At 36.2% G+C, this 230,686-nt stretch carries 226 protein-coding genes, 1 tRNA gene and 1 pseudogene (1 of these 228 running past the window's edge); 131 read left to right on the top strand and 97 right to left on the bottom strand.

What is annotated here, in order from left to right; translation table 11 throughout:
* The 7 genes from IEW94_RS08725 to IEW94_RS08695 all read right to left on the bottom strand — a co-directional run.
* Positions 1-115, bottom strand: the 5' portion of a protein-coding gene (locus IEW94_RS08725) for a zinc metalloprotease (RefSeq protein ID WP_188652056.1). The gene continues 962 nt to the left of window position 1, outside the view; the window shows 115 of its 1,077 coding nt (coding positions 1-115); it begins with the start codon at positions 113-115; the stop codon falls past the left edge of the window.
* 170 nt (positions 116-285) lie between these two features.
* Positions 286-1,500, bottom strand: coding sequence for an aminotransferase class V-fold PLP-dependent enzyme (locus IEW94_RS08720; RefSeq protein WP_188652054.1), 1,215 nt, complete (start codon positions 1,498-1,500; stop codon positions 286-288).
* 87 nt (positions 1,501-1,587) lie between these two features.
* Positions 1,588-2,901, bottom strand: a complete 1,314-nt coding sequence (gene sufD / locus IEW94_RS08715; protein WP_188652052.1) for a Fe-S cluster assembly protein SufD — start codon at positions 2,899-2,901, stop codon at positions 1,588-1,590.
* Between the two features lie 10 nt (positions 2,902-2,911).
* Positions 2,912-3,664, bottom strand: a complete 753-nt coding sequence (sufC, locus tag IEW94_RS08710; protein ID WP_188652050.1) for a Fe-S cluster assembly ATPase SufC — start codon at positions 3,662-3,664, stop codon at positions 2,912-2,914.
* Between the two features lie 4 nt (positions 3,665-3,668).
* Positions 3,669-4,082, bottom strand: coding sequence for a hypothetical protein (locus tag IEW94_RS08705; protein ID WP_188652048.1), 414 nt, complete (start codon positions 4,080-4,082; stop codon positions 3,669-3,671).
* A gap of 14 nt (positions 4,083-4,096) precedes the next feature.
* Complete coding sequence (gene sufB / locus IEW94_RS08700) at positions 4,097-5,545, bottom strand: Fe-S cluster assembly protein SufB (protein ID WP_188652215.1); 1,449 nt, start codon at positions 5,543-5,545, stop codon at positions 4,097-4,099.
* Between the two features lie 26 nt (positions 5,546-5,571).
* Positions 5,572-5,901 carry a HesB/IscA family protein gene (locus IEW94_RS08695; RefSeq protein ID WP_188652046.1) on the bottom strand — a complete coding sequence of 110 codons (330 nt, stop codon included), beginning with the start codon at positions 5,899-5,901 and terminating at the stop codon, positions 5,572-5,574.
* A 327-nt stretch (positions 5,902-6,228) separates the two neighbouring features.
* Here IEW94_RS08695 and thiL point away from each other — a divergent pair, with 327 nt between their 5' ends.
* Complete coding sequence (thiL, locus tag IEW94_RS08690) at positions 6,229-7,275, top strand: thiamine-phosphate kinase (protein ID WP_188652044.1); 1,047 nt, start codon at positions 6,229-6,231, stop codon at positions 7,273-7,275.
* Here the strand turns inward: thiL and IEW94_RS08685 are convergent.
* The 4 genes from IEW94_RS08685 to IEW94_RS08670 all read right to left on the bottom strand — a co-directional run bounded on the left by IEW94_RS08685 (position 7,272) and on the right by IEW94_RS08670 (position 9,388).
* Positions 7,272-7,523 carry a DUF1660 family phage protein gene (locus tag IEW94_RS08685; RefSeq protein ID WP_188652042.1) on the bottom strand — a complete coding sequence of 84 codons (252 nt, stop codon included), beginning with the start codon at positions 7,521-7,523 and terminating at the stop codon, positions 7,272-7,274. The genes thiL and IEW94_RS08685 overlap by 4 nt on opposite strands.
* An 80-nt stretch (positions 7,524-7,603) precedes the next feature.
* Positions 7,604-7,870 (bottom strand): DUF1660 family phage protein, encoded by a 267-nt coding sequence (locus IEW94_RS08680; RefSeq protein WP_188652041.1) that lies wholly within the window; start codon positions 7,868-7,870, stop codon positions 7,604-7,606.
* A gap of 58 nt (positions 7,871-7,928) precedes the next feature.
* Positions 7,929-8,708 carry an alpha/beta fold hydrolase gene (locus IEW94_RS08675; protein ID WP_188652039.1) on the bottom strand — a complete coding sequence of 260 codons (780 nt, stop codon included), beginning with the start codon at positions 8,706-8,708 and terminating at the stop codon, positions 7,929-7,931.
* A gap of 23 nt (positions 8,709-8,731) precedes the next feature.
* A complete protein-coding gene (locus IEW94_RS08670; protein ID WP_188652037.1) occupies positions 8,732-9,388 on the bottom strand; it encodes a hypothetical protein in 657 nt (218 codons plus the stop codon).
* A 105-nt stretch (positions 9,389-9,493) separates the two neighbouring features.
* Here IEW94_RS08670 and IEW94_RS08665 point away from each other — a divergent pair, with 105 nt between their 5' ends.
* On the top strand, positions 9,494-10,816 hold the full coding sequence (locus IEW94_RS08665; RefSeq protein WP_188652035.1) for an aspartate kinase: 1,323 nt from the start codon (positions 9,494-9,496) through the stop codon (positions 10,814-10,816).
* Positions 10,817-10,878: 62 nt separating this feature from the next.
* On the opposite strand, the gene IEW94_RS08660 is transcribed toward IEW94_RS08665, so the two are convergent.
* The gene (locus IEW94_RS08660; protein WP_188652034.1) at positions 10,879-12,174 is read right to left on the bottom strand and encodes an aminopeptidase P family protein; all 1,296 of its coding nucleotides are present in this window, start codon (positions 12,172-12,174) and stop codon (positions 10,879-10,881) included.
* A gap of 87 nt (positions 12,175-12,261) precedes the next feature.
* On the opposite strand from IEW94_RS08660, the gene IEW94_RS08655 reads away from it, so the two are divergent.
* From IEW94_RS08655 to IEW94_RS08635, 5 genes are all read left to right on the top strand, one after another.
* Entirely contained in the window at positions 12,262-14,079 is a 1,818-nt protein-coding gene (locus IEW94_RS08655; protein ID WP_188652032.1) for a T9SS type A sorting domain-containing protein, read from the top strand.
* A 162-nt stretch (positions 14,080-14,241) separates the two neighbouring features.
* Complete coding sequence (locus IEW94_RS08650) at positions 14,242-14,901, top strand: succinate dehydrogenase cytochrome b subunit (protein ID WP_188652030.1); 660 nt, start codon at positions 14,242-14,244, stop codon at positions 14,899-14,901.
* A 12-nt stretch (positions 14,902-14,913) separates the two neighbouring features.
* Positions 14,914-16,926: a fumarate reductase/succinate dehydrogenase flavoprotein subunit gene (locus IEW94_RS08645; protein WP_188652028.1), complete on the top strand. Its 2,013-nt coding sequence runs from the start codon at positions 14,914-14,916 to the stop codon at positions 16,924-16,926.
* Positions 16,927-16,932: 6 nt separating this feature from the next.
* Positions 16,933-17,676 (top strand): succinate dehydrogenase/fumarate reductase iron-sulfur subunit, encoded by a 744-nt coding sequence (locus IEW94_RS08640; protein WP_188652025.1) that lies wholly within the window; start codon positions 16,933-16,935, stop codon positions 17,674-17,676.
* Positions 17,677-17,762: 86 nt separating this feature from the next.
* On the top strand, positions 17,763-18,698 hold the full coding sequence (locus IEW94_RS08635; protein ID WP_188652023.1) for a M28 family peptidase: 936 nt from the start codon (positions 17,763-17,765) through the stop codon (positions 18,696-18,698).
* Here the strand turns inward: IEW94_RS08635 and IEW94_RS08630 are convergent.
* The gene (locus IEW94_RS08630; protein WP_188652021.1) at positions 18,695-22,105 is read right to left on the bottom strand and encodes a DUF8818 domain-containing protein; all 3,411 of its coding nucleotides are present in this window, start codon (positions 22,103-22,105) and stop codon (positions 18,695-18,697) included. The genes IEW94_RS08635 and IEW94_RS08630 overlap by 4 nt on opposite strands.
* 120 nt (positions 22,106-22,225) lie before the next feature.
* Between IEW94_RS08630 and IEW94_RS08625 the strand changes: the two genes are divergently transcribed.
* The 4 genes from IEW94_RS08625 (at position 22,226) to ypfJ (ending at position 26,268) form a co-directional block, all read left to right on the top strand.
* A complete protein-coding gene (locus tag IEW94_RS08625; RefSeq protein ID WP_188652019.1) occupies positions 22,226-22,990 on the top strand; it encodes an exodeoxyribonuclease III in 765 nt (254 codons plus the stop codon).
* Between the two features lie 31 nt (positions 22,991-23,021).
* Entirely contained in the window at positions 23,022-23,981 is a 960-nt protein-coding gene (locus IEW94_RS08620) for an OmpA family protein (protein WP_188652017.1), read from the top strand.
* A gap of 185 nt (positions 23,982-24,166) precedes the next feature.
* Positions 24,167-25,207 carry an NADP(H)-dependent aldo-keto reductase gene (locus IEW94_RS08615; RefSeq protein ID WP_188652015.1) on the top strand — a complete coding sequence of 347 codons (1,041 nt, stop codon included), beginning with the start codon at positions 24,167-24,169 and terminating at the stop codon, positions 25,205-25,207.
* Positions 25,208-25,368: 161 nt separating this feature from the next.
* Positions 25,369-26,268, top strand: coding sequence for a KPN_02809 family neutral zinc metallopeptidase (gene ypfJ / locus IEW94_RS08610; RefSeq protein WP_188652013.1), 900 nt, complete (start codon positions 25,369-25,371; stop codon positions 26,266-26,268).
* Between the two features lie 145 nt (positions 26,269-26,413).
* On the opposite strand, the gene IEW94_RS08605 is transcribed toward ypfJ, so the two are convergent.
* Together IEW94_RS08605 and IEW94_RS08600 are read right to left on the bottom strand one after the other, a co-directional pair.
* Positions 26,414-27,961, bottom strand: a complete 1,548-nt coding sequence (locus tag IEW94_RS08605) for an Rne/Rng family ribonuclease (protein WP_188652011.1) — start codon at positions 27,959-27,961, stop codon at positions 26,414-26,416.
* A gap of 394 nt (positions 27,962-28,355) precedes the next feature.
* Positions 28,356-28,646: an HU family DNA-binding protein gene (locus IEW94_RS08600; protein WP_166960647.1), complete on the bottom strand. Its 291-nt coding sequence runs from the start codon at positions 28,644-28,646 to the stop codon at positions 28,356-28,358.
* 139 nt (positions 28,647-28,785) lie between these two features.
* Here IEW94_RS08600 and mutY point away from each other — a divergent pair, with 139 nt between their 5' ends.
* The 4 genes from mutY (at position 28,786) to gldD (ending at position 32,278) form a co-directional block, all read left to right on the top strand.
* A complete protein-coding gene (gene mutY, locus IEW94_RS08595) occupies positions 28,786-29,826 on the top strand; it encodes an A/G-specific adenine glycosylase (RefSeq protein ID WP_188652009.1) in 1,041 nt (346 codons plus the stop codon).
* A 93-nt stretch (positions 29,827-29,919) separates the two neighbouring features.
* Positions 29,920-30,369: a single-stranded DNA-binding protein gene (locus IEW94_RS08590; RefSeq protein WP_188652007.1), complete on the top strand. Its 450-nt coding sequence runs from the start codon at positions 29,920-29,922 to the stop codon at positions 30,367-30,369.
* A 23-nt stretch (positions 30,370-30,392) separates the two neighbouring features.
* Positions 30,393-31,700 carry a gliding motility-associated protein GldE gene (locus tag IEW94_RS08585; RefSeq protein ID WP_188652006.1) on the top strand — a complete coding sequence of 436 codons (1,308 nt, stop codon included), beginning with the start codon at positions 30,393-30,395 and terminating at the stop codon, positions 31,698-31,700.
* Positions 31,697-32,278: a gliding motility lipoprotein GldD gene (gene gldD / locus IEW94_RS08580; protein ID WP_188652003.1), complete on the top strand. Its 582-nt coding sequence runs from the start codon at positions 31,697-31,699 to the stop codon at positions 32,276-32,278. The genes IEW94_RS08585 and gldD overlap by 4 nt, the downstream gene beginning before the upstream one ends.
* Before the next feature lie 46 nt (positions 32,279-32,324).
* Here gldD and IEW94_RS08575 read toward each other — a convergent pair whose 3' ends face one another.
* Entirely contained in the window at positions 32,325-32,885 is a 561-nt protein-coding gene (locus IEW94_RS08575) for a heavy-metal-associated domain-containing protein (RefSeq protein ID WP_188652001.1), read from the bottom strand.
* Between the two features lie 94 nt (positions 32,886-32,979).
* On the opposite strand from IEW94_RS08575, the gene IEW94_RS08570 reads away from it, so the two are divergent.
* From IEW94_RS08570 to rpmA, 4 genes are all read left to right on the top strand, one after another.
* Positions 32,980-33,858 carry a DMT family transporter gene (locus IEW94_RS08570; protein WP_188651999.1) on the top strand — a complete coding sequence of 293 codons (879 nt, stop codon included), beginning with the start codon at positions 32,980-32,982 and terminating at the stop codon, positions 33,856-33,858.
* A 203-nt stretch (positions 33,859-34,061) separates the two neighbouring features.
* Entirely contained in the window at positions 34,062-34,514 is a 453-nt protein-coding gene (locus tag IEW94_RS08565) for a DUF4199 domain-containing protein (protein ID WP_188651997.1), read from the top strand.
* Positions 34,515-34,610: 96 nt separating this feature from the next.
* On the top strand, positions 34,611-35,135 hold the full coding sequence (rplU, locus tag IEW94_RS08560; RefSeq protein ID WP_188651994.1) for a 50S ribosomal protein L21: 525 nt from the start codon (positions 34,611-34,613) through the stop codon (positions 35,133-35,135).
* Positions 35,136-35,160: 25 nt separating this feature from the next.
* On the top strand, positions 35,161-35,421 hold the full coding sequence (gene rpmA / locus IEW94_RS08555) for a 50S ribosomal protein L27 (RefSeq protein WP_188651992.1): 261 nt from the start codon (positions 35,161-35,163) through the stop codon (positions 35,419-35,421).
* An 82-nt stretch (positions 35,422-35,503) separates the two neighbouring features.
* Here the strand turns inward: rpmA and IEW94_RS08550 are convergent, their stop codons facing one another.
* Positions 35,504-35,968: a very short patch repair endonuclease gene (locus IEW94_RS08550; protein WP_188651990.1), complete on the bottom strand. Its 465-nt coding sequence runs from the start codon at positions 35,966-35,968 to the stop codon at positions 35,504-35,506.
* 114 nt (positions 35,969-36,082) lie between these two features.
* Here IEW94_RS08550 and IEW94_RS08545 point away from each other — a divergent pair, with 114 nt between their 5' ends.
* Positions 36,083-36,226, top strand: a complete 144-nt coding sequence (locus tag IEW94_RS08545; RefSeq protein WP_188651988.1) for a hypothetical protein — start codon at positions 36,083-36,085, stop codon at positions 36,224-36,226.
* On the opposite strand, the gene ahcY is transcribed toward IEW94_RS08545, so the two are convergent.
* On the bottom strand, positions 36,223-37,539 hold the full coding sequence (gene ahcY, locus IEW94_RS08540) for an adenosylhomocysteinase (RefSeq protein ID WP_188651986.1): 1,317 nt from the start codon (positions 37,537-37,539) through the stop codon (positions 36,223-36,225). The two genes, IEW94_RS08545 and ahcY, sit on opposite strands and share 4 nt — an antisense overlap.
* A gap of 64 nt (positions 37,540-37,603) precedes the next feature.
* On the opposite strand from ahcY, the gene IEW94_RS08535 reads away from it, so the two are divergent.
* From IEW94_RS08535 to IEW94_RS08500, 8 genes are all read left to right on the top strand, one after another.
* Positions 37,604-38,230, top strand: a complete 627-nt coding sequence (locus tag IEW94_RS08535) for a 4'-phosphopantetheinyl transferase family protein (RefSeq protein ID WP_188651984.1) — start codon at positions 37,604-37,606, stop codon at positions 38,228-38,230.
* A complete protein-coding gene (locus tag IEW94_RS08530; protein ID WP_188651982.1) occupies positions 38,231-38,974 on the top strand; it encodes a phosphoglycerol geranylgeranyltransferase in 744 nt (247 codons plus the stop codon).
* 52 nt (positions 38,975-39,026) lie between these two features.
* A complete protein-coding gene (locus IEW94_RS08525; protein ID WP_188651980.1) occupies positions 39,027-39,287 on the top strand; it encodes a thiamine-binding protein in 261 nt (86 codons plus the stop codon).
* Positions 39,271-39,903 carry a nicotinamide riboside transporter PnuC gene (gene pnuC, locus IEW94_RS08520; RefSeq protein WP_188651979.1) on the top strand — a complete coding sequence of 211 codons (633 nt, stop codon included), beginning with the start codon at positions 39,271-39,273 and terminating at the stop codon, positions 39,901-39,903. Before IEW94_RS08525 ends, pnuC begins: the two co-directional genes overlap by 17 nt.
* Positions 39,864-40,433, top strand: a complete 570-nt coding sequence (locus IEW94_RS08515) for an AAA family ATPase (protein ID WP_188651977.1) — start codon at positions 39,864-39,866, stop codon at positions 40,431-40,433. Before pnuC ends, IEW94_RS08515 begins: the two co-directional genes overlap by 40 nt.
* Positions 40,430-41,980: a DUF4301 family protein gene (locus IEW94_RS08510; protein ID WP_188651975.1), complete on the top strand. Its 1,551-nt coding sequence runs from the start codon at positions 40,430-40,432 to the stop codon at positions 41,978-41,980. Before IEW94_RS08515 ends, IEW94_RS08510 begins: the two co-directional genes overlap by 4 nt.
* Positions 41,981-41,982: 2 nt before the next feature.
* Positions 41,983-42,390 carry an alternative ribosome rescue aminoacyl-tRNA hydrolase ArfB gene (gene arfB, locus IEW94_RS08505; protein WP_188651973.1) on the top strand — a complete coding sequence of 136 codons (408 nt, stop codon included), beginning with the start codon at positions 41,983-41,985 and terminating at the stop codon, positions 42,388-42,390.
* A gap of 203 nt (positions 42,391-42,593) precedes the next feature.
* Positions 42,594-44,837, top strand: coding sequence for a TonB-dependent receptor (locus IEW94_RS08500; protein ID WP_188651972.1), 2,244 nt, complete (start codon positions 42,594-42,596; stop codon positions 44,835-44,837).
* A gap of 48 nt (positions 44,838-44,885) precedes the next feature.
* Here IEW94_RS08500 and IEW94_RS08495 read toward each other — a convergent pair whose 3' ends face one another.
* Positions 44,886-45,326 (bottom strand): hypothetical protein, encoded by a 441-nt coding sequence (locus IEW94_RS08495; RefSeq protein ID WP_188651970.1) that lies wholly within the window; start codon positions 45,324-45,326, stop codon positions 44,886-44,888.
* Between the two features lie 140 nt (positions 45,327-45,466).
* Here IEW94_RS08495 and greA point away from each other — a divergent pair, with 140 nt between their 5' ends.
* Both greA and IEW94_RS08485 read left to right on the top strand, forming a co-directional pair.
* The gene (gene greA, locus IEW94_RS08490) at positions 45,467-45,940 is read left to right on the top strand and encodes a transcription elongation factor GreA (RefSeq protein WP_188651968.1); all 474 of its coding nucleotides are present in this window, start codon (positions 45,467-45,469) and stop codon (positions 45,938-45,940) included.
* A 58-nt stretch (positions 45,941-45,998) separates the two neighbouring features.
* Positions 45,999-46,388, top strand: a complete 390-nt coding sequence (locus IEW94_RS08485) for an HIT family protein (RefSeq protein ID WP_188651966.1) — start codon at positions 45,999-46,001, stop codon at positions 46,386-46,388.
* Here IEW94_RS08485 and IEW94_RS08480 read toward each other — a convergent pair.
* Together IEW94_RS08480 and IEW94_RS08475 are read right to left on the bottom strand one after the other, a co-directional pair.
* The gene (locus tag IEW94_RS08480; RefSeq protein ID WP_188651964.1) at positions 46,383-46,733 is read right to left on the bottom strand and encodes a hypothetical protein; all 351 of its coding nucleotides are present in this window, start codon (positions 46,731-46,733) and stop codon (positions 46,383-46,385) included. The genes IEW94_RS08485 and IEW94_RS08480 overlap by 6 nt on opposite strands.
* On the bottom strand, positions 46,734-47,882 hold the full coding sequence (locus IEW94_RS08475; RefSeq protein WP_188651962.1) for a sensor histidine kinase: 1,149 nt from the start codon (positions 47,880-47,882) through the stop codon (positions 46,734-46,736).
* A gap of 120 nt (positions 47,883-48,002) precedes the next feature.
* Between IEW94_RS08475 and IEW94_RS08470 the strand changes: the two genes are divergently transcribed.
* The 6 genes from IEW94_RS08470 to IEW94_RS08445 all read left to right on the top strand — a co-directional run bounded on the left by IEW94_RS08470 (position 48,003) and on the right by IEW94_RS08445 (position 52,288).
* Entirely contained in the window at positions 48,003-48,872 is an 870-nt protein-coding gene (locus IEW94_RS08470) for a flavin reductase family protein (RefSeq protein WP_188651961.1), read from the top strand.
* Between the two features lie 35 nt (positions 48,873-48,907).
* Complete coding sequence (locus tag IEW94_RS08465) at positions 48,908-49,285, top strand: DUF3127 domain-containing protein (RefSeq protein WP_188651959.1); 378 nt, start codon at positions 48,908-48,910, stop codon at positions 49,283-49,285.
* A gap of 83 nt (positions 49,286-49,368) precedes the next feature.
* Entirely contained in the window at positions 49,369-49,998 is a 630-nt protein-coding gene (gene aat, locus IEW94_RS08460; protein ID WP_188651957.1) for a leucyl/phenylalanyl-tRNA--protein transferase, read from the top strand.
* 3 nt (positions 49,999-50,001) lie between these two features.
* Entirely contained in the window at positions 50,002-50,616 is a 615-nt protein-coding gene (locus tag IEW94_RS08455) for a class I SAM-dependent methyltransferase (RefSeq protein ID WP_188651955.1), read from the top strand.
* Positions 50,613-51,797, top strand: a complete 1,185-nt coding sequence (locus IEW94_RS08450) for a sialidase family protein (RefSeq protein ID WP_188651953.1) — start codon at positions 50,613-50,615, stop codon at positions 51,795-51,797. Before IEW94_RS08455 ends, IEW94_RS08450 begins: the two co-directional genes overlap by 4 nt.
* 86 nt (positions 51,798-51,883) lie before the next feature.
* Positions 51,884-52,288 (top strand): SpoIIAA family protein, encoded by a 405-nt coding sequence (locus IEW94_RS08445; protein WP_188651951.1) that lies wholly within the window; start codon positions 51,884-51,886, stop codon positions 52,286-52,288.
* Between the two features lie 15 nt (positions 52,289-52,303).
* Here IEW94_RS08445 and IEW94_RS08440 read toward each other — a convergent pair whose 3' ends face one another.
* Entirely contained in the window at positions 52,304-52,867 is a 564-nt protein-coding gene (locus IEW94_RS08440; protein WP_188651950.1) for a DNA-3-methyladenine glycosylase I, read from the bottom strand.
* Positions 52,868-52,960: 93 nt separating this feature from the next.
* Between IEW94_RS08440 and IEW94_RS08435 the strand changes: the two genes are divergently transcribed.
* Complete coding sequence (locus tag IEW94_RS08435) at positions 52,961-53,581, top strand: thioredoxin family protein (protein ID WP_188651948.1); 621 nt, start codon at positions 52,961-52,963, stop codon at positions 53,579-53,581.
* Here the strand turns inward: IEW94_RS08435 and IEW94_RS08430 are convergent.
* The 5 genes from IEW94_RS08430 to IEW94_RS08410 form a co-directional block, all read right to left on the bottom strand.
* A complete protein-coding gene (locus IEW94_RS08430) occupies positions 53,559-54,290 on the bottom strand; it encodes a TonB family protein (protein ID WP_188651946.1) in 732 nt (243 codons plus the stop codon). The genes IEW94_RS08435 and IEW94_RS08430 overlap by 23 nt on opposite strands.
* 48 nt (positions 54,291-54,338) lie before the next feature.
* Positions 54,339-55,040 carry a tRNA pseudouridine(55) synthase TruB gene (truB, locus tag IEW94_RS08425; RefSeq protein ID WP_188651944.1) on the bottom strand — a complete coding sequence of 234 codons (702 nt, stop codon included), beginning with the start codon at positions 55,038-55,040 and terminating at the stop codon, positions 54,339-54,341.
* The gene (locus IEW94_RS08420; RefSeq protein WP_188651942.1) at positions 55,040-55,852 is read right to left on the bottom strand and encodes an undecaprenyl-diphosphate phosphatase; all 813 of its coding nucleotides are present in this window, start codon (positions 55,850-55,852) and stop codon (positions 55,040-55,042) included. The genes truB and IEW94_RS08420 overlap by 1 nt, the downstream gene beginning before the upstream one ends.
* Entirely contained in the window at positions 55,852-56,106 is a 255-nt protein-coding gene (locus tag IEW94_RS08415) for a DUF3098 domain-containing protein (RefSeq protein WP_188651940.1), read from the bottom strand. The genes IEW94_RS08420 and IEW94_RS08415 overlap by 1 nt, the downstream gene beginning before the upstream one ends.
* A gap of 91 nt (positions 56,107-56,197) precedes the next feature.
* The gene (locus IEW94_RS08410; protein ID WP_188651938.1) at positions 56,198-57,076 is read right to left on the bottom strand and encodes a cell division protein FtsX; all 879 of its coding nucleotides are present in this window, start codon (positions 57,074-57,076) and stop codon (positions 56,198-56,200) included.
* A gap of 67 nt (positions 57,077-57,143) precedes the next feature.
* Here IEW94_RS08410 and IEW94_RS08405 point away from each other — a divergent pair, with 67 nt between their 5' ends.
* A complete protein-coding gene (locus tag IEW94_RS08405; protein WP_188651936.1) occupies positions 57,144-58,064 on the top strand; it encodes a ketopantoate reductase family protein in 921 nt (306 codons plus the stop codon).
* Here the strand turns inward: IEW94_RS08405 and IEW94_RS08400 are convergent.
* Both IEW94_RS08400 and IEW94_RS08395 read right to left on the bottom strand, forming a co-directional pair.
* Entirely contained in the window at positions 58,061-58,978 is a 918-nt protein-coding gene (locus tag IEW94_RS08400; RefSeq protein ID WP_188651934.1) for a DMT family transporter, read from the bottom strand. The two genes, IEW94_RS08405 and IEW94_RS08400, sit on opposite strands and share 4 nt — an antisense overlap.
* A 50-nt stretch (positions 58,979-59,028) precedes the next feature.
* Positions 59,029-59,805, bottom strand: a complete 777-nt coding sequence (locus tag IEW94_RS08395) for a patatin-like phospholipase family protein (RefSeq protein WP_188651932.1) — start codon at positions 59,803-59,805, stop codon at positions 59,029-59,031.
* 229 nt (positions 59,806-60,034) lie between these two features.
* Here IEW94_RS08395 and IEW94_RS08390 point away from each other — a divergent pair, with 229 nt between their 5' ends.
* From IEW94_RS08390 to IEW94_RS08370, 5 genes are all read left to right on the top strand, one after another.
* Complete coding sequence (locus tag IEW94_RS08390) at positions 60,035-63,052, top strand: leucine--tRNA ligase (protein ID WP_188651930.1); 3,018 nt, start codon at positions 60,035-60,037, stop codon at positions 63,050-63,052.
* A 250-nt stretch (positions 63,053-63,302) separates the two neighbouring features.
* The gene (locus IEW94_RS08385) at positions 63,303-63,998 is read left to right on the top strand and encodes a zinc metallopeptidase (protein ID WP_188651928.1); all 696 of its coding nucleotides are present in this window, start codon (positions 63,303-63,305) and stop codon (positions 63,996-63,998) included.
* 100 nt (positions 63,999-64,098) lie between these two features.
* Complete coding sequence (locus IEW94_RS08380) at positions 64,099-64,812, top strand: Bax inhibitor-1/YccA family protein (protein WP_188651926.1); 714 nt, start codon at positions 64,099-64,101, stop codon at positions 64,810-64,812.
* Positions 64,813-64,991: 179 nt separating this feature from the next.
* Positions 64,992-66,134, top strand: a complete 1,143-nt coding sequence (locus tag IEW94_RS08375; RefSeq protein WP_188651924.1) for a methionine aminotransferase — start codon at positions 64,992-64,994, stop codon at positions 66,132-66,134.
* Between the two features lie 2 nt (positions 66,135-66,136).
* The gene (locus tag IEW94_RS08370; RefSeq protein ID WP_188651923.1) at positions 66,137-66,913 is read left to right on the top strand and encodes an amidohydrolase; all 777 of its coding nucleotides are present in this window, start codon (positions 66,137-66,139) and stop codon (positions 66,911-66,913) included.
* Here IEW94_RS08370 and IEW94_RS08365 read toward each other — a convergent pair.
* Both IEW94_RS08365 and IEW94_RS08360 read right to left on the bottom strand, forming a co-directional pair.
* Positions 66,900-68,507: an Ig-like domain-containing domain gene (locus tag IEW94_RS08365; RefSeq protein WP_188651921.1), complete on the bottom strand. Its 1,608-nt coding sequence runs from the start codon at positions 68,505-68,507 to the stop codon at positions 66,900-66,902. The two genes, IEW94_RS08370 and IEW94_RS08365, sit on opposite strands and share 14 nt — an antisense overlap.
* A 54-nt stretch (positions 68,508-68,561) precedes the next feature.
* On the bottom strand, positions 68,562-69,242 hold the full coding sequence (locus tag IEW94_RS08360; protein ID WP_188651919.1) for a ComF family protein: 681 nt from the start codon (positions 69,240-69,242) through the stop codon (positions 68,562-68,564).
* Positions 69,243-69,349: 107 nt separating this feature from the next.
* Here IEW94_RS08360 and IEW94_RS08355 point away from each other — a divergent pair, with 107 nt between their 5' ends.
* Positions 69,350-70,891 carry a glycine--tRNA ligase gene (locus tag IEW94_RS08355; protein ID WP_188651917.1) on the top strand — a complete coding sequence of 514 codons (1,542 nt, stop codon included), beginning with the start codon at positions 69,350-69,352 and terminating at the stop codon, positions 70,889-70,891.
* 83 nt (positions 70,892-70,974) lie between these two features.
* Here IEW94_RS08355 and IEW94_RS08350 read toward each other — a convergent pair whose 3' ends face one another.
* The 3 genes from IEW94_RS08350 to IEW94_RS08340 all read right to left on the bottom strand — a co-directional run bounded on the left by IEW94_RS08350 (position 70,975) and on the right by IEW94_RS08340 (position 73,573).
* A complete protein-coding gene (locus tag IEW94_RS08350) occupies positions 70,975-71,505 on the bottom strand; it encodes a DUF3575 domain-containing protein (RefSeq protein WP_188651915.1) in 531 nt (176 codons plus the stop codon).
* A 44-nt stretch (positions 71,506-71,549) separates the two neighbouring features.
* Positions 71,550-72,020, bottom strand: a complete 471-nt coding sequence (locus IEW94_RS08345; protein ID WP_188651913.1) for an Lrp/AsnC ligand binding domain-containing protein — start codon at positions 72,018-72,020, stop codon at positions 71,550-71,552.
* A 188-nt stretch (positions 72,021-72,208) separates the two neighbouring features.
* Positions 72,209-73,573, bottom strand: a complete 1,365-nt coding sequence (locus IEW94_RS08340; RefSeq protein WP_188651911.1) for a saccharopine dehydrogenase family protein — start codon at positions 73,571-73,573, stop codon at positions 72,209-72,211.
* Between the two features lie 79 nt (positions 73,574-73,652).
* On the opposite strand from IEW94_RS08340, the gene IEW94_RS08335 reads away from it, so the two are divergent.
* Together IEW94_RS08335 and pckA are read left to right on the top strand one after the other, a co-directional pair.
* Positions 73,653-74,045, top strand: a complete 393-nt coding sequence (locus IEW94_RS08335) for a DUF423 domain-containing protein (protein WP_188651909.1) — start codon at positions 73,653-73,655, stop codon at positions 74,043-74,045.
* Positions 74,046-74,111: 66 nt separating this feature from the next.
* Positions 74,112-75,728, top strand: coding sequence for a phosphoenolpyruvate carboxykinase (ATP) (gene pckA / locus IEW94_RS08330; RefSeq protein WP_188651907.1), 1,617 nt, complete (start codon positions 74,112-74,114; stop codon positions 75,726-75,728).
* A gap of 60 nt (positions 75,729-75,788) precedes the next feature.
* On the opposite strand, the gene IEW94_RS08325 is transcribed toward pckA, so the two are convergent.
* Together IEW94_RS08325 and IEW94_RS08320 are read right to left on the bottom strand one after the other, a co-directional pair.
* Entirely contained in the window at positions 75,789-76,538 is a 750-nt protein-coding gene (locus tag IEW94_RS08325) for a uroporphyrinogen-III synthase (RefSeq protein WP_188651904.1), read from the bottom strand.
* Positions 76,539-76,560: 22 nt separating this feature from the next.
* On the bottom strand, positions 76,561-77,208 hold the full coding sequence (locus IEW94_RS08320; RefSeq protein WP_188651902.1) for a DUF4271 domain-containing protein: 648 nt from the start codon (positions 77,206-77,208) through the stop codon (positions 76,561-76,563).
* A gap of 165 nt (positions 77,209-77,373) precedes the next feature.
* Between IEW94_RS08320 and IEW94_RS08315 the strand changes: the two genes are divergently transcribed.
* Genes IEW94_RS08315 through IEW94_RS08305 form a run of 3 tightly spaced genes read left to right on the top strand, consistent with a single transcriptional unit; the run spans position 77,374 to position 79,990 of the window.
* Positions 77,374-78,096: a polyprenol monophosphomannose synthase gene (locus IEW94_RS08315; protein WP_188651901.1), complete on the top strand. Its 723-nt coding sequence runs from the start codon at positions 77,374-77,376 to the stop codon at positions 78,094-78,096.
* 8 nt (positions 78,097-78,104) lie between these two features.
* Positions 78,105-79,451: a dihydroorotase gene (locus tag IEW94_RS08310; RefSeq protein ID WP_188651899.1), complete on the top strand. Its 1,347-nt coding sequence runs from the start codon at positions 78,105-78,107 to the stop codon at positions 79,449-79,451.
* A gap of 23 nt (positions 79,452-79,474) precedes the next feature.
* Positions 79,475-79,990: a DUF4296 domain-containing protein gene (locus tag IEW94_RS08305; protein WP_188651897.1), complete on the top strand. Its 516-nt coding sequence runs from the start codon at positions 79,475-79,477 to the stop codon at positions 79,988-79,990.
* On the opposite strand, the gene IEW94_RS08300 is transcribed toward IEW94_RS08305, so the two are convergent.
* Positions 79,950-80,960: an NAD-dependent epimerase/dehydratase family protein gene (locus tag IEW94_RS08300; protein WP_188651895.1), complete on the bottom strand. Its 1,011-nt coding sequence runs from the start codon at positions 80,958-80,960 to the stop codon at positions 79,950-79,952. The genes IEW94_RS08305 and IEW94_RS08300 overlap by 41 nt on opposite strands.
* Positions 80,961-81,047: 87 nt before the next feature.
* Between IEW94_RS08300 and tyrS the strand changes: the two genes are divergently transcribed.
* Positions 81,048-82,343, top strand: a complete 1,296-nt coding sequence (tyrS, locus tag IEW94_RS08295) for a tyrosine--tRNA ligase (protein ID WP_188651893.1) — start codon at positions 81,048-81,050, stop codon at positions 82,341-82,343.
* Between the two features lie 128 nt (positions 82,344-82,471).
* Here tyrS and IEW94_RS08290 read toward each other — a convergent pair whose 3' ends face one another.
* The 3 genes from IEW94_RS08290 to IEW94_RS08280 form a co-directional block, all read right to left on the bottom strand.
* Positions 82,472-83,452: a LuxE/PaaK family acyltransferase gene (locus tag IEW94_RS08290; RefSeq protein ID WP_188651891.1), complete on the bottom strand. Its 981-nt coding sequence runs from the start codon at positions 83,450-83,452 to the stop codon at positions 82,472-82,474.
* Between the two features lie 135 nt (positions 83,453-83,587).
* Positions 83,588-85,363 (bottom strand): T9SS type A sorting domain-containing protein, encoded by a 1,776-nt coding sequence (locus IEW94_RS08285; RefSeq protein ID WP_188651889.1) that lies wholly within the window; start codon positions 85,361-85,363, stop codon positions 83,588-83,590.
* 107 nt (positions 85,364-85,470) lie between these two features.
* Entirely contained in the window at positions 85,471-85,812 is a 342-nt protein-coding gene (locus tag IEW94_RS08280) for a T9SS type A sorting domain-containing protein (protein WP_188651887.1), read from the bottom strand.
* A 203-nt stretch (positions 85,813-86,015) separates the two neighbouring features.
* Between IEW94_RS08280 and IEW94_RS08275 the strand changes: the two genes are divergently transcribed.
* Positions 86,016-86,696: a response regulator transcription factor gene (locus IEW94_RS08275; protein ID WP_188651885.1), complete on the top strand. Its 681-nt coding sequence runs from the start codon at positions 86,016-86,018 to the stop codon at positions 86,694-86,696.
* Positions 86,696-87,739 carry a sensor histidine kinase gene (locus IEW94_RS08270; protein ID WP_188651882.1) on the top strand — a complete coding sequence of 348 codons (1,044 nt, stop codon included), beginning with the start codon at positions 86,696-86,698 and terminating at the stop codon, positions 87,737-87,739. The genes IEW94_RS08275 and IEW94_RS08270 overlap by 1 nt, the downstream gene beginning before the upstream one ends.
* On the opposite strand, the gene IEW94_RS08265 is transcribed toward IEW94_RS08270, so the two are convergent.
* On the bottom strand, positions 87,722-88,786 hold the full coding sequence (locus IEW94_RS08265) for a glycosyltransferase (RefSeq protein WP_188651880.1): 1,065 nt from the start codon (positions 88,784-88,786) through the stop codon (positions 87,722-87,724). The two genes, IEW94_RS08270 and IEW94_RS08265, sit on opposite strands and share 18 nt — an antisense overlap.
* A gap of 59 nt (positions 88,787-88,845) precedes the next feature.
* On the opposite strand from IEW94_RS08265, the gene trmB reads away from it, so the two are divergent.
* The 3 genes from trmB to IEW94_RS08250 are packed head-to-tail and all read left to right on the top strand — an operon-like array spanning position 88,846 to position 90,485.
* Positions 88,846-89,520: a tRNA (guanosine(46)-N7)-methyltransferase TrmB gene (gene trmB / locus IEW94_RS08260; RefSeq protein ID WP_188651878.1), complete on the top strand. Its 675-nt coding sequence runs from the start codon at positions 88,846-88,848 to the stop codon at positions 89,518-89,520.
* A 2-nt stretch (positions 89,521-89,522) separates the two neighbouring features.
* Positions 89,523-90,152 carry a lysine transporter LysE gene (locus IEW94_RS08255; protein WP_188651876.1) on the top strand — a complete coding sequence of 210 codons (630 nt, stop codon included), beginning with the start codon at positions 89,523-89,525 and terminating at the stop codon, positions 90,150-90,152.
* 3 nt (positions 90,153-90,155) lie between these two features.
* Entirely contained in the window at positions 90,156-90,485 is a 330-nt protein-coding gene (locus IEW94_RS08250; RefSeq protein WP_188651874.1) for an MGMT family protein, read from the top strand.
* Between the two features lie 10 nt (positions 90,486-90,495).
* Here the strand turns inward: IEW94_RS08250 and IEW94_RS08245 are convergent, their stop codons facing one another.
* On the bottom strand, positions 90,496-91,335 hold the full coding sequence (locus tag IEW94_RS08245) for a hypothetical protein (RefSeq protein WP_188651871.1): 840 nt from the start codon (positions 91,333-91,335) through the stop codon (positions 90,496-90,498).
* A gap of 181 nt (positions 91,336-91,516) precedes the next feature.
* Positions 91,517-92,833 (bottom strand): Fic family protein, encoded by a 1,317-nt coding sequence (locus IEW94_RS08240; protein ID WP_188651869.1) that lies wholly within the window; start codon positions 92,831-92,833, stop codon positions 91,517-91,519.
* Positions 92,834-93,127: 294 nt separating this feature from the next.
* Between IEW94_RS08240 and IEW94_RS08235 the strand changes: the two genes are divergently transcribed.
* Together IEW94_RS08235 and IEW94_RS08230 are read left to right on the top strand one after the other, a co-directional pair.
* The gene (locus IEW94_RS08235) at positions 93,128-94,264 is read left to right on the top strand and encodes an Mrp/NBP35 family ATP-binding protein (protein WP_188651867.1); all 1,137 of its coding nucleotides are present in this window, start codon (positions 93,128-93,130) and stop codon (positions 94,262-94,264) included.
* A gap of 3 nt (positions 94,265-94,267) precedes the next feature.
* On the top strand, positions 94,268-94,507 hold the full coding sequence (locus tag IEW94_RS08230; RefSeq protein ID WP_188651865.1) for a NifU family protein: 240 nt from the start codon (positions 94,268-94,270) through the stop codon (positions 94,505-94,507).
* A 63-nt stretch (positions 94,508-94,570) separates the two neighbouring features.
* Here IEW94_RS08230 and IEW94_RS08225 read toward each other — a convergent pair whose 3' ends face one another.
* The 3 genes from IEW94_RS08225 to IEW94_RS08215 all read right to left on the bottom strand — a co-directional run bounded on the left by IEW94_RS08225 (position 94,571) and on the right by IEW94_RS08215 (position 99,257).
* The gene (locus IEW94_RS08225; RefSeq protein ID WP_188651863.1) at positions 94,571-94,945 is read right to left on the bottom strand and encodes a HEPN domain-containing protein; all 375 of its coding nucleotides are present in this window, start codon (positions 94,943-94,945) and stop codon (positions 94,571-94,573) included.
* A 131-nt stretch (positions 94,946-95,076) separates the two neighbouring features.
* On the bottom strand, positions 95,077-98,610 hold the full coding sequence (nifJ, locus tag IEW94_RS08220) for a pyruvate:ferredoxin (flavodoxin) oxidoreductase (RefSeq protein ID WP_188651861.1): 3,534 nt from the start codon (positions 98,608-98,610) through the stop codon (positions 95,077-95,079).
* A gap of 296 nt (positions 98,611-98,906) precedes the next feature.
* On the bottom strand, positions 98,907-99,257 hold the full coding sequence (locus IEW94_RS08215) for a 4Fe-4S binding protein (RefSeq protein ID WP_188651859.1): 351 nt from the start codon (positions 99,255-99,257) through the stop codon (positions 98,907-98,909).
* Between the two features lie 165 nt (positions 99,258-99,422).
* Between IEW94_RS08215 and IEW94_RS08210 the strand changes: the two genes are divergently transcribed.
* From IEW94_RS08210 to IEW94_RS08140, 15 genes are all read left to right on the top strand, one after another.
* On the top strand, positions 99,423-101,279 hold the full coding sequence (locus IEW94_RS08210) for a 2-oxoacid:acceptor oxidoreductase subunit alpha (RefSeq protein ID WP_188651857.1): 1,857 nt from the start codon (positions 99,423-99,425) through the stop codon (positions 101,277-101,279).
* A 2-nt stretch (positions 101,280-101,281) separates the two neighbouring features.
* Positions 101,282-102,295, top strand: a complete 1,014-nt coding sequence (locus tag IEW94_RS08205) for a 2-oxoacid:ferredoxin oxidoreductase subunit beta (protein ID WP_188651855.1) — start codon at positions 101,282-101,284, stop codon at positions 102,293-102,295.
* Positions 102,296-102,395: 100 nt separating this feature from the next.
* Complete coding sequence (locus tag IEW94_RS08200) at positions 102,396-102,746, top strand: NADH-quinone oxidoreductase subunit A (protein WP_188651853.1); 351 nt, start codon at positions 102,396-102,398, stop codon at positions 102,744-102,746.
* The gene (locus IEW94_RS08195) at positions 102,737-103,297 is read left to right on the top strand and encodes an NADH-quinone oxidoreductase subunit B (RefSeq protein WP_229669488.1); all 561 of its coding nucleotides are present in this window, start codon (positions 102,737-102,739) and stop codon (positions 103,295-103,297) included. Before IEW94_RS08200 ends, IEW94_RS08195 begins: the two co-directional genes overlap by 10 nt.
* Positions 103,298-103,308: 11 nt before the next feature.
* Entirely contained in the window at positions 103,309-103,770 is a 462-nt protein-coding gene (locus tag IEW94_RS08190; RefSeq protein WP_188651851.1) for an NADH-quinone oxidoreductase subunit C, read from the top strand.
* Between the two features lie 2 nt (positions 103,771-103,772).
* Positions 103,773-104,894 carry an NADH-quinone oxidoreductase subunit D gene (locus IEW94_RS08185; protein ID WP_188651849.1) on the top strand — a complete coding sequence of 374 codons (1,122 nt, stop codon included), beginning with the start codon at positions 103,773-103,775 and terminating at the stop codon, positions 104,892-104,894.
* A 10-nt stretch (positions 104,895-104,904) separates the two neighbouring features.
* Positions 104,905-105,969: an NADH-quinone oxidoreductase subunit NuoH gene (gene nuoH / locus IEW94_RS08180; RefSeq protein WP_188651847.1), complete on the top strand. Its 1,065-nt coding sequence runs from the start codon at positions 104,905-104,907 to the stop codon at positions 105,967-105,969.
* 3 nt (positions 105,970-105,972) lie between these two features.
* A complete protein-coding gene (locus IEW94_RS08175) occupies positions 105,973-106,449 on the top strand; it encodes a 4Fe-4S binding protein (RefSeq protein ID WP_188651845.1) in 477 nt (158 codons plus the stop codon).
* Between the two features lie 4 nt (positions 106,450-106,453).
* Positions 106,454-106,978, top strand: a complete 525-nt coding sequence (locus IEW94_RS08170) for an NADH-quinone oxidoreductase subunit J family protein (RefSeq protein ID WP_188651843.1) — start codon at positions 106,454-106,456, stop codon at positions 106,976-106,978.
* Positions 106,975-107,292 carry an NADH-quinone oxidoreductase subunit NuoK gene (gene nuoK, locus IEW94_RS08165; RefSeq protein ID WP_188651841.1) on the top strand — a complete coding sequence of 106 codons (318 nt, stop codon included), beginning with the start codon at positions 106,975-106,977 and terminating at the stop codon, positions 107,290-107,292. Before IEW94_RS08170 ends, nuoK begins: the two co-directional genes overlap by 4 nt.
* A gap of 11 nt (positions 107,293-107,303) precedes the next feature.
* Entirely contained in the window at positions 107,304-109,223 is a 1,920-nt protein-coding gene (gene nuoL / locus IEW94_RS08160) for an NADH-quinone oxidoreductase subunit L (RefSeq protein ID WP_188651839.1), read from the top strand.
* Positions 109,224-109,229: 6 nt separating this feature from the next.
* Positions 109,230-110,720, top strand: a complete 1,491-nt coding sequence (locus IEW94_RS08155) for a complex I subunit 4 family protein (RefSeq protein WP_188651837.1) — start codon at positions 109,230-109,232, stop codon at positions 110,718-110,720.
* A gap of 20 nt (positions 110,721-110,740) precedes the next feature.
* Positions 110,741-112,168 carry an NADH-quinone oxidoreductase subunit N gene (locus tag IEW94_RS08150; protein ID WP_188651835.1) on the top strand — a complete coding sequence of 476 codons (1,428 nt, stop codon included), beginning with the start codon at positions 110,741-110,743 and terminating at the stop codon, positions 112,166-112,168.
* A gap of 6 nt (positions 112,169-112,174) precedes the next feature.
* Positions 112,175-112,504, top strand: a complete 330-nt coding sequence (locus IEW94_RS08145; protein ID WP_188651833.1) for a hypothetical protein — start codon at positions 112,175-112,177, stop codon at positions 112,502-112,504.
* A gap of 209 nt (positions 112,505-112,713) precedes the next feature.
* Complete coding sequence (locus IEW94_RS08140; RefSeq protein WP_188651831.1) at positions 112,714-113,043, top strand: 2Fe-2S iron-sulfur cluster-binding protein; 330 nt, start codon at positions 112,714-112,716, stop codon at positions 113,041-113,043.
* Here the strand turns inward: IEW94_RS08140 and IEW94_RS08135 are convergent.
* The 4 genes from IEW94_RS08135 to IEW94_RS08120 form a co-directional block, all read right to left on the bottom strand.
* A complete protein-coding gene (locus IEW94_RS08135) occupies positions 113,040-113,939 on the bottom strand; it encodes a metallophosphoesterase (RefSeq protein WP_188651829.1) in 900 nt (299 codons plus the stop codon). The genes IEW94_RS08140 and IEW94_RS08135 overlap by 4 nt on opposite strands.
* Positions 113,940-114,011: 72 nt before the next feature.
* Positions 114,012-114,770 (bottom strand): SGNH/GDSL hydrolase family protein, encoded by a 759-nt coding sequence (locus IEW94_RS08130; RefSeq protein WP_188651827.1) that lies wholly within the window; start codon positions 114,768-114,770, stop codon positions 114,012-114,014.
* An 84-nt stretch (positions 114,771-114,854) separates the two neighbouring features.
* Positions 114,855-116,033 carry an acyl-CoA dehydrogenase family protein gene (locus tag IEW94_RS08125; RefSeq protein WP_188651825.1) on the bottom strand — a complete coding sequence of 393 codons (1,179 nt, stop codon included), beginning with the start codon at positions 116,031-116,033 and terminating at the stop codon, positions 114,855-114,857.
* Between the two features lie 131 nt (positions 116,034-116,164).
* Positions 116,165-117,253, bottom strand: coding sequence for an SRPBCC family protein (locus IEW94_RS08120; RefSeq protein ID WP_188651823.1), 1,089 nt, complete (start codon positions 117,251-117,253; stop codon positions 116,165-116,167).
* Positions 117,254-117,327: 74 nt separating this feature from the next.
* On the opposite strand from IEW94_RS08120, the gene IEW94_RS08115 reads away from it, so the two are divergent.
* Complete coding sequence (locus tag IEW94_RS08115) at positions 117,328-118,635, top strand: amino acid permease (RefSeq protein ID WP_188651821.1); 1,308 nt, start codon at positions 117,328-117,330, stop codon at positions 118,633-118,635.
* On the opposite strand, the gene IEW94_RS08110 is transcribed toward IEW94_RS08115, so the two are convergent.
* Positions 118,636-119,352: a tRNA1(Val) (adenine(37)-N6)-methyltransferase gene (locus IEW94_RS08110; protein ID WP_188651819.1), complete on the bottom strand. Its 717-nt coding sequence runs from the start codon at positions 119,350-119,352 to the stop codon at positions 118,636-118,638.
* 140 nt (positions 119,353-119,492) lie between these two features.
* On the opposite strand from IEW94_RS08110, the gene IEW94_RS08105 reads away from it, so the two are divergent.
* Positions 119,493-119,942, top strand: coding sequence for a PA2169 family four-helix-bundle protein (locus IEW94_RS08105; RefSeq protein ID WP_188651817.1), 450 nt, complete (start codon positions 119,493-119,495; stop codon positions 119,940-119,942).
* 63 nt (positions 119,943-120,005) lie between these two features.
* On the opposite strand, the gene rimM is transcribed toward IEW94_RS08105, so the two are convergent.
* From rimM to hemA, 4 genes are all read right to left on the bottom strand, one after another.
* A complete protein-coding gene (rimM, locus tag IEW94_RS08100; RefSeq protein ID WP_188651814.1) occupies positions 120,006-120,530 on the bottom strand; it encodes a ribosome maturation factor RimM in 525 nt (174 codons plus the stop codon).
* Positions 120,531-120,734: 204 nt separating this feature from the next.
* Complete coding sequence (locus tag IEW94_RS08095; protein WP_188651812.1) at positions 120,735-121,307, bottom strand: 30S ribosomal protein S16; 573 nt, start codon at positions 121,305-121,307, stop codon at positions 120,735-120,737.
* Positions 121,308-121,424: 117 nt separating this feature from the next.
* Positions 121,425-122,492 (bottom strand): lactonase family protein, encoded by a 1,068-nt coding sequence (locus tag IEW94_RS08090; RefSeq protein WP_188651811.1) that lies wholly within the window; start codon positions 122,490-122,492, stop codon positions 121,425-121,427.
* Between the two features lie 67 nt (positions 122,493-122,559).
* Positions 122,560-123,777, bottom strand: a complete 1,218-nt coding sequence (gene hemA / locus IEW94_RS08085) for a glutamyl-tRNA reductase (protein ID WP_188651809.1) — start codon at positions 123,775-123,777, stop codon at positions 122,560-122,562.
* A 417-nt stretch (positions 123,778-124,194) separates the two neighbouring features.
* On the opposite strand from hemA, the gene IEW94_RS08080 reads away from it, so the two are divergent.
* The 3 genes from IEW94_RS08080 to nrfD (IEW94_RS08070) are packed head-to-tail and all read left to right on the top strand — an operon-like array spanning position 124,195 to position 126,609.
* Positions 124,195-124,647: a hypothetical protein gene (locus tag IEW94_RS08080; protein ID WP_188651807.1), complete on the top strand. Its 453-nt coding sequence runs from the start codon at positions 124,195-124,197 to the stop codon at positions 124,645-124,647.
* Entirely contained in the window at positions 124,629-125,408 is a 780-nt protein-coding gene (locus tag IEW94_RS08075) for a 4Fe-4S dicluster domain-containing protein (RefSeq protein WP_188651805.1), read from the top strand. The genes IEW94_RS08080 and IEW94_RS08075 overlap by 19 nt, the downstream gene beginning before the upstream one ends.
* Positions 125,409-125,412: 4 nt before the next feature.
* Positions 125,413-126,609, top strand: coding sequence for an NrfD/PsrC family molybdoenzyme membrane anchor subunit (nrfD, locus tag IEW94_RS08070; RefSeq protein WP_188651804.1), 1,197 nt, complete (start codon positions 125,413-125,415; stop codon positions 126,607-126,609).
* Positions 126,610-126,667: 58 nt separating this feature from the next.
* On the opposite strand, the gene IEW94_RS08065 is transcribed toward nrfD (IEW94_RS08070), so the two are convergent.
* The 12 genes from IEW94_RS08065 to IEW94_RS08010 all read right to left on the bottom strand — a co-directional run bounded on the left by IEW94_RS08065 (position 126,668) and on the right by IEW94_RS08010 (position 136,886).
* Positions 126,668-127,066, bottom strand: coding sequence for a c-type cytochrome (locus IEW94_RS08065; RefSeq protein ID WP_229669487.1), 399 nt, complete (start codon positions 127,064-127,066; stop codon positions 126,668-126,670).
* 30 nt (positions 127,067-127,096) lie between these two features.
* Positions 127,097-127,978: a hypothetical protein gene (locus IEW94_RS08060; protein WP_188651802.1), complete on the bottom strand. Its 882-nt coding sequence runs from the start codon at positions 127,976-127,978 to the stop codon at positions 127,097-127,099.
* Positions 127,979-127,982: 4 nt separating this feature from the next.
* Positions 127,983-129,320, bottom strand: coding sequence for an NrfD/PsrC family molybdoenzyme membrane anchor subunit (gene nrfD / locus IEW94_RS08055; RefSeq protein ID WP_188651800.1), 1,338 nt, complete (start codon positions 129,318-129,320; stop codon positions 127,983-127,985).
* A gap of 18 nt (positions 129,321-129,338) precedes the next feature.
* Entirely contained in the window at positions 129,339-130,322 is a 984-nt protein-coding gene (locus tag IEW94_RS08050; RefSeq protein ID WP_188651798.1) for a 4Fe-4S dicluster domain-containing protein, read from the bottom strand.
* Between the two features lie 229 nt (positions 130,323-130,551).
* Positions 130,552-130,950 carry a c-type cytochrome gene (locus IEW94_RS08045; protein ID WP_229669486.1) on the bottom strand — a complete coding sequence of 133 codons (399 nt, stop codon included), beginning with the start codon at positions 130,948-130,950 and terminating at the stop codon, positions 130,552-130,554.
* Positions 130,937-131,812, bottom strand: a complete 876-nt coding sequence (locus tag IEW94_RS08040; protein ID WP_188651796.1) for a hypothetical protein — start codon at positions 131,810-131,812, stop codon at positions 130,937-130,939. The genes IEW94_RS08045 and IEW94_RS08040 overlap by 14 nt, the downstream gene beginning before the upstream one ends.
* A complete protein-coding gene (gene nrfD, locus IEW94_RS08035; RefSeq protein ID WP_188651794.1) occupies positions 131,809-133,125 on the bottom strand; it encodes an NrfD/PsrC family molybdoenzyme membrane anchor subunit in 1,317 nt (438 codons plus the stop codon). Before nrfD (IEW94_RS08035) ends, IEW94_RS08040 begins: the two co-directional genes overlap by 4 nt.
* The gene (locus IEW94_RS08030) at positions 133,122-134,105 is read right to left on the bottom strand and encodes a 4Fe-4S dicluster domain-containing protein (protein WP_188651792.1); all 984 of its coding nucleotides are present in this window, start codon (positions 134,103-134,105) and stop codon (positions 133,122-133,124) included. Before IEW94_RS08030 ends, nrfD (IEW94_RS08035) begins: the two co-directional genes overlap by 4 nt.
* 25 nt (positions 134,106-134,130) lie before the next feature.
* On the bottom strand, positions 134,131-134,397 hold the full coding sequence (locus IEW94_RS08025; RefSeq protein WP_188651790.1) for a hypothetical protein: 267 nt from the start codon (positions 134,395-134,397) through the stop codon (positions 134,131-134,133).
* 15 nt (positions 134,398-134,412) lie between these two features.
* Positions 134,413-135,270 carry a DUF5777 family beta-barrel protein gene (locus tag IEW94_RS08020; protein WP_188651788.1) on the bottom strand — a complete coding sequence of 286 codons (858 nt, stop codon included), beginning with the start codon at positions 135,268-135,270 and terminating at the stop codon, positions 134,413-134,415.
* A gap of 16 nt (positions 135,271-135,286) precedes the next feature.
* Positions 135,287-135,655 carry a hypothetical protein gene (locus IEW94_RS08015; RefSeq protein WP_188651786.1) on the bottom strand — a complete coding sequence of 123 codons (369 nt, stop codon included), beginning with the start codon at positions 135,653-135,655 and terminating at the stop codon, positions 135,287-135,289.
* Positions 135,656-135,785: 130 nt separating this feature from the next.
* Complete coding sequence (locus IEW94_RS08010) at positions 135,786-136,886, bottom strand: hypothetical protein (protein ID WP_188651784.1); 1,101 nt, start codon at positions 136,884-136,886, stop codon at positions 135,786-135,788.
* A gap of 220 nt (positions 136,887-137,106) precedes the next feature.
* Here IEW94_RS08010 and dnaE point away from each other — a divergent pair, with 220 nt between their 5' ends.
* The 9 genes from dnaE to IEW94_RS16915 all read left to right on the top strand — a co-directional run bounded on the left by dnaE (position 137,107) and on the right by IEW94_RS16915 (position 149,551).
* Positions 137,107-141,495: a DNA polymerase III subunit alpha gene (gene dnaE / locus IEW94_RS08005; RefSeq protein WP_188651782.1), complete on the top strand. Its 4,389-nt coding sequence runs from the start codon at positions 137,107-137,109 to the stop codon at positions 141,493-141,495.
* 103 nt (positions 141,496-141,598) lie between these two features.
* On the top strand, positions 141,599-142,468 hold the full coding sequence (locus tag IEW94_RS08000) for a hypothetical protein (protein ID WP_188651780.1): 870 nt from the start codon (positions 141,599-141,601) through the stop codon (positions 142,466-142,468).
* Between the two features lie 223 nt (positions 142,469-142,691).
* Positions 142,692-143,009 (top strand): thioredoxin, encoded by a 318-nt coding sequence (gene trxA, locus IEW94_RS07995; protein ID WP_188651778.1) that lies wholly within the window; start codon positions 142,692-142,694, stop codon positions 143,007-143,009.
* A gap of 77 nt (positions 143,010-143,086) precedes the next feature.
* Positions 143,087-143,629: a ClpP family protease gene (locus IEW94_RS07990; RefSeq protein WP_188651777.1), complete on the top strand. Its 543-nt coding sequence runs from the start codon at positions 143,087-143,089 to the stop codon at positions 143,627-143,629.
* Between the two features lie 84 nt (positions 143,630-143,713).
* Entirely contained in the window at positions 143,714-146,284 is a 2,571-nt protein-coding gene (locus tag IEW94_RS07985; RefSeq protein WP_188651776.1) for a M1 family aminopeptidase, read from the top strand.
* Positions 146,281-147,210: a DUF58 domain-containing protein gene (locus IEW94_RS07980; RefSeq protein ID WP_188652206.1), complete on the top strand. Its 930-nt coding sequence runs from the start codon at positions 146,281-146,283 to the stop codon at positions 147,208-147,210. Before IEW94_RS07985 ends, IEW94_RS07980 begins: the two co-directional genes overlap by 4 nt.
* A 78-nt stretch (positions 147,211-147,288) precedes the next feature.
* Positions 147,289-147,362 (top strand) — tRNA-Asp (locus IEW94_RS07975).
* Positions 147,363-147,622: 260 nt separating this feature from the next.
* Positions 147,623-148,858: a site-specific integrase gene (locus IEW94_RS07970; protein ID WP_188651775.1), complete on the top strand. Its 1,236-nt coding sequence runs from the start codon at positions 147,623-147,625 to the stop codon at positions 148,856-148,858.
* A 459-nt stretch (positions 148,859-149,317) separates the two neighbouring features.
* A complete protein-coding gene (locus tag IEW94_RS16915; RefSeq protein WP_308423691.1) occupies positions 149,318-149,551 on the top strand; it encodes a multiheme c-type cytochrome in 234 nt (77 codons plus the stop codon).
* Positions 149,552-150,051: 500 nt separating this feature from the next.
* Here the strand turns inward: IEW94_RS16915 and IEW94_RS07960 are convergent, their stop codons facing one another.
* The 5 genes from IEW94_RS07960 to IEW94_RS07940 form a co-directional block, all read right to left on the bottom strand.
* Positions 150,052-151,257: a glycoside hydrolase family 27 protein gene (locus tag IEW94_RS07960; protein WP_188651774.1), complete on the bottom strand. Its 1,206-nt coding sequence runs from the start codon at positions 151,255-151,257 to the stop codon at positions 150,052-150,054.
* A 76-nt stretch (positions 151,258-151,333) separates the two neighbouring features.
* Positions 151,334-152,368 carry an IPT/TIG domain-containing protein gene (locus tag IEW94_RS07955; protein WP_188651773.1) on the bottom strand — a complete coding sequence of 345 codons (1,035 nt, stop codon included), beginning with the start codon at positions 152,366-152,368 and terminating at the stop codon, positions 151,334-151,336.
* 16 nt (positions 152,369-152,384) lie between these two features.
* Entirely contained in the window at positions 152,385-153,977 is a 1,593-nt protein-coding gene (locus tag IEW94_RS07950) for a RagB/SusD family nutrient uptake outer membrane protein (RefSeq protein ID WP_188651772.1), read from the bottom strand.
* An 11-nt stretch (positions 153,978-153,988) separates the two neighbouring features.
* A complete protein-coding gene (locus IEW94_RS07945; RefSeq protein ID WP_229669485.1) occupies positions 153,989-157,171 on the bottom strand; it encodes a SusC/RagA family TonB-linked outer membrane protein in 3,183 nt (1,060 codons plus the stop codon).
* Positions 157,172-157,467: 296 nt separating this feature from the next.
* Positions 157,468-158,346 carry a helix-turn-helix domain-containing protein gene (locus tag IEW94_RS07940; RefSeq protein WP_188651771.1) on the bottom strand — a complete coding sequence of 293 codons (879 nt, stop codon included), beginning with the start codon at positions 158,344-158,346 and terminating at the stop codon, positions 157,468-157,470.
* 149 nt (positions 158,347-158,495) lie between these two features.
* On the opposite strand from IEW94_RS07940, the gene IEW94_RS07935 reads away from it, so the two are divergent.
* From IEW94_RS07935 to IEW94_RS07890, 10 genes and pseudogenes are all read left to right on the top strand, one after another.
* The gene (locus IEW94_RS07935; protein WP_188651770.1) at positions 158,496-159,677 is read left to right on the top strand and encodes a glycoside hydrolase family 26 protein; all 1,182 of its coding nucleotides are present in this window, start codon (positions 158,496-158,498) and stop codon (positions 159,675-159,677) included.
* Between the two features lie 7 nt (positions 159,678-159,684).
* Positions 159,685-161,523, top strand: coding sequence for a sodium:solute symporter family protein (locus tag IEW94_RS07930; protein ID WP_188651769.1), 1,839 nt, complete (start codon positions 159,685-159,687; stop codon positions 161,521-161,523).
* 22 nt (positions 161,524-161,545) lie between these two features.
* A complete protein-coding gene (locus IEW94_RS07925) occupies positions 161,546-162,721 on the top strand; it encodes a glycoside hydrolase family 130 protein (protein ID WP_188651768.1) in 1,176 nt (391 codons plus the stop codon).
* Entirely contained in the window at positions 162,721-163,902 is a 1,182-nt protein-coding gene (locus IEW94_RS07920; protein WP_188651767.1) for an AGE family epimerase/isomerase, read from the top strand. The genes IEW94_RS07925 and IEW94_RS07920 overlap by 1 nt, the downstream gene beginning before the upstream one ends.
* Positions 163,903-163,905: 3 nt before the next feature.
* Positions 163,906-165,453 carry a glycosyl hydrolase gene (locus IEW94_RS07915; protein WP_188651766.1) on the top strand — a complete coding sequence of 516 codons (1,548 nt, stop codon included), beginning with the start codon at positions 163,906-163,908 and terminating at the stop codon, positions 165,451-165,453.
* A 7-nt stretch (positions 165,454-165,460) separates the two neighbouring features.
* Positions 165,461-166,780: a glycoside hydrolase 5 family protein gene (locus tag IEW94_RS07910; protein WP_188651765.1), complete on the top strand. Its 1,320-nt coding sequence runs from the start codon at positions 165,461-165,463 to the stop codon at positions 166,778-166,780.
* 165 nt (positions 166,781-166,945) lie between these two features.
* The gene (locus IEW94_RS07905; RefSeq protein WP_188651764.1) at positions 166,946-167,275 is read left to right on the top strand and encodes a cellulase N-terminal Ig-like domain-containing protein; all 330 of its coding nucleotides are present in this window, start codon (positions 166,946-166,948) and stop codon (positions 167,273-167,275) included.
* 69 nt (positions 167,276-167,344) lie between these two features.
* Positions 167,345-167,473 (top strand): hypothetical protein, encoded by a 129-nt coding sequence (locus IEW94_RS16975; RefSeq protein WP_262890499.1) that lies wholly within the window; start codon positions 167,345-167,347, stop codon positions 167,471-167,473.
* 52 nt (positions 167,474-167,525) lie between these two features.
* Positions 167,526-168,449: pseudogene (locus IEW94_RS07895) on the top strand (glycoside hydrolase family 9 protein); the annotation flags it as partial.
* A gap of 19 nt (positions 168,450-168,468) precedes the next feature.
* Positions 168,469-168,741, top strand: a complete 273-nt coding sequence (locus IEW94_RS07890) for a hypothetical protein (RefSeq protein ID WP_188651762.1) — start codon at positions 168,469-168,471, stop codon at positions 168,739-168,741.
* Positions 168,742-169,167: 426 nt separating this feature from the next.
* Here the strand turns inward: IEW94_RS07890 and IEW94_RS07885 are convergent, their stop codons facing one another.
* The 10 genes from IEW94_RS07885 to IEW94_RS07840 form a co-directional block, all read right to left on the bottom strand.
* Complete coding sequence (locus tag IEW94_RS07885; protein ID WP_188651760.1) at positions 169,168-169,983, bottom strand: ThuA domain-containing protein; 816 nt, start codon at positions 169,981-169,983, stop codon at positions 169,168-169,170.
* A 25-nt stretch (positions 169,984-170,008) separates the two neighbouring features.
* The gene (locus tag IEW94_RS07880) at positions 170,009-171,538 is read right to left on the bottom strand and encodes a TolB family protein (protein ID WP_188651758.1); all 1,530 of its coding nucleotides are present in this window, start codon (positions 171,536-171,538) and stop codon (positions 170,009-170,011) included.
* An 11-nt stretch (positions 171,539-171,549) separates the two neighbouring features.
* Entirely contained in the window at positions 171,550-173,814 is a 2,265-nt protein-coding gene (gene bglX / locus IEW94_RS07875; protein WP_188651756.1) for a beta-glucosidase BglX, read from the bottom strand.
* Positions 173,815-173,846: 32 nt separating this feature from the next.
* Positions 173,847-175,226: a GH1 family beta-glucosidase gene (locus IEW94_RS07870; RefSeq protein ID WP_188651753.1), complete on the bottom strand. Its 1,380-nt coding sequence runs from the start codon at positions 175,224-175,226 to the stop codon at positions 173,847-173,849.
* A 26-nt stretch (positions 175,227-175,252) separates the two neighbouring features.
* Complete coding sequence (locus IEW94_RS07865; RefSeq protein ID WP_188651751.1) at positions 175,253-176,623, bottom strand: sialate O-acetylesterase; 1,371 nt, start codon at positions 176,621-176,623, stop codon at positions 175,253-175,255.
* Positions 176,623-177,708, bottom strand: a complete 1,086-nt coding sequence (locus IEW94_RS07860) for an SGNH/GDSL hydrolase family protein (protein WP_188651749.1) — start codon at positions 177,706-177,708, stop codon at positions 176,623-176,625. Before IEW94_RS07860 ends, IEW94_RS07865 begins: the two co-directional genes overlap by 1 nt.
* 432 nt (positions 177,709-178,140) lie before the next feature.
* The gene (locus IEW94_RS07855) at positions 178,141-179,151 is read right to left on the bottom strand and encodes a glycoside hydrolase family 5 protein (protein ID WP_188651748.1); all 1,011 of its coding nucleotides are present in this window, start codon (positions 179,149-179,151) and stop codon (positions 178,141-178,143) included.
* A 308-nt stretch (positions 179,152-179,459) separates the two neighbouring features.
* Complete coding sequence (locus IEW94_RS07850) at positions 179,460-181,424, bottom strand: glycoside hydrolase (protein WP_188651747.1); 1,965 nt, start codon at positions 181,422-181,424, stop codon at positions 179,460-179,462.
* Complete coding sequence (locus tag IEW94_RS07845) at positions 181,402-182,388, bottom strand: glycosyl hydrolase (RefSeq protein WP_188651746.1); 987 nt, start codon at positions 182,386-182,388, stop codon at positions 181,402-181,404. Before IEW94_RS07845 ends, IEW94_RS07850 begins: the two co-directional genes overlap by 23 nt.
* 85 nt (positions 182,389-182,473) lie before the next feature.
* A complete protein-coding gene (locus IEW94_RS07840; RefSeq protein ID WP_188651740.1) occupies positions 182,474-182,872 on the bottom strand; it encodes a hypothetical protein in 399 nt (132 codons plus the stop codon).
* A gap of 691 nt (positions 182,873-183,563) precedes the next feature.
* Here IEW94_RS07840 and IEW94_RS07835 point away from each other — a divergent pair.
* From IEW94_RS07835 to IEW94_RS07815, 5 genes are all read left to right on the top strand, one after another.
* The gene (locus IEW94_RS07835; protein WP_188651739.1) at positions 183,564-184,400 is read left to right on the top strand and encodes a DUF932 domain-containing protein; all 837 of its coding nucleotides are present in this window, start codon (positions 183,564-183,566) and stop codon (positions 184,398-184,400) included.
* 314 nt (positions 184,401-184,714) lie between these two features.
* A complete protein-coding gene (locus IEW94_RS07830; protein WP_188651738.1) occupies positions 184,715-184,870 on the top strand; it encodes a hypothetical protein in 156 nt (51 codons plus the stop codon).
* A 65-nt stretch (positions 184,871-184,935) separates the two neighbouring features.
* Positions 184,936-185,274 carry a single-stranded DNA-binding protein gene (locus IEW94_RS07825; protein ID WP_188651737.1) on the top strand — a complete coding sequence of 113 codons (339 nt, stop codon included), beginning with the start codon at positions 184,936-184,938 and terminating at the stop codon, positions 185,272-185,274.
* A gap of 76 nt (positions 185,275-185,350) precedes the next feature.
* Positions 185,351-185,800: a JAB domain-containing protein gene (locus IEW94_RS07820; protein WP_188651736.1), complete on the top strand. Its 450-nt coding sequence runs from the start codon at positions 185,351-185,353 to the stop codon at positions 185,798-185,800.
* 16 nt (positions 185,801-185,816) lie between these two features.
* Positions 185,817-186,014 carry a hypothetical protein gene (locus IEW94_RS07815; protein ID WP_188651734.1) on the top strand — a complete coding sequence of 66 codons (198 nt, stop codon included), beginning with the start codon at positions 185,817-185,819 and terminating at the stop codon, positions 186,012-186,014.
* A 21-nt stretch (positions 186,015-186,035) separates the two neighbouring features.
* Here the strand turns inward: IEW94_RS07815 and IEW94_RS07810 are convergent, their stop codons facing one another.
* Positions 186,036-186,224 carry a hypothetical protein gene (locus tag IEW94_RS07810; protein ID WP_188651731.1) on the bottom strand — a complete coding sequence of 63 codons (189 nt, stop codon included), beginning with the start codon at positions 186,222-186,224 and terminating at the stop codon, positions 186,036-186,038.
* Between the two features lie 292 nt (positions 186,225-186,516).
* On the opposite strand from IEW94_RS07810, the gene IEW94_RS16995 reads away from it, so the two are divergent.
* From IEW94_RS16995 to IEW94_RS07760, 10 genes are all read left to right on the top strand, one after another.
* Positions 186,517-187,101: a BfmA/BtgA family mobilization protein gene (locus tag IEW94_RS16995; protein WP_308423690.1), complete on the top strand. Its 585-nt coding sequence runs from the start codon at positions 186,517-186,519 to the stop codon at positions 187,099-187,101.
* Positions 187,064-188,098, top strand: coding sequence for a MobB family relaxase (mobB, locus tag IEW94_RS07800; protein WP_188651726.1), 1,035 nt, complete (start codon positions 187,064-187,066; stop codon positions 188,096-188,098). Before IEW94_RS16995 ends, mobB begins: the two co-directional genes overlap by 38 nt.
* Positions 188,095-189,537 (top strand): type IV secretory system conjugative DNA transfer family protein, encoded by a 1,443-nt coding sequence (locus tag IEW94_RS07795; protein WP_188651725.1) that lies wholly within the window; start codon positions 188,095-188,097, stop codon positions 189,535-189,537. The genes mobB and IEW94_RS07795 overlap by 4 nt, the downstream gene beginning before the upstream one ends.
* A gap of 218 nt (positions 189,538-189,755) precedes the next feature.
* Entirely contained in the window at positions 189,756-190,214 is a 459-nt protein-coding gene (locus IEW94_RS07790; protein ID WP_188651723.1) for a mobile mystery protein A, read from the top strand.
* 2 nt (positions 190,215-190,216) lie between these two features.
* Positions 190,217-190,801, top strand: a complete 585-nt coding sequence (locus IEW94_RS07785) for a mobile mystery protein B (protein WP_308423689.1) — start codon at positions 190,217-190,219, stop codon at positions 190,799-190,801.
* A gap of 292 nt (positions 190,802-191,093) precedes the next feature.
* A complete protein-coding gene (locus tag IEW94_RS07780) occupies positions 191,094-191,399 on the top strand; it encodes a helix-turn-helix domain-containing protein (protein WP_188651719.1) in 306 nt (101 codons plus the stop codon).
* Positions 191,400-194,498, top strand: a complete 3,099-nt coding sequence (locus tag IEW94_RS07775) for an Eco57I restriction-modification methylase domain-containing protein (protein ID WP_188651717.1) — start codon at positions 191,400-191,402, stop codon at positions 194,496-194,498.
* Positions 194,499-195,638: a DUF3800 domain-containing protein gene (locus IEW94_RS07770; protein ID WP_188651715.1), complete on the top strand. Its 1,140-nt coding sequence runs from the start codon at positions 194,499-194,501 to the stop codon at positions 195,636-195,638.
* Between the two features lie 38 nt (positions 195,639-195,676).
* A complete protein-coding gene (locus tag IEW94_RS07765; protein ID WP_188651713.1) occupies positions 195,677-196,108 on the top strand; it encodes a hypothetical protein in 432 nt (143 codons plus the stop codon).
* Between the two features lie 451 nt (positions 196,109-196,559).
* On the top strand, positions 196,560-197,483 hold the full coding sequence (locus IEW94_RS07760; protein WP_188651711.1) for an Abi family protein: 924 nt from the start codon (positions 196,560-196,562) through the stop codon (positions 197,481-197,483).
* A gap of 56 nt (positions 197,484-197,539) precedes the next feature.
* Here IEW94_RS07760 and IEW94_RS07755 read toward each other — a convergent pair whose 3' ends face one another.
* Together IEW94_RS07755 and IEW94_RS07750 are read right to left on the bottom strand one after the other, a co-directional pair.
* Positions 197,540-197,773: a helix-turn-helix domain-containing protein gene (locus IEW94_RS07755; RefSeq protein ID WP_188651709.1), complete on the bottom strand. Its 234-nt coding sequence runs from the start codon at positions 197,771-197,773 to the stop codon at positions 197,540-197,542.
* 289 nt (positions 197,774-198,062) lie between these two features.
* Positions 198,063-198,314, bottom strand: coding sequence for a hypothetical protein (locus IEW94_RS07750; protein ID WP_188651708.1), 252 nt, complete (start codon positions 198,312-198,314; stop codon positions 198,063-198,065).
* Positions 198,315-198,603: 289 nt separating this feature from the next.
* On the opposite strand from IEW94_RS07750, the gene IEW94_RS07745 reads away from it, so the two are divergent.
* From IEW94_RS07745 to IEW94_RS07735, 3 genes are read left to right on the top strand one after another with little or no spacing between them, the layout of a single operon-like run.
* Entirely contained in the window at positions 198,604-201,666 is a 3,063-nt protein-coding gene (locus IEW94_RS07745) for a SusC/RagA family TonB-linked outer membrane protein (RefSeq protein WP_229669484.1), read from the top strand.
* 10 nt (positions 201,667-201,676) lie between these two features.
* Positions 201,677-203,095 carry a RagB/SusD family nutrient uptake outer membrane protein gene (locus IEW94_RS07740; protein ID WP_229669483.1) on the top strand — a complete coding sequence of 473 codons (1,419 nt, stop codon included), beginning with the start codon at positions 201,677-201,679 and terminating at the stop codon, positions 203,093-203,095.
* Positions 203,096-203,114: 19 nt separating this feature from the next.
* Positions 203,115-205,436 (top strand): zinc-dependent metalloprotease, encoded by a 2,322-nt coding sequence (locus IEW94_RS07735; RefSeq protein ID WP_188651706.1) that lies wholly within the window; start codon positions 203,115-203,117, stop codon positions 205,434-205,436.
* A 70-nt stretch (positions 205,437-205,506) separates the two neighbouring features.
* On the opposite strand, the gene IEW94_RS07730 is transcribed toward IEW94_RS07735, so the two are convergent.
* From IEW94_RS07730 to IEW94_RS07705, 6 genes are all read right to left on the bottom strand, one after another.
* A complete protein-coding gene (locus tag IEW94_RS07730; protein ID WP_188651704.1) occupies positions 205,507-205,758 on the bottom strand; it encodes a DUF6520 family protein in 252 nt (83 codons plus the stop codon).
* Between the two features lie 93 nt (positions 205,759-205,851).
* Positions 205,852-206,283: a MauE/DoxX family redox-associated membrane protein gene (locus tag IEW94_RS07725; RefSeq protein WP_188651702.1), complete on the bottom strand. Its 432-nt coding sequence runs from the start codon at positions 206,281-206,283 to the stop codon at positions 205,852-205,854.
* Positions 206,284-206,443: 160 nt separating this feature from the next.
* Positions 206,444-207,109, bottom strand: coding sequence for a response regulator transcription factor (locus tag IEW94_RS07720; protein ID WP_188651700.1), 666 nt, complete (start codon positions 207,107-207,109; stop codon positions 206,444-206,446).
* On the bottom strand, positions 207,106-209,085 hold the full coding sequence (locus tag IEW94_RS07715) for a tetratricopeptide repeat-containing sensor histidine kinase (protein WP_188651698.1): 1,980 nt from the start codon (positions 209,083-209,085) through the stop codon (positions 207,106-207,108). Before IEW94_RS07715 ends, IEW94_RS07720 begins: the two co-directional genes overlap by 4 nt.
* A 173-nt stretch (positions 209,086-209,258) precedes the next feature.
* The gene (locus IEW94_RS07710) at positions 209,259-209,414 is read right to left on the bottom strand and encodes a hypothetical protein (RefSeq protein ID WP_188651696.1); all 156 of its coding nucleotides are present in this window, start codon (positions 209,412-209,414) and stop codon (positions 209,259-209,261) included.
* Positions 209,415-209,639: 225 nt separating this feature from the next.
* A complete protein-coding gene (locus tag IEW94_RS07705) occupies positions 209,640-210,245 on the bottom strand; it encodes a LytR/AlgR family response regulator transcription factor (RefSeq protein WP_188651694.1) in 606 nt (201 codons plus the stop codon).
* Between the two features lie 6 nt (positions 210,246-210,251).
* Between IEW94_RS07705 and IEW94_RS07700 the strand changes: the two genes are divergently transcribed.
* The 5 genes from IEW94_RS07700 to IEW94_RS07680 all read left to right on the top strand — a co-directional run bounded on the left by IEW94_RS07700 (position 210,252) and on the right by IEW94_RS07680 (position 213,127).
* The gene (locus tag IEW94_RS07700) at positions 210,252-210,473 is read left to right on the top strand and encodes a hypothetical protein (RefSeq protein WP_188651692.1); all 222 of its coding nucleotides are present in this window, start codon (positions 210,252-210,254) and stop codon (positions 210,471-210,473) included.
* A gap of 43 nt (positions 210,474-210,516) precedes the next feature.
* Positions 210,517-211,362, top strand: a complete 846-nt coding sequence (locus tag IEW94_RS07695; RefSeq protein WP_188651690.1) for an RteC domain-containing protein — start codon at positions 210,517-210,519, stop codon at positions 211,360-211,362.
* 280 nt (positions 211,363-211,642) lie between these two features.
* Positions 211,643-211,921, top strand: coding sequence for a helix-turn-helix domain-containing protein (locus IEW94_RS07690; protein WP_188651688.1), 279 nt, complete (start codon positions 211,643-211,645; stop codon positions 211,919-211,921).
* A 7-nt stretch (positions 211,922-211,928) separates the two neighbouring features.
* Positions 211,929-212,468, top strand: a complete 540-nt coding sequence (locus tag IEW94_RS07685) for a hypothetical protein (protein WP_188652198.1) — start codon at positions 211,929-211,931, stop codon at positions 212,466-212,468.
* Positions 212,465-213,127, top strand: a complete 663-nt coding sequence (locus IEW94_RS07680; RefSeq protein ID WP_188651686.1) for an ATPase — start codon at positions 212,465-212,467, stop codon at positions 213,125-213,127. Before IEW94_RS07685 ends, IEW94_RS07680 begins: the two co-directional genes overlap by 4 nt.
* 47 nt (positions 213,128-213,174) lie before the next feature.
* Here IEW94_RS07680 and IEW94_RS07675 read toward each other — a convergent pair whose 3' ends face one another.
* The 3 genes from IEW94_RS07675 to IEW94_RS07665 are packed head-to-tail and all read right to left on the bottom strand — an operon-like array spanning position 213,175 to position 214,643.
* Positions 213,175-214,113, bottom strand: coding sequence for a HipA domain-containing protein (locus IEW94_RS07675; protein ID WP_188651685.1), 939 nt, complete (start codon positions 214,111-214,113; stop codon positions 213,175-213,177).
* A complete protein-coding gene (locus IEW94_RS07670; RefSeq protein ID WP_188651682.1) occupies positions 214,103-214,438 on the bottom strand; it encodes a HipA N-terminal domain-containing protein in 336 nt (111 codons plus the stop codon). The genes IEW94_RS07675 and IEW94_RS07670 overlap by 11 nt, the downstream gene beginning before the upstream one ends.
* Positions 214,425-214,643, bottom strand: a complete 219-nt coding sequence (locus tag IEW94_RS07665; RefSeq protein ID WP_188651680.1) for a helix-turn-helix domain-containing protein — start codon at positions 214,641-214,643, stop codon at positions 214,425-214,427. Before IEW94_RS07665 ends, IEW94_RS07670 begins: the two co-directional genes overlap by 14 nt.
* 454 nt (positions 214,644-215,097) lie before the next feature.
* Here IEW94_RS07665 and IEW94_RS07660 point away from each other — a divergent pair, with 454 nt between their 5' ends.
* Genes IEW94_RS07660 through IEW94_RS07625 form a run of 8 tightly spaced genes read left to right on the top strand, consistent with a single transcriptional unit; the run spans position 215,098 to position 221,953 of the window.
* Positions 215,098-215,385, top strand: a complete 288-nt coding sequence (locus IEW94_RS07660; RefSeq protein ID WP_188651678.1) for a hypothetical protein — start codon at positions 215,098-215,100, stop codon at positions 215,383-215,385.
* A gap of 1 nt (position 215,386) precedes the next feature.
* On the top strand, positions 215,387-215,671 hold the full coding sequence (locus IEW94_RS07655; protein ID WP_188651676.1) for a hypothetical protein: 285 nt from the start codon (positions 215,387-215,389) through the stop codon (positions 215,669-215,671).
* Positions 215,658-218,084 (top strand): TraG family conjugative transposon ATPase, encoded by a 2,427-nt coding sequence (locus IEW94_RS07650; protein ID WP_188651674.1) that lies wholly within the window; start codon positions 215,658-215,660, stop codon positions 218,082-218,084. The genes IEW94_RS07655 and IEW94_RS07650 overlap by 14 nt, the downstream gene beginning before the upstream one ends.
* 21 nt (positions 218,085-218,105) lie before the next feature.
* Positions 218,106-218,687 carry a TrbJ/VirB5 family protein gene (locus tag IEW94_RS07645; RefSeq protein ID WP_188651672.1) on the top strand — a complete coding sequence of 194 codons (582 nt, stop codon included), beginning with the start codon at positions 218,106-218,108 and terminating at the stop codon, positions 218,685-218,687.
* Between the two features lie 2 nt (positions 218,688-218,689).
* Positions 218,690-219,517 (top strand): hypothetical protein, encoded by an 828-nt coding sequence (locus IEW94_RS07640; protein ID WP_188651670.1) that lies wholly within the window; start codon positions 218,690-218,692, stop codon positions 219,515-219,517.
* A gap of 24 nt (positions 219,518-219,541) precedes the next feature.
* A complete protein-coding gene (locus tag IEW94_RS07635) occupies positions 219,542-220,171 on the top strand; it encodes a conjugal transfer protein TraK (RefSeq protein ID WP_188651668.1) in 630 nt (209 codons plus the stop codon).
* 11 nt (positions 220,172-220,182) lie between these two features.
* Positions 220,183-221,133: a conjugative transposon protein TraM gene (gene traM / locus IEW94_RS07630; RefSeq protein WP_188651666.1), complete on the top strand. Its 951-nt coding sequence runs from the start codon at positions 220,183-220,185 to the stop codon at positions 221,131-221,133.
* Positions 221,134-221,161: 28 nt separating this feature from the next.
* Positions 221,162-221,953, top strand: coding sequence for a DUF4138 domain-containing protein (locus tag IEW94_RS07625; protein ID WP_188651664.1), 792 nt, complete (start codon positions 221,162-221,164; stop codon positions 221,951-221,953).
* Positions 221,954-222,828: 875 nt separating this feature from the next.
* On the opposite strand, the gene IEW94_RS07620 is transcribed toward IEW94_RS07625, so the two are convergent.
* The gene (locus IEW94_RS07620) at positions 222,829-223,752 is read right to left on the bottom strand and encodes a LysR family transcriptional regulator (RefSeq protein WP_188651662.1); all 924 of its coding nucleotides are present in this window, start codon (positions 223,750-223,752) and stop codon (positions 222,829-222,831) included.
* A gap of 91 nt (positions 223,753-223,843) precedes the next feature.
* On the opposite strand from IEW94_RS07620, the gene IEW94_RS07615 reads away from it, so the two are divergent.
* Genes IEW94_RS07615 through IEW94_RS07600 form a run of 4 tightly spaced genes read left to right on the top strand, consistent with a single transcriptional unit; the run spans position 223,844 to position 228,260 of the window.
* Entirely contained in the window at positions 223,844-224,152 is a 309-nt protein-coding gene (locus IEW94_RS07615; RefSeq protein ID WP_188651660.1) for a hypothetical protein, read from the top strand.
* A gap of 11 nt (positions 224,153-224,163) precedes the next feature.
* The gene (locus IEW94_RS07610) at positions 224,164-224,418 is read left to right on the top strand and encodes a hypothetical protein (protein WP_188651658.1); all 255 of its coding nucleotides are present in this window, start codon (positions 224,164-224,166) and stop codon (positions 224,416-224,418) included.
* On the top strand, positions 224,396-225,856 hold the full coding sequence (locus IEW94_RS07605) for a proton-conducting transporter transmembrane domain-containing protein (protein ID WP_188651656.1): 1,461 nt from the start codon (positions 224,396-224,398) through the stop codon (positions 225,854-225,856). Before IEW94_RS07610 ends, IEW94_RS07605 begins: the two co-directional genes overlap by 23 nt.
* 7 nt (positions 225,857-225,863) lie before the next feature.
* Positions 225,864-228,260, top strand: coding sequence for a DUF2309 domain-containing protein (locus tag IEW94_RS07600; RefSeq protein ID WP_188651653.1), 2,397 nt, complete (start codon positions 225,864-225,866; stop codon positions 228,258-228,260).
* 115 nt (positions 228,261-228,375) lie between these two features.
* Here IEW94_RS07600 and IEW94_RS07595 read toward each other — a convergent pair whose 3' ends face one another.
* Together IEW94_RS07595 and IEW94_RS07590 are read right to left on the bottom strand one after the other, a co-directional pair.
* Positions 228,376-229,773 (bottom strand): TolC family protein, encoded by a 1,398-nt coding sequence (locus IEW94_RS07595; protein WP_188651651.1) that lies wholly within the window; start codon positions 229,771-229,773, stop codon positions 228,376-228,378.
* A partial coding sequence (locus tag IEW94_RS07590) for an HlyD family secretion protein (RefSeq protein ID WP_188652196.1) occupies positions 229,770-230,686 on the bottom strand: 917 nt, incomplete at its 5' end. The genes IEW94_RS07590 and IEW94_RS07595, both read right to left, overlap by 4 nt.

The following is a 230,686-nucleotide window of genomic DNA, read 5'->3' as shown; positions in this document are numbered from 1 at the left end:
AGACATAAAAGTCACTCATGTCAATTTGTTGTTGCTGTGTAAGTTCACTTTTGTCGTTGTTACAAGACGTGAAAGCTAAGGCAATAACAGCCGTACTTAAAAAAAGTTTTTTCATTTTATATAATTTTTTGAATTAGTCGGTGATGAAGATAAAATTTTTTTGCAAAAATGAAGCGAACTTTTCAAAATTTATGTTAATTATTCGACAAAATACATGATTCTGTTAAATATTAAACATAAAAAGATAATTTGGGAATTTAAGTGAAATATTGAAAAAGGGGATGATTAAGCCAACATCATATTGGCTTTTTTAACGGCTGATACCAAGCTATCAATCTCTTCTTTTGTGTTGTAAAACGAAAACGAGGCTCTAACTGTTCCTGGTATTTTGTAATAATCCATAATGGGTTGTGCACAGTGGTGTCCTGTGCGAACAGCAATGCCCATTTTGTCTAAAATAGTACCAACATCATACGGATGAATACCTTCTAGGTTGAAAGAAATAACCGATGTTTTGTTTAGTGACGTTCCGTATATTTTTAAACCCTCTATTTCAAGAAGTTTTTCAGTTGCATATTCTAGTAACTGGTGTTCATATTTAGCAATGACATCAAACCCAACAGCGTTCATATAATCCAATGCAGCTCCAAAAGCAATGCCACCACAGATGTTTGGTGTGCCTGCTTCAAATTTATGTGGCAGAGCGGCATAGGTGGTTTTTTCAAAAGTAACTTCTGCAATCATTTCACCACCACCTTGATAGGGTGGTAATTTGTTAAGCCATTCTTCTTTTCCATAAAGCATGCCTACACCTGTTGGGCCGCACATTTTATGGGCAGAAGCCACATAAAAATCAACATCCAAAGCTTGAACATCTGGTTTTATATGCGGGCAGGCTTGTGCGCCATCAACTAAAATGGCTGCACCAGCTTCATGGGCTTTTTTTATGATGGTCTCAATTGGGTTGATTGTACCCAGGGCATTGGAAACATGATTTACAAAAACAAGTTTGGTTTTTTTTGATAGGAGTTTGTCATAATCAGCCATAACCAATTCTCCTTCTTGGTTCATGGGGATGACCTTTAAAATAGCACCGGTTCGTTCACACAACATTTGCCAAGGCACAATGTTACTATGGTGCTCTAATGCTGACACAATGATTTCGTCATCTTGCTTTAAAATGGAGGAAAATCCATTAGCAACTAAATTAATGCTGTGCGTTGTACCTGAAGTGAAAATGATTTCATGGGAAAACTTCGCATTAAAATGTGTTTGGATTTTTTTGCGTGCTTGCTCGTATTTGTCGGTTGCTTCTTGGCTTAAACTATGGACACCCCGATGGATATTGGCATTGTAATTTGAATAATAATCTACAATCACATCAATGACCTGTTGCGGTGTTTGTGAGGTTGCGGCATTATCAAAATACACCAACGGTTTTCCATTCACTTTTCTCGAAAGTATGGGAAAGTCTTTTCGGATGTCTTCTACGTTGAACATAGTATTGTGTTTAGCCCCGATTGAGGCATTTGTTGGAGCTCCTCAATGAGAGCGACTGCCGAAAGCGGGATTTAGCTTCAAATAATTTTATAAATCAAACCCGATGTTGACACCTAGTTTATTGGCAATGATTTTATTGATACGTTGTTTTATCTCTGGGATTTTAACTGAATTCAACACGTTGTTACTAAAAGCGTACATCAATAACGCTTTGGCTTCTTTTTCTGGAATACCGCGAGAACGCAGGTAAAACATAGCACTTTCATCCAACTGGCCAACGGTACAACCATGTGAGCATTTTACATCATCGGCAAAAATCTCAAGTTGTGGTTTGGTGTTGATGGTGGCTTTGTCACTGACCAATATATTTTTGTTGGATTGGAACGCATTGGTTTTCTGTGCAATTTTATCAACAATGATTTTTCCGTTGAAAACACCGGTTGCGCTATCTCCAAAAATGCCTTTGTAATCTTGGTGGCTTTCGCAATTTGGTTCTACGTGGTGCACTAACGTATTGTGGTCTACATGTTGCTTGTCACCAATAATGGTAACGCCTTTTAGGGTAGAATTGATACGCTCACCTTGTTGTGAAAAATTAAGGTTGTTACGAGTTAATTTCCCTCCAAACGAAAATGTATGGACCGAGCAAATGCTTTCTTGTTTTTGTTTGATATAGGTATTGTCAATTAAAGACGCGTTTAAATTGTCGTTTTGTATTTTGTAATAATCAACAATAGCACGTTTGTTTACAAACACCTCAGAAACGCTATTGGTCAGTACTTGGTTGTCTGTTAAACTTTGGTGGCGTTCAATGATTTGTACATGCGAATTCTCATCAACCACAATTAGGTTTCTTGGTTGCAACATGATAGCCGATTCATTTCCTGTAGAAAAATGGATGATTTGAATAGGCTTTGCCACCATTTTGTTTTTTGGGATATGAATATAGGCCCCTTCACTTGAGAACGCGGTATTTAACGAGGTTAAACTTTCTTGTTCAGCTATTTTATTGAAATAATTTTCAATTAAAATACGGTACTTTGGTTTTGATAATGCTGAAGACATCAGGCAGATGTCCATACCATCATGTGTGGTTTGGGATAGGTGTGACGAATACTTCCCGTCAATAAACACAATTTTATAGGTGTCAATATCGTGGATGAAATATTTTTTTACGTCATTATACTCTATTGCATTTTCTTGTTTAGGAAATACGCTGAAGTCATGTTTTAAAACACTGTTTAGTGAAGTGTATTTCCAGGCTTCTTCTTTTTTTGAGGGGAAGCCTTTTTCTTCAAACCTTTTGATGGCATCAGTCCTTATGGGATGCAAATAAGAATCTTCATCAAGATGATTTTCAAATGCCCAAAAGGATGATATGAGTTTTTCTTTTAAATCCATTTGCTTGTTGTTAAGCGTTCACTTCTTCTTTAATCCAATCGTAACCTTTTTCTTCTAGCTCATGAGCCAGTTCTTTGGTGCCGGATTTTACTATTTTACCGTTGTACAGAACATGCACAAAGTCTGGAACTATATAATCCAATAACCGTTGGTAATGTGTGATGACCAAAACAGCATTGTCCTTGCTTTTAAGTTTGTTAACACCATTTGCTACAATACGGAGCGCATCAATGTCAAGTCCAGAGTCTGTCTCATCAAGGATAGCTAATTTAGGTTCTAGCATGGCCATTTGAAAAATTTCATTTCGTTTTTTCTCGCCTCCTGAAAACCCTTCGTTTAATGAACGAGATAAAAACTTTCTGTCTATTTCTAAAAGCTCTGCTTTTTCTCTGATAAGCTTAAGCATGTCTTTGGCAGGCATATCTTCAAGACCTTTGGCTTTACGAGTTTCGTTGATAGCGGTTTTCATAAAATTGGTAACCGAAACACCTGGTATTTCCACTGGGTATTGAAATGATAAAAAGATGCCTTTATGGGCACGCTCCTCTGCGGCTAATTCATCAATGTCGTTGCCTTCAAAGGTTATATTTCCTTGAGTAACCTCATAATCTTCTTTGCCAGCAATGACCGATGCCAAGGTGCTTTTACCAGAACCGTTTGGTCCCATTATGGCATGAACCTCACCTGGATTTATTTCTAAATTGATACCCTTTAATATGGATTTGTCTTCTACACTGGCGTGTAAGTTATTAATTTTTAACATGTTATTATTTACCTAATGTTACTACGTTATTATCTTCTAAATTTGGTTTTGAAACCTTAACTATTTCTTTTATTTCTACTCTAAATGGCCACCCTTCTTCATTGTCTGGCTTGGGTATTATCTTGCCTTTGATTTCAACCGGAACCATATCGGTAGGCAATTTTTTATAAGGCTGTACTTGTTTGTCCAGTTCATGCATGTTGTCGTCTATAACAACACCATAGATTTCAGTCGGCGTTTCTAAAACGGCAGCATCTGCATAATAAATGAACTCACCTTTTAAAAGTGTCAGGCCGTTAGCTTCTGTAGCCACCTTTTCTGTAGAAGACGGTTCTTGCGTGATTTTGGTGTCTTCTTTTTTGTTTTTGCAATTGAACAACATTGCAAAAGTTACTAGAACAATAAGTACTTGTTTCATGTGTTTATTTTTGTTTAACCAACACTACCTTCTAAACTTATCTCCAGTAATTTTTGTGCTTCTACAGCAAACTCCATAGGGAGTTTATTCAGGACTTCCTTGCTAAACCCATTAACAATAAGGGCAATGGCTTTTTCAGTATCAATACCACGCTGATTGCAATAAAAAATTTGGTCTTCACCAATTTTACTGGTGGTTGCCTCATGTTCTATCCTAGCACTTTTGTTTTTTGCTTCAATGTAAGGAAAGGTATGGGCTCCACAATCATTTCCCATTAACAAGCTGTCACATTGTGAAAAGTTTCTGGCATTATCTGCACGAGCATGAACCTGTACCAAACCACGGTAACTGTTTTGCGATTTACCGGCCGAAATACCTTTTGAAATAATGGTTGATTTGGTGTTTTTTCCTAAATGGACCATTTTGGTGCCCGTATCAGCTTGTTGGTGATTATTGGTAACTGCAATGGAGTAAAATTCACCAACCGAGTTGTCACCTTTTAAAACGCAACTAGGGTATTTCCAAGTAACGGCGCTTCCTGTTTCTACCTGTGTCCATGAAATTTTTGCATTGGTTTCACACAATCCACGTTTGGTCACAAAATTATAAACACCACCTTTTCCTTCGGAATTTCCTGGATACCAATTTTGAACAGTGCTGTATTTTATTTCGGCATTATCAAGAGCAATCAATTCCACTACAGCAGCGTGCAATTGATTTTCGTCTCTACTGGGCGCTGTACAACCTTCTAGGTAACTTACGTAACTGCCTTCATCGGCAATGACCAATGTTCTTTCAAACTGTCCGGTTCCGGCTTGATTAATTCTAAAGTAGGTCGACAGTTCCATAGGGCATTTTACGCCTTTTGGAATGTAGCAAAACGAACCATCACTGAACACTGCACTATTTAAAGCTGCATAAAAATTGTCTTTTTGGGGAACAACCGTACCAATATATTTTTTCACCAATTCTGGGTGTTCTTGAATGGCTTCACTAATTGAGCAAAAAATGATACCTTTTTCGGCAAGGGTTTTCTTAAATGTAGTTGCTACAGATACCGAGTCAACCACCACGTCCATTGCTACACCACTTAGTTTTTTTTGTTCGTCAAGTGAAATCCCTAACTTTTGGAAAGTCGCCAATAATTCAGGATCTACCTCATCCAAGCTGTTGTATTTTGGTTTACTATTAGGAGCCGAGTAATAGGAAATGGCTTGAAAATCGGGTTTTGCATAATGTACATTGGCCCATTCTGGTTCAACCATTTTCTCCCAAGCACGATACGATTCAAGTCTCCAATCCGTCATCCATTGCGGTTCTTCTTTTTTAAGTGAAATAGCCCGAACAATGTCTTCGTTTAAACCAACAGGAAACGTGTCCGATTTTATGTCGGTGTAAAAACCATATTCATATTCCTTGGTTTTAAGTTCTTCTCTTAAATCGTCTTCAGTATATTTATTCATTGCTTTTGTCTTCAAAATTGTAGTTTTTATAGTGAAAAAGATTCACCACAACCACATGTTCTGTTTGCATTGGGGTTATTAAACACAAATCCGGTTCCGTTAAGTCCTCCAGAATATTCAAGTGTAGTACCTATTAAGTACAGAAAACTTTTTTTGTCAACAATGATTTTAACTTCATTATCAACAAATACTTTGTCTCCTTCCTGGCTTTCTTTATCAAACTTTAAATCGTAAGATAAACCAGAACAACCACCACTTTTTACGCCAACCCGAATATAATCTGTGCTAGGATTATAACCTTCGTCATGCATAAGCTCAATGACCTTTTTCTTAGCTGTTTCTGAAACTTTTATCATAATTCTTAATATGGGCAATAAAACCCCGATAGTTACTTAATATTAATTTTCAGTAGAAACTCAGCTTCAATAAAACTATTTTTTATTAAGAAAGTTTCTAAATAAAGTACAAATATACAATATAAGTCACGGATTTCAATATATCCTAACATTATATTAGTATATCATTTTATAGGTTTTTCTTATGGAACTTGTTCACAATACGTTCTTTTCAAAAAACAATTAAATCGAATAATAATTATGCCATTTTGTTTGATATTGTAACTGTTTGGGTTTTTTAAATATAACGAATACGAATTATATTGATAAGCTTCTTATTTTTGCACCATGATAGAAGATAAAAACCAACAACGAACCCAATTAAGTGATTTAGGTGAATTTGGCTTGATTGACCATTTAACAAAGAATTTCAAAATAAAACAGGCCTCTACCGTAAAGGGTATAGGAGATGATGCGGCTGTTTTGAATTTTAAAAACAAGAAAATTGTTGTAACCACGGATTTGCTTGTTGAAGGTGTTCATTTTGATTTGACTTATGTGCCGTTAAAACACCTTGGGTATAAAGCGGTAATAGTCAATCTATCAGACGTCTTTGCCATGAATGCAACAGCAACACAAATCACGGTTTCCATAGCGGTTTCAAACAGGTTTCCTTTAGAAGCTTTAGAAGCGCTTTACGCCGGAATAGAAACGGCCGCCACTATTTATAATGTTGACGTGGTAGGTGGTGATACAACATCATCAAATAAAGGTTTGTTGATTTCAATAACTGCAATAGGAACCCTTGAACCAAATGATGAAGTTTACAGAAACAGCGCTAAACCCAATGATTTGCTAGTCGTTACTGGTGATTTGGGAGCTGCCTACATGGGCTTGCAAATACTTGAGCGAGAAAAAGAGGTGTATAAGGTAAATCCCAACAATCAACCGGATTTGGAACCTTACACCTATCTTATTGAACGACAACTAAAGCCAGAAGCCAGACAGGACATTATTAAACTTTTAAAAGATTTGAAGGTTAAACCATCTTCAATGATAGATATAAGTGACGGTTTGTCTTCAGAGATTATTCATTTGTGTACCCAAAGTCAAGTTGGTTGTGACTTGTATGAAGAAAAAATACCATTGGATCCAGCCGTGATTTCAAGCTGTGAAGAATTTAATATAGACAGTACAACAGTTGCACTAAATGGAGGTGAAGATTATGAATTATTGTTCACCATATCACAAGACGATTACCCAAAAATAAAAGCTAATCCAAATTTTACGGTAATAGGATATATTAAAGAAAAAGAAGCAGGATTACATTTGGTGACAAGAGCTGACAACAGAATTCCAATTACAGCTCAGGGGTGGAAAAATTTCAACGATTAGGCAGGAATCTGGAATCCACGTTTGGTATATTTCTTTTCGCCAGATTTCATCATCTTGCGTTTGTAGTGAACACGCTCTAGAACGTCATTGATTTCCTTGAATTTTGGTGACAGTTCAATTAAGTGGCCATTTCCGTTGATAGTTAATTGTTTTTTACAGGTTTTGCAGGTGTATTCTTTAACATGATAGGTAACTTTTCGGGTTACAATAAAATCATGGCCAAATAACTTGCACTGGATGTTTTTCATAAAAATTTTGCGCTTTTTTTAATTAATTTTCTTAAGGGGCCTTAAGGTAAAAAAAGGTTTTTGATGTTTTAAACAAGTAGTTAATAAATCGACGAAGTGATCATTTTCTTCTTTGAACGTTCTGCTCTGGAGTTGTGTATGCGTTCCAGTATGGCATTGATTTCCTTAAACTTTGGGGTCAATTCAATTAAATGACCATTACTGTTAGTTGTTAGTTGCTTTTTGCAGTGTTTACAGGTATACTCTTTTACGTGGTAAGTCACTTTTTTACTGACTTCATAATCATGGCCAAAAATGTTGCAGTACATGCTTGGAATGAATGCTGGTTTGTTAGTAATTTTTCCCATAAGCTTCAGATTTAGAGCTTACTAATATAAAATAAAAATCGATAAAAACGTTAAAAAGCTATATATTTTCGATGAAATGCACAATATTTTGTAAGAATAAGCTTTTGTTTTCGACATGGCTCATGTGTCCATCAGGAAATTCCACGATGTTTACATCAGAATTTAGAACTTGTTCCATCAAATCATTATAATTCAATACAGGGTCTTTTTTGCTTACAATCATTAGCTTTTTAAAAGGAGAATTTTTTAATAATCTTGTTCTATCTTTTCTTATTTTCATGCCTTCCAAAGCCGCAATGATTCCTTGAACGGGAGTTTTTAATGCGTCTTGTTTTATCAATTTGATTTGTTCAGAAAAAATGGTTCTGTTTTTTGGTCTGAATAAATTCACGACCGCTATTCCAACAAATGATTTATAATTTTGTTTAACAGCCGCAATGGCCCTGTCTCTATTTTGTTTGCGGTCTTCACTATCAGCTTGAGCAGTAGAATTCATCAAGCACAAACCAAGAATTTCCTTTGAATATGTCTCTGCATAAGCAAGAGCCACATAGCCTCCCATGGAGTGTCCTATAAAAATTGAACGGTTTATTTTTAAATGTTTAAGAACCGCGTGAACAGTTTCAGCCATCAGTTCCATGGAATGGATGTAACCCAGACAACCGGTTTTGCCATGACCCAGCAAATCAATACAAATTACCCTATTGGTTTTAGACAGTTTAGAAACCAATGGTTTCCACATATTAGAGTTTTCCAAAAAACCATGTAGTAGCACCACTGCATTACCCTTACCTTTATCTGTGTAAAAAACCTGTATGCCTTTGTGTTGTAAAATCATGGTAGTTAAACCTTTAATCTTAATTAAGTCTTAAACCGTTTGATTGCCAAAAACGCATTATCCACATAATCTTCTTCAACTAATATGGTAAACTCATTAGTGGTTGAAATAACTTCGTACAACACAACACCTTCCCAGGCCAAGCGTTTAAAAAAGTGATAATAGAGTCCTGCTATTTTCGAATTGTCTTCAGGCAAACTTATGCTAATGGCGGTCAACCCTTCTTGAACTGCTATAAACGTTTCATGTTGAAAATGCGTGTTAATGTAATCGTTCAAACTACTTGATACAATAATATTGCTTTCGTGGATACCTCTTGTGAAGGTGTAAAACAATTTAGACTCTTCATTTATTTTTTGAAGAATTTGTGCATGGTTATCAATTAGTGTTTCGGAATTTTTAACTGTAAAATCAGTCAAATTTGATCGTACCGTAATATCACCTAAATTCTGGATCACCTTTTTCATTTTTATGGAGTTTGATAATGAAATTGGTGGATTGTAGCGCCTTAAGGCCATCATAATGGCTCCCGGTTTCACATCTTTTTTAAGCATTTTGCTTATGGGCTCCGTCAACTCAATAGCTAAAGCACTGAAATTGATAATGTTTCTGGAAAGTGCTTCCTCAAGGTAAGGCTGCGCTATTAAAATGTCTTCAACACAGTTAGATACAGTTTTCATGTTAATTATTTAACAATTTGTGCAAAAGTAATCTTTTTTTTTAATAAATATCTTAAATTGAGTAATGTAACATACTTTCGCCATAGAAAATATGAATATTAACATATGAAAGTATTAAAATTTGGAGGAACTTCTGTGGGAAGTGTCCAAAATATGCGCAACGTAAAGAGCATTATTGATGATGGCAACAAAAAAATCGTGGTTTTGTCGGCTATGTCTGGCACAACCAATGCCTTAGTTGCCATAGCCAGTAATATTGCCAACGGTATGCCAAATGAGGCTATTGAAAAAATAAACAAATTGCATGAGGCTTACTTTAATACCATTGACAATCTCTTGCTTGATGAGGCTTTGAACAGTGAGGCCAAAAACTATGTGACCGAAATATTTAACTTTTTGGTTGAATGTACCTATGCAGAGTATTCCATTAACCTGGAAAACCAAATTGTAGCCCAAGGTGAATTACTGTCTACTTTTATATTTAACTGTTTCCTAAAGCAGGAAGGTGTATCTTCAACAATACTTCCCGCGTTAAGTTTTATGCGAATTGACAAAAATAAAGAACCAGACTTATTTTACATCAAACAAGATTTAAAATCCGTTATGGATGCTGCCGAAGATGTTGATATATATATTACCCAAGGTTTTATTTGTTTGGATGAAGAAGGGAATATTGCCAATTTGCAACGGGGTGGCAGTGATTACACGGCAACCATTATTGGAGCGGTTATAAAAGCAGAAGAAGTTGAAATCTGGACAGATATAGATGGTATGCATAACAATGACCCACGGTATGTAGATAACACGCATCCTATTTCAAATCTGTCGTTTGATGAAGCTGCTGAGTTGGCTTATTTTGGAGCTAAAATCTTGCATCCACAAACCGTCACGCCGGTAAGGGAAGATAATATTCCCGTACGATTAAAAAACACGCTTAATCCTGAGGCTTTTGGTACCTTAATCAATAATGACCATACTGAAAATGGAATCAAGGCCATTGCTGCAAAAGACAACATTACGGCCATCAAGATAAAATCTGGACGTATGTTATTGGCTCATGGCTTTTTGAGAAAAGTATTTGAGATTTTTGAAGTGTATGAAACATCTATTGACATGATTACAACATCTGAAGTAGCCGTTTCATTGACAATAGATGACGATAGCAATTTGGATAAAATCTTATCAGAACTTGAAAAATTCTCAACGGTGGAAGTTGATAAAAATCAAACCATTGTTTGTTTGGTAGGTCATTCTATCGTTAATCACCAAGAAACCTATAAACTGTTCCAAATATTGCAGGATGTTAAGATTAGAATGATTTCTTATGGAGGCAGCAATAACAATATTTCTTTATTGGTAAACGCCAAAGATAAAATAACAACGCTGGGCAAACTAAACGATTATTTATTTGAATTAGTCACTCTGTAAATGTAAAATTTAGTAGTAAAATCAGTGTTAAGGGTCGTTTGAAAAAACGACCCTTTCTTCTTTTATTTAGAATTCATGATGTCTTCAATTTCTTCAGCTTCAATAGGAATATTACGCATTAAATTAAAAGGCTCACCAGTTTTTTTAATGACCACATCATCTTCCAAACGGATTCCAAACCCTTCTGCTGGGATATAGATGCCAGGCTCTACGGTAAAAACCATATTGGCTTGCATGGGCTCGGTTAAAATACCATAATCATGTGTGTCCAATCCCATATGGTGGGACGTTCCGTGCATAAAGTATTTTTTGTAAGCTGGCCAATCAGGATCTTCGTTTTTTACATCTGCTTTGTCCAATAGTTTTAATCCTATCAGTTCAGAAGTCATCAGCTTGCCAACCTCAACATGGTATTCAGCCCAATCGGTTCCAGGAACAAGCATTTTGGTCGCTTCGTTTTTTACTCGGTTCACGGCATTGTAAACTTCTTTTTGGCGTTTGGTGAACTTTCCAGAAACAGGGATGGTACGAGTCATATCACTAGAGTAATTGGCATATTCAGCACCAACATCCAATAATATTAAATCGCCAGCCTTGCATTGTTGGTTGTTTTCAATGTAATGCAGTACATTGGCATTATTACCTGATGCAATAATAGGTGTATAAGCAAATTTTTTAGAACGGTTTCTTAAAAATTCATGCATAAATTCAGCTTCAATTTCATATTCCCAAACATTTGGTTTTACAAAATTCAGCACACGACGAAAGCCTTTTTCTGTAATATCACAGGCATGCTGTATCAAATCTATTTCAATTTGGCTTTTAACAGATCGTAAGCGCTGTAAAATAGGAGCGCTTTTTGCTACGCTATGAGCTGGGTATTTATTCTTTAACCATTTTGTAAAACGGTCTTCTCTGGTTTCAACTTCTACATTAGCCCGGTAATGTTCATTGGTGTTTATATAAACGGTATCACATTGGGTCATGAGCTCGAACATGATTTTTTCCATATCCTTCAACCAATAAACCGTTTTGATTCCAGAAACTTCAAAAGCAGCCTCCTTGGTTAGTTTTTCGCCTTCCCAAATAGCAATATGGTCATTGGTTTCCTTTAAAAACAATATTTCACGGTGCTTTTCTTTTGGGCAATCTGGAAATAGCACCAAAATGCTTTCCTCTTGGTCAACACCGCTTAAGTAAAAAATATCACGTTGTTGTTCAAAAGGCAAGGTGCTATCGGCACTAATGGGATAAATATCATTTGAGTTAAACACGGCTAAGCTGTTTGGTTGAATTTTTGCCGTAAAGTTTTTTCTGTTTTGGATAAAAAGAGACTTGTTTATAGGATTATATTTCATGATAGTTTTATTTTCCATAAAATTAAAAAAACAAATAGACATATTGGGATAATTCGCTATTTTTGATGACATCACAATAATTTAGCCATGAAAAAAATTCCAAGTGTTTTTATATTGACTTTATTAGTCTTAAGTGGTAACCTGTTCTCTCAAAACATGTTACGAGAAATCCCCTTAAGTCAACAAATTATTAATTCTGATTTGGTGATTGAAGGTAAAGTAATTTCCAAGATATCTTATTGGGAGAATAATTTAATTTATACCAAAAATACTATTCAGGTTTATAAAGTTTTTAAAGGGAATTCCGTAGCGACCGTAGATGTTGTAACAGAAGGAGGTAGAGTAGGGTTAGAGGCTTTGGATGTTTCATCTGCTCTTAAGCTCAGAAATAATGATACGGGAGTATTTCTGTTAAAGCAAGATGCCAATTCAAATAGGATTAGCAAAACTTCTGTCAATAAAACATATAAGGCTTACAGTGCAATACAAGGGTTTTATAAATATGATTTAATGGATAATATTGCAACCAACCCTTTTAATAAAAAACAAGGGATTTCATCTGCATTTTATGATGAGATTAAATCAATAACACGTAAAAATTACGTTGAGGTTTCAGGTTTTAATGCTGCGGAAATAAACAAGTCTTTAAATCAAAATAAAACTCTCGCAGCTGTGATTTCAAGTTTCAACCCTACAACGGCAACAGCAGGAACCCAAAACCAATTAACCATTAATGGTTCGGGGTTCGGAACTTCTATTGGAGCTGTAGGTTTTGCCGATGCTGATAATGGAGGTGCAGGTTTTGTAGATGCCCTAGAGACCCAAATCGTTTCATGGAATGATAATGAAATTGTTGTAGAAATCCCTTCAGGGGCGGGCACAGGAAAAGTTCGTGTCACACCACCATCCAGTTCAAGCGCCATTTCTTCTTCAGATTTAACTGTCAGTTATTCAGAACTTAATGTTGTTTACGATGCGGATGACCATACAGGAGATACACCGCCCGGAGTAAATGGGCCATTAAAGCCAATAGCTTATCCACTTCAGCATTATGGACAAAGTTTTCAAACGGGAGGATATATCTGGAAAATGCAAACGGATTTTTTTAATGATACAGAACATCCTGGAGCCAAAGCGGCCTTTGAAAGAGCTTTGGAAACATGGCGATGCACAACTAAAATAAATTGGACCATTTCAAATACCCCCGTTGCTACTGATGTTAAGGCCAAAGACAATATAAACGTTATTCGCTTTGACAATGGTAGTGAGTTAGGTGCAGGGGTTTTGGGAACTTGTTATTCATATTATAACGGATGCTCCAATGGCGGATCTTATGACTGGTATGTTAGCGAGTTGGACATTGTATTTGATGATGCCACCACTTGGTATTATGGGACTGGGATTCCTACCTTGGCTTATGATTTTGAGAGCGTGGCCGTACATGAATTGGGCCATGGCCATCAGTTGGGTCATGTAGTCAATACCAATGCCATCATGCATTACAACATATCTGCCGGAGAGGCCAATAGGACGTTGAGCAGTGATGATATTGCTGCAGGCAATGACATACAAAGCAGGAGCACAACTAATCAGATTTGTCTTTTAGATTTAATGACCAACTATGCCGGAAGCTGTAGTTTGGGTGTAGATGATATAGCTTTTAATGACGCTGTAAAAATCTATCCCAACCCAAGCCATGGCGAGTTTTATATTAGTAATGAGTTAAATGTGAACTTAACCAAAGCAACCGTCTATGATTTAAGTGGTAGGCAAATTTCTGAGTTCATTTTTTCCGATGCCTCCAAAACAAAATCTATCAACCTGCCAGGAGCTTCAAAAGGAATTTATTTTGTGAACATTCATTCAGACAGTGGGTTTGTAACCAAAAAAATAGTAATTGAATAATTAACCAATAATTCGATAAAAATGGACTCATTTGTGAGTCCATTTTTGTTTGATGAAACAAAGTACTTTAAAATGATTCTAAATAATCATTTAGAAGCCTAACTTTTTGTCTATAATGTTATTGAAGTGTACTTTTGTATTCACATAAATAACTTCAAAATAATGAGCGGATTTTTTAAATCTTCGATTGGAAGAAAAGTGGCCATGGCGCTTTCAGCTTTTTTCCTAATGATTTTCTTGTTAATGCACGTTTCTGTTAATTTATTATCTGTTTTTAGTGAAGAAACATTTAATGCAGCATCGCATTTTATGGGAACAAACTGGGTTATACAATTTATCATGCAACCCATATTGATTTTTGGTGTCGTATTCCATTTTGTGATGGGATTTGTACTGGAAATTAAAAACAAAAAAGCTCTCGGGGTTCCGTATGTGAAAAACAACGGAGCGGCAAATTCATCGTGGGCAAGCAGAAACATGATATATAGCGGATTGGTAATTTTAGCCTTTATCGTACTGCACTTTATAGATTTTTGGTTTCCGGAAATCAATTATAAGTATATAGAAGCTTTGCCAGCCGATCCAACAAGATATTATGCAGAATTGCATCACAAATTTGTGAGTCCGTTACGTGTAGGCGCCTATGTGATAGCATTTGTGCTTTTAGGATTGCATTTGGCCCATGGTTTTACATCGGCATTTCAATCAATGGGAATAACGGCTGGTAGAAAAAAAACCTTGAAATCAATAGGTAAAGCGTATGCCATCGTCATACCAGCACTGTTTATTATCATTGCATTATATCATCATTTTAACCATTAATCTTATAAAAGAATGGCTTTAAACTCAAGAGTACCAGAAGGTCCAATTAAAGATAAATGGACAACTTATAAAGATAAAATCAATTTAGTTAACCCAGCCAACAAACGTCACATTGACATTATTGTTGTTGGAACAGGTTTAGCTGGTGGTTCAGCGGCTGCAACGCTGGCTGAACTAGGATATAATGTAAAAGCATTTGCCTATCAAGATTCGCCACGACGTGCACACTCTATTGCAGCGCAAGGAGGTATCAATGCCGCTAAAAACTATCAAGGTGATGGAGACTCAACATATCGGTTATTTTATGATACTGTAAAAGGGGGCGATTATCGCTCTCGTGAAGCCAACGTATATCGTTTGGCTGAGGTGTCTGCAAATATTATTGACCAATGTGTGGCTCAAGGCGTTCCTTTTGCAAGAGATTATGGAGGATTGTTGGATAATCGTTCGTTTGGTGGGGTTTTGGTCTCCAGAACATTTTATGCCAAAGGGCAAACAGGTCAACAATTATTGTTGGGAGCCTATTCGGCCATGAACCGACAAATAGCACGTGGTAAAATTGAAATGTTCAATCGCCATGAAATGTTGGATGTTGTAAAAATAGATGGTAAAGCAAGAGGTATTATTGCGAGAAATTTGGTTACCGGAGAAATTGAGCGTCATTCAGCGCATGCTGTAGTAATAGCATCTGGTGGTTACGGTAACGTATATTACTTATCAACCAATGCCATGGGAAGTAATGCAACAGCCGCTTGGAAAATCCATAAAAAAGGCGCCTATTTTGCTAACCCATGTTTTACTCAAATCCATCCAACTTGTATTCCGCGTTCAGGTGATTACCAATCAAAATTAACCTTGATGTCTGAGTCATTACGTAATGATGGACGTATTTGGGTGCCTAAAAATATTGAAGATGCCAAAGCGGTGCAACAAAGAAAATTAAAACCTACAGATATAGCCGAAGAAAACAGAGATTATTTCCTAGAACGACGTTATCCTGCTTTTGGAAATTTAGTGCCTCGTGATGTCGCTTCCAGAGCAGCTAAAGAACGTTGCGATGCCGGATATGGTGTGAACGCTACAGGAGAAGCTGTGTTTTTAGATTTTGCATCGGCCATTGAACGGTACGGAAAAGAGCAGGCCAAAATCCACAACATAGAAAATGCGTCTGCAGAAAAAATATATGATTTAGGTAAGAAGATTGTAGAGGCTAAATACGGAAACCTATTCCAAATGTATGAGAAAATAGTTGATGAAGATCCATATAAAACACCGATGATGATTTATCCTGCAACCCATTACACCATGGGTGGTATTTGGGTAGATTATAACTTAATGACTACGGTTGACGGTTTGTATTGTATTGGTGAAGCCAACTTCTCAGACCATGGAGCAAACAGACTTGGAGCTTCGGCTTTAATGCAAGGTCTAGCTGATGGATATTTTGTATTGCCATACACGATTGGCGATTATTTATCACATGAGATTAGAACAGGAAAAATTCCAACAGACACCAAAGAATTTGATGAAGCCGAAAAAGAGGTTAAAGACCGTATTGATTTCTTCATCAACAATAAAGGGAAACATTCAGTAGACCATTTCCACAAAAAACTAGGAAAAATTATGTGGGATAAATGTGGTATGTCACGTAACGAAAAAGGTTTAAAAGAAGCCATGGCAGAAATTAAAGCATTACGTGAAGAATTTTGGAAAGAAGTGAACGTTCCTGGATCAGCCAATGAAATGAATCCTGAATTGGAAAAAGCCGGACGTGTAGCTGACTTTTTGGAGCTCGGCGAGTTGTTTGCTAAAGACGCCTTGGAGCGCAATGAATCCTGTGGAGGTCACTTCCGTGAAGAATCTGTTGAATTGGATGGTGAGCAGAAAGGAGAGGCTAAGCGTAATGATAAGGATTACGCCTATGTGGCTGCTTGGGAATATAAAGGTGAACCAGCCGATGCCGTACTGCACAAAGAACAATTAGAATTTAAGGATATTGAACTGAAACAACGTTCATACAAATAAGACATTATGAATTTAACACTTAAAATTTGGAGACAAAAAGACTCAAATACAAAGGGTCAAATGGTCGATTATAAAGTAACTGATATTTCGGAACATATGTCTTTTTTAGAAATGATGGATGTTTTGAATGAACAATTAATAAATAAAGGAGAAGAACCTGTTGCATTTGACCATGATTGTCGTGAAGGGATTTGTGGTATGTGCTCCATGTACATCAATGGTGAAGCCCATGGTCCAGACCGGGGTGTTACCACCTGTCAATTGCACATGCGAATGTTCAAAGATGGCGATACCATTACCATTGAACCATTTAGAGCTAAAGCATTTCCTGTAATAAAGGATTTAGTGGTAGATAGAAGTGCTTTTGAACGTATTCAACAAGCAGGGGGTTATATTTCAGTGAATACATCAGGAAATACCCAAGATGCCAACTCTATTCCGATTTCAAAACATGCCGCCGATGAAGCTATGGATGCAGCAACTTGTATAGGTTGTGGTGCTTGTGTAGCAACTTGTAAAAACTCATCAGCTATGTTGTTTGTTGGCGCCAAAGTATCGCAATACGCTTTATTGCCACAAGGACAGATAGAAGCGGCAGACCGTGTTAGAAATATGGTAGCCCAAATGGATTTGGAAGGGTTTGGAAACTGTACCAACACTGGAGCTTGTGAAATAGAATGCCCTAAAGGTATTTCGTTGGATAATATTGCCCGTATGAATAGGGAATTAATGAAAGCCAGTTTATCATAATTGTTCCATTCATCGATAATAAAAAAAACCTAAGCTTTAGCTTGGGTTTTTTATTTAGCTTTGCCCTCCATTTAAAAATCCCTTTAATGAAATTTAAAATCAGTTTATTAACAATATTATTTAGCTTCGTTTTTTGCCTGACTTTTGGGCAAAGTAATTCTCAAACACATTATAATTTAGTTTCTAAACAGCTTTTTAATGAGACTTCATTATTGCAACACATCAAGGCTTTGTCATCTGATGCATTTGAAGGAAGACGAACCGGGACTAAAGGCGGCATTAAAGCAAGACGATATGTTATAAATGAATTTCAAAAGCTTGATGTATTACCATTATACAAAAATTATGAGCAACCTTTTTCATTTTTTGAAGGGGGTAAGCAATATAATGGGAGTAATATATTAGGTTTGATAAAAGGTACAGAAGAACCAAATAAATATATTGTAGTAAGTGCGCATTATGATCATGAAGGCATAAAGAATGGTGAGATTTACAATGGAGCAGATGATGATGCTTCTGGAACATGTGCCCTGTTTAGTTTTGCCGAATATTTAAAGAACAATCCACCAAAACATTCGGTAATTTTAGCCGCTTTTGATGCTGAAGAGTTAGGTTTAAAAGGCTCTAAATATTATGTAAATAATCCAATAGTGTCCTTAAAATCCATTATGGTTGATTTAAATATGGACATGATTAGCCGAAGTGATAAAAATGAATTATTCGCTGTAGGTACAACATCCAATAAAACGCTCAAATATCTCATCTCGAATTTCAAACAATCTGAAACCTTTAAACTTATTGCGGGGCATGATGAAGCGGATGATTTGGAAAATTGGACCTATTCATCAGATCATGGGTCATTTAATAAAAAAGGAATTCCCTTTTTATACTTTGGTGTTGAAGACCATAAAGATTACCATATGCCAACGGATGATTTTGAAAACATCCAGCCAGATTTTTATATAGAATCCGTTAAGAGCATTATTACTGTTTTCCAAAAAATAGATTTGCTTAATTTTTAAAAATAAGCTTTTAACTGAACGGTTCCTGTGTGAATGGTTTTGCTGGTTTCGGTTTTTCTGCCAAAATAGCTCAGGTTTAAGTCTAAAAATTTAGTTAGTTTTTTTTGTGCCAATAAACTCCAAGTGAAGTTTTTTCCTGGTTGTAAACCTTCAAGCATTTGATAGGCAACAGGCGTGTTTGGATTTCCAACAAAATTATTTGAAAAATAATTAAACTCACCATTAATAGCGCCTTTTTGATTGTTTGATAGCGTAAAGGAAGCCCCGTATTTTTGTTGTTTTAACGATTCTAAATCACCGATGGAGTTTTTGGTTGAAGTGTATTGGTAAAATAGGTCAAAGCGCGAATTATCATTAAACAAATAGGACAGTTTTGGATTATACCGCTGCTCATTGAAATTGAAATTCTTGCTACTGAAATTTTCACTTGTACTTGAATTGGTTTCAAAAATAGAAGACAGGTCAATTAACCAGCTTTCCTCAATTTTATGATTGAAGTTAAATTGATGGCTTTTTAAACTGCTTTCCAAAAATCCAATGGATAGAACATTTCGGGATTTATTGGTTAAAAATGTGTATGACGTTGTATAATGTTGCTTGCCTCTATTAAAAAACAATACATTCCGTAAATTTAACTGCAAGCCCAATTGGTTGTCGGCATCTGCTTGAAACGGATTAATGTTAAAGTTGTTGCCAGTATTTTTAATTTTTCTGTCAATCAAATAACTGGTTTGATTGTAAAAGTGCGACCAGAATTTTCGGGATGTATTATCACTCACGGCCCATTGTGATGGGTTTATGGTGAGCGTTTGGCTCAATCTGTTTTGATGTGTTTTAATGTATATGCGATTGGGTAACAGTACCCTTATGTATTTGCCTTGGTCTTGAAACTGTGCAATTTCAAATTCCTCTAATTCCTGAATGCCATTTTCATTATAGTCAATCCATGTGTACGTACCTTTTCCCGGATCTACTTCAACATAGGTAAAATCTTGTTGCGGTAAGGTTCCTGAATTGGTTTCAAAAACGGTATTCCACTGTACGATTTGATTAAAAAACTTTTGACTGTATTGCAATCTGGAATTTAAGGATTGGTCATCAGCAACGGTTTTGTCCTCATTTTTAAGGGTTCGGTAATTGACATACAAAGACAGGTTTGTATTATTATTTTGAATGAGTTTAGAATCTAAATATAAGGTATTTGATGTGTTCACCTTTTGCAGTCGGTTATTCCGTATACTGTCATTTACCCTGTTTTTATAACCAATTTCAGCAAACACATTTGTACTATCACCAATACCATAAAACACGTCGTATGATTTGAATTTTTGACTCAATGGTGTTAATTCTTCAGTGGCAGTGTTTTTTTGTTCATTATCCTCAAGGGCCAGTTTGGTACCTAGCCAACTGTGATTCATGCTGTACGTTATACGGTTGTAAGACCTTAAAAATGTTGAAGTGTTGATGTTTGAAGAAGCTTTTAAAAAACTGGAATAAGATGTAATGCTAAATTTATCAAGACGTAAATTGGCGTTTATAACGTGTCTGTTTCCATTGAAATTCTCAGAGTAACCCAAGTGCTCAAATTGATAAGTAGCCATCCCTTTTTCAGGATGGCTCAATTGCATGCCCGTTGTAAACAATTGTTGGTTACCCAATGGGTTTTCTATATTCCAATCCCGATTGAATTCTGCCGTGTACAAACGTTCAATGGTCTTGAAATTCTTTTGAATGTAATCAATATCGGCAAAGGCTTTTAAGTTCCAAAGACTATCATTTTTGGTAAGGGATTGTGATATTTTAAGTTTTCCGGCAAACCCGTTATTGTTGGCATCGTCAAGATTGGAAAACAAGTTCAAATCGTTTTTGCTGCCAGCCATTTCAAAATCAAGACTTGTTTTTTCTGAAGGGTTATATTGCCCATTTATTACGGCCATTTGAAGTTTGGAAGGTGCCACAAGCTGCACAACAGGCGCATAATTTCCTTGTGGAATGCCAGCATTGGGTTCTACATATTCATAAATGTTATTAATAGCATTGGTACTGCTCAATACATAATCGCCTTGATTATTGCCAACCAAACTAAAGGTAACGCGATAGAGTTCATCATCAGGATTATTTGAAAACACAAATGCTTCTTGACCATTAATCAACTCTTTTTTATATAAAATCCTGTTGTCAGTATAAGAATCTTTAACGGCTGAAGGGGCAACCATTAACGCTCTGTCATCTCCAGCATTTGATAGTATTTGCACCTGTTCTTCAGACAGGTTTTGTTGCAAGGGTTGGTTTTTGGCATCGTTTTCAGAATAGACCGAAACCCCAAAATTAAGCTTGTCGCTTTCAAAGGTTCCGCCACCGTAGGCCACCAAACGGGAGTAGTTGCGTTCGCTGTATTGATAATCAACCGTAATGCGCATTTCAGAAGTTATGGGAAATGTTGAATTGAAAATGATTTCACCTGCGTTATAGTCAATAATATAATCTTGGTCTTCACCGCGTTTTACGGCCACGCCATTAACATAAACCGTTTCACTTCCGGACACAATGAGCACATATAATTCGCCATTGGGACCTTGTAATTTATAGGGCCCTTGATTGCCTTCTTGAGCTGTAAACTGGCTTCTTGTAAACTGCCCTCGCACCAAAGCACCTGCGGCAAACAGATTTGTTTTTGCGTTCTCATCACCCAGTTTAAAATTTAACATAAGACCTTGAACCCGTTTTGAAAAATTGCCGAAATAGGAATTGGTCTTCAATAAATCAATGTCACCGGCGCGAACATTCCAACGGTCACTATAGAGTTCAATAAATACCTGGTCAAATTCATCCAATCGTTGTGAATAACCACTTTCCTGTAACGGAATATTGGCATCTTGAATAGAGGCTCGTAATGAAACCTTATCGTTGAGTTTTCCTGAGATCTGTAAATCCAGTTCACTGTTTAAAACAGAATTTTGATTGTTCCCAATGGTCACACCACGCGAAATACTGCCCGAAGTTGTCAATCCATCAAAAGGAATGAAATTAGACTCTTGATTGCTTTGTGATAGTTTATAAAGGGTTTTTGCAGTTGCATTGTTTTTGACAATAATATGTTCATCTAATTGCTGATAGGTCTTGGTTAAAAATTCTGGAAATTTCAAGTAATTTATAATGATAGAATCTGCCTCAATAGACTTTAAAAGTGTTAGTTTGGCATTCGGAAAATCAACAGTATAATAGGAATTGTCAATAAATAGACTATCCGTTGTTTTTATGGAAAAGTAATTGGGATTTATACTGACGATATCAATATCAATGGTATCCTGAACAGCAACTTTTTTACTTCTATAGTTAGAATTCGGGTTTTGTGCTTTGGCACAAAACCCGATAAAAAACACAAAAAGAATGGCTGTTAGTTTCATTTGATATTTAAACTACAAATGGTTTAAAATATTTTGTTAATACTTTTCGTTAAATGTGCTGTAAAATAATAGTGTAAAAGTAACGCATTATTTATTTTAGCTGAAATTCTTATTAGAAACATGAAGATAATATCCTATAACGTCAATGGTATAAGAGCAGCAATTAATAAAGGGTTTATAGACTGGTTGAAAAGTGCCAACCCCGATATTGTTTGCTTACAGGAAATAAAGGCATTAAAAGAACAATTGGATTTAGATATGTTTACTGAAGCGGGATACCAATACACCTATTGGTTTAGCGCGCAAAAAAAAGGATATAGCGGGGTTGCCATTTTAAGTAAGATCAAACCCAATCATGTTGAATATGGCACAGGAATTGAGTCAATGGATTTTGAAGGCAGAAACCTTAGAGCAGATTTTGATGGATTTTCAGTCATGAGTTTGTATTTACCCTCAGGAACCAATGATGCCCGTTTAGACCATAAACTTGAATATATGGACATGTTTCAAAACTATATCAATACCCTTAAAAAAGACATCCCAAATTTGATTATTTGTGGTGATTATAATATTTGTCATGAAGAAATCGATATTCATAATCCAAAAGGCTTGAGCAATACCTCCGGATTTTTACCGGTAGAGCGCAAGTGGATTGGTAACTTCATTAAAAGTGGCTTTATAGATTCTTTCAGGTATTTAAATAAAGAGCCCGATAATTATACCTGGTGGAGTTATCGTGCCAATGCCCGAGCTAATAACAAAGGATGGCGTTTGGATTATGCCATGGTTTCGCAACCATTACAAGAAAACATTAAAAGAGCCGTTATATTGTCTGACGCTGCCCACAGTGATCATTGTCCTATTTTATTGGAAATAGAAAAATAAGTTAAAACAAACCTTAATCAGAATATAAAAAATGATAAAAAAAATCCCATTAGCAGTCGTAACGTTAGCATTTGTAGCTTCTTGTGTGTCTCCTAAAGTTTATAAGGAGTTAGAAGGAAAATACAATAATTTAAAACAGGAAAACAGGAAACTATCTGATGAGAACGAATCTCTTTTAAGCGCCAAAACAGCGGCAGAAAATGAATTGAAGCAACTGCAAGCGGCCTATGATGAAGCCGTAGCAGACCGTGACAGATTACAAAGTGATTACAATGCCACAAAGGCCAACTACGATGCGTTAAAAGATTCGTATGATGCTTTGGAAAAAAACAGTTCAGCAGCTATTGCTGCAAATTCCCAAAAAAACAGGGAGTTATTGGCTCAGCTGGAAGCTAAAGAACAAGCTTTGGCAGCTGAGAACCAACGTCTTGTAAAACTTAAAAACGAATTGGAAGACCGTTCTAATCGTGTGGCAGAACTAGAAAAAGTGATAGCCGATAAAGATGCGGCCATGAGAGCATTAAAAGATGCTATCTCAAGAGCCTTGACCGATTTTGAAGGTAAAGGACTAACTGTTGAGCAACGCAATGGTAAAGTATATGTCTCTATGGAAAATAAATTATTGTTCAATTCAGGTAGTTGGGCTGTTGGTTCAGAGGGAAGACGAGCCGTTCAGCAACTCGGTAACGTTTTAGCACAAAATCCTGACATAGCTGTGCTAATTGAAGGACATACCGATAACGTTCCATATCAAGGTAACGGACAGTTAAGTGGTAACTGGGATTTATCAACCAAACGAGCCACTGCTATTGTTAATATTTTACGAGAAAATGATGGCATTAATCCTGAAAACTTAACCGCAGCAGGACGTGGGGAGTATGCACCAATTGCAACCAACGATACACCTGAGGGACGTGCCAAAAACAGACGAATAGAAGTCATTTTAACACCTAAGTTAGACGAGCTTTCCAAGTTGTTAAATGATAATTAATAAGTGGGCGTTACCACAAGGGTCGCGCTTTACGTTGCAATCTTTTATTTTTTAGCATAAAAATAAAAGGATTTACACTGCAATCGCTAACGCAAAAACCTTAACATAGTTTTAAACCTTTCAGAATCTATTACTCTGAAAGGTTTTTTTATCTTTAAGCTTTTTTCAAAAGCAAAATTTAATAGATGAAATATACAACCTTACCTAATACCAATATAAAAGTCAGTAAAATATGTTTGGGCACCATGACATGGGGCAATCAAAACACAGAAGCAGAAGGGCATCAACAAATGGACTATGCTTTGGAGCAAGGTATCAATTTTTTTGACACCGCAGAAATGTATCCGGTTCCTGCCGAACCCAAAACCCAAGGGCGAACCAGTAAGATTATTGGAACGTGGTTCCACAAAACAGGCAATAGAGATAAGATTATTTTAGCAAGTAAGATTATTGGCCGTTCCAGCGACTATACCAAACACATACGCAGTACGGGTTTAAACCCTGAATCTATTACTGAAGCTATTGAAAAGGAGTTAAAACGCTTGCAAACCGATTATATTGATTTGTACCAAATTCACTGGCCAGAGCGCTTAACCAATACATTTGGTATTAGAGACTACAAACATGACCCCAGTGATGAATGGCAAGATAATTTTAATGAGGTGCTCCGTGCTCTTGAAGAGCAAATCAAAGCAGGTAAAATCCGCCATATTGGTATATCCAATGAAAAAGCATGGGGAACCATGCGTTATTTAGAGGAATCAAAAAATAATGGTTTACCAAGAATGAGCACCATTCAGAATGCGTATTCCTTGCTAAACAGAACATTTGAAGGCGACTTAGCTGAGGTTTCTTTAAGGGAAAACATTGGGTTGTTGGCCTATTCGCCCATGGCATTTGGAGTGTTGTCCGGTAAATATATAAAAGGCACGGCCACAGATGATTCCCGATTAAAATTGTTTCCAAGATTTGCAAGATATAGCAGTGAACAATCTACCGAAGCTGCCAAACGCTATTTAAAAATTGCAGAGGATAATAATATGAGCTTGGCGCAAATGAGTTTAGCGTTTGTCAATCAGCAACCGTTTGTTACCAGCAACATCATAGGTGCCACTAAAATGGAACAGCTTAAGGAAAACATAGATAGTATCAATGTAACGTTATCTGAGGAGGTCTTGGCACAAATCAATGAAGTCCATAAAGTGATTCCTAATCCGGCACCTTAAAATTCCTGCGAAAGCAGGAATCTCATCAAAGCTTCAATAATCCTAAATCCAGCTTAGTGATATTAGCTATATTCCTTTTTTTATATCATTTTAATAATTCAACATATTAAAATAATATGTAAATTGATTCACTTAAAATACAGGGAATTTATTTTTATAATATGAAATGGCAAGGTAGAAGACGCAGTTCCAATGTTGAAGACCGTAGAGGGCAAAGGTCATCAGGACAAGGAATAGGCGGGGTTAACCCAACACTTTTAGGGCCTTTAATTAGACTTCTGTTTTCAAAAGTAGGACTATTTATTGTTGGTGTCTTTTTGGTGATTTCTTTAATACTAGGTAAGAACCCATTAACGTTAATCAGTCAGTTTTTAAGTGGCGGTAGCGTTCAAACAGAAACATCTGCACCATATAAACCTACTGCCAAAGAACAGGAATTAGCGGATTTTAGTGCTACCATATTGGCGAATACCGAAGATGTTTGGAATAAGCTTTTAGATAATTACAGAGAGCCTACATTGGTGCTTTTTACAGGTTCGGTGTCATCTGCGTGTGGTTCGGCTTCCAGTTCAACAGGACCTTTTTATTGTCCGGGCGATGAAAAATTATATTTGGATTTAAGTTTTTTTGATGATATGGAACGCCAATTACATGCACCAGGCGATTTTGCCCAAGCCTATGTAATTGCCCATGAGGTAGGGCACCATATCCAAAAAATAATGGGAATTTCTGATAAAATGCAACGATTAAGAGGTCAACTTAGTCAAACAGAATACAATAAATACTCAGTCAGATTGGAGCTTCAAGCCGATTTTTTAGCGGGCGTTTGGGCGCACTATTCGCAAGAAATGACACAGATGATGGAAACGGGCGATTTGGAGGAGGCCTTGAATGCCGCCAATGCCATTGGTGATGACCGCTTGCAAAAGCAATCAAGCGGACATGTGGTTCCAGACTCCTTTACGCATGGTACCTCGGCACAGCGTATGCGTTGGTTTAAAAAGGGATTTGATACCGGAGATTTATCACAAGGCGATACGTTTAGCGCGCCTTCGTTATAAAATTTATTATGTCATTACGAGAAAGTATGACGAAGTAATCTCTTAGAAATAGAAATAATTAGATTGCCACAGGTAATTAAAAATTACCTTCACAATGACGTATTAAAACAAAAAGCCCAACTAATTTTAGCTGGGCTTTTTTTAATTATTTAATTTGTTTACCATCTTTATCAAAAAAATGATATTCTAAATATGTGTAAGCATCTCTTGGTAAAACTTTAACCCATTTTTTGTGTTCAAAAAACCATTTTGAACGTACTGATGGAAAACCTTTTGTTAAAAAGGCCGCTATAAAAGGATGTGTGTTTAAAGTCAACTTTTTATAGTCTTTTTTTAATAATGTTTCCAGATCGTGAGTCATTTTTTGCACCAATCCTATGGGTGCTTCAACTTCTTCACCATTCATAATGGCGTCTGGATTTTCTTCGCGGGTTTTTATGTTCATTTCTGGACGTACTCGCTGTCTGGTTATTTGGATCAATCCAAATTTACTTGGAGGCAGTATTTTGTGTTTGGCTCTGTCATCGCTCATTTCATCTCTAAAATGATTGAAAAGCTTCTGCCTGTTTTCAGCATTGGTCATATCAATAAAATCCACTACTATGATGCCTCCCATATCACGCAAGCGTAATTGGCGGGCAATTTCTGTAGCAGCAATCAGGTTGACCTCTAGTGCTGTATCCTCTTGGTTGTTTGCCTTGTTAGACCTGTTACCGCTGTTTACATCTATAACATGAAGGGCTTCGGTATGCTCTATTATTAAATAGGCGCCTTTTGACATAGAAACGGTTTTACCAAATGAGGTTTTAATCTGTCTTTCTATTCCAAATTTTTCGAAAATGGGAACATTTGATTGATACAACTTAACGATTGATTCTTTATTGGGTGCAATTTCTTGCACATAATCTTTAATTTGGTAATAAAGCTCTTCATCATCAACATGAATACTGGTAAAGGTGTCATTAAATATATCCCGTAACATAGACGAGGCTTTGTTTAATTCTCCTAATACTTTACTTGGATGATGGGCTCTGTTCAATTTTTTACACATTGCCGTCCAACGACTAAGCAAGTTTTGTAAATCTTTATCCAGTTCGGCTACTTTTTTGCCTTCTGCTACGGTACGTACAATAATTCCAAAACCTTGAGGGGTGATACTTTTCACCAATCGTTTTAATCGGTCTTTTTCTTCCTTGCTTTCTATTTTTTGTGAAATGGAAATGCGATCGGAAAAAGGCACTAAAACAATATACCTACCAGCTATAGACAGCTCAGAACTTATTCTGGGCCCTTTAGTTGATATGGGTTCTTTTACTATTTGTACCAATAGCGATTGATTTGATTTTAAGACATCGGCAATGCTTCCGCCTTTATCAATATCTTTTTCAAATGGGAAATTTTTTAAAGAAAAATCTTTTAGTTTACCTGTGCTTACACGTTTTGTGAATTTTAAAAGAGAAGGAAGTTTTGGCCCTAAATCATGATAATGCAAAAACGCATCTTTTTCATAACCTACATTAACAAATGCAGCATTTAGTCCGGGAACGGTTTTTCTTATTTTGGCTATAAACACATCACCAACAGAAAAATCGTTACCACCTTCGTCCTTATGTAATTCAATGAGTTTTCCATCTTTTAATAAGGCAAAATCAACATCTTCTGAACTAGATCGAATAATCAATTCTTTATCCATTAAGTTAATTTTTATCCATACGCTTTAGTTAAAAGCTAAAAGTTAAAAGTTAAAAAGTTAAAAGTGGAACACCAATAACAATCAACTGTAAACCATTAACCAACAACCAAATTATATAGATGGATTATACATTATTTTTCACAGGATTTTTTAAATCCGTGGAGTTCAAAAACCACGTAAAGTGATTAAAATTTTGATGAACTCATTTCAAAGAACGTTTTGTATTAAAGACCAAAAAAAAGTAGCTTATGTAACTACTTTTTTTGGTTATTTTTTCTTTTTGTGACGATTAGCGCGCCTACGTTTTTTACGCTTGTGCGTTGCAACCTTATGTCTCTTGCGTTTTTTACCACTTGGCATAAATTATGTTTTTTAAATTAATAATATAAATGTTTTATTTAACGTCTACGTTAGTTTTAACGCCTTCAACAAATACTTTTGCAGGCTTAAAAGAAGGAATGTTGTGCGCAGGTATTTTGATAGTGGTATTTTTTGAAATATTTCTACCGGTTTTTTCTGCTCTTGTTTTAATAATGAAACTTCCAAATCCTCTTAAGTAAACATTATCGCCACTTTCTAAAGAGGTTTTTACTTCATCCATGAACGTTTCAACGGTTGCTTGAACATCGCCTTTCTCAATTCCTAATTTTTCGGAAATTTTTGCTACTAAATCAGCCTTAGTCATTTTTAATATTTTATTTAAGTTACTATATAAATTTAAAAGGGATGCAAATATAGGAATTTAAAATTCAATATTTCAAACCTAATTCATTAAAATTTAAGATTATAAACGTTTATTTTTGCCTACTCATTTAAATCAAAGAATGATAGTCTCTAAAACATTAATAAATTGGTATTCAAATAATAAACGAGAACTTCCGTGGAGACAAACCAAAGACCCTTATTGTATTTGGTTATCAGAAATTATTTTGCAGCAGACACAAATTAAGCAAGGCCTGCCATATTATGAGTCTTTTCTTAGGGAATTTCCAACCGTTTTTCATTTGGCCAATGCCGATGAAAGTCAGGTTTTAAAATTGTGGCAAGGATTGGGCTATTACTCACGTGCCAGGAATTTGCATGCTACGGCAAAATATATTGTTGAAAAACTGAATGGGGAATTCCCATCAAGTTATAAAGAACTCCTACAGTTAAAAGGTGTAGGCGATTACACAGCCAGTGCCATAGCCTCCATTTGCTTTAATGAGCCTGCCGCTGTAGTTGATGGCAACGTCTACAGGGTGCTTTCGCGCTATTTTGGAATAGACACACCTATAAACTCCACACAAGGGAAAAAGGAATTCAAACTATTGGCCCAACAGTTGATAGACATAGAAAACCCGGCAGACTTTAACCAAGCCATTATGGAGTTTGGCGCTGTGCAATGCAAACCACAAAATCCAAATTGTAGCATCTGCCCGTTGCAAGATAGTTGTGTGGCTTTGCAAAAAAGCAGCATTAACCAATTACCTGTAAAAACTAAACCAAATAAGGTTTCCAAAAAACATTTTAATTTTTTGGTTCTTATTTCAAAAGACAATAAAACCATATTGGAAAAGCGTGAAGGGAAAGGTATCTGGCAAAATCTGTATCAATTTCCTTTAATAGAGACCAAAACCGCTGTAACAGAAAAAAACATTTCAAAACAGTTGTCTACCCATGAGCTATTAAAAGAGGTTGACTTTGAGGTGTCCTTATATAATGACAACACAATTATCCATAAACTATCACATCAGCATTTACATACCAAATTTTGGATTATCCATGTTGATAATCTTAATGGTGATGCTATCCCAATTGATAATATCCACAGTTATCCTGTGCCCATATTAATTGGAAATTTTATAGATGCTTTTAATTTTTAAGGTATTCGTCTTCACTGTGATAATTTTTTATTAATTTTAAAAAAATGAGAAGCAAATGGTTAATTTTGCTTTTGAAAAAATAGAACAAAATTTATGTCTGGAACATTAAATAAAGTGATGCTGATTGGGCATTTGGGAGATGAAGTAAAAATGCATTATTTTGAAGGTGGCGGTTGCGTGGGAAGATTTCCGTTGGCCACTAATGAAACTTACACTAGCAAACAAACCAATGAGCGTGTAACAAATACGGAATGGCATAATATTGTAGTGCGCAATAAAGCTGCTGAAATTTGTGAAAAGTATTTGAGTAAAGGCGATAGAATTTATGTTGAAGGACGTATAAAAACCAGAAAATGGCAAGATGATAGTGGTAATGAAAGGTATTCCACTGAAATTCAGTGTACCGACTTTACCTTTTTAACCACTAAAAAAGAAAGTGAAGGACAAGCGTCCCCTACTAAACAGGAACCCCAAAAAGCAGACAGTCAAAACAGCATGACTAATGAGCCTATTGGAGAAGAAGACGATGACCTTCCATTCTGATTGTTTAACTAATACTATTTTATTTGGATCCTGATCCCCCGAGTTTTAAAGCATTATTTATGACAATTGATTTTTCAATTATCATCGGATTTGCACTGTTATTTTTATTGTTGTTTTTTTCCGCACTTGTTTCTGGTGCAGAAGTTGCCTTGTTCTCTCTTACCCGAACCGATATAGAAGAAGGACTTGAAAAAAAATCCAAACGCGTACAAATCATTTCAAAATTATTGGAACGCCCCAAAAAATTATTGGCAACCATTTTGGTGGCCAATAACTTTATTAACATAGGCATCGTTATTCTGTTTGCGTTTTTGGGAGGTTTTTTGTTTGAAGGCATAACGTCAGTTATATTAAAATTTATAGTGGAAGTTGTCATAGTCACGTTTTTAATCCTGTTGTTCGGTGAGATTCTTCCAAAGATATACGCCAGCAGAAACAAGGTGAAATTTGCCATGTTCATGGCGTATCCGCTACAGTTTTTAGACATTGTTTTTTCGCCATTGAGTTTGCCCATGCGAAGCGTAACCATTGCCATTCAAAACAAATTGGGCAAGCAAAAATCAAACTTAAGTGTTGACCAGTTATCCCAAGCCTTACAACTTACAAGTGAAGAAGATACTACCAAGGAAGAACAAAAAATATTGCAAGGTATTGTGTCTTTTGGGAATACTGATACCAAACAAGTCATGCGCCCCCGAATTGATATTTTTGCGCTTAGCGTTGACCAAAAATATTTGGAGATTATGGAAGAAATTGTTGAAAACGGCTATTCCAGAATTCCGGTGTATAAAGACAATATTGACAATATTCAAGGCATTCTTTATGTAAAAGATTTGTTGCCATATATAGATAGAAAACAATTTGATTGGACTACCTTGTTACGAGAGCCATTTTTTGTACCAGAAAACAAAAAGCTGGATGATTTAATGGCAGAATTCCAAGAGAAAAAAGTACACCTTGCTGTTGTTGTTGATGAGTACGGAGGCACCTCTGGATTGATTTCGCTAGAAGATATTATTGAGGAAATTGTTGGTGATATAAGTGATGAGTTTGATGATGAAGATTTAAAATACTCAAAATTAGATGACCACAATTTTGTGTTTGAAGGCAAAACAGCACTTCGGGATTTTTATAAGATTACAAAAGTTGAAGATGAAGCCGTTTTTGAAGAGCATAAAGGTGAAGCGGAAACGGTTGCCGGTTTTGTTCTTGAGGTTTCCAAAAACTTCCCAAAACTCAACAGTAAAATAAATTTTAAAAATTACGTTTTCACTATAGAAGCTTTGGACAATAAGCGCATTAAATTCATAAAATTCACCATATTGGAATGAGATATTTTTATTTAGTAATCGTGTTTCTTGTTTGTGTAGCTTGTCATGATGACGCTATTCCCAAGCCCAAGGCCTTTTTGCGTTTGGAATATCCAGAGGCAGCCTATTCCAAAACAACTATTGATAGTATGCCGTTCTCATTTGAGGTGAATGCCTTAGCCAAAAAGATTACTTCAAAAAAGATTAAAAGCACAACTGAAAGTTATGGCATTAACATCCTGTATCCGTCCTTAAAGGGCACGATTTACTTGACTTATAAATCAATTAAACACAATCCTGCTAATTTGAGAGCCTTTTTGCATGATGCACAAAACTTCACGCAAAAGCATACAGCCAAAGCCGATGAAATTATTGACAGACGATACGAAAACGATTTAAACAAAGTGTATGGTATGTTTTATGAGGTAGGGGGTAATGCGGCTTCGCAATCTCAGTTTTATGTGACTGACAGTGTAGAGCACTTTTTAACAGGGTCTTTGTATTTTTATGTGAAACCAAATTACGATTCCATTTATCCGGCGGCAAAGTATTTGGAAAAAGATATCAAGCACATTATGGAAACCATTAGGTGGAAATAAAAAAGCTTCTCATTTTGAGAAGCTTTTTTATTATATTAAACCAGATTTATACTTTGGTCTTGTTCATACAGCATGATTTTTGACCTTCTTTGGCGCATGCCATTTTCTCTGCTTCGGTTTTATTGGCACAATTGGCTTTACAAGCTTCAGCTTTTGCCATGCAATCTGGGCAATCTTTTTTAGTACAGTTTGGGCTACACTTAAGATCACAAGATTTGTTGGATGAAAAAGCCTCAACGGTTTTCATATCACTTACCTTGTACATGTCTCCGGCTTTGGCAACCATCTCAGTAAGAGAAGTAGGTGAAACCTTTGCCACATCATACTCAACCATGGCTAATTTACGGTCAAAATCTACTACAGAGGATTTTACACCTTCCATGGCAGCAATTTTTCTTTCAATGGTTTTGGCACAACCCATAGCGCAGGTCATTCCGTCAATTGTAAATTCTGCTTTAGCATAATTAGCATTAGGATCAACCGTTTTTACAGTTTGTAATGCGCTTTCAGTCTCTATGGTTTTAACCTCAGGCTTTGTCTCATTTTTGCAGCTAAACGATATAAGAGCTAGCAAAAAAATACCCATAATATTTTTTAATGTGTTCATCAGTTAATAGTATAAAAATTATTTACAAAATTACAGAAATAAAACCGTCTTTTGCAGTTGAAATGCCTTAATAATTGCTTAAAATTAACTCGTTATGCGTGTGAACAATTCAAAATGGATATATCTTTTTATACTATCAATCATTTGGGGCAGTTCATTTATTTTAATTAAGAAAGCGCTTGAGGGATTGACCATTTACCAGTTAGGCGCTATGCGGACTATTATTACTGGTTTGTTTTTATTTGCGGCGGGATATAACAAGCTGAATGGAATCTCAAAAACAGAATGGAAGTGGCTTGCTATATCTGGTTTTTTAGGGTCATTTTTCCCAGCATTCTTATTTGCTATTGCGGGCACGGAAATAGATAGTGCTGTTATTTCCATTTTAAATTCATTGACGCCCTTGAATACCATTTTATTGGGGTTTGCAGTGTTTAAAATTACATCTACTAAACGACAGGTTTTAGGGGTTATAGTTGGTTTTATCGGAACGACTTTACTTATTTTTAAAAGTGCAGACTTAAACCCCAATCAAAATTACCTGTTTGCTGGATTTGTAATTTTGTCAACTGTTATGTATGCTGCCAATGTGAACATTATTAAACGCCATTTGCAGAACCTGCATCCATTAAGTATAGCAACCGGCAATTATGTTATTATATTTATCCCTGAAATAGTCGTACTGTTGTTCACCAATTTCTTTTCAACCGCAACCTTTCAAAACCCAGGACTTAAAATGGCGATGGTTTATATCACTATTTTATCGTTTTTTGGTACCGCCTTGGCAAAAGTATTATACAACAAGCTGGTTCAAATGGCAACGCCTGTATTTGCTTCATCGGTTACGTTTTTAATGCCCATTGTTGCTTTTTTATGGGGTTTTTTGGACGGGGAAACATTTGGAATTCTCCAAATTTTTGCTAGTTTGATTATTTTATTGGGGGTTTATTTATCCCACAGAAGACAAGCCTGATTAGACTGTTTTTAAAGTCTTGTTTTAAGTCAGCTTTCAAAAAAATAGAGATGTAATTATTTTAAACCATAAATTTTTCCGAAATTTAATTGAATAAAAATCAAGATTCCATGAAATGCCCGTTAGCAATTAATTACAATTTCAAGCAAAATGCTAATTGGGCATTCCATCTGACCTTTTTTAAAACAAATAAATATTAACAGATGAAAAAAATAATCCTTCCAATTAGATTTGGTCTTGTAACCAGCGCTGTTTTAATTGCTTATTTTTTATTTCTCGCCCTGTTCGATAAACATATTAACCCTGTTTATAGTTTTGTTAATGCTGCCATAACGGCATTTGGTATTTATGAAGCCATTAGGATTTATAAATTGGAGCAAGGCGATGCATTTACATATACCAGTGGGTTTTCAACTGGTATTGTAACCGGTGCCACCGCCACCATAGTGTTTACCGTTTTCTTTTTGTTTTATTCAACCGAAATCAATGTTGATTTTCTTGGGCAGTTACTTGAAACCATGAATGGAGGTTTTGATATAAATGATGGTATGGTTACGTTTATTGTTGCCATTATGGGGTTTGCCACCACAGTGATTTCTACGCTTACTGTTATGCAGTTTTTTAAAAACAGCGGAAATATGCCCCAAAAGAAATAAAACGTTTGTAAATTAATTTATTAGCAGTATATTTGCACCCGCCTAATTATAGGCAAGTTCATATATTTAATAAAATAATTAATAAAACGTTACGCTATGTACGCAATTGTAGAGATAGCAGGGCAACAATTTAAAGTTGTAAAAGACCAAAAAGTGTTTGTTCACCGTTTACAAGCTGAAGAAGGAAAGCAAGTTGCTTTTGATAATGTACTTCTTATTGGTGATGGTGACAATGTAACTGTAGGCGCCCCAGCTATAGACGGAGCTCAAGTAGGAGCCAAAGTCTTAAAGCACCTTAAAGGTGATAAAGTGATCGTCTTTAAAAAGAAAAGACGTAAAGGATACCGTGTTAAAAACGGTCATCGTCAAGCTTTAACTGAGATTATTATTGAAAACATTGCTGCTTCTGGAGCTAAAAAAGCTGCTAAAGTAGAAAAGAAAGCTGAACCAAAAGTGGAAGCTGCTGCACCAAAAGCAGAGGCTAAACCAGCTAAAAAAGCAGAAGCTACTCAAGATTTAAGTAGTTTAACTGTTGCAGAATTAAGAGATATGGCTAAAGCAAAAGAAATTACAGGATATTCTTCAATGAAGAAAGCTGAATTAATTGCTGCTTTAAGTTAATTTGAACATATAAAATCGAAATAAAATGGCACATAAAAAAGGAGTCGGAAGTTCGAAAAACGGTAGAGAATCAGAATCAAAACGCTTAGGTGTTAAGATTTTTGGTGGTCAAGCTGCAAAAGCAGGAAACATTATCGTTAGACAAAGAGGAAATACACACCACCCAGGTGAAAACGTATATTCTTCAAAAGATCATACATTACATGCCTATGTTGATGGTATTGTAAGATTCGCTAAGAAAAAAGATAACAAATCATACGTTTCTGTTGAGCCTTTTGAAGCTTAAGAAACCAATATCTTTTTAACATATAAAAACCCTTTCTGTTTTTCAGAAAGGGTTTTTTGTTTTTGTTTGTTTTTGATGCAGTTTATTTCTTCCAATCCAAATAAACCAATATATCATTAATGCACTTGTCCAGTTCGGTTTTAATGTCGCCTTCCCAAAACCTAAAAACACTATAGCCCAAGTCTGTAAGTTGTTGATTGACTTCCTCATCACGTTGTATGTTGCGTTCTATTTTTGGTATCCAGAATGTTCTGTTGCTTTGAATGGTTTCCTTGCGTTCGTTCCAATTGTAACCATGCCAAAACTCACCATCAATAAAAATGGCCAATTTGTATTTTTGAATGGAGATATCGGGTTTTCCAGGAAGCGTTTTATTGTTGATGCGATACCGAACCCCTTTTTCCCATAGCGCTTTTCTGAACACTAATTCGGGCTTGGTGTTTTTACCTCGAATTTTGCTCATGATCTTGGAGCGTTTTTTGGTGGTATAAAAACCAGAGGCTTCGTTAAAACGGGGGACTTTTATTTTTTCTTCTTTATATGGCATAATTGAATATGAATATAATGAAAAAATGGAATGTTAATCAATTTTAGAACTTGTTGCAATAGCGATTGCAGTGGTTAGCTTTTACAAAACTTCCATTTATGGTTTTGTAAAACTATGAACGGAAAGCGCGGTGCTTTAGCAATTGCCGAAAAAAAGAAAAAATCCCAAACTGGAGCTGCTTGGGATTTTTATTATGAGATGTTGAAGCAGCCCTTCGACTTCGCTCAGGGTGACATCTTCAGCATGACAATTTTTTAGTATCTGTAATAATCTGGTTTAAAAGGGCCCTCAACCGTTACACCAATATATTTTGCTTGGTCTTCTTTAAGCTCGGTCAATTCTACACCAATTTTTTCTAAGTGTAGTTTGGCTACTTTTTCATCCAGATGCTTTGGTAACATATACACTTTGTTTTCATAGGCGTCACTGTTGGTCCACAATTCAATTTGAGCCAAAGTTTGGTTGGTAAATGAATTACTCATTACAAAACTTGGGTGGCCGGTAGCACATCCTAAGTTCACCAAACGGCCTTCGGCTAAAACGATAATATCTTTACCGTTAATGGTATATTTGTCAACTTGAGGTTTGATGGTGTTTTTGGTATGTCCGTAGTTTTTATTTAACCAAGCCATATCAATCTCGTTATCAAAGTGCCCAATATTACAGATAATGGTCTTGTCTTTAACGGCTTCAAAATGTTCTTTTCGAACAATATCTTTGTTGCCAGTAGTTGTGATGATAATATCAGCATTGGAAGCCACCGTTTCCAAACGTTTTACCTCAAAACCATCCATAGCTGCTTGTAAGGCACAGATAGGGTCAATCTCGGTAACGGTTACAATACTTCCAGCTCCTTTAAAGGAGGCAGCTGTTCCTTTACCTACATCACCATAGCCACATACAACCACTCGTTTTCCGGCAAGCATCACATCAGTAGCTCGTCTAATGGCATCAACAGCACTTTCACGACAGCCGTATTTATTGTCAAACTTGCTTTTGGTAACCGAGTCGTTCACATTAATGGCAGGCATTGGTAATGTTCCAGCTTTCATGCGCTCATATAATCTATGTACACCAGTTGTGGTTTCTTCACTTAGTCCTTTTATTCCTGGAATAAGCTCTGGGTATTTGTCCAACACCATATTGGTTAAATCACCGCCATCATCCAGAATCATGTTCAATGGTTTTCTGTCCTCTCCAAAAAACAATGTTTGTTCAATACACCAGTCAAATTCTTCTTCAGTCATATCTTTCCAAGCATAGACCGCTGTTCCTGCAGCAGCAATGGCTGCCGCAGCTTGATCTTGAGTTGAGAAAATATTACAGGAACTCCAGGTAACTTCGGCACCAAGAGCTTGCAACGTTTCTATTAAAACGGCTGTTTGAATAGTCATGTGTAAACAACCAGCAATTCTAGCGCCTTTGAGCGGTTGGCTGTTTTTATATTCTTCACGAAGGCTCATTAATCCTGGCATTTCTGCCTCGGCTAATTCAATCTCTTTTCTTCCCCAATCGGCTAAGGAGATATCTTTTACCTTATTAGGAACGTAAGCAACTGTTTTTGTGTTCATATTAGTATATTTGTATTTCAGAAATTTTTGCTGCAAAGATAACCAATAACTTTCAGAATATTAAATGCCTCTTTATAAAACCATTACCCCAAATTCACAAACTACTGTTAAAATCTGGAAGATTACGGAGTCTTATGATGATTTGTTTAAATCGGTTCATTTAAAACCAAAGAGCTTAGAGCGTGTTTTAAATATGAAAAGTGAGTTGCATCAACGAGGCTTTTTGAGTGTTAGGAAGCTTTTGGCGGAATTTGGATATGAAGATGTTGATTTACATTATGATAAACAAGGAAAGCCATATTTAAAAGACGGCAAACACATATCCATAACCCATTCGTTTACGTTTTCGGCCGTTGTGGTGAGCGACGGTATTGTAGGGATTGATATTGAAAAGCAGCGTGATAAAATTTCCATCATTGCTAACAAGTTTATTGATTATGAATTTAATTATTTGATAGAATCTGATACTGATTACGTTAAGAAACTGACCATAATTTGGTGTGTAAAGGAATCGTTGTACAAACTGTTTGTAACACCAGGGTTGAGTTTTAAGGAACACTGTTTGGTTATTCCGTTTTCTTTGGAAGACCAATCAACTGTAGCATGGATTGACTATAAAGGAATAAAAAGCCGCTACCATGTTAACTTTTTAGAGTTTGAAGGATTTACCTGTGCATATGCCTTGGCTTAAATGACAAACATCTATAAAAACATACAGGCATCAGTTGATCATAATGATAAATTATTGGCTGTCTTGGTTGATCCTGATTCTTTCGCTATAGAAAATATTGCTGGGTTTATCAGCAAAGTCAATGCTTCAATTGCCACACATATCTTTGTAGGAGGCAGTACAGTAAAAGCTGGGGTTACCCATAGTTTGGTCACTGAAATAAAAAAGCACACCCAATTGCCTGTGGTTTTGTTTCCGGGAGATATCACACAAATAACCAAGAAAGCCGACGCACTCTTGTTTTTAAGTTTAATTTCGGGAAGAAATCCAGATTACTTGATAGGTAAGCATGTGGAAGCGATTTCAGAACTCAGAAAAACCAATTTAGAAATTATCCCAACAGGATATATCCTTATTGAAAACGGTAAAACATGTACCGTACAAACAGTCACACAAACTGAGCCCATGCCTAGGAGCAACATTCAAAAAATTGTTGATACAGCCAAAGCAGGCGAATTATTGGGCATGAAATTGATGTATTTGGAAGCAGGGAGTGGTGCTTTGGAGCCTATTACAAAAGACATTATAAGTGCCGTTAAAAAGGAATTGAGCATTCCACTTATTGTGGGCGGAGGGATAAAAACAAAAAATCAACTAAATGAAACATATAATTCAGGAGCCGATTTGGTGGTTATTGGAACTGCTTTTGAAAAAGACGAATCGTTTTTTGAACAATTAAAAAAGAATCAAGAACTAAGAAGATAGAATAAAGATATTTAAGGCCTTTCTTTTATCTATTCTCTATAATCTTAAAACCATGAACATATCAGTAGACTTAACCTTATCGCCTTTGCAAGATGATTATGAAAAGCATGTCATCAATTTTATTAAAGCACTTCGTGCATCAAAATTTACAGTGTTTGAAAATCCATTAAGCACACAGATTTATGGAGACTTTGACGAATTAATGTCATTTCTGAACAAAGAAATCAAGAAATCATTTCAAGATGTTGATATTTCAGTATTAACCATGAAAATCGTAAAAACCGATAGAAGCAAATATGAACCTCATTTTTGATTTTTTTCTTGACCCGTACAGAGAAGTTCCCGCCTTTCAGATTATTTTAGAAGCCATTGCATTTGTATTTGGTATTTTAAGTGTTTGGTATGCTAAAAAGGAAAATATTTTGGTGTATCCAACGGGCATTGTATGTACAGTGATAACGGTTTATCTGCTATATATCAATCAGTATTTTGGAGACATGATGATGAACGTATACTATTCTATTATGAGTGTTTATGGTTGGTGGAACTGGTCCAGAAAAAAAGAAAATAAATATGTGGTTCCTATTTCAAGAACGACAAAAAAAGAGAAACAAATTGGAGTTTTATGGTTTATATTAACCATGATAGTTACCTATATTGTTTATAAAGGATTTGGTTATCCAATGCATATCCCAAACTATATTGATATAGTCACTTCGGGGATTTTCTTTACAGCTATGTGGTATATGGCTGTGAAGAAACTGGAAAACTGGACCTTATGGATTATAGCAGATTTGATTACTATTCCACTATATGCTTATAGAGGTTTGGGTATGTTATCACTACAGTATTTAATCTTTACTATATTAGCAATTCAAGGATATTTTGCATGGAAAGAAATCTTAAACAGCAACCGTCAAACTGCATAAAAATTGTATTGTTTGGGCCAGAATCCACTGGTAAAACAACCTTGTCGAGTCAGTTGGCACGACATTACAACTCCGTTTGGGTACCAGAATATGCGCGTGAATATCTTCAAAATAAATGGAATGAGGAGCGTAAAACCTGTGAGCCCGATGATTTATTGCCCATTGCAGAAGGACAAATGCGATTAGAAAACAGACTATCCCAAAAAACCGATACTGTATTGATTTGTGATACAGACTTGTTGGAAACAAAGGTGTATTCTGAAGCTTATTATACAGGATCCTGTGACCCTATGTTGGAAAAGTATGCATTGGAAAATACATATGATTTATATTTTTTGACTTATATTGATACGCCTTGGGAAGCTGATGATTTAAGGGATAAACCACATGAAAGAGAGAAGATGTTTAGAGCTTTTGAGGATGCTTTAATAAAGTATAATCGGCCTTATGTGTTGTTGAAAGGAGGTATGAAGGAACGATTGGATTTAGCAGTAAAACATATAGATATATTATTAGAAAACAAGAAATGATATTTTCTGAAAACGATAACGTTCAAATAGAAAACCACGGACTGACTATTGATAAAGTTAATGCGCAAATAGCGCGTATTAAATCCGGTATGGTATATTCAAATTTAAAGGAAGCGGCTACTATTGGCAATGGCATTCTTAAAATGGATAACCAGCAGGAATCTCATTATATTGAATTATTTGAAAGCAAACGAAACACATTGTCAATGGTTAAGTTTGTTCCCGCATCTGGTGCAGCTACCAGAATGTTTAAATTTTTGTTTCAATTTTTAAATGATTATGATTTAAAAAAAGAAAGTATTCAGGACTTTATAAACAGAACAGGTAATAAAAATGTAGCTATCTTTTTTAAAAACCTTGAAAAATTGCCATGTTTTGAGGAAGTTGTTCATAAAATCCATAAGGTTATCTCAAATTACAACCACTTGACTTATGATGAGCGATGTGTAGAGTTTGTAAAAACCATGTTGGATGAAGATCGGTTGAATTATAGTTTTTATCCAAAAGGATTATTGCCATTCCATAAATACAAAATCCATATTTCTACTGCTTTTGAAGAGCATTTACATGAAGCTGCTTTTTATGCGTCTACAAACAATCATGCTCATTTGCATTTCACCATTTCAAAAAACCATCAAGACAAGTTTTATGAAGAGTTGAACCACATCCTTGAAGATGTTGAGAATCAAACAGCACATACATTTGAGGTGTCTTTTTCATATCAAAAAATGGCGACTGATACCGTTGCTTTAACAGAAAGCAATGATGTTTACAGGGAACCCGACGGCACTATTTTATTTAGACCTTCTGGCCATGGTGCTTTGTTGGAAAACCTGAACGAGTTACAGCAAGATATTGTTTTTATAAAAAACATTGACAATTTGGTGGTTCAAAACCAGCTTGAAGATGCGTGCAAATACAAAAAAATGCTGGCTGGAATTTTATTGGAAACGCAAGACCAGATTTTCAAGTATTTGAGGCTCATAGATACCGGTAATCTTAATGATAATGACATTAATGATATAGCCAAATTCTTAAGCAATACCTTACATATTGATATAGCGCCAGATTTTGAAAATGCGTCTATTGAATCTAAAATATTTTTTCTTAAAGAAAAATTGAATCGGCCTATTCGTGTTTGTGGTATGGTAAAAAATGAAGGTGAACCTGGGGGAGGACCTTTTTGGGTAAAAGATGAAACGGGTAATATTTCATTGCAAATTATTGAATTTGCCCAAATTGATACCAGCCAGAAATCCCAAAAAGAGATTGTGAAAAATGCCACTCATTTTAATCCAACTGATTTGGTATGTGGTGTTCGGGATTATAAGGGGAATAAGTTTGATCTCCATGAATACGTTGATCACAAGGCAGCATTTATTACGTTAAAATCTCAAAATGGAACTGATATAAAAGCTTTTGAATTACCGGGTTTATGGAATGGTAGTATGGCCAATTGGAATTCTATTTTTGTTGAAATCCCTTTATCAACCTTTAACCCCGTAAAAACGGTAAATGATTTATTAAAGCCGGCCCATCAAGCTTAAAAATGTATAATAAAGACACCTTATTACAAGAGTTGACCTTTAAGGCCGTTAGGAGTTCTGGTGCCGGAGGTCAACATGTCAATAAAGTGTCTTCAAAAATTGAATTGGCCTTTAATCTATTAGAGTCTGAAGTGTTGAGCGATTTACAAAAAGAACGTTTACTAAAAAAATTAAGCAGCCGATTGACCAAAGGCCATGTGCTTATTTTACAATCTGATGAAAGCCGGAGCCAGCATAAAAACAAAGAACTTGTCATCAAGCGGTTTTTAGACTTAATTGAAAGCGGATTAAAGGTTCCCAAAAAGCGAATTCCAACAAAAATACCTAAGGCAGTTATCAAAAAGCGTTTAAAAAGTAAACGGCAACTATCTGATAAAAAAGCAAATAGAAGGAAACCAGATTTAGAGTAAAAAAATGTCAATTGATAATTGATAATTGACAATTGATAATTACATTTGCACTGTTCTCAAAAAAGGGGTGCCTATAAACGGCTGAGATCATACCCAATGAACCTAGAACAGGTAATGCTGTTTAGGGACGGCGATAGTCGCCAAATACATTAATAGTAACCAGAATAATTACCTCTTTTTATTCGAATAAATTTATTTATCGGATGAAAAACCTATTCAAAATTTTAGCACTTATCGTGCTATCATGCCCGGTCTTTTCGCAAGAAAAACAACAAGATTCCACAAACATCGAAACCTTGGATGCCGTCTTGGTCAAGGCTGTTAGGGTGAATGCAGATTCACCTATCACACATTCCAATGTCACAAAAGCGGCTTTGGAAAAACGAAATTTGGGACAAGATTTGCCCGTTTTATTAAATTTTATGCCCTCGGTTGTTACTACCAGTGATGCAGGAGCAGGCGTTGGTTATACAGGAATTAGAGTGCGAGGCGTTAGTGCCCAATCAACCAACGTTACGGTTAACGGAATTCCTTATAATGATGCAGAATCTCTAGGAACCTACTGGGTTGATTTGCCCGATTTTGCATCGTCTGTTGAGAGTTTACAGCTGCAACGCGGTGTTGGAACATCTACCAATGGCTCTGGGGCTTTTGGTGCCAGTATTAATATTTTAACGGATGCCATTTCGGAACAAGCAAATGCTGAAATATCCAATACTTTTGGAAGTTTTAATACCAGAAAGCATAATGTTAAGTTCAGTACCGGATTGCTGAATGACCATTTTGAGGTCTCTGGGCGTGTGTCACAGATTAAATCGGATGGTTATATTGACCGAGCGACTTCAGATTTAAAATCATATTTCCTGCAAGGTGCCTATAAAGATGGTAACACTTTGATAAAAGCGTTGGTTTTTGGAGGGTCTGAAGTGACCTATCAATCTTGGTATGGGTTTGATGCCGAAACAATTTCCTATATAGGTGAAAATCCCAATATGGATGAAAACAGACGGTTTAATATAGCAGGGATTCAATTTGATGACGCGGGAAATTTTCAAGGCTATTACAATGATCAGGTAGATGATTATAAACAAGACCATTACCAGTTGCATTGGAATGAGCGTTACAACAATAATTGGTCCACTAATTTGGGTATGAACTATACCCACGGACGTGGCTTTTATGAAGAGTATGTTGATGATTATTTATATACCAATATCTATTTTGCATCAGACTCTTCCTTTGATTTTCTAGGATTAAGTCCTATGACTGTTAATGGCGAAACGGTAAACTCAATGGATTATGTAAGAAGACGCTGGTTGGACAATGATTTTTATGTTGTTAACGCCAGTGCAAACTATAAAAACGATTATTTAGATATGTCTTTTGGAGGCTCTTACAGTGACTATTCAGGAATTCACTATGGTGAAATTATATGGGCAGAATATTCCAATGCCATTTCAAAAGGACAACATTATTACGATGGAACTGGAAAGAAAAAGGATATTAGCGCGTTTGCAAAAGCAACCTATAGATTAAATGATAAAGTCAGTTTGTATGGCGATTTACAAGTCCGAAACGTAGATTACACAACCTCAGGACAAAATTCCGATGTGGTTCCTTTCAACATTAATGAAACCTACAACTTCTTTAATCCAAAAGCAGGGATCACCTATAAATTGAATACCGTTAACAATTTATACGCTTCCTATGCCAGAGCCAATAGAGAGCCTAGCCGAAGCGATTTTGAAAGCAACCCAAACATCAAGCCAGAACAACTTAACGACTTTGAATTGGGCTGGAGACATAACACCAATAGGTTTAGGTTAAATGCCAATGTATATTATATGCATTACAATGAGCAACTGGTGCTTTCTGGTGCTATTGATAACAATGGAACACCTATTAGAACCAATAGTGGCGAGAGTTATAGATTGGGCTTGGAAGTTGATGCCGCCATTCAAGTGTCTAAACAATTGGCCATTAAACCAAATGTGGCTTTAAGCTCCAACAAAAACAAATCGACCATCGCTTCAATTGACGGAAGTTTGGTGAATTTAGGGAAAACCAACATCTCATTTTCTCCAGATATAGTTGCCGCCAATGCAATTATATTTCAACCAATAGGCAATCTTCAGCTATCGTTTTTAAGCAAATATGTTGGGGAGCAGTTTATGGGGAACACAGATTCTGAGGCATCAAAACTGGATAGTTATTTTGTGAATGATTTTAATCTTACTTATGAAATAAAACCAAATTCAATATTCAAATCTATTGTGTTTTCTGGATTGGTCAATAATATTTTTGGTGAAAAATATGCGTCAAACGGCTATTATTATACCTATGATGACGATTATTCTAATCCGGGAACTGTTACAACCATTGAAGGAGCCGGATATTATCCGCAGGCAACGACCAACTTTTTATTGGGTGTGACCTTAAAATTTTAATTCAGACTGAAAATCAAGTTGAAAAGCGGCTCTTTTGGGTCGCTTTTTTTAGTTGTTGTAAACCCTAATTATGGAACCTTGTACTTCAACATGGTAGCGAATTAAAGGATAATTCCCTGTCGTTCCTTCTCTTTTAACGCCATTTAAAATGTCATAAGAATTACCGTCATCACAATCACAAGTGGCTATGATACCTTCTACGCTAAGTGTTGAGCAAGAGCTCAAAGCATGATTGGGGTCAGTAATTTCAAAAGCATTATAATTTGAGCCTCCAGCATAGTAAAGCACAAAACCATTTATGCCATAGGGTTTGTCTAAAATAACATAATTACCAGGAAATTTCAATTGATTGAATTGCGGTAAATTAGTATTGATAAGTGTGCCAGTATCAAACTCATAGTTTGGCAAATACGGGTTTTTAATAATATCGTTATTGGCACTACAACCAGCCAAAAGAACAGAACAAACGATATAAAATAGAGACTTCATTTTTGCGGGTTTAATAATTTTCAATTTACAACATTAAACAAATTGAGTTAAATATTTTGTATATTTGTGTCTAATCTCGTGTGAACGGGATTTTTTTATTCTGAATTATTTTCGGAATGTAATAATTAAACGATGAAGTTATGAGTAAAGTATCGTATTACACTGCAGAAGGTTTAAAAAAATTAAGAGACGAGCTTAAACAATTAAAAGATATTGAGCGTCCGCGTGCGTCAAATGCTATAGCAGAGGCCAGAGATAAAGGCGATTTAAGTGAAAACGCCGAATATGATGCGGCCAAAGAGGCCCAAGGCATGCTTGAAATGAAAATCTCTAAGCTAGAGGAAGTGTTGGCCAACGCCCGGGTTATTGACGAATCGCAATTGGATGTGTCAAAAATATTGGTACTTTCAAAAGTTAAAATCAAAAACCAAACCAACGGGATGGTGATGGATTATACATTGGTGGCAGATGGTGAAGCCAACTTGGCAGCCGGAAAAATTTCAGTAAATTCCCCTATTGGTAAAGGGCTGCTGGGGAAAACTGTTGGTGATGTTGCCGAAATTCAAGTGCCAAACGGCGTTTTAAAGTTTGAAATCTTGGAAGTTTCCAGATAATTGTAAAACGTACCAAAGTAAATTCTTATATTTATATAGTAATTCAATCTCTCAAGTAATGGCTTCAATTTTCACTAAAATAGTCAACGGAGACATTCCATGTTATAAAGTAGCAGAAACCGACGAGTTTTTGGCTTTTTTGGATGTTAACCCAAATAGTGAAGGACATACATTGTGTATACCTAAAAAAGAAGTTGATAAATTATTTGATTTGGATGAAGCAACCTATAACGGATTAATGGCGTTTTCAAGACGTGTGGCTATTGCCATAAAAAAAGCCATTCCTTGTAAGCGTGTTGGCATGACCGTTATTGGTTTGGAAGTGCCTCACGCCCACGTGCACTTAATTCCATTACACACTATGGATGATGCCCGTTTTATCAAAAAGGTGTCATTAACCAAAGAAGCCTTTCAAGAAACAGCCAAAGCCATTAACAAGTATTTATAGGTTGGGGTATATTGTTAAAATAAGAATTGTAAAGGCTATTAAAACCACCGCAACAATAATTATCCAACTCTTTTTTTTCAAATAAGTAGATGTTTTTTTGGGAACAACTGTTTTTTGGTGATATTCAAAAACACGTTCAATTTCATCTGTCCATTGCACCGGATAAATGGTAGTGTGGCATCTGTCACATTCAATGCTATTTGTAATATCAGAGGTTATTGATTTGTAAAAACTGTTCTCAATAATTGCCTGCTTAAAAGTAAGAACCAATCCTTTTTTACTGTAACAAACCGGACAGTTATTATTTAATCTAACCTCTTTTATGGGGATTTGTTTTTCAGTCATCTAGGCACGTTTTAACATGATTTGTATGGTAGTTCCTTTGCCCAGTTCAGAATGCAATACCTTTATTTTTCCATTGTGGAATTCCTCAATAATGCGTTTGGTAAGTGATAGACCCAGACCCCAACCACGTTTTTTGGTAGTATAACCAGGCTCAAAAATAGTGTTGAATTTATTTTTAGGAATCCCTTTTCCTGTGTCGGTCACATTGATTTTTATGGTGTCTTCAAGTTCTGAAATGGCAATGGTGAGCTTACCTCTTCCTTTCATGGCATCAATGGCATTTTTCACTAAGTTTTCAATGGTCCAGCCGTACAGTTGTTTGTTGAGGTTTACCATAATCTCACCATTTGGGGTTATGATTTCAAACTCCACAAGATTGGAGGAACGTACTTTTAAATAGCTATAGGCATCAATGGTTTCTTTAATAATATCTTGGGGCTCTAGTGTAGGAACTGAGCCTATTTTGCTAAACCGCTCGGTAATGGTTTTCAATCTGTCAACATCCTTTTCCATTTCAACAATATAATCTGGATTTATGTTTTCGCTTTTTAAAATTTCGGTCCAACCAATTAAGGAGGATAACGGTGTGCCTATTTGATGTGCTGTTTCCTTGGCCATACCAGACCAAAGTTTGTTTTCGGTGGCATTTTTATTGCTTCGGTAAAAGAAGTAAACCACGGCTCCAAAAAGTACAATAATCAACAATAAAGCTAATGGGTAGTATTTTAATTTGTTGAGTAAATCGGAATCGCCGTAATATATGGTTGACAAGACTTCGTTATTGTAGGTGATTTCAATAGGTTTGTTTTCGCTTTTAAATTTAGAAATCAGTTTGTTGACATAACTGGAGTCCTTTACTTTATTTTCATTGATATTGTTATAACTGTAAAGGCTTCCATCTTTGTTGATGACCAACATGGGCGTTGTTTTGTTACTGCTCAAAATTTTTAAAGGAAGGTCTAAGTTGGCATTGGTATCACTGTTGATAAAGTCACTTTGAGCCTCGGCCCAGATATCCATTTTGGTGCGCTCTTCGGCTTTAAAGTTTTGAAAAAATACATAGGTATTCCATAAAATAAGGGAAATAATGATGAAGGATATCCCTATCATAACCCATCGAATGGTGTTTTTGTATTTTGTAAAATTCATTAAAACCAAATTTGAACATGAATATAATGCAAATCTGTTAATATTATTGTTCAAGATGTTAGTAAATCGGTTTTTAGTTGAATATTAGATTGGTTACATTTGTGGAAACTTAAAAGCTAAATGCTGTCATTTGATCCTAAAGACATGCCGACCAATATCTTGCACAGCTATTTGCTAAGTGCTGTTTCCCCTAGGCCAATTGCGTTTGCAAGCACTATGGATAAGGACGGGAATCCTAATTTGTCACCCTTTAGTTTTTTTAATGTATTTAGTTCCAATCCGCCTATCATGGTTTTTTCGCCATCAAGACGCGTACGGAATAATACAACAAAACACACGTTAGATAATGTAGAGGCTATAAAAGAAGTGGTGATTAATGTGGTAAATTATGAGATTGTACAGCAAATGTCATTGAGCAGTACCGAGTACCCTCAAGGTGTTAATGAGTTTGAAAAAGCGGGGCTAACCATGTTAAAATCAGATGTGGTTAAACCGTTTCGGGTGGCCGAATCACCTGTTCAGTTTGAATGCAAGGTTAATGACATCATTAAGTTAGGGACAGAAGGAGGAGCTGGAAATTTAATCATTTGCGAGGTTGTAAAGTTTCATGTTTCAAAAGATGTTCTCAATAAAGACGAATCCATAAACCAGAAAAAACTGGATTTAGTGGCTAGGGCAGGCGGCAGTTTATACAGTAGGGCCAACAAAGGTTTTTTTGAAATCCCAAAGCCATTATCTGCTTTAGGTATTGGAGTTGATAATTTGCCAGAGGATATTAAAAACAGTATGGTTTTGACGGGGAATGATTTGGGCATGCTTGCAAACGTGGAAGCTATTCCAAGTAAAAACGAAGTTGAAGCCTTTATAAATAGTTTAGGGGAACGGTATCCTAACATAAAAAGCGCCACGCACAGAGAGAAACACAAACTGGCACATAATTATTTAAGTTACGGCGATGTAACTAGTGCTTGGAATATATTATTGAGTTAAGAAAACAGAGTAATTAATAGATAAAAACAGATTTAATGGAAGTTCAAGGAAGAATAAAAATGATAGGTGAAACCCAAACCTTTGGAAATAATGGTTTTAGAAAACGAGAAATTGTAGTGACTACAGAAGAACAATATCCACAACATATCATGGTGGAATTTGTGCAAGATAAAACCGATTTGCTAAACAATTATAAAGAAGGCCAGCAAGTAAAGATAAGCATCAATTTACGAGGCAGGGAATGGGTAAACCCTCAAGGTGAAACCAAATATTTTAACTCTATCCAAGGATGGAGAATAGAAGCCTTACAAACAGAGGCGGGTGATTCTAGTTTGCCGCCAGTGCCTCCAATGGATGCTTTTGAACCGGCAGGTGATTTAAATGAAGACGATCACGACGATTTGCCTTTCTAATAAATTCCTGTTAAAAAGGAACACAATAATATTAAACCTCAATGTTAATTTTAACATTGAGGTTTATTACTTTTAGGAATCTTATGAAATACCTCACCAAGCATACGCCTTTTCCAAACGTCTCAGAAGCTACTGAAGATGGGTTGTTGGCCATTGGTGCCGATTTGTCAACCGATAGATTATTGGATGCTTACAAACAAGGTATTTTTCCGTGGTTTTCAGAATGGGATCCTATTTTATGGTGGTCACCAAACCCACGCTTTGTTCTATTTCCAGAGAAATTAAAGATTTCAAAAAGCATGAAACAAGTACTTAGAAATAATGACTTCACCGTTACTGTAAACAAAGATTTTAAAGCAGTTATTAAAGCATGTTCTAGTGTAAACAGGCCTGGCCAAGATGAAACCTGGATAACAAACGAGATGATTGATGCTTATGTAAAGCTGAATGAATTGGGATATGCCAAATCAGTTGAGGTTTGGAAAGTAGATGATTTGGTTGCGGGTTTGTATGGCGTTGATGTAAACAATGGTGTGTTTTGTGGTGAGAGTATGTTTACAAAAGAAAGTAACGCCAGTAAAGTAGGTTTCATAACGTTTATTAAAAACACCAATTATAAATTGATAGATTGTCAAGTGTACACTAAGCATTTAGAAAGTTTGGGCGCCGAAGATATTTCTAGAGCGCATTTTTTACAATATTTAAAAAATTAGAACATGGAAAATTTTTGGGATATACGTTTTAAAGAAAAAGACTATGCCTATGGCACGTTACCAAACGTGTTTTTTAAGCATGTAATTGATACGTATCATGTTAAAGGGAAGTTATTATTGCCAGCAGAGGGAGAAGGCAGAAATGCGGTTTATGCCGCCAAACAAGGTCTAGAGGTTCATGCTTTTGATACCAGCATTGAGGGTAGAAACAAGGCATTAAAACTGGGCAATCAAAATGAGGTTCATATTAATTATGAGGTTGGGGATTTTTTTAATCTTCAAGTTATGAACAAAAAATTTGATGCTGTGGCACTTATTTTCGCCCATTTTACTCCAGATATTTCTGCTGCGTATTATAAAAAAATAGTAGAACTATTAAAGCCAAACGGGTTGATTATTCTAGAAGGGTTTAGCAAAAACCATATCAAATTTCAACAAGTAAACCCACAAGCTGGTGGACCAAAAAATATTGATATGTTATTTTCAAAAGAAACCATTAAACATGATTTCCCGGATTTTGAAGTTTTAAAACTTGAAGAAGTTGAAACTGAACTCCACGAGGGCAAATACCACAAAGGAACAGCTAGCCTTATTAGATTTATAGGTAGAAAGATATGAATTGTTATAAGTATTTTATTTGGGGTTCTCTGTGTCTATTTTCAGCTTTAATATTACATGGACAAGAAAAAGATATTCCGTTTAGGGTTAATCAGCTTTTTGATTTTAATCAACCACAAACCTTGGGACTTGATTTTGTCAAAGGAATAGAAACATCCACCATTTTTTCTCCTCAAGAAAATGATAATAAGTATAATCATGGGGTGGTGTTATTTCCTTTTAAAGGCATGTTGTATGCACAATGGCAAAGTTCTTCGGTTGATGAGGATGGCAGTGACACCCAAGTATTTTATAGTCGTAGTTTAAATGGAACAGATTGGGAGCAGCCAGTTGCAATGACCCAAAAGTGGAAACAGGGCATAAAAACAAGCGGTGGATGGTGGAGTGATGGTAACACCCTTGTGGCTTATATTTGTGTTTGGCCAGATAAGACCAAAGGATTTAAGGAAGGCTATACCGAGTATATAACATCAATAGATGGGATACATTGGGAAGATTCAAAACAGGTAATGGGCAGTAATGGCCAACCGGTACTTGGAATTATAGAACAAGATGTTCACGCCTTGCCCAATGGCAGACTTATCACAGCATTTCACATGCAACCAGGGTTGATGGTGACACCATATTTTACGGATAACCCACTTGGTATATCTGGTTGGAAAGCTGGGAAAATGGATCATTTAACTTCAAATAACAAATCCATGAGCAGAGAATTGGAGCCCAGTTGGTTTTACAGAAAAGATGGCGCTGTAATTATGGTTTTTAGGGATCAAAACAGTACGTTTAAAAAATTAGCTTCCATTAGTAAAGACAATGGCCTTACATGGACACTACCCGAACTAGTAGATACGCCCGATTCAAGAGCTAAACAAAGTGCGGGAAATTTACCAGATGGAACCGCTTTTATGGTCAATAACCCATCAGGGAATAAAAGCAGGTTTCCGTTGGTTATAACCTTAAGCAAAGACGGGTTTTTATTTGACAAAGCTTACTTATTGCGAAGTGGTGGAAAAGACCTTCAGCCGTTACGGTTTAAAGGACGCTACAAAAGAGCAGGCTACAGTTATCCAAAAAGTGTTATTTGGGGTGATTATCTCTATGTGTCTTATGCAACCAATAAAGAAGACGTACAGTGCACCAAAATACCAATTGATAGTTTATCATATAAAAAGGGAAAATAACGGATAAAATTAGCTATAAAATGATTAAATTTAATGTATGATTCAATCAGTTTAATAGTAAACGGCAATATGTAATTCCTAATGTTATGATAGAACAAATAATGACTACAGAAAAAAATGTATTGGCCATTGAAGTCATTGATGGCTTTACAGAAACAGACGAAAAAATTTGTCAAAAATTTTTTAAGGAAAAATTAGACCAAGGGTTCAAGCAAGTACATATACTGGTAAAATTAGACGAAATGAAAATTGGAAACACCAGTACCAAGGCATTTATGGAAGATATTATATTTGCTTTGAGAAACTATAAAAAAATGGGACATTTGGCCATTGTGGCGCACTCAAAAATATTGAAAGCGTTGGTGCCAATTGATAATCTGTTTTTTCAAAGAGCCAAGGAAGGCCGATTGGAACGCTATTTTGATGTCTCTCAAATGGATGAGGCTATGGCTTTTGTTTCTGAAAAAGCAACTTCAGAGGCATTACATTAAAATAATAAACAGATTTCAAACTTCCTGATACCTGAAACAATTGACTTCATGGTCATTAACCATGCCCGTGGCCTGCATATGGGCATACACAACGGTACTGCCCACAAACTTAAAACCACGTTTTTTTAAGTCTTTGCTCAAAGCATCACTTAAAGGCGTGGTTGCTGGAGCTTCTTTGTAGTGTTTTAAGTTGTTTTTTATGGGTTTGCCATCAACAAATCCCCATATGTAATTACTAAAACTCCCAAACTCTTTTTGTACTTCCATAAAAGCTTGGGCATTGGTTATGGTGGCGTGAATTTTAAGTTTGTTTCTAATGATACCTGCATCTTGTAATAAAGTGTCAATTTTATCCTGTTGGTATCTAGCTATTTTTTTATAATCAAAATTATCAAAGGCGTTTCTGAAGTTTTCGCGCTTGCGTAAAATTGTGATCCAACTTAAACCAGCTTGAAACGTTTCCAGGATGAGAAACTCAAAAAGCGTTTCATCATCATAAACAGGTACGCCCCATTCGGCATCGTGATAGGCTTCATAAAGTGCGTCTCCAACACACCAACCGCATCTGTGTTTTTCCATTTTAGTATTGTAAGTATTTCCATAAAAGTATGACAAATATCATCTAAAAAGAAATAGCAAGATTGTAATTTTGTTTCTTCAAACACAGATATTATGAATACAATTATAAAAGATAGTTTACAGCGTAGTATGTCTTATTCAGCCTACAGAAACTTGGTGAAGCAATTGGTTGCAGAAAAGTCAAATACAGGAATAGAAAAAAATGAAGATTTAGCCAATTATACATTGCTTAATGATAAGCGTATGAACCGTTGGGATAAAACCTTAAAACTGTCTGAAGAAGCGCTAACCAAGTTATTGCAATTCAACGAAAACATATCGTGGTTGGTAATAACAGAAAGCTGGTGTGGTGATGCAGCACATATTGTACCTGTTTTAAATAAAATAGCAGAAGCCATCAATATTAATTTTAGAGTGGTGTTAAGAGATGACAATTTAGAGTTGATGGATATGTTTTTGACAAATGGAGCCAGAGCAGTTCCTAAAATGATCATGACTGACAACTTAACGGGAGACGTTATAAACACTTATGGTCCCAGACCAAATAAGGCTACACAAATGGTTCAAGAATATAAAGCTAAATATGGTGCTATTACACCTGAATTCAAGGAAGATTTGCAAGTTTGGTATAATAAGGACAAAGGGCAAAATATCATACAAGATGTTACAGAAATACTTTGCCAATTAGAGCCTAGTATTTGCCAACAAAGTTAAAAGTAATAGAACCTATTTGGGGTTTTTTGCCTGGACTGGCATTAAATTTTGCTTGTTTGGCGTACTCTAAAGCACTTTCTTTTAAACACTCATTAGAGGATGTTGATGAGGAATTTACGTAGGCATCCGTAACGTTTCCTTGGTCATCTACGGTTACATTTATAACAATTTTACCACCTTGCTCGCATAAATAAATAGGGATTGGCAAGTAATCAGCGGTTCTATCAACCAACGAGTAACTAATAGTACTCTTTCTGTTGTTGGATTCATCCACGTTTTTTTTGGTGCTTTTGTTCAAAAAACTATTCACTTTTGAAAACGAGGAAATTTCTTCATGATTTAAATCTGAAATGTCGTTGTTTGTACTGGATGATTGCTCTGCAATATCCTCGTTTTGGGTGGTTTCCGGTCTTTGGTAATCCTCTGGAGGTGCAATGGGTTTATAGGCTTCAGCAAAAGGCTTGTCCTTTTGTGTCTCGTTATAAGCTTTATTGGTTTCGGCTTTGCTGGCGTTTAATTTATCAATAGCTTCCAGAAGCTTGACTTCTTCTTCGGTAAGTGGTTTTTCTGGCTCTATTTCATAGTAACTTTCTGAAGACAATTCGTTTTGCTGTTTGATGCTCAAATTAAAAACAGAGAGTATTACTGTACCTGTAATAAGGAACGTAAGCAAGAGGGCTTTCTGTTGGTTGTTGAATTGCAAATTCATGAAATTTAGGGCTATCAACTAGCAATTTTCAATGAAATATACGTAAAATTATGATATATGGTTGTTTAGTTGTTTGATAAAGTCATCAATCAAAACGGCATCATCTACATTAAAATTCCCAATTTTTGTGCGTCTTAAAACCGATAAGTGTGACCCAGATTGCAATGCTTTACCAAAATCATGTGCTAAAGACCGAATGTAAGTTCCCTTGCTACAAACAATTCTAAAATCAACATTTAAACCATCAATTTTGGTGATTTCAAATGTTTGTATATGTACTTGTCGCGATTTTATTTCAACCTGTTCACCTGCTCTTGCAAATTGATAGAGTCGCTTCCCATCTTGTTTTAAGGCTGAAAAGACCGGTGGAATTTGTTGGATATCACCTATGAATTGTTTGGTGGTTTCAAAGATTAATTCAGGTGTAATGTGTTGGGTTGGATAGGTCTGGTCAATGTCTGTTTCTAAATCATAAGAAGGCGTTGTGCTTCCTAAAACCAGAGTTCCAGTGTATTCCTTAATTTGCCCTTGAAACGTATCTATTTGTTTGGTCATTTTACCCGTGCAAAGTACTAATAGTCCTGTGGCCAAAGGATCAAGTGTGCCTGCATGACCTACTTTGATTTTTTTAAGGTTAAATGCTTTTTTTATTTCATAGCGCAGTTTATTGACTACTTGAAACGAGGTCCAATGTAATGGTTTGTCTATTAACAAAACCTGCCCTGATTGATAGTCTTCGGCAGTGAGCATTATATGGTTGTTAATGGATAAAGAAAGTAGTGAATAAGTAACAATCCAATGCCTAAAATGATACGGTAATACCCAAATATTTTAAAGCCTTTTTTACTTAAATAATCAATAAAGGATTTTATAGCTAAAAGCGCCACAATAAACGCAATAATATTACCCATGATTAAATAATGTACTTGATTGCTGCTGAGCTGAAAACCTGCTTGGTAGTAATCAAATAATTTTTTGGCAGTTGCTCCAAACATGGTCGGAACCGCTAAGAAAAAGGAAAACTCGGCCGCTGTTTTACGGTTTAGTTTTTGGGTCATGCCGCCAACAATACTGGCGCCACTTCTAGATGTTCCTGGAATCATGGCTAAACACTGAAAGAATCCTATTTTTAAAGCAGTTAGATAACTTATTTTGGTATGGGCTTCAGGATTGTTTTCATCATAAACCTCATTGGCTTTAAACCAATCATCTACCTTCAATAAAATAAAGCCTCCAATAATTAAGGACACAGCCACAACAAGCGGACTTTCCAGTAATTCATCAATCACATCATTTAATAACAAACCAAAAATGACGGCAGGAATAAAAGCCACCAATAATTTGAAGTAGAAATCCAAACTTTGAAAAAAGCGTTTCCAATACAGCACAAGCACTGATAGAATGGCACCCAGTTGTATAACTATTGTAAAGAGTTTGGTAAAATCATCTCCAGCTATTTTCATAAGAGACGAGGCTATAATCATGTGACCAGTTGAAGAAATTGGCAAATACTCTGTAATCCCTTCAATAATTGCTAAAATGATACCTTCAATACTGGTCATTATTCTTTGTCAGGATTCAAAAGGATAGCATAAATCTGGATTCCAAAACCTAGAAGTACTAGCATGGGCGCTAATCGGATTCGTCTCCAACTAAAAATATCGGGGTTAAAAACATTTGGATCGTCACTGCCGCCACCAGACATTAAAATAAAACCAAGTACAATGCAGGCAATACCTATAAACATGAATTTATAGTTTTTCTTTCCAAATACAAACACGCTCTTTGCCGCTTCTTTTCGTTTTTTTTCTCCCATGATATTAATAAAGTATTAGTGCAAATTAACGTAATTATTTAAAAATACATTGTTAAGAGTTTTTTAATTTAATTTTTCTCAACAGCCACAGCTAATAATACAGCTGGTCTGTTTTCAAATTTAAAAACCGTTGGGTTGCAATATGTGTACTGATCCACGTTATGATAATGCCCAACATAAATACAAACACAAATAGCATGGTAATTATTGCCGGATTGCTTAGTAATTGCAGTTCTGGAAATGTTTTATTCAGGTAATACAGTACAATGCCCATACCAATCAGGGCCAAAATGCCTCCAATAATACCTAAACGGACACTTTTCCAAACAAATGGTCTCCTAATAAACTGTTTGGTAGCACCAACCATTTGCATGGTTTTAATGGTAAACCGCTTGGAATACACGGCCAGACGAATGGAGCTGTTTATGAGCAACACAGCTATCAAAGTGAAAATACCACTGATGACCAAAACCCAAAAACTGATTTTCTTAACGTTGTTGTTCATCAAGGTCACCAAATCATTATCGTAATCAACGCTATCAACAAAGTTTTTGCTGAGGGCTTCTTCAGAAATTTTTTCCAATTGTTCAGAAGTCACAAAATCGGCTTTTAAATGGACATCAATACTGTTTTGTAACGGATTGTACCCCACAAAATCCATAAAATCTTCACCGTTTTCAGCTTTCATAAACTCAGCGGCTTGTTCTTTTGAGACATATTCGGTAGATTTCACATAATCAGCCATAGCCAGACTTTTTTCAAGTTGATTGATTTCAACTTCTTTGGCAGTATCTTTCAGGTAAATAGTCAACACAACTTGTTCTTTAAAGTGGTCAGACACTTTTTGGGCGTTTAAAATTAACAAACCCAATAATCCCAATAAAAACAGGACCAAAGCAATACTTAAAACCACTGAAAAATAAGAAGAAATAAGTCGGCGCTTTTGATGATTTTCAAATGATGAACTCATAGTTGTTTACTTAACGATGTAAAAATAATAAAGTATATTTAAACTCTATTTATATAAACTAAAACATATGAACATTGTTGTAATAGGTGCTGGTGGCGTTGGCGGTTATTTTGGTGGCAAATTGGCACAGGCAGGATTTGACGTGACGTTTATAGCACGTGGAAAACATTTGGAAGCCATTAAAAACAAAGGATTACAAGTAAAAAGTATTCTAGGGGATTTTACAGTACATCCTAATGTCACAGATGCTATTCAAGACATAAAAAATCCGGATTTGGTGATTCTTGGTGTGAAATCTTGGCAGGTTACAGAAGTAGCCAAAGTATTGAAATCGGTTATCACTAAAAACACCATGGTGTTACCACTTCAAAACGGTGCTGATAATGCCGATAAATTATTAACTGTGTTGCCAAAGGAAAACGTATTGGCTGGATTGTGTAAAATTGTGAGCAAAGTTGAATTGCCGGGTGTCATTAATCATTTTACCTTTGAACCCGAAATTGTTTTTGGTGAATATGATAACAGTAAATCAGACCGCATAAAACAGCTAAAGAGTGTATTTGATAAAGCCGGTTTTAAAAACACATTATCTGATGATATTCATCTGGATATCTGGAAAAAGTTCTTGTTTATTGGAACCATCAGCGGGATTGGCGCCTTGACCAGAGCTGTTTTTGGAGTTATGCGTGAAACCCCAGGAATCAGAAAAATCATAAAGGATACTGCTCAAGAAATGGTTGCTGTAGCCAATGCCAAAGGCGTTGGATTGACTCAGCAAGATTTAGCTATGATAATAAACGTAATTGACAAATTAGATTACAACACAACGGCCTCTATGCAACGTGACATCATGGAAGGCAAGCCCAGTGAACTGGAAAATTTCAATGGATATATCGTGTCACAAGGTAAGTTGTTAGGTGTTGATACACCAACCAATGCGTTTATCTATCATTGTCTGTTACCGCAAGAAATGAAGGCGAGAAGCTAGTTAATGTGCTTTGGTTTGGGTTTTTTACTCACCAGATATACACCACAAATTACCAGTAAGCAGCTGATTATTTTAACCAAATTAATATCGGATTTGTAGATGGTATCACTGTAAAGAACTGATACAACAGTCACGAGTATGAAACTTACAGCTGGTTGCAAATACACATAACTTCCGGCAACCGATGAGGCGACGTGTTGCAAAGCATAAATATTAAAAAGATAGGTTAAAAAGGTTGTGCCAATAACCACAAAACCAACGCCTAAATAGGTTTGCAGGGTAAATGCTCCAAAGTCAGTATGGATAAGGTCATCTATTCCAAACGGCAACACAAAAATAAATCCAACTAAAAACACCCAGCTTATAACGCTAATCGGATTATATTTAATCATTAGCGGTTTTATTAACACTAGATAAAGCGCATAGAAACACGTATTTCCAAATACCATTAGGTTGCCCAATAATGAACTGGTTCCTTCTGTTTTGTTGCCATACCAAACCAATAAAAAAGCGCCCAGACCTCCAATGGTTATGCCCATTAACTTATAATTAGTGATCCGCTCCTTTAAGATAAACGCACTAAAAATTAATACCATAACCGGAATAGATGTACTGATGATAGATGCATCAATAGGGGAGGTTAAACTCAGCCCGTGAAAAAACAATAACATATTGACGGCTGCACCCAAAAGGCCACAAAGAATAATGCGCAGATAATCAGTTTTATCTATGCTTTCCCTAACGAAAAGTTTGATCATCCAGAATAAAAAACCAGCACCAATAAGCCTAATAACCACAAGAGCAGAAGGGCTAATTTTATCGGGCATCACTCCTTTTGCAATCATAAAATTAGCGCCGTAAATCAGGTTGGCGCCAAGTAATGCCAGATGTGCTTTAAATTTATTTTTTTCCAAATGGGTTGTTTCAATGTATCTGCGAAAGTAGAGATTTTACATTGAATTTTTTATTTTTCAAGCGAAATGAGTATCTGCTTAATTTCTTTTTCAGCATGGTTATAGCCAATTTCATAAGCCTTATCAATTCCTTTTGATTCAAACGTTCCTATTTTATCAATTTCTTGTGGTAAAAAAACATAATTACATAAATTGAATTTTTTTACATTATTTGCTTCCAAACCAAGATGATACACCCGATGCATCAATTTTAAGGACGTGTTAATATCTGATTCTTGAACAGCTGTTATTGGATTGACAAAACCGCCAATAATTTTTTTAACATGATTCTTTTTAAGAGGTTCTACTGGAAAATTGTTTAAAATACCACCATCAGAATAAAAGTTGTCATTGATTTTTAAAGGTGAAAATATAGGCGGTAAGGCACATGAAGCAATCAATGGTTTTATTAATTCGCCTTTGTTAAAATATTCTAATTTACCGGTCAATAAATTTGTGGCTGTTGTGGTTAACGGATATTTTAATTTTTCAAATGAATTTTCAACAAAAAATTTCTTAAAAAACTTTTCGTATTTCTCACTGTCTAAAATTCCGGGCTTATGTCGTGCGTACAACGAAAAGGCTAAAATGGGTGTATGCTTAAAAAACTTAAGCATGTCATCTGTGTCATACCCTGCAGCATATAACGCACTAACCAGAGCACCTGCACTGGTTCCAGAAACCTGTGTTGGAACAATACCGTTTTCCAATAAAACTTGTATCAAACCAACATACGCAATAGCCCGTACACCGCCGCCAGATAGTACTAAGCCAATTTCGTCATTCATAAGAAATTAATAATAACTTAAAATAAAGGTACAATTATAAATAAATACCCCCAAGTAATTGAAATTGCTTTTAGTTTTTTCTTTTTAAACCGTAACTTTGCGCTTTTAAATTCCGTCATTACGAGGGGTGAAACTAGCTTGTACTGAGCGTAGTGGAAGTATGGTAATCTTTTGAAATGAACAGATTGCCTTCCTTTGTTCGCAATGACGTTAATATTTATACCATAGGATGAAATACAATTTCAACGAGATAGAGGCCAAGTGGCAAAAATATTGGGCAGACAACCAAACGTTTAAAGCAGAAAACAACTCAGAAAAACCTAAGTTTTATGTGTTGGACATGTTTCCGTATCCAAGTGGTGCGGGATTACATGTTGGGCATCCGCTTGGGTATATAGCGTCTGATATTTATGCGCGCTACAAACGTCATAAAGGGTTTAATGTATTGCACCCACAAGGCTATGATAGTTTTGGGTTGCCTGCGGAACAATATGCCATTCAAACAGGACAACATCCTGCATTGACAACCGAAGAAAACATCAAGACCTATCGCCGTCAGTTGGACCAGATTGGATTTTCGTTTGATTGGAGCAGAGAAGTACGAACTAGCGACCCTAGTTATTACAAATGGACACAGTGGATTTTTATTCAATTGTTCAATTCGTGGTACAATAATGACAGTGATAAAGCGGAAGATATTTCAGAACTGATAAAAATATTTGCTTCGGAAGGTAACGCAAACGTGCATGCGGTTTGTGATGATGATATAGAAGTCTTTTCTGCTGAAGCATGGAATGGTTTTGATTCGGTAAAACAACAAGAAATTTTACTAAAATACAGACTGACCTATTTAGCCGAAACCGAAGTGAACTGGTGTCCGGCTTTAGGAACCGTGTTGGCCAATGATGAAATCGTGAATGGCGTCTCCGAACGAGGTGGCCATCCGGTCATTAGAAAAAAAATGACTCAATGGAGCATGCGTATTTCGGCCTATGCCGAACGCTTATTGCAAGGTTTGGACAAAATAGATTGGACCGATTCTTTAAAGGAAAGCCAACGCAACTGGATTGGAAAATCGGTTGGAGCCTCAGTCTCGTTCAACGTCATTGCAAGCGAAGCGAAGCAATCTCATGTTATAGAAGTGTTTACTACTCGTCCAGACACCATTTTCGGTGTTAGTTTTATGACCTTGGCACCAGAACACGAATTGGTATCAAAAATAACCACACCAGAACAAAAAGCTGAAGTTGAAGCCTATGTTGAAGCCACTGCCAAACGCAGTGAGCGCGACAGAATGGCCGATGTAAAAACCATTACGGGAGCGTTTACGGGCGCCTATGTGGAGCATCCGTTTACCAAAGAACCCATTCCCGTTTGGATTGGTGATTATGTGTTGGCCGGCTACGGAACCGGTGCCGTGATGTCTGTGCCTTGTGGCGACCAACGGGATTATGATTTTGCCAAGCATTTCAACATCCCCATTCCCAATATTTTTGAAGGTGTTGATATTTCTGAGGAAGCCTTTGCCGATAAAGAGAAAACCATCATTGCCAACAGTGATTTCCTAAACGGCTTGAGTTATAAAGAAGCCACTAAAAAAATCATTGAAGAGCTGGAGAAAATCGGTCAAGGTCAAGGCAAGACCAATTACCGTTTGCGCGACGCCGTGTTTAGCCGTCAGCGATATTGGGGTGAGCCATTCCCAGTGTATTATGTCAATGGCATGCCACAAATGATTGATGAAAAGCATTTGCCAATTACCTTACCAGAAGTTGTAAAATACTTACCCACCGAAACCGGTGAACCACCATTGGGCAACGCTACAAAGTGGGCGTGGTGTACCGAAACCAATACGGTGGTAGATAATGACAAGATAGACCATAAAACGGTCTTTCCGTTGGAGTTGAATACCATGCCAGGTTGGGCAGGCAGTTCGCAGTACTTTAACCGGTATATGGATCCGCACAATGATAATGAGATTTTCTCACAAGACGCCATTAATTATTGGCAGCAAGTGGATTTATATATTGGCGGAAGCGAGCATGCAACCGGACATTTGTTGTACTCTCGTTTTTGGCAAAAGTTTATGTTTGACAAAGGTTTGGTGCCGTATGATGAGTTTGCCAAAAAATTGATTAACCAAGGGATGATTTTGGGGACGAGTGCTTTTGTTGTTAGGCTGGAACTAGGCTTTACTATTCAATATCAAGACTATGATAATTTAGTAATTGAAAAAGTAGAAGAGTTAGAAGGTAAAATTCAAAATTGTTTAAAAGGATACTTTGTTTCAAATGGATATTTTGATAAAAACATTTATGAGATAGAAAAATTATGGAAAAGTATTGATGCTAAAATAAAAAGACTGCTTGATAATGCAGAAATTGAGGTAAAGGATTTGAATTATTCAATTGGCAGTGGTAAACAATATATTCATGCAGATGTTTCATTTGTAAATGCTTCGGATGAATTAGATATTGAAGCTTTTAAGAATTGGCGACCAGAATTTAAAGACGCTGAATTTATTTGCGAAGAAGATGGAACGTTTAAAGTAAAACGTGAAGTCGAAAAAATGTCCAAATCCAAATACAACGTCGTCAATCCAGACCAGATTTGTGAACAATATGGTGCGGACAGTTTACGCTTGTATGAAATGTTCCTTGGCCCATTAGAGCAATACAAACCTTGGAACACCGCTGGTATTACAGGTGTGCACAGTTTCCTTAAAAAACTCTGGAAATTGTATGTTGATGACAATGGCTTGAGAGTAACCAATGCAGAACCAAGTAAAGACAGTTTAAAAACGCTACATAAAACCATTAAAAAAGTAGAAGAGGATATTGAGCATTTTTCTTTCAACACATCGGTATCAACCTTTATGATTGCCGTTAACGAATTAACCGCTCAACAATGCGCGTCTAAAGATATTCTAGAACCACTGTTGGTTTTAATTTCGCCGTATGCACCGCATATCGCTGAAGAATTATGGAGTCAGCTAGGTCATAACCAATCCATTGCAACGGCGCCATTCCCAATATTTGATGAAAGCTATTTGGTAGAAAGCACAAAAAACTATCCTATTTCATTCAACGGAAAAACGCGTTTTACCTTAGAATTACCATTGGATTTGGGAAAAGATGAGATAGAGAAAACCGTATTGGCACATGACAAAACCCAAGAACAGTTGCAAGGCAGAACACCTAAAAAAGTCATTGTGGTTCCGGGTAAAATTGTCAATATTGTTGGCTAATGTCAGTTCGAGTGAAATTCTTGTAAAGAATTTTGTATCGAGAACTTTTGGAAACAGACTTCTCGATACAATTTTCTTCGAAAACCACTCGAAGTGACAAAAAAGGAGGTATTCATTAAGACAAAAGCGATGGTATCTAGTCATTTCAAAAAACCTTCTATGGAACTAGAATACAGTTATACTGACAAAATTACATCTGTAAAAATTGGCGTTGTTTTTGATAAGCATATAGGTATTAAAGTTTAAAATTATGATTGGATATTATATATTATTAGGAGGTATTGCGCTGATCAGTTGGTTAGTGAGCAGTACTTTAAAACGCAAATTTGAGACCTATTCCAAAGTTCATTTAAGAAATGGTATGAGCGGAAAGGAAATCGCCGAAAAAATGCTGGCAGATCATGGCATCACTGATGTTGAGGTTATTTCAACACCGGGGCAGTTAACCGACCATTACAACCCAAAAAATAAAACGGTCAATTTAAGTGAAGCCGTTTACAACCAGCGCAATGCGGCATCAGCAGCGGTTGCGGCCCATGAATGTGGCCATGCGGTGCAACATGCCAAAGCCTATGAATGGTTGACCATGCGTTCGGCACTGGTGCCAATTGTGAGTGTGACCTCTGGAATGGCGCAATGGATCATCATTGGTGGTTTGATTTTAGGAGCAGCAGCCGGTGTTGGTTTAGGATTTTATGTAGCCATTGCAGGTTTGTTGATGATGGGTTTTGCAACCTTGTTCAGCTTTATCACATTGCCTGTTGAGTATGATGCCAGTAACCGTGCCTTGGCTTGGTTAAAAAATAGGCACATGCTATCACCCGAAGAATACGCAGGCTCTGAGGATGCACTTAAATGGGCGGCCAGAACCTATTTGGTAGCTGCTATTGGTGCTTTGGCATCATTGGTTTATTGGGCTTTTCAGGTGTTGGGAAACAGAAGCTAATACGACAGATTCAAATAAATTAAACCGAGTTTTTGCAATATTATGTAAGAATTCGGTTTCTTTTTTTATCTTTATTAGGTTAAAAAATTAAATCTTTTATATGGAAAATCAGATTGATAACCAATTGGAAAACCAAGTTATGGTGGGCCACTTATCTGAAGTAGATAAAGTTGCTTTTTACAAAAAGACCTATTCACATGTAGCAGCAGGTGTCTTGGTTTTTATATTTTTTGAATACCTATTGCTTCAAAGCGAAACAATTGTAAGGTTTATGTTATCTATGTTGTCAGGTTACTCATGGCTTTTGGTATTGGGAGGTTTTATGTTGGTGACAAGCTATTCTGAGCGCATGGCCATAAATTCAACCGATAGAAACAAACAGTATTTGGCTTATGGATTGTATATTTTGGCTGAAGCTATCATTTTTGTGCCGCTTATTTATATTGCCATTGCCTATACCCAAAGTTACGAATTACTAAACCAAGCAGCCATTGTAACATTATCACTGTTTACAGGGTTATCGGCGATTGTATTGGTTACTAAAAAAGACTTTTCCTTTTTAAAGGCAGGATTAACAGTAGGCTTTTTTATTGCTTTAGGATTAATTTTAGCAGGAACTATTTTTGGATTTAACTTGGGGCTTTGGTTTTCGGTAGGCATGTGCTTGTTGGCAGGAGGTTCTATTTTATATCAAACATCCAATTTGGTAAACAAATATTCGCAAGAACAATATGTAGCCGCAGCGTTGGGCTTGTTTGCATCACTCATGCTATTGTTTTGGTACATTCTCAGAATTTTTATGTCAAGAAAGTAAACTATACAAATTTTATAAGCATAAATTACAAGAGGCTGTTTGAGAAATCAAAGAGCCTCTTTTGTTTCTTTTAATCTTGGTTTGTATTTAAAAGTCTCGACTCATTTTGTGTGCAACGGGTTGATTATTTATCATGGGTTCTCTCGCTTTTGTTTTAATAAGTCAGTATCTTTACATATATGCAATACCAATCTAAACTTCCCAATTTAGGAACAACTATTTTTACGGTTATGAGTGCCTTGGCAGCAAAGCACAATGCTATCAATTTATCCCAAGGATTTCCCGATTTTGAAAGTGATCCCAAACTGATTGATTTGGTCGCTAAAGCCATGCAATCTGGTTATAACCAATATGCTCCCATGGCTGGGATTTTAGAATTGCGTGAAGCGATAGCCAACAAATTTGATTTGCTCTATCAATCCACCTATCATCCTGAAACAGAAATCACCATTACGGCAGGTGCCACCCAGGCTATTTCGTGTATTATTTCGGCTTTTGTAAGGCGTAATGATGAGGTTATTATTTTTAGGCCCGCTTATGATTGTTACGAGCCTTTTATTGAATTGAATGGTGGAAAAACCATTGGGATTCAACTTCAGTCACCACATTATACAGTCAATTGGCAAACGGTCAAACAGCATATCAATCCACGGACCAAAATGATTATTGTCAATACACCCCAAAACCCCAGCGGAAGTGTGTTCTCTAAAAACGATATGCTGCAATTGCAAGAACTGACCAAGGACACTGACATTATCGTGTTAAGTGATGAGGTGTATGAACATATCATCTTTGATGGCGAGCAACACCAAAGTGCATGCTTGTTCCCCGATTTAAAATCACGGAGTTTTGTGGTGGCTTCTTTTGGCAAAACCTTTCATAACACCGGTTGGAAAGTGGGCTATTGCTGTGCACCTAGAGAGCTGATGGCAGAGTTTAGAAAAGTGCATCAATTTAATGTGTTTTGTGTGAATCACCCTGTTCAAAAAGGATTGGCAGCATATCTTAAAGAACCCAGTCATTATTTAGAATTATCTCAATTTTATCAAGATAAAAGAGACTATTTTTTAGAACGCATAGCGTCTTCTAGATTTAAATTTGAACCATCAAAAGGCACGTATTTTCAGGTGTTGGATTATTCAGAAATCACCCAAGAAAATGATGTGGAGTTCGCCAAACGATTAACAATTGAATCAGGACTGGCTTCCATACCACTATCAGTATTCAACACCAATAATTTAGATAACCATGTATTGCGTTTTTGCTTTGCCAAAAGCAACAGCACCTTACAACAAGCAGCAGATATATTAAATACCCTATAATCATGCAAGATCAACTTAAAATTGCGCTTATCCAATCTGATTTGGTTTGGGAAAATCCCAAAAAAAACAGAAAACACCTTAAAGAAAAAATGGAGAGTATCTCCAATGTTGATTTGATTGTGCTTCCAGAGATGTTTTCCACCGGGTTTACAATGAATGCCAAAACCGTTGCAGAAACCATGGACGGCAAAACGGTTGCCTGGATGAAAAAGCAGGCGCTAAAAACCAATGCGGCTATTACCGGCAGCATGGTTATTACGGAAGATGGTAAGTTTTATAACCGGTTGCTGTTTGTGGAACCTTCAGGAGACATTCAAATTTATGATAAGCGGCATACCTTTACCTTGGCAGGGGAAGATAAAATATATTCTATCGGGAATAAAAAACTGATTGTTGATTATAAAGGATGGAAACTCTGTCCTATGGTATGCTATGATTTACGTTTTCCGGTTTGGGCCAGAAATACCGAAAATTACGATGTATTGCTCTTTGTTGCCAATTGGCCTAAACCAAGGGTTTTTGCTTGGGATACCTTATTGAAAGCACGTGCTATTGAAAATATGTGCTATTGTGTTGGGGTGAATCGTGTGGGATTGGACGATGAGCAAAATGAATATTGTGGCCACTCGGCTGCCTATGATGTTTTGGGAAATGAAATAACAGCTTTTAAGCCTAATAGAGAGCAAATTGAAATAGCAACTTTAGAACGAAACCATATCAATTTTTATAGAAACAAACTTAAGTTTTTAAGTGACAAGGATTCTTTTACTCTTGTTTAAACTCTAATGTTTCGGTTTGCCCCCAATCAGCACGGATTTCTATTTCCTTAAAATAGCTGACCTTTTCTGGTTGAATTTTTTTCAGGTAATTTCCAGTGTCAAACTTTTTGTTGCCATTGGCATCAAAAATAGCTCTGATAAAATATTTTCCAGGGGTTAAGTTTAAAAAATCCAACACTTCAGGGTTTGTTGAATACTGCTCATATTTCACATTTCCTTTTTCGTCAGTTAATTGAAGAATAATAGGATATCGTGCATTCACCAAAGAAAAACGGGCATAACCAAAATCAGATGCCTTTTTGGTTTTCACATTAAAATTAAGCGTATCGTTTGTTTCATTGAAGATATCGGTAAAGGCTTCTGGTAAAACCTGGATGCGGTACACGTTTTCATCTGTTTTTTTAAAATCAAACACATAATTATTGGTAATGGTGTCAAATGAGGTGGTGTAATCTACCATGGTGGAATCCTTGTCCATGATGCTCATTTTTGAAGCGTCAAAAGCTGTAAAGGGGATGCTACCCGTGATTTTAAAATCCTCATTGATTCCAATGTTCCCTGTTGGATTGGATTTAATGGTTAAGGAATCCCGTTTTTTATTACCGATTTGAACAGTATATTCTTTTTCAAAATTCGTGTTGGACACTTTAAAAACCAATGAGTCTACTTCAAGTTTTGGCGCATACCAATAGTATAGTGAATCTGTTTTTTCGTCTTTTGTTACACGGTGTTTTAAGGTGTCTGGCGCTTCAGAAAGCAATTTAATTTGCATGTTCTCATAATCGCCTTCATAACCAAACACTATTTTTTGACCCGCTATATTTTGTGGTCTGAACGATTTAAAATCCAAGTTTTCTGAAAATAACCGAATGTTATAAGTTGAATCTGTTGGAACGGTTATAAAATGATTATAAAACCCTATTTTATCGGTTTTTTGTTGAAATGTGTTGTCTTGATTATTGTCCTTTAAAGCATAGAGCATATAGGTGCCGGCTTTTATGTTTTCTATGGAAAACGTTGTGGTGCTATCCAAGGTGTTGGTGATGTACTTTGGCGGACTTTTATAAATGATGGAATCAGAAAAAGTTGAATCTACCTCATACAATCCAACCGATACAAAGTTGTCTGGTTTCCGGTTTAAGGCATCAAAAATTTGTCCTTTTACGGTTAGTGAATCGATATAATCACCCGTTGAAAATACATAGCGGTAATACGGAAACGGATTGCCTTCATTATTGTCTGATATGCTGTTTCCAAAATTAAATGCATAGGTTGTGTTGGGTTGAAGCGTATCATAAATTTTAATGGTAATGTATTTGCTGGCACCGCCCAGAGGTGTTATTTCTGGGAGTGTTTTCATGGGTGGGGAAATAATAAGTTGCTTTTGAATGTCTTTGATTTTTATAAATTCATCAAAAAGAATCTTAATTTCCTTACCTTTAAAATTGGTTGAAAAATTTTCTGGTTCTGCCTTTATGATTTTTGGAGGGGTTTCATCTTTAGGGCCGCCCTGTGGTGTTCCACGATTGGCACAGTTAATAAAAATAAGACCAACACACACTATAAAAATAAAATTTGAAACCGTTTTACGCATTACCAAAACAAAATTTAAGCAAACCTACATAATTTTACAGATATAACGACAAACTCATTGTGCAATTGCCATAGAAGCCACACTTATTTTTATGTTGTTTGCCTGGTTTAAAACGGTAGCACAGGCTTCCATGGTGGCGCCCGTGGTAATCAAATCGTCTACCAAAAGGATGTGCTTGTTGGCAATGGCTTTTTTGTTTTTCAGGGTAAACAATTCATCATTTTGATTCCATCGGGCCAAACGCTTTTTTAAAACCTGTGATTCTGTGTTGGTGACTTTTATCAGTACATCGTCTTTATATTCAGCCTGTAAAGCCTCTGCTAAGCGCTGGGCAAATTTGGCTACTTGGTTGTAACCTCTTTTTTTAAGCTTCTTTTTATGAAGCGGCACGGGGATGACCACATCAATATCTTGATACGCTTTTACGGTTTTTAATTCGCCCCCTAGCCAATCTCCTAAAAACACACCAATAGCTTCTTGTTTTTTATATTTTAATCCGTGAATGAGTTGCTGTACCATGCCTTTTTTTTCAAAGCGCAATAACGCCGTGGCATGTTCTACCTTAACGCGGCCGTAAAATATTTTTAAAACAGAATCATCATTGTTAAAATGAAAGTTGGTGACGGGTAAATTATTTCTACAATGGGTGCAAATATACAGTTCATTGTCATTCAAAAGAGCCTGACACGTGTAGCATACTTTTGGAAAAAATACGTTGATGATATCGTTTAGCATTAGTAAAAAGATGTAGTCATGTAAACTTAAAGAAAAAATAAACCAATCCTATACATAATTTTCTGTAAACAAGCTATTAGTTTGAATCGCTTTTTTATTTTTGCAGCATGGCAAATCAAGACGATCAATTTAAGAAGGTAATCTCACACGCAAAGGAGTACGGGTATGTATTTCAAAGCAGTGAAATATATGACGGTTTAAGCGCTGTCTACGACTATGCACAAAATGGTGCAGAACTAAAGAAAAACATCCGTGATTATTGGTGGAAGGCCATGGTTCAGATGAATGAAAACATAGTTGGTATTGATGCCGCTATTTTCATGCACCCAACCACTTGGAAAGCATCGGGGCACGTAGATGCGTTTAATGACCCGTTGATTGATAACAAAGATTCAAAAAAGCGATACAGAGCAGATGTATTAATTGAAGAGTATTGCGCTAAAATTGAAGCCAAGATTGACAAAGAAGTGGAGAAAGCGGCCAAACGTTTTGGTGAGGCTTTTGATAAAGAACAATTTTTGGCAACCAATCCACGTGTGCTTGGATACCAAGAAAAAATAGACACCACGCTTTCCCGTATGGCAAAATCATTGGAAAATGAGGATTTAGCCGATGTGAAAGCCTTAATTGAAGAGTTGGAAATTGCCGATCCGCTTACAGGTTCCAGAAACTGGACCGATGTGAAGCAGTTCAATTTGATGTTTGGTACCAAATTGGGCGCTTCAGCTGACAATGCCATGGATTTATATTTGCGACCAGAAACGGCCCAAGGGATTTTTGTCAACTTTTTAAACGTACAGAAAACAAGTCGTTTGAAAATTCCGTTTGGTATTGCGCAAACAGGAAAAGCGTTTAGAAATGAAATTGTTGCTCGACAATTTATTTTTAGAATGCGTGAGTTTGAACAAATGGAAATGCAGTTTTTCATCAAGCCAGGAACCCAAAAGGAATGGTATGACTATTGGAAAGAAACCCGATTGAAATGGCACTTATCTTTAGGAATGGGAGCTGATAATTATCGTTTCCACGACCATGAGAAATTAGCGCATTATGCTGATGCAGCAGCAGATATTGAATTTAAATTTCCGTTTGGTTTTAAAGAGCTGGAAGGTATTCATTCCCGTACCGATTTTGATTTAAGCCAACACGAAAAATATTCAGGCAAAAAATTGCAATACTTTGACCCCGAGGAAAATAAAAGTTATGTGCCTTACGTGTTGGAAACCTCAATAGGTTTAGACCGTATGTTTTTGGCCGTATTTTCAAATTCGTTAAAAGACGAAACCTTAGAAGATGGCAGCCTTAGAACGGTATTGGCTTTGCCAAGTGTTTTGGCACCTGTAAAAGCGGCCATTTTACCGTTGGTTAAAAAAGATGGTTTGCCTGAAATTGCACGTGAAATAGTAGAGGATTTAAAATGGGATTTTAATGTGGTGTATGATGAAAAAGATGCTGTGGGAAGACGTTACAGACGCCAAGATGCCAACGGAACACCGTTTTGTATTACGGTAGACCATGACACCTTGGAAGACCGTACGGTTACCATTCGTCATAGAGATACCATGGAACAAGAACGTGTTAAAATTGAAGACCTAAGAAAGATTATTAATCAAGAGGTAGATATGCGCTCTTGGTTGATGAAGATGTAACTAATTCCTGCCAAGTCAGGAATCTTAATAAAACAAAGCCTAAGCAATTGCTTGGGCTTTGTTTTTAATTCATAAAAATATTATTAAAATCTATAGCCTAATGTAATACCGCCTTTTCCAATAATTTCATAATCGGTGTTATTATTATTAAAAAGGTTTCTGCCAATACCAAAACCTAATTCGCCAATAAAACCACTCTTAGTAATCCATTTACCACCTAAACCAATGCCCAGTGCAAAGTCTGTTCTAAAGTCATCTTCGTTTCCAAAAATATTTATATTTCTGTTAGTTGAATTCAACATGCCAAAACCCTCAACAAAAAAACCAGCAGCATATTTTTCACCAAAATAAAAACGGTAATAAGGCGAAATATAATATTCTATATCATTACTCACCTGGTTATCAAAAGGGAGAAAAACTGAAATACCCAAACCAGATTCTTCATTTAATACTCGTTCATAAGTTACTTCAAATGCTCCCAAAATCAAAAACAATCCGTTTAATTTTAATTCGTTAAAGTTTTCAGAGTGTGAATTTTTAGTGACAGCCTCTTGGGAGAAAGACAATGATGAGATTAATAGTGCTGAGAGAAAGAGTAAAGCTGTTTTTTTCATAAATGTAGTTCTGGTTTGATGAACGAGTTGAATTGTTATTTGAATCAAATACTGATTTGCCTGTCAATTTGTTGGTCCAACGAAATAAACGTTTCGGTACGTGAAACGCCTGATATAGACTGTATTTCTTTGTTAAGCACGTGCATTAAGTGTTCATTGTCTTTACAAAGTATCTTGATAAACACGCTCCAGTTACCAGTGGTGTAGTGGCATTCCAAAACTTCAGGTATTTTTTTAAGTTGCTTGACGGCCTCGGGGTTGCTCATTGCCTTATCCAGATAAATACCAATAAAAGCCATGGTGGTATAGCCCAACACTTTGGGGTTGATGACAAATTTTGAGCCCACAATCAAACCTGATTTTTCAAGTTTTCTAAGACGTTGATGGATGGCGGCACCAGAAATGCCAACATTTCTTGCAATTTCGAGAATTGGCGTTCTGGCATCTTCCATGAGTGCTCGTAGTATTTTTTTATCAATACCATCTATTTGAATATTCTGGTTTGTAACCTTCATCCTTTAAATTATTTTAAATAAACACATAAAAGTACTGAAATGATTTTAATTTGAAATAAATCACTGTCTTAGAATTAAAATATACGGCGTTATTACGAGGAGGCACGACGAAGTAATCTCTTTCAATTGAAAAGATTGCGAAGAAAATCTCTGATTTTCTTCGCAATGACATAAAAATGTAATGTTACCTAGATATTCAATGGGTTATAGCCCAGATAAGGCACGTTTTTTTCTTTAAATGAAATTCCAAAATCGGACAGTTCCTTTAAAATAGGCTCATAAACTTCTTTGGTAATGGGAATTTGAACACCAGGTGTTGTAATCTTGCCATTTAAAATGGCGAGAGTGGCTATAGCAACGGGTAAACCTACGGTTTTTGCAATGGCTGTATAGGTTTGGTCCTCGCCAAGTGTGACCATAGTTGAATCTATTTGATGTGTTTTGCCATCAATTTCGTAGCCAAACTTGTGGTACATAACAATCATATCTTTATCGTCTTTGCCCAGTGTCCAACTATCCATCAGTATTTTTTGAAGGATTTGAGCGGGTGTTGCTTTTTTTAGGTCTACCATTTTTTTGGCGCTGAAAATATCTAACTCCAATAGCTTGTCCCATACAATATCGTCTTGATCAATTTTTAATGCATGCCTAAATTTTAACTCCACAGAGTCTGATGGGCTATATGGTAAAAACGCATTGACAAAATCCCTGTAGCTCATGTGTTCACTATCATCTATGGTATAACTGTCATCGGTCATGCCCAACATGACAAACATATTCCAGGCACGACTAAAGCCAACACGGCGCATGGTGCCGCGGTACAGGGTTTTGATTTTGTCCAAACCATACACACTTTGGTATTTTAAGGAATCCCGATTGGCATACGCTTCAAAACGGCCAAACCCATCTACGTCTAAAAATTCAGTCCGTCTGAATAGTCTGTGGTAAGGAATGTATTTATAGGTGCCTTCCTGTAAAAACTTGGCGGCTCCACCCTGGCCGGCAACTACGACGTTTCTTGGGTTCCAGGTGAATTTATAGTTCCAGAGGTTATTGTCGCTTTCAGGTGCTACCAATCCACCAGTAAACGATTCAAATAAAATCATGGTGCCACCTTTTGCCCTAATCTTATCAATTACTTGCATGGCACTCATATGATCAATACCGGGATCCACGCCAATTTCGTTCATGAAAACGAGACCTTTTTCGATGGTTTGTTGATTTAAAGCTTCCATTTCTGGACTCACATACGAGGCGGTTACCATATTTTTTCCGTACAACAGGCAATCTTTGGCAACTTCAATGTGTAAACGAGCCGGTAGCATGGAAATAACAATATCTGCATGTTTAATGGCTTCGCTTCTGGTATTTGTATCAAAAATATCGAGTATAAAGGCTTTGGCACGTTGATGGTTTTTGATAAGCTGTGTGGCGTGGTCTATATTAATATCACCCACAGATATATGTAAGTCTTCAGTTTCTGATTTATCCAATAGGTACTTTAATAAATAAGAAGTAGATTTTCCAGAACCAATAACTAAAATCTTTCGCATAATGAATTTTGTTGAGTAATTTTGTTGAGACTAATGTATGAAATACATAGGGTTTAATAAACTCACAACAAGTAATAATATGAACAAAACAATACTAATCACGGCTACATTTTTAGGGTTTACGGGCATTATTTTAGGAGCTTTTGCAGCTCATGGTTTAAAGGAACTCATACCTTTAGAATTCGTAAAAACGTTTGAAACCGGAGTGCGATATCAAATGTATCATGCACTGTTTCTGCTTTTTGTGGGGAGCACATCCTATGTTTCTGTCAAATCAAAAAAGTTAATTTTTTACTTTACTGTAGTTGGTTGGCTGTTTTTTTCTGGCTCAATTTACGGATTGGCAACAAATATGTTAACAACTTTTGATTTTAAAACCATAGGATTTATCACACCGATAGGAGGATTGTGTTTCATTTTGGCTTGGGGAATCTTATTTGTGAATTTCATAAAAATGAATGGCAATAATTAAAAATTTAAAGTGTTTACTTTAAAATATTGTTTTAATTTTGCGGAATAATCATTTTTATTGAAAATTATGACGTATCACAACCAAGTTACGAAAACGATTTCGTTAGAACAATACGGGATTAAAAATGCCACAGTAAGATACCAACTCGACCCAAAGGAACTTCACAATATTACCATTGAAAAAAAGCAAGGTGTGGAGACATCTACAGGTGCTTTGGCGGTTAACACAGGTGAATTTACTGGGCGTTCCCCTCAAGATCGTTTCATTGTTAAGGATGAAGTGACCCATGACAAAGTTTGGTGGGGCCCCATAAACATTCCATTTGATCCAGACAACTTTGATAAACTCTATGACAAGGTTGTGAATTATCTGTCTAACAAAGAGGTTTTTGTAAGGGATAGTTATGCATGTTCTGATAAGGATTACAAATTGAATATCAGGGTTATTACAGAGTTTCCCTGGAGCAATCAATTTGCATACAATATGTTTTTGCGTCCATCCGAAAAGGAGTTGGAACATTTTCAACCAGAATGGACGGTTATCAATGCACCTGGATTTATGGCAGACCCAAAAGAGGATGGTACACGCCAACATAATTTTGCCATTTTAAACTTTTCAAAAAAAATTGCCCTTATTGGAGGAACCGGTTATACAGGAGAGATTAAGAAAGGAATTTTTTCAGCTTTGAATTTTATTCTGCCAGTTTACAAAAACACACTTCCCATGCATTGCAGTGCCAATGTTGGAAAAGATGGTGATACGGCTATATTTTTTGGATTATCTGGAACCGGTAAAACTACATTATCTACAGATCCCAATAGAAGTCTAATAGGTGATGATGAACATGGCTGGACTAAAGAAAACACCATTTTTAACTTTGAAGGTGGCTGTTATGCCAAAGTGATTAATCTATCGGCTGACCATGAACCTGAAATATATAATGCCATTAAACCGGGAGCTATTTTAGAGAACGTTATTTTGGATAGTAATGGACAAGTGGATTTTGCAGATACGTCTATTACGCAAAACACAAGGGTGAGTTACCCAATTGACCATATAGAAAACATACAAAAGCCTTCAATGGGCAAAAACCCAAAAAACATCTTTTTTTTAACGGCTGATGCGTTTGGGGTCTTGCCTCCCATATCTAAATTAACGCCAAGCCAAGCAGCTTATCATTTTATATCGGGCTATACTGCAAAAGTGGCTGGTACAGAAGCCGGTGTTATAGAACCACAGCCCTCATTTTCTGCGTGTTTTGGTGCGCCATTTATGCCATTGCATCCAACCGAATATGCTGATATGTTAAGCAAAAAAATGAAAGAAGCAGGTGTGAATGTTTGGTTGGTCAACACCGGTTGGACTGGCGGGCCGTATGGTGTTGGAACCCGAATGAAACTCCAATATACACGCGCCATGATTCATGCCGTATTGAATGGGGATTTGGGATTATATACTTATGACAAGTATCACATTCATTCTGTTTTTGGAGTGGCACAACCAAGAGAATGTCCAGGGGTTCCTACCCGTGTTTTAAGTCCGAGGGCAACTTGGAACAATGATGACGCCTACTATAAAACAGCTTTTAAATTAACCAATGCCTTTCGTGAAAACTTTAAAAAGTACGAAGCTTATGCCAGCGAGGAGATTCGCCGAGGTGGCCCGCAGCGATATGCTTTTTAGTTATAAAAAAGAGAGCAACTTTTAAAAGTTGCTCTCTTTTTTTATAATGTAATGTTTTAATTATTTTCCTTTATTGACCTTTTCAATATATTTTTCCAAGGCCATGGTCATGGATGGTGTTTCCTTGGTTGGAGCCGCTATATCAACACGCAATCCTTTTTCCTCAACAGCTTTGATAGTGGTATCGCCAAAAACAGCAATACGGGTATTGTTTTGTTTGAAATCAGGGAAATTATGGAACAATGACTCTATTCCGGACGGACTGAAAAACACCAAGACATCATAATAAACATCGGCTAAATCAGACAAGTCACTAATGACGGTTTTATAAAACGTAGCAAGTTTCCAGTTAACACCAAGCGCATTCATGGTTTCTGGTACTTCAGGTTTGACCTTGTCAGTATTTGGTAATAAGAATTTTTCGTCCTTATATTTTTTAATTAAAGGCGAAAGCTCTGAAAAAGATCTTTTGCCTACATAGATTTTACGTTTTCTGTAAACCACATATTTCTGTAAATAGAAAGCAACAGCTTCAGACTGACAAAAATATTTCATGGTATCAGGCACTTTAAATCGCATTTCTTCAGCTACTCTAAAAAAGTGGTCAACGGCATTTCTACTAGTTAAAATAATAGCCGTGTAGTTATTCAAATCTACTTTTTGTTGTCTAATTTCTTTAGCGGGTACACCTTCTACGTGAATAAAAGGGCGGAAATCTATTTTCACCTTTTGCTTTTCTTGAAGATCAAAATAAGGCGAATTTTCTATTTTAGGTTCTGGTTGAGATACTAAAATGGTTTTCACTTTCATAGGGCGCAAGTAGTTACTTTAGTTAGTTTGAAGTAAACACCTTATATATTATGATATACGGTGCTATTTCAAGAGCGCAAAGATACAAAATAAAATAAAAAAAGTTCTGTTTTATTAAACTTTGATGTGTTTTAATAGTAGTAATTAAGCCCACTATGTTTATAATTAACAGTAGCATGACAATTACATAAATAATAATTAATGAAGGCCTTATACTAAAGATTAGCAGTAAATTGATAGGGACTAAAATCAGCCCCAAAAAGTTTTTATAACTTATTTTTTGAAAGAGATATTGGTCAATTAATTTGTCAATTTCAAAAAGGCTTCCAATCAATCGTTCAAGTAAGACTTTTATTAAAATGAAAGTGGCTATTCCAAATGCCAATTTAAACATGACATCGATTTTGGGGGCAAACAGGTTTTCAGAATATTGCAGGCATATATATCCAAAAATGGATAATGAGAGCACTAAATTAGCAAAGAGTAAAGCATCAAATTTGTCAAAAAACTTCTGTTCCCTAGCATAAATCTTAAGATATTTTGAGTTGCCCAACACTTGTACAAAATCATTGAAACGTCTTGGGAATATTGCTTTTGCAGTGGCAATAAAAGCAATGCCCAACACTATTAAAATAGTGAATAACTCATATGTTTGTTCGTGGCGTAGCATGCCATAAAATTATCACAAATAATGACACATGTTTGAAATTATTAAGGAATATTTAAAAAAAAGTATCTTTTAAATAATGTACATTTGCTGAAAATTAAACGGTTTTAATGAGTCCTAGAAACATGTTTCCTTTTTTTAGGATATTTGAAACCATTAAAAAGCTAGATGAAAAACGCCGTTGTAATTATACCAACCTATAACGAGATTGAAAATATTGAAGCGATCATCAGAGCGGTATTTTCACAATCTGAATTTGTGCACGTACTTATTGTTGATGATAATTCCCCAGATTTAACCGCGTTAAAGGTTAAGGAACTTCAAGAGGAATTTCCAAAACAGTTATTTTTAGAGTCCAGAACAGAAAAAGCAGGTTTAGGAACAGCCTACATTCATGGATTTAAATGGGCTTTAAATAAAACATACTCGCATATTTTTGAGATGGATGCCGATTTCTCACATGATCCCAAAGATCTCATAAGGCTATACAACGCTTGTGACGAAAATGGTGCTGATGTGGCCATTGGGTCCCGCTACATAAAAGGTGTTAATGTTGTAAATTGGCCCTTGAACCGAGTGCTCATGTCCTATTTGGCATCGGTATATGTGCGAATCATAACAGGAATGAGCATACGGGACACAACGGCAGGATTTGTATGTTACAAACGGCAAGTACTTGAAACATTGGATTTAAATGCTATTAAATTTATAGGATATGCGTTTCAAATTGAGATGAAATTTAAAGCCTATCTTAAAAAGTTTAAAATAGTTGAAATTCCAGTTATATTTACCGATAGAACCAAAGGTGAATCCAAATTGAGTTCAGGCATTATTTCAGAAGCCATTTTTGGAGTCATTTCAATGAAAATTAAAAGTATTTTCAAACCGTAGAAAGGATTATGAAGCAAAAAACAATACTCATAAAAAATGCCCATATTGTAAATGAGGGAACCATACTCAATGGGGATATATTAATAGAAGGTGAGCTTATAAAAGAAATAAGTGAATCCATCAGTGCCAAATCATCCGATGTACATGTTGTTGACGCAGAAGGCAAATATGTTTTGCCCGGTGTTATTGATGACCAAGTACATTTTAGGGAACCCGGATTGACCCACAAAGCAACCATTGAAACCGAATCTAGAGCGGCTATTGCAGGAGGTATTACATCGTTTATTGAAATGCCAAACACCAATCCGCAAACCACGACCATTGAAGAACTGGATAAGAAATTTGAGATAGCAGCAAAGACATCGTCTGCTAACTATTCCTTTATGTTTGGTGGCACCAATGACAATTTAGAGGAAATCTTAAAAGTTGATGCCACTCAAGTAGCTGGATTGAAATTATTTTTAGGATCTTCAACCGGAAACATGTTGGTTGATGACCCAAAAGTTCTTGAGAAGATATTTAAAAGTACCAATTTATTGATATCGGTCCATTGTGAGGATGAAGCAACCATAAAGGCAAATCTTGAAACCTATCTGGCCAAGTATGGGGACGATATTCCCATGAAATGCCATCCGGAAATCAGAAGTGAGGAAGCCTGTTATTTATCGTCTTCAAGCGCTATTGAATTGGCTAAAAAAACAGGAGCCAGACTCCATGTGTTTCATTTGTCAACAGGAAAGGAAACTAACTTATTCAGCAACAAAATCCCATTAAAAAACAAAAAAATAACGGCCGAGGTGTGCATTCATCATTTATGGTTTTCAGATGAAGATTATGACAAAAAAGGAGCATTTATCAAATGGAATCCTGCCGTAAAAACCAAAAAAGACCGCGACCAACTTTGGGAAGCTTTACTGGATGATAGAATAGATGTTATTGCTACCGATCATGCACCACATACCCTAGACGAAAAGAAAAACGTGTATACCAAAGCGCCTTCTGGTGGGCCATTGGTGCAACATGCATTGCCGGCCATGTTGGAAATGTACCACAGGGGTAAGATTTCGCTTGAGAAAGTGGTTGAAAAAATGTGCCATAATCCGGCTATTTTATTTCAAGTTGAAAAACGTGGTTTTCTTAAAGAAGGCTATTATGCCGATTTGGTTTTGGTAGATTTAAATAATCCTTGGACTGTAAAAAAGGACAACATTCTCTATAAATGTGGTTGGTCTCCATTTGAAGGCACCACGTTTAAGTCGCGAATAACCCATACCTATTTGAATGGGAATTTAGTCTATGAGAATTTTAAATTCCATAATATAAAATCTGCCAAACGCTTAACTTTTGATAGATAATGGTTAAACGATTTTTGTTATATATGATTTCCGGTGTATTGATGGTGTCTTGCTACACCTTTAATAAGCCGGACAAACCCAAACACCTACTTTCAAAAAAGGAGATGGTTAATATTATCATCGATTTAAAATTAATGGCATCTTCAAATGGTTCCAACAGAAAAATCTTAGAAGATAATGGCGTTTATTCTGATGATTATATTTATAAAAAGTATCATATTGACAGTTTAACTTTTGCTTCAAATAATGCGTATTATTCGTTTTATATTAATGATTATGAAGCCATTTACAATAAGGTCAAGGACAGTTTAGAGGCGCTCAATGAATTCTATAAAGAGCTGGAAAAAGAAGAACTCAAAGAGAAAAGAAAGCAAGATTCTATAAGCAAAATAAGAAAGAAAGATTCCATAAATGCTTTGATGGTAAAGGATTCAGTTGCATTGCGAGCCACTCAAGATTCAATACGCAAACTCAAACTAAACAGACCTGAACCAAGACTTATTGAACCTGTTTCAGATAAAGCTGCCCAATCTCGTTGATACTATCTGCAACATTTTTGAATTCAATATTCAGACTTGCTTTTATTTTAGAATTATCATGCACGTTTTTTGAAGATAAGGCCACTACCAAATGCTTGGTTAATTGACGCCGCTTGCCAGTGAGTTTATGTACTAGCCAATCCAATCTCCAAGCCAGTTGCAACAACCATTGAGGAGCCATTTTTTGGGGAGGTGAGGCATTGACTGATTTTGCCATGGTCTGCAAAAAATCTTTGTATGCCCAACTTTCTGCCACCAAAATAAACCGTTCATTGGAAATGTCACTGTTGGTTAAGGCAATCATTATTGAAACCACATCGGCAACATCTACAAGACCAACAGTACCTGATGTATAGTATTTAAGCCCTTTATGTGCTTTCTTAAATAAACTGCCGCTGCCATACCGCCAGATACCACCTCCTAGAATTACACCAGGATTCACAATAACGGTCTGCAATCCTTCTTGAGTACCTCGCCAAACTTCCATCTCGGCGCCGTATTTGGTTATGGCATATACATTGTTTGGGTTTTCAGGATTCCATTCAGTTTCTTCGGTGATGTGAGTGGAATTAACCGGAGTGCCTATGGCAGCAATTGAGCTTACATAGCACAACTTTTTTATGGGATTTGCAATACTTAGGTTGACTACGTTTGCGGTACCTTCAATATTGGTTTTTCTTAACAACTGATATTTATCGGGTTCAAAAGACACAAACGCAGCACAGTGATATACATAATCAACGCCTTTAAACGCTTCGGTAAGCGATGGAATATCCAAAATATCACCTTGAACCCAGTCAATAGCATCAAACAGCGACGAGTAATTATCTGTATAACAAGCAAACACATTTTTTACGTTGGCCAACTTGCGATCCGTTCTGTAAAGAGCCCTTACTTTTTCGCCGTTGCTCACCAGTTTATAGAGTAAATGCGCACCCACCAAACCCGTACTTCCTGTAACTAAAACCATGCAACTAATGTAAAGAATTATTCATAATTCGGCAGTAATTATACATTGATTTTTATCTTTGCCGTAGATTACCAAAAATATTAAAACATGATAAAGAATTTTGTTGAAGAATTGACTTGGAGAGGCATGATACACACCGTTATGCCAGGCGCAGAAGAACATTTAATGGAAGGCATGCGCAGTGCTTATGTAGGCTTTGACCCCACGGCAGATTCTTTACACATTGGCAATTTGGTGCCCATCATGTTGTTGGCACATTACCAACGCTGTGGCCATCGTCCGGTGGCATTGGTTGGCGGTGCAACCGGAATGATTGGTGATCCATCCGGAAAATCCAATGAGCGGAATTTGTTGGACGAAACCACCTTGCGCCATAATCAGGAAGCCATAAAAAAACAGCTGGCCCATTTTCTTGATTTTGAAAGTGATGCTGATAATGCGGCTATTTTGGTAAATAATTACGACTGGATGAAAGACTTTTCATTCTTGGGATTTATTCGTGATGTAGGTAAGCATATTACCGTAAACTACATGATGGCCAAAGATTCTGTAAAAAACAGGATTTCATCAGATGCTTCTGAGGGCATGAGTTTTACCGAATTCACCTATCAGTTGGTGCAAGGCTATGACTTTTTGCATTTATATCAAGAGAAAAACTGTACCATCCAAATGGGGGGTAGCGACCAATGGGGAAATATCACTACCGGTACTGAATTGATAAGACGAATAGGAAACGGTAAGGGATATGCCATTACCTGTCCACTCATCACTAAGTCGGACGGTTCCAAATTTGGAAAATCTGAAGGCGGTAACGTTTGGCTGGATGCCAATAGAACCTCACCGTATAAATTCTATCAATATTGGCTCAACTCCAGTGATGAAGATGCTGAAAAGTATATTAAGATTTTTACGTTTTTATCTGAAGATGAGATTAATGCCTTGGTAAAAGAACACCAAGAAGCGCCACATTTACGAGTGTTACAGAAGCGTTTGGCTGAAGAAATTACCATTATGGTTCACTCTCAGGAGGATTTGGAGAATGCTATAAAAGCTAGTAATATTTTATTTGGAAACTCAACCGGTGACGATTTAAAACACTTGAATGAGCAGACCTTTTTGGATGTGTTTGATGGTGTGCCGCAAACAGAGATTGCTAAAGCTGATATTGAAAACGGGCTGGACATCATTGCAGCTTTGGCTGAACAAGGTGGATTTTTAAAATCAAATGGTGAGGCCAGACGCGCCTTAAAGGAAAACTCCATTTCGGTCAACAAAGAAAAAGTCAAAGAGGGCTATACCATTACGGAATCAGACTTAATCAATGACAAATTTGTATTGTTGCAACGAGGCAAAAAAAATTATTTCATTTTACGTATCTCATAAAAAAAGCCTGATAGGGATTATCAGGCTTTAAAACTAACCAACCAGCTATAAAAATTTTCTTTTTCATAACTGTTGTTTTGGTCGTAAAAGCTCTTTAAACCTTACATAAAATGTGTGTAGTTTTAAAACTAAAGCACCATTAAATTACAGCCTCGAATATCAGAATGGTCAAAACGGCCAATGACTTCAAACGAACCGTTTTGGTGAACACGCCCTAAGTCTTGTGTGGCAATAAACGAGCATGAATTTATATTGGCCAAATCAATGATATTGATGCCTCCTGTTTTTCCTATACTTTGAATATGTAATGCATCTTCAGTGTCACGGGTTAAAACACGCATCCAAGGCGGACAATCAAAATGACCATTACCTTTGGAATAGGCTTGGCTCAACAGTTCGGTCATACCATATTCACTATGAATGGTATCCACACCAAAACCTTGTTTTAACAAGTCGTGAAGTTCATCCCGAATCAATTCTTTTCGTCGTCCTTTCATACCGCCAGTTTCCATAACAATGGTATAGCTTAATTGAAATTGATAGGTTTCAATCAAATCCAATAAAGCAAAAGACACGCCAATAAGCAAAACCTTTTTTCCTTTGGAATCCAATTGGATTAAAGTGTTTTTTAATTCATCCAAATTGCTAAGGTAAAATCCGCTTTCAGGATGCTTGGATTGCTTAATCATGGCGTCGACCATATAAATTAAGGACGAGCCTTGACGCTCCAGATACGACGGTAACAAGGCTAAAACCACATACTCTTGAACAGCACCATAAAAGTGTTCGAATCCTTTCTGAAAGCTTCTTTCATAAATGGAAAGATCAGTAACGCCATGTCTGCTTGTGGCACTTCCGGTAGTTCCTGAACTTGTGAACGTTGTTTGCACAGGATTCTGTGAATTGACAACAGTATGGGTTTTAAAAAACTGAATGGGTAAAAACGGAATCTGTTCTATGTTCTGCACATCACTGGGGTGGATATACAGCAAATCACAAAACGACCGATAGACTTTATTGTTCTTAAATTGATAGTTAAAAACATCCAAGGCCATCTCATGGAACGCTTGTTCAGAATCAATATTAAAAATGGCATTAGTGTCTATCATTTAAAAATTGTCAGTTCGAGTGAAAATTGCATGTCAATTTTGTATCGAGAACATACCATGCAAAAGTATGGCATTTTATGATGAATAAAAAAGGCGTTGCTACTGCAACGCCTTTAAAATAAAATGGAATTATGCTTATTGAACCACTAATTTTTTAGTGATGCTCGCATTATCTTGAGATACTTTCATAAGATATAAACCAGTCTTTAAACTAGATACATCAAGGGTGTTGTTTTTAACCGCTTTATGAAGCACTTGTTTGCCTAACATATCAAAAACCGATATGGTCATAGGCGCATTATTTTTGCTTAAAAGTTTGACATATCCTAAACTTGTTGGATTTGGGTACATTTTAAATGAATTCAGTTCAAATGATTTTGAATCTAGGGTAATGTCTGATAAACTTCTAGAAGTTACTTGAACTGTTCCGAAATACTCAGAAACAATAACAACAAGATTTTGATTCCCTGAAGGGATGGTTGAACCAATGTAATCAGCGTTACTAAACGCACTTCTAAAAATTGTGGTGCCACTAGAATCAGAAATATTGTAATTTCCTGTGGAACCAATAGCAGTAACAAATGTACCACCAGCATCAGCAAAAGTAGCGTTATTAATATTAACCAATTGAGATTCATAATCGTTCCAATTGGTCAGGAGAGTAGCTATGGTAACTGTTGGAACAGCGGGACTGTTTCCAGTTGTAGTTGGTGTAGCCCAGTCAGCATCACTTGGGATTAATTGCAATACGCCGCTTACTTCTTCTAAATGACCTCTAATGTTTGACACAGCATCACCTGTATTATATGCATGTGTTGAATAATTAGGGTCGTAGACCATAATACCTGCTGTTCCATCTTGAAAATACATGGTTAATGCAGTGTCAGGGACAGACCAAGTATTGATTACGGGTCCAGTGACACGGTAATATAAATCAGGGTCAACAACTTGACTTCTAAGTGTTGCCAAATCAGGAACATCTGTATATGTAGCGATGGTCATGGTAAATGAATACACTATAGGGGAACTTAATGGATCACCATTGTTGTCTACCAATTCTGCTCTAAAAAAATAGGTCTCCCCAACAGCTAAACCTGTTATAGGGTATGTTGTATTAGGATCGTTTGATGTAAACACACTACCGCCATCTACAAACACATTGCCATTGGTGTTTTCTACAGACCATATAATATACCCGTCACCTGAATTGTCACTTACACCTCCTCCTGCATCGTTGGACATATCAAAGTTTGTTGTTGTAAAATCAACATTCGCATTGTTTGCAGTTGCTGTTTCGGGATCGCCAACCAATGTGTCTCCATTTGCTGGACCGTCACTAATAGTAAGGGAAGGAACAGGTGTACCAAAGGTTTGTCCAGTATTTATTGCCCCATGAGTTGCAGCTGATTCAGTAGCCCAAGTGAAATTTGTATAATCGGTACCACTTCCAGTTAATTGTAAGGAGTAACCAACGGGAGTTGAGTTTGTTTCAGAAACTCCTATATCTGTGGAAAGCACAGTATCAGCAGCACCACCAATTGCAGTTATAGTACCTTCATAGCTTAAAAATTGAATTAAAGTTCCACCGTTATCAAGCGAAAGACCATCAGGAGAGCCATTTTGCATACCATTGGTCGGAAGACCAAACCAAACAGCTCCATAGCCAGAGCCTCCTTCATCAGGAATGGTTCCTGATAATCCAATAGTATTGTAAGCCGAGCTGTTACTTCCATTATATAAAGTCACTGTGTATGTGCTTAAATCAGTACCAGCAGGCCCGGCAATTTCAAAGCCTTCACCAGAATCACTAGCGCCTGAGTCATCATAATGGATTTCATTGATAAATACCGATTGCCCAAAAGAAACGCCAGAAATTAAAATCGTAAAAAATAAAATGTAAAGTTTTTTCATAATATGAGAGGATTAATTAATTGAATCATAAAAATAAGAATTTAAATGCACATAAAACAAAAAAAACAGCCAAAGGGCTGTTTTTTTACAATGAAATAACGTTACGGTTACTTTATCACTAATTTTCTAGTTTCACTAGTGTTGTTTTCGGTAATCTTTAAAATATAAACGCCCGTACTGAGTTGCGAAATATTAAATTCTTTGCCTGTTAATAGGGTTGAGGAAATTTGTTTCCCCAACACATTATAAACAGCAATGGTTTTGTTTAATCCGCGTTTTGAGGTAATGTATATATATTGTTTACCATTGCTCACGGGATTTGGGTATATGGAGAGCCCTTCAATATGCTCTTGTTGGGGCAGTTTAGTTGCTGTTGTTTGAGAAAATCCTGGGGCAGATATCAAAAACAAAAACAAAACAATAAGTGTTACAACGTAGTTTTTTTGCATAGTAGGTTTTTTAACTAGTTAAATTTAAACGATTTTGTTCAAAATGTATACCAAAGTAGTGTTAAAAAAAAATGTTTTTAATCGAAAAGTTAAATGACTGTAAGTCATACGTTACCTTAAGGTTAATTATATTAAATTTTATATAAATCTGTGTTATTAATTTTATCTTTACTTCGTAAAAGACATTTAACCTTAGTTACAAGATGAATAAAAAGGACATTAAAATACTTTTAGTTGATGATGAACCCGATATTTTAGAAATAGTTGGGTATAATTTATCAAACGAAGGCTATCAGGTAATTACTGCTGAAAATGGTTTAGAAGCCGTAAAAAAAGCAAAAAAGGAGTTGCCCCATTTAATCATTCTTGATGTGATGATGCCCGAAATGGACGGCATTGAAGCTTGTGAAATCATCAGAAAAAACCCAGATTTAAAAGATTGTATCATTACCTTTTTAACCGCCAGAGGAGAAGATTATTCACAAGTGGCCGGTTTTGATGCCGGTGCCGATGATTATATTACAAAACCTATCAAGCCAAAAGTCTTGGTCAGTAAAGTGAAAGCGCTTTTGAGACGGTTTAAGGAGCCAGAAGTTGATGATACCGTTAAAATAGGAAACCTGGTAATAAACAGGGATGAGTATAAAATTATTTTAAAAGGAAAAGAGATTATCTTGCCCAGAAAAGAATTTGAATTGTTATCTTTATTAGCCTCAAAACCGGGGAAAGTATTTAAGCGCGATGAAATTCTTGATAAAGTTTGGGGCAATGAGGTTGTGGTTGGTGGCCGCACCATCGATGTTCACATTAGAAAACTAAGAGAAAAAATAGGTGATGATTGCTTTAAAACGGTTAAAGGAGTTGGCTATAAGTTTGTAGATTAATGCGGGTAAAATTTAAAAAAACATATAAGTTTGCGATTAAAACGTCGCTCTATATAACGCTTTTTATAACGCTCTTAATGGGTGTTTTTTTATACAGTTTCTATACTGTTAATTGGCTGTTGATTGTAGGGTTTTCATTGGTTTGTTATGTGTTTTCATTTATTGTGGTCCAGTTTCGGGTGGAACGATTTATCTATAAGCGAGTCAAGAAAATATATGACGATTTAACCCTGCTGGAGTCTACCAACTTAACCCGTGGCCCAATCAATACTGATATGGGAACATTAACCCAGGAAATTGACAAGTTTGCCCGCGATAAAAAACTGGAAATAGAAACCTTAAAAGTTCGTGACCAATACAGAAAAGAGTTTTTTGGTAATGTATCGCACGAACTAAAAACGCCATTATTTACGGTACAAGGTTATATTTTAACCTTACTGGATGGCGCCATGAATGACGAGAAAATCAGGAAAAAATATCTGGAACGCGCCAGTAAAGGTGTAGAGCGATTGGTTTACATTGTCAATGACCTAGACATGATAACCAAACTGGAGATAGGTGATTTAAGGCTTAAAATTGAAACATTTGATATTGTTGAAATGGTCAAGAATGTGTTTGATATGTTTGAAATGCGTGCCAATAAGAAAAAAATCACACTTACTTTTGATACAGATTATCCCAAGCCCATTTTGGTCAATGCTGATAAAGAACGCATTCAGCAAGTGTTGATAAACCTCATTGTGAACTCCATAAAATACGGACGTGAAAAGGGAACGACTGAGATAAGCATAGAAAACCTCATAAAAAACAAGGTTATAGTTCGCATTACCGATAACGGTATTGGCATAGGCAAAGCGCATCTTCCCAGATTGTTTGAACGCTTTTACAGGGTTGACAAAAGCGGCTCTAGGACTGAAGGTGGTTCTGGTTTGGGGCTATCCATTGTAAAACATATCATAGAAGCCCATGATGAGAAAATATATGTAGAGAGTGAATACGGTGTGGGCAGTGAATTTTCATTCACCTTAGAAAAGGCTAAATAGGGTTTTGAAGTCTGTAGCTTGACCAAAATCCATATTGCTGAATCCAGAATAATACTCCAGATTGTTAAGTTTAGTTATATTAAAATCCGCTTGTTTGCAATACGGTGCAATTCCCAATTTATCCAATCGTTTAGCTAAATATAACTGCTCGCTTTGACCAGGCGTTGGAATAAAAAACGCTTTCTTTCTTAAGATAGCCAAATCCATAATGGTTGTATAGCCAGAACGGGATATGATGATGTCGCTTTGTTGAATGGTTTTTTCCAGTTCTGAACCTTGCATAAAATTATAGAGGGTTATGTGATTTTGTTGGATGATTTTTTGGGTTTGTTCCATCACGCCTTGGACAAAAATCACGGAACCTTTATAGTCCTGTAATTCAAATAAAAGCTTGTTTTCAAGAAGACCTCTTTGTGGTTCTGGACCGGACAAAACCACCAGAATGTCACAAATTGTCTTTGTCTTTTTATAGGAAAACCTACTTAATGCACCTATATATTTTGATGAAATGTTGTGTGTTTTTGGATGGCCTAATTGACCGCTTAAATTAGGCGTGTTTTCAAAATCGGGCACCCAACATGCATGGTGTTTTTTTATGATGTGTTGATGTAATTGGGTGGTTATCCAAGTGGTAAAACCGCTAAAAACCCGCAACTGATGTGTTATGTAAACCGATGGAATTTGGCCAGTTGCGTCATAAATACCAAATCGGTTATCAGAAATGATACCTTTGATATCATAGGTTTTAATGATGTGTTGAACTTGCTTTTTTTCTTCGGAAATGGCTTTCAACAATTTGGGAACGGATTTTAAAAGCTCCCATTTTAGCAAAAACCCGTGTTTGGAATATTGAATATGATAGGATGGAAGCTCCAAACACGTCAGGGAAGGAAACTCCTTTTGAAGTAACTTTAAAGCATTGCCATCACTAGCTATAATGGGTTCAAATTCATGATCCAACAACGCATTGATAATTGGGACGCATCGTGTAGCGTGGCCCAGTCCCCAATTTAAGGGCGCAACTAAAATTCGTTTTTTGAAATTCATTTAAAACAAAGATAATGCTAAATTGTTTCCTTAATTTTACCAAAATTTTTTAAAAAGGCGTGGGAAGTAAAAACAAACTGAAACGATTTAAAGAAAACGAAACATTCAAAAATGTCATTCAACCAACTAGGGACGAGTTGGTCAACCAGCAGTTTTTATTAAAAGGAAATTGGAATGCAAAGTATTTTAAGAACAACAATCCGTTAGTGTTGGAGTTGGGCTGTGGAAAAGGTGAATATTCGGTGGCTCTGGCACAAAAATACCCTGATAAAAATTTTATAGGTATTGACATTAAAGGTGCCCGCTTTTGGCGCGGTGCCAAAACGGCCATTGAAACGGGATTAGACAACGTAGCGTTTTTAAGAACTCAAATAGAACTTATTGATTATGCGTTTGGCAATAATGAAGTTAATGAAATCTGGATTACCTTTCCAGATCCGCAGATAAAATATAAGCGTACCAAACACCGTATGACCAATTCAGCATTTTTGCAACGTTATAAATCCATTTTAAAGCCAGATGGCGTGGTCAACCTAAAAACCGATAGTGAATTTATGCATGGTTACACGCTCGGGTTGTTACACGGTGAAGGTCATGAGGTGTTATATGCCAATCATAATGTGTATAAACAAGAGGGGAGCCCTGAAGATGTTACGAGCGTTCAAACATTTTATGAGTCGCAATATTTAGAACAAGACAAGGCAATTACGTATATTCGGTTTAAAATAAAATAGCATTGAACATTACAATTATCTTTTTTCTAGGACTCATTGTGGCTTTAATAGGGGTTATTCCCCCTGGTTTATTGAATATGACGGCTGCAAAAATCAGTTTAAAGGAAGGACACGTTAGAGGTATTATGTTTTCGGTAGGCGTGTGTTTAATTGTGATAGTGCAAACGTATCTGGCCGCTATTTTTGCAAAATACTTATCCAATCATCAAGAGGTAATTGATATTTTACAGCGTGTTGCTTTTGTTATTTTTGTGCTCATTACGGTCTATTATTTGTTTGTTGCCAAGCAACAGCCCACAACACAAGTAGAACCTCACATACGGAGTAAGCACAGTCGGTTTTTTCAAGGGATGTTTTTGTCCAGTATCAATGTGTTTCCAATTCCTTTTCAAGCTTATATGACCTTAACCCTGGCATCATTTGGTTGGTTGGATTTTAGCCATATCAGTATTATAGCCTACGTGGCCGGAGCTGCTATGGGCACATTTGTTATGCTATATCTTTACATGTTCTTTTTCCATAAAATAAAAGACACGCCCATTGCTTCTCAAAAAAGCATGAACTATATCATTGGTGGCATTACGGGTATTATTTCCATCATTACTTTGATTAATATTATTAAGGAAATGTAAGTTATGCAAGAGAGCACGCTTAATTTTTTTGATAGAGTGTATGAAGTTGCAAAACAGATTCCATACGGGCGTGTAACAAGCTATGGTGCTATTGCCAATTACTTAGGAGCAGCAAGAAGTGCACGTATGGTGGGATATGCCATGAATGGCTCTTCGGGTAAAGAAGTTCCAGCCCATAGGGTGGTAAACCGAAAAGGATTATTAACAGGAAAACATCACTTTGATGGTAGCAATCTCATGCAACAGTTATTGGAGAGTGAGGGGATACAAGTTATTGACAATCAAATTCAAGATTTTGAAACGGTGTTTTGGGACCCTGCCAAGGAGTTGTGACACGGTTTATTTAAAAGAAAACACCTGTCCCTATGGTTATTGTAGCGAATTTTTGATTACCTATTTTTAGGTGTTCATAGCCTCCGGTAAACAGATAGCATTTAGTATGATAATTTATCAAGATATTAAGTTTTTTTACAGTTTCGGTATTTATAAATGTTTGGTTAAAGTTAGATTCTAGGCTTATTGGTTTTGCAAAAAACAGTTCTGCACCCAAACCATAACTAAAACCAAAGCGGTCAACCTGACCATCCACATAAGAACCGCCTAAACCCCACCAAGCATCAAATTTTTCGGTTCTTACCCGATGATATTTTGCAAGTACTGTGTAAATTGCTAGATTGTCAGATCCAAAGTTGGGATTGTTTTCCCACAACTGAAGGTAATCAACTTCAAATCCTATTCTTTTTAAAAAACGCATATCTAAATTTAAATGCGCTCCTTTTATTCTGCTATTTTCTGAAACGTATCTTCCAGATAGCAAGGTTCTGAATACATCTGTGTTTTCTCCCCAATCATAACTGTAGTTTCCTTTCTTAGAATTGTAATAAGGATATTTGGTTATGAAAGCTTGACTGGCATTATATTCTCTTTCTGGCGGAGATTCTATTAGGGTATAATAGCTTGCATATAAAACACTTTTTAATAGTAATTCCGCTATGGCATCGGTAAAAAAGTTGTCTCCACCGGCATCGTTATCATATCTGGTTTTGCGCTCTTTTCTGCTTGATGTTGAGGATTTCTCATCGTTATTGTTTAAACTATTCTCTGCTTTTTTAATTTTAGATTGCGAATAACAGGTTATTGAAGTGAAAAATATTAAGGCGAGGTAAAAAATTAATTTTTTCATTAGGGATGCCTTAAATGATTAAACGATTTATTTAAAAGACATTACAATATTACTGGCTACAATGTCAACAAATCTAGTTTAAAATCTGAATATTTCAATTTTTATCGTTACTTAAAATGCACCAAGTTATTAAAATCAAATTCAAGATTTTGAAACGGTGTTTTGGGATCCTGCCAAGGAATTATAAAAAGGCAGAATCAAATTTATCACCTTTCCAATAGTTTGAAGCTTTTTTATTAATGGCTATTTTTTTCAAAAAGCCTCGTTCTACTAATTCTTCAATATCTGTTCTTGCTGTTTGATTGGTAATGCTGAATGTGTTTTCAATTTCTTTTACAGTGAAAAAACGATTACTGTCATCTTCAATTTTTTGTAGGATAATGGCTTGCCGTTCATTAATACCTTCAAGTTTTAAGTATTTAGAAAGTTTGGATTGTTCTTTTTTCTTTTTGGCAACATAGGTTTTTAATTCCTCAAAGGCTCTTACTAATACTTTTACTTGGTAGTGAATAAAGTAGGTGACATCCATGTCATCAATTTCTGTGTATAAATAGGCTTTTTCATATTGAACTTTGGTTTTCATGATAACCCTAGAAATTGATAAATACTCAGTCAACCAATAACCGTTCTTTAGTAAATACCAATAAAAAATAGCCCTGGCAGTTCTGCCATTTCCATCAACAAATGGGTGAATGTAGCCTATCAAAAAATGCAAAATGCTGCCTTTTACAATGGGGTGAATAAAATCTTCTTTTGGGTTGTTGTTAAAAAACTTGCAGAACGATGTCATTAAGTCATTGAGTTCCTCAAAATTTGGAGGTGTATGGACTATTTCACCTGTTAGTTCATTGACTACATTTACATCATTATTGTCTCTAAAAACACCAACATCTTCTGTTTTTAAAGTGTTTTCGGTAACTAGTCTATGGATTTCATACAGTTTTTCAATGGTTATTTCTTCACCTTGATACTCGCTAATATATTGAATTGTTTTATAGTTATTCAATATCATTTGCTCACTTTTGGTTTTGGGCTTTTTGTTTTTGCGTAACATGTCTTTAGCCTTTACACGAGTAGTGGTAGCGCCTTCAATCATAGATGAAAAAATAGATTCTTCCATTAAGGCATTTTTTAGATAATCTTGTTTATCTAAATCAGTAAGGAGTTTCTCTTTTTGTAAACCGGCTCCAAAGTTAAAGTCGAGATAGTGAAGTTTTTGTTGGAGAAATTCATTAACGTTATAATTCAACAATATAGATTTATCAAATGTGGTTGACTTAATAAGATTTTTTTTTGAATTTAAACTTCTGGAAATTTTTAAAATTTTCCATATTCTTTCAGGTTTTAAGAATTTTTCCTTTAAATATTTTACTTTATCCCAATAATAATATTCCTTTTGACTTTTTATAATTGATTCTAATCCACTTTGAAAATCAACTTGCACTAAAGTGTCACTAAAATGTTGGCTAAACTCAAATTCAGGCGCTTTCTCTATCATAACATATTATTATTTCCTAATTTTTATAAAATTTACAAATATTATCAAATATACAAAATATATTAATATTTCCTAATTTTTACAAAATTTACAAATAATCATAAAATTTTATGGATATGATTTAAATCAGTTTTAATCATAACCAAAGCATATATCTTTATCAATCATTTCAATAAATCTGCTTTAAAATCTGAACATTTCAGTGTATATTTGTACTTTAGAATAAATCTAAATTATTGAAAACGAGTTGGGTTTATTTGGAATGATTTGAAATTCAAATTAAATAAAAAACAAATGAAATTAAGTAAACAAGATATACTTAAAGCACTTGAAACCATTTCAGCGCCTGGGGAAGGTGGTAACATGGTTGAGACGGGGGCTGTTAAAAATGTGATGACTTTTGGTGATGAGGTTATTGTGGATATTACCATTACAAACCCAAGTTTGCAAGCCAAAAAACGTACGGAGGTTGACATCATGAAGGTTATTCATGATAAAGTATATGAAAAAGCCAAAATAACCGTAAACGTAAAGGTTGATGCACCTGAAAAACCCAAGGTTAATGTGATTAAGGGAAATGCCATTCCGGGTATTCAAAATATCATTGCCGTGGCTTCTGGAAAAGGTGGTGTAGGTAAATCTACTGTTACAGCCAATTTGGCCGTTGCTTTGCAAAAAATGGGATTTAAAGTTGGGATTTTAGATGCTGATATTTATGGACCATCCATTCCTATTATGTTCGACGTAGAAAAAGGACGACCATTAGCTGTTGATATTAATGGAAAATCAAAAATGAAACCCATTGAAAACTACGGGGTAAAAATATTGTCTATAGGGTTTTTTACACAACCAGATCAAGCGGTTGTCTGGCGAGGACCGATGGCTGCAAAAGCTTTAAATCAAATGATATTTGATGCCCATTGGGGTGAGATTGACTTTTTGTTGATTGATTTGCCACCAGGAACAGGAGATATTCATTTAAGTATCATGCAGTCGCTACCTATTACAGGAGCTGTTATTGTGAGTACACCTCAAGTAGTAGCCTTGGCCGATGCTAAAAAAGGAGTAGCCATGTTTCAGCAAGAAAGTATCAATGTGCCGGTATTAGGTATTATTGAAAACATGTCTTACTTTACACCTAATGAATTACCAAATTATAAATATTACATTTTTGGGAAAGATGGTGCTAGGCATTTAGCCGAAGATTTAGGAGTGCCATTTTTAGGAGGTTTGCCTCTTGTACAAAGTATTCGTGAAGCTGGTGATATTGGAAGTCCGGCGGCATTACAGGTTGATACGCCTCTATCTGAAGCGTTTAAGGAAATCACCCAAAATGTGGTTCAAGAGCTTGTTAATAGAAATGAAAACTTACCGCCAACCGAAGCCATAAAAATCACAACCATGGCGGGTTGTGCAGCTGTTAAAAAATAAGTTATGACTGCAGAAGAATTAAGGTTAAATGTAGAAAAGGCGTTAGACGAAATTCGTCCGTTTTTGCAAAGTGATGGTGGTGATATTTCATTGCTTTCCATTGAAGATGACAAACATGTTAAAGTTCAATTAACAGGAGCGTGTGTTGGATGTAGCGTCAATCAAATGACTTTAAAATCGGGGGTGGAAATGACCATTAAAAAATATGCGCCTCAAATAGAAACGGTCATTAATATTCAATAACGTTTTTAAGAATAATCATAAAAAAAGCGGCCAACATTGGCCGCTTTTTTTATGTCATTTTTTTTAAATGATTTTTTCTTGTCTAAGAAAGGTATCCAGATTATCGGCAGCATCAAAACAATTACTGACTTTTGAGGCTTCATTGCAATATCTTGAATTAAGGCTATGACCTTTGCATTCAAAATCAGACAAATCAACTTTTTCAAAATTCGCATTTATGGCCAGGCATTGGTTGTAAAGTGCGTCAATGGTTTCGCAATCATCAATGTCAACCCCATTTTTCAACAGATAGCCTTTCAAATAATTCTCTATAGCAAATTGTGAGTTTTTACAAACTAAATAAGAGACCATATCCTCTTCTGGCCTGAATAATTCTTCTTTGGCTTCTTTTAGTTTTTCTTGGGCAGATGCAAAATGTTCTTTGGCTTTTGTTCCCATGATACATATTTTTTAAAGTTTATAATTATAAAAAGCCTACATTCTAAACATTGTTATTGGCTAATGTTTAGAATGTAACTTTTTAATGCACTCACTTTTTAGCCTAAAGTTTCTTCTTCAAGAGACACGTATTACATGTCCCTGTAAAGTTCTAGGCGTTCCCATTTTGAATCAACTTCCTCTTGAGCTTGGTCAAGTAATGATTTACCTAATACAGCATCATCTTTTACCACCCTTGTAAATCGGGTTTCATTGTACATGAAATCACGTAACGGAATGGTCGGTTTTTTAGAATCTAACTTGAACTTTTTGCCTTTTGGTTGTTGTGGGTCAAATCTAAATAATGGCCAGTAACCTGATTCTACAGCTTTTTCTTGTTGCTCAGCACCATGTTTTAAGTCGTAACCGTGTTCACCACAATGTGAATAAGCAATGATAACAGATGGTCCTGGATAAGCTGCAGCTTCTTCAATAGCTTTAAGTGTTTGTAAATCTTTAGCACCTATTGCAATTTGGGCCACATATACATTTTGATAAGAAATGGCTTGTAATCCTAAGCTTTTCTTACTGGTTCGTTTTCCGGATACGGAGAACTTAGCACTGGCGCCTAGTGGCGTAGCTTTTGAGGTTTGACCACCAGTATTGGAGTATACTTCGGTATCCATTATCAAAATGTTGATATCTTCTCCAGAAGCCAACACATGGTCAACACCACCATATCCTATGTCGTAAGCCCAACCGTCACCACCTAGTATCCAAACGGCTTTTTTACGTAAGTACTCGGTTAAGTTGCTCAGTTTGATAGCATCATCGTTGTTGTCAAGAATTTTGAGTGTTTTCTTGAGTTCTTCAATGTCTGCTATTTTTTTTGCTTTTTCGGTTTCTGTACTTTCAGGATTATTTAAGATTGATTCTACAATTTCACTGCCTACCAAGAATTCCAACGATTTTAATAAATCAACCGCGATTTCTTGTTTTTTGGTCAGTGCTAATCGCATACCTAAACCAAATTCGGCATTATCTTCAAATAAGGAGTTAGCCCAAGCAGGACCTCTACCAAATTCATTGGTTTTATAAGGTGTGGTTGGAAGGTTACCTCCGTAAATTGAAGAACATCCTGTGGCATTGGCTATTAAAATACTATCACCATATAATTGGGTAAGCAATTTAATATAAGGCGTTTCACCACAACCAGAGCAAGCACCAGAGAACTCAAATAATGGTTCTAAGAACTGAGAGCCTTTAACGTTGGTAATTTGTAACTCATTACGGTCGTAGTAAGGTAAGTTTACAAAGTAATCCCAGTTGGCAATTTCTCTATCTTTTATATCTAGTTTTTTGGTCATGTTGATAGATTTGAAATCATCAATTTCTTTACTAACGGCAGGACAAACAGCTACACAAAGATCACATCCGGTACAATCTTCTGGTGATACTTGAAGCACATATGATTCGGTTTCAGAATTAAAAGGCCTTCCTTTTGCGGGAACTGCTTTTAATGATGATGGCGCATCGGCTAACATATCATTAGAAACCACTTTTGATCTAATGGCTGCATGCGGACAAATGGCCACACATTTATTACATTGTGTACACAGGTTTTCATCATCCCAAACAGGAACAAAGTCTGCTATACCACGTTTTTCATATTGTGTGGTTCCTGTTGGGAAGGTTCCGTCAACAGGGAATGCACTTACTGGTAGATCATCGCCAGCGCCAGCCAATATTTTTTCCAAGACTTCTTTTACAAATCCATCAGGAGCGTCAGTCATGGCAGATAATAATGGTTTTTCGCTATTGGATGTTTTTGGATACTCAACTTTTTGTAAATTTTCTAGCGCTTTATCAACCGCATTAAAATTCATTTTTACAACTTTTTCTCCTTTATGTGAATAGGATTTTACAATGGCATCCTTGATTTTTTGGATGGCTTCATCTTTTGGTAAAATTCCAGAGATAGCAAAGAAACACGTTTGTAAAACCGTATTGGCACGTTTTCCTAATTTTGCATCATGAGCCACTTTACTGGCATCAATCACATAAAATTCAGCTTCTTTTTCAATGATTTCCTTTTGAAGTTTTTTAGGCAACTCATTCCAGATTTCATCTTTTGAAAAAGGCGAATTCAATAAAAAGGTACCACCCAATTTTAAATCGGATAGCATATTGTATTTTTCAATAAAATTAAATTGATGACTGGCAATAAAATCGGCTTTATCAATTAAATAAGTAGAATGAATTGGTTCTGGGCCAAAACGCAAATGTGATATGGTTTGTGCACCTGCTTTTTTAGAGTCGTACACAAAATATCCTTGTACATAATTATCGGTGGTATCACCAATAATTTTAATGGAGTTTTTATTGGCACCCACTGTACCATCCGATCCTAAACCGTAGAACATACAGTTAATAGTGGTTCGTTTTACAGAGAAATAATCATCAATTTCTAGGTTGGTGTGGGTTACATCATCATAAATACCAACGGTAAAGTGGTTTTTAGGTTTGCTTTTTAGCAGCTCATCATAAATACCTTTTACCATTCTAGGGTTAAACTCTTTTGAAGATAAACCATAACGGCCGCCGACCACGATTGGCATGTCTCTATCGCTTTCATTTAATGCAGAGATAATGTCTAAATATAATGGTTCACCAATACTTCCTGGTTCTTTAGTTCTGTCTAAAACGGCAATTTTTTGAACGGTTTTAGGTAACACATCAACAAAGTTTTTAATGGAGAATGGTCTGAACAAGCGTACAAAAATAGCACCTACTTTTTCATCTCTTTCCACGAGTTCGTTAATGGTCTCCCTAACAGCACCTTCACCAGATCCCATAATAATAATGACACGTTCTGCTTCGGGGTGTCCTACATAATCAAATAAATTATAGCGTCTGCCAGTATGGGCAAAAAATTCGTCCATCGTGTTTTGCACGATTTCTGGCACTTTTTGATAAAATGGATTAGCCGCTTCACGGGCTTGGAAAAATACATCCGGGTTTTGGGAGGTTCCTCTTACAACAGGATGATCAGGATCTAAAGAGCGTTTTTTGTGTTCCATGATTTTATCCTCTGGCATCATAGCTTTAATGATACTATCAGGAATACCATCAATTTTTGATATTTCATGGGAGGTTCTAAATCCATCAAAAATATTTAAAAATGGAACTCTGGATTTTAAGGTTGCCACCTGCGAAATAAGCGCAAAATCCTGGGCTTCTTGTACAGAACTACCAAACAACATAGCAAAACCTGTTTGTCTTGTGGCCATAACATCAGAATGGTCACCAAAAATAGATAAGGCGTGCGTGGCAATGGTTCTTGCGGCAACATGGATAACGCTTGGTAATAATTCCCCAGCTATTTTATACATATTAGGAATCATAAGTAATAATCCCTGAGACGCTGTAAACGTGGTTGTTAAGGCGCCTGCTTGAAGCGAACCGTGAACGGCACCAGCAGCACCACCTTCACTTTGCATTTCAACAATTCTTGGAATATTGTTCCAAATATTTTTTTGGCCTTTAGAGCTATAAACATCCACGTGCTCTCCCATAGGGGACGCTGGTGTTATAGGATAAATGGCACAGACTTCATTGGTTTTATGTGCAACTCTGGCAACTGCTTCATTGGCATCACAAATGAGCTTTTCAAATCCTTTTTCCATGATTTTATATTTTGTTAATTTTCAGAAATTTAATAGGATGTGAAATTATAAATAGTGTATAACTAATTCTATGACTTATGTCAGTTCTGAAAAAAAGCTGAAGATTAATTTTATGATATTTATCATATTAGAAGAATTTACCTGACTGCCGGACATAAAAAAAGGTATAAACAAAATCAATTGCTATACCTTTTTTCAACATACTTAAAAATGACTGAAAAGTATGTAAATTTTTTAAACCTACTTTTTAAACATATTTATTCTAGGTGAATAAACTGTTTAAATAACAAAGCAAATTATTCGCCGTGCAACCAAGCTTTTTTAGCTAAAAGCTGAGCTTCTGTTTCAACATGGTTTTCATCAGGAACGCAACAGTCAACTGGGCAAACAGAAGCACATTGTGGTTCATCATGGAATCCTTTACACTCGGTACATTTATCAGAAACAATAAAATAAAATTCGTCTGAAATTGGGTCGTTTTCTGCATCGGCATCAACCTCTTTTCCATAAGGAGTAGTTACGGTTCCGCTTAAGGCAGTTTCATCAGAGTAAGACCAATTTTGATCTGGCTCATAAATTGCGTTGTTGGGACATTCTGAAACACATGCATCGCAGTTTATACATTCATCTGTTATAATTATAGCCATAATATAAAGTGTTTTTTATTATAATACATTGCAATATTAATCCTAATTTGAATTCTTTTTAATGACATAAATCATATTTCAAAATAAAAAGTGAAATTATATTTGGTGGCATTAAATAAGTATCATTTAATAAATTTAGTAAATTAATTAAATACGTTATACATTATGTTAACAGAAAAAGTGAAGATCCAACCTGAAGTTTTAGAAGCTGTAGTTATTCGGTTTGTTGGAGATTCAGGAGATGGTATGCAGTTGACAGGAACCCAGTTTTCTGATACGTCTGCCATGTTTGGAAATGATATTGCAACCTTTCCAAATTACCCTTCAGAGATCAGGGCGCCACAAGGAAGTTTATATGGCGTTTCAGGATTCCAAGTGCATATAGGCAGTGTAGAAGTAAGTACACCCGGCGATAATTTGGATTTATTGGTGGCCATGAACCCAGCAGGTTTGAAAACCAATTTATACGCATTAAAGCCTGGACATACTATAATAGTAGATTCGGATGCGTTTACCAAAAAAAATCTGGAAAAGGCACAATATGAAACCAATCCGCTTGAAGATCATAGTTTAGACAATTATAGAGTGATACAGGTGGATATGACATCGTTGACCAAAGAAGCTTTGAAAGATGTTGAAGGATTGGACAACAAAGCCATTACCAGAAGCAAGAACATGTTTGCTCTAGGTATGGTATATTGGATGTATGGACGTGCTAAAGAACATACTATTGATTTTTTCAATAAAAAATTTAAAACAAAACCCCATTTGATTGAAGCCAATACCAAGGTGTTGAATGCGGGGTATTATTTTGCCGAAACACTGGAACTCATACCAAACGCTTATACCATTTCGCCAGCAAAAATGGCCTCTGGCACCTATCGGGTTATTATGGGTAACACGGCAACGGCTTGGGGATTCTTGGCTGCTGCCGAAAAATCGGGATTGGAGCTATTTTTAGGGTCGTATCCTATTACACCGGCCACCGACATATTACATGAATTGGTAAAACACAAACATTTTGGGGTCAAAGCTTTTCAAGCAGAAGATGAAATTGCTGGAATAGCATCAGCTATCGGTGCGTCCTTTGCGGGAGATTTAGCTATAACTACCACCTCTGGACCTGGATTGGCCTTAAAAGGAGAAGCCTTAGGTTTGGCAATGACCATGGAATTACCATTGGTTGTGGTCAATGTGCAGCGTGGTGGTCCATCAACCGGGTTGCCAACAAAAACCGAGCAGTCTGACTTAATGCAGGCCATGTACGGTAGAAATGGCGAAAGTCCCGTTATTGTGATTGCAGCCAGCACACCGGCTAACTGTTTTGATTTTGCGTTTCAGGCAGCCAAACTGGCCTTGGAGCATATGACACCAGTTATTTTATTGACCGATGGATATATTGCCAATGGATCAGCTCCTTGGAAAATACAAAGTGTTGATCAACTTCCAGAAATCAAAAACAATATTACCAAAGAGGCAGTTGAAAACTGGCATCCATATACACGAAATGAAAAGACATTGGCTCGTAATTGGGCTATTCCAGGAACGCCAGGATTAGAACACAGAGTTGGAGGTTTGGAAAAAGACAGTATAACTGGTAATGTTAACCAAGCTCCTGAGAATCACGAAAAAATGACTTATTTAAGGGCTGAAAAAGTAAAACGTGTTCAAAATTATATTCCTGAGATTAAAACGGAATTTGCTGATTCCGGGGATTTATTGGTAATTGGTTGGGGAGGCACTTATGGGTCTTTACACTCAGCAGTTAAACAGATAAACCAAGAAGGCTATAAATCTATTGGATTTGCCCACTTTAATTATATCAATCCACTTCCAAAAAACACAAAAGAGCTATTATCAAGGTTTAAAAAGATTTTGGTTTGCGAATTAAACAATGGTCAGTTTGCCAATGTGTTGCGGATGAATTTCAGTGGTTTTGAATTTTTGCAATTTAATAAGGTGCAAGGGTTACCGTTTGGAAATAATGAACTGATTGATGAATTTAAAAAATTAGTAAAATAATTATGGAAGCAATCGTTGAAAAAAAATATACGTACAGGGATTTTGAAAGTGATCAGGAAGTAAGGTGGTGCCCAGGATGTGATGACTATGTTATTTTGCGTTCTATGCAAAAAGCGCTTCCAGAAATGGGTGTAAAACGAGAAGATGTGGTGTTTATTTCAGGCATTGGATGTTCCTCTCGTTTTCCATATTATATGAACACATACGGTATGCACACCATTCATGGTAGAGCGCCGGGTATTGCTACAGGTGTTAAACTTGCCAATCCAGATTTAAGTGTTTGGATCATGACGGGCGATGGCGACGCCATGGCCATTGGTGGCAATCATTTTATTCACGTATTACGCAGAAATATCGATTTGAATATTGTGTTGTTCAACAATGAAATCTACGGCTTAACAAAAGGGCAATTTTCACCAACATCATTAGTAGGTCAAAAAACAAAATCATCACCTTACGGAAACACACAGCCACCATTTAGTCCAGGCGAGTTAGCTCTAGGCGCCAATGCACGCTTTTTTGCAAGAATAGGCGGAAATGTGCCTAAGGATATTTCCCAGATTTTAATTGAAGCCCATAAATTTAAAGGGACCTCTTTAATAGAGGTGTTACAAAATTGTGTTATTTTTAATGACGGCTGTTATAGCAATGTAACCGGTAAAGACGTAAAAGAAGACAAGCAGATTTTCTTGGAACATGGAAAACCAATGATTTTCGGTAAAAACCGTGACAAAGGATTGGTGTTAAACAAATTGAAACTAGAAGTGGTTACCATTGGGGAAAATGGCATTACAGAAGCCGATATTTTGGTGCATGACGCTAAAGAAAAAGATCCAACATTGCACCAAATGCTAGTGCGGTTAAAATATCCATTGGCAACAGGTATTATCAGAAGTTTTGATGATGTCACTTTTGAAGAACGAGAAGATGCTTTAACCAAACAAGTCAAAGCAAACTCTAAGTTTACAAAAACAAATGACCTGTTTTATTCAGGAGAAATATATATGGTAAAATAGATGGAAAACAGTTTTTAAATAAATTTTTAAAAACTGACTTAAGTCATTAAACAGGCCAATAATTACCGCTAATTTTGAATCGTTAAAATAGAATTTTTAAATGGGATCAGAAGCCATCATCGTATTTTTAATAGCCGGAATTGTTCTGGTTGCCGGAGCCAATTTCCTGTCGAATTTAATTTCCCATAAATCGGATAACGTCCAAAAAAGGGAGCCTTACGAAAGTGGGATGACTACCATTGGGCCTACTTGGGTACAATTTAAAGTGGGCTACTATCTATTTGCCATCTTGTTTTTGGTTTTTGATGTAGAGGTGGCCTTTTTAGTGCCTTGGGCAGTTGTATTTAAAGATTTTGGAGCCGTTGGCTTTATAGAGATACTTCTTTTCTTATTCATTTTAGGATTAGGATTATTGTATGCATGGAAAAAAGGAGCATTGAAATGGGAATAGAAAACACACCACAGATACCGGATGATTTTCCTGGAAAGGTCATTCCAGCCGGAAACGGCGCCAATGTCATAGTTACATCGTTAGATAAAATCATAAACTGGGGACGCTCAAATTCATTGTGGTCACTTTATTTTGGAACCAGTTGTTGTGCCATTGAAATGATGCAAACAGGTGCAGCCAGGCATGACTACTCACGTTTTGGTTTTGAGGTAGCAAGGCCTTCCCCACGTCAGGCAGATTTAATTATCATAGCAGGGACCATTGTCAATAAAATGGCACCGGTTTTAAGACGCTTATACGATCAAATGGCCGAACCAAAATACGTTATTGCCATGGGTGCTTGCGCTATTTCTGGAGGACCATTTTTTTACAATACGTATTCAGTAGTAAAAGGAGCTGACCACGTTATTCCAGTAGATGTATATGTGCCCGGATGTCCACCACGGCCTGAAGCGCTTTTAGAAGGTATGTTGATGCTTCAAGATAAAATTCGAACTGAAAACATGAAACACAAAGCCAATCCGATTGATGGATTTGATGAGGGTCAATAAAACGGTATGTTATGACAAATGAAGCTTTACAAAATTTGATTAGTTCTTGGATTCCTGACTTGGAATTTTCTGAAGAAGAATCCCAGTTTTTGAATATTTCGGTTCAGCCAGAACACCTCCACAAATTAATGTCACAATTAAAAAGCAATTCAGACACCAGTTTTGATTATTTGTACTGCTTAAGCGGTGTGGATTGGCAACCAGAATTAGGTGTTGTATATCATTTAGAGTCCACTACTCACAGACATCGTATTGTTGTAAAAGTCAAAACAGCTGATAGGGAAAACCCAACCTTTGATTCGGTTTGTGATATATGGAGAACAGCCGAATTTCATGAACGCGAAGTCTTTGATTTCTTCGGAATTCAATTCAATAATCATCCGAATTTAAAACGCCTTTTTTTAACCGACGAATGGGAAGGGTTTCCTTTGAGAAAGGATTATGAAGATGAAATTAACATGGTTATCAAATAGTTATGGAAACTACCGTTGTAAATAATAATTTCAAATCAGAAGAATACTTTATCAATATGGGACCTCAGCATCCTGCAACACATGGTGTATTGCGATTGTTGTTGACCATTGATGGCGAAATTATTAAAAAAGTAGACCCAGATTTAGGGTATATACACCGTTCCATTGAAAAAATGTGCGAGCGTGACAGCTACCAACAAATTGTCCATCTTACAGATAGAATGGATTATTTGTCGGCCAATATAAATAACGAAGCGGTTTGTTTAGCCGTTGAAAACGCCTTGCAACTAGAAGTTACTGACCGCATTAAAGTTATACGAACCATTATTGGAGAACTGACCAGAATTGCTTCGCACTGCTTGTGGTGGGGCGTAATGGGAATGGATGTAGGTGCCTTGACCACATATTTTTATGGGTTTAGGGATCGTGAAATGATCAATGATATTTTTGAGGAAACATGCGGTGCACGTTTAACCATGAACTACAACGTACCTGGAGGATTGATGTTTGATATTCATCCCAACTTTGTGAAACGGGTTAAGGATTTTGTGGCGCATTTTAAAACCAAAATCCCTGAATATGATCGGTTGTTGAGCAACAACGTTATTTTCCAAAAGCGGACTATGGGCGTTGGGGTTTTGTCTAAAGAAGATGCTATTTCTTTTGGAGTTTCAGGGCCGGTTGGTCGGGCCTCTGGCTATTCTTGTGATGTGAGAAAACATCATCCATATAGTGCATTGGATCAAGTAACTTTTAAAGAAGCTTTAAGAACCGAAGGCGATACGTACGCCCGTTACCAAGTTAGAATTCAGGAAATGTGGGAATCCTTATCAATCATTGAACAATTGATTGACAACATTCCTGAAGGTGATTTTAGGGTACAAACCAATGCGGTTATAAAATTACCTAAAGGGGAGTACTACCAAAAAGTGGAAACAGCACGTGGTGAATTGGGAGTTTACATTATCAGTACTGGAACTAAAAATCCGTACCGACTTAAGTTCAGGTCACCAGGGTTTTCAAACTTATCGGTATTGAACCATATAGCCGTTGGAAGTAAAATAGCCGATTTAGTAGCCATTATGGCTACACTTGACCTTGTGATACCAGATATTGATAGATAATATGAATACTATGAATATAGCTTTAAATATAACGCAAACATTCCAAGATTGGTTGGTGGGCTTTATGCCAGAAGGAGCAGCAAGCATTACAGCCATGGTAATTGTTGCGGTCATTTACTTAATGATTTTTGCAGTGGCCGGATTGTACCTTGTATTGTTAGAACGCCGCGTGGCCGCTTGGTTTCAATTACGTTTAGGTCCAAATAGAGTAGGGTTTCAAGGCTTATTGCAAACCATGGCCGATGCTTTGAAATTGGTTTCAAAAGAATTAACAGGTACCGATAGAGCTGATAAATTTTTATACAATTTGGCACCTTATTTTGTGATTATTACATCGTTAATGGCACTTGGTATATTCCCTTTCACACAAGGATTTCAAGCTTTCGATATTAATATTGGCATTTTCTTTTTAATAGCTATATCGTCTATTGGTGTCATTGGTATTTTATTGGCAGGTTGGAGTAGCAATAACAAGTTTGCTTTAATTGGTGCTATGCGTAGTGGCGTGCAAACCATTAGTTATGAATTATCCATTGGGCTGTCATTATTGACTATGGTGTTATTGACCGGCTCGCTACAGCTTTCAGAGATTGTGGAAACTCAAAAACACGGGTGGCTTATTGTTCAAGGGCATGTACCAGCTATTATTGCCTTTATGATTTATATGATTGCTGGAACGGCAGAAACAAACCGAGCACCGTTTGATATGGTTGAAGCCGAATCTGAACTTGGGGCAGGGTTTCACACCGAGTACTCAGGAATGAAGTTTGCCTACTTCTTTTTAGCAGAATTTATAAACATGTTTATCATAGCATGTATAGCAACAACCGTCTTTTTTGGAGCGTGGTTGTCACCTTTCGGAATAACCGAATCACTGCCTTGGTTAGGTGTGTTTTGGTTTTTATTAAAAGCATTGATTTTGGTGTTTTTAATGATGTGGTTTAGATGGACATTCCCACGATTGCGTATTGATCAGTTGCTAAGTTTAGAGTGGAAATATTTGTTGCCAATTAACCTTATAAATATCATGCTTATGGCATTTTTGGTTTGGCAAAAATTAACAATTCAGTTTTAAGTTATGAGCTATCTTTCAAATATATATAACGGAATTAAAACCTTGCTCACAGGGATGAGCGTAACGGGCAAGTACTTTTTAAACGCTAGAAAAGGAGCCATTACGCAGCAGTATCCGGATAATAGGGCAACCCTAAAAATGTTTGATAGGTTTAGGGGTGAAGTTATTATGCCGCATGACGAAAATAACGAGCATGCCTGTACAGGATGTCAAAAATGCGAATTAGCATGCCCTAATGGAACCATTGAAATTATTTGGGATAGAGGGATTGATGAGGTAACGGGTAAAAAGAAAAAAAAGATAGACAAATTTGTGTACCATTTAAGCATGTGCACCATGTGTGGTCTGTGCATTGATGCTTGCCCAACAGATGCCATTAAATGGGGACAGAACTTTGAGAATTCTGTATATGACAGAACAGCACTAACAAGAGTTTTAAATAAACCGGGTTCTAAAGTTAGAGCAGGAATAGAAGATTAAGCATATGGAAAGAATCATATTTTATATCATAGCCTTCATAATCATTGTGTTTGCAATGGCATCAGTTAGCAGTCGTAAAATGCTTCGATCTGTTATTTATCTATTGTTTGTTTTATGTGGCATTGCAGGTATTTATTTTTTAATTGATTACAACTTTTTGGCTGCTATTCAACTCACCGTATATGCGGGTGGCATCATTGTACTGATTATATTTTCTGTATTACTGGTACACCATATTGAAATGGAACTGGAGATGGCAAAACCATTAAGAAAAATTCTTACTGCTTTGTTGTGTATGCTAGGTCTGGGTGTGTTCCTATATACCATATATAATAATCATTTTAATGTAGTCGACAATCAAGTAACAACCACAACGGCTGATATTGGTAGCAAACTGTTAAGTTACGATGCTGGTGGATTTATTCTGCCATTTGAAGTAGTGAGTGTGCTACTGTTAGCCGCTATGGTTGGAGCCATCGTCATTGCAAAAGGGAAAAAACTAACAGATAATAATGATACTGAATTATGATTGCAGGCATTAGTATATACGAGATTTTAACGGTAACATCTATTTTGTTTTTTATTGGTGTTTACGGTTTCATTACAAGAAAAAACCTTATTTCAGTATTGATTTCCATTGAATTGATATTGAATGCATCGGTGGTAAATTTTGTGGTCATCAACAAATATCTATACCCCGATATGTTACAGGGTGTCATTTTCGCCATTTTTATTATAGCAGTTGCTGCGGCCGAGACCGCCTTGGCTGTTTCTATTATAATTAATCTTTACAGACAGATTAGTTCCGTTGAGGTTAAAGACACTGAAGTCATGAAATATTAATAGCTTGGATTATGAACATTAGTTACACGATATTAATTCCTTTAATTCCACTAGCAGTATTTTTATTGTTGGGTCTTAATAGCAAACGAATAAAACCCGCTATTTCTGGGTATATTGGCGTTCTTGGATTATCCATTTCTGCAGCATTATCATTTTATACAGCGTATCAATATTTTTTTGTTAACGGAAAAGTAGATGGTGTTTACCAAACCTTTGTAAACAAAAGCGTTTGGATGCACTTTACTGAAACCTTACATATTGATATGGGCGTGTTGATTGATCCTATTTCGGTCATGATGCTTATTGTGGTATCCATAGTATCCTTAATGGTGCATATTTACAGTAGGGGTTATATGAAAGGCGATGATGGATATACCCGGTTTTTTGCTTATCTGTCATTGTTTACTTTCTCTATGTACGGATTGGTATTGGCAACAAACCTATTTCAAATTTATATCTTTTGGGAATTGGTGGGTGTGTCGTCGTTTTTGTTAATAGGCTATTATTACACAAAACCATCAGCGGTTTCAGCTGCTAAAAAAGCATTTATCGTCACCAGGTTTGCCGATTTAGGATTCCTTATCGGAATCTTGATTATGGGTTATTTTGCAGGTACATATGATTTTGAAACCTTAAATAACCCAGAGGGTAGCGTTATTTTAAGCTGGGCCTCAACCTCGTTTATGGGGCTTTCAGTGATCACTTGGGCATTACTATTGATATTTATGGGTGGTGCTGGTAAGTCGGCCATGTTCCCTTTACATATTTGGCTACCCGATGCCATGGAAGGTCCTACGCCTGTGTCGGCCTTAATTCACGCGGCAACAATGGTTGTGGCCGGTGTGTATTTGGTGGCAAGACTATTTCCTATGTTCTATTTTGTTGAACACGGATTTGCATTGAACGTTGTAGCCTATATAGGTGCTTTTTCATCATTGTTTGCGGCCATTATTGCCATCACACAAACCGATATCAAGCGCGTATTGGCATTTTCAACCATGTCTCAAATAGGCTATATGATGTTGGCCTTAGGTGTGTCCGGTTATGATGGTCATGAAGGCGTTGGGTATATGGCGTCCATGTTCCATTTGTTTACGCACGCCATGTTTAAGGCCTTGTTGTTCTTAGGTGCTGGTTCTGTTATTCATGCGGTTCACAGTAATTATTTAAAAGATATGGGCGGATTGCGCAAGTACATGCCTATTACCAATATCACGTTTTTAATTGCCGCTTTGGCTATTTCAGGAGTACCACCATTTGCAGGATTCTGGAGTAAGGATGAAATATTGGTAGCTGCTTTTGAGCACAATATGCTTATTTATTACGTTGGTGTATTTGTAGCTGGGCTTACAGCCTTTTACATGTTCAGACTTTACTTTGGAATATTCTGGGGAAAAGAACAAACCTATAAGCATCCACCTCATGAATCTCCTATATCCATGACATTTCCGTTATTGGTTTTAGCGCTGTTAAGTGTTGTGGGAGGCTTTATACCTTTTGGTGAATTTGTGTCTGCCGATAGAATGGGGTTTGAAGGCCATTTAAACTATCCGTTAGCCGCTATTGCTACAGGAGTAGGCTTAGTAGGAATCCTATTGGCATGGGTATTCTATAAAAAAGAAAACAGTTTATCAGATATTTATGCAAAAGCATTTGGACCATTTTACAAATGGACAAGTGATAAATTTTATTTTGATGAAATATATCTATTTGTAACAAAGAAGATTTTGTTCAATGGTGTTTCAAGACCTTTTGCATGGTTTGATAGAAACGTGGTAGATGGAACCATGAATTTAATAGGTAATTCAACAGTGAAAACTTCAAACAAGATAAAAGGATTGCAATCTGGTAAATTTCAGGATTATGCCTTTTCATTTGTTATGGGAGCTGTCATCATAGCATTAGTGTTTATTTATTTATGGACAAATTAAATTAATATGGATATTCTAACTCTTTTTATAATAGTACCTATACTAACTGTTTTAGTTTTAGTTTTTTCTAAAGGTTTGGAACGTGCACGAGTAGTTTCCATGATTGGAAGCCTTATTCAACTGGGCATGGCCATAAATTTAATGTTCGCCTATTTTAAAGAACGTGCTGTTAATGATAGTATCATGGTTTTTACCAAAGACCTGGTCTGGTTTAAAAATTTCAATATCCACTATAATATTGGGGTGGATGGTATTTCAGTAGCCTTAATATTATTGACTGCCATTGTAGTGCTTGCCGGCGTGTTTATTTCATGGAAAATGAAAGAACTGCCCAAAGAATTTTTTATATCACTTATTGTGCTTTCACTAGGGGTTTACGGGGTGTTTATTTCTATCGATTTGTTTACCTTATTTGTCTTTTTTGAAATAGCCGTAATCCCTATGTATTTGTTGATTGGTATTTGGGGTTCAGGCCCAAGGGAATATTCGGCCATGAAGCTAACGCTAATGTTAATGGGTGCCTCGGCTGTTTTATTGGTTGGTATTTTAGGTATCTACTTCAATTCAAACGCAGATGGCGGTCCATTAACCTTTAACATATTGGATATTGCTCAAGTGCATATTCCATTGGCGGCACAAAAACTATTTTTCCCATTTGTGTTTATCGGCTTTGCAGTCATAAGTGCCTTGTTTCCATTCCATACGTGGTCACCAGATGGTCATGCGTCTGCGCCAACAGCCGTGTCAATGTTACATGCAGGTGTGTTGATGAAATTGGGTGGTTATGGTGTGTTTAGAGTCGCTATGTTTCTATTGCCTGCCGGAGCTTTGCATTGGTCTTGGTTCTTTATCATTTTAGCAGCTATTGGTGTGGTGTACGGAGCTTTTTCGGCCATCAGGCAAACCGATTTAAAATATATCAACGCATACGCATCGGTAAGCCATTTAGGTTTGGTGTTGTTCGCGTTGTTAACGCTTAATAAAATTGCGTGGAATGGAGCCATTATCCAATCATTGTCACATGGATTATTAACCGCCTTGTTCTTTGCCCTGATAGGCATGATTTACGGTAGAACCCATACGCGTGATATTAGTAAGCTAGGAGGCATGATGAAAATATTGCCTTTTATTGGTGCTATTTATGTGATTACTGGATTGGCGTATTTAGGATTGCCTGGATTTAGTGGATTTGTTGCTGAAATGAACATTTTTGTAGGGGCATTTCAGCAGAATGCTGATACGTTCAATAGAGTTCTTACCATACTGGTTGTGTCTTCTATCGTGGTGACCTCGGTCTATATTTTAAGATTGGTTGGAAAAATAATGATGGGGCCGTTGGAAACCAATGAGGTAAATGATTTGCCAAAGGCAACCTGGTATGAAAAAACAGGAATTTTATTATTGATGATTCCAGTTATTGGAATAGGTGTAGCACCATTCTGGCTAAGCGATATGATTATGAAAAGTTTAGAACCTTTCATTCATGGCGTATTATAATATTTAAATAAAAAACCAACATGAATTTTAGTAGCTTTTTATTGATGCGGCAAGAGATTATACTTCTAACAATTATACTATTGTTGGTAACAGCTGAAATATCCATCTCAAAAACCAAAAAACACAGTATTGTTCATTTGGCTATTTTCTTATTTGGAATCCATACCCTTGTTGGGTTTTTTCCAACAGATACAGGCAGTTTGTTTGGAGGGATGTTCCACACCAATGCGTTGATACATTTCTTTAAAAATGTGCTCAATGTGGGCGTTTTGATATTGTTGCTGCAATCGGCTGATTGGATACAAGAAAAAATAGTAGCTCAACACAGAGGGACCGAATTTTTCATACTCTTGTTTTCATCCTTGTTTGGAATGTATTTTATGATTTCGGCTGGTGACTTCTTAATGTTTTATTTAGGATTGGAATTGTCTACATTACCTGTTGCTGCTTTGGCTGCTTTTGAAGTAACCAAAAGAATATCCAGTGAAGCAGGCATTAAGTTGATTTTGTCTGCAGCGTTGGCATCTGGTGTCGCGTTGTTTGGAATTTCCATGTTGTATGCTACCTCAGGATCTATCTATTTTGATGATGTAATCAAAATGATTGCTTCAACAAACTTAACCTTATTAGGAACGGTATTGTTCTTTACAGGATTGGCCTTTAAAATATCCTTGGTACCATTCCATTTCTGGACAGCCGATGTGTATGAAGGTGCACCTATCAGTGTGGCGTCTTATTTATCGGTTATCTCAAAAGGAGCAGCTGTCTTTATACTCATGATTTTATTGTTCACGGTTTTTAAAACATTGATGCCTGTTTGGGAAAACATCATTTACATAGTGGCTTTGGCTACTATGTTCACCGGTAACTTATTCGCATTGCGACAACAAAACATGAAACGCTTTTTGGCATTTTCATCCATAGCACAAGCCGGATTTATATTATTGGGATTAATGGCTGGCAACCAATTAGGAACGGCTACCATTATTTACTTTGTCATGATTTATATTTTTTCAAATTTAGCTGCCTTTGGCGTGGTTCAAGCCATTTCATTACAAACAGGAAAAGAAAACATGACTGATTATGAGGGCTTGTATCGAACCAATCCTAACTTGAGTTTGGTTATGATGTTGGGACTGTTTTCACTGGCAGGTATTCCACCTGTTGCCGGTTTTTTTGGTAAATTTTTCTTGTTCACCGCAGCTGCTAGCAAAGGCTATTATCTCTTGGTATTTTTAGCGGTTGTTAATGTGACCATTTCATTGTACTATTATTTATTAGTAGTGCGTGCCATGTTTTTAAGAACCAGCGATCAGGCCATTCCATATTTTAAAAACAAGCTGTATATGCGGTTAGGGCTTATGGTGACCGTTATAGGTATTTTGGTTTTAGGGTTGTATAGTCCGTTGTACGATTATATTTTTGAACTGAGTAAACATTTAAATTAATACGTTATGCCATTATCAGGAAGTCATATGTTTGGAAGTATAGAGGAAACACGGGTTACGTTTGTTGAAAAAGGCGTATCTGAAGACCGAAAAGAGTTTCTTAAAAAGCTATTGGAGCATAACGGATTTGAGGTTATTGTTCAAGAAGATAAAAAGAAAGCAGAGGAAGATCCGCAATTATATACTGTTGCGGTAACTGATATGGTTTTCAATCCCACTATTTGGGTGTACCAAAGAAAGCTTAAAACCTTTGATGGCCGTAAAGTCAATCAAGATTATTGGGAGCAACGTACTGAAGATACCAAACCTCAATACTGGAACAACGGTAAAAAGTAATCAATCTTAATATTTTTATATTAAATTGAGAAAAGGGCATTATGCCCTTATTTTTTTGTCTTTATCGAATAAACCTAGTAATCCTATTAATTTAATAGGATTTAATTTGTGTTATTAAAAAAATTAGTTTTATTTTTGCTGCTCTTTCTTAAAATATTTAAGAAATGAACGAGCTATAACATAATCAAAACCCTGAAAGACCTATTTAAATGCAAGATATTACCATTAAAATAAAGGATAGAAACGGAAATGAGCATCAAGTGTTGGCCCCAACCGATATGGCCATGAACCTTATGGAAGTGGTTCGTTCTTATGAATTGGCACCAGAAGGCACTATAGGAGTTTGTGGAGGTATGGCCATGTGCGCCTCTTGTCAATGTTATATTTTAAGTAATACCGAATTGCCCGACATACAGGATGAGGAGGATGCGATGCTATCTGAAGCGTTTTATGTGAAACAAAATAGTAGATTGGGTTGTCAAATACCAATTACGCCAGAGCTTCACGGTTTGGAAGTAGAACTGGCACCTGAGAGTTAATCGGTTTTATAGTCAATGATTTTTTTTGGTCCTTCGAGTACATTTCTTACTATTTGAAGAAATCCATTGTCGGTGGTATCAATTTGCCATTTAATCAGTGAAATTTCACCGTTTTCAATTTCAATACCGGTAATACTTCTGGGATGTACACAACTGCCGTCATTAAAAAAGGCTATATCGCCCGGTTCAGAAAAACGGGGTCTGTGTGTATGCCCAACAACGGTAATGACATTGTTGTTTTCTGTAATCCATTTTTTGATTCGGCGCTCCACTTTAATGAGTTCCTTATAGTTTTTGGCAGGGCTTGTTGGATCTGCAATCCCCATGACGTTTAAAGGTTTCCAAAGAATACGCACCATAAATCGGCTCCATTTCCAGAACAAATAATTCCACATATCAGCTTGGTGGCCATGCGTTAAAAACAACTCTTGATGCGTATCGGTATGTTTCAAAATAATGCCTTCGTTATATTGAATCCCTTTGAACAATTCAACATCTTCGCCTGTTTTTACATCAAAATAAGTTGAAAGCGTCTTAGTCACATAATTAGGGTTTTTATAAACCATATCATGATTTCCCCAAATAACGTGTAGTCTTTGTTCTTTATAAAATTCCTTCATCAATAAATACACATTTTTATGGGCCTCAAAAATAGATTTGAACGATAGGTTTTCCCATAGCTCATCACCATCACCAATTTCACAGTAAATAAATCCGTTGTTGTAATAATGCTTTAAGGCATGGTAATAAATGTTTCTATTATTGGCAAAGTCATCAGCAAAACTATTATCACCTCTATGGCAATCACTGAACAAAATGAATTTTGAGGTATCATTAAAGGGAATGACCTTGGCTGTTTTGAAAGCGTTGTCTAATCGTTTTCTAGATGAAAGCATAAGGTAAATGTAACAAAAAAAGCGTTTCAGATAGAAACACTTTATATTCAAATCGAATTGAGGATTAATATTTTAATCATTTAATTTTTGTATGGATATGGGCAGCAGTTTTTCAACAAAAAATGAATAGGCAAGGACAGATGGGTGTAATCTATCTGAGGCCACTAAATCCGGGTTGACTAACCCTAATCGTGTAATATCAGTGATATTGACAAAGGTGATGTTATTTTGGTCACAATAATTTTTAGCAAATGCATTGTAGGTGTCTATCTCCTTTGAAATGGTTTCGTTTCCATTTCCGTAAGGTGTGTAGGCGTAATCTGGAATGGATATAACAATCACATTGGTTTTGTCGCCTTTGGCCAAATTTATAGATGTGTTTACTAATTGCGGAAATTCAGTTTGGTACTCTGAAAATGGTTTTCTTTGATATTGGTTGTTAACCCCAATGAGAAGCGTTACCAAATCAAAATTATTCTGTAGGGTTTCAGATGCAATACCATTGATGAGATTGGACGTTGTCCATCCTGTTCTGGCTATTATCTTTAAATTAAAAGTGTAGTTACTGCCATAATGTGTAATTAAACTATCCTTCAACTGTTCTGGAAACCGACAGGTTTCACAAACACTTTCACCAATAGTGTAACTATCACCAAGTGACAATAGTTGAATGTTCTTAATACTTGGTTCCGGATTATTTACTGGAGGCTGATTATTAGTATTGTCAGTTATGGTCGTGTTGGGTTTGGGTGTATTATCTTCACTGACATTACAAGAAAAAATAACAGAAATGGAAAGCATTAAAAGGTAGGTTGACAACAATGTTTTCATTTGTAGCAATTTATTTTTGCTTAAAAATAAAAAATGCTTCCTAAAATTAGAAAGCATTTGTATAGGTTTTTTCTATTAAGTAATTTATTTAAAGGCATTTAACCCTGTAATGTCCAAACCGGTTATCAGCAAATGAATATCATGGGTACCCTCGTAGGTAATCACACTTTCCAGGTTCATGGAATGGCGCATTATACTATATTCTCCGGTAATGCCCATACCACCTAACATTTGCCTGGCTTCACGGGCAATATTTATGGCCATATCCACATTATTACGTTTAGCCATGGATATCTGTGCAGAGGTGGCTTTGCCATCATTACGCAAGCTTCCCAAGCGCCAAGTCAACAATTGGGCTTTGGTAATCTCGGTAATCATTTCGGCCAGTTTTTTTTGTTGTAGTTGAAATTGCCCAATGGGTTTTCCAAATTGCATGCGTTCTTTACTGTATCTCAATGCTGTGTCATAGCAATCCATGGCAGCACCAATAGCACCCCAAGCAATACCATATCGAGCTGAATCCAAGCACCCAAGAGGTGCGCCTAAGCCCGATTTATTGGGCAATAAATTTTCCTTTGGAACTTTGACGTTATCAAAAATAAGTTCACCTGTTGAACTGGCCCTAAGCGACCATTTGTTATGGGTTTCTGGTGTTGTAAAGCCTTCCATGCCTCGTTCTACAAGCAATCCGTGAATACGTCCGCTTTCATCTTTGGCCCAAACCACAGCCACTTGAGCAAATGGCGCATTTGATATCCACATTTTGGCGCCGTTCAATAAATAATGGTCGCCTTTGTCCTTAAAATTTGTGGTCATGCCACCAGGATTACTTCCATGGTCGGGCTCGGTCAATCCAAAGCAGCCCATCCATTCGCCACTAGCCAGTTTTGGAAGGTATTTTTGGCGTTGTGCTTCAGTGCCATATTTCCAGATAGGATACATTACTAAAGACGATTGTACCGACGCTGTACTTCTAATACCAGAATCACCCCGCTCAATTTCCTGCATGATCAATCCATAGGAAATTTGATCTAAGCCAGCACCACCATATTCCATGGGAATGTATGGTCCGAAGGCTCCAATGTCTGCCAAACCACTTATAATCTGTTCAGGAAACTCTGCTTTTTGCGCATACTCCTCGATGATAGGTGATACCTCACGCTTTACCCATTCCCTGGCGGCACTACGGACTAATTTATGTTCTTCGGTTAATAGCTCATCTAAATTATAATAATCAGGTGCTTCAAATAAATCTGGTTTCATGCTATATGGTTTGATAATGAATGCATAATTCTGAAAATATATACGCTTTTTTTATTAAAAACGTAACAGATTTCAAATTTAACTAAAGCAAGTGAATTTTATGTAAATAAACAAGGAAATAATTGAAGAATTTATCGATTTAAAAATTCAGCAAGTAAGCGGTGGAAATGATGCACGCCTTGTTCTCTAGTTGGTGAAAATCGGCCTGCTTTATAAAACGAGGAACGAACACCTTTTTGGACGTTTTCGACAATGTCCTCATCCTCTTGTTCCACTTTATCCAAACCGCTGCCAGCGCCTTTATTTAATTTATCTGCATCGTATACATAGGATATAAACGACACCTTGGTTTTATTGATGTTGATAGGCTGAACAATGTTGATGGATAATCCCCACGGATAAAAATTGAACATCATGTTTGGAAATATCCAATAGTAATAGGCCGCCACGTTCTTGCCATAATCTGGATGGCCTTTAGGCAAATCAAAAACGGTTTCGGTATCTTCAGTATATCCAATTTGAAGATTGCAATGCTCATACACCTCGGTTTTGTAGCTGCAATAATCCAATACCGCATTGAGATCTTTATGAACAAACGGAACATGAAAACCTTCCAGATAATTATCACAATACAATGCCCAATGAGCATCAACCACAAAGTCTTTTTGTATCGAGGAATCTAGCTTAAATTCACTTAAAGGTAAAAATCCTATCCGTTCGTTCATTTTGTCAATAACCTGCTGAAAATCAAAAGCAGGATTTAAACCTGCAAATAACAAAGGGCCCCATTGTTTCAAAGGAAATACATGAAGGTTGTCACAGCTACGCGGAAAATCCTGGGTCTTTTCAAACTCTGGCATGTGTTCAAAAACACCTTTTAAGTTGAATCGTCTACCATGATAAGAACAGGTTAGTTTTTTTGAAATACCCGCATTTAAAGCCACCAAATTCCCGCGATGTGTACAAACGTTGGTCAAGCAAGATATTGAGTTGTCAACATCCTTGGTTAAAAGCATAGGCTCTGTTAAATAACCGTCAAGCAATACAAATGGATAGGTAGATTGTTTTAATGAAACCAAACTTTCATCACCGATCCATTGCCATGATTTTAAAAATACGGTTTCTTTTAAAACCTCAAAAAGTGTCTCATCCTTATAAAAGGAAGCAGGAAGTGTTTCTGCTTTTGAAATATCCGGGTGTATGTAAAAATTGTATGACATATACTTTTTAATTGTATATTTAACGGCCTTGTAATTTACACAATTAAAACTTATCTCCTTTTAAAACTTCTTGCATGAATTCAAAACCACAAAAAATTGGTTTAATAACAACCACATCACTGGTTATAGGAAATATGATAGGTGTCGGCATATTTGTTTTACCTGCCGCTTTAGCTAAATATGGAAGTATCAGTCTGCTTGGGTGGGTGTTTACTGCAGCTGGAGCGCTCATATTGGCCAAGATATTCAGTAATTTAAGTAAAATAGTCGTTAATAAAAGTGGTGGGCCTTATGCTTACACCAGAGAAGGTTTTGGTGATTTTATTGGGTTCTTAATGGCCTGGGGCTATTGGGTTTCTTGCTGGGTAGGTAATGGTGCCATTGCCATTGCCATTGTAGGTGCTTTAAGTTTCTTTTTCCCAGTTTTGGAAACCAATTCGTTGTATTCTGTTAGTATTGGACTTTCCTTAATATGGCTTTTTACATGGATAAACACCAGAGGTATAAAAGAATCGGGCGTTGTACAAGTTGTAACAACAGTTTTAAAACTATTGCCTTTGGCCTTTGTTATTATTGTCGGTATTTTCTTTTTTGACTTTCATAATTTTCCAGAATTTAATTTAACAGGTAATGGGGATTTTGCTACATTTCCTGTAGTGGCCGCTTTAACATTGTATGCTTTTATTGGTATTGAATGTGCCACCATTCCTGCTGAAAATGTAGAAAATGCTGAAGTTGTTGTTTCCAAAGCCACGATGTTTGGTACCATATTAACGGCTATTGTATATATCTTGGCCACAATCGTTCTTTTTGGCATATTGCCAACAGATATCTTGCAGAATTCCCCCGCGCCATTTGCACAGGCTGCAAGACTTATTTCAGGTGATTTTGGTGGCTATTTTGTTGCAGTTGGGGTTATTATATCTGGAATAGGCGTTTTAAATGGCTGGATATTGATTACAGGGCAATTGCCTATGGCCACGGCAAAAGACAATTTGTTCCCTAAAATGTTTAAAAAGGAAAATAAAAAAGGAGCACCGGTCTTTGGGTTGATTATTGGTGGGCTATTATCTACGGCTGTTATGCTCATGAATTTTACTAAAGGACTTGTAGATCAGTTTCAAACCATTGTTGAAATTGTTGTGTTTGTTGCTCTATTGCCTTATTTACTAACATCAGCAGCCTATGTTTTAATAATTATTGAGAAAAAATTACACGCCAATAGTTGGGTAAAAACCTTTGTTTTAGGCGGTTTGGGATTTGCTTTTTCGCTTTGGGCAATTTTTGGGTCTGGTCCAGAAACGGTTTTTTATGGCTTTATGTTGTTGCTCTTGGGCATTCCGTTTTATCTGGTTATGCAATACAATAAAAGGAATAAATAACTACATGTTTAAGTAGAAATCTTTTGTGAGATTGATATAATCTTCTGTGTATTGGTGACGGGCTGTTTCAATTACCAACTCTTGTGTTTCTATCGCGCTTTCACGGAAAGAAAATTCCAAAAGACTTCGTTTGGTTTCGGAAGTTGGTGCGCCTTTAACATAAAGCATTCTGTTAAGAAACAGTTTAAATTTTGAAGCCAAAGCAATAAAGGTTTTTTCTTCCTTAAAAGGAATAATAACCGAAAAGACCCCTTCTTTTGAGAGTAATTTTGAAACACTGTCCAGTAAATGTTCAAACGGCAACGCATCAGAAAAGCGAGCCATATCACGTTTCCCATTGTCTGTTTTATAATCTTCAGAATAAAACGGCGGGTTTGAAATAATCAAGTCATACTGGTCTTCAAACTCATCAACAAGCTCTTCCAAAGCGGCATGGTAACAAAACAAACGATCACCCCAAGGGGATTGTTCAAAATTGTCTACGCATTGCTCATAGGCATCCTCATCAATTTCTATGGCATCAATAAGTTCTGCAGCGCTTCGTTGGGCTAACATCAGGGCTAAAATGCCAGTTCCTGCACCAATATCCAATATGGATTTTGGATTGGTTTTCAATGAAGTCCAAGCGCCCAATAACACCGAATCGGTACCAATTTTCATAGCGCAACGGTCTTGGTTTACACTGAATTGTTTGAAAATAAATGGTTTGTTAGACATGGCTTGGTTTTTTAATAATGATATTGCTAAAAAGTTATAATTTCTATAAAACTATGTTAAAAATAATACTATTTGGAGTCCAATTTGAGTTATATATACGTAAATAATAATATTCAAAGTGATAAACTAAAAAAAAAGACATGAAACATTTGGGAAAAATTTTTAGGATGCTAAACGAATTATTGATTATGAATCATGAGATTGAAATAATTTATCTAGAAGCTCATGATATAGTAAATGATGAAGATTTAAAGACATTTTTTAGAGAAAGAAATTTTGAAAGAAATGAATTTGGGAGAGCCTTAAAGAAAGAAGTGGTTAAACTTGGGGACAGCCCAAAAGGATTAAATGAGTTAAGTGATAGGTATTATAAGGGCTGGATGAAGTTTAAGAAATTGCTTGATACAAATAATGAATTTGAGCTATTAAATGAAATTAGCAAGATAAAAAGGCTGAATATTGCAGCTTACAATAAACTTTTGCAAGAGAGAAACTTATCATTGTCACTTTGTAAATTATTGGTAAAACAAAGGGATAATGTTCAAATGTCTTTAAATGAATTGCGAACTAAAAATGCAATCGTCGTTTAATGGATTTTAATTAGTCTCAAAAGCGCAAAAGCCGACTTTAGGGGTCGGCTTTTGCGCTTTAAATTATAAGTATAAATCAATCAGACCCTCAGGAGTTTCAACAACAATGGTTTTGTTTTTTCTGTCAACGGTTTTAATAAATTTATCATTCACAGGAATTAGGATTTCCTTGCCATCCCTTTCTATTTCAAACAAAGCTTGCGCTGTTGAATCATTAACTCCTATAATGGTTCCCACAGGACCAAAATGTTCATCGGTAATGGCAAACCCTATAACTTCATGAAAATAAAATTTGTTGCCTTCTAGTTTTGGTAAAAACTCAAGAGGCAGATACACATCGCTTTTCAACAGGGAATCGGCATCACTCTCGCTTGTGACGTCTTCAAATTGAACCCGCAACAAATCAGATTTATGGAATTGCGAACTTTCTATGAAAAAGGGGATAAAGGTATTTCTATAATCAATAAACACGGCTTCCAGGTTTTCATATAACTCAGGTTGGTCCGTGTCCAGTTTAATGAGTAACTCCCCATTAAAGCTGTATTTTCTAACAATTTTGCCCAGATAAAAGCAATCTTCTTTTTTCACACGTTTAAATTTTATTAATTAACTGACATATAAAATAATTAAAAAATTGAGAACGTGTGGAACCACTGCGTTCTTCCATTAAAAATTTTTACAGTCACTTTTGCGAATATATTTTTAAAATTTTTAATGTTCGTTTCATGTTTTTTAAAATAAAAAAACTCCGATAAGAGTATATCGGAGTTTAAAAGTATAAAAAAAATATTTTTATTCTTCTTTTGTTTCAGGAGTCTCTTCGGCTGCAGTTTCGGTAGCTTCTTCAGATACTTCTTCAACGGTTTCTTCGGCAGCGGCTTCAGTTTCTTCAGTTGCAGCTTCTTCAGCTACTTCTTCTTCAACAGCAGCGGCAGCTCTAGCTTCATTAACAGCTTTTTCAGCTTCTAAAGCTTTGGCTTTGGCTTCTTCTTTAGCTTTGGCTAAACTATCAGCTTTGGCAACAACTTTAGAGCCTTTTTCTTCTAACCAAGCATTGAATTTAGCTTCAGCTTGCTCTTCAGTTAAAGCTCCTTTTCTAACGCCACCTGCAAGATGGTTTTTTAGTAAAGCGCCTTTGTAAGATAAAATAGCTCTTGCTGTGTCTGTTGGTTGCGCACCATTTTGTAACCATGTTACAGCACCATCAACGTTTAACTCAACAGTTGCTGGGTTTGTGTTTGGATTGTAGATACCTAATTTTTCTAAGTATTTACCATCGCGTTTTGAACGTGCATCGGCAGCAACGATCCAATAGTAAGGTTTCCCTTTTTTACCGTGTCTTTGTAATCTAATTTTTACTGGCATAATGATTAATTAAAGAGGTTCTCGACCTCGGTTATTAATGAGTGCGCAAAGATACTATATTTTTTTGATTTACAACACATTATTTTGTGATGAAAATTTGTCTTGAAATGCTGTTTTTTAGAATAACAAACAAACTGGTGAAGGTGCTTTTACAGAATGTAAAAATGTGAGCTTTCCAGTTGTCGTATCGATTTTAAAAACACTAATGTTATTGCTTTTTTTATTGGCTACCAGCAGAAACTGTCCCGTTGGGTCTAGCGTAAAATTTCTGGGCCAATCGCCATGAACAGACATGTTTTGTATTTTTTTGAGCGTTCCATCGGTTTTATTTCGTTTGAAAACAACAATGCTGTTTTCGCCTCTGTTTGAGCCATATAGAAATTGTTCGTTCTTGGATAAATGGATATCGGCACAAGCACTATAGTCTTTATAATCATCAGCTAAAGTGGAATAGTTATCTATAAGATTAAATTGACCATTTTTGTTTTTTACAGCGGTTATGGAATTGCCAAGTTCATTAATGATATAAATGAAGGTACCATTTTTTGTTATTGAAAAATGCCTTGGCCCTGATTTTTCAGGTATGTCAACAATGGAAGAAGATGATAATTTATAGGTGTTTGAATCCATATTTAATGAATATTGATAAACGGCATTCAGTCCTAAATCGGCTACAAACAAATTATTCTTAAAAAATTGTGCTGAATGAACATGTGACACCTGACCAGAGGTTTTATGGTCAAAAACTTGTGAGGCTTCATTGAGAGACCCATTGGCATTGATATTGTAAATAGAAAAGTTACCGCCAAGATAATTGGCCACTACTGCCTTATTTCCTGTTTTATTTGTTGCTACGTAACAAGGAGCACCACCATTACTGGGCACGCTGTTTATAAACTCAAGTAAGCCATTACTTAAAACTTTAAAGGAAGTGACAGTTCCGGTTTCACCTTCGCCCACGGCATAAATGTATGCTTTGTTTGGTGAATAGGTTATATATGATGGATTTTCAGTTTCGGCTGCGAGTTGAAAATCGGTCAATTCCCCGGTTTTGGTATTGAATTGTGCACGGTAGATGCCCTTGCTCTCACCATTGGTATAGGTTCCAATATACAAAGGGGTGTTTTGTGCTTTACAATTAAAAAGACTTACAAAAAGGCACAAAAAAAATAGTTTGAAATTCATAAATTTAAATTCTAAAGAATTCTAAAAGTATATTATTTCAAGCTATTTTGAAAGAATTGCTATTAATTTAAATGTTCAACAATGATATCTCATTGGAAATCAAGATATCGATATCTTCTGATGCCATAGAGATTTGATTCTCTGCCATGAGTTTTTTCATCACCTGATTGGTAATCAAATTGACATGGGAGTCATCTGAAGTTGTTTCAAAGCGAGTCTTCACTTTATTGTTAATGGTTATTTTAAGCTCTGCTAAAAGCGCTCTTAAAGGTGCTCCCTGTAGCCATTCAGCATACGATTCCAATTCCTCATTTAGTATGCTTGTAACGTCATCAATGGCAGCAAGTCTGTGTTCTTTGGTTTCTTCAAGTTCAACCGAAATGGAATCCAAATCATGAAAAATCACATTGGTTTTGGCGGCTAATGTTTTATCAATATTGCAAGGAACAGCTAAATCAATCAGCAGTGTTTTTTTAGATGTATGTTGTATTTCCTTGATTAAATTGGGGCAGTTGCTGGCAGCACTGATAATGACATCAAAATCATCAAAGTTGTTTGTAATTATCTGAGCCCAAGGATAGGTTTTACATTGATTGTTTTGAGCCAAAATAATGGCTTTTTCTTCACTTCGGTTACTGATATATATGTTGTTGAAATTGAATTTGGAATTGTACTTAAATAATTGCTTTACAATATCTCCAGCGCCCACAAACAATATTTTTTTTGATTTGACCGATTCTTTGTCAAACGATTGCCTGATGACTTTTAATGATTTGTAAGCGACGGATGTCGTGCCATCTCTAAAATCTGTTTCGTTGCTAATGCGTTTATGGGTTTTAAATACCGATTGCAATGCACGTTCCAATAAAGAGCCCTGCATTTGGTATTTCATTGAAAATTGGTGCGCTTTTTTTATCTGCGAAATAATTTCAGCATCTCCAAACACCAAGGATTCCAAGCCAGAAGCAACTTCCAACAAATGTTTTACGGTTTCAGTAGTGTTATCACTCAAAAGAAACAAAGCTTTCTCATCTGGTGTGTTTTCAGTTGATTGATAGTCAATCAAAAAATCGAGAATGGTGTTGGCAGAAGTCTTTGTCGATTCAAAATAGAGCTCGGTCCTGTTACAAGTAGCCAAAAGAAACCATCCTGAAATATCCAAAAACGTTTTGCTGATAAGCTGTGTGAGCCGTTCTTTTTCTTCTTCAGAAATATGATATTGTTCGCGTTGTATAGTTGATGCTGTTTTATGTGAAATACTTATAAAGCGCAGTGATTTTTCCATAAATAGTGTTGCTCTAAAATATTGAAAAGGTTACAATATTGGTTGATATTATAAATTCAAAGGTACGGACTGAACACAAGACAGATAATGACATTTATCATATTTTATAAGATAAGATGCAGAGTTGAGCCTAAAAAGTTATTTGCATTCTTATATAAAAAACAGATGGTGTTTTTGTTGAAAACAAATATTACAAAACATGACATTTGTCATAAAATATGTCTTTTAAATTTACTAGGTTTAAAATGATTAAAAGGGTAAATAATATTAAACTTCCTGATTTTTACCTGAAAAAATCAAGTTTCCTTCCATGATTTGCATATCATCTCGGCATGTTTTTTAATCATTGCTGGGTACCATAGGGGCGATTTTTCATATACAGATTGATATTTAACTATAGGTTAAAATTTTTGCTGCATGCCTAAAATTATTTTTAGATTATTACTCTCATTTATTGCTTTTGTTACGCTTTTTGTTCTAATAAGACAATTTGTGATACCGGATTCATTTGGCAAATATGGCCACTACAGAGCAAATTCAATTGATGATAATAAAGCAAGACCGCTTTTTTACAAAGGAGAAAAGAAATGCATAGAATGTCATCAAGATATTTATGATTTGCAGTCTGCCGATGTCCATTCAGAGATAAGTTGTGAAACATGCCATCCGCCAATAATCAATGCAACGTCAGATTGTAAATTAAACATTCCTGAGCTTAAGGGAACTATAGAATTTTGTGCACAATGCCATACCAAAAATGCAGCAAGAGAGGCCATTGGCTTTCCCAATATTGATATTGAAGAACACAAAGGAAACAAAAACTGTATAGAATGCCATAATCCACATGCACCATGGGAACTAACAGAATAAATAAGGATAGGAGGAAATTTTTCCAAACATCAGCCGCTTTAATTGGAGGAACTCTTGCGTTTTCTATTATAAAACCTCTTGAGTTGTTGGCGCAGTCAAAAAATGAAGTGGCAAAGGATGAAAAAACCGAACAACCATTATGGGGAATGGGCGTTGATATAGAAAAATGTATTGGCTGCGGAAAATGTGTTGAAGCTTGTAAGCTAGAGAATAACGTTCCCAGAGAACCTTTTTATTTTAGAACCTGGATTGAGCAATATACAGTTAAAAAAGATGGTGATGTTAAGATAGAATCGCCAAATGGTGGCATAGGAGGATTAAAACAATCGGTTCCTGATGAGGATATTTTTAAATCGTTTATGGTACCTAAATTGTGTAACCATTGTACCGATGCGCCTTGTGTGCAAGCGTGCCCCGTTGGAGCCACCTACATTAGTCCAGATGGTGTTGTATTGGTTGATGAGACTTATTGCATTGGCTGTAGTTATTGTATTCAAGCCTGTCCTTATGGTGCTCGTTTTATGAACCCCGTGACCAAAGTGGCTGATAAATGCACGTTTTGTTACCACAGAATATCTAAGGGTCTTGAACCGGCATGTGTTGAGGTTTGTCCAACAGACGCGCGTATTTTTGGAAATTTAAGGGACAAAAAAAGCGATTTGGTAGCTTTTATGCAAAAGCATCCAACAGAGGTTTTAAAGCGCCACTTGAATACCAGTCCTAGAGTTTTTTATAACGGTTTAAGTTCAGAAGTAAGATAAAATTATGCAAGAACATTTTCAACATTTATACGAAGCCCTGTCCCAAGTAGATGGATATATCTATCCAAACGAAATAGACCTGCATTGGGGATTGATGATTGTGTTGTACCCTTATATCACTGGATTGGTGGCTGGAGCTTTTATACTGGCGTCCTTAGAACGCGTTTTTCATGTAAAAGTTTTAAAACCCACCTATGGATTAGCGTTATTGACAGCTTTAGCTTTTTTATTGGTGGCCACATTGCCTTTGGTAAGCCATTTACAGCATCCTTTTAGATCCTATGAAATATTTATGACCCCAAACTCCACATCTGCCATGGCCATTTTTGGATTTGTTTATCTATGGTATCTTATGGTGGTGCTATTATTGGAAATTTGGTTTGATTACAGACGGGATTTTGTTATTTGGTCAAAGAGCAGTAAAGGGTTTAAAAAGTTTTTTTATAAAATAATTACGCTTGGAATTAATGAAACGGATGAGAAATCTGCTAAGCTGGATGACAGATTGGGCTATTTTATTACCGTTATTGGTATTCCTTCAGCATTTCTACTTCATGGCTATGTTGGGTTTATTTTTGGCTCAATAAAAGCAAATCCATGGTGGTCAACCGTATTGATGCCCATTATATTTTTGTTTTCGGCCATGGTATCAGGAATAGCATTGGTCATGTTGGTTTACATGGTTGTAAGTTGGGTGCGACAAGTTAAAATAGACATGAAGTGTCTAGATACAATTGCCAAATATTTATTGGTTATATTAATAATTGATTTCACCTTGGAATCCTTGGATCAAATCCATCGTATTTATGAAGCCGAGGAATCTTTTGATATTATAAAAGTACTGGTAAGCGGCAAGTTAAACATCACCTTGTTTTTAATGCAAATAGGCATAGGAACCATTATTCCTTTATTGGTCTTAGGGCTTTTTCAGTTTTATAAACCGTCTGAAAAAATAAGAAAAATTATATATTTTATTATCGGTGCCTTTGTTTTAATAGGGATTTTCTTTATGCGTTGGAATGTGGTTATAGGAGGTCAATTATTCTCAAAAAGCTTAAGTGGATTTACATCATTTAATACCGTTTATTCTGGTATGGAGGGTTCTATTATGGGAGCCGTTTGGTTGATATTGCCACTTTTTATTTTAACCTTTTTATTGTGGTTAATGCCGCCTTGGAAAAAAGTTGAATTTCATAATTAACAAAAAAAGCCCGGACAAGATTGTCCGGGCTTTTTTTAAGTGATGGAGCAAGTAAAGGTTATTCTTTTAATGTTCTCATGTAGTTGACAATAAGCCAACGGTCTTCGTCTTGAGGTATTTTTTTGCTATACTCTGGCATATCGTCTCTTCCAAAAGTTGTTTTATAGTACAATTCCCCATCGGTTTGTTTTTGGAATTCTTCAGTTGAAAAATCGCCTAAGTCACCTTTTAAACCATCGGCTTTTGTGCCGTCGCCATAGCCTTGTTTACCGTGACAAGATTTGCAATGCTTGTCATATAAAGATTTACCAATAGACATATCAGCCTTTGGATCTGTCGGGTTTTTCATGGTTTTATATTTCGCCGGAACCACCCATTTATCCTGGTCAATTTTTGTAAAAGCTAAAAGCCCTAAACTTATAGCTCCAATAATCATTACTAGTTTTACTGTTTTCATTTTTAATTAATTTAACTGTTTATTTTTATTTTATTCGAGTTCTTTCCCCTCGTTTTTCATTTTTAATAGGTTTACAATGCTATAGGCGTAATTGGCCCAAACTCCAAGTAGGAGTATGGATAGTACAATATACATCCAGATAGGGGCTACCCTTGACCATAGTTTGTTGGATTCAACCTCTATTATTTTGTTTGTTCCCCAGTTGATGTTTTTTTTCTGAATGACATTTCCAAACTCATCACTGTCCACAATAGAAGCGATAACATCAATGTTGCCGTTTTTGTCACCAGAAATATTTTCAGGGAATTTGAATTGCAATTGACCATCCTCAACAGTACCTTTTTGTATGGGCAAGTTTTTTATAAATCCGCCAACGGTGAAACTGATTTCTGTGTCTTCTAAAGGAATTTTGGTGTTTAAGCTATCTAAGGTGTAAGCATTTAAAATAACGGTTTTTACACTGTCAATCTCCTTAAGGTTCAGTTCCAGAAAAACATCTTTAACAGCTAGTTCAGCTTCTTCACTATCCAAACCGTCAGTTCCGTCAAAAACAGCTTTAAGATTAATAAAACCATCGGCATCTGTTACATAGGCTTGATTGGCTGGTACAGTTAATTGTGCTGTACCTTCTTTATCGGTTTTAGTTGTTCCTAAAAGAATGTCCTCAGTTTCAGTAACATTATAGAAGTTGATATCAGCCTCATAAACAGGCACTCGGTCCTTTCGGTCTTTTTTATTTGTGGCAATAAAACTTGCTTCTAAAACACGTGAATTATCGGATTGTTTAACAGTAGTTAAACCAAATCGTACCCTATAGTTTTTTAAGTCGGTATCTTGAGCGTAAGCGCTTAAATTAAACAGGAAACCTATTACTAAGGGAAAGACTATATATTGAATGAATTTAGTTCTCATGTTTTTAATAATTATATGATTCATCTTGTTTTGAGTTTTGACCTCGTTCATGTTGAATAGTCTCAGATATGGAAATGATTGGCACCAATCTCATGATTAAAAGGAAAAACAAAATAAAGGCGGCTACCCCTGCAAAACTCAAAGCCCATTCTATCCAAGTGGCTGTGTAATGAAGATATTCTGGTCGTGTATCTTGAATGGGCACATAAGGTGTTTCTAACGTAGGAACTACTATTAAGTACCTGTTTAGCCATAATCCTAACACGGCTACTACCGCGGCAAAAGTTATAGACTTGATGGTTCTTATTTTTTTAATGGATAAAATAAATAACGGAACCAAAACACCAATATAGTTGGCTAAAATAAACTGCCAGAAATATCTACCAAATAGGGTGTTTAATAGGTTTATATCTGCTGGTTTATGGCTGAACCATTTTGCGAAATAGTCACTAAATGTAAAATAACCGAACAATAGGGATAGCACTAATAGCACGATACCTGCCATTACAAAATGAGACTGTACAATATATTTCTCTAGTTTAAAGTATTTCCTAATCAAAAACATGATTATGATTATCACACCTACTCCTGAGTAGAGTCCAGAGAAAATAAAATCTGGAGCAAAAATGGTACTGTTCCAACCAGGTTGTAGTGTTAAGCTAAAAATCCAAGCCAGTACAGTATAGGCCACAATGGCCATGGCTATAACCATTTTAGACATGATTCTGGTAATTTTATGGAGTCTTTGACGTTGTGAATCTGTGTCTCGATAATTAATGGCCAAGAATCTGTAAAGTTTTTTTCTCCAATTTGGGACCTTTAAATCAGGAGTATCTCTCAAAATGGCAAAATCAGGAACAAAGGTTAAAAACAGATATATAAAGCATCCCACAAGATCGGTGATAATAGCAATAATGTCCCAGGTTATTGGTGATTGGATTCTGGGGTACATAAACAAATAGTATAGCCTATCCAATCGTCCAATACACAATAAAATGAATATGGGCCCAACAATTATTGATAGAACCGTTATAATTTCAACAATTCTTGTCACAGAGCTTTTCCAAGGCGTATTAAAAAAATGCAGTATCCCAGAAATAAAAGCACCTGAGTAGCTTAAGCCTACAAAAAATATAAAATTGATGATGTATACGCCCCAAACCACATTGTCTCGCATACCTGTAATTTGATGGCCTTGTGTAAACTGTAAATAAAATGCATACAGCCCAATGGCAATAATGACCGATAACACCAGTATCCATAGTTTTAACATTGGATGAGGTTTTTCTATCATTGGCGAAAATTCAGTCACTAATTCTCTTTTTCTTTTATTTGTATTCATGATTAAGAATTGTTAAGATTAAATTTTGCCTTGTTTTTTTAACTCTTGTACATAAGGCACATCTTTGTAGCGATCGATGATGTCTTCATCAACATCAAATCCGCGTTCTAAAGGAAATTGCCTGTTTACCGGTGGTAAATAATAGACATTAGGTTTGGTTCCTAAATGCTCTAAATACCTATATCCGCCCCGATTGTTGATCAATTCAGAAAACCGAACGGTTTCCTCTCCGTTTGTCACAATATCCTCATTTTTGTCCCCAAAGTAGATAACACCCATAGGGCATGCTTGGGCACAATAAGGTAATTTTCCTTGCCTTAATAAATCTGGACAAAAATCACATTTCATAACGGTTCCTTCTGCGGCTGGCACTTGTGTCTCTGGTGAATAAGGAACATCTTTGTTTTCAAACTTGGCTTTAGGTTCCCAATTAAAAGTCCGTGCAGAATATGGACAACTGGTAATACAGAATTTACAGCCAATGCAGCGCTCATTGTCAATTAAAACAATACCATCATCGCGTTTAAAAGTAGCACCGGTTGGGCAAACTGTTACACAAGGAGGCTCTTCACAATGAAAACAAGGTTTTGGCATCCAATAAGGAGAGGTGTTTTGATTGTCTTGAATGAGCTTGATTTTCATGAACTCCTCATTGTAGTCCAATTGATGTCCCCGTTGGCAGCTTTCCACACATTTTCTGGCGTTTTTACATTTGGAGAGGTCAATGACCATAACAAATTTTCTGTCTGGAATTCCCTTTCTTGATTCGGCTGGCGTTACAAGGGCTTCTGGGTATTTATTGATATTGCTGGCATCAACTTCTACCATTTTGCCATCAGGTGTCAATAATCTTACTTTCTCACCAGATGTGTTTGTTGTTTCTTCGGAGGTTAGGTTTGATACCAATGATGTGCCTGCCAGGGCAGTTACACTGGACATTAGTCCCAGTTTTAGGAATTTACGTCTGTTTGTCCCTCCGTTTTCAGAGTTTTTATTATTCATAACATATGAAATCTAGATGTTTTAGTATGTTGGAAGGACAGAATAAAAATAGACAGATAGGCTAGGTTTTCCTATGACAAAAGTCATGTGTTTTCATAAAAAAATGAATGAAACAAAAAATAATATATATCATAAAACCAAAAAGGTTTTTATGTTTTGAGGATAATTTTTTGGCATAAAAAAAGCCGAACAAAATATGCTCGGCTTTTAAAAAATATAGTGTGTAATACTATTCTTTTAAGGTTCTAATGTAATTTACAATTAACCAACGGTCTTCATCATCTGGAACTTTTTTTGCAAATTCTGGCATATCGTTTCTGCCAAATGTTGTTTTGTAGAATAATTCGCCATCTGTTTGTTTTTGGAATTCTTCAGTAGAAAAATCTCCAAGATCTCCTTTCATTTCAGCTGCTTTTGGGCCATCTCCATAACCTTCTTTACCGTGGCAAGATTTACAGTGCTTGTCAAATAATGACTTACCAATAGCTGCATCTTGTTTAGCAGGAACGGGGTTTTTCATGTTTACATATTTAGCAGGCACAACCCATTTGTCTTGCATGATAGTTGTGAAAGAGAAGAATATAAAAGAAAATATTCCTACGATTGTAAAAATTTTAATTGTTTTCATTTTTAAGGTTTTTTAATTTGACTAAATTTATTATTAAATATATTATTATTCCCCAGATTCCTAAAATTAATAAATTGGGAAATATTAACAGGAATAATGGCGTTTTACTTCTTGGAGACCACATGGTTCTTTCATCAAAAGTTGATTCATCAACTACAGGAACTCCAATAGGTGCATGAACAAGCGCTTTTACGGTTCCATAATCATCACTATCTTTAAGAACGACTTCAAATGTTAAATTTCCATCAACACCTGGATAATCCTCTTTTATAGGTACAATAATAGTGCCAGTTTCGTCGGTTGTATTAAATTCAGGACCAACTCTTAAGGGTCTGAACAAACGCTGTAGCTGCACTTTTAAATAAGCATCACTAATTACGCTATCTTTTGAAGTATCCTTTAGTGTGGCTGTTATATAATTAATGCTATCTTTTGTGGTTAATTTGGCTTCAATAGAAGCATCTTTAAAGCTGAGGCTTTTTGATGCTTTTGAGAACGAATCATTTCCATCAAAGGTAATTTCCACATTATAAACATTGGTTGAATCGGGCTTTAAGACACTTAAACTTTTCAATACAAACTTGCTTTCGCCTTTCATATTGGTTTTGGTTTTACCCAATTCTATTTCTTCGTCATCAACAATATTATAAACTGTTAAGTCTATATTGGAGACATTGATAAACTGATTATCTACTTTTGCGGTAGCGGTTATGTTAAAATAAACCTCTGCGTTCATTACTTTAACATATTCAGCTTTTAATCTAACCTTGTCTTTTTTTGCTTTTTGGGCAAAACTGCAAGTGCTTACAAAAACACTCAATACAGCAAGGAAAAACGTATGTGCTACAAATTTACTTTTCATGATTTGGTGTTTTTATTTGATTCTAAAGCTTCTTGTTCGTCGGCTGTTCTTTGAATAGGGACAACTGGCACATATCTGACCAATAGTGTAATGATTAATAGACACATAGCCAACGTTGCAAACGTAATGAGCCATTCATGCACACTTGGAAAGTAATGGTGCCATGATTCTGGCACACCTTGAATTGGTAAAAAGGGGTGCAATAATGTTGGTGTTACAATAAGATAACGCTTCCACCAGGAACCTACTACCACTAATAAACCAATTAGGAACATAGGAAGTGGTTTTCTGCCTTTTTTAAAGAACAAAGCAATTATAGGAATTATTAAACCACCAACGATAACAAACCAAAATAAAGGGGCATATTCACCAGATACCAAAAGGTTCATGTGAGTGACCTCTTCTTTTTTGGATGTAAACTCTGGTATTAAATATTCATTGATATTAAAGTATAGGTAAAGTAAGCAGGCTAATGCTAAAAACTTACCCAGTTTATCAAAATGAAAATCAGTAATATATTCTTCTAAATGGTACGCCCTTCTTATAACATAAACTACGGCTACCAAAGCGCCAATTCCGGCAACGGCTGCTCCAGAAATAAAGTAAGCTCCCATATTGGTGCTATCCCAACCAACCCTAAACAGGGTAGAGAACAACCAGGCATCAACGGTTTGTAACATAAAACCGGCAGGAATAATTAAAATGGAAATTATTTGAATGGAATTAAGGTGTATTCTTTTTTGAGCATCTGTACCTGAGTAGTTCATGGCTAATTTTCCATACCATTTGCTCAGCTTCGGCTTTGTGTTTTTAAAATATTTCTTGAGCAAAGCAAAGTCAGGCAATAACGGATAGAGCAGTAATAGTATGCTTATGGCCATAAACGTTGGAATAATGATTACATCCCAAATTATGGGCGATTGCATCCTTCCGTGAATAAACAAGTTCATCAAGCGGTCAGGCCGTCCCATATCAATCATAATGGTCAATCCAGCCATGATGATGGCAGCAACTGAAATAATTTCAGCAATTCGTACAATTGGTGTTCTCCAAGTGTTTTTTGTAAGCCTTAAAACAGCGACGGTAACCGTACTAACAAAACTGGTGGCCACAAAAAATACAAAGTTTGATATGTAAACACCCCATAGCGCATAGTCACTCATATTGGTCACTACTTGACCTTTTATGATTTGATCAATATAGGCAATCAGTCCAGCAATGATAATTACTACTAAAGAGATGGTCCAAATAACACCTGTTTTGCCAAATTTTCTCGGTGCTAAATCGTTTAGTAATTTGTCGTAATTCTTCATGATTCTTCAGTGTTTTCTACAGACTTATATTCTGTAAAGTTATCTAAGCCCTCTTTGAAATCGACCAATCTGTTAACAGGCGGTAAGTAGTATACACTAGGTTTTGTACCAAGACCTTCCATAAGTCTGTAACCGTCTTTATCTCTTAACAATTTGCTTAAACGAAGTGTTTCGTCTCCATTGGTAACGGTGTCTTCATATTTGTCCCCAAAATAAAATACACCATTTGGACAAGCCGTTACACAGTGTGGAAGTTCTCCATTGTCTATGGCATGTGGACAAAAATCGCATTTATCAACTGTGCCTTTTAAACTGGGCACACCATCAAATTCTGGTGAAGGATGGCATTCGCCTTCCATTTTCAGTTCTTTTTTAATCTGATCTTGTTCTTGTTTGGGTTCGCTCCAATTGAATACACGGGTAGAATATGGGCAAGCCGCCATACAAAAACGACAGCCGATACAACGTTCATTGTCAATTAAGACCAATCCGTCTCTACGTTTAAATGTGGCGTCAACAGGGCAAACGGTTACGCAGGCCGGATGGTCACAATGCATGCAGGTAGTTGGCATCCAGTAAGGAGCCGTATCTTCGTCTTCTTGCATTTTATAGACCTTAAGCCAAGCATGGTCTCCGGTTATGTAGTGGTGCTTATTACAAGCACTTTGACATTTTAAAGCGTTTTTGCATTTTGCCAAATCAATAACCATAACAAATTTTCTGTTGGGCATTCCCTCCCTAACATTGTATTTTTTGTCTTGGTCATCGCAATGAACCACTTCAACAACTTCAGATGAATCTACCTGAACTAATGTGCCGTCAGTGGTCATTAATTCAACAAACTCTCCAGAACTGTTGTTTGATTTTGCGTTTAGTTTGGAAATTTCTGAGATGGCTGCACCGCCAATAGCGGTCGCTAACCCCAATTTTAATCCTTTATCAAGAAATTTACGTCTTGAATTGTTATTGTTTTCTTCCATATTTATTGTTGGTTAATAAGGATTACTATTTTTTATTGAGCCATTGAAGTAATGATGAATTTGATAGGTTTTTCTTAACTACTTTTGACTTTTTTAATGTACTCACTTTCACTTTAACAGCTGTTCCGTCAGGTTTCAATAGTGTTTGATACTCGTCTTCTTCAGCAGTTGAAGTTTCAACAATATTTGTTTTTCCAAAACCTAGGAAGGGAATAAGAAATCCACTTCCTAGTAATGGTAGCATACCGCGTCGCGATATTTTATAATCTTTTCCAGATGGTTGGTCTTTCATGATGTTTGTTATTTATTAGAAATTATATCGTCTAGTTATGTTAAATCCAATTAAAGCACCGTGATTACTAAAGAAGTCGTTGGTGTTTCTCATATAGTTTTGTTGTTGCACAATACCATTATAATTAGTCAAGAAAAGTTGGAATACGTGTGCAGAGGTTGAAAATTCAACGCCAAAGCTAAGTCCTGGATTATTGTAACTGTCTTCATCAAAGCTAGTTATCGGTTGACTGTAATCAACTATGATGGATGTTTGTGGGCTTATTTTATAACGTCCTCCAAAAGCAATTGAAAAGCGATCATTTACATATCCGTAGTCTACAGTATTATAGTGTGATAAACTTGGTGCTATTTGAAACGAAAAATTTGGAGTGAATCGTCTTGCAATAATTAATTGGTGAAAATAAGAATATCGGTCTTGTCTGGTTAAAAACACACCGTCATTGGCATCTCCAGAGCGGCCATCGATGGCAACATTACCATAATAAGTAAGACTTAATGGTATGCGACCAGAACGGGTTTGTTGTAAAATGCCAGCTTTCAAACTAAAATCACTGGTTATATTACTTTTTGTAATACCATAACCAACGGTTACCCAATCTAAGATGGCGTAAGAAAAACCAATTCTGATGTTTGAAGAACCATAAATCCCTAACAATGTATTTTGATAGTCCATTGGCCCAAACCGGTGCTGCATCATCACTTCTAATGTGTTTTTATTAAAAAGCACGTTGGTTTGATTGTCAACTAGAGTTGAGCTTTCAAAAGCTGGACGTTCTGGTTTATCTACAACTTTTTCCTGTACTTCTTCTTGCGAAAAAGTAAACAAGGGCAAAATCAAGAATGTAAACAGTAATATTTTATAATTTTTCATTTGTAACGTCTTTAAATTAGTTGTTTTCAGCACCGTCTTCTATCCACTTTTTTATCAATGCCAATGATTCGGCATCAACATTTCTGTGCCCTTTATCCGCCAATTGTATGTACAATCTGCTTCCTGTTGCGTTTCCTGCAGAAACATAAGCAGGAACCAAGGAACTGTATTCATTGCCTGCTGTTAAATTAGGACTTTGTCCTGAAGGCTTATGGCATTGCGCACAGTTGTATGTTGCAAATATGGGTGTGATATCACTGGCAAATGAAATAGTTTGGTCTGGTGGAATTACTACTTCAACAGCTTGAGGGAATTCATCATAATAACATGAGAAAGACAACAAACTCAAACTGCTCACTAGAACTATTTTTAATAGTTTTTTCATTTCATTTCATTTTAATTTTGAACTTAAAAATCTCAAAAAAGAAATTTTTGTTAGCTATTGCTATGTAATAAAAAAATAGGATTGATAACAGCTCAGGGTTTTAAGTCCCTGAGCTGTTAATATATCTTAATTAGTTATTTTGTAAAGCATTTATTGAGTTTGTTGCTAAATCTTTAGCATACTCAGGATTGTGGATACCATTACTTCTATCTTCCATCAATAAGATGTAGTTAAAAGCAGCTTGTGATACTTTTACAGGATAGGTTCCTGTTTGTAAATTACCATTGGCATCAAAAATGTATTTAGTGCCTGTAGAGTCTAATCCTTTAGTTTGTAATTCAACCAATAAAGTAGCTCTTAGCGCATCCAATCCTTCAACACCTTCTGGTTCTGTATCATGACATGACAAGCAAGCATTAGCTGTTGGATTCCAAGTATGTCCACCATTATCAGCGGCAGTTGGTTCTCCCATATGGCAAGATACGCAAGAAGCACCTTTAGCATGACCAGCATCACCTACAGCAGGCATGGCACCTGGTAAAATAGCGCCACCTAAACCGTACAAGAAAGTACCTTGTGGTCCGTGGTGAGGGCCCCAGTGTGTACTGGTAACTTTGTAGTTTCCGAATGCGTTAGGTGTAGGCGCAGGAGTTCTAGGTTGGTGACAATTGATACAGGTATTGCTATAACCCATTGGGTCACTATCGTTATTAACGTCAATACTAGTGTCTGGATCAATAATTAATGCAACAGGAGCTAATGTTCTTAAGGCATAATCATTGCCATCATTGTCAAAATCAAATGATCTGTGTACATCGTGACAACCGGTACAGGTAATTGGGTTTGATACCGCATATCCATTTGGGTTTGCAGATTGGTTTCCATTGGCATCTACATAAAGTCCAGATTGGAAATCTATAAAACCTTGATTGTTGTGGCATTGTGCACAACTAGCGCTTGTTCCTCTGGCCCAAGAACCATCAAGTCCATTCCCATCAGGACCGTAATGATTTGAAAGCACATAAGCTGCATAAATAGGGTCTCTGTGCTCATTGGAGTGGCATGAGATACAAACAGCACCAGCGCCGTCCACACCGTTTACACCATCAACACCGTCAACACCGTCTGCTCCAGCAGGCCCTACAATTGGGGTATACTCACTGGTACATTGGAAAAACATAAAACTTGTTGCAACCACAACTAAGTTTATTAATAGTTTGAAATTTTTCATAATAACTGTATTTGATATAACTTATTTAAAATCTTGGTGTAAAATTATGTAACATGTGTTACTCAAAATATGATTTTTGTCATGTAACTCAATATTTTATGATAATTATAAAATCAATTTGAGACTAACTTTTCTTGTTTATAACTACTTATAATTTATCGTTTTAAAACAAAGAATAATTCTTAATTTTAACGTTCTTATTTCTTTTGAAAAACAGAACATGTACTTAATATTTGATACCGAAACTACGGGTTTGCCCAAACGATGGGATGCCCCTATTACAGATACTGATAATTGGCCACGATGCATACAAATAGCATGGCAATTACATGATGCTATGGGAAATTGTGTTGACCATCAAGACTATCTCGTACAACCTGACGGTTTTAATATTCCTTATGATGCTGAAAAAGTACATGGTATTTCAACCGAATTGGCCCAAGAACAAGGTGTCCCTTTGGCTGAGGTCTTAAATAAATTCAATGAGGCATTGAGCAAAGCCAAGTTTGTGGTAGGACAAAATGTTAAGTTTGACCTTAATATCATGGGTGCCGAATTTGTTCGGGAAGACATAGCCAACCCTTTGCAGGAGTTGCCGGTTTTGGATACGTGTACTGAGCAAACAGCAGAATTGTGTCAAATTCCCGGTGGTCGTTACGGAAAATATAAATTGCCCACGCTTACCGAGCTGCACGAATTTTTGTTTAAAGAACCATTTGATGAAGCGCATAATGCCACGGCAGACGTGGAGGCCACCACCCGTTGCTTTTTTGAGTTGGTTCGTTTGGGAGAGTTCACTAAAGAGCAATTGGATGTTCAGCCAGATTACTTTCAGGAATTTAACAAATCCAACCCAAATGAAGTTCAGCTTATTGGTTTAAAGCATATCAACCTTAAACAGGAAAGTGCTAAAATAAGGGAACGAATTAAGAAAACTGAAGGCAGCCAGATTTCTTCCGAAGAAATAAAGCAAAACATCTCAGAATTAGCGGATGTTGATTTTGTGCACCTTCATAACCACTCTCAATTTTCGGTGTTGCAATCTACCATAAGCGTGGCCGATTTGGTGACTGCTGCAGCCGAACAAGGCATGCCGGCTGTGGCCTTAACAGACCATGCCAATATGATGGGGGCATTTCATTTTGTCAAAGCTGTTAGCAATCATAATAAGTCGGTTAAAGCCAAAAATGATGCGGCCATTGAAAAAGGGGAGAAGCCTACAGCTAAAGAAATTAAACCCATTTTAGGCTGTGAGTTTTTTGTTTGTGAAAATCATCTTGATAAATCCAGAAAAGATAATGGCTACCAAATAGTCTTGTTGGCCAAGAACAAAAAAGGCTACCATAATCTAGCCAAACTATCATCACATGCATTTGTTGACGGATTTTATTATTTGCCAAGGATTGATAAAGAGCTGATTCAACAATATAAGGAAGACCTTATTGTTCTTACAGGTAACCTATATGGTGAAGTGCCAAGCAAAGTCTTAAACGTAGGGGAGAGCCAAGCCGAGGAAGCCTTGCTTTGGTGGAAAGAGCAGTTTGGTGACGATTTGTATATTGAATTGATGCGTCATAAACAAGAAGACGAAAACCGCGTCAATACAGTATTGGTAGAATTGTCCAAAAAGCACAATGTAAAACTGGTAGCTACCAACAATACCTATTATTGCAAAAAAGAAGATGCTAACGCCCATGATATTTTGCTGTGTGTAAAAGATGGAGAAAAGCAGGCAACACCAATAGGTCGTGGTCGGGGTTATCGATATGGCTTGCCTAACCAAGAGTATTATTTTAAGTCGTCTGATGAGATGAAGGCCTTGTTTAAGGATATTCCAGAAGCCATCAGTAATATCCAAGAGGTTGTGGATAAAGTTGAGGCTTACGATTTAGCTCGTGATGTGTTATTGCCAGCGTTTAACATTCCTGAGGAATTTAAAAATGAAGACGATTTAATAGATGGCGGTAAACGTGGCGAAAATGCCTATTTAAAACATTTAACCTATCAAGGTGCTAAAAAGCGTTATGGAGATGAGCTTGCTGAGGACATCAAAGAGCGTATTGATTTTGAGCTGAGTGTTATTGAAAACACGGGTTATCCGGGTTATTTTTTAATTGTTGAGGATTTTATTCGCGAAGCTAGAAAAATGGATGTCTCTGTCGGTCCCGGCCGGGGATCTGCAGCGGGTTCGGTAGTGGCATATTGCCTTTGGATTACCAATATTGACCCACTTAAGTACGACTTGCTTTTTGAGCGTTTCCTCAATCCAGACCGTATAAGTATGCCCGATATTGATATTGATTTTGATGACGAAGGCCGAAGCAAGGTTATGGATTACGTTATCAAAAAATATGGTAGCAACCAAGTGGCACAAATTATCACGTATGGAACCATGGCAGCAAAATCGTCTATTCGCGATACGGCCCGCGTATTGGATTTGCCTTTGTTTGATGCCGACAGGATTGCAAAACTGATTCCAACCATGTCTAAGCTAAATAAGATTTTTGGTTTAAATGAAAAGGAATTGGCGAGTAAATTTCGAGCTGAGGATTTAGAAAAAGTCAATCAACTACTTAATATTTCAGAAGGCGAAGACCTAGAGGCTGAAACCGTCAATCTTGCACGTACGCTAGAAGGTTCGGTTCGTAATACGGGCATTCATGCCTGTGGCGTGATTATAACACCAGATGATATCACCAAGTTTGTGCCCGTAGCCACCGCAAAGGATTCCGATTTATATGTCACACAGTTTGATAACTCGGTTGTTGAAGAAGCTGGCCTACTAAAAATGGACTTCTTGGGCTTAAAAACCCTAACCTTAATTAAGGATACCGTTAAAATTGTAAAGGCCAAGCATGGTATTACATTAGATCCTGATAATTTTCCTTTGGATGACGAAAAAACTTATGAGTTATTTCAAAAAGGCGAAACGGTTGGTGTGTTCCAGTACGAGTCACCAGGTATGCAAAAACACCTTAAAGACTTAAAACCAACCGTGTTTGAAGACTTAATTGCCATGAACGCGTTGTATCGTCCGGGGCCTATGGAATACATTCCTAGTTTTGTTAGAAGAAAACACGGCGATGAAAGCATTGAGTACGACTTGCCAGCCATGGAAGAATATCTCAAGGAAACCTATGGTATTACGGTTTATCAAGAGCAGGTGATGTTGCTGTCCCAAAAACTAGCTGGCTTTACCAAAGGTGAGGCCGATGTGTTGCGTAAGGCCATGGGGAAAAAGCAAATTGCTGTACTTGACAAAATGAAACCCAAATTCATTGAACAAGCGAGCGCCAATGGCCATGATGCCAAAATTTTAGAAAAAGTTTGGAAAGATTGGGAAGCGTTTGCAAGTTACGCGTTCAACAAATCGCATTCTACCTGTTATGCTTGGATAGCGTATCAAACGGCTTACTTAAAAGCTCACTATCCAGCAGAATATATGGCGGCCGTTTTGTCGAATAATATGAATGACATTAAGCAAGTCACGTTCTTTATGGAAGAATGTAAGCGCATGAAGTTAAATGTGCTTGGACCTGACGTCAACGAATCATACTATAAGTTTTCGGTAAATAAAGACAATGCCGTTCGGTTTGGAATGGGAGCCATAAAAGGTGTCGGTCACGGAGCTGTGAAGACTATTGTGGAAAGCAGAAAAAAAGATGGTCACTACAAATCGATTTTTGATTTGGCCAAGCGAATAGACTTGCGGGCGGCCAATAAAAAAGCTTTTGAAAATTTAGCTTTGGCTGGCGGATTTGATTGTTTTAAGGAAACCCACAGAGCGCAATATTTTCACGATGATGGTGACGGCATTACGTTTTTGGAAAAAGCGATTAAGTATGGTGCAAAGCACCAAGAAAATGAAAACTCGGCACAGGTAAGTTTATTTGGTGATGCCAGTGATGTACAGATTGCAGAACCGCAGGTGCCACCTTGTGAAGAGTGGGGAACCATGGAAAAGTTAGCCCGCGAAAAAGAAGTGGTGGGGATTTATATTTCGGGGCATCCTTTGGATGATTTTAAAACCGAAATGAACACCTTTTGTAATGCCAGTCTGGCATTTTTTAAAGATTTAAATCCATTTGTTAACAAGGAACTTGCATTTGGTGGCGTGGTGACTGATGTTCAGCATCGTGTAAGCAAACAGGGAAAAGGATGGGCCCTGTTTACTGTTGAAGATTATACAGATAGTTTTGAGTTCAGGATTTTTGGCGAAGAATATCTTAAGTTCAGGCATTTTTTACTAAAAAACAGCTTTGTATTTGTCAAGGTGTTGATTCGTGAAGGTTGGATGCAAAAAGATACAGGCAAAAAGAGTGAGCCCCGTTTGCAGTTCAATAGTTTTCAACTGCTGCATGATGTCATGGATGCTTATGCCAAAAAACTGTCTATTCAGCTCAATATTCAAGATATAAAAACCGAGAGGATTTCAGCTTTAAAAGACCTTATTCATATGCATCCTGGAAGTCAATCGCTCAATTTTGTCATTTATGACCATGATGAGAGCATCAAACTCAATATGCCGAGTAGAAAACAAAAAGTAAAAATTTCCCAAGAATTACTTAGCGAATTGGAAAATCAAGACGTTTTTTACAAATTGAACTAATTTTCAGTCTTTTTGGGGTAGGAATTTTTATCATTTGACTGTTGTATAATATATAGCTACTTGTTTAGTTATATATATACCCAAATAATTAAAAATTCTTATTATGAAAACCTTTAAAAGTTTATTTTTTGTATTGGCACTTGGTTTTGTAGCCTGCCAAAATGATACGGTTGCCCCAGCTCTTTCAGGCGAGCAAGCCGTTGCTAATGAAGTTGCAATTGAAGAAACCGAAAGCGTTTTGGACAACATCTCTATGTATTCTGAAAGTACTTTTGGCGTTGATTTTTCTACGTCAACAACAGGTAAAGATTCTGGTTTAAAGGGTGAAGACTCACATAACCATGGTCGTTCAGGATTTTTTAGCAACTGTACAGATATTACTGTGGAAGTAAACGGCGATATGGTTACGGCTACCATAACCTTTACGGGCGATTGTACAGATTACAATGGTAATGTTATTACAGGAACAATCACCAAAACATGGTCAGTTACAGATACCAGCAAAGAGAGAACCATCACGGTTGATAATTTAACCATTAACGGCTATGTGGTTAACGGAACAAAAACATATACCTATACAGCAAGTAATGCAAACGGAAATCCGGAAATGACAGGTTCAGTTGATATTTCTGTTGAAACCGATGCCGGAACCATTACAAAGGTTGGAACAAAAACCGTAGAAATTACCGCGGGTGGTGACACAGATTCTTGCTTTGATGACGAAAAAACAATTACCGGATCTTTTGTGTATACAGATGCTTCTGGAGCTACCTTTAGTGTAGATATTACCACGCCGTTGGTAAAACCAGCAGAATGTTTGTATATAGCTTCAGGAATTAAAGAATATACAACAGCTGAGGGAACTACTGTTTTGGATTATGGAGATGGCACCTGTGATAATATGGCGACTAAAACAACCCCAGATGGAACAGTTACAACTGTTGAATTGGGAAGAAAAAGACACCATGATTAATGCCTGTTTTTAAATGATTTAAAAGAGCTATCAAACTTTGATAGCTCTTTTTTTTACCTCATTAGTAAAGTAAATGCTCACCGTAGATGTATTGTATTCAAATGATGATAGTACAAAACAATAAAACTATAAGTAAAACAAATTGACGAGTTGTAAGCTTTAGAGAAATTTTTGACTAATTTTGTGAAATAATCTGAAGTAAAACACAATAAATATAAATATTATGGCATTAGAAATAACAGATGCATCGTTTGAAGAAACTGTATTAAAAAGTGACAAACCTGTTATGGTTGATTTTTGGGCGGCTTGGTGCGGACCTTGTAGAATGGTTGGACCGATCATTGAAGAAATAAGTAATGAATATGAAGGCAAAGCTATAGTTGGTAAAGTTGATGTTGATGCTAACCAAGAATTTGCTGCCAAATATGGTGTACGTAACATTCCAACGGTTTTGGTTTTCCAAAATGGTGAAGTTGTAGGGCGTCAAGTAGGTGTAGCTCCTAAAAATGCATATACAGAAGCGATAGATTCGCTTTTATAAAAAAATTTGAAAAAGAAAATTAAAAGGTTTACTTAATTAGTAAACCTTTTTTTATTTTAGATAAAAATTATAAAAAGATGAGTAGTAAAACAAAAGTTCAAGATGCCATTGACAGTAAGTTAATAGAGCAACGGAAAGTTTTTTTGTGGGGACAGGTTGATGATAAATCAGCTAAACATGTTATTGACAGATTGATGTATTTAGATGCTTTAGAGACTAAAGATATTCATTTATATATTAACAGCCCGGGCGGTTACGTAACATCAGGGTTTGCAATTTATGATTGCATCAAATCATTAAAAAGTGATGTTTCTACAATCTGTACGGGGTTTGCAGCATCAATGGGGTCTATTATTTTATCGGTTGGAAAAAAAGGAAAGCGGTTTATTCAACCGCATGCCCGTGTGATGATCCATCAACCTAGTGGTGGTGCCCGCGGCCCTGCCAGCGATATTGAAATTACAGCTCAGGAAATAATCAAGACCAAAGAGTTAAGTGCACAAATTTTGGCTGATAATTGTGGTCAAAAAGTTGAAAAAGTCATGAAAGACTTTAACCGTGACCATTGGATGGGCGCCGAAGAATCTGTTGCTTACGGTATTGTAGATAAAATTATTTAATAACTTTTGATTAAACACATAAAAAGGCATGGTAACCATGCCTTTTAATTTTTTTTTAAATCCGCATGGTTATTTAAATGAGTAATGGTGAAAGTTGTCATATCTATATTCAGTTTGCTTGTTGTCATGTCTTGTGACAAAAATAAAGAACAGGATTCGTTGTTGAGCCCCGGAATTTCAATGGAATTGGCAAACTATAGAAGGCAGCAAGTTTCCAATGTAGTGTATAACCTGTCCTTTAGTATCCCAAGAAATAAGGATGAAGCTATAAATTCCCAATTGGGTTTGGATTTACAGATTAATAATTTGTTGCATCCCCTGTATTTGGATTTTAATTGTGATAGTACATATATCAAACAAGTTGTTGTAAACCAAAAGCAGATACCCGTCAACCATCAACAAGAGCATGTCATTATTGATCCTCAATATTTGAAAATTGGAAAGAATCGTATCGATATCAAATTTAATGCTGGGGAATTATCCCTCAACAGAAATGACGATTATTTATACACCCTGTTGGTGCCAGATAGAGCCAGCACCCTATTTCCGTGTTTTGATCAGCCCAACATAAAAGCCCATTATGTATTGGATATCAATGCGCCAAAGGATTGGGAAGTGCTATGTGGATCGCATTTAGATGCTAAGGAAAACAAAGGAGATTATACTAGTTACAAATTCAAGAAGTCTGATTTAATGAGCACCTACTTGTTTTCGTTTGTTGTAGGGGATTTTAAAAAAGTAAGTGAACAGCTAGATGGCTTTAAAATGAATATGCTCTATCGTGAAAATGATCCTGACAAAATACAGACCAGCGTTCGTGAAATTTTCAAATTACACCATCAAGCTGTGTTGTTTTTAGAAGATTACACGGATTATAAATTTCCGTTTCAAAAATTAGATTTTGCTGCAATTCCAGGGTTTCAGTATGGTGGCATGGAACATGTGGGAGCAATCCAATATAGAGAATCATCGTTGTTTCTAGATGATAATGCTACCCAAAACCAAAAATTAAGACGCTGTAAACTTATAGCTCACGAAACAACGCATATGTGGTTTGGTGATTTGGTTACCATGAACTGGTTTGATGATGTTTGGTTAAAAGAAGTATTTGCTAATTTTTTAGCTGATAAAATAACTAATCCAGCATTTCCAGAGATAAATCACCGTCTGAATTTTATGAATGAGCATTATCCAAGTGCTTATAGTGAAGACCGGACAAAAGGTGTTACCCCCATCAAGCAAAACCTGGATAACTTGAAAAATGCAGGAACGCTTTATGGTAATATAATTTATGATAAAGCACCCATCATGATGCGGCAATTAGAAGCTTTATTGGGTAAAGAAGCTTTTAAAAAAGGATTGCGTAAATACATAAAAAAGTTTGCCTATAGCAATGCCGATTGGAATGATTTGATAGGTATTTTGGATGCTGAAACAAAAGAGGATTTAAAGCAATGGAGTGAAGTTTGGGTAAATCAATCAGGCCGGCCAATTATTTCTGATAGTATTGTTTACCAAAATGATAGAATACAATCTTTTGAAATTTCGCAACATGCTGAGGATGGTAGTTCCAATGTTTGGCCACAGGTTTTTAGTTTGGGTTTGGTATATAAAGATAGTGTTAAGTGTGTTCCCATTCAGTTAAACAAAAAACACCAAACTATTAATACGTTGAGGGGTTTGCCAAAACCACAATCCATTATATATAATTATGATGCGTTTGGCTATGGCGTGTTTCCATTGGATGGATCAAATCTTAATTCTATACCTAATATAAAGGATGATGTAGCCAGAGGCTATAGTTATATCAATTTATATGAAAATGTTTTAGCTGGAAATATCCAACCAGCCAAAGCTTTAGAAACTCTCACAAAAGGGCTGTCCTCGGAACAAGAAGAACTTGTTTTAAATACGATTATTGGTTATGTGTCTTCAATTTTTTGGGATTATATCCCTCACGAGCAACGAGCCATTCAAGAGACAACGCTAGAAGCTATATTAATTAAAAGATTGTTAGATGATGACTTGTCACCAAGCTTTAAAAAAACACTGTTCCACTTATTTGAAAGTATTGCCTATTCCGAGAGCGGTAAAAACACCTTATATCATATTTGGGATAAGTCTTTGACAATACATAATTTGAATTTAAATGAAGATGATTATACAAGTTTGGCCTGCACCTTGGCTGTATTTAATCACCCAAAGGCAGATAGTATTTTACAACAAACTTTAGAAACTATTTCAAATCCAGATAGAAAAAAGCGACTTGAGTTTTTGTTACCGTCATTATCCAATAATGAAAAGGAACGAGATGATTTTATGCTATCTTTGTCAAAAGCTGAAAACAGAGACAAAGAAAGTTGGGTGCTATCAGCATTGCAGAATATACATCATCCTTTGCGGCAAGAGTCTGCAAAAAAACACTTAAAAATGTGTTTGGACTTGGTTGAGGAAATACAACGAACAGGTGATATTTTTTTTCCAAAGGCATGGCTAAGTACCACTATAGGAAACTATTCTTCTGAATTTGCCTATCAGACACTTGAACAATTTTTACAAGACAATCCAGGTTTTCCAGAGGTGTTAAAAAACAAATTATTGCAAGCCGCTGATGGCGTTTGTAGAGCAAAACTAATACGTGACAAATGGCAGTGAATTTACAGAATGAGCTCAATAAAACAAGTGGTTTTAAGAATTTAGAACTGCTTGCAAAACAAGTTGTGGAAGGTTTTATTGCTGGCATGCATAAAAGTCCGTTTCATGGATTCTCAGCAGAATTTGCAGAACATAAAATTTACAATCAAGGCGAAAGTACCCGCCATATTGATTGGAAATTATTTGCAAAGACCGATAAACTCTACACAAAGCGATATGATGACGAAACCAATTTACGTTGCCACATCATCATTGACAGTAGTAGCTCGATGCATTACCCAAAAATGACGGATTTTTCAATACAACATTTAAATAAAATTGCATTTTCAGCTCTGGCCTCAGCTTCATTAATGTACATTTTAAAAAAGCAACGCGATGCAGTTGGGTTAAGCATTTACAGTGATAGTTATGATTATTATGCGCCAGAAAAGGGGAGTGAAAGGCATCATCAAATGCTGTTAAGCCAACTTAGTGATATGCTGGTAACAAAATCAATAAAAAAAGAGACAGAAACCTATCAATATTTACATGAAATAGCAGAAAAAATACACAGGCGCTCCATGATATTTTTGTTTACAGATATGTTTCAGTCTTCCATAGATCAAGATAAGTTATTTGAAGCGCTGCGGCATTTAAAGTACAATAAGCATGAAGTTATTTTGTTTCATGTATTTGACAAGGAAAAAGAGTTGACTTTTGATTTTGATAATAGGCCCAAACGTTTTGTTGATGTTGAAACAGGCGACTATATCAATTTATATGCAGATACCATTCAAGAAAACTACCACAAAGCGGTAAGTGATTATTTTGAAACCTTAAAATTAAAGTGTGCGCAGTATAAAATTAAATATGTTGAGGCCGACATAAATAAAGATTTTAATAACATCCTCACAACGTATATGATAGAACGCCAAAAATTTGTTTAGAAAATATTATTAAAAAACACAAAAAAACGTTTGTCATATAAAAAAAGGCGTGTATATTTGCAACCGCAATAAAGCAACGGTCTGGTAGTTCAGTTGGTTAGAATGCCGCCCTGTCACGGCGGAGGTCGCGGGTTCGAGTCCCGTCCAGACCGCTTTTAAGAGTATTATTTAAAATCAAAACCCCGTTAATTATATGATTATCGGGGTTTTAGCGTTTTTAGGGTTATATTTTAAAATAATATATTTAACTTTAAAAGTTCACAAATCGTCAACAGTTACTTTTTAATCGTCAACAAATCGTCAACAAATCGTCAACATCGTTAAAAATTGAACTTTGATTATTTGAAAACCTTGGTATAGTTGATTTGACTTTCGTCTCAATGAATGTTTAACAAACAAAAAGACGACAACTATGCGTACTTCTTTAACATTTTCCGTGCTTTTTTGGATTTATACCAAACGAGCCCAAAACAAGCAGACAAATATTTATGCCCGAATTACAGTAAATGGTAGGAAGGTCAACATAAGCCTCAAGCATAAAGTGGATATAAACTCTTGGGATGCCAAAGGCCAAAAAGTAAGAGGCAATAGTGCAATTGCTAGAGAAATCAATTTATATCTCGATGAGGTGAAATCAGAAATAGTACAATGCTATCGAGATTTAAAAATGGAAAAGCGAATTCTTACAGCAGAACTTATCAAATCAAGATATTTGGGTGAAGATAAAATTCATTATTCTCTTAAGGACATTTTTGAATATCATAATGAAACGATGGCATACAAGCTAAAAGTTAACACCATAGGACATTATAGAACAACCCAAAAGCATGTTTTTGTATACCTAAAAAGAAAGTATAAAACTCTAGATATACATCTACAGAACCTAGATTATCAATTTATCATTGGCTTTGAGAGTTTTCTAAGGGGCTATCAATCGAGACCATCGCAAGGCAAGATCAGTAACAATGTAGCAATGAAACATATCCAAAGACTTAGAAAAATAATTACTCTTGCCTTTAATATGGAGTGGATAGATCGAGACCCTTTTGTTAAATTCAAACCAAAGTTGGAGAAGAAAGAACGTGAATTCCTTACTGAAATGGAACTTCAAAGGATTGAGAGACTATCCTGTTCTATCGACAGACTCATGACAGTTAAGGATCTGTTTGTTTTTGGTTGTTATACTGGAATGTCCTACGTCGATATTATGAAACTTAAAAGAGACAATATTATATCCGGAATTGATGGCAATAATTGGATTATGACACAAAGGCTAAAAACAAAGACCCCTGTAAAAATACCGTTATTACCTGTTGTTGAATCATTGATAGAGAAATATGAAGATCATCCAAGGACCATGCTTTCAGGAGGATTGATGCCTTATTTGTCAAACCAAAAGTTGAATAGCTATTTAAAAGAGATTGCCGATATGTGTGATATAAATAAAAACCTTACATTTCATATGGCTCGACATACTTTTGCAACAACAGTAACTTTAAGCAATGGTGTTCCTATAGAAACTGTATCTAAATTATTGGGTCATACCAAAATTGTCACGACCCAAATTTATGCTAGAGTGATAGAACGAAAGATTAGTGAGGATATGCAAAGGCTAAAAGACCGCTTTTCTGTTCAGAAAACAAGCTGATTTAGATATTATTAAATCGTTTTATGACAACGTATATAAAAATGGATTATTAACTTAAATACAAAAATTTATACTATTTAGACATATATGTGGATAGGGCGGGCATAGTATACCATCCACAGCAGATAAAAGTGAGCATAGCAATAATTATTGTAAATCCTTTTAATAGCTTCGGCTGAAAAGAGTTTTAAGTGGTTCAAAAACTCCCGTTTTCAGTGGTTCTCTTTAACCGTTTTTTGCACCTATGCCGATACAACTAAAGCTAATACTATTTTAGGATGGAAAGCAAAATTAACTTTAAAAGAAGGACTATCGGCAGCGTGGAAGTGGGAAAATAAATGAATTAGTATTTGTAGTTTTATCATTCAATATTTCATCAAAATTATGCGCCTTCGAATATTTTATTTATTATTAATATGCACTGTTTTCTCATGTAAAAATGAATAAAAATATGAGAAAATAACAAAGGACAGTTCATTTATATCTTCAAAGGTAATTCCAGATAGTGATTTCTTAGGTGATAATAATTGTAAAAAATGTCATCAACAAGAGTTTAAAGATTGGCAAGGATCGCATCATGATAAAGCCATGCAAATAGCCGATAGCTTAACTGTTCTGGCGGATTTCAATAATAAAATAGTCACTAGCCAAAGCGTCACATCACGTTTTTATAAAGAAGGCTCAGATTTTTAAGTCAATACGGAAGGCCCTGATGGAAAAAAACATGATTATAAGATAGTTTACACCTTTGGCATAACACCACTTCAACAATATATTGTAAAATTCCCCAATGGACATTATCAATGCTTAAGAACCGCTTGGGATTCAGTTAAAAACAAGTGGTTTGATTTGTATACAGACTTTAAAGTGGTGCATTCAGAATACACTGGTCTCGTGGTGGTTTAAACTGGAACAACATGTGTTCAGATTGTCATTCCATCAATGTAAGGGAGAACTATGACCAGAAAACGGATAGTTACAATACAAAATTTGCGCTCATCAATGTGAACTGAGAAGCTTGTTATGGACCAGGAAAACAGCATGTAGATGATGTTAAACGATTGGGAGATTCATATAAGGATACAGGCACCATGAAGATGACCATGAAGACCAGCCCTAGGGGCTTGGTTGACCAATATACCCGTTGCCATACAAATGGACAGATTTCTATATGGATTATTTTGCCTATAATCCTATAATATTTCTAATTTAATCATGACTACATCATGAGCTCCAATATTAGCTTTTAATTCTTTTGAAGTGTCTCCTAAGTTTTTATGATTGAACACATCTCTTATTTTAAAGATGTTGTTTTTTACATCTAGCCATTTTCCATTGACATCATCACCTATACCATGTTTTGTCCAATCAAAAACAAAATCTATAGGATGGTTACTCATATTTACAAATGTCATCGCCCATTCATTGTTATCAAGTGGTTTTAGCCAAATCTCCATATTGTTTTCGTTTGTAAAACGAAATCCTTGAATACCCAATTTATCTTGATTTACAGCAATTACCTCTGTATTGGTTAGTGTTTTAATAGTCTCTTTAGGAGCTGTTCTTAAATCGTTTCCCATGATTAAGGGAGAAGCTAACATATTCCACATAGCAAAATGACTTCTATCCTCAGCATCGGTCATCCCATTACCAACTTCCATCATATCATAATCGTTCCAATGACCAGGTCCTGCAACTTTACGAACATCTTTTCGCATATTGATAATTTTCCAAACACCTGAAGACTGCCAGGATCCATGACCAACTTCACAATCCCAACAATTAATAATATCGCCAGTTACACGCCATAAATGCCCGATATCTTTAGCCCATTTCCAAGGTTCATTATCACCCCATTCACAAATACTGAACACTATAGGTCTTCCTGCAGCATATAAGGCATCCCTCATAGTTGTATAGGCACTTTCAGCATTTATTTTTCCTGTATTACACCAATCGTATTTTAAATAATCAACATCCCAAGACGCATAAGAGCGTGCATCTTGATATTCATGTCCTCTACTTCCAGGGTACCCAGCACAGGTTTGAGAGCCAGCACAATTATAAAGTCCAAATTTTAAGCCTTTAGAATGGATGTAATCCGCCAAATGTTTCATTCCGTTAGGGAATTTTTCTGGGTCTGCAACCAGATTGCCATTTTCATCACGTTCTTTAGCCATCCACCCATCATCTAAAACAATATATTGGTAACCAGCATCCTTTAAACCAAGTTTAATAAACTTATCAGCAATATCTTTTACCAATTGTTCATTTATATCAGTTCCAAAAGTATTCCAACTATTCCATCCTAAAGGAGGGGTTTGGGCAAGGTTTTCAAATTTTTGGGCTTGTGTGACTATTGGTACTAAAAGCAATAGTATAAAAACGATTTTTTTCATAATTAAATTATATAGAAAAACCCTAAACTGATTTTAAATTTAGGGTTTCCCTAATTACTAAACTAACTCAAAATATTTATTTTAATATATAACCAATATTGTCGAAATAGTAAACGCCACCATCACCAGTAAATTCTTGGAACGATATGTTTTGTACATGATCGGCATTGAGTAAATCAGCCCATGTAAAATAATATTCTTTCCATTCTGATGTAAGCGTGATAACAGGTGCTGTGTCATCGCTCCAGTTCCCATTGAAAACTAATTTTATCTTAGAGCCTTCGGGTCCTTTTAAAGACATTCTAATACCAGCATAATCTGCTATTTGATCATCCCAAGACCATTCGCCTTGAAGGTTGTCCCAGCCACCCATATTCTTTTTAAAATAAGTTGTGCCTTGTGCAGCCGTGTCATTGGTTTCATAAACATGGTTGTTCCAATCTGGAGGTGCAAATCCACCATACCATATGTCATCATAAAGTGCTGTACCTAAGGCGTAAGTGGAGGTTACAGAACCTGAAATGGTAGTTACAGTTACATATTGCTTATCAGAACCAGCAGGAGCTTTTACTACAATCTCTGTTAATGTATTTGAAACTACTTCAGCTTGAATTGATCCAAAAGTGACGACAGGGTCTAAAAAGAAATTTCCATAAATTGTAATTTCATCTCCTTCACTTGCATTTACTGGGTTAAATCCTCTTAGCATTTGCGGTGCTGGTGGAGCAACTACAAATGGATACGTAACGGTTCCTCCTTTTGTTACTAAAACTAATTCATTTGATGCGTTCTCATAAGGCGTGTTTTGGTCAACAGTCACAAAAACAGCAGTGTCGGTAACCAATGTTGGGTTAAAATAGGTGTCAGTATCATTAAAATAGACTTTCTCAAGGGACAGAAAGCCCGACCCTCTAATAATGTACATATTATTAGCATACCCAACAGTTGTGGGTGTTAAATCTCCTTCTTGCGCTCTGCTTACTGAATTAATAACAGGAGGAGCAAAAGATGAACTGCTATTGTCATCAGTTGAACAGGATGATAGAGAACCAACAACTATTGACAGCATAATAAAAAAGGCCAATATATTTTTTGTTTTTAAGTTTTTCATAATCATTATATTAATGTTAATTAAAAGTATAAGGAACTGGATCTTCTAATAACTTTGGATTTTTTGCCACATCATTATCAGGGTAATCGATATAAAAATCATTAGCGGCATGATCTGATGCGGAATATACAGGAGTATAATATTCTTCTGTATTCTTATTTCCTCTGTTTTGCGCAGACATAATGTCAATAGCATCTGTTTTGTCCAACCTTCCTAGATCAAACCAATAATCACCTTCAAAACACAATTCTAATCTTCTTTCTTTAAAAATATCATCAAAAGTGATAGAAGTCATGCTGGGTAAACCAGCTCTGTTTCTAACGGCATTAAAGGAGCTTAATGCTGCTGGATCTGAAGTGCTAGGTCCACCGGCTAAAACGGCTTCTGCATGAATTAGTAATAATTCGGCATATCTCATTATGTAGGTATTATTATCCATCATGCCCCAAGCATCTACAGGTCCAGTTGCATCAGAAACTCGACCAAGACAATACTTTTTAATGCCTCCGCCAGAACCTTGAGCATTATCTTCATCTGGCACTGTAAAACCAACACCATTGGATGTGTTGATATTAGGATAAGTATCACCAGGAATCATTATGGTTTCATGTCTTCTTAAATCAGCTACATCATACAATGAAAATATATCTTGGGATGGGCCAAATACACCTCCGTAAGTAGCATTTGATGTAGAAACAGTATTAGAGCTTATTCCAAATTGCGTATTACTGTTATTGGCAGATCCATAATTTCCGTCCCCTTTCCATTGAATGGCAAAAATGGACTCTTGATTATTGTTGTTTTTGTATAAGAATAAATCACCAAAAGACATTGATGGTAACTCGCTACCGCCTAGCAATTTAAATTCATGACTATTAATGACTTCCTCAGCCATTGCTCTTGCGTTTGGATAATCTTTTTGATAAAGATATACTTTAGCAAGCATAGCTTTTGCAGACCCTTTGGAAACACGGCCATTTTCACCATAATTCGAGCCTCTAATTTTGCTTTCTAATTTGTCTATTGCAGCTTTATAATCATTTACAATGAAAGTATAAATGTCTGATACAGGGTTTGTATTTATGTATGGGTCGTTAGAATAATCTAAGTTGTTTTCAATAATTGGAACAGGTCCCCACATGCGGACTAGATAAAAGTAAGCGGTAGCTCTCATGAAATAAGCCTCACCGATTGCATGGTCTATAACATCTTGGTCTACATCTGGACCAACACGAGATTCTAAGAAATTAATAAGAGCGTTTGCTTGAGCCACATTTGCCCACATAGAAGCCCAGCCATTTGCCAATTCTGGATCACTTCCATTTAAAGAAAATGTTCTTAAACCAGCAACATCAGGAGACCCGGAATACATGTTTCCAGAACCAACCTCTAGTGTCCAAAAAAACTTGTTGCACAATTGAAACCAGGTTCTACTGTACATACCATTCGTTGCAGAAACTACTTGGTCATTAGTGTTATAATACGCATCTAAACTTATGGCGTCTTCAGGTGGCCTATTTGTAAAGTCATCGGAACATGAACCAAAAACCAAAAACACTATTGCTAAGCTTAGCAACTTGTAAATATTAAAGAAATTTTTATTTTTCATTTTCATTTTTTTTAAAATTCTACGTTTACACCGATTGAAAAAGTTCTTGGAGATGGGTATCTTCCATTATCTATACCTGACAAAAGGGGGCTTTGATTAAAGGAACCAATTTCAGGATCGTAACCAGAATACTTAGTAAAAGTATATAGGTTTTGAGCAGAACCATAAATTCGCAATCTGGACATTTTAAATTTTTCTAAAACATCTTGTGGTATAGAATAGCCTAAAGTTAAGTTTTGTATTCTTAAGTAAGAGCCATCTTCAAGATAACGGCTGGATATTAATAAATTATTGTTAGCTGAATCTGCTATTGGCCTTGGAATATCAGTATTTGTATTTGTTGGAGTCCAATAGTTTGCTGCCTCAACTAGCTGGTTTTCATATAATGAAGAATTTTTTGTACCTGCTCTTCTTGTTAAATTCATGACATCATTACCATACGAACCTTGTAAGAATAATGATAAATCAAAATTTTTGTACTTGAAGTTATTGGTAAAACCAAAGGTGAAATCTGGATGTGGACTACCTATCAATGTTTTGTCTGATGCATCTATGACACCATCTCCACTTACGTCTTTATATTTTACATCACCTAAATAGGTTTCTCCAGCTCCAGTTCCCACAGGTTGACCAAATTGAAGAGGTGCATTGTTAAGTTCGTTTAAATCGTTAAAAATCCCTTCTGCAACATAACCATAAAACATACCTATTGGTTTGCCTACTATAGTATTTGTAACAACAACTGGCTGATACCCATTAGTGTTTACTTGTTGGGTTAAAACAAGACCATCCTGAATTTCTACTAATTTATTTGAATAGTGTGATATATTCAAAGAAGAATTCCAACTGAAACTATCTGTACTCAAATTATATCCTAAAGTAAATTCATAACCTTTATTCTGCATAGTCCCAAGGTTTGAATATGGGGCCGAAATACCTCCGTATTGACTGCCCCCTCCAGTTAAATAATCTGGCAATGGTACCTGAAATAAAAATCCTTCAGAGGTTTTATCATAAATATCAAAACTAGCTGAGAGCCTTGAATCAAACAGAGTAAAATCAATACCGCCATTTGTTTGGTTTAAAGATTCCCAAGTTAAATTAGGATTTGGGGAATTTGATACTAAAAAACCGCTTCCTAAGCCAGAATTTTGAGTATTCAATAAGGCTGTGTATCTATTATTTTCTATCTGCTGGTTACCAGTCTCACCATATCCAATTCTGAATTTAATATTGTCAATGTATTTTTTGGTGCCTTCCATAAAAGGTTCATTAGATAATTTCCAGGAGCCCGATATGGCTTTGAAAATTCCTGTTTGATTATCTGTTGTTGGATCAAATTTGGAAGAAGTATCCGATCTTATTGAGGCGGTTAGGCTATATTTATTATCAAAACTATAAATTAAACGTGCAAAATATGAAGAAATAGATGCGCTGCCCTTGTAACCAGTTACCGTATTATTATCTACATCTGCTAAGTTTATAGTATGATTTTCATTTGTTTTAAAACCACTTGAAGAAGTGACAACACCTTCCCAGTGGCTATCATTGGCTTCTTGACCCAACAAAATTGTAAAACTATGCTTGTCTATTGTTTTATTATAGGTTAACAAGTTTTTTATGTTTGTTGAGTACCAGTTTTGGTTTCTGGTATCTAAATCTGCTGTAACATTTTCTTGAGATCCCCATTTATAAGATGGTCTAAAATCTTCATTCTTTGAAAACTCTGTATTTGCCGAAACTTCAATACGGTATTTTAAGCCTTCAATAATAGAAAGTTCAGCATATACATTTCCTAAAAAGTTTTTTCGTATTAATTTATTATCTCTTGTTAGTGCTTCTGCAACCGGGTTATAATACGTAACGCTTTGATCTGAGCTTGGTGGGCCAGCAAAAGACCCATCTGCATTTCTTACAGGAATGTCAGGAGCTTGGAGCAAGGTGTTACTAATCAGCCCTGTAAAACTTTGATTAACAGTAACTTTTTCATTAGTTATCCCACCAGTTAAATTGGCCCCCACTTTTAGCCACTTTTTAACCTTTGAATCGGCATTCAATCTAACCGTATATCTTTTAAGTCCTGAATTAATAATGGTTCCCTCTTGATCTAAGAAGCCTGCTGATAAATAATAATTAGTACCATTTTTTGATCCAGAAAAAGATAATTGGTGGTTCTTGGCGATGGCAGTTCTATATACTTCATTTTGCCAATCGGTGCCTAAACCTAGTAATTCTGGATGTGAAAATTCATCACGTGTTTCTAATCCGAAAAGGTTTGCTAAGTCCGTTTTGTTTTTAGCAAACTGTTGGAGATTCATTACATTAAGATCTTTATAGTTACTTACGATGGAAGTATAACCTTCATAGGCTATTTTACCTTCGCTCTTTTTACCAGATTTTGTAGTAATTATGATAACTCCATTAGCCCCTCTTGATCCATATATTGCTGTTGCTGATGCATCTTTTAAAATGTCAATTGTTTCTATGTCATTTGGATTTATCATTGATAATGGACTAACGGCATTGTTTCCGTTACCTCCTGTAGATGAAAAACCATCCTTACCTACTAATGGCTGACCACTAGTTGATTTTCCTGTGGCATCACCAGATATCGGAACACCATCAATAATATACAGAGGCTCATTAGTACCTGTTAATGAGGTAGTCCCTCGAATCCTAATAGAAGCTGCACCTCCTGGCGCTCCTGAATTGCTAGTAACACTTACGCCAGCTGCTTTTCCTTGTAGCATTTGATCTAGTGATATCTGTTTTAAATCTTTTAAATCCTCTGCTTTGACGGAAGAAATGGAACTGTTCACATCACCTCTTTTTTGAGAGCCATATCCAATTACGACAATTTCATCTAAGCCTTCAAGTTTTTCTGTTAAAACCACATTTATATTAGATCTGCCAATAACTTTGATTTCTTGTGGCTCAAATCCTAAATAGCTAAAAATTAAAGTTGCATTTTTTTGCACTGAGATAGTAAAATTACCATCAAAATCTGTAACAGCTCCATTGTTAGTCCCTTTTTCAAGTATACTAACTCCTGGAAGAGCCATTCCCTTAGAGTCATTAACAATGCCTTCAACCTGAGTTTGGGCTAAAGCAATTTGACTAACTAGAAAAAATAGTAATAGTGGCAAGTAATGATTTATGCCACTATACATATTCTTAAAAATTGTTTTCATCATGTCTTTTAGTTTAGTAGTGTTAATTGTTAAATCAATGAATAATTATTTTACGATATACATAATTAATCATGTCTATTTTTGTTAATTTCAAAATTAAAGGAATTGTTAACTTAACGTTAATATTATTTTGTCATTTACCAATGAAATTTTTTCGCAAAAAAATAAACTCATCTATTTTTCGCAAAAAAAATTCATTTAATCCTATTTATAGTAGAAAAAAATAGCCTTTAAACAACAATTGATTGTTTTAAAGGCTATACTGAAATGAAGAAATATAATGCTAAATTGTATAAATATTATAAGATTCGTTTAATACCAGAAAAATCATTTTTATATTGACTAGGTGTACAGTTTTTAGATTTTTTAAAAACCCTATTAAAATTCGCAATATTGTTAAACCCACAATTGAAAGCTATTTCAGATATACTAATATCCTTTTCTACCAATCGTATTGCTGCATGACCAATCCTAACATCATTAACATAATCTACAAACGTTTTACCTGTTCTCTTTTTCATGAATCGATTAAAAGATACTTGGCTCATGTTGATAAGTCCTGAAGCTTCTGCAAGCGTTATTCTCTTGTCAAAATTTTCCTGAACATATTCATATACTCTTTTGATTTTATCACTGTTTTCAAAACTATCTCGATTGGTTGTATAGGTCGATAAAAGTTTTTGGTTTCTGGAGTTGGCTAAATCATATAGTATGGAAATCAATTCTAAAAAGTAATCCATACTATCTAATTTTGAAACATGCGAGATTCGTTCATGTATGTCCATACTTACTTTTTTTGAAAACAAAATTCCATGTATTGATCTATCAAACATATCCTTAATTGGTTTCAGTATTTTTCTGGATAAAAAGGCATGATTAAATAAGTCTTCATGAAATTGTATTGTAATTTCTCTTATTTCTTTACTTTTACAGTTATTGTTTAGCCAACCATGATGTAAGTTTGGTCCCACCAAAACAAGCTCGATATTATCAATCTCCTCAATACTGTCCCCAACTACTCTATTAACACCTTTGCCATTGCTGATAAAGTTTAGCTCGTATTCTGGATGAAAATGAATTGGAAAATCAAACCCATCCTTAACTCTATCAAAAACTAAAAAACTGTCTTCGGGAGATAAAGGTGTTATTTCTCTATGTACTTTATTTAATATATTCATTTTTAGTGTAATTATATTTTAACATATTGATAAAATAATATCATTGTTATGCTCAGTATATAGTTATTTTTGAATTTCATAAAATTGTAACAACAAAATTATATATTTAATATTATATATGGTATTAAATTATCATAAAACAAGAATTAATGAGTAAAAAGAACAAAATATTTTATTTATACAAAAGTTTTGCTATCGGGTTAGTAGTCCTTTTTTTTAGTTCATGTAAACCTTTTTATAATACAGTTTACAAAAAACCAACGTTAGTTGATACTAAAACGTCAAAAAGGGTTAAAAAACTTCATAAGGAATTATTCTATCTTTCTAAAGAAGGATTTGCCATTGGTCATCAAGATGATACTTCATATGGCATTGGATGGAAACAGGCTGATTTTCCTAATATGATTAAAAGTGATGTAAATGATGTTGTAGGTGATTTTCCTGCCGTTTATGGATTTGATATTAGTGGGATTGAGACAGGAAATGAGAATAACTTAGACGACGTCCCATTTAACACTATGAGACAATTAATAATTGATGCCTTTAGTAAAGGAGGCATTATAACTATAAGTTGGCATGCAGACAACCCCGTAACAAATGGCGATTCTTGGGACAAAACGCCTGCTGTAGAAAAAATTATTGGTAACGGAATCTATGTTGATAAATATGAGGAATGGATAAATAAAGTAGCAACCTTTTTAAAATCTTTAAAGTTTAAAGGAAAAGACATTCCAATAATTTTTAGACCATTCCACGAAATGAACGGTGGATGGTTTTGGTGGGGAAACCCTAATTGCAATTCAATTGAATACATCCAATTATGGAGAAATACCGTCTATTTATTGAGAGATACCTACCACATACACAATTTAGTTTATACATATTCTCCTAATAGATTAGGTCCCAATGATGCATATATGGATTATTATCCAGGTGATAATTTTGTGGACATATTAGGAATTGATATTTATGATTTTCAAAATTCTTTTGAATTCGTTAACTCTCTGGAACATGATTTAAAAATTATAAAAAATATTGCTACGGAAAGAAGTAAGTTATATGCGCTTACTGAAACTGGTGTTAATAAGTTAGATGGCAATAATTGGTTTATTCAAGATACTTCTCCAGACCAAAATTGGTTTTCTAAGGTATTATATCCAACTATTGAAAACTCTGGAATTGCTTGGATACTCTTTTGGAGAAATGGTACTAAAGGTGAACAATATGTGTCGTACAAAGGACATAAAAGTGAAGCCGATTTTAAAGCGTTTGCAAAACAGCCAAAAACATTATTTTTAAATGATATTAACAAACTAAAATCTAAACTATAAGTGTTTTATGAAATTACTTCACACTTTTGACTTATTGATTATAGCAGCCTATTTAGTCACCATAATTTTAATAGGTTTGTTGCTTAGAAAAAGAGCACAACTAAGCAAAGATGATTATTTATTAGGAGGGAAATCTATTCCTTGGTATATGTTAGGTCTTTCTAATGCCTCAGGAATGTTTGATATTTCTGGCACTATTTGGCTTGTTACTATTATGTTTGTTTATGGTATAAAAAGCGCTTGGATTCCTTGGCTATGGCCTGTATTTAATCAAATATTTTTAATGGTGTATCTGTCAAAATGGTTAAGACGTTCTAATGCAACTACAGGAGCTGAATGGATTGGTACTCGGTTTGGCTTTAAAAAAGGTGCTAAACTATCACACATCATTGTAGTGGTTTTTGCACTGGTCATGTGTTTAGGTTATTTAGCCTATGGCTTTATTGGTTTAGGTAAATTTATAGAGATTTTTATCCCTTGGGAAATAGTAGGCAACTATGTTCCTTTTGCTGTGTCGCCTGAGTTCGTTCCTCATTTTTATGGTATTATGTTTACACTTTTTGCAGTTTTCTATTCACTCCTAGGTGGTATGTCTGGTATTGTTTGGGCAGATGTTGTTCAATTTGCAATTATGACGATTGCTGCATTCGTGATTGGATATTTAGGTTTTGTAGCGATTGGCGAAAACACCCTTAATGTACCAGATGGTTGGTTGAGCCCGTTTTTTGACTGGAAATTAAATATGGATTGGAGTTCTATAATTCCAGAGGTCAATCAAAAAATTAAAGAAGACGGCTTTAACTTATTTACTATTTTCTTTATGATGATGGTGTTTAAAGGTGTTTTGGTAAGTCTTGCAGGTCCAGCTCCAACTTACGATATGCAAAAAATATTGTCAACGAAATCATCTTCCGAAGCATCAAAAATGAGCGGGTTTGTATCGGTAATCTTAATGCCTATCCGTTATTTAATGATTGCTGGTTTTGCAGCTTTAGCATTGGTGTATTATGAAAAATTAAATCTATTAACCGTTTCCGGAGATATTGATTTTGAATTAATCCTTCCTACAGCCATTAAAGAGTTTGTTCCAGTTGGTTTATTAGGACTTTTATTAGCTGGTTTAATATCCGCATTTATGTCAACCTTTGCAGGAACTTTAAATGCGGCACAAGCCTACTTAGTAAATGATATTTATTTAAAATATAAAAATCCAAACGCTAGTGCAAATCAAATAAAAAACATGAATTATGGGACCGGGATTATTGTCGTTTTTATTAGCATCATACTAGGCTTGTTTGCAAAAGATGTAAATTCAGTATTACAATGGATTGTTTCAGTGTTATATGGAAGTTATGTAGGCGCCAATATTTTAAAATGGCACTGGTGGCGTTTCAATGGAGAAGGTTTTTTTTGGGGTATGGCATCAGGATTATTAGCCGCGGCCATTGTCCCTGAGTTACTTCCAAATGTGTTGGGGCTGTATTTATTTCCTATTTTACTTGTAGTTTCTCTTATTGGGTCAATTCTAGGAACTTATTCTGCACCTCCAACCGAAGAAGGCGTACTAAAGAATTTCTATAAAAACGTACGACCGTGGGGTTTTTGGAAACCCATTCACGAAAAATTAAAATTAGAAGATCCAAACTTCAAAAAAAATTCAGATTTTGGAAGAGACATGTTCAATGTTGCCATTGGAATTATTGCACAAACAGCATTAGTAATCATACCAATGTATCTTATATTTAGACAAAGCACACCATTATATATTTCATTAGCCGTTTTAGTTGTTTGCTTATTTTTATTGAAAAAATATTGGTGGAACACATTAGAAGAAGAATTAGATTAATAATTATTTAAATTAAAACAAATTGCAAACAACAGTTAAACATATAGAAGAGGTAAAAGAAGCTTACCAAAAATTAGTTTGTAGAAAAAATGAACCTGTTTCTAAGTCAAACGGAATATATAATAGATACAAAAACCCTGTAGTAACTGCAGATCATGTTCCTATTCATTGGAGATATGATTTAAATCCAGAAACAAACCCAAACGCCTTAGAGCGCATAGGATTTAACGCAGTTATGAATTCGGGAGCTATGAAGTGGTATAACAAATATTTATTATGTATTAGAACTGAGGGGAATGATAGAAAGTCATTTTTTTCTATGGCTGAAAGCCCTAATGGCATTGATAATTTTACGTTTTGGGACAAGCCATGTGTGATTCCTCAAATTGAAGGCAACCCAGACACAAACGTTTACGACATGCGCTTAGTTGAGCATGAAGACGGATGGATTTATGGCATTTTTTGTACAGAACGTAAAGACCCTAACGTACCGAAAGATGATACAAGTAGTGCTATTGCAAATGCAGGCATAGTAAGAACAAAAGATTTAACAACTTGGGAAAGACTGCCAGATTTAATTTCAAATACTGGGCAACAACGTAATGTCGTTCTTCACCCTGATTTTGTTAATGGAAAATATGCACTTTACACAAGACCTCAACAAGGGTTTATAGATGTTGGAAGTGGTGGCGGCATAGGATTGGGTTATGTTGATGATATGACGAACCCTATTGTTAAAGACGAAAGAATAATTAACAACAAAGTGTACCATACCATTTACGAACTCAAAAATGGATTAGGTCCTGCCCCAATTAAAACAAATGAAGGTTGGCTACACCTAGCTCACGGTGTAAGAAATACGGCGGCTGGACTGCGTTACACCTTGTATATGTTTATGACAGATCTAAACGATATCTCAAAAGTAATTCATCATCCTGCTGGTTATTTTATGGCCCCTGTAAAAGAAGAACGTGTTGGAGACGTCTCTAATGTATTGTTTTCAAATGGCTGGATTGCAGATGACGATGGAACGGTTTATATCTATTACGCATCATGCGATACACGAATGCATGTAGCAACCTCAACCGTAGATAAATTGGTTGATTATTGTATAAACTCTCCGGAAGATAAATTTACATCTGCAGGTTCTGTAGAAACAATTTTAAATCTCATAGATAGAAACAAAGGTCTTTATTAATGATGGAATCCTATAAACAACTTAAATCAGAACTTAATTCTGAATTAAAGAATATCTTAACCTATTGGTCTAATAATACTTTAGACCATGAGCATGGAGGGTTTGTAGGTAAAATAAACCATTACAATCAAATAGTACCAAAAGCAACCAAAGGTATCATCTTAAATACACGTATTCTTTGGTCGTTTTCAGTAGCTTCCAATCATTTAAAAACAGATGAATATCAAGTCATTTGTGATAGAGCGTTCGTTTATTTAAAAACTTTTTTTAAAGATAATACTTATAAAGGTGTTTTTTGGGAACTTGATTACAAAGGAAACCCTGTAAACAAGCGTAAACAAGTTTATGCACAAGCTTTTGCCATTTACGCCTTGTCTGAATATTATATTTTCACTAAGAATGAAGTCGCTAAAAATTGGGCTATAGAGTTATTTGAACTTCTAGAAGAACATGCAAAAGACACTATAAATATAGGTTATTTTGAAGCGTTTAATGAAGATTGGTCGCCTATTGAAGATATGAGATTAAGTGAAAAAGATATGAATGCTTCTAAAACCATGAACACACACCTTCATGTTTTAGAAGCCTATACTAATTTGCTTAAAATTTATGATAATAACCAATTAAGAGACTCATTAAAAATTCTTATAGAAGTATTTTTTCAAAAATTCTTAAATGATAAAAATCATTATGATTTGTTTTTTGATGACCACTGGAATTTATTAAGCAATACAGTTTCTTATGGTCATGATATTGAAACAGCATGGTTAGTTATTGAAGCCACAAAACAGCTTAATAACAAAGCTTTACTAAATGAAGCCAACGCCACAGCCTTAAAAATAGCCGACACCTTTTTAAAAGAAGCAATCGATGATGATGGCGCCGTTTTAAACGAAAAAAAACTAACAACAAACCACACCGACACAGACAAACATTGGTGGCCTCAAGTAGAAGCTCTAATAGGATTGAAATATGCCAATAGTTTAAAATCTAATAAAAACTATATAGCAGCCTCAATAAAGATTTGGGATTACACAAAAAAACACCTTATAGATCACAAAAATGGCGAATGGTTTTTTAGAGTAGATACAAACGGAAATCCATATACAGAAGAAGATAAAGTAAGTATGTGGAAAGCTCCTTACCATACAACAAGGGCATGTATTATGTTAAATATTTAAAAAATGAAGTATATCAAAAAAATCACCTCAATCATATTCATAGCTGTTTTCGTATATAGCTGTTCTAAAGACGATTCAATAGATACAATTTTAACAACAACCGTAAATATTACAGCTACAAATAATATTGTTTCAGAACCATCTAGTAACGGATTATTTGTTTTAACACTGACAAATAAAGTTGATAATTCAACAACAATAAATTATACAATTAGCGGGACCGCAACTAATGGAACAGATTACCAAACAATAAATAACACCATAACTATTCCTGCTAATAGTGCTATTATAACAATTCCATTAAATGTACTTAATGATACTACAATGGAAGAAACAGAAACTGTAATAATAACCTTGAATAGTACTAATAATGAAAATGTAACCATTGGTTCGCAAAAAACCGCAATTATTTCTATTTTAGACAATACTGAAATTTTTGTTTTGCAACCTGAAAATACGGCCTCTTTTATGGTAAATCCTAACGCTACATCAGAAACAATTGCCTTATTTTATAATTTAAAAATTTTATCAAAAACAAAATTCATTATAGGTCAACATAATGCTTTTAGTAGTTTCTATAATGATAATTCTGGAGATTCAGATATAAAAAAAACAACTGGAAATGATCCTGGATTATTAGGATCCGACTTTATGTTTATTACAGATGATAATAACGATGGCACTTCTACAAATTGGTATTATCAACAAGAACAACGAATTAAAACTGATGCCATAGAAGCCTATAATAAAGGGATGGTAAATGTATTTACTTGGCACTTAAGAGAACCTTATAACGGTACCGAGTTTTATACGGCTAATATGACAGATTTCCAGAAAACTAATGCTTTTATTAGCATTTTACCAGGAGGAGAAAATCATGAGTATTACAAACAAAAACTTGAAAAAGTCGCTGAAGTTGCTCAAAGCATGGTAGGGAACGATGGTAAATTAGTGCCCTTTATTTTCAGACCATTCCATGAATTTGACGGAAGTTGGTTTTGGTGGGGAGCTTCTTATTGCACACCTCAAGAATATAAAACGCTTTGGCAATTTACAGTTGAATATTTAAGGGATACCTTAAATGTAACTAATATGCTTTTTGCGTTTTCACCAGACAATAGTTTTAATTCTGAGACCGAATATTTGGAAAGATATCCAGGTGATGATTATGTAGATGTATTAGGAATGGACAATTATGGAGATTTTGATAATCAAGGACAAACAGGGGTAGATAATGCAAATGCAAAACTTCAAATTATTTCAAATTTAGCGATAGAAAGAGTTAAAATAGCGGCTTTTACAGAAACAGGCTATTTTGTTACACCAGGTGAAAACAATCCGATTTCTGGATTCTTTTCTAATAATTTATATAGTGCCATAACCAATAATAATGTTGAGGTTGGTTTTATGATGTTTTGGAATAATACTCAAAAAACGTATTGTACCCCAGTACCTGGATTGCCAGATACATCAGATTTTATTGAATTTACTAATAAGCCAAAAGCGGCACTTCTAAACGAATTGTCCGACATGTATATACTACCAAACTAATTTTAAAATGAAAACCAATAAGTCTTTATCTATTATATTGCTAATTGTACTTTTTTCTGCATGTAAAAGTGCTAAGTACAGAAAATATGTTAGAAATGTAGATATTAAACAAATAACCATCAAAGCCGCTCAGTTTATTAAAGATGATAAGCCTTATTATTTTGTAGGTGCAAATTATTGGTACGGTCCATTAATAGCAGCTAAAAATATTGGAGATAGAGAACGACTTATAAAAGAATTAGACTTAATGAAAGAGGTTGGAATTGATAACCTTCGTATTTTAGTTGGAGCCGAAGGAGATGGAGGAGATTCTAGAGTACATCCTGCATTACAGCCAGAACAAGGAGTTTATAATGAAGATTTATTAGATGGATTGGATTTTCTGATGGCCGAAATGCGCAAACGAAAAATGTATGCTGTTTTGTATTTAAACAACAATTGGATTTGGTCAGGGGGCATGTCAGAATACCTAAAGTGGAACGGTTATGGAGAGGTTCCAAACCCTTTTTTAGAGCAATATTCTTGGGATGAGTTTATGAATTATACCAAACAATTTCAAAGTTGTATACCTTGTAAAGAAGCCTATTATAATCATCTTAAATTTATTATAGGAAGAAAAAACACTTATTCAGGTATTAAATACACTGAAGATAATACCATTATGTCTTGGCAAGTAGCTAATGAACCTCGAGTGCTAATGACTCCAGATCATGAAAAAGCATTTGCAAGTTGGTTAAATGAAACCGTTGATTTAATAAGAACTTTAGATCCAAATCATTTAATATCTACTGGAACAGAAGGAAAACATGGTTTCTTAGAAGATATAGATATGTTTGAGCGATTACATGATAATAAAAACATTGATTATTTAGCCATACACATGTGGCCAAAAAATTGGGGATGGTATGATATTAATAATGAAGCTCAAACCACTCAGGAATCTATTGTAAAAGCTTTTGAATATATGGATGAACATATTGTAGTGGCTGAAAAACTTAATAAACCTATTGTCATGTCTGAATTCGGGTTTCCTCGCCAAAAAGAAAGTTTGTCACCAGAGGCCTCAGTAGAAAACAGAAACACATTTTATAAAGCTATTTTCAATAGAATTTCTGAAAGTTATAAAACACAAGGGATACTTGCAGGATTAAATTTTTGGGGGTTTGCTGGTTTTGCAAAAACAAATCCTGAAAATGGTAAATGGCAACATGGTGACGATTTTACGGCAGATCCACCACAAGAGCCTCAAGGTTTAAACTCTGTATTTGCTTCAGATGTTTCAACACTTAAGCTTATTAAAGAATCTAATGAAACGTTATTTGATTAGTTGAAAACTCCATAATCCATATTTTAATTACAGGTTTTTTTATTGCAATGAACTTTTTAAATCTGATTTTGTACTTTTATACGAATCCAAATTGTTATGAATTAAGCCTTTAGCATGAATATTAACTGGTAATTCCATCTGATACATTTGAAAAACCATAAACAGATGAAAGCTTTATTTTTAATCTTAATCCTAACAATCCCATATCTCTTTTTTGCCCAAACACAATCCAAATATATTGTTATAGATCAATTTGGATACAGACCCATTTCAGAAAAAAAAGGAATGATGAGAGATCCTTTAACGGGATTTGATGCTTCAGAGTCATTTGCTCCAGAATTCCCTTACGCATTGGTAGATGCTACAAATAATGTTCAAGTATTTACTGGCAATTCTGTTCCTTATAAATCTGGAACAGAAGAAGCATCCTCAGGAGACAGAGCTTGGTGGTTAGATTTTCATCCTTTGAAACTCCCTGGACTTATTGTATTTTAGATATTAATCAAAACTTAAAATCATATGAGTTTGTAATTGCAGAAAATGTTTATGAGGAAGTCCTTAAACATGCAGTTAGAACATTTTTTCTATCAACGAGCAGGTTATGCGAAAGAATCACAATATGCAGGAACAAATTGGGCTGATGGAGCAAGTCATTTAGGGGGCTTTACAAGATCCACAATGCAGAAAATATGATACACCAACTAATGCAGCAAGCCAAAAGGATGTAAGTGGAGGATGGTTTAATGCTGGCGATTATAATAAATACACACCTTGGACAGCAAATTATATCGTAGATATGCTTAAAGCTTACAAAGAAAATCCTTTAGCATGGGGAGATGATTATAATTTACCATATTCAGGGAATAGTATTCCAGATCTTATTGATGAGGTCAAATGGGGAATGGATTATCTTTTAAAATTGTAAGAACCTGATGGTTTTATGATTAGTATTGTAGCTTTATCGCATGCTTCTCCTCCTTCTTCTGCTAATGGCCAAAGTTTATATGGAGGCGTTAATACAACCTCTACACTAGCGTCAGCAGTTGCATTTGGTTCAAAAATATTTAATGAGTTAGGGATGACCGCATATAGTGCTACTTTATTACAAAGTGCCACAGAAGCTTGGGAGTGGGCAGATTCTAACCCAAATGTTATTTGGGAAAACAACAGTTCATCATATAACTCTGTAGGTATTGGTGCCGGACAGCAAGAAACAGATACTTATGGAAGATTTGCTTATAAAATGAGAACTGCTATTCATTTGTATGATGCTACAAATAATTCTACCTATAAGACATATACAGAAAATAATTATCAAAATATCCATATGCTTCTTTGGAATTACACCTATCCATTTGAACAGGAAAATCAAGAAATATTACTATACTACGCATCACTTCCTGGAGTTACTACATCTGTAGTTTCAACTATTAAAAACACCTACCCAAACACTATGAATTCTTCAAATAATTTCGGGGGCTTTACAAATGAGACTGATCCATATTTAGCAAATTTAACTGAATATGTTTGGGGAAGTAATGGAACAAAAGCGAGAAAAGGATTGATGTTTACAGATTATGTAAACTCTAATATTAATAGTGCAAATAATGATAATGCATTGAAGGCTGCAGAGCGCTTCATTCATTATATACAAGGTATTAATCCTTGATTTTTGTTATTTATCAAATATGTATGATTATGGCTCAGATAACGGTGTAAACGAATTTTATCATACTTGGTTTGGGGATGGAACAAATTGGGATAATGTACAAAATGATTTATATGGTCCTGCCCCTGGGTTTTTAACTGGTGGTCCAAATCCTAGTTACAATTGGGACGCTTGTTGTCCATCAGGATGTTCTGGTTTAACCTGTAACTCTAATCAGGTAGATAGAATTATGGGACAACCAAAACAAAAAGCCTATGACGATTTTAATACAAGTTGGCCAATGAATTCTTGAGAAGTAACCGAAAACAGTAATGGCTATCAAGTTGCTTATATCCGCTTACTATCTAAGTTTGTTAATGCAGTCAATACTTTATCCTTAAATGAATTTGAAAATGGTGCGATGCATATAAATTATTTTCCAAATCCTTTTAACAAGGAAATTAATATTTAGACCGTTGAACCGTTTAGTTATACATTTTACGTTTTAACAGGCAGAGCAATTCGTTCAGGCAAATGTAATGCTGATTGCAAAGTGGATGAGATTACGGCCTGGTATCTATCTTTTAAAAATAAGAACTCGACATGGCCACAAGGCTTTTAAAACTTGTTAAGCAATAGATAATTTAAAAATCTCAAATTAACAAATATTAATTTTTAATAAGCTTGCTTTTACTGTGCTAATTCATCAGTTTTTCGAAGGTTTAAATTTTAATACTTTCTATTTTTCTTGAATACCTTTACCTGTCGCTGCGTAATAAATACCACCATATAAATGATCTAAAAACCATTGGTTTTCATAAACTTTTTCAATATGCCCCAGAGCTGTATAGAAGGATCGGCCGCCATCAAATTCATGATACCAAGAAATTGGATGCATATCACCCATTCCCTTTCCTACTCGGTCAACTTTTTTACCATTTTCATCCATATCGCGATCTTTCCAAGTTACCAAAGGGTTAAAAGTTCCTTCATCTACCGTAATAAGGTAGTTTAAATCGTTAACTTTTTCTTCTCCAAATTCATACCACTCATCTGTCCATAACAGTAGGTTCGGAAAATGCTCCAGTCCAGGAAAATTATGGTCAATGATCTTAAGTTTTGCTGTTTGTTGCACTGGGTGTATATGAAACATTCTACCTACCAACTTTGTGTACCATTTCCAGTCGTATTCTGTATCTGAAGCGGCATGAATACCAACATAACCCTTACCAGATTGAATAAACTTTTCAAAACATTCTTGTTCTTTCTCATCAAAAATATCTGCGGTAGTACTCAGAAAAATCACAGCATCAAATTTCATTAACAAATCTTCAGTAATTTTAATAGCATTTTGTTGTCTAGTAACCCCAAAATTATGCGTGTCTGCCAACTCATTTAAGGCAATTATGCCATTCTGTATTGATTCGTGATGCCAGCCAGCTGTTTCGGTTATTAAAAGTGTTTTGAATTGTTTTTGAGCAATCATTCCATTTGATAGTATCATTATAAACAAATAGATAAAAGTTGCTTTTATAAATATGCGTTTAGTAGACATAAAACTATTTTTAAAGTTTATTAATTTAATTTGAATTGCTTACAAAGGCTAAATGTTTACTGTCCTTTGACCAACTTGGGACATTGATAGAGCCTTGACCACCATAGAGATAAGCTATAATTTTTGGTTCTCCACCTTGAATGGGCATCAACCTTAACACACATTGTTTATAAAACGGATGATCTCCAAAATTAATATCGGGTGGAAAAGAAATAAATACAATCCATTTGCCATCTGGGGAAATGTGTGGAAACCAATCTTTGTAATTAGTATCAAAAGTCAATTGCTTTGGATTGCTTCCATCTGATTTCATTCGCCACAATTGCATATTTCCAGTTCTATTGGAATTGAAATAAATGAATTTTCCATCCGGTGAAAACTCTGAACCATCATCTAAATCTTTAGTATCTGTTAATTGAAATTCTTTTCTATTTTCAATATCAACACCATAAATATCATATTTTCCCTTTCTATTTGCTGTAAAAATAAGCGTTTTATTATCTGGAGAAATCCCATGTAAATAAGAAGCGCCAACACCATCTTTAGTTATTTTTTTGGAGATTGAATCGCCTTTTGGATCCATAATATAAATGGAAGACCTTCCATTATCATCTTGATTGTGATGACTAATTCCTAAAATTGTTTCATCAAAAGAAAACACATGATCATTATTATTTTGAACTGCAAACCCTGTATTTATTTGAGAAATTTTTCCGGAATCAAAACGATATCTGTACAATAAACCATTTGAGTTGTATACTAATTCTTTATCATTATTTACCCAATTTGGAGCTTGTATGGAATGTGCTGACTCAAACAAAATTTTACGATGACCTGTTTCAACATTTAATTGTTCCATTCGGCTACCAATATAATCTTGATAAGGTATAAAATTTGGTGCAGCAGGTTTAATGATTCTAACGTTTGTAAATTTAGCAGTTTCCATAACTTCAGGATTATGGGAACAGATATACAATCCCACAAATACCTCATTGTTTAAGTTTAAATCTTCAAGTTTTACAGTTATAAAAGGCTTTCCAAATTTTGCAGTAGACATGTAATAGGAATTACCTTTTCGTTCAAATTGAACCACATCTGGAGCTGTATCAGTCGAGGTGACTTCTTCTGTAATGCCTCCTGCTTGTTTTCTATATTGTAATGAAGTTAAGCCATCGCCATGAATGCTAGCGTTAACATGAGGTGAATTACCACTTAAATTATTGCGAACAATCCATCCTATTTTACGATGTGGGTCAACACCATCACCAACAAATTCAATATGTGCCCTTAAAATAAAATCTCCTTGAATGGATTTAAAAAGATATTGAAATTGATCAGATTCGGCCCACATATTAATACCAGAACCGTTTATTGTATATTCTTGATTTTCTGTATCGTAAAAAACACTTCCAGATTGTAGAGGCTCTCCAATATCTAAGTTGTTTTCAAAAACCCCAATATGCTGTTCCTTATTCATAGTTAAATGCTCTTCTTTAGGGTTAATTCCATTAATAAGGCTTAATACAACAATAATACTAATAATAGCTATTTTCATGGGTTCTTTATTTAATTCAACGTAAAATCAGCTTCAAGAGAAGCTATAGAGCTTCCACCAACAAATACTTTAAAATCTCCTGGTTCTACAATATATTTTCCATCATTATCATAAAAACCTAGGGTTTTATTGTTTAAGGTGAAATGAATTGTTTTTGTTTCGCCAGCTTTTAATTCAACCAACTCAAACCCTTTTAATTCTTTTACTGGTCGTGTTATACTCGCATATAAATCTCTTATGTATAATTGGACCACTTCTTTCCCTGTAACTTTTCCAGTATTTTTTAATGTTACAGAAACGTTTATGTCATCTCCTATTTTAAAGGAATTCCCTTCCAGTTTTAAATTGGAATATTCAAAAGTAGTATAACTCAATCCGTATCCAAACGGATAGAGAGGTGTTTTTTCTACATCTGTGTAATGTGACCAAAATACATTATTGTCTTTATTTGTTGGTCGCCCTGTGTTTTTATAATTGTAATAAATAGGCACTTGACCAACATTTCTCGGAAATGTCATGGGCAATTTACCGCTTGGGTTATAATCGCCATATAAAACTTGGGCAACGGCATTACCGGTTTCTGTTCCCAACTGCCAAGCTTCAACAATAGTTGGAATATGCTCATCTGCCCAGTTAATTGCTAATGGCCGTCCGTTATTCAATACCAAAACAATGTTTGGATTTACTTTATAGACTTCTTCCAATAACTCTTGTTGCACGCCTGGTAACAGTAAATTGGTTCTACTCCTTGCTTCTCCTGTTTGAAAACCATTTTCCCCTAAAACCATAACCACGACATCAGATTGTTTAGCAACGGCAAGGGCTTCAGCAAATCCACTTTTGTCTGTTGTATTTATTTTTACTTCATGAACAAATTCGGCCTTTTCTGTTGTTACATCTGCTCCTTTAGCATAGGTTAATATGTTACCTTTATAGTGTTGCATCCCTTCTAAAACAGATACGGCCGTATTGTCATCTGCTGCAATTCTCCAACTTCCTAAAGGACTGTTTTTATCAGCAGCCAAAGTTCCAATCAAAGCGATTTTTTGACCTTCTTTTTTTAGTGGAAGTAAATGGTTTTTATTTTTTAAAAGCACAATGGATTTTTTGGCCATGTCCAATACCGCTTCATGATTTTTTGGGTTGCCAATAGTTTCTTTTTCTCTTGCTTCATCGCAATATTTATAAGGATTGTCAAAGAGGCCTAATTCAAATTTCACCCTTAAAATTCTTCTAACAGCATCATCTAATAAATACTCTTTTATAACACCATCTTTTACTAACTGAGCTAATTCTTCAATATAAACATAACCTTCCATATCCATATCAGAACCAGCTGTTACAGTAATTTTGGCAGCTTCTCTTGTGTCTTTGGCATACCCCCAAGTAATCATTTCATTTAAAGAACCCCAATCTGAAACAACAAAACCATCAAAATGCCATGCGTCTTTTAAAATATCCCGCTGTAAATAAGAGCTCCCTGTAGACGGTATGCCATTTATTTCATTAAAAGAATTCATTAAAGTTTTAACCCCTGCATCTACAGCAGCTTTAAATGGTGGCAATACAATATTATGCAATGTTGAAGTGCCAATATCGACTGTGTTATATTCTTTTCCAGATTCTGAAAACCCATAAGCAGCAAAATGTTTAGCACAGGCTGCAATGGTATTTACTGCAGACAAGTCATCCCCTTGAAACCCTTTTACTCTTGCTTCTGCAACTTTACTTCCTAAAAATGGATCTTCTCCCGCACCTTCCATAACGCGTCCCCAGCGAGCATCACGAGAAATATCAACCATAGGGCCAAAGGTCCAGTTAATTCCAGATGCTGATGCTTCAGCTGCTGCAGTTTCAGCTGATTTTTTAATGGCTTCCAAATCCCAACTGGCAGCTTCTGCTAATGGAATTGGACTCAAAGTTTTATAACCGTGAATGACATCAAAACCTATGATTAGAGGAATACCCAATCGTGTTTCCTCAACAGCTATTTTTTGAACAGCTCTTACTTCTTTTACACCTCTAACAGAAAGCATTGAACCAACCCAACCTTTGCGTAAATGTTCATATTTTTTTTCTGCACTTCCTCCTTCTGGTGCAGGTCCAGTAACATTCCAAAACCCATTGTATTGGTTCATTTGGCCGACTTTTTCTTCAATGGTCATTTGTTTTAAAAGCATATCAATTCTTTGTTCAATTTCTTGATTTTGGCTTTTTGTAGTTTGGCATCCAACAAAAAGTAAAATATAGACAGTTAATAAGAGCGTATTTTTCATTTATTAATATTTTTATATAACTGGTTTTTAATCTATTCCCAGCCATTATTTTTAATGATTTTTTTAAACCACAATGCAGAAGTTTTTGGAATTCTTTTAAGCGTTTTATAGTCTATATAGTTTATCCCAAATCGGACTGAATAGCCAGAAGCCCATTCGAAATTATCAAAGAAACTCCATGCAAAATAACCCTTTAATTTTATTCCGTTGTTAATAGCTTCATTGCAAGCTTCTAAATATTGTCTGTAATAATCTAATCTGTCTAGGTCATTAACTTTTCCATTATTTAAAGTATCATTACAAGCAAAGCCGTTTTCGGTAATATAGATATCAGGATTGTTATATCGTTTACTAATCCATTCAAGTAATTTATAACAACCCCAGGGTACAACGGACCAGTTAAATGCTGTTATAGGCCACGTTTCATCTTGTGATAAAATCACATCTTGATCTTCAGAAATACCCCCATTGCCATAAACACTGCTTTTTATTCCAGAGTGATCATCTTCGGCAGCATACATGGTTGTATAATGATTAAGTCCAAAAAAATCTGAAGAGTTTTTAATTAATTCTTTTTGGTTTTCAGTAAATGTTGGTAATCTATTTCCAAGTCTGTCTTTCATTACTTGCGGATAATCGCCAAAATAGATAGGATCTGCAAACCATCCTAAAAAAAACAATAAAGCGCGTTCAGCGGCCTCAATGTCACAAGGTTTGTCCGTAAGTGGTTCTCTCCAATCACAATTATTTGTTATTCCAATAGAACCTTTTTGATCTTTAAAGTTTGTTTTATAAATTTTTACAGCTTGAGCGTGCGCTAATATTAAATGATGTGCCGCCAAATAGGGTTCTGAATTAGAAATTCTTCCTGGCGCAAAAACACCTTGCCCATAACCTAGAATTGCTACCACCCAAGGTTCATTCAGCGTAATCCAGTTTTTAACGCGTTCTCCAAACCTTTCAAAACATACCTTTGCGTAGTCTTCGAAATAATTGACGATATCTGGATTTAACCAACCATCATTTTCCATTTCAAGAGCCAAAGGTAAATCCCAATGATATAGAGTTACCCATGGAATAATATCGTTTTTTAGTAATTCGTCGATAAGATTTGAGTAAAACTCAATGCCTTCTTCATTTATTTTGCCTTTTCCTTCTGGCATAATTCTAGCCCAAGAAATTGAAAATCGGTAGGCTTTAAATCTTTGTGATTTTAAAAGAGCAACATCTTCTTTATAACGATGATAATGATCTATTGCTACGTTTCCGTTTTCATTATTTTTTATCCGATTAGGAATGGTACAATAACTATCCCAGATAGAAGGTCCTTTTCCATCAGCAGTATGAGCACCTTCAATTTGGTAAGCTGAGGTTGCTGTACCCCATATAAAATCATTTGAAAATTTAATCATTTGTGGTAGCTAGACAATTAGTTGTTTTAATGTTCAGTTGTAAATGTTGATGCAGGTAAATTAGCTTCATTAAAAACATTAGATCGAGCCGTGTTTTTCCAGGCAAAACGAACATATTTAGGGTTTTTTACTTTCTTTGATGAAAGCACTATGCAATCATTATTGGTTTTTGATTTGGCTTCATAGAAGATCTTGTCTGCTCCTGCCATTTCAAAAAGTGAGTTATCTCCTTTAATATTAAGTCCTTTTGAATTATTAAAAGACACTTTGGCTTTCCCTTTTTCAAAAGAAACATTTTTAAAAAGTGGACCATTAACAACACCATCAAAAGTCTTATAATGATTTTTCAAAGCTAGGTTAGCTAATCTTATGCCAACAGTTTTTTTATCTTTTGGATGGATATCGTCTGCCGTTGAAACATCATCAATAACTACCATTCCTGTATTTTCTGAGAGGTTTAAAACTTTACGTTGAGCGTTTCTAATTTCTGTACCTCCAAAATGGTCACCACCATATTCAAATTGTGCAATTTGAACATAGTAAAACGGGAAATTATTATTCCAAATAGATCGCCATGAAGATATTAAAGCAGTAAGAGTCTTTTCATAATTCTTTGCACCAACATTTGCTTCTCCTTGATACCATAGCACACCTGCAATGTTATAGCCAATAAAGGGATTTATCATGGCATTAAAAGCTCTTGCGGGCTGTGTAGGTCCCCATTCAACAGGTTTTAATTTGCTGGCTGCTTTATTGAGGATAGAATTATTTAGAATGGTTTCCTCTGGCATCCATACTTCAGCAGGAGTTCCTCCCCATGACGAAACAATTAGTCCAACAGGTACCTCTTTTAGGTTTTCTTGTAATCGCTTTGCAAAAAAGTATGCTACTGCACTTGAATTCTTCATGATTTCTGGAGTAGATGCTTGCCAATTTGCAGGGACATTATTTTGAGGGGTTTCTGATGAAAGTTTTGGGATGTTAAAAAAGCGAATATTTGGATGGTTTGCTTTTTCAACCTCATCCATATTTTTAATTCCCCAACTTGCAGACATTTCCATATTTGATTGCCCAGAGCATAACCAAACTTCACCTATTAAAATATCATTTAAAACAATTTCATTATATCCTTTTATTGAAATTATGAAAGGCCCACCATAACTCGGTGTTTTTACCATTAATTCCCATTTTGCTTGATTGCTAGCTTTAGTTTTATAAATTTCAGTAGTCCAAGATGGTCGTATAATTACTTCTTCATTTGGACTCGCCCAGCCCCAAAATTTAACCTGGTCATTTTGTTGTATAACCATATGGTCTGAAAATACCGAAGGCAAAATAACGTTGGCAAAAGATGTTTTTGCAACAAATAGGAAAAATATGACTCGTAAGATTTTCATTATTTTTTACTTAAAATATTTTTAAAAAAGGGTGTTAATTGATCTGCTAAAACTTTATGATCTTCTACACTAGGATGATTATTACAACCATTTACAAAAAGTTTATCAAATTGAAAAAGGACTATATCTTTGTCTTTAAAATGATTTTGGACAGTTTTTAAACAAGACACCAAAGTATCATTTTTGTCTCCTGAAACCATTGGGCTATTTAATAAAGCAATTCGAACATTTGGATTTTTATTAAAAATGGCTTCAACAAATTTAATGTAGTTATCGGTGTACTTTTTAGTGTCAAAAGGAAGTCTTTCTTTTATACCATCACCATCAGACATATCATTAGTGCCTAAGCAAATACTTACGATATCTGGTTTGAAATTTGATTTATAAGGTTTTGAATCATCTGTATTTAAATATAAATTATTGTAAACCTGAGGCATAATTGGTTCTTCAATATTCTCATCATTCCAATTTCTATACATACCTATTCCTGAAACTGAACTTAACATATAGTCTGCATTTATGGTTCTTGCCAATCTTGGCCCGTAAGCTAAATAGGCATTGTGCTGATCTAAATATTCACCTTCATTGCAATCAATATCACTATTATCTGCTAAAGCTCCGCAAGTTATAGAATCACCAATAAATTCTATTAAAACTGAATTTTCTCCATTCAAAGGAACCAATTTTTCGGCTTCAATCTTATGAATAATTATATTTCCGCTAGCAGCTTCAGTAGCTTTGTGAATTCCTATTTTATTAAATTCTTTTTTTGGTAATTGCAACGTTATTTTGTTGACTGTGTCCCCTTTAATTTGATAACGTTCTTGATATTCATCATTAATTGTTAACACAACATAATTACGAGGTGTAACTTCTGAGCGAAGAAATAATAAAACAGAATCTCCTTTTGTATTAAATTCTAAGGAAGCAGCTGAACCAATTAATGCAGTTGTGCTATCTGTTAATTGTTCAATTCTTCCAGTATATTTTAATAGTTTATCTGTAGAGTTATATATTTTCAAAGTATTTTCTTTACATGAAATGATAATTAAAAAGCATATAATTGATAAATTATATTTAAACATTAGTTGTTTTTTTTAGCGGTATGAAATTAAGATAAATTTCTTTTTAATATTTATTATAAAATATCAAAGTCTTATCTTATTTGTACATTTAAAAGCAAAATTTACTCAAATTGTTGTATAGATTTAAATTCTGATTTAAACTTATTTGGTGTTAAGTTTTTGGATTTTTTAAAGAAACGATTAAAATTTGAGAAGCTCTTAAACCCTCATTTATAGACGATTTGAACATCGCCAATTTCTTCCATAGAATCGCTAATTACGCGTCTCACACTTCTTGCGTTTAGAATAAAATTTAATTTATATTCGGGATGAAAATGAATTGTAAAATCAAATTTTTGTTTCACTCGATTAATTATGAAGAAAATATCCTCGGGTTTTAATAACGTTATTTCTCGATTAATTTTTTCCGTCATTTTTGTTTTCAAATTAATTTTAATCGTAACTATAAGAACTTAAATGCTTTTTGAAATATTTTCCATGCCTTGATGGTGTATAATTCCAGTCTTCAAATAAGCGGGGAGCCCATTGTGGATCAAAAACCCATACTACGTATGAAATTTCTTTATCGTCACAATAATTTGTTATGGCATCTCCATAGGATTCGTCACTAATTACAGGATGATGGGCACCTGGATCTTCTGGTCCACAAAATCCTATTTCGGTAAGCATTAATGGATATTTTTCTTTAACAAAACCCCAATCTGCTGTCCATTGGCTTTCCCATGGTTTCTCTCTTTTTTCTGGATATGGATGACTTACATACGCTATGCCTTCTGCATTGATTGGGTTTTCAATGACAGGAGTTAAATCGTAAGCCCAGTTGAAACCTGCAACCAAAGGAATACCTTCTCCACCATTTGCTCTGATAATGGTTATTATCTCCTCATTTATTTTTTTCCATTCATCCCAACTAGCAGTACCCAAGGTGTTATTAAAAGTCGTAGGTTCATTGAATAATTCATAAAATGCTACAGAAGTGTTTTTTCCATATTTTACAGCTATGGTTCTCCAAAAATCATAGGTTTGTTTTAATGTAGTATCGTACATATCATCTTGATACATTTCTGTTTCTAGATTCCCGATACTATGCCAATCTATAATAACATATAAACCGAGTTCAGTAGCCCATTGTACGCCATCGTCTATAAGTTTAAGATAATTTTCTTTTCCACGTTTGGTCCAAGCTGATGGATGTACAGGAAAACGAACAATATTTGCGCCCCATTCTTTTATTTCTTTAAAATAAGATTTGTTCCAGTGCCCTTGACTTTCTAGCTTATCTGGATCACTTGTATTTAGCCCTCTGAAAACAATTGTTTTTCCGTTTTTAGTAACAAAATTATTTGTGTTTACTACGACCCTATCTAATTTGTTTTGTGAGAAACTAAACATTACACATAAAAAGTAAATTGGTAATAAAAATGTATTCTTAAATTTTTTCATGGGTTTTAAAATTATAGGTTTAGCAGAAAATATATACCAAGTTATTTTATTATAAATTAATGTAAAAATAAAAGTATGAAATTGACTAAATTGTAAATGTAAATGACAATATCGTACATTAAATTACTACAGTTTTAACAATTCAAAATATAAAAATCTGCAGATAATTGTAAAGAGATTATTTGAAATTTACTCTAACCAAACCATATTAACATTTTCAACAGCTTAGTATGGAAATCGAACAAAGTATCCTTGTCTTGTTATTTACTGTTAAAACCTGGCTTTTTTTAATGCTTACTATCCCTTATTTAGTTGGTAATAAGGCTTATAAAAGAGCCTGATGGAATTTCCAGTTCAGCCTCTCGATTTTTAACAACTATTGTTTTAAGTTCCGAAAAAGATATTTTTGAATTGGTTACATATACCTGAATTTTTTTTACTCTTTTCGGCAAATTTAGGATAATCAGTTTTTTTATAGCATCATTATTCACCATGTGAATGGCGAGCTTACTTTCTCTTTTGTTGGTTAAAGCGGTAACGATAACATCATCATTATTTGTGATAACTGGGATATAGTTTAATCCAACTGGTGTGGTACTTAATTGTTTGAGATTGAAAAAACGTTGAGTAGGATATAATTCCTTTTCATAATTTCCGAACACTCCGCCCCCCGATAAAACTGAATAATCTGAAGTAAGCTGCCATTGTAGAATAGAAAGAGGACGGGCTTGCCTCATAATTTTAATATAAGTAGCTATTTCTTCCATTGCATAGGTGGATTCTTCAAAAATTTCAGGGTATCTCCAGGCACCTGCATCAATGCTACCTTCGCCTACGAGTAAGGGGACATTTATTCTGTTAGCAATGTCCCTCCATTTTACTAAATTTTCATCGTTACAGGCTCTCCATGAATGAAAAGATACGGCACCGATGTACGGAACAGCTTCAGGGTTAAGAGATGCGATGGTGGTAAAATCCCACCCATTGGCATCGGCAGTATCACCCAATAGAAGCTCAGTAGAGAGTCCCTTTTCTTTAAAATATTGGCCGAGTTCGGAAATCATCTGATTATGTTCTTCTGGGGTTTGCCTTATATCTATACCGAGGTCGGACTCGTTAAAAGAAAACATGGCAATGGGAACGTTGTAGTTTTCTTTAAGAAAAAGAAGATAATTGGCAATAGACTGGTAAATTTTTTCTTTTTTACTTTGATCAAGCGGATTACCGCGACTTCCATCAATGTTAACTCCTTTAGAGCGTTCTCCTATAATGGCCCACTCTGGGGCAAACCAGGCAGCCAACACTATTTTTACTCCTTTTTCATGTAACCTTTTTGCCATTTCCATTGCTGCCTTTACTTTGGGCGGAATATTCCCTTTTCTGGCCATTTCCAATGGATTGGTTTCCATATTGGGTTGCCAGGAACGCCATGGCAATTCTACTCGGGCCCATTTAACATTAAGGTTGTTAAGTAAGTAATCTATAACCTGCGGGTCTGCACCCGGGTTTTGAAGTCTGAAATTCCCTCCTAATCCGCTGAATTCGTTTTCCTGTTGGTCAGGGAACAGTTTTATTGTAATAGGCGCATTATTTATTTCTTTATGCCCTGAAATAGTAAATGTATTTTCATATACATGATTGGCTGCAATGGAATCTGGTGCAATTTGAAAATTCAGTAAAAATTCAGAGTTTTCTGTAGTAGCGTATTCTGCTGCCATAATAGCTGGTTTCTCTTGGCTTATTTTTAGTTCCTGGTCCTTTACGGATACACTCATACTGGTGATTCGGTTTTGAATTGCAGCGTTAGGATAGCGACCAATCAATTGCTGTAAAGTAGATGAAGGTGGAGAAGATATTTTTATTTGAGTATTTTGGTTAAAAATAGCCGGTAATTTTACTCTGAAATAGGCTCCTTTAAGAAGTGTATCCGTATCAGTTGAAAATTTTATGGAAACCTTTATATCCTCATTCTTTGAATCCGTTATTGTTTGGACCCATCTAATATGTCCCATAGTATATTCAAATATTTTACTATCATTTTCCCTATAGAAGTTGACTTCCTGTCCTTCCTTTACAGTCTCGCGAATTTCCTCATTGGAATTTACAATAACTAATGAAGAATTAATATTTATAAGTTGTCCATTCTGTCTTATGCCGGTTAAATTTCCCCAAGTAGTGAACTCTGTCTGCGCATTAACGGAAATTGCCGTAAGTAAGCAAATAGGGATAAATAGGATAGTAATACGAGGTTTACGATTTGTTTTTGATATCATTTCTGTTAAGGGTATTTGCTCGGTTATATATTTCAATTACACGTTCATTTGAGTTTGCGGTTTGTATCCAATTGGCCCATACCATGAACCAGGACCATTTAGGTTGCTTTTCAAGGATATTTGCCTTAGGTAATTGTCCAACTTCTCCAAGCGCTATTGGTTTTCCTTCAGCAAGTTTTAATAAGCTTTCATAATCTTTTTGCTCGTAATCAAAATGATATACGTCCGTTGCCAGAATATCTACATATTGTTTGCCTGGATAATAATCTTTATAGGAATAAGCTTCGTCGTAAGGGATATCTCTGGGGCTGTTAGCGTTCCATACCCAAATTAAGTTATTTATCTTATGAACATCCGTAAGCCTGTGATATAACATTTTCCATAATTTAATATAGCCATTTTTTCCAGGTTTGTTTCCCCACCAGAACCAAACGCCATTCATTTCGTGGTAAGGCCTCCACAATAGGGGTATATGTAAGTCCTGAAGTCTTTTTAGTGTCTTTGCAACAGTGTCCACCTGATTTTGCCATTGACGGTGAATTTTGGTTCCGGGGGTTATTAAAGCTTCCCATTCTGCACGACTTATTTTATTCTGAACACTGGTACTCCATCCGTACGGAGCTTGATCCATTGGTCTACCGACATGCCACATAATAGTGACAATAGCTCCTTCATTGTATTTTTTAACAGCTTCCGAAACCACTCTGTCACTGGGGTTTTCCAAATGGTTCCAGTACAGATCTGTACCCCAGATTGCTGGCTGTTTTCCAGATATTTCTGTAGCAATATCATAATATTCTGTAGGGTTTTCGTTGTAACTATGTTGCCCAGACAAAATATTGCTATTTAAATTGGCTATAAGTGATAAAAGTGATCTGGCCTCTGCACTGGCATTAGGATTAATGGGTTGTTGTGCAAAAGTTGTAAGATTGATTAGTATAAAATAAATAAATAAAATTCTCATAAGGTTATTATAAAATACGATTGGTCTTAATTTAATAAATGATTTGCTGCAATAACCAAAAATAAATAATCTGTAGTACCACCTCCTAAAACATATTCGGTTTGTTGCCATAAACAGGAGCATTCAAGAGGTTCGGGAAGATTAGGCGAATAAGCGCCGTTCCTGAACCGATACCTCTGGGAATATGGGAATGTTCTCCGCGGTTTATGCGGTAAGCCTGAGTAAGCAATCCTACTCCAATTCTCGATGCAAAACAAGATATGTTAACCACAGGGTGAGTACCCAATATAAAGTCCAGGGCATTTAACATGTATGATTTTGGAAAATATTCCGGAAATACCACATGGTAAAAGTACTGTTTCATGCCAAAATTCTGGATTTCCAATCCGGCGCCCCAGATATTTGGCACATAAGGAACGTTATAAGGGGTTTCACTGATCTGCTTCTTAATTTTTTTGGTATACATTTTGGACAAACTCGTCATAATTTTTTTAAAACATTGCGCATGCATAACATTCCCAGATTCATATTCAATATATTCCTGATTATTTATTTTAAGATATCATTTTTGTTTTGTGCATTAGAATACCTAACCAATAAAATGAGTGTACAACAGTTATTTAATTATACTGGGTATTCAATTTTATATAACAAAATTATAGTATGGCTAAAACATTCATTAATACTATTTTATCAAAATAGCAAAGTATTATTTATTTATTAATAAAAGATAGCGGTTCTGTCATATTTGTTAAATGATATTCCAAGATAGTTAATAAATGTTTATCGTAAGCGGCTAAGAAATACAACGCTCTATAAATAGAACTGCTCTTTGTCTTTATTTGGTTCTGAATAATCATATTAACTATAGCTTAATCCTAATCTGAATTTAAAGTGGATTGCTGGCATAATTACTGACTTGGGGAATGAATGACCTTAGAACATGATTTTTGAATGTATGATACAACTTTGCTATTTTAACTTTAGGAGATGCGGTAGAACCTTATATAGTAATCATACATTATTCCCCAAATATAAACGTCGCAAAATGTTTATCTGAAAAGGGACGGCATAAAGCCGTTCGTTCCTCACTGTATATTCCGTTTCCTTTCCGCTCCAAAATTTTGTCTTCCGTTTGGTTGTGCTACATATTGTTTAACTTAAAATCAAGATGTATGTATTTAAGCAACTTACAACAGGATGATGTTTTCGTACCCTCAGAAATGAAAGCATTACAAACCCTCACAGGAATGGATTCCAGAAGAGGATTAGAACAGGCCATTATCTCCAATGGCAAGATCGTGAATGTCGTTTCAAAACGTTATGGACACATTCCTAATGAGCTGTTTTTTAAAGAAGCAGAGGCCATGTTGGTCAATGCCAACTTGAACTACCACAAACGAACCATTAATAGAGGCGATTGCTCTTTTATCATCGACTTTATCATTGAAGATGACAATCAATTTACCATCAAAAATGATAATGATCTGATTTTACCAATGCTACGTTTTAAAAACTCCTATGATGGCAGTGAAAAAACATCAGGTCATTTTGGGTTTTACAGAAAAGTCTGTTCCAATGGATTGCATGTGGCTCAAACAGAGATTGGATTTTCAATCCGTCATACCAAAAACAGTACGGAACTAATCATGCCTGAACTGAATCAACTGTTCCATAAGTTCTTGGACAATGAATTTTATAGCATCGTTCATAAATTCAACAAAATGAAGTCTATTGAGATTATCGATACTGAAACATTTGTTAAGGATATTCTGGAGATGACAAGATTGTTCAAATATGAATGCAGTGATAAAAATGACAATCCCTCAAAAAAATCCAGAGAAGTTATTGAAATACTGGACCACGAAGCTTTGATATTAAACGAGTCACCCAATCTATGGTTGGGATACAATGCGTTTAATGCCGTACTCCATAACACGATGAAAAAAAGTTTTTACCAACAGGAAAAACTGGACAAGCTATTGTTTGAAACCATTTATGACATGGCTTAAATAAACCATGTAAAAAGGTTAACTCCAGTACCTTTTCTTAAACTGGAGTTTTTCAATAGAACCCAAATTATTTTATTCTAAAAAGCACAGGACTATTGGTCATATAGAGACATCACATCAATTTAGGAATTCCATCATCATTTATGGTTCTGCTTCCTGCTGGTTTGAAATTTCACAGGCCCATTAATTCCCTTCCTGAGCAGCACCTGTCTTACCTTTTTTTGGTAGCAAAACAACACCATTTAGAAGTTAACCGGACTGCATAAAGCCGGTCGCAGACTCCCTTTTTATAAGTCCTTGGTTAATTCTAAATAGTGAACCACAACCAGCATCAAAAAAAGGTAACAGCTGAAGGCTCTATGGGAAGTAAATCAAATAAAACAGCTTATGAAATCATATCAAACCATCCAAAAAGGAAGCAGAACCAAAACAAATCAAAAAAGGAAAACGCTTCTGGATATCATAAGTAAATCATTTTTAAACCTATCTGAAAGGTTCAGATAGGACTTTATAATTAATCTTTAATATTTAAATCATGAGTACATTAAAAAACAACGTACAGTTAATCGGAAACGTAGGACAGGAGCCAACTATTACGAACTTAGAAAACGGTAACAAAGTAGCCCGTTTATCCTTAGCGACCAACGAGAACTACAAGAACAACGCCGGGGAGAAGCAAACCGATACGAATTGGCACAACTTAGTAGCCTGGGGTAAAAAGGCTGACATTATTGAAACGTTTGTAAGCCAAGGTAAAGAGATCGCCATTGCAGGTAAATTGACCTCACGACAGTATGAGGATAAGGATGGTGTAAAACGCTATGTGACCGAAGTCGTCATTAGAGAAATAGTACTCTTAGGGGGTGCTGAGTAATTGTATGAGAAGTAAGGGTGCTCCCTCTCAATAAAACACCCTCTTGTTTTCATCATAACCTTTAATAAAAATTACAATGAGTTATAAAGTTAACGAAATAAAAATTAGTTACCAAGAGAAGTCGAGTATGTCAAAATCGGTCACTATTAAAAGTTCTAAGGATGCTGCGGTGATTATTTTTAAACACTGGAATCAAGACACGATTGCCATACAGGAAAGTTTTAAAGTGCTATTACTAAACAATGCGAACAAGGTTAAAGGCATCTACCAAGTATCGACAGGAAGTATCACGGGTACACTCGTTGATATCCGTATTCTTTTTGCCGTGATTATTAAAAGCTTGTCTGTGGGGGTCATTTTAACGCATAACCATCCTTCTGGTAAATTAATACCCAGTGAAGCCGATAAACAATTGACACAGAAAATTAAAAAGGCAGCTAGCTTTTTTGATGTAAAAGTATTAGACCACCTGATCATTACCCCCAATGGGGATTACTACAGTTTTGCAGATGAGTGCATTTTATAATTTAAAATCTTTAACCATGATCTATTTGAATTATACCAATCTCGATACAGCCACCCAAAACCGATTGCTTGCCTTATCTAAGATCGATGTGGAACGGCACTGCGGACAGGACCTGAAAGCCTACGCCATAGAAAACCATTTGGATTATAACACCATCTTGGAAGAGGAAGCGATTAAAAATTTATATAGCTATCAGTATGTGTTTAATATATAAATAGAGATCTTGAAATGCGTATTAAAACTTAGAGACCTTTGAGCTTTCAAGGGTCTTTTTTCTTTTCTTTTTTTTCATTAGCAAAACCGTAAAACATAACGCATTTGCAATAGATCCCACCAAGTATTTGACGTTCTCAAGAATCTCTTTTTGAAATTCCATAGAATCTGCCACCAAAACAGGTGTTTTGAGACTAAGACGCGTTTTCATTTTAAGACTCGAATGGATACATTTATAAGGCATGCTTCTCTCATAAAAAAGCAACCCATGCGAGCAGACTTTAAACAGGCTGATTCGTTGGGTTGTTTGGAATTTTGTCCCGCGAGCGGGACGAAAAGGTATAGCAAGAGGGTAACACGCAGAGCGATGTTACGGTATTTGATTTTTAGTGCAATCCCAATGAAAACAAAGGATTGAGGCGATTTAGAAAATAGGGCATTTATGGGTTTTTCAAGGAAAAACCGCCTCGGCCCAATAAAAACAACAGATTTTTCAAGGAAAAATGGACAAGGGATATGAAAACGAACGATTTGAGAGCCTGAGCATCAAAACCTCGGTGGCCAGGAAATTCAGGAGTTACTGCAAAGCGATCTCCAAATCACAGTCCATGTCCCTTCTGCATATGGTGGACTTTTTTGAATTGAATGGCGTATCGCCAGAGGATAACCTCGGGGAGACCATCACGTCCCTAAAAAGACAGATCACCAAACGCTCCAATGCCGTTATCGCCATTATCAAGAACATCGAGAAGATGCACCACAGGCCGACCACGGCCATCTTGCAGTCCCTGTTTGAGGAAACGGCACAAATTGAAAAGGAAGGGGAGGATGGCTTTGATTTTGGAACGCCCGCATTGATCACCGAAAACGAGGAGCTCGCGTATTATCGAAAGGAATATTACAATACACGGGAGGCATACCGTGATTTAGGGGAGGAGACCAAGGGGCTCCTTAAAAAGATAAAATATGTCCGAAACAATTTCGGAATGGGACATTACCGATTGAACGCCACGGAAGCGGACCTGAAACGATTACAACAAAAACTGGATCATGTACATCACTATAACACCACAGAAACTGGGCGATAACTATAATCGGTCGGTCGCCGATTTTGTGGCCTACCTGGAAAAGGAAAACGAAGGAAAGGACCTTGGGGACCAGGAGCTGTTTTTTAACCAAAATGGAGAGGCCATTTCAACGGAAGAAGCCATCCATGGGATTGACACCAACACGGCCAAACTAAAAAAAACAGAGCCCAGGTTTTATTCCCTGACGGTAAGCCCGAGCCAAGGTGAGCTAAGGCAGTTGCAGGACCGTTCAAGGGATTTGAAACAATACACAAGGGCCATTATGGAGGATTACGCCAAGGCCTTTAACCGGGAGATCGCGGGCAGGGCCATCACGGTCAATGACATCAAATATTATGCTAAGATCGAACACGAGCGCAGCTATAAGGGAACGGACAGGGCCATTCGGGAAAACGCGCCCTTCCACAAGAAAATCGTCAGCTTAAGGAACGATGTCCAACTAATAAGAAGTGGCAGGTTGGAAGGGAACATTGAAAAATTGCAACAGCAAATCAAGCGATTGGAAGCCGAGGCCCCACATAAACTGAACGGCAGGATGGTCACCCAAGGAATGAAAAAACCAGGGGCACAATCGCATATCCATATCATCGTGAGCAGAAAGGATGCATCAAACAGGTACAGCCTGTCCCCGGGCAGCAAGTACAGGGCCTCCGAAGTGGAAATGAACGGCAAGGTGGTCAAGCGGGGCTTTGACAGGGACACCTTTTTTAAAAATGCGGAAGTGACCTTTGACAGACAGTTTGGTTATAAACGCAACTATGTGGAATCCTACCAGGCCAGAAAAACCCTTGCCAAACACCCCCAACGCTATTATGCGAGCATCATGGGACTGCCGACCAATGAAAAGGCCATGGCCTTTAAACTGCTTGGCAAGACGGGATTGGGCACTCCGCTGATGAACATCCCGACCAATAAGGTCCAATTGGTGCTCAAGGCCATCAAGCAATTGAAACGGGGTGTTGGCAAGGCCATCGAATCAGGATCCATTGGAATATGACTTTATCAATGTTAAATATCATGGTTTATCTGGTCATTTCAATGCTGCTCATTGGAATGGTCCTTATGTTGTTGTATCAGGACAGGGGAACCATTGCCAACAAAAAGTACCAAGTGCGCTTTAAGATCAAATGGGGCAAGTTCAAGATAGACAATATAAAAAGAGGGGTATCCATCATCGGGTCGGCTGGAAGTGGCAAAACAGAAAGTGTGGTCTATAACCTGTTGCAGCATCTCAGTAAGCATGGTTTCTGTGGCATTATCCATGATTACAAGGATTTTGAGCTTACTGAGATGGCCTATCCCTTGTTCAAGGACAATGATAGGGTGACATTCTATACCATTGCATTTGATACCGTCCATCACAAGGTCAATCCCATAGCCCCACGGTACCTGCCCAACGAGGAAAGTGTCAATGAACTGTCCAGGGTATTGATGGAGAACCTATTGGAGCTGGGCGGGTCTTCCATAAATGCCACAACCCGGTTTTTTAACGATGCCGTGGAGGGCCTGTTGGCGGGGTTGATCTGGAAACTCAGGACGGAATATCCCAAACAGTGCACCCTGCCACATTTGATAGCCCTCTTTCAGGGAATGGGCACTAAAAAGCTGGTCGCTTTTTTAAGTTCCAACATCACATCAAAAAGCATGGCGAGCGCCTTTATAAGTGGGATCGAATCGGACAAACAGACCGCAGGGGTCAAGAGCACCTTGGCCAACGCCCTTAAAAAGATAAGCTCCCAAAATATCTTTATGGCACTCTCAGAGGACGAGGTGCCATTGGATATAAACAACAAGGCTAACCCGGCGGTCATATCCATCGTCAACAACCCGAAATATGAATCTGCCTATGCGCCCATCATAGCTACCATCATGCATACCGTGATCAAGCAAATGAGCGTCCGAAACCGAATGTCCTCTTTTGTGCTGATGGAAGAGGCGCCGACCATCAAGCTCCCCAATATGCACCGTATTCCGGCCACGCTCAGAAGTTATGATATTGCGACCGTGTACGTGATGCAGGATAAGATACAGAACGATATGTTATATGGCGATAAGGCCAGCAAGGCCATCTTGAGCAACCTCTCGTACCAGTTTTTTGGAAAGGTCAATGATCCGGATACTGCCAAGTATTATGAGCAGTTTTTTGAACTTATCAAGATACCCACCAAAAGTGTCAGCAGGAGCAATGGACTGAGCTTGGAAAGCCGGATCACCAAAGGTGAAAAGGAAGTCTCCAAAAGACGTGCCGGCATCTTCTTCAGGTTAAGGCAAGGGGAGTTCATTGCCTTTGCCGACGGGAAGGACCGGAAGGTGCGGTTTAAATTGGTGAAAATAGAAAGGTACCATCCTAATATCGTGAAAAACTACTCCGAAGCGGACCTAAGCATGCATTTTGAACGGGTGTATCGGGAGGTGGACCTTATAATGAAAGGATGATTTTCCCATCAACAAGGTTTTAAATGTAATCTTTCGCGTTGTGTATGTCTTATTGGTATATACTTTATCAGGTTAAAACCTGATAGAAATGTTTTTAAGTCAGACTATAGCCTTACTTTTTATTTGTAATTGTCAGTTTAAAAGCTGACTAAATATTTGTGTATGTTAGGTTAAAGACTTACGTTTGTATTCAATATGTCAGTCTAAAGCCTTACATTATGAACAAGAAGCGATTACAATTAGAACAATTGGACCGAAAATTAAGAGGGTTTAATACAGCTGCTCAAGTAACACCACCACCAACAGGTTGGCTCAAAGCGGTAAGGGTGTCCTTAGGGATGTCTTTACAGCAGTTGGCAAATAAGTTGTCCATTACAAAGCAGAGTGTACAGGAGATTGAAAAAAGGGAAAAAGAAGGAAACATAACCCTCAAAACCTTAAAAGATGCTGCCAGTGCGCTCGATATGCAATTGGTATATGGTTTTGTGCCTAAAGATGGTACGTTAGATGATTTAATAGAGCGAAAAGCCAAAGAATTGGCAATACGTATTGTGTCAAGAACATCTAACACAATGAAACTGGAAGATCAAGAAAACTCTAAACAGCGTATTAAAAAAGCGATTGAGGAACGTACGACCATTATTAAAAACGACATGCCAAAAATGCTATGGGATTAAACTTGGACTACATAGATGGGCAAACCCCAATTGATGAAGAAGAAAAAGAGGGCTTACTTATAGAAACCATATCCACTAAAGGAGAATTGGATGAGTTCGAACAACTCAATATCGAAGAAGCCTTACAGTGGATATTTGGTAAAAAGTTCAAGCCACAACAAGTATTCACGGAGAAATTTATTTGCGACTTACACAAGCGAATGTATGGCAATGTATGGGCATGGGCTGGTACGTTCAGAAAAACAGAAAAAAACATAGGGGTCAAGAGTTATCTAATCCCAATGCAATTAAAAGAACTTTGTGATGATACGCTGTTTTGGATAGAGAACAATACTTATCCACCAGAAGAAATCGCTATTCGCTTTAAACATAGGTTGGTAAGTATCCATTGTTTCCCTAATGGAAATGGGAGACATAGTAGATTGATGGCAGACATTATTATCGAAAAACTATTTGGCAAAGAACCCTTTTCTTGGGGTGCAGCAAATCTCACTAAAGATAGCGATACACGTAAAGCGTATCTTAAAGCAGTAAAACAAGCTGATAAAAATATATATCGAACCTTAATTGATTTTGCAAAGTCATAATTCACATAAATACCTTAAATTCAATGCAGTAATTACGTCAGCGGAAGAATTTTGACTGTAGGTCTTTTGAGATTACTGCTTTAACAAAAACCTGAAAAAGACCACCGAAGCAACCGTACGAACACGGTTAAGGAAACGAGGATTTTAAATCCTCATTTCTTTTTAATGAAATAAATTTCCTTAAATCTATAACACCCTCATTATCCGTTAATAACTGTTTATATCTTTTTGGTTTCTTTTAATTTCTTTTTCTTACATTAGACAAATATTGACAAGTCAAAATCTCTCTAAAATGGCATTTGGTAATTATATAAGGAAGTTAAGGGAAGAGAAGCAACTATTACTTCGTGAAGTAGCGTCTCAAATGAACATCGATACCGCATTATTAAGTAAAATTGAACGCGGTACACGTAGCGCTCGAAAGGAACAAGTAGAGGATTTGGCAAAGGCTTTAAATCAAAGTGAAAATGAATTAATACAACTTTGGATGGCAGATAAAATTGTTAAAATGATTAAGGATGAATCCAACAGTACGGAAATCCTCAAAAAAGCAGAAGAAGAAATTAAGAACTTAACCAACAAAAACAGTAGCTATTAAATGGCATTATTTCAAACATCAGTATTAAAAACATATTTAGCCCAACAAGATGTTACCATAGTAGAACGCGCCTATAAAAAATACACCAAGTATTTTCATAATGCTACCATTCAGGAGAATATCAAAAACTCTAAAGAAGAACAATACCAGGCAAAGTTTCTGGACGAGTTGTTTGTAAACGTCTTGGATTATACCCTAAATCCGAAACCTGATTTTAATATTACTACCGAGTTTAAAAACCAAAAAGGAGCAGGTAAGGCAGATGGAGCCATTTTAAAGGAAGCAAAAGCCATTGGTGTTATTGAGCTAAAGGGAACCAATACCAAAGATTTAGAAAGCATTCGCAAACAAGCGTTCGATTATAAAGCCAACCAAAAAGGTTGTGTCTATGTCGTTACATCCAATTTTGAGAAATTGCGGTTTTACATAAACGATGCTACCGAGTTTTTAGAGTTCAACCTGTTTCAGTTAGCACCAGAAGAATTTGCTTTAATGTACTTATGCTTGCAAAAAGACAACATTCTTAACCATGTACCGCTAACCATTAAAGAAGCCTCTTTAGTGGAGGAAGACAAGATTACCAAACAGTTTTATAACGATTATTCCATTTTCAAGCGCGAACTCTTTAGAGACCTCGTAAAACGAAATGCCAAACGTCTAAAACAAAATGTCATTGCGAGCGAAGCGCCGCAATCTCATAACGAGGACGATAGTAACGAACTAAAAGCACTCGAAAAAAACGTCAAACTATCACTATTCAAAAAATCACAGAAACTCATAGACCGTTTTCTGTTCATTTTCTTTGCTGAAGATAGAGACCTCTTACCACCAAACTCAACTATCCAAATTCTCGACAAGTGGAAGGCTGATATCGATTTTGGAGACGAACGTCCATTATACGGATTGTTTAAACAATACTTTCACTTTCTCGACCAAGGTAGAAAAGGCACAACCTCAAGAGCCGAAATCTATGCCTACAATGGTGGTTTGTTTAAACCGGATACCATTCTCGATAATTTAGAAATAGATGATGACTTGTTGTATAAACACACCTATAAACTCGCTAAATACGATTTTAGCAGTCAGGTAGATGTCAATATTTTAGGGCACATCTTTGAAAACTCACTTAACGAAATTGAAAGCGTTAATGCCGAAATTGAAGGTGGCGAGTTCGATAAACAAAAAAGCAAACGCAAAAAAGATGGCGTTTTCTACACGCCCAAATACATTACCAAATACATTGTAGAAAATACGGTGGGCAAATTGTGCCAAGAGAAAAAAGAAGCATTGGGCTTTAAAGAAGAAGCCTATTTCGAGATAAAAAAAGGCACACACCAAAACACCAAAAAGCAACTATTAGAGGTTTTAGATAACTACAGAGAGTGGTTACTGCAAATCACTATTTGTGACCCGGCTTGCGGTTCAGGTGCGTTTTTAAACCAAGCATTGGATTTCCTTATTAAAGAACACCGCTACATCGATGAACTAAAAGCTAAAGTATTGGGCGGTGGCTTAATATTAAGCGATATAGAAAACACCATTTTAGAGAACAATATTTATGGAGTTGACCTTAACGAAGAATCGGTGGAAATTGCCAAACTATCCCTTTGGTTGCGTACCGCACAACCACGCCGTAAATTAAGCGATTTAAGCAGCAACATTAAATGTGGCAATTCATTAATTGATAGCAAAACCGTAGCAGGCGATAAAGCTTTTAACTGGCAGGAACAATTTCCTCAAATATTTGCAAATGGTGGCTTTGATGTAGTGATTGGGAATCCGCCTTATGGTGCTAAATTATCTGAATCAGTTAGAGACTATATTACAGTAAACTTTTTCAGTTTTCAATCAAACTTTGACATCTATACTTCATTTATCGAATTAGCAAGTAGAGTTACAAAAGTATCTTCTTATTGCAGCTACATTATTCCTGTATCTTGGCAAACAGGTGATAAATACAATAGTACAAGAAAATTTATTGCCGAAAACTTAAAATTAGAAATTGGTATTAAACTTCCTTATGATGTGTTTAAAGATGCTTATGTTGATACTGGCATCTATGTATTCAATAATGAAAAGTCAGATTCGTATAACTCAAAAGTATTAGAATTTGGGGCACGGGAAAAGTTCGACACCAGTTTGATAGAAGAAAGGAACTTATTAGTACTTCCATCCAAATTTTGGATGGAATTAGATTCCTTAAAAGTTGTTTTAAATCCTTTTTTCTATACTCTTCAGCCGAAAATAGTTAAAGACACAATAGCTCTTGATGATATTAGTGATTCAATAAGAGGTATTTTGCCAAATTCAGATGATGTTAGTGATAATTATATTGAAGGGTATAAAAAGTATTTTATTGGGTATTTGGGAAGGTATCAGATGTCTGAAGAATTTTCTTGGGTGCTTTACAGCGATAATTTAAGAGAAAAGCCTAAAGATTATTCTTATTTCCAAGGAGAAAGAATAATTATCCGCAGATTGATTAATAGACAGTTTAGAATTATGGCTTCGCTTGTAAGTGAAGAGTTTGTCAATAAAAAAGACATTTATAATTTAAAACTAACTGATGATAGATACGAAATACATTACCTATTGGCTTTAATCAATTGTAAGCTGTTTTCGTTTATGAAAACAAAAGGTTCAACGACTGCTTCAAAGGATGATTTTTCTCAATTAACCTTGTCTGACATAAGAACAATTCCAGTAAAGAGCATATCCAAAGAGGAGCAAGAGAGTTTCAAAGAATTTGTAATCTCATTACTCGATTCAAACAAAGAGTTTAATAATTCTACTAATAAGTTTAGTAAGTATTTTGTAATAAGCTTACAGCTTGAAAAACTAACCCGCAAACTCGAAAACTGGCACGAGTTAGACTTTGCAGATTTTATAAAAGAACTCAACAAAGCCATTAAAAAAGCAGGCGGTACACCATTGACCAAAAAAGATGAGTTTGAGTGGTTGGAACTCTTTGAGAACAACAAGAAAAAAGCCCAAGAGCTACAAAACCAAATCACCCATACAGAAAAAGCTATAGATGAAATGGTCTATGAGTTGTATGGTTTAACACAAGAGGAAAGGGATATTGTAGAGAATAGTTAAATGAGCGAGAAGGTTTACATATTTGGGGATGAGTTTGGTACTTCTACATTAAATCAAAATGATGTAAAAAACATTACGCATTTTGTTTATGCTGCGATCGTGGTAAAAGAATCGAATTTAGTCAAGGCAAGAGAAGTACGAGACAAAATAAGTCAGAACTTTTTTTATGGTAACCCTATTAAATCAAATTCAAAAGTTCTAAAGGATGAAAAGAAAAGAATTGAAATTTTAGAGTATTTAATTAAAAATTTAAACTTCATTATTTATCTACTTGTTGTAGATAAGGAAAAGTTATCAAAGGATAGTGGAGGTTTAAGATTTAAAGAAGTCTTCTACAAATATTTTAGAGGGATCTTTGTTTCTCAAATCAATAATAACTTTTCCGAGTTTGAGATTTTTATGGATAATTTGATAAGCGAAAAATATAGTAGCGAACTAAAAAATTATATCAAGCAAAATTATCAAAACAATTTTTTTGAGCAATATCATATTTCAGATGATAAAGAGGAACCCCTCATCCAATTGGCCGATTTAATAGCTGGTTCTTACGGTAGAGTTTTTAATGCTTCATTTATGTCAAACAACAGTGAAGAGATATTGTATACTTTAAAATCAATCACACCTAATATTACTTTCTTCCCTGATAAGGTCGACAATAAAACCTTTATTGTGAATCCTGAAAACCGAATCGATTTAGAAGTTTATGAAATTGTACGTAATGATGCAATTAAAATTTACGATACGGTTGCTGATGATGTTTCAAAAGCAGTACTCGATTATTTACTATGGCATCAAAAAGTGCTTCCATTTAAGTATGCTCAAACATATGGGATTACTAATGCTTTAAAATATTATAATGGTAAAGAGCTCTCAATTGAAAATTTACGCTTAATTGTTAAAGAATTAAGGTTTAAGGGAATAATTATAGTTTCATCATCAAGTACAAGTGGGTATAAGTTAGCTGTAAACAAATCAGATGTTCATACTTATTTTACTCATTATCTTAATTATATACTACCGATGTTAAAAAAGATTGAAATAGCAAATGGTGTTTTTGCCAATAAAACAGTTGGAGACTTTATCCCATTATCAGATATGGAAGAACTAAAAAATTTAGTCGAAACTTTGAGTATTAAGTAAAAAAATAGATTAAATGATTTTATCGAAAATTGTTAAATATGGGAAAGTCAAAAAAGGAAATTAAAGAATGGAAGGAATATCGCAAATCGGTATTAGAGCAAAAAAGCAAAAGCGACGATGACTTTGAAAAGTATATAACCTTTATCGCATCAGGTGCACTTGGCTTAACCATTACGTTTATTGATAAAATAAGTCCTTTGAAAGAGTCCATTGTTATTTGGGTAATAGCATTAGGCTGGGTGTTATTGGCATTTACACTATTTATAAACTTACTATCTCATTTTTTGTCAAGTAAATACAATGAACAAACAATTCAAGATATAGATGATGAAATAGAATATGACAATTTAATAGAAAAAATAGACAGCCGAAATAGGATTATCTCTCGATTGAATTTGTCATCTATAATCCTTTTAGGTTTAGGTATCATTTCAATATTAATTTATACAATCGTTAATGCATATCAATAATGGCTAAACAAAACAATCCAATACCAAAACCAAGTCAAAAACCATCTGAACCTCGACACGGAGGTAATAAAGGGCGTACAACCCCCAAACCACCTGTAAGGCCAAAACAATCACCCTCTAAATAATATAATTATGGCAAAGCAAAACAATACAGGTAAAACAAAAACAGTGAAAATTGATTTAGGAAGAACTACTTCTAAACCGTCTAATTCGCTAAAACCAAAAGATAGTAAGTCAAAAAAATAATGAAAAAGTGTCATTGCGAGGAGCGTAGCGACGTGGCAATCTTTATAATAGAAAACAAAAAATATGGTAAAAAGTAGTAAAATATGGTATAAAGTTTGTACTTTTGCAGTAACAGTACACACCACGCTACCCATTAGAACAGCGTCCCAGGGTGTGTCTTTTGCTTTATATACCTTCCGTTTGTTAAACAATAAAACGCTTTTTTATGTTTAGCAAAAAGGCCACTACGATACAAGAGCAGATTGCCCAACTACAAAAAAGAGGGTTAGAAATTACCAATGTTCCATTAGCGGAAAAGTACTTGGCAAATATAAGTTACTACCGTCTTGGGGAATATTGGTATGTCATGCAAGAAGATAAGGAAAAACATAGTTTTAAACCCAATAGCAGATTTATAGACGTAGTAGCCTTATATAATTTTGATGCAGAATTACGCTTGTTATTATTTGATGTTATTGAAAAAATAGAAATAAGCTTACGCACCAAACTTATTTATCAGTTATCTCACGAAATAGATCCTTGGTGGTTTGCTAACGCAAGTATTTTTATTGATACCTTACAATTTACACGCACACTGGCTAAAATTGAAGAAGAGATTACAAGAGCAAGAAGTAAAGATGTTACTATAAAGAACCACTATAAAAAACACAAAGACGATTTAAGGTTTCCACCATCTTGGAAAAGTTTGGAGCAAGTAAGTTTTGGCAATCTTTCAAAGCTGTATGGTAACTTAATACATACAGTTAAAGCAAAAGATGGAATTGCACAAGAATTTGGAGCAGTAAACCATACCTATTTACCAAGTTGGTTACAATCTATAGCTCAAATTCGCAACTTTTGTGCACATCATTCGCGTTTATGGAATCGGAATTTGCCAAGTACTGTAAAGCTATTACCTAATCCGCCTAATCATTGGATTACAGATGATGCAAATGTCCCAAAACAGCATGAGTTCAGTAAACTCTATGTTCATATGTGTTTAATGAAATATTTACTGGATACTATTCATCCTAACAACCAATTTACAATACGATTAAATGATTTATTTGTTAAATATCCTAATGTAGATCCTTATGCGTTAGGAATGAAGCCTAATTGGGAAAGAGAACCGCTTTGGAAGATTAATTAGATTGAGAAAAGTATTTAATAGGCAGGTTTGTTGGATCAATACTCTAATTTTAAAATTTAATACCCAATCATCTTAAAAAACTCAGATAACTTGATCCCTCTAGCTTCGCAGATTTTGGTTAAGGTTTCAACAGGTATTCTGTAACCTTTTTTGCTTTTTATTTTCCTAACAGTACTTTCATCAATATTATGTTTAATGGCAAAGGAATTTTGGGACTTTCCTTCTTTCAGCCAAGGGAATAACCATTCCTTTGTAATGTAGACACATATTTCAACATTGATGCTAGTCATAATAACAAAGAAAAAGTTTGAGTTATAAAAAATCACGGGTGATAGACCGTAATTTGAAATATTTTATTATATTAGCCATTGAAATATTAATTTTGCGATTCTTCAAATAAAATATTGAAGCATTCGCTTTGAATCTCGCCATTGAAAACTGGTAATTTTTGCAACGAGATGATAAGTAAAGTGCTCACGTCTGACTGGCGTGGGCTCACTTATTGTTGCACGGTATACCAGTACCTCAATGGCAGTAAGCTGAGTTCCATGCCTTTTTTGTATCCTTACATTTAGGCTTTCACTTAGCATTCTTAGCGTTGTTTTTTGTTACGGGGCATTGCAAAAAAGTGGTTTTAAAACTTAAAACAGGATGCAACACAGGGTTTGTACCATAAAACATCACCGATCGTTTCAACATCTTTGCATGTTGAACCATACCGTGTTTGATATCCTGTTCAGTAAAAAGCCCAAGAACCCTATATAATAGGCCCTTTGTTATGGGACGTACGCCAAACCTTGTTTCCGGATGTCCTTTCACCTTGATTCCCATAACTAGTCGTTTTCCATTTAATTGTATCCGGACAAACCCCTATAAAAGCCTAAAACATACATGCTTTCAGAGGCCCTTTTGCCCTAATTGTTTGGGTTAGTCACTTGATGCAGTAAACAGATTGCATAAAATGGGCCCAAAGGGCTGATGAAGGCCATATTAATTGATAAACCAACAAAAACACAATGCCTATGAATAGACACTAACAACAAAAAAACCCCCTATAAACTTTGCAGGTCATGTAGGAGGCTTACGATTAACAAAATATGTTTAATACTAATTCAAAAATATGAAAAATAAACCAATAAATACAGGGAGGACATTACTATATGCTTTGGTAATGGTAGTAATGGCTCCATCTTATGCCCATGTTCACATATCAAACGCTCGTTTTCTCTCAAAGGAACCGTTCTTTCTTGTAGGGCAACAAACCGAGGTGCATGGAACAGTAACCGATACCGATGGGATGCCCTTGGCTGGGGTGACCATCAGGGTGCAAGGAACCCAAAGGGGAACCAGTACCGATTTTAATGGGGCTTATACCATTAATGCCAAGAACAATGATGTACTGGAGTTTTCATTTGTAGGATATAAAACCCAAAGAGTTCCAGTAAACGGGGCTGCCAAGCTCAATGTGGTCATGGAAACCGATGTCACGGCCTTAAATGCCGTAGAAATCAATGCCGGGTATTATTCGGTCAGGGACAAGGAACGCACGGGAAACATTTCAAGGATCACTGCCAAGTCCATTGAAAAACAACCGGTAAATAACCCATTAGGAGCCATGCAGGGGTATCTGCCCGGTGTAAATATCATACAAAAAACCGGAGTCCCGGGAGGTGGCTATGATATACAAATTCGAGGAAAGAATTTTATAAAAGATAGTACAGAGCCCTTATACATTGTGGATGGTGTGCCTTGGGCTTCACAGTCCCTAGGAGTTGCCGAACTTTCCGCCGGCATTAATAATGCCGACATTAGCCCCTTGAATGCCCTTAATCCTACTGATATTGAAAGCATAGAAATTTTGAAGGATGCTGATGCTACTGCTATTTATGGTGCTAGGGGCGCCAATGGCGTTATCCTTATCACCACTAGAAAGGGCAAGGCAGGAATGACCCAGATTAAGGCTAACATAAGCAGTTCACTGGGACAGGTGTCCCATTTTTTGGATTTGATGAATACCCAGCAATATCTGGAATTACGACGGGAAGCAGTAGTCAATGACGGTTACGGCAGTCTTTTGGAAAACCCAGCCTATGATTTTGTTTGGCCGGATATTAAATCCTGGGACCAAAACCGCCATACCGATTGGCAAAAGGAACTGATAGGAGGAACTGCCTATCGTAACAATTTCCAATTGTCGGTATCGGGGGGCAGCTCACAAACCCGATTTTTGGTCGGTGGTGCCTACCAAAAGGAGACCACTGTGTTTCCTGGGGATTCCAATTATAAAAAATACTCCCTACATAGTAATATCAATCATGTATCAGAAAACGGAAGGTTTACTGTTCAGATGACTGCTAACTATACTAAAGAACGTAATCACATGCCCCGCACCGATTTGACGAGAAGCGCATATAGTTTGCCACCCAATGCCCCTGAACTGTACACAGAAGATGGCAGTATTAATTGGGAAAACAATACATGGGAAAACCCATTGGCTGTATTGGATGATGATTATGACGCCAAGATAAACAGCTTAATGACGGGTATTAATATGTCCTTTCTTTTATTGCCGAGTTTAAAGGTCATCACAAATTTAGGATATAACAATTACCAGATTGCTTCAAAGAAATTATTGCTCAATACCTCAAGAAACCCAAGTTATGGATTTACATCTGAAGGATATTCATCAATTACCACCAATGATTCCTCCAGGGATTCCTGGATCGTTGAACCTCAGGTCCAATGGGAAAAGCACTGGGGAAGCATGGATCTTAAGGTGCTGATAGGAACCACGTTTCAAAGCCAAACGACCAATCAGTTGGCTCTTAAGGGCACAGGTTTTCCCAATAATGGTCTTATAAACAATATCGCTGCGGCAAATGATTTGGAAGTAAGGACGTCAAGTGATAGTGAATATAATTATCAGGCATTTTTTGGAAGGGTGAACCTTAAGATTAAGGATAAATATATCATAAATCTAACAGGAAGAAGGGATGGCTCATCAAGGTTTGGTCCAGGGCGACAGTATGGTAATTTTGGAGCCATTGGAATGGCATGGTTGTTTTCTGAGGAACATTTTTTGGCATCTGGTAAGGTGTTGAGCTATGGAAAGCTTAGGGGGAGCTATGGAACCACTGGTAGTGATAATATTGGGGATTATCAGTTTTTAAGTTCCTATAATGTAACAGGTAATGAATATAACGGCACCTTGGTACTGGATCCCTCTGGAATCTCCAATCCACTTTTTGGTTGGGAAGTCAATACAAAATTGGAGTTGGCTTTGGAGCTTGGATTTTTTAAGGATCGTATTTTAATAAATACGGCTTGGTATCAAAATCGCTCCTCCAATCAATTAGTTGGTATTCCCTTAGCGGCAACGACGGGTTTTAACAGTTTAACGGGCAATCTGGATGCCACGGTCCAAAATAGTGGATGGGAAATAGAATTAAATTCAAGGAATATTCAAAACGAAAACTTTCAATGGACAACCTCATTTAATGTATCAGTACCTAAAAACAAGTTGTTGAAGTTTCCTGGTATAGAGAATTCTACATTCGCATCCACTTATGTTGTTGGACAGCCCATTACAATTAGGAAAGTTTATCATGCCACTGGGGTCGATCCTGATACTGGCAGGTATCAATTTGAGGATTATAACAATGATGGAATAATCAGTAGTTTGGAAGATCGTCAATGGATTGAGGATTTAGCTCCTAAATTTTATGGAGGATTGGGAAATACGTTTACTTATAAAAATCTGTCCCTGGAAGTCTTTTTTCAATTTAAGAAACAAAAGGCCTATAATAATTTTAGTCAGCAAGCCGCGCCCGGGCTCATGAAAAATACCTCTGTAGACTATTTGGATAGATGGCAGGAACTAGGGGATGAATCATCCTTAATGATAGCTACTTCAGGGTTTAATTATAGTTTGGTTCCCAGTCGTGATCAATATAGAAATAGCGATAAAGCGATATCCGATGCCTCATTTATCCGGCTTCGCAATGTCACTTTAAACTATAACATACCAAATAGGGGTAACGAGAAATTGGCTGTCAATGTTTATCTGCAAGGTCAAAATTTATGGACTTTAACTGGTTATGATGGTCCCGATCCAGAGCACCATTCTCATATCATTTTGCCACCTCTCAGACAAATTTCTCTAGGAGCCCAGTTTAATTTTTAATAATAAGATCATGAAATATAATAAATTAAAACCAATATACAAATCGATTATAAACCTCAAAGCCTTCTTTTTAAAGAAAGGCTATGTTTTGGCTATTATGCTTATGGTACTACTTTCCTGTTCGGACTTTATAGAGGTCGATCCTCCAAAGAATATTCTTGTGTCAGAGACAGTTTTTGATGATTCGGCAACTGTGGAGTCTGCATTGGCAAGTGTTTATTACAACCTGAGGGAATATGGGATAGTGGGTTACGGTCTAAGTGCCGACATGGGGATTTATGCCGATGAATTGGATTATTATGCCTCGAATTCCCATGACCTGTCTGTTTATCTGCATAGCATGACTCCAATCAACAGTAAAGTTGCCAATTATTGGAAAAACGCTTATAAGCTGATTTATGCGGTCAATGATATTATCAAGGGTGTTGATGATTCAAAAGCTTTAGGAGCGGATGAAAAAGCAACATTCAAAGGTCAGGCGCTCTTCATGCGTGCTTATCTTCATTTTGTTTTGGCAAACATTTATGGAGATGTCCCATTGGTGACAACAACGGATTATCAAACAAACAATACGATAGGGCGTACGGCTGCCAATGAAGTCTATGATGCTATTATCGCCGACTTGACACTTGCGGTAAGTCTATTGGATTCTTCAGATCCAACGGGAGAACGGGTCATACCGAACAAAGCGGCAGGGAACGCCTTGCTGGCAAGGGTGTATCTGTACACCGAAAATTGGGAAATGGCAGAAGCAACAGCGTCATTGCTCATTGATGGATTTGAACTGGAAACAGACTTGAGCAAGGTATTTTTAAAGGAATCAACGGAGACCATTTGGCAATTCAAGTCTGATCCCGCTGATACAAGAAATACCCACGAAGCCAACCAGTTTATTATACAAGCCATTCCCGGAAATCGTTATTCATTGAGTAATGCCCTATTGAACAGTTTTGAAGAGGGGGATTTGAGATATGATGATTGGATTGGCAGTTTTACAAGTGCGGATGGATTGACGACCCTGTATTTTCCCTATAAATACAAGGCTTTGTTGAGCGAGGTGGAGTCCTTGGAATATACCATAGTATTTAGACTGGCAGAACAATATTTGATCAGGGCCGAAGCAAGGGCCCAACAGGGCGATATGGCCGGTGCACAAGAGGATCTGAACAGAATCAGAAGCCGGGCAGGGCTTGATGATACACCAGCTACATCAAAGGCATCTTTATTGGATGCCATACTTCATGAACGGTTTGTTGAATTGTTTACTGAGCAAGGTCACAGGTGGTTCGATTTAAAAAGATCCGGAAAGGCAGGTGAGATACTGGGATCAGTAAAACCGAACTGGAAGTCCACAGACGTATTTTGGCCCATACCAGAATCAGAGTTGGAGATCAATCCCAATCTGTTGCCTCAGAACAAAGGGTATTAACTTATTGGATGCTGATTTTATGAGAACTCATTTGTTAATTTTTGTATTGGCATGTCCTTTTATGATCTTTGGAATTAATGTTGAGAAAGAATCTGGACAAACTTTAAGAACTAAAGTGCAAGGTCATATTGCCAAGAATGATTTTATTGAAGCCAAACTTGTAGATGGTGAACTTTACCTGGGGATACCCAAAGCACTGTTACGTCAACCGATGGTACTTGTCAACCTAGGAGAAAGTGCCAGGTTGGAAAATAAATATGTGCTTTGGGCCCAGCATGGGGACCGATTGTACTTAGAGACACCGGGCGTCATAGAATCGACGGCTGGGGTCATGATTCCCATGGGATCCAAAATGTCATTACATGATACCATATGCGGGCCCTTTAAGATTATAGAAGCAAAGAGCGATGCGACCACGCTTTGGGTCAACGCCAGTGATCTGTTCTTGAACAAACGTGTAATGGGGTGGAAGGTAGATGAGGGCCACAGTACATCGAAAACCCTATCTTATATAAAAGGTTTCAGTTTCTTTGAAAATGAACTGGTTGTTAAGGTGTTCCAAGTGAATTCAGGCAAGCAACATACTTGGATGGAAGAGGTGGACTATAGCCTGTATTTATTGCCCAAGCCCATGAAATCAAGGCCATTTGACCATCGTATGGGGTTTTTCAGTGCGGATAATATGAGTTTCAATACCATTAATTACAGGGCAGAAACACCCAAAGCAAACATTTTAAGATGGCGTTTGGAGAAAAAATACAAGGATCGTTCAATTAGTGACCCCGTCAAACCAATAACGTTCATACTTCCAAATAGTATTCCAAAGAAATGGAGACCGTATGTAAAAGCAGGTATCTTGGAATGGTTGCCTGCATTTGAAGCGGCCGGTTTTAAAAATGCTCTCGAGGTAAAAGAAGCAGCATCCAATGGTTCCGATATGCATTTTAATAGTGTTCATCATAATTTGGTGGCATGGGGTAACAAGCGCAAGGTCAGAGGATTTGAAAATAAATGGGGGTCTTCAGTCTTTACGGTAACAGACCTTAGAACAGGTGAGATTTTAAGCGCTACCATTTCAATTGGTTCATCATACCAAAGCATGATGGATAAATACATCATAAGGTGCGCCCCTTTGGATTCCAGGGCCCAGCAATATCCATTACCGGATGACCTTATGGGAGCACTGATTCAATCTTTGGTCGCCCATGAGGCCGGTCATGCCTTTGGTTTGAGGGATGCCCATTATGGGGAATATGCTTACCCATTTGAAAGGATGAGGGATAAGCAGTGGTTGCAAGACATGGGGCATACACCAAGTATCATGAACTATGCAAGGCATAATTACATTGCCCAGCCTGAGGATAGTATCTCGCCCTCACTTTTGATACAAAAGGTTGGACCAACAGATCTTTACAATATCAGATGGGCGTATACACCTTTTGACCAGCTGTCACCCAAAAAAGAAAAAGCTGCCTTGGAGAACATGGTTCGAGAACAGGATGCCATTCCTTGGTATCGATACAATATCGGGAAAGGAGAACTTGTCGGGCCAGGAGCGACCATTGATGTCGTAGAGAGTGACGACCCCATAGCGAGTACAAAGATTGGTTTAAAAAATATGGAACGGCTGATGGAATTGCTCCCAAAAATAAACAAAAACCAAAAGGACGATGTTTTAATGGAGCGTCTGTATGAAAAGGCACTGGATTTGTGGTTCAAGCAAATGCGCCAGGTATTATCGTTGGTTGGGGGCTATACCATCTATTATCGATCGGGAGGACAGGAAAGGAATGTCTATACACCAATAGACAAGGAGGTCCAGAAAGATGCTTTGGATTTTTTTTCTCTGAATGCTTTTGATGTCCCCGATTGGTTGGTATGTCCGAAATGGAGGTCTGGAATACATTATTCTACGTTTCCGGACAAGCCAATGGATTTTCAAATGCGGTTATTGATGGAGGCAATAGGGCAAAGACGTTTAAAGCGGTTGGAGTACTTAGAGGAACATTATAAAGGTTTTAAGGGCGTCACTTCAGAATTTTTGAAACGATTCCAAAACAGCCTATTCAAGGAATTGGAAAATGATCCAATACAAATTAAAGATAGAAGGCAAGAGCTTCAACAGTTATATGTAGAAGCTTTATTAGGAGGTATTCAACAAGATGTAGGACAATTAAATGCAACCGGAAATATAAACTATAGCGGCCATTCCAAAAGCCTTTTTATGGTCAATTTATTGAATTTGAAATCATTGATACATAAATCCTTGGGTAAAAAGATGGATCTGGATTCCTATGGCCACCTGAAATTGATTTTAAAGAAATTAAACGAAATGGAATAATTTCCAAATAAACCTATAATAAAGGAAAAGGTGTCTTTAGTGACACCTTTTCTTTTAACCAAGGTTATTTTTAGGGTACCCTTTCAAACTTTGGTATGGTAAGGTTGACGTCGTCATAAACCTGAAATCCATTGTAAAAACAAGGGTTTTCTCCCGTTGTTGGACAATCTGTACCTCCAGGAATTTCCTGGACACCGGGAATCAATGGGTCATCATAATAGTCTGAATCAAATCCAGCCTTTTCTTCATTGGCAAATGCCAATCCAATGGCCAAAACAATTGCCAACATGGGCAATACTGATTTTAAAACTTTAGTTTTCATGTGTTTTGTGTTTAAAATTACTCCTACTCTGTTAAAGGTTTTCGGTTCCCCTCGGTCAACTGTACAATTGAAGTTTTTTATGTGTTTTGCATGTTATGGTGATTTTTGTTTTGGCGGTGTTACCATAATGCCAATAACGGCAAGACCCCAAAAAACGATATTCAAGACCAAATGTTCCTGCCATCCCAGCGATTCCAAAATGCCCCCGCATGAGCAGGGTACATGATCACTAAAGTTTAGGATCCCGATAATGTACATGGTAAAAAAGCTCATCAGCCCCAAGGAGCCATATAGAGCGGCCAACCGGTATCTGGGAATTGCCAGCATCAATGCCAGGAGCAGTTCCACAAAAGGGATCACCCAAGCGATCCATCCGGCATAAACAGTTAACAAGGGTGATAGCCCAATTTGGATCTTGAACCGGTCAAAATCCATCAGTTTACTGGTTGCGGCATAGGAAAACAAAAAGATGAACAGGAAACAGATGATCTCTATTAAAGATCTATGGTATTGGCGTAGTTTCATTGAAAGTCAAATTTTGTTACGCCGGAGGGAATTTATTAGGGTAAAATTACAGGCAGTTTTTCAAATGCTGTTAGACTATCTGGATACATTTTGTATACATGTTGTATATCGGTACATCAAAATGAATGTATACTTTTATGGGTTTCACTTTTTTGGACCCTTATATAAAACCTTTTTTCCTGGCTTTTTCAAGTAAGGCCAAGCTCTCACCACTTTCTACATTAAAGATTTCCCTCAAGTGTTGCTTTCTTTTGGCGATGGCCGCCCGTGATAAGGATAATAGGTCTGCAATCTCTTGGAGATTGGCGCCTTTTGATAAGTAGTAAAGGAGTTTTCGGTCCGTTTGGTCCAAGATGAAATCATTGCTGAGAAATTGTCGCATGGACTGGACCACGGTCTTGCTGTAATAGGGAGGGTCGTTGACCAGTCTCCAAATGGCCTGCTGCAGTTCTTCAGGGGTCAGATCGTTCTTGATCAAAAAGCCATCGGGACTGACCTGTTCGATGACACTATGGATCCTATAATGGTCATTAAAAGTGGTCACCATCACCAATTTAGTATATGGAAACCGATTACGGATCTGGACCCCCAAGTCCTCACCTGAATAGAGCCCCTCCTGCTCCAAGGTGGGCATCTGCACATCCAGAAAAACCAGGTCATAAGCCTTTTTGTCCAGGGCGTTCAAGGCCGTCATAAAGTCATGGGCGGTGTCGATCTCAAAGGAGAGGGGCCGTTGTTGTTCCAAAACTGAAAAGGCGGATTCATAGGCACTGGTGATCAAGGGGTGGTCATCCACCAACAGGATGTGATATTTGATTTCTTTCATGGTCTGTTTATTATCAAGGGAATGCTGATGGTTATCTTGGTTCCTTGGCCATGTCTGGACTCCAGTTCAAAGGTGCCGTTCATTTTTTTGACCCTTGACTTAATGTTCTTTAGCCCGATGCCAGCAGGTCGCTTTGTTTTGAGCCCAATACCGTCGTCGGCCATTTTAAGGATCAGTTGCTCTTCATGCCAGATGAACTTGAGTGAAAAGTTGGAGGCCTGGGCATGTTTGATACAGTTTTGCAAACCTTCCTCTATGATGTGGTAAAGATGGACCTTGATCAAGTTGTCAATTTGTTCCCAAGGAATGTTCCCATCGTGGACAAAGGTATAATTGAACTTACCTAACTTGCTTCTTTTTTGCAGGAGCCCCTCAACGATGAAAATAAAGTCCATGGGGTACTCAATCATTTTGTTCTTGAGGTCATGGGACAGTTCCCTGATTTTCTTTTCGATCTGCTGCAGTTCCTGAAGATTGGAACGATGCTTTTGGAGCTCTTTTGTCTGGCCATAAAGATCCAGATAGGCCCATCCCATACGAAGGGCAAAAAGGTCGCTAAGGATACTGTCGTGCAGATCTTCCGAGATGCGTATTCGTTCCTGGTTGCGCCCTTGTTGCAATTTTTCCTGCTCTTGGAGGGTCAGGCGATAGATTTTCTCATTGGCCTGTTGTTGTTCGTATTCAAGTTTCAATAGCTTGTTTCTTGAGTTTTGCCTATGTATGCCAAATAACAATATAACTAGGAGGACCGAGACCATTCCCCCGGCTACGATCCAGTTCATCTCCGATGACAGTTGTTCGTTCCTTTCAATATATCGGTCCGTTTCATATTGGATGCGTGTGAATTTATTGCGCGTTTTACGTTCCTTTAGGGCCACACGTTTGTTAAGGGCGATATAGTTCTGTAAATATTGATCCTTGTTTTTTGGATCGAGTCTGGCCAACAGTTCCAAGGCCAGAAGGATGTCCCGATTGTTCTGGATGTTATGTGCCAGTTGATAGGAGGTCCTTGCCTGGTAAAAGGCTCTGGCCGTATCATTGGCCTTGGCATAAAATTCTGATAGATGGAAGCGACTCATGATGACCCCAGGGATTGTTCCCATACTGTCCCTAATGTGGAGGGCCTCCATGAATTCTTGGGGAAGATTTGTGGTTTCATTGTTTTTCAACTTACTGAATGCCCGGTTGTCTAGGAGCCTTGCATAAAGAAAGAGGTCATTTTTCTTTAGGTCTTTGGTGTCCAAGGCCTTATTGAAATAGGATATGGCCGTTTGATGATTGCCCTGTTTTTGGTATATAAGACCGATATTGTTATAACTATCCTGAAGAAATGGAAATTTGAAATCCAAATGTTTTAGATGCTTTAGTGCCTCCTTATGATAGTTGATGGATTTTTGGTATTCTTCCAGTTCCTCATAGACAACACCCAATAAATTGTAACATTGGTACAATTGTTTGTGCTTTTCCATGGGTTCCAGGGTTTCGATGGCCTGGAAAAGAAAGACTTCAGCGCCCGTATAGTCCCTTAGTCTGCCCAATATATAGGCCATGTTATAGCGCATTCGGGCAGCAAAAAAATGGTTTCCTGCCCTTTCAAACAGTTGTTTTGCTTTTTGGTAATGGTAGTAGGAGCTGTCAAGATTGTTGTCAGTTAAATAGTAAGCCCCATAGTTCCAATGTATATCCGCTTGTTTTTGAATGTCTCCCAAGTTTTTTGCCAGGGTCATGGCCTTTCCGCTGGATTTAAAAAAGAGCACTGAATCTTGGGTGATGTAGGAATGATAAGAAATGTCATTTAGATAGGATAAGGACAAACTGTCCTTTTGGGGGATTTTAACCAATTGAAAGGCTCTGTAAAGCATTGATCTTTTTTGGTTCCTGTTCAGAGTCGTGTCACTTTTGACCTTAGATAGGAGCACGGCAATACTATCCTCTATGCGACTTGTGTTTTTTTTAATGGTTTTGGGTCGATCCATACATGTTCCGAAAAGGAACATCAAAAACAGGCCGCACAAAAGTAGTGAAGTAGGGTAATATGTCTGTCCATGGACCTTCACTTTAAATCGGGAGAGGCTTAAATATAAGAAAAACCTTTAACAAATGGTGTTAAAGGTTTTGATATAGATTATAAAATGCACCGATTGGGGAGTCAGCCATCCTTATCATTGTCAGGACGGACACTGGAATCGTCTCCTGTGGCATAGACCCCTGAGGTTGATTTGGTGTCATGTTCAGTTGGGGTACAAGCGAGGACACTATTCAATATCAGAATAGCCACCATTAAATATTTGATTATTGTTCTCATGATTTAAATGTTTTTTAATTACACAAAAGGATTTTGGGTCGGTGACCTTACCGACCTCTGGGTTTCTAATTGTGCACAATGGGAACATGTACCAGGTTATGGCCATGTCAAAAGCAGCTTTCTATGGCTAATGTAAGAAGTGGGTCAATGAAAATGGTCTGAAAATCCAAAGCATTGGTGAAAAGGTCATTTCTATTAGCGTAAAGGAGGATTTTGTGAGCGAACTCAATTAGAACGGTGGTAGGAAGCATTGTATAGCGAGCGGTGTATGTCGTCTATGTTGTCCTTGAATTTTTTGGAAAAGGGTATGGAACGCTCAATATTTGCGAGCTTGCACTGGGCTTTTCCAAAATCGATCCTGGTTACTTTAGAAATGTTGATGATATAGCTTTTATGGATCCTTTTGAAATGATCAGGCAATTGGTCCTCATAGGTTTTCAGGGTTTTGAAAGCCGTGATGATTTTCCCGTCCAGCATATGGAAATCCGTGGTGTTATTGTCAGCTTTTAAAAATAGGATTTCGGAGGTATCCAGATAATGGTAGTCTTTATAAGATTTTAGGCAGACCAACTCGGGGGCTTTTCGATAAATTTTTTGATACCGCAAAAAGCTCTTGCGTATTTCTGTTCGGGATATGGGCGTCAAGAGGTAATCATAAAACCCATGTTTCATCGCTTGGTAGACTTGGTCCTTATTACTGGAAATTCCAATAAAATGGGGAATGGTTATATCATAAAGATAGAGTTCCAATACAAACCTCAAAGGTTGATCTATGACACCGTCCATATTTAATAATACTACATCAGGTTGCTCGGTGAGGATCTGTTCCATGGCCTCATGTCTACAAGGAGTGGGTTTCAAGGAACAGAAGCCTTCCAGATGTTGCAGGGTCTTCTGAATTTTACTAATTGTGTTCCAATCGGAATCTATAATCAAGTAACGTTTCAAGTGCCAGAGGTTATGGGCTTTAAAGTATTCACTTGGGTCTTTGGAACGGTAGATGATTGTTATAAAAATTATATACAAAGTGTCTACGGATGGATTGGGCTTTCCTATTAATTTGGGTTGATTAGCAAAGCTTTTAAACGAATTTCATCCGGCAATGAAGACATACGAAAGTTTATTGAGGGTCTTGGACCAGGATTTGGAGTGCCTGGAAATGGAGGACTTGGATATCCTTACCAAATCGGAGAGAGGAATTAAAATGGCCACTTTGGTTATCGGAAAGCTAAGGCGTCAGGTTATAGATAAGGGTTTTGTTGATAACGAGCATGAAAAGCATTTTTTTAAAAATATCAAGCCTAAAGTATTCAGTAAGCTCATTTATTACATGAAACGTTTTGGCATCGAGAGCAAGCGCCCCATGAGCAGCGTTGATTCCCAAATACGGTATCTAGTGGGACATATTGATACGCTGCAAGGCTATTTCAATAACAACATGGATTTCTACCACTATTACCGAAGAGGGGACACCATGTTCGACAACCAGTATTTTTTAAGGGGGAGAATCAACTTTCGCATGCACCAAGAGATGTTCCATTCCCTTGCCGATGGGCAGTTTTCCACAAGCCATGACAGTTCGGTCGCCATGTTTATGGCCTATGAATTGTTGATTTCATATCTTAAAAAAGAAATAGGAAAGCTGGAAAACCTCCATGGAAACGATATGCGATCAAAGCCCAAAAAAAAGATGGCAAAACTTTTTTGGAGTGGTAACAAGGTTGACCTTATTGAACTTATCTACGCGCTTTACGCATCAGGATCCTTAAACCGTGGTACTGCCGACATCAAAGCGATTGCCCGTAGTTTTGAAACACTCTTGGAAATGGATTTGGGGGATTACTACCACACCTATCTGGAAATTCGTTCCAGAAAGATTCGCAGGACCAAGTTTATCGATCGGTTAAAGGATTCCTTAGATAAGCATATGCAGGACCTCGATGCGTGATTTTACCCAAGTTGGGAGTTCTGTCCAATGGCCGTTCACCTAATATTGTTTATGCCCATTTGGTGATATCGATTAAGAAAGCCTTATGTAAACAATAAAACGGGATTTAAAGTATGGGCAAATAAAAAAACACCCAAGTTGGGAGTGCCCTGTGAACAAATCCCACCAATAGATCCCAGATTTGTATCACGAAAGTCAAATCAGCGCAAGGCCGTCCAAAAATTATTGCAATTATTATAAGGGATTATGGGCGGTCTTGTTTTTAAAAAACATTTCACAAATGGCAGCAACAATCATTACCACCGATGATCTTATGGAATTCAAGATGGAATTACTCGACGACATCAAACAATTACTCAACAATCAGACCGGTCAAATGACCAAGAAATGGCTTAAATCGCCTGAGGTCAGGGAACTTTTGGGCATCTCGCCAGGAACCTTACAAAATCTACGGATCAATGGAACTTTGCCCTATACCAAAATGGGAGGGGTTCTGTACTATGACCACAGTGAAATCATGAAGGTCCTTGAAAAGAACAGGGTCCATAACAAATTCTGATGCACTCTTGGAAGACACCAATTACATCAAACACCTCAATGGGGTGTTTTCGCTATTTTCCAAGGACAGTAGGCTGAACCCTTCACATATTAGCCTGTATGTGGCTCTTTTCCAATTTTGGAACATCAATTTTTTTAAAGAGGAATTTTATATCAATCGAGAGGATGTTATGTCGTTCTCAAAAATAGGCTCGAAAAGCACGTACCATCGATGTATCAAAGAACTCAGTTATTGGAATTATATTTTATACAGCCCGTCCCATAACCCATACAAAGGGAGCCGTGTCAAGATGTTCGATTTTGGGACAAGCTCTGGACAAGTGGTGTACCCATGCCGTACCAATATCGGGACAAGCAGTGGACAAGCATTGGTACCTATAAACAAACATATACAAACTATAGAAAACAATAAAAACATAAACAAACAGGAAAATTTAAAAAAATTGAATTTAAAAAACTCCAAAGACCAAAAGAAACAAGAACCAAGTGTCCCATATCAGGACAACTTGAAGACGACTTCTGACAAAGATTATAACGAGCCTTTATGAATAACAAGAGACCAGATATCATCAAGGAAGGGGCTGTAGAATATAGGCTTGGAACTTTGAAAGGCCATCGGATGGTGTATGATTTTGATAGCATACTTGTGTATCTTGAGGCCAAGGGTAAACTGATGTTTGGGGATGCCTTTGAAATATATGAAGCCGACCGTGATATCATATTCAGACTATGTAACTATATCATCAAGGACCATGTGAACTGTAAAAAATTGGGAATCGACATTCATAAAGGAATTTTGCTTTCTGGTCCTGTGGGATGTGGAAAAACCAGCCTGATGAAACTCCTGAAGTGTATTGTGCCCCATCAACGGCCTTATCTTGTAGTACCCTCCCGGAACATTGTATTTGGATTTAATCATGTTGGTTATAAGACCATTGAGGATTATGGGATGACCCAATTCTTTTGTTTTGATGATTTGGGAGTGGAGCCAATTGGAAGGCATTATGGCAAGGATTGTAATGTGATGGGCGAAATCATGTTATCCCGATACGATTTGTTCATACAGCACCATATAAAAACACATGCAACGACGAACTTAAATGCTCAAGAACTTGAAGAGCGATATGGGAGTAGGGTTAGATCGCGAATGAGAGAGCTATTTAATCTAATAGCATTTGACAGTGCCAGTTCTGATAAGCGAAAATGATCAGACCATTTAACGTTGTTTTGCCTCATTTTAAGTTTAGGTTGCATTTACCTTAGTCTTTCGTATCTGCTGTTAAGAATGTCCTTATAGGCAGCTTTCATTTCCATTGATAAAAACGAGTTTTCAATCCATGTGATAGCTTTCGGTTTGTTTTCGACCATTCGTTTGAATACGCCTTGAATTTGTTTATCTGTTAATTCTAGGCCTTTACCCAAATGTTCAAAATGTTCTTTTTTGAGTTTCCTTTTTTTTCCATCAAGGGAAAGTGCTAATTCCTCAGGATCTTCAGGGAGTATGATGGTCACATTCAATAAATCATAAGCAGGTGCCAATAACCAACCTGAAGGGCTTTCTATCATCGAGAAATTTTTAAGGTGCATATCATTGTTTCCTGTAAGAAAGCTAAATACAGCCAATTCAAAATAGAATATTTTATCCAGGACAGTATGATCTGAATACCTGTCAAGGGCCTTACCTATTTTTTCCATGGAACTTTTGTACTTGTCAAATGCCTCGGTAATCTGGTACATATCCAACATATGGATCTTCTCTCCCTTTTCCGTTCTGTCTATTCTTTTGGTCACATAAGACAGTTCCCCCGAAGCCAACTTTATTAAACTTGAGGGGACAACCCGTATGTCAAAGGCTTCCGCAATTTTCATGGTTAGGTGTTCGTTCTCTGGCATTTCTGGAAATTTATCAGAAGGCGGTTTAAAAATATACTGTCCCCCCAGGGCACCGACTACGGTCAGTCTTGAGCCATCTTGTTTTTGGGTTTCTTTTACCAAGGACATGGATAACTTTGGCTGGACACCTGGTACCGCCACACTGCGTTCTACAATGCTTTTTGCCAATTCCGTCATTTGGTCAATGGTGTAGGGAATAGCAGGAGGCGTTGAAGTGCCAAAGAATTCCAAAGAACACTTTTCATGAAAGTCCACTTCATGTTCCAAGGGTTCATAACAGTATAAGCATTTATTTTTCATCATCTTCCAGTATTGGTAAAACACTTACTGCTCCAATGCAGTTTTGGCAACAGGCCAATAAAAGGCCCATGCGGTCATTGCGGTTTATCTTCCAGTTTTGGGAGGCGATTTCCAGTAGCCAACCTTCGGGTATCAAGCCCTCAAAGAACGGAAACAATTTGTTGTCCGTGTATGGTCGATCTGAAACCGGCATAGTAAAGGTGATAAACTCAGAAGGATGCTCTTTTACATAAGCATCATCGTATTGAAAAATATAATCACCCCCATCCGTTTCTGTAATGGTTCCTGCAAAAAACGTTTTATAATATACATTACCTTGTCTCATGGATTAGTTCTTTAGATTTTACAGGGGCCAGCTCATGACCGAACATGGCCAAAACAAGATTGACCTTCTCCATATTAAGGTTTGTTTTTCCTTGTTCTATTTTACGTACTACGGTTAAGGCAACACCAGCCCTTTCCGCAAAGGCTTCCTGTGTTAGGTTAACCTCCTTTCTTCGGTTTTTTACAAACTCAGCCAATACTTTCATTATATGCTTTTAAATATAAAATTACACAAATATACTAAATTATATGTATTTAGATATAATTTATACAAATATATTATTTTTATATGCTTTTAAATATAATTATATGAGAAAATAGAGCATTATTGATTTTCAGGTACCACATAAAAATTACCACCAGGCGTATCGTTACGAATGCTTTTATGGAATTGTAAATTTTAATCGAAAAGAGTACACTTTTTTAGCGTTTCTAGAAGAAATTTGATGTTTTTGAAAGTTGATTTCGATGCGATTTCCATAATTGAGACACTTTTCCAATACTTTTTCCATAAAATTTAATGCCATTTATTGTCAATTAAAATCAAACGTATTTAAATAATATTATTTATGTAAAATATTGTAAATCAGTTGTTTAAATATATAATTATTGATAATTTTCTAAGATCAAAAATCGTTTAAAAATTAAATTTTAGGTCTTATGAAAAAATCAATATACGTAACGGCTTTATTAGTTCTCATCTCAAGTTCCATGTCTGCGCAGATCGGTGGCATCGAAAATTCGGTCAATGATGTGTCCGATACCATCCGGGCCATTTTCCCCATTGTTCTTGGTGTTATCTTCTTAATAGGGTTTCTGTTCAATGCCGGTCATTTCTTTGGTGAGAATGCCGATCTAAAAAAAGGGATTACAAGGGTATTGGTATTCGTGCTTATAGCCGGAGCCGTGGTCGGCATCTTTACGTACCTCATAGGAATTGTAGTTTAAGATGAAGCGCTATAGTGTTTACAGGAATATCAGAAAGCGAGCAGAGATCATGGGCCTTTCCATACCATTGTTTGCCTTGATGATGACCTCTGTCATAGGCTCCTTGTTGTTGATCATCTTTTCCTTCAGTTTTTTGGTTGTCTTGGGCGTGTTTGTATTGAATGCTGTCCTATATATAGCTCTGACCAACTTTAATAAACATCCTGAATGGCTCCATTTGAAAAAAGTCTTTCCAAAGACCATCAGTAATAAAAAGGAAAGCCCCTTGAACTATGAGGACAATTAATCTATCATCATACCATCCTATTTTGGATATCCAAGGGCATGTCTTGTTTGCAAACAATGGCAATGTCGTTCTGTGCTATAAAGCGGACTTGCCAGAGATTTATTCACTGTCTGAACACGACTTTGAGGAAATCCACGGCACCTGGTTCCAAGCTTTTAAATCATTGCCAATAAGCACGGTCATCCATAAGCAGGATGTTTATCAAAAGGCCTTGTATATGGCCAATAACATTCCTAACAGCAGTTTTTTGGAACGGGCGACCCATGATTATTTTAAGGGTAGGGCATATTTAAGGCATAACAGCTATTTGTTTTTTATCCTGCCCTTCCATAAAGTGTTGAATGCTTCCAAGTTTACAAACCCTTTTAGAAGGAATGAAAAGGGTGTTCATAGAAAACTGGACTTTCAGGTCCATGAATTCATTGATTCGGTCAATGATGCCGTATCGTTTATAAACAATAGTCGCAAGGTAACATTGATACCATTGGCTGAGCCTGAAATAAGAACAATGACCGGGTTCTATTTCAATGGGTTCAATGAAGGTTTTGATACGGATATCCAACTCAATAAAACCGATATTGAGATCGGCGGTAATCAATTTGATGTACTGGCCGTGAACAGTGAACGCTGTTTTGGAGATACCGTACAGAGCAGTAAAACCAATGATAAGTTCACTTCAGATGATTTTATATTCCATCAAGGGTTTATTGATGGGTTGGGCCTAAATCTAAATGAAAACCATATTGTGAACCAGATCGTTTATTTGGACGATAAGCAGAAATGGCGAAAACTACTGGACAAGAAAATGGAAGAACTGAAAAAGAGCTCTAATTTTGGAACCCAGAACAAGGTCATCTTAAAAAAGATCGAGGCCATTGTTGCCGAAATCAATGAGGATGACACTTCCCGGATCATCCGTGGACACCTTAACATCGTTTTTTGGTCCACTGGAACAAAGGGGCTTGGAGCCATTGCTTCCAAGATCAAAACCGAGTTCAAGGAATTGGATATTGTTCCCTATTGTCCCAAAGGTGAGGAACGAAAACAGTATTTTCTGAATTCCTATTGCTGTTTTGCCACAAACTTTTCCAATGAGGATCTGTATGTCACCGATTTGAAACATGCGCTTTGCCTCTATATCAATAACAGCAATTATAAATCTGATGACCAGGGTATCATCTTTAATGACAGGCAGTATAATATACCCGTGCTAAAAGATGTATGGGATGAGCATAAGATCCGGATCAAGGCGCGTAATTTTGCCATTTTCGCGCCCACTGGTGAGGGAAAATCCTTTTTGGCCAATAACATCCTGCGCCAATATTTTGAATCCAATGTACGGTTGGTCATTATAGATTTGGGCGGGTCGTATTCCAAATTCGCAAAACTGTACCCGGATGACCATGTGATACTCCGTTACGAACAGGGAAAGAACCTGGGGATCAATCCTTTTTATATTTCAGGTATTGATGATCTGACGCCGGAACGTTTGGAAGACCTGGCCATGTTTCTATTGGAACTGTTGGCGGAGCGTCAAGTGACCAAGGCCAAGGAGGTTGCCATTAAGAAAGTCCTTGGTTACTACTATAGTGCAACCCATTCCAACCATTCCCTGGAAGGCCTGTATGATTTTGTGGACTTTAAAAAAGACGGGTTGATCCAAGAGCTCAACATCGATGGGAAGGATTTCAGTGTCTATAATTTTTTGCACATCCTTTCAGAATATGTAGATGATGGCCTGTACCATTTTCTGTTCAGTGTTGGGGATGACCAAACCTACAAGATAGAGGACAAACGGATGATTGTCTTCGAACTTGATGAGATCAAGGATAACAAGGAAATTCTTTCGGTCATGCTCAAACTGATCAAGTCGGCCATACAGCGCACAATTTGGAGAAATCGATCTGAACGTGGCATTATCCTGTTTGATGAGTTTGCCAAACAGTTAAAGTTTGACAATGTACTGGAGAGCGTGGAATTCTATTACCAGGCTATAAGAAAGCAGAACGGTGCCATCGGTATCATTCTGCAATCCATCAACCAGTTGCCCGATAATTCCACTTCTGCAAGCATATTGGAGAACACGCAGGTCATTTATAGCCTCAGGAACGAAAAAGGGTATGATGCCCTACAGAAACGATTGAACCTCACCAAGCACGATCTGAACCAATTGAAATCCATCAGGAACAATTTTACCGGAGACCGCAAATATACCGAGATGTTCATCAAGATAGGGAAGTCAAGCAACGTATTCAGATTAGAGGTCCCCAAGGAAGTGTATGCGGCCTATCTCACGGATGGAAAGGAAAATGGGATGATCATGCAGATATATGGACGGACCCATAATATGGAGAGGGCCATTACAGAATTTGTCAGGTCTGAATCCCAACATGTCCAAAATGAAAAGTATTAATAACCAATAAAATTAAATCCAATGAAACATCAAATCAAAGTGCTTATGATTGCCTTGGCCACGATCTTCTTGACATCAACTAAAGGGATGGCCCAAGGAATGCCGGTCTATGACAACACCAATTTCATTAGCCTGACCAAATCGCTTGTTGAGTCGGCAAAACAAACCTCCCAATTATTGAAAACCGTGGAGTTTCTAAAACAACAAAAGGAAAACATTGATAAGGTGAGCAGTGTTATCAAGCAGCTTAAGGCGGTCAGGGAGTTAACAAGGAACAACCAAAGGCTATATGCGCTGGTTCAGGGCGATCTACGGAATATTTTGAACTCACCTTTTATCAAGCCCGATGAAGTCAGTCGGATATCAGAATCCTTTAACGCCATTATTGAACAATCCATGGAAAACCTGGACTTTATCAATAGGGTCTTGTCAAGCAATACCTTGAAAATGACCGACGCCGACCGAACCGAAATTTTAAAGGAGAAAGAACAGGAGTCCAAGGAAATGGTAATCGAGATAGAACATAAGACCCGGCGGTACAAAGAGATCATTGCCTTTAGGGGCATGCAGTATAAAATCAATAACCGAGAGACAGACTATTAGGCATGTCAATAGGATTGGAATACGTGGATGCAGTCTTTACCACCATAAAGGACAGTGATTTTTCCCGGTATACGATAACCGGTATGAAAACCTTGGCCATCATGTTGTTCCTGGTCAATATCCTTAAAAAGTATAATGAAGGAGTCGCTAACAATGATGGTTATACTTGGGGATTGACGCCGAACGAGCTTGCCAAGAATTTTGCCGTGGTGATCTTGGTCATTTTCTCGACCCAGGTGCTCAACGTTTTTGATTCTATTTTGGTGGCCATTGAAAACCAATATCGGGATACGGCTCCGGCACTCCTTCCGCTTCAGATGCAAGACATTGACATCGAACAGGATGTGGGTGCCCTGGAAGCCGCCAAAAAGGCCCTGGCCTTATTATACGAGGCATTGGTGACCCCTTTGTTCGGTTTGAAGGTTACAGCGTTCATTATAGGTCTGTTTTTATGGCTCTTGGATATATTTATATATCCCTTGTTCTTGTCCGAACGCTATTTCCTGTTGGGGATTATGCAGGCCTTTTTCCCGTTGGTCATCAGTTTGGCCGTTTTTGAGAAGTTCAGGAACCTGGCCTATAATTTTTTTAAGCTGTACGCAGGGATTTATATGATGGTGCCGGCCTTTTTTCTGGTCAATGTGTTTGTGAACAATTTATACACGGAGATCAATACCAATTTTTGGTCCACTTTGTTTGGAACCGATTGGGGAAGTCAAATTTTTGCGCCGCTCATACAATTTGGATCCATTGGGTTTGTAGTCCTGTTAAAGTTCAATCTATACAGGCGGGCATCTTCTTTTGTGATCAAGCTGTTCACGGGTGGCTGAAACTTAAATTTTAAAAATAATGGAATGAAAACACCTTATAAGAATATTTACGCGGTATTGAGACTTAACCGTTTTATTGTATTGGCGGTTGTTATCTGCTCATCGATAGTGGCGCTGGGTTGTATCTTACTGGTGATCAGGTTGCATCGGGAGTCCATGGACAAAGCCTTTGTTGTGAACTCTGAAGGACATGTGATCCCGTTGAGACTGGTCTCCCAAAATGAGAACCTGGAAGTGGAGGCATTGTCACATTTGGAACTGTTCCATACCTATTTCTATAACATTGATGCCAGCAATTACGAAAGGAACCTGGAAAAGGCCCTTTGGTTGGGGAACAGTTCGGTGGATGCCCTTTACCGTCAAAAGAAAGCAGATGGTGTTTATAACAGGTTATTGCAGTATTCCCTGGTCCAAAAGGTTATACGGATCGATTCCAAAGTGGATGTTCAAAAAGAACCTTATGGGTTTAAGACCACTACCATATTTGAAGTGAACCGAGGCTCCATCACAGATACCTATGAGCTAAAAACATCGGGGAAGTTGATCCATGTAGATAGAAATTTTCCAAAAAATCCACACGGTTTATTGATCACCGATTTTTTTGAAAACAGCCTGAGAAAAATAGAAAATAACGATAAAACTGAAGTTAATTAAAATTGAACCAAATGAAACTAGAGAAAAACAAAGTCGTGTTTGCTGTCTTATTGTTATGCGTGGCCATTTTCATTGCAGCATACACCGCGCTGGTACTTGGCGATCACGAGGAACCGGTCATTGATGCCAATCAGATTCCCGTACCCAAGTTGGAGGATGAACAGAAAGCGTATGATTCCAAATTGGATGCCATCAACGATTTAAAGGAAGTAAGGCAAACCAATGCCCCAAGTATTTATGATGAGCGTTTATTGGATTCCACTGGGGTTTATGATCCCGATTTGTTGGAGAAAAAAAAGCAATGGATATTGGATAGCCTATATGGTCATCAAGATATGGGATTTTCGGAGGGTACTTATGGGAATGATATGGATGGGCAAGAAATTGCCGATTATCATATCGAGGCCAATGGCCGGAATGAAGATTCAGTGGATGTGAAATTGATTCCACAAGAGGGGATATCAAGTAAGGAAATCAGTTTGGAGCACCAACTGTTTTTTGCCTCGAGCCCCAAAAGGGACCAAATGGGCATCAGGGCGTTTGTTGACCGGTCCATCCCTGTCCTTGTTGATGGGACCCAAACCGTAAAGGCACATTGTCGATTAAGGATGCGATTAATGAGGGATGTCGTAATAAACAAAATTGATATCCCCAGAAATACCATCGTTTATGGCTTTGTCAGTTTTCAACCGAATCGTGCCATGATCGATATTGAAAACATCAATCATCAACCGGTAAAACTTAAGGCATTTGATTTTGAGGATGGGAGTGAAGGGATTTACATAGAGAACAGTTTCCGGGCAGAGGCCTCCAAGGAGGTGATCGACGATATGGTCCAGGATGTCAGTATACCAGGTGTTCCCCAGGTTGGGGGAATAAAAAAGATTTTCTTGCGAAACAACAGGAACACTAAGGTCACCATACTGAACAACTACCAATTGCTGCTAAAAGAAAACCTATAGCCATTAAACAATTTAAAAACCAATGATCATGAAAACAATTATTCTATTTATTACGATTTTATGCTCCGCTACATTTCGCGCGCAACAGACACTTGATACGATTTATGCGAATGATAAAATGAACGTGGCATTATTCTTCCCGGACCCCATTCGACAGGGCATAACAGGTTCAGAAAACTTCGTGTTCACATACAATAGGGAACGAGAGCAAAATTTTGGCCTTTTGCAGGCTTCTCCCGGAGAAGTGAGTAATTTATTGGCCGTGACCAGTAACGGACAAGTATATGCCTATATTTTAAAATATGAACGGCATTTGGCCCGGTTGAATTATTTTATAAGGGAAGGGGCCTGTATAGGGAATGAGAAACCCATATTGGATTCATTGACCAATAAAATCGATAGGCCAAAGAACATTGAAAAAGAAAACTATTATAGAAAGTTCTCTGAATATTTATTAAGATCAAGGTTTTCTTCAATGGCAAGCATAAGGAAACAGGGCATCGTTTTAGGATTGTTGAAGGTTGTGCACAATATGGAGGAAGTGTACTTGGTACTTGAGATTAAGAATCGTTCGGGAATCGATTTTGGGATTGATTACCTAAATGTATACAGATCTATTGGGACCAAAAAAAGAAAATCATCCTATCAAAAACTCAGAATGGATGAAATATACAGCTATAAAACACCATCGATTGTTAAGGATAATCAATCAAAGGATTTTGTGTATGTGCTGCCCAAGTTTGTTTTGGGAGAAAATGAAAAATTACAAATTGAACTCATGGAATTGAATGGCAGTAGGAAACTAAAATTAATAAAATGACGATATTTAGATTTAGTATAATTGAGCATCTTATTTAGATGCTTTTTTTGTTTAAAATGCATTGAATTAAATTAATATTATATTTATTCAGAGTAAGTTAATTTTATTGTTTTTTAATTTTAAACCAAAGTTAAAGTTACCTGTTCAATTACCTATTATAAAAAATAAATAACCAGTTTTATTTGTTTTTAATACATTGTTTAATAAATAGTTGTGTTATATCTTTAGTGGATTATATTGTTGGTTACTTGCCTATCAAATCTTTAGGGGCATTTTATCAATAGGCCTTTTTTCCAAGTTTATTTACAGTTGGTACGGCAATAGTATTTAGTCTGTCATAGATGTCTTCTTGATAGCTAAAGACATCCTGTGATTTTCGTACTACATAACTGAAATTGGCAGAATAATATTAGTCTTTAAGTGTATTGAATTTATTATTGCAAACCAGTCAAAATATATTTTCAAGAGTATGAGTTTAAAAGATTAGTTTTATTTTTGTAGATAGCGCTATTAATTATATATTTGCAACCTCAAAGTTGTTTTGACATATACAAAATTATATATAAGTTCACAAATCGTCAACATGAGTTTGTGAAATGTAGCGAGTGTCAGGTTTTATAAGGCCTAGTGGTATAAGGTTCGGAATCCGTCCAGACCGCCAAATTGCTAATAAGCTCTAAGAGATTAGGGCTTTTTTTGGCACGTTTAAGAAGTTGTGTTGTTTGACAGATGTAGTAGTCTGTCAATAGTAGTAGAGCTGATTTTTTCAGCTTTATCCAATGGAAAGCTTTCCTTTTTTCTTTATAGAAGATGGGGATGCTTTTTTGTTTTTAGCCCTTTTGATATTCCCATAAAAGTACAGCTATTAAATTTGATTAATAACTGCTAATCCAATCAAATTTGTCTTTGATTATGGCATCTTTTTCAGTGTCAATATAATCAATAAATGCCAAAGCTGCCGGCGATAATTTTTTTGATTTTAACCAAATTAGGTTCCAAGTTGTACTAATAGGAAGACCTTTGACTGGAATAATTTGTAGGTCATTGTTTTTTAATTCGTTTTTGAGGCCAATCAAAGGCATGATAGAGCATCCAAGGCCTGCAATAACAGCTTGCTTTACCGCTTCATTTGAAGTGAGCTCAATTTGTTTTAAGTTTGAAAAACGGTTGTTTTCAATAAAGTTTTCCATGGCATTCCTTGTGGCCGAACCGTGTTCCCTATAAATTAAGGGAAGTTCTTCAAACAGTTTTTTTTTGGTTGGCGGTTTGTCAAATCTCAAGCTAGAGCTACCCACAAAAAAAAGTCGGTTTTCCATAAGTTCAATAGCATTCACTTCTAATTTTTCTGGAAGAACAGAAACCAAGGCAAAGTCGGTATCATTTTGCTCCAGGCATTCAATTACCTTTAATTTGTTGGTCACGTCTATATTTAATTCTAAACCATCATGACGTTTTATAAAACCAGACAAAAAATAGGGCATAACGTATTTTCCAGTGGAAACAACCGAAATTTTCAATCTACCAGATAGTTTGCCTTGAAATGCCAAGGTTTTGTAATTGATGGTATTCACCTCATTGATTATTCGTTCTGCAGTTTCAGCAATTTCTCTTCCAAACTGTGTAACATATAACTTTCTGCCAACAACTTCTGTAAGTGGTATTGCAAATTGATCCTGAAAATTTTTAAGCTGAATGGATACTGCTGGTTGAGTTAAGTGAAGCTCTTCAGAAGCTTTGGTAATGCTACCTAACTCGGCTATTTTCAAAAATATTTGTAATTGATGCAATGTATAATTCATAAAAATAGTTTATGTATATCATAACAAATATAAATAAAAATTTATGATAAAAAGTTATAACCTTTGCATCAAAATCTTAACAATGTAAATTATGAAAACACAAGAATTGACAGCAGTTGAAACAATCAAACAAAACATTCAGTTGGTTAAGGGAGAGTTTACGCCCTCAGAAGCATTTGATGTTATTAATGCTCTGATAGATGAAAAAATCAATTTTCATAAAATACAAAGACTTCAAATTTGGGAAAGAAACCACGTTAGTAAAACCGATCATTTGGATGATAGAATAACTGAGCTTCAACAAGAAAAAGAACGGGCAAGGGATTTTATATTAAAGGCAAAATCCAATGGAAATAATCTTAAAATCAATGGTGTTCTTGAAATCACTACTGCGGACTAAAATCTAGGACTATGAAGACTTCAAAATCAATTATACTACCCGTAATAGGAATGATTTCAGTGCTTATATTTATAGGATTTGCCTACAAAACAAACAATGTCTTTTTGGACAAGCTATTAGTATGTGGGTTTATTTTGGCTATCGTTTTTATTGCTAGAATGCGTGAAATTATTCAAAAATCTAAACTTATTAAAAATAAAGATGTGAATAAAAGTTTAACAAAATACAAATTAAAAAATAGCAATGGCTTTATTAAATACATATAAGAAACCACAAACCAAATCAGTTGAAGACTATGCTTTTGTTATGAATAAGATAGTATCATATATAATGTGGTTTATGTTTTTTGCTACGATTGTTTATCTTTTTGGTTTCTTGCCAGACAGTCCAGAGTTTGTGTTGGATGATTATTTTAAAATTAATGGTTTCACCATACTAATCTGGGCAGTGGTCACATTTTTTAGTGCCATAATCAATAGCTTCTCTGTAAACTACCTTAAAGGATTTGAATACCATTCAAAATTTGTTGGCCTAAGTTTTGGTTTTACCTTGTCTGTAATGCTGTTGGTAATTTCAAATCATATAATTCCTTTTATTTTTAGTTGGTTTATAATGGGGGTTTTTATGGCTAAATTGATTGGTGTGAATTCAAGTTGGGGAGAGGCAAGGGAAGCGTCAAAGTTTACCCAAAAATATTTTTTGGCCAGCACCTTGTTTTTAAGTGTTGGAATTTTATTTCTGGCATTCCAGACGGATCATTTTACATTAAGTAAACTTATGCTCGATTTCGACACATTGCCAAAATATATGGTTATAATATCCGGTATCTGCATTATTATGGCAGCTATTATTCAATCAGCAATTTTTCCTTTTCATCGGTGGTTACTCTCTGCAATGACGGCTCCTACGCCAGCTTCAGCACTTATGCATGCTGGATTTGTGAATGGGGCAGGCATTTTGCTAACCCTTTTTTCTGCCTTAATAGTGGCATCAAATACCTTTAATGTGCTTTTCTTTATTGGTGGCCTAACAGCTATTATAGCCCAGTTTACAAAACTTTTGCAAGTGAATGTAAAACAAAAACTAGCCTGTTCAACTATTGCACAAATGGGATTTATGGTCATGCAATGCGGTTTAGGGTTTTTCAACGCAGCTGTGGTACATTTAATTCTTCACGGATTTTATAAAGCCTACTTGTTTCTCTCATCAGGAGAAGGAATTGAACTTTCAAAACCCCAAAAAAAATTGAAAGTAAGAATAACCATTCCACAAGCTATTCTTGTGATTGTTTATGGCGTTTTAGGAGCGATGTTTTTTACAGCACTAACTGGCGAAGGTAAGGCAATGGACAGTGGTATCTTTTTAAAACTTATTGTGGCCATTACTATAGGGCAAATGACCTATAACATTGTAAAACAAAAAATCTTATCTGTTTTTCAAAAAATTGTTGTGCCACCGGCATTGTTTTTTAGTGGTATTGCAATTTATGCCCTCATATATAATGGTGTAACTTCATTGATGGCCGATATGCCAATGGTGGCCAAAGCATTACCGCTTTCAAGTATTCAGGTAGCTTTTGGAATTATATTCCTGGCAGGTTTTTTCATAATGAAATTAGGGATTTACCGCCAAGTACCATGGCTATATGTAAAACTTTTAAATATATCACAGCCTTATAAAAAGACTATTTTAAATTATAAATAAACGCCTAATGATACAGCAAAACATTATTAACAGCATTGATCAAGCATCAAAAGTAATAGGTAAAACATGGCCTTTGTATTCTTTTGTGACTTCCAACCCGTTATCGGGTTATGAAACAATGCCGTTCGAAAAAGCAGCGAAACAGGCTGGGACATTTCTAAATACAAACGTTTTTCCTAAGGCTTCGGTATATCGAAACGCTTGGGAACAACGAGAGATTGATGTACATGAAATTAAGCAGTTACTTTTAGAAAATGGTCTGACTGAATCACCAGAACATTATTTAAAACAACTGGAAGAGTTAACCTACTCTAAACAGAATAATAAGTTTCATGTTTTAGATAGAATTATGACCAAATGGCTAGCCGCATTTTTAGATGAAGGATTGGCCGACTGGGAAATGCCAAATAAAAAACGAGGGTTTTATAAATCATGGCGAAAACTGGCAAAATATGATAGTGAAATTGGGGTAAAAACTATTCGAGAAATTCCAAAAACCAGCGAAGAAGCACTTTTAGAAGCTTTAAACAACTATCCAGAAAGTGAATACCAACATATTTTCACAGAACACTTAGCAGCTTTACCAGGATGGGTGGGATATATAAACCATAGATGTGAAACAAATTCTGACTGGCAACAAAAATACCCAATATCAGTAATGGATTATTTGGCTGTTAGATTGTGGATAGCCAGAAAATTGAACTTGGAAATCCTTCCTGAAAATAATAAAGTTGAGACAAACATTTCAATATTGAAACTTCAATATATATGGTTGAAAGCTTGGGAAAACAGTTGGCAAAACGACCTTGCAAAAACTTTAGAGAGCCAATCTATTTCTGTCGAGGGCTTAACCAAACCAGATGCTTCTGTTGATGCTCAAATGGTGTTTTGCATAGATACCCGCTCAGAATTGATACGAAGACATATTGAGGCCAAAGGGCATTACGAAACCTATGGATATGCCGGTTTCTTTGGAATTGCCATGGATTATGAAAACTTGAACGATGGCTTATCGCGAAAATCTTGTCCGCCCATTTTGCAATCTGCTTATAAGACGTTTGAAATCTCACAGCCAAATAAAGATAAAGACATGCTAGCTTATAAAAAGAAAGCTGAGGTTTATAATTTTGCAAATTATTTTCTAAGGCGAATGAAAAACATCCTTCCTTCTGCGTTTGGCTATGTTGAGGGATCTGGTTTTTTCTATGGGATTTCATTGCTTTTTAGAACTCTTGTGCCAGGTTATTTGTATAAGGCAAAACAAAAAAACAGTAAAGGGGTTGAGAGTGTTTGTGAGCCAGAAATCAGTAATAGAAAGGGACTGCATAAAAAACAAGATGGCATTTCAATAAATGAAAAGGTGGCTATTGTAAAATCTGCTTTTGATCTGATGGGGTGGAAGCAGTTTGCACCTGTAGTCTTATTTGTGGGTCATGGAAGTCATACTGCAAACAATGCCTTTGGCTCCAGTTTGGATTGTGGGGCGTGCGCAGCCAGCCCAGGAAGACACAATGCCAGAATGTTGGCCAAATTAGCCAATATGCAAGACGTTAGAAACGTTTTAGCCAAAGATTTTGATATTAAAATTCCTGATGGTACAGTATTCATAGGTGCAGAACACAATACGACTACTGATGAGATTGTCATATTTGACTCAGAGGTTCCTAAATCGCATATTCAATTGCTCAATCATGTAAAAGAAGATTTGCTTAAAGCTCAACATACGGCAACCAAAGAACGATTGAACATTAGTAAAAACAGTATTGCGTTGGCCTACAAAAAAGCTAATAATTGGAGTGAAACAAGACCAGAATGGGGCTTGGCAAAAAATGCAGGATTCATTGTTGGGCCAAGAGCGATGACCAAAGGCACTAATCTGGATGGTAGATGTTTTCTTCATTCTTACAATTGGGAACTAGACAAAACAGGAAAAGCGCTTGAGGCCATTATGCAAGGGCCTATGGTGGTAACACAATGGATTAACAATCATTACTATTTCGCATCGGTTGATAATGAAGTGTTCGGTGGCGGTTCTAAAATCACCCATAACATTACCGGTAAGTTTGGAGTGGTGCAAGGAAATGGAGGCGATTTAAAAATGGGCTTACCGCTTCAATCCATAAATAAATCTGATACAGCAATTTACCACCAGCCATTACGATTATCAGTTGTTATTCAAGCGCCAATAGCCAGAGTTACAGACATACTTTTAAGGAACGAACATCTTAAAAACCTATTGGATAATGAATGGATATATTTAATTGTTATGGATCCAACAGAGGACAACGCTATGAAAAAGTATAGAAAAAACATGAAATGGATTTCAATATCAAAAGTCAATAACCAAACAGTAAAAAAGTCTGATAAGGTTAAGGACCAAGTGTTGGAAGAGGTTTTAGAATAACAATTCAAAAAAGATACTGATCTATAAAGGCCCTAATTTATTAGGGCTTTTTATATATATTGTAAAAGCCAAACAAGCCACAAAAAGATTTTTTTTGATGAATTAAATACAAAGCTTAGTCTAAAAATACGCTAGCAGTAACATTAAAGAGGTTGGCTTTGGCATTAAAAAAACTGTTTTCCAGTTCTATGGCTTTCAATTTGGCATCAATAAGTTTTGATTCTCTAGAGTTCACCAAAAACAAAGAACTTTCACCCATAAAGAATTTGCGCTCTTCGGCATTAAACATGGCCATATAGTCATTAAGAACAGATTGAATGTATGTATTTTGAACTAAAAAAGATTCCAGTTCTTGGTTAATGGCTTCCAATTTATTTCTAAGTATAACTTTGCTGCTTTTTATTTCAAATTCGGTGTCTTGTAATTTCAAATTCGCCAACTTCAAATCAGCTCGTTCCTTTCTCAAAAACAATGGAATGCTGATGTTTAAACCACTTTTGTATGCTGATGTGCTAAATGAGTTGACAACTTCAGGTGTTTGTGACAAGAAGTTATATTGCAAATCAATTTTAGGCAACATATTGTTTAGTGTTAATCGTTTTTCTATGGTTAAGCGTTTAAATTTATAGTCTAACGATTGTAGTTTTGGATGGTTTTCAAAATCGACTTCTTCAATATTAAACAGGGATGTATTAAGAACCGAATCAATTGTGTTATGAGTGTTTACATCGGGAATAATGTTATCGCTTATTTCAATAGGGGTGTTGTTATTGAGCCATAGGTAATTGGACAATTCCAATGATGCTTTAACATATTTGATTCTGGATTTTTCTAAATTTAATTTTCTATCGTATAAAGCAATGCGAGCCTCAACCGTATCAATGGCTGGTTTATCGCCAACTTCATAACTCTTTTTTATGCCATTAAAACGCATTTCGGCGTTTGTTAAGAAATCTTCATAAACCTGTTTTTCCTTATAGGTTTTTAACCAATTAAAGTAGGTTTGTGTGGCCTGAAATAAAATTTGGTTTACAAGCAACTGTTTATCTGCTTCGGCTTGTTTCACAAATAATTTAGCTTGCCTAAGCATGGCCATGCGCTTATTGGTCAACATTCCTTGAGCAAGCGAAACAGAAACACCAACACTGTAAAGTCCGTCTTCTGGGATGGTGTTTTCAGGGTTTAAATAGGATCCTGTGTTGTCCTCAAAGTTTCCCTTGAACTCAATACCATACCAAGTGGGTATTTTAAAAGACGCATTGAGCTTGTTGTAGTATTCTGTATTCTTAAACTTTTTTCTATTATAATCTACTTCTATTTTAGGATCAAAGGCACCTCTGGCCTTCATAAGCTTAGCTTCGCTTTCGCTAATAACAAGGCCAGCTTGTTTTACAATAGGATGATAGGTTTTAACATATCCTAAATATTCGGAAAGTGAAATTACAGAAGTAGAATCTTGAGAGAAAACAAGGTTACCGAGTAATGTAAAGACAACTAATATAAAGGTTTTCATTTCTTGGTTTCTTTTGTGTTATTACCGCCTTTAGGGGCATAGTAATTTGGTGGAAAACTGTTGATTTGTCGCCATAATTCAAACCAGATGGGGACATCATTTAATAAGGCAATTGTTTTGGCACCAGAGCCAATACGGATGGCCTTGGGCCATTCATAATCTGTTTCATCAGGAGCTAACAACACACGGTATTTACCATTGTCGCTAATAAAGTTTTCAATAGCTACCACTTTGGCTCCGTAAGTTCCATAAGACACGCTAGGCCAACCGCTAAAAACGATTGCTGGCCAGCCGTCAAACTGAACTCGTACCGTTTCACCAATATGTAAAAGTGGCAAATCAATTGGTTTAACATACGTTTCTACAGCCAAATCATATTGGGAAGGCATGATAGCCACAAGTTCTTCGCCTTCCTTAAAGGTAACGCCAACACCGCCTTTTAAAGCCTTGTTTATATAACCATTTTGTGGGGCCGTAACATACAGCAAACTGTTTCTTTTTTTATAATTTGAGTATTGGTTTTCTAGTTTGGTGACTTGCGCCTTTGTATCAAACTGGCTTGATTGGGCCGTATACATGTCACTTTGAGCTTTTGAAATCTTGTCGGCATAGGTTGCGTCAATTCTTGACAGCTCAATTTCAGCATTGATAACTTCGTTTTGGCTTGCCAGATATTTGTTTTCTTGGGATATTAATTTAGCCTGAGTTTCTTGTAATTTTAAGCGTTTTTCTTCAACATCTTTTAAGGCTTTTAACCCTTCTGATTCTAGCGTTTTAGTACGATTGAATTGTCGTTCTGCAATTGTTATATTGGTTTTGGCCGCTTCAAGATCAATACTGTCACTTTTTACTTTTAACCGTGCTTGCAATAATTTATTTTGGGTTTGTTGCAACTTTAATCGTTTTTCATTGC

The organism is Yeosuana aromativorans (assembly GCF_014646655.1).
In the GTDB taxonomy this organism is placed as follows: domain Bacteria; phylum Bacteroidota; class Bacteroidia; order Flavobacteriales; family Flavobacteriaceae; genus Yeosuana; species Yeosuana aromativorans.
The sequence above is the reverse complement of the archived record's forward strand: the minus strand, read 5'-3'. Positions and strand labels throughout refer to the sequence as shown.

Coding starts and splice junctions, on each gene's coding strand:
- IEW94_RS08285 (WP_188651889.1), bottom strand. CDS start 85,363: ATGAAAAAACTTTACATTTTATTTTTTACGATTTTAATTTCTGGCGTT.
- IEW94_RS08615 (WP_188652015.1), top strand. CDS start 24,167: ATGAAATATACAACCTTACCTAATACCAATATAAAAGTCAGTAAAATA.
- IEW94_RS08095 (WP_188651812.1), bottom strand. CDS start 121,307: ATGCCAGTAAAAATTAGATTACAAAGACACGGTAAAAAAGGGAAACCT.
- IEW94_RS07595 (WP_188651651.1), bottom strand. CDS start 229,773: ATGAAAACCTTTATATTAGTTGTCTTTACATTACTCGGTAACCTTGTT.
- IEW94_RS08200 (WP_188651853.1), top strand. CDS start 102,396: ATGGGATCAGAAGCCATCATCGTATTTTTAATAGCCGGAATTGTTCTG.
- IEW94_RS07695 (WP_188651690.1), top strand. CDS start 210,517: ATGAAGACATACGAAAGTTTATTGAGGGTCTTGGACCAGGATTTGGAG.
- IEW94_RS16975 (WP_262890499.1), top strand. CDS start 167,345: ATGCAGTTAGAACATTTTTTCTATCAACGAGCAGGTTATGCGAAAGAA.
- IEW94_RS07755 (WP_188651709.1), bottom strand. CDS start 197,773: ATGACTAGCATCAATGTTGAAATATGTGTCTACATTACAAAGGAATGG.
- IEW94_RS08020 (WP_188651788.1), bottom strand. CDS start 135,270: ATGAAAAATTATAAAATATTACTGTTTACATTCTTGATTTTGCCCTTG.
- IEW94_RS08090 (WP_188651811.1), bottom strand. CDS start 122,492: ATGAATTTCAAACTATTTTTTTTGTGCCTTTTTGTAAGTCTTTTTAAT.
- IEW94_RS08225 (WP_188651863.1), bottom strand. CDS start 94,945: ATGGGAACAAAAGCCAAAGAACATTTTGCATCTGCCCAAGAAAAACTA.
- IEW94_RS08120 (WP_188651823.1), bottom strand. CDS start 117,253: ATGTCATACAATTTTTACATACACCCGGATATTTCAAAAGCAGAAACA.
- IEW94_RS07705 (WP_188651694.1), bottom strand. CDS start 210,245: ATGGAACAGATCCTCACCGAGCAACCTGATGTAGTATTATTAAATATG.
- IEW94_RS08380 (WP_188651926.1), top strand. CDS start 64,099: ATGGAAAATCAGATTGATAACCAATTGGAAAACCAAGTTATGGTGGGC.
- IEW94_RS08340 (WP_188651911.1), bottom strand. CDS start 73,573: ATGCGAAAGATTTTAGTTATTGGTTCTGGAAAATCTACTTCTTATTTA.
- IEW94_RS08705 (WP_188652048.1), bottom strand. CDS start 4,082: ATGAAACAAGTACTTATTGTTCTAGTAACTTTTGCAATGTTGTTCAAT.
- IEW94_RS07915 (WP_188651766.1), top strand. CDS start 163,906: ATGAAGTATATCAAAAAAATCACCTCAATCATATTCATAGCTGTTTTC.
- IEW94_RS08275 (WP_188651885.1), top strand. CDS start 86,016: ATGAATAAAAAGGACATTAAAATACTTTTAGTTGATGATGAACCCGAT.
- IEW94_RS07740 (WP_229669483.1), top strand. CDS start 201,677: ATGAAATATAATAAATTAAAACCAATATACAAATCGATTATAAACCTC.
- arfB (WP_188651973.1), top strand. CDS start 41,983: ATGTATAATAAAGACACCTTATTACAAGAGTTGACCTTTAAGGCCGTT.
- IEW94_RS08150 (WP_188651835.1), top strand. CDS start 110,741: ATGAATTTTAGTAGCTTTTTATTGATGCGGCAAGAGATTATACTTCTA.
- ypfJ (WP_188652013.1), top strand. CDS start 25,369: ATGAAATGGCAAGGTAGAAGACGCAGTTCCAATGTTGAAGACCGTAGA.
- mobB (WP_188651726.1), top strand. CDS start 187,064: ATGTACATCACTATAACACCACAGAAACTGGGCGATAACTATAATCGG.
- IEW94_RS08010 (WP_188651784.1), bottom strand. CDS start 136,886: ATGAAAAATTTCAAACTATTAATAAACTTAGTTGTGGTTGCAACAAGT.
- IEW94_RS07680 (WP_188651686.1), top strand. CDS start 212,465: ATGAATAACAAGAGACCAGATATCATCAAGGAAGGGGCTGTAGAATAT.
- IEW94_RS08600 (WP_166960647.1), bottom strand. CDS start 28,646: ATGACTAAGGCTGATTTAGTAGCAAAAATTTCCGAAAAATTAGGAATT.
- IEW94_RS07650 (WP_188651674.1), top strand. CDS start 215,658: ATGAGGACAATTAATCTATCATCATACCATCCTATTTTGGATATCCAA.
- IEW94_RS08510 (WP_188651975.1), top strand. CDS start 40,430: ATGATATTTTCTGAAAACGATAACGTTCAAATAGAAAACCACGGACTG.
- IEW94_RS07780 (WP_188651719.1), top strand. CDS start 191,094: ATGGCATTTGGTAATTATATAAGGAAGTTAAGGGAAGAGAAGCAACTA.
- IEW94_RS07790 (WP_188651723.1), top strand. CDS start 189,756: ATGAACAAGAAGCGATTACAATTAGAACAATTGGACCGAAAATTAAGA.
- IEW94_RS08175 (WP_188651845.1), top strand. CDS start 105,973: ATGAGCTATCTTTCAAATATATATAACGGAATTAAAACCTTGCTCACA.
- IEW94_RS08405 (WP_188651936.1), top strand. CDS start 57,144: ATGAACATTGTTGTAATAGGTGCTGGTGGCGTTGGCGGTTATTTTGGT.
- IEW94_RS07890 (WP_188651762.1), top strand. CDS start 168,469: ATGTATGATTATGGCTCAGATAACGGTGTAAACGAATTTTATCATACT.
- sufC (WP_188652050.1), bottom strand. CDS start 3,664: ATGTTAAAAATTAATAACTTACACGCCAGTGTAGAAGACAAATCCATA.
- IEW94_RS08635 (WP_188652023.1), top strand. CDS start 17,763: ATGAAATTTAAAATCAGTTTATTAACAATATTATTTAGCTTCGTTTTT.
- IEW94_RS08345 (WP_188651913.1), bottom strand. CDS start 72,020: ATGAAGGTTACAAACCAGAATATTCAAATAGATGGTATTGATAAAAAA.
- IEW94_RS08215 (WP_188651859.1), bottom strand. CDS start 99,257: ATGGCTATAATTATAACAGATGAATGTATAAACTGCGATGCATGTGTT.
- IEW94_RS07730 (WP_188651704.1), bottom strand. CDS start 205,758: ATGAAAACTAAAGTTTTAAAATCAGTATTGCCCATGTTGGCAATTGTT.
- IEW94_RS07765 (WP_188651713.1), top strand. CDS start 195,677: ATGGGAAAGTCAAAAAAGGAAATTAAAGAATGGAAGGAATATCGCAAA.
- IEW94_RS08590 (WP_188652007.1), top strand. CDS start 29,920: ATGTCTGGAACATTAAATAAAGTGATGCTGATTGGGCATTTGGGAGAT.
- IEW94_RS08145 (WP_188651833.1), top strand. CDS start 112,175: ATGCCATTATCAGGAAGTCATATGTTTGGAAGTATAGAGGAAACACGG.
- IEW94_RS08665 (WP_188652035.1), top strand. CDS start 9,494: ATGAAAGTATTAAAATTTGGAGGAACTTCTGTGGGAAGTGTCCAAAAT.
- IEW94_RS08265 (WP_188651880.1), bottom strand. CDS start 88,786: ATGAATTTCAAAAAACGAATTTTAGTTGCGCCCTTAAATTGGGGACTG.
- IEW94_RS08080 (WP_188651807.1), top strand. CDS start 124,195: ATGCCTAAAATTATTTTTAGATTATTACTCTCATTTATTGCTTTTGTT.
- IEW94_RS07940 (WP_188651771.1), bottom strand. CDS start 158,346: ATGAATATATTAAATAAAGTACATAGAGAAATAACACCTTTATCTCCC.
- IEW94_RS07880 (WP_188651758.1), bottom strand. CDS start 171,538: ATGAAAATAGCTATTATTAGTATTATTGTTGTATTAAGCCTTATTAAT.
- IEW94_RS08570 (WP_188651999.1), top strand. CDS start 32,980: ATGCGTGTGAACAATTCAAAATGGATATATCTTTTTATACTATCAATC.
- IEW94_RS08475 (WP_188651962.1), bottom strand. CDS start 47,882: ATGAATTTTACAAAATACAAAAACACCATTCGATGGGTTATGATAGGG.
- IEW94_RS07690 (WP_188651688.1), top strand. CDS start 211,643: ATGGCAGCAACAATCATTACCACCGATGATCTTATGGAATTCAAGATG.
- IEW94_RS08445 (WP_188651951.1), top strand. CDS start 51,884: ATGATAGAACAAATAATGACTACAGAAAAAAATGTATTGGCCATTGAA.
- IEW94_RS07930 (WP_188651769.1), top strand. CDS start 159,685: ATGAAATTACTTCACACTTTTGACTTATTGATTATAGCAGCCTATTTA.
- IEW94_RS08410 (WP_188651938.1), bottom strand. CDS start 57,076: ATGAGTTCATCATTTGAAAATCATCAAAAGCGCCGACTTATTTCTTCT.
- sufB (WP_188652215.1), bottom strand. CDS start 5,545: ATGAATAAATATACTGAAGACGATTTAAGAGAAGAACTTAAAACCAAG.
- IEW94_RS08645 (WP_188652028.1), top strand. CDS start 14,914: ATGGCTTTAAACTCAAGAGTACCAGAAGGTCCAATTAAAGATAAATGG.
- IEW94_RS07670 (WP_188651682.1), bottom strand. CDS start 214,438: ATGAGACAAGGTAATGTATATTATAAAACGTTTTTTGCAGGAACCATT.
- IEW94_RS07885 (WP_188651760.1), bottom strand. CDS start 169,983: ATGTCTACTAAACGCATATTTATAAAAGCAACTTTTATCTATTTGTTT.
- IEW94_RS07700 (WP_188651692.1), top strand. CDS start 210,252: ATGTCTACAAGGAGTGGGTTTCAAGGAACAGAAGCCTTCCAGATGTTG.
- truB (WP_188651944.1), bottom strand. CDS start 55,040: ATGCTCACTGCCGAAGACTATCAATCAGGGCAGGTTTTGTTAATAGAC.
- IEW94_RS08130 (WP_188651827.1), bottom strand. CDS start 114,770: ATGAAAACATTGTTGTCAACCTACCTTTTAATGCTTTCCATTTCTGTT.
- IEW94_RS07860 (WP_188651749.1), bottom strand. CDS start 177,708: ATGTTTAAATATAATTTATCAATTATATGCTTTTTAATTATCATTTCA.
- nuoL (WP_188651839.1), top strand. CDS start 107,304: ATGAACATTAGTTACACGATATTAATTCCTTTAATTCCACTAGCAGTA.
- IEW94_RS08300 (WP_188651895.1), bottom strand. CDS start 80,960: ATGGTTTTAGTTACAGGAAGTACGGGTTTGGTGGGTGCGCATTTACTC.
- IEW94_RS07835 (WP_188651739.1), top strand. CDS start 183,564: ATGTATTTAAGCAACTTACAACAGGATGATGTTTTCGTACCCTCAGAA.
- IEW94_RS07745 (WP_229669484.1), top strand. CDS start 198,604: ATGAAAAATAAACCAATAAATACAGGGAGGACATTACTATATGCTTTG.
- IEW94_RS08435 (WP_188651948.1), top strand. CDS start 52,961: ATGAATACAATTATAAAAGATAGTTTACAGCGTAGTATGTCTTATTCA.
- IEW94_RS07625 (WP_188651664.1), top strand. CDS start 221,162: ATGAAAACAATTATTCTATTTATTACGATTTTATGCTCCGCTACATTT.
- IEW94_RS07840 (WP_188651740.1), bottom strand. CDS start 182,872: ATGACGAGTTTGTCCAAAATGTATACCAAAAAAATTAAGAAGCAGATC.
- IEW94_RS08320 (WP_188651902.1), bottom strand. CDS start 77,208: ATGCTACGCCACGAACAAACATATGAGTTATTCACTATTTTAATAGTG.
- IEW94_RS08280 (WP_188651887.1), bottom strand. CDS start 85,812: ATGCAAAAAAACTACGTTGTAACACTTATTGTTTTGTTTTTGTTTTTG.
- IEW94_RS08660 (WP_188652034.1), bottom strand. CDS start 12,174: ATGAAATATAATCCTATAAACAAGTCTCTTTTTATCCAAAACAGAAAA.
- IEW94_RS07985 (WP_188651776.1), top strand. CDS start 143,714: ATGGTGAAAGTTGTCATATCTATATTCAGTTTGCTTGTTGTCATGTCT.
- IEW94_RS07945 (WP_229669485.1), bottom strand. CDS start 157,171: ATGATGAAAACAATTTTTAAGAATATGTATAGTGGCATAAATCATTAC.
- IEW94_RS08450 (WP_188651953.1), top strand. CDS start 50,613: ATGAATTGTTATAAGTATTTTATTTGGGGTTCTCTGTGTCTATTTTCA.
- IEW94_RS07750 (WP_188651708.1), bottom strand. CDS start 198,314: ATGGGAATCAAGGTGAAAGGACATCCGGAAACAAGGTTTGGCGTACGT.
- gldD (WP_188652003.1), top strand. CDS start 31,697: ATGAGATATTTTTATTTAGTAATCGTGTTTCTTGTTTGTGTAGCTTGT.
- IEW94_RS08655 (WP_188652032.1), top strand. CDS start 12,262: ATGAAAAAAATTCCAAGTGTTTTTATATTGACTTTATTAGTCTTAAGT.
- IEW94_RS08335 (WP_188651909.1), top strand. CDS start 73,653: ATGAACAAAACAATACTAATCACGGCTACATTTTTAGGGTTTACGGGC.
- pckA (WP_188651907.1), top strand. CDS start 74,112: ATGACGTATCACAACCAAGTTACGAAAACGATTTCGTTAGAACAATAC.
- IEW94_RS07710 (WP_188651696.1), bottom strand. CDS start 209,414: ATGAGAACAATAATCAAATATTTAATGGTGGCTATTCTGATATTGAAT.
- mutY (WP_188652009.1), top strand. CDS start 28,786: ATGATAGTCTCTAAAACATTAATAAATTGGTATTCAAATAATAAACGA.
- IEW94_RS07770 (WP_188651715.1), top strand. CDS start 194,499: ATGAGCGAGAAGGTTTACATATTTGGGGATGAGTTTGGTACTTCTACA.
- IEW94_RS08370 (WP_188651923.1), top strand. CDS start 66,137: ATGCAAGATCAACTTAAAATTGCGCTTATCCAATCTGATTTGGTTTGG.
- IEW94_RS08365 (WP_188651921.1), bottom strand. CDS start 68,507: ATGCGTAAAACGGTTTCAAATTTTATTTTTATAGTGTGTGTTGGTCTT.
- nrfD (WP_188651804.1), top strand. CDS start 125,413: ATGCAAGAACATTTTCAACATTTATACGAAGCCCTGTCCCAAGTAGAT.
- IEW94_RS08000 (WP_188651780.1), top strand. CDS start 141,599: ATGAAAACCTTTAAAAGTTTATTTTTTGTATTGGCACTTGGTTTTGTA.
- IEW94_RS08390 (WP_188651930.1), top strand. CDS start 60,035: ATGAAATACAATTTCAACGAGATAGAGGCCAAGTGGCAAAAATATTGG.
- IEW94_RS08250 (WP_188651874.1), top strand. CDS start 90,156: ATGCAAGAGAGCACGCTTAATTTTTTTGATAGAGTGTATGAAGTTGCA.
- IEW94_RS07990 (WP_188651777.1), top strand. CDS start 143,087: ATGAGTAGTAAAACAAAAGTTCAAGATGCCATTGACAGTAAGTTAATA.
- IEW94_RS08485 (WP_188651966.1), top strand. CDS start 45,999: ATGGCTTCAATTTTCACTAAAATAGTCAACGGAGACATTCCATGTTAT.
- IEW94_RS08455 (WP_188651955.1), top strand. CDS start 50,002: ATGGAAAATTTTTGGGATATACGTTTTAAAGAAAAAGACTATGCCTAT.
- IEW94_RS08290 (WP_188651891.1), bottom strand. CDS start 83,452: ATGATAGACACTAATGCCATTTTTAATATTGATTCTGAACAAGCGTTC.
- traM (WP_188651666.1), top strand. CDS start 220,183: ATGAAACTAGAGAAAAACAAAGTCGTGTTTGCTGTCTTATTGTTATGC.
- IEW94_RS08125 (WP_188651825.1), bottom strand. CDS start 116,033: ATGAAACCAGATTTATTTGAAGCACCTGATTATTATAATTTAGATGAG.
- IEW94_RS08105 (WP_188651817.1), top strand. CDS start 119,493: ATGAAACATTTGGGAAAAATTTTTAGGATGCTAAACGAATTATTGATT.
- IEW94_RS08305 (WP_188651897.1), top strand. CDS start 79,475: ATGATTTCCGGTGTATTGATGGTGTCTTGCTACACCTTTAATAAGCCG.
- IEW94_RS07655 (WP_188651676.1), top strand. CDS start 215,387: ATGAAGCGCTATAGTGTTTACAGGAATATCAGAAAGCGAGCAGAGATC.
- aat (WP_188651957.1), top strand. CDS start 49,369: ATGAAATACCTCACCAAGCATACGCCTTTTCCAAACGTCTCAGAAGCT.
- IEW94_RS07795 (WP_188651725.1), top strand. CDS start 188,095: ATGACTTTATCAATGTTAAATATCATGGTTTATCTGGTCATTTCAATG.
- nrfD (WP_188651800.1), bottom strand. CDS start 129,320: ATGAATACAAATAAAAGAAAAAGAGAATTAGTGACTGAATTTTCGCCA.
- IEW94_RS07645 (WP_188651672.1), top strand. CDS start 218,106: ATGAAACATCAAATCAAAGTGCTTATGATTGCCTTGGCCACGATCTTC.
- IEW94_RS08060 (WP_188651802.1), bottom strand. CDS start 127,978: ATGAGAACTAAATTCATTCAATATATAGTCTTTCCCTTAGTAATAGGT.
- IEW94_RS08675 (WP_188652039.1), bottom strand. CDS start 8,708: ATGATTTTACAACACAAAGGCATACAGGTTTTTTACACAGATAAAGGT.
- IEW94_RS07660 (WP_188651678.1), top strand. CDS start 215,098: ATGAAAAAATCAATATACGTAACGGCTTTATTAGTTCTCATCTCAAGT.
- IEW94_RS08115 (WP_188651821.1), top strand. CDS start 117,328: ATGAATTCAAAACCACAAAAAATTGGTTTAATAACAACCACATCACTG.
- tyrS (WP_188651893.1), top strand. CDS start 81,048: ATGATAAAGAATTTTGTTGAAGAATTGACTTGGAGAGGCATGATACAC.
- bglX (WP_188651756.1), bottom strand. CDS start 173,814: ATGAAAAATACGCTCTTATTAACTGTCTATATTTTACTTTTTGTTGGA.
- IEW94_RS07920 (WP_188651767.1), top strand. CDS start 162,721: ATGATGGAATCCTATAAACAACTTAAATCAGAACTTAATTCTGAATTA.
- IEW94_RS08530 (WP_188651982.1), top strand. CDS start 38,231: ATGACAAACATCTATAAAAACATACAGGCATCAGTTGATCATAATGAT.
- IEW94_RS08155 (WP_188651837.1), top strand. CDS start 109,230: ATGGATATTCTAACTCTTTTTATAATAGTACCTATACTAACTGTTTTA.
- IEW94_RS08185 (WP_188651849.1), top strand. CDS start 103,773: ATGGAAACTACCGTTGTAAATAATAATTTCAAATCAGAAGAATACTTT.
- IEW94_RS07910 (WP_188651765.1), top strand. CDS start 165,461: ATGAAAACCAATAAGTCTTTATCTATTATATTGCTAATTGTACTTTTT.
- IEW94_RS08170 (WP_188651843.1), top strand. CDS start 106,454: ATGGAAAGAATCATATTTTATATCATAGCCTTCATAATCATTGTGTTT.
- IEW94_RS08545 (WP_188651988.1), top strand. CDS start 36,083: ATGAACGGAAAGCGCGGTGCTTTAGCAATTGCCGAAAAAAAGAAAAAA.
- IEW94_RS08565 (WP_188651997.1), top strand. CDS start 34,062: ATGAAAAAAATAATCCTTCCAATTAGATTTGGTCTTGTAACCAGCGCT.
- IEW94_RS08350 (WP_188651915.1), bottom strand. CDS start 71,505: ATGAAAAAAACAGCTTTACTCTTTCTCTCAGCACTATTAATCTCATCA.
- IEW94_RS07935 (WP_188651770.1), top strand. CDS start 158,496: ATGAGTAAAAAGAACAAAATATTTTATTTATACAAAAGTTTTGCTATC.
- IEW94_RS07905 (WP_188651764.1), top strand. CDS start 166,946: ATGAAAGCTTTATTTTTAATCTTAATCCTAACAATCCCATATCTCTTT.
- IEW94_RS08025 (WP_188651790.1), bottom strand. CDS start 134,397: ATGAAAGACCAACCATCTGGAAAAGATTATAAAATATCGCGACGCGGT.
- IEW94_RS07950 (WP_188651772.1), bottom strand. CDS start 153,977: ATGAAAAATAAAAATTTCTTTAATATTTACAAGTTGCTAAGCTTAGCA.
- IEW94_RS07870 (WP_188651753.1), bottom strand. CDS start 175,226: ATGATTAAATTTTCAAATGATTTTATATGGGGTACAGCAACCTCAGCT.
- IEW94_RS07640 (WP_188651670.1), top strand. CDS start 218,690: ATGTCAATAGGATTGGAATACGTGGATGCAGTCTTTACCACCATAAAG.
- IEW94_RS08310 (WP_188651899.1), top strand. CDS start 78,105: ATGAAGCAAAAAACAATACTCATAAAAAATGCCCATATTGTAAATGAG.
- nuoH (WP_188651847.1), top strand. CDS start 104,905: ATGAATATAGCTTTAAATATAACGCAAACATTCCAAGATTGGTTGGTG.
- nuoK (WP_188651841.1), top strand. CDS start 106,975: ATGATTGCAGGCATTAGTATATACGAGATTTTAACGGTAACATCTATT.
- IEW94_RS08075 (WP_188651805.1), top strand. CDS start 124,629: ATGGGAACTAACAGAATAAATAAGGATAGGAGGAAATTTTTCCAAACA.
- IEW94_RS08360 (WP_188651919.1), bottom strand. CDS start 69,242: ATGCTAAACGATATCATCAACGTATTTTTTCCAAAAGTATGCTACACG.
- IEW94_RS08015 (WP_188651786.1), bottom strand. CDS start 135,655: ATGAAAAAACTATTAAAAATAGTTCTAGTGAGCAGTTTGAGTTTGTTG.
- IEW94_RS07970 (WP_188651775.1), top strand. CDS start 147,623: ATGCGTACTTCTTTAACATTTTCCGTGCTTTTTTGGATTTATACCAAA.
- IEW94_RS08210 (WP_188651857.1), top strand. CDS start 99,423: ATGTTAACAGAAAAAGTGAAGATCCAACCTGAAGTTTTAGAAGCTGTA.
- IEW94_RS08680 (WP_188652041.1), bottom strand. CDS start 7,870: ATGGGAAAAATTACTAACAAACCAGCATTCATTCCAAGCATGTACTGC.
- IEW94_RS08470 (WP_188651961.1), top strand. CDS start 48,003: ATGCTGTCATTTGATCCTAAAGACATGCCGACCAATATCTTGCACAGC.
- IEW94_RS08030 (WP_188651792.1), bottom strand. CDS start 134,105: ATGGAAGAAAACAATAACAATTCAAGACGTAAATTTCTTGATAAAGGA.
- IEW94_RS08270 (WP_188651882.1), top strand. CDS start 86,696: ATGCGGGTAAAATTTAAAAAAACATATAAGTTTGCGATTAAAACGTCG.
- IEW94_RS08440 (WP_188651950.1), bottom strand. CDS start 52,867: ATGGAAAAACACAGATGCGGTTGGTGTGTTGGAGACGCACTTTATGAA.
- IEW94_RS08195 (WP_229669488.1), top strand. CDS start 102,737: ATGGGAATAGAAAACACACCACAGATACCGGATGATTTTCCTGGAAAG.
- IEW94_RS08315 (WP_188651901.1), top strand. CDS start 77,374: ATGAAAAACGCCGTTGTAATTATACCAACCTATAACGAGATTGAAAAT.
- IEW94_RS08325 (WP_188651904.1), bottom strand. CDS start 76,538: ATGAAAGTGAAAACCATTTTAGTATCTCAACCAGAACCTAAAATAGAA.
- IEW94_RS07865 (WP_188651751.1), bottom strand. CDS start 176,623: ATGAAAATCTTACGAGTCATATTTTTCCTATTTGTTGCAAAAACATCT.
- IEW94_RS08375 (WP_188651924.1), top strand. CDS start 64,992: ATGCAATACCAATCTAAACTTCCCAATTTAGGAACAACTATTTTTACG.
- rpmA (WP_188651992.1), top strand. CDS start 35,161: ATGGCACATAAAAAAGGAGTCGGAAGTTCGAAAAACGGTAGAGAATCA.
- IEW94_RS08650 (WP_188652030.1), top strand. CDS start 14,242: ATGAGCGGATTTTTTAAATCTTCGATTGGAAGAAAAGTGGCCATGGCG.
- IEW94_RS08550 (WP_188651990.1), bottom strand. CDS start 35,968: ATGCCATATAAAGAAGAAAAAATAAAAGTCCCCCGTTTTAACGAAGCC.
- IEW94_RS08190 (WP_188651851.1), top strand. CDS start 103,309: ATGACAAATGAAGCTTTACAAAATTTGATTAGTTCTTGGATTCCTGAC.
- IEW94_RS08535 (WP_188651984.1), top strand. CDS start 37,604: ATGCCTCTTTATAAAACCATTACCCCAAATTCACAAACTACTGTTAAA.
- IEW94_RS16995 (WP_308423690.1), top strand. CDS start 186,517: ATGGACAAGGGATATGAAAACGAACGATTTGAGAGCCTGAGCATCAAA.
- IEW94_RS07960 (WP_188651774.1), bottom strand. CDS start 151,257: ATGAAAAAAATCGTTTTTATACTATTGCTTTTAGTACCAATAGTCACA.
- nrfD (WP_188651794.1), bottom strand. CDS start 133,125: ATGAAGAATTACGACAAATTACTAAACGATTTAGCACCGAGAAAATTT.
- pnuC (WP_188651979.1), top strand. CDS start 39,271: ATGAACCTCATTTTTGATTTTTTTCTTGACCCGTACAGAGAAGTTCCC.
- IEW94_RS08230 (WP_188651865.1), top strand. CDS start 94,268: ATGACTGCAGAAGAATTAAGGTTAAATGTAGAAAAGGCGTTAGACGAA.
- IEW94_RS07610 (WP_188651658.1), top strand. CDS start 224,164: ATGAAGACTTCAAAATCAATTATACTACCCGTAATAGGAATGATTTCA.
- IEW94_RS07815 (WP_188651734.1), top strand. CDS start 185,817: ATGATCTATTTGAATTATACCAATCTCGATACAGCCACCCAAAACCGA.
- hemA (WP_188651809.1), bottom strand. CDS start 123,777: ATGGAAAAATCACTGCGCTTTATAAGTATTTCACATAAAACAGCATCA.
- IEW94_RS07615 (WP_188651660.1), top strand. CDS start 223,844: ATGAAAACACAAGAATTGACAGCAGTTGAAACAATCAAACAAAACATT.
- IEW94_RS08135 (WP_188651829.1), bottom strand. CDS start 113,939: ATGCTTTCATCTAGAAAACGATTAGACAACGCTTTCAAAACAGCCAAG.
- IEW94_RS08420 (WP_188651942.1), bottom strand. CDS start 55,852: ATGACCAGTATTGAAGGTATCATTTTAGCAATTATTGAAGGGATTACA.
- IEW94_RS07725 (WP_188651702.1), bottom strand. CDS start 206,283: ATGAAACTACGCCAATACCATAGATCTTTAATAGAGATCATCTGTTTC.
- IEW94_RS08235 (WP_188651867.1), top strand. CDS start 93,128: ATGAAATTAAGTAAACAAGATATACTTAAAGCACTTGAAACCATTTCA.
- IEW94_RS07620 (WP_188651662.1), bottom strand. CDS start 223,752: ATGAATTATACATTGCATCAATTACAAATATTTTTGAAAATAGCCGAG.
- IEW94_RS07855 (WP_188651748.1), bottom strand. CDS start 179,151: ATGAAAAAATTTAAGAATACATTTTTATTACCAATTTACTTTTTATGT.
- IEW94_RS08575 (WP_188652001.1), bottom strand. CDS start 32,885: ATGAACACATTAAAAAATATTATGGGTATTTTTTTGCTAGCTCTTATA.
- IEW94_RS08695 (WP_188652046.1), bottom strand. CDS start 5,901: ATGATAAAAGTTTCAGAAACAGCTAAGAAAAAGGTCATTGAGCTTATG.
- IEW94_RS08385 (WP_188651928.1), top strand. CDS start 63,303: ATGATTGGATATTATATATTATTAGGAGGTATTGCGCTGATCAGTTGG.
- IEW94_RS08355 (WP_188651917.1), top strand. CDS start 69,350: ATGGCAAATCAAGACGATCAATTTAAGAAGGTAATCTCACACGCAAAG.
- IEW94_RS08670 (WP_188652037.1), bottom strand. CDS start 9,388: ATGAAAACTGTATCTAACTGTGTTGAAGACATTTTAATAGCGCAGCCT.
- IEW94_RS08720 (WP_188652054.1), bottom strand. CDS start 1,500: ATGTTCAACGTAGAAGACATCCGAAAAGACTTTCCCATACTTTCGAGA.
- IEW94_RS08065 (WP_229669487.1), bottom strand. CDS start 127,066: ATGAAAACAGTAAAACTAGTAATGATTATTGGAGCTATAAGTTTAGGG.
- IEW94_RS07675 (WP_188651685.1), bottom strand. CDS start 214,113: ATGAAAAATAAATGCTTATACTGTTATGAACCCTTGGAACATGAAGTG.
- IEW94_RS08500 (WP_188651972.1), top strand. CDS start 42,594: ATGAAAAACCTATTCAAAATTTTAGCACTTATCGTGCTATCATGCCCG.
- IEW94_RS07735 (WP_188651706.1), top strand. CDS start 203,115: ATGAGAACTCATTTGTTAATTTTTGTATTGGCATGTCCTTTTATGATC.
- IEW94_RS08625 (WP_188652019.1), top strand. CDS start 22,226: ATGAAGATAATATCCTATAACGTCAATGGTATAAGAGCAGCAATTAAT.
- nifJ (WP_188651861.1), bottom strand. CDS start 98,610: ATGGAAAAAGGATTTGAAAAGCTCATTTGTGATGCCAATGAAGCAGTT.
- IEW94_RS07955 (WP_188651773.1), bottom strand. CDS start 152,368: ATGAAAAACTTAAAAACAAAAAATATATTGGCCTTTTTTATTATGCTG.
- IEW94_RS08050 (WP_188651798.1), bottom strand. CDS start 130,322: ATGAATAATAAAAACTCTGAAAACGGAGGGACAAACAGACGTAAATTC.
- IEW94_RS08205 (WP_188651855.1), top strand. CDS start 101,282: ATGGAAGCAATCGTTGAAAAAAAATATACGTACAGGGATTTTGAAAGT.
- IEW94_RS08430 (WP_188651946.1), bottom strand. CDS start 54,290: ATGAATTTGCAATTCAACAACCAACAGAAAGCCCTCTTGCTTACGTTC.
- rplU (WP_188651994.1), top strand. CDS start 34,611: ATGTACGCAATTGTAGAGATAGCAGGGCAACAATTTAAAGTTGTAAAA.
- IEW94_RS07715 (WP_188651698.1), bottom strand. CDS start 209,085: ATGGATCGACCCAAAACCATTAAAAAAAACACAAGTCGCATAGAGGAT.
- IEW94_RS07760 (WP_188651711.1), top strand. CDS start 196,560: ATGTTTAGCAAAAAGGCCACTACGATACAAGAGCAGATTGCCCAACTA.
- IEW94_RS07720 (WP_188651700.1), bottom strand. CDS start 207,109: ATGAAAGAAATCAAATATCACATCCTGTTGGTGGATGACCACCCCTTG.
- IEW94_RS07820 (WP_188651736.1), top strand. CDS start 185,351: ATGAGTTATAAAGTTAACGAAATAAAAATTAGTTACCAAGAGAAGTCG.
- IEW94_RS08245 (WP_188651871.1), bottom strand. CDS start 91,335: ATGAAAAAATTAATTTTTTACCTCGCCTTAATATTTTTCACTTCAATA.
- IEW94_RS08480 (WP_188651964.1), bottom strand. CDS start 46,733: ATGACTGAAAAACAAATCCCCATAAAAGAGGTTAGATTAAATAATAAC.
- IEW94_RS08620 (WP_188652017.1), top strand. CDS start 23,022: ATGATAAAAAAAATCCCATTAGCAGTCGTAACGTTAGCATTTGTAGCT.
- IEW94_RS08395 (WP_188651932.1), bottom strand. CDS start 59,805: ATGAATGACGAAATTGGCTTAGTACTATCTGGCGGCGGTGTACGGGCT.
- IEW94_RS08140 (WP_188651831.1), top strand. CDS start 112,714: ATGCAAGATATTACCATTAAAATAAAGGATAGAAACGGAAATGAGCAT.
- IEW94_RS07810 (WP_188651731.1), bottom strand. CDS start 186,224: ATGAAAACGCGTCTTAGTCTCAAAACACCTGTTTTGGTGGCAGATTCT.
- ahcY (WP_188651986.1), bottom strand. CDS start 37,539: ATGAACACAAAAACAGTTGCTTACGTTCCTAATAAGGTAAAAGATATC.
- IEW94_RS08685 (WP_188652042.1), bottom strand. CDS start 7,523: ATGAAAAACATCCAGTGCAAGTTATTTGGCCATGATTTTATTGTAACC.
- IEW94_RS08465 (WP_188651959.1), top strand. CDS start 48,908: ATGGAAGTTCAAGGAAGAATAAAAATGATAGGTGAAACCCAAACCTTT.
- greA (WP_188651968.1), top strand. CDS start 45,467: ATGAGTAAAGTATCGTATTACACTGCAGAAGGTTTAAAAAAATTAAGA.
- IEW94_RS08240 (WP_188651869.1), bottom strand. CDS start 92,833: ATGATAGAGAAAGCGCCTGAATTTGAGTTTAGCCAACATTTTAGTGAC.
- IEW94_RS07845 (WP_188651746.1), bottom strand. CDS start 182,388: ATGAGAATTTTATTTATTTATTTTATACTAATCAATCTTACAACTTTT.
- IEW94_RS08415 (WP_188651940.1), bottom strand. CDS start 56,106: ATGGGAGAAAAAAAACGAAAAGAAGCGGCAAAGAGCGTGTTTGTATTT.
- IEW94_RS07825 (WP_188651737.1), top strand. CDS start 184,936: ATGAGTACATTAAAAAACAACGTACAGTTAATCGGAAACGTAGGACAG.
- IEW94_RS08630 (WP_188652021.1), bottom strand. CDS start 22,105: ATGAAACTAACAGCCATTCTTTTTGTGTTTTTTATCGGGTTTTGTGCC.
- IEW94_RS08495 (WP_188651970.1), bottom strand. CDS start 45,326: ATGAAGTCTCTATTTTATATCGTTTGTTCTGTTCTTTTGGCTGGTTGT.
- dnaE (WP_188651782.1), top strand. CDS start 137,107: ATGTACTTAATATTTGATACCGAAACTACGGGTTTGCCCAAACGATGG.
- trxA (WP_188651778.1), top strand. CDS start 142,692: ATGGCATTAGAAATAACAGATGCATCGTTTGAAGAAACTGTATTAAAA.
- IEW94_RS08525 (WP_188651980.1), top strand. CDS start 39,027: ATGAACATATCAGTAGACTTAACCTTATCGCCTTTGCAAGATGATTAT.
- IEW94_RS07605 (WP_188651656.1), top strand. CDS start 224,396: ATGGCTTTATTAAATACATATAAGAAACCACAAACCAAATCAGTTGAA.
- IEW94_RS08110 (WP_188651819.1), bottom strand. CDS start 119,352: ATGTCTAACAAACCATTTATTTTCAAACAATTCAGTGTAAACCAAGAC.
- IEW94_RS07850 (WP_188651747.1), bottom strand. CDS start 181,424: ATGATATCAAAAACAAATCGTAAACCTCGTATTACTATCCTATTTATC.
- IEW94_RS07635 (WP_188651668.1), top strand. CDS start 219,542: ATGAAAACACCTTATAAGAATATTTACGCGGTATTGAGACTTAACCGT.
- IEW94_RS08515 (WP_188651977.1), top strand. CDS start 39,864: ATGGAAAGAAATCTTAAACAGCAACCGTCAAACTGCATAAAAATTGTA.
- IEW94_RS08605 (WP_188652011.1), bottom strand. CDS start 27,961: ATGGATAAAGAATTGATTATTCGATCTAGTTCAGAAGATGTTGATTTT.
- IEW94_RS07775 (WP_188651717.1), top strand. CDS start 191,400: ATGGCATTATTTCAAACATCAGTATTAAAAACATATTTAGCCCAACAA.
- IEW94_RS08640 (WP_188652025.1), top strand. CDS start 16,933: ATGAATTTAACACTTAAAATTTGGAGACAAAAAGACTCAAATACAAAG.
- IEW94_RS08045 (WP_229669486.1), bottom strand. CDS start 130,950: ATGAAAACAATTAAAATTTTTACAATCGTAGGAATATTTTCTTTTATA.
- IEW94_RS08040 (WP_188651796.1), bottom strand. CDS start 131,812: ATGAAAAGTAAATTTGTAGCACATACGTTTTTCCTTGCTGTATTGAGT.
- thiL (WP_188652044.1), top strand. CDS start 6,229: ATGATAGAAGATAAAAACCAACAACGAACCCAATTAAGTGATTTAGGT.
- sufD (WP_188652052.1), bottom strand. CDS start 2,901: ATGGATTTAAAAGAAAAACTCATATCATCCTTTTGGGCATTTGAAAAT.
- IEW94_RS07600 (WP_188651653.1), top strand. CDS start 225,864: ATGATACAGCAAAACATTATTAACAGCATTGATCAAGCATCAAAAGTA.
- IEW94_RS07665 (WP_188651680.1), bottom strand. CDS start 214,643: ATGAAAGTATTGGCTGAGTTTGTAAAAAACCGAAGAAAGGAGGTTAAC.